At 61.7% G+C, this 221,615-nt stretch carries 192 protein-coding genes, 1 tRNA gene, 2 pseudogenes and 1 riboswitch; of the genes and pseudogenes, 102 read left to right on the forward strand and 93 right to left on the reverse strand.

The features are described 5' to 3' along the window. Positions 1-173 precede the first annotated feature (173 nt). On the reverse strand, positions 174-599 hold the full coding sequence (locus tag IE095_RS11860; protein WP_189411888.1) for a hypothetical protein: 426 nt from the start codon (positions 597-599) through the stop codon (positions 174-176). A 272-nt stretch (positions 600-871) separates the two neighbouring features. Between IE095_RS11860 and IE095_RS11865 the strand changes: the two genes are divergently transcribed. From IE095_RS11865 to IE095_RS18735, 7 genes and pseudogenes are all read left to right on the forward strand, one after another. After that, positions 872-1,186, forward strand: a complete 315-nt coding sequence (locus IE095_RS11865; RefSeq protein WP_229804748.1) for a hypothetical protein — start codon at positions 872-874, stop codon at positions 1,184-1,186. After that, positions 1,183-1,569 carry a hypothetical protein gene (locus IE095_RS11870; RefSeq protein WP_189411889.1) on the forward strand — a complete coding sequence of 129 codons (387 nt, stop codon included), beginning with the start codon at positions 1,183-1,185 and terminating at the stop codon, positions 1,567-1,569. Before IE095_RS11865 ends, IE095_RS11870 begins: the two co-directional genes overlap by 4 nt. After that, a complete protein-coding gene (locus IE095_RS18360; RefSeq protein WP_229804749.1) occupies positions 1,566-2,006 on the forward strand; it encodes a hypothetical protein in 441 nt (146 codons plus the stop codon). The genes IE095_RS11870 and IE095_RS18360 overlap by 4 nt, the downstream gene beginning before the upstream one ends. Positions 2,007-2,019: 13 nt before the next feature. Beyond that, positions 2,020-2,847, forward strand: a complete 828-nt coding sequence (locus tag IE095_RS11880) for a transglutaminase-like domain-containing protein (protein ID WP_189411890.1) — start codon at positions 2,020-2,022, stop codon at positions 2,845-2,847. A gap of 90 nt (positions 2,848-2,937) precedes the next feature. Further along, a complete protein-coding gene (locus tag IE095_RS11885; RefSeq protein ID WP_189411891.1) occupies positions 2,938-3,117 on the forward strand; it encodes a hypothetical protein in 180 nt (59 codons plus the stop codon). 78 nt (positions 3,118-3,195) lie between these two features. Beyond that, positions 3,196-3,729 (forward strand): hypothetical protein, encoded by a 534-nt coding sequence (locus tag IE095_RS11890; protein WP_165020055.1) that lies wholly within the window; start codon positions 3,196-3,198, stop codon positions 3,727-3,729. Positions 3,730-3,820: 91 nt separating this feature from the next. Then, positions 3,821-4,195 (forward strand): annotated as a pseudogene (locus IE095_RS18735) (transglutaminase N-terminal domain-containing protein); the annotation flags it as partial. Positions 4,196-4,227: 32 nt separating this feature from the next. Here the strand turns inward: IE095_RS18735 and arsC are convergent. From arsC to IE095_RS11915, 4 genes are all read right to left on the reverse strand, one after another. Next, positions 4,228-4,659, reverse strand: coding sequence for an arsenate reductase (glutaredoxin) (arsC, locus tag IE095_RS11900; protein WP_189411892.1), 432 nt, complete (start codon positions 4,657-4,659; stop codon positions 4,228-4,230). Continuing rightward, a complete protein-coding gene (gene arsB / locus IE095_RS11905; RefSeq protein WP_189411893.1) occupies positions 4,656-5,675 on the reverse strand; it encodes an ACR3 family arsenite efflux transporter in 1,020 nt (339 codons plus the stop codon). Before arsB ends, arsC begins: the two co-directional genes overlap by 4 nt. Next, positions 5,672-5,995, reverse strand: a complete 324-nt coding sequence (locus tag IE095_RS11910; protein WP_189411894.1) for an ArsR/SmtB family transcription factor — start codon at positions 5,993-5,995, stop codon at positions 5,672-5,674. The genes arsB and IE095_RS11910 overlap by 4 nt, the downstream gene beginning before the upstream one ends. A 373-nt stretch (positions 5,996-6,368) precedes the next feature. After that, entirely contained in the window at positions 6,369-7,871 is a 1,503-nt protein-coding gene (locus IE095_RS11915; RefSeq protein ID WP_189411895.1) for a hypothetical protein, read from the reverse strand. A gap of 412 nt (positions 7,872-8,283) precedes the next feature. Here IE095_RS11915 and IE095_RS11920 point away from each other — a divergent pair, with 412 nt between their 5' ends. The 3 genes from IE095_RS11920 to IE095_RS11930 all read left to right on the forward strand — a co-directional run bounded on the left by IE095_RS11920 (position 8,284) and on the right by IE095_RS11930 (position 12,051). Next, a complete protein-coding gene (locus IE095_RS11920) occupies positions 8,284-8,937 on the forward strand; it encodes a TIGR02466 family protein (protein WP_189411896.1) in 654 nt (217 codons plus the stop codon). 78 nt (positions 8,938-9,015) lie between these two features. Beyond that, positions 9,016-10,737, forward strand: coding sequence for an ATP-binding cassette domain-containing protein (locus IE095_RS11925; protein ID WP_189411897.1), 1,722 nt, complete (start codon positions 9,016-9,018; stop codon positions 10,735-10,737). Between the two features lie 6 nt (positions 10,738-10,743). After that, positions 10,744-12,051, forward strand: coding sequence for an HlyD family type I secretion periplasmic adaptor subunit (locus IE095_RS11930; RefSeq protein WP_189411898.1), 1,308 nt, complete (start codon positions 10,744-10,746; stop codon positions 12,049-12,051). A 12-nt stretch (positions 12,052-12,063) separates the two neighbouring features. On the opposite strand, the gene IE095_RS11935 is transcribed toward IE095_RS11930, so the two are convergent. Continuing rightward, on the reverse strand, positions 12,064-13,161 hold the full coding sequence (locus tag IE095_RS11935) for a tRNA-dihydrouridine synthase (protein WP_189411899.1): 1,098 nt from the start codon (positions 13,159-13,161) through the stop codon (positions 12,064-12,066). Between the two features lie 402 nt (positions 13,162-13,563). After that, on the reverse strand, positions 13,564-15,600 hold the full coding sequence (gene hpbA, locus IE095_RS11940) for an N-methyl-L-proline N-demethylase HpbA (protein ID WP_189411900.1): 2,037 nt from the start codon (positions 15,598-15,600) through the stop codon (positions 13,564-13,566). A 117-nt stretch (positions 15,601-15,717) separates the two neighbouring features. On the opposite strand from hpbA, the gene IE095_RS11945 reads away from it, so the two are divergent. Further along, on the forward strand, positions 15,718-16,347 hold the full coding sequence (locus tag IE095_RS11945; protein WP_189411901.1) for a TetR/AcrR family transcriptional regulator: 630 nt from the start codon (positions 15,718-15,720) through the stop codon (positions 16,345-16,347). A 71-nt stretch (positions 16,348-16,418) separates the two neighbouring features. Here IE095_RS11945 and IE095_RS11950 read toward each other — a convergent pair whose 3' ends face one another. The 5 genes from IE095_RS11950 to IE095_RS11970 all read right to left on the reverse strand — a co-directional run bounded on the left by IE095_RS11950 (position 16,419) and on the right by IE095_RS11970 (position 21,387). Then, on the reverse strand, positions 16,419-17,189 hold the full coding sequence (locus IE095_RS11950; RefSeq protein ID WP_189411902.1) for an ATP-binding cassette domain-containing protein: 771 nt from the start codon (positions 17,187-17,189) through the stop codon (positions 16,419-16,421). Positions 17,190-17,194: 5 nt separating this feature from the next. Continuing rightward, positions 17,195-18,265 carry an ABC transporter permease gene (locus tag IE095_RS11955; protein WP_189411903.1) on the reverse strand — a complete coding sequence of 357 codons (1,071 nt, stop codon included), beginning with the start codon at positions 18,263-18,265 and terminating at the stop codon, positions 17,195-17,197. A gap of 105 nt (positions 18,266-18,370) precedes the next feature. Beyond that, the gene (locus tag IE095_RS11960) at positions 18,371-19,312 is read right to left on the reverse strand and encodes a sugar ABC transporter substrate-binding protein (RefSeq protein ID WP_189411904.1); all 942 of its coding nucleotides are present in this window, start codon (positions 19,310-19,312) and stop codon (positions 18,371-18,373) included. A gap of 83 nt (positions 19,313-19,395) precedes the next feature. Beyond that, positions 19,396-20,205, reverse strand: coding sequence for a TIM barrel protein (locus tag IE095_RS11965; protein WP_189411905.1), 810 nt, complete (start codon positions 20,203-20,205; stop codon positions 19,396-19,398). A 144-nt stretch (positions 20,206-20,349) separates the two neighbouring features. Further along, on the reverse strand, positions 20,350-21,387 hold the full coding sequence (locus IE095_RS11970) for a LacI family DNA-binding transcriptional regulator (protein WP_189411906.1): 1,038 nt from the start codon (positions 21,385-21,387) through the stop codon (positions 20,350-20,352). Between the two features lie 134 nt (positions 21,388-21,521). Between IE095_RS11970 and IE095_RS11975 the strand changes: the two genes are divergently transcribed. The 4 genes from IE095_RS11975 to IE095_RS11990 are packed head-to-tail and all read left to right on the forward strand — an operon-like array spanning position 21,522 to position 24,837. Then, positions 21,522-22,598 carry a fatty acid desaturase family protein gene (locus IE095_RS11975; protein ID WP_189411907.1) on the forward strand — a complete coding sequence of 359 codons (1,077 nt, stop codon included), beginning with the start codon at positions 21,522-21,524 and terminating at the stop codon, positions 22,596-22,598. Positions 22,599-22,605: 7 nt separating this feature from the next. Further along, a complete protein-coding gene (locus IE095_RS11980) occupies positions 22,606-22,920 on the forward strand; it encodes a MocE family 2Fe-2S type ferredoxin (RefSeq protein WP_189411908.1) in 315 nt (104 codons plus the stop codon). Beyond that, a complete protein-coding gene (locus tag IE095_RS11985; RefSeq protein WP_189411909.1) occupies positions 22,920-23,717 on the forward strand; it encodes a 3-methyl-2-oxobutanoate hydroxymethyltransferase in 798 nt (265 codons plus the stop codon). The genes IE095_RS11980 and IE095_RS11985 overlap by 1 nt, the downstream gene beginning before the upstream one ends. After that, positions 23,710-24,837: a Gfo/Idh/MocA family protein gene (locus IE095_RS11990; protein ID WP_189411910.1), complete on the forward strand. Its 1,128-nt coding sequence runs from the start codon at positions 23,710-23,712 to the stop codon at positions 24,835-24,837. The genes IE095_RS11985 and IE095_RS11990 overlap by 8 nt, the downstream gene beginning before the upstream one ends. Before the next feature lie 17 nt (positions 24,838-24,854). Here IE095_RS11990 and IE095_RS11995 read toward each other — a convergent pair whose 3' ends face one another. After that, on the reverse strand, positions 24,855-25,265 hold the full coding sequence (locus tag IE095_RS11995; protein ID WP_189411911.1) for a VOC family protein: 411 nt from the start codon (positions 25,263-25,265) through the stop codon (positions 24,855-24,857). 111 nt (positions 25,266-25,376) lie between these two features. On the opposite strand from IE095_RS11995, the gene ychF reads away from it, so the two are divergent. The 3 genes from ychF (at position 25,377) to IE095_RS12010 (ending at position 29,321) form a co-directional block, all read left to right on the forward strand. Further along, positions 25,377-26,474 (forward strand): redox-regulated ATPase YchF, encoded by a 1,098-nt coding sequence (gene ychF / locus IE095_RS12000; RefSeq protein WP_189411912.1) that lies wholly within the window; start codon positions 25,377-25,379, stop codon positions 26,472-26,474. 124 nt (positions 26,475-26,598) lie between these two features. Beyond that, a complete protein-coding gene (locus tag IE095_RS12005) occupies positions 26,599-27,945 on the forward strand; it encodes a glutamine synthetase family protein (RefSeq protein WP_189411913.1) in 1,347 nt (448 codons plus the stop codon). Positions 27,946-27,947: 2 nt separating this feature from the next. Then, complete coding sequence (locus IE095_RS12010) at positions 27,948-29,321, forward strand: NAD(P)/FAD-dependent oxidoreductase (protein WP_189411914.1); 1,374 nt, start codon at positions 27,948-27,950, stop codon at positions 29,319-29,321. 212 nt (positions 29,322-29,533) lie between these two features. Here the strand turns inward: IE095_RS12010 and IE095_RS12015 are convergent, their stop codons facing one another. The 4 genes from IE095_RS12015 to IE095_RS12030 all read right to left on the reverse strand — a co-directional run bounded on the left by IE095_RS12015 (position 29,534) and on the right by IE095_RS12030 (position 36,399). Further along, positions 29,534-32,812 carry an error-prone DNA polymerase gene (locus IE095_RS12015; RefSeq protein WP_189411915.1) on the reverse strand — a complete coding sequence of 1,093 codons (3,279 nt, stop codon included), beginning with the start codon at positions 32,810-32,812 and terminating at the stop codon, positions 29,534-29,536. After that, a complete protein-coding gene (locus tag IE095_RS12020; protein ID WP_229804750.1) occupies positions 32,812-34,344 on the reverse strand; it encodes a DUF6504 family protein in 1,533 nt (510 codons plus the stop codon). Before IE095_RS12020 ends, IE095_RS12015 begins: the two co-directional genes overlap by 1 nt. Then, entirely contained in the window at positions 34,235-34,855 is a 621-nt protein-coding gene (locus tag IE095_RS12025; RefSeq protein ID WP_229804751.1) for an ImuA family protein, read from the reverse strand. The genes IE095_RS12020 and IE095_RS12025 overlap by 110 nt, the downstream gene beginning before the upstream one ends. Before the next feature lie 155 nt (positions 34,856-35,010). After that, a complete protein-coding gene (locus tag IE095_RS12030) occupies positions 35,011-36,399 on the reverse strand; it encodes a S8 family serine peptidase (protein ID WP_189411917.1) in 1,389 nt (462 codons plus the stop codon). A 112-nt stretch (positions 36,400-36,511) separates the two neighbouring features. On the opposite strand from IE095_RS12030, the gene IE095_RS12035 reads away from it, so the two are divergent. Beyond that, a complete protein-coding gene (locus IE095_RS12035) occupies positions 36,512-36,979 on the forward strand; it encodes an RNA polymerase sigma factor (RefSeq protein WP_229804752.1) in 468 nt (155 codons plus the stop codon). A gap of 43 nt (positions 36,980-37,022) precedes the next feature. Next, a complete protein-coding gene (locus tag IE095_RS12040; protein ID WP_189411919.1) occupies positions 37,023-37,736 on the forward strand; it encodes an anti-sigma factor family protein in 714 nt (237 codons plus the stop codon). 3 nt (positions 37,737-37,739) lie between these two features. Here the strand turns inward: IE095_RS12040 and IE095_RS12045 are convergent, their stop codons facing one another. Continuing rightward, on the reverse strand, positions 37,740-38,933 hold the full coding sequence (locus IE095_RS12045) for a PqqD family peptide modification chaperone (protein WP_189411920.1): 1,194 nt from the start codon (positions 38,931-38,933) through the stop codon (positions 37,740-37,742). Between the two features lie 54 nt (positions 38,934-38,987). Beyond that, positions 38,988-39,326 (reverse strand): hypothetical protein, encoded by a 339-nt coding sequence (locus IE095_RS12050; protein WP_189411921.1) that lies wholly within the window; start codon positions 39,324-39,326, stop codon positions 38,988-38,990. Positions 39,327-39,543: 217 nt separating this feature from the next. Between IE095_RS12050 and nadA the strand changes: the two genes are divergently transcribed. From nadA to nadC, 3 genes are read left to right on the forward strand one after another with little or no spacing between them, the layout of a single operon-like run. After that, on the forward strand, positions 39,544-40,596 hold the full coding sequence (gene nadA, locus IE095_RS12055; RefSeq protein WP_189411922.1) for a quinolinate synthase NadA: 1,053 nt from the start codon (positions 39,544-39,546) through the stop codon (positions 40,594-40,596). Then, positions 40,593-42,134 carry an L-aspartate oxidase gene (locus IE095_RS12060; RefSeq protein WP_189411923.1) on the forward strand — a complete coding sequence of 514 codons (1,542 nt, stop codon included), beginning with the start codon at positions 40,593-40,595 and terminating at the stop codon, positions 42,132-42,134. Before nadA ends, IE095_RS12060 begins: the two co-directional genes overlap by 4 nt. After that, positions 42,135-42,980 (forward strand): carboxylating nicotinate-nucleotide diphosphorylase, encoded by an 846-nt coding sequence (gene nadC / locus IE095_RS12065; RefSeq protein ID WP_189411924.1) that lies wholly within the window; start codon positions 42,135-42,137, stop codon positions 42,978-42,980. Positions 42,981-42,986: 6 nt separating this feature from the next. Here nadC and IE095_RS12070 read toward each other — a convergent pair whose 3' ends face one another. Then, positions 42,987-44,336, reverse strand: a complete 1,350-nt coding sequence (locus IE095_RS12070; RefSeq protein WP_189411925.1) for a sensor histidine kinase — start codon at positions 44,334-44,336, stop codon at positions 42,987-42,989. After that, a complete protein-coding gene (locus IE095_RS12075; RefSeq protein WP_189411926.1) occupies positions 44,329-45,000 on the reverse strand; it encodes a response regulator transcription factor in 672 nt (223 codons plus the stop codon). The genes IE095_RS12070 and IE095_RS12075 overlap by 8 nt, the downstream gene beginning before the upstream one ends. Positions 45,001-45,054: 54 nt before the next feature. Here IE095_RS12075 and IE095_RS12080 point away from each other — a divergent pair, with 54 nt between their 5' ends. The 7 genes from IE095_RS12080 to IE095_RS12110 all read left to right on the forward strand — a co-directional run bounded on the left by IE095_RS12080 (position 45,055) and on the right by IE095_RS12110 (position 53,660). After that, positions 45,055-46,080 (forward strand): ABC transporter substrate-binding protein, encoded by a 1,026-nt coding sequence (locus IE095_RS12080; RefSeq protein WP_189411927.1) that lies wholly within the window; start codon positions 45,055-45,057, stop codon positions 46,078-46,080. Positions 46,081-46,383: 303 nt separating this feature from the next. After that, positions 46,384-47,946 (forward strand): hypothetical protein, encoded by a 1,563-nt coding sequence (locus IE095_RS12085; RefSeq protein ID WP_229804753.1) that lies wholly within the window; start codon positions 46,384-46,386, stop codon positions 47,944-47,946. A gap of 805 nt (positions 47,947-48,751) precedes the next feature. After that, positions 48,752-49,696 carry a Bug family tripartite tricarboxylate transporter substrate binding protein gene (locus IE095_RS12090; protein WP_189411929.1) on the forward strand — a complete coding sequence of 315 codons (945 nt, stop codon included), beginning with the start codon at positions 48,752-48,754 and terminating at the stop codon, positions 49,694-49,696. Further along, a complete protein-coding gene (locus tag IE095_RS12095) occupies positions 49,693-50,181 on the forward strand; it encodes a tripartite tricarboxylate transporter TctB family protein (RefSeq protein WP_189411930.1) in 489 nt (162 codons plus the stop codon). The genes IE095_RS12090 and IE095_RS12095 overlap by 4 nt, the downstream gene beginning before the upstream one ends. Positions 50,182-50,183: 2 nt before the next feature. Continuing rightward, entirely contained in the window at positions 50,184-51,698 is a 1,515-nt protein-coding gene (locus tag IE095_RS12100) for a tripartite tricarboxylate transporter permease (RefSeq protein WP_189411931.1), read from the forward strand. Positions 51,699-51,901: 203 nt separating this feature from the next. Continuing rightward, entirely contained in the window at positions 51,902-52,945 is a 1,044-nt protein-coding gene (locus tag IE095_RS12105) for a four-carbon acid sugar kinase family protein (RefSeq protein ID WP_189411932.1), read from the forward strand. Beyond that, a complete protein-coding gene (locus IE095_RS12110) occupies positions 52,929-53,660 on the forward strand; it encodes a FadR/GntR family transcriptional regulator (RefSeq protein WP_189411933.1) in 732 nt (243 codons plus the stop codon). The genes IE095_RS12105 and IE095_RS12110 overlap by 17 nt, the downstream gene beginning before the upstream one ends. On the opposite strand, the gene IE095_RS12115 is transcribed toward IE095_RS12110, so the two are convergent. The 8 genes from IE095_RS12115 to IE095_RS12150 are packed head-to-tail and all read right to left on the reverse strand — an operon-like array spanning position 53,657 to position 62,224. Then, on the reverse strand, positions 53,657-54,769 hold the full coding sequence (locus tag IE095_RS12115; protein ID WP_189411934.1) for an iron-containing alcohol dehydrogenase: 1,113 nt from the start codon (positions 54,767-54,769) through the stop codon (positions 53,657-53,659). The genes IE095_RS12110 and IE095_RS12115 overlap by 4 nt on opposite strands. Beyond that, positions 54,766-55,692: a dihydrodipicolinate synthase family protein gene (locus IE095_RS12120; protein ID WP_189411935.1), complete on the reverse strand. Its 927-nt coding sequence runs from the start codon at positions 55,690-55,692 to the stop codon at positions 54,766-54,768. Before IE095_RS12120 ends, IE095_RS12115 begins: the two co-directional genes overlap by 4 nt. After that, entirely contained in the window at positions 55,689-56,651 is a 963-nt protein-coding gene (gene pdxA, locus IE095_RS12125) for a 4-hydroxythreonine-4-phosphate dehydrogenase PdxA (RefSeq protein WP_229804754.1), read from the reverse strand. The genes IE095_RS12120 and pdxA overlap by 4 nt, the downstream gene beginning before the upstream one ends. Next, on the reverse strand, positions 56,648-57,652 hold the full coding sequence (locus tag IE095_RS12130) for an ABC transporter ATP-binding protein (protein WP_189411936.1): 1,005 nt from the start codon (positions 57,650-57,652) through the stop codon (positions 56,648-56,650). Before IE095_RS12130 ends, pdxA begins: the two co-directional genes overlap by 4 nt. Continuing rightward, complete coding sequence (locus IE095_RS12135; RefSeq protein ID WP_189411937.1) at positions 57,649-58,638, reverse strand: ABC transporter ATP-binding protein; 990 nt, start codon at positions 58,636-58,638, stop codon at positions 57,649-57,651. Before IE095_RS12135 ends, IE095_RS12130 begins: the two co-directional genes overlap by 4 nt. Beyond that, a complete protein-coding gene (locus tag IE095_RS12140; protein WP_189411938.1) occupies positions 58,635-59,573 on the reverse strand; it encodes an ABC transporter permease in 939 nt (312 codons plus the stop codon). Before IE095_RS12140 ends, IE095_RS12135 begins: the two co-directional genes overlap by 4 nt. Next, positions 59,573-60,529, reverse strand: coding sequence for an ABC transporter permease (locus tag IE095_RS12145; RefSeq protein WP_189411939.1), 957 nt, complete (start codon positions 60,527-60,529; stop codon positions 59,573-59,575). Before IE095_RS12145 ends, IE095_RS12140 begins: the two co-directional genes overlap by 1 nt. A 60-nt stretch (positions 60,530-60,589) precedes the next feature. Further along, positions 60,590-62,224, reverse strand: a complete 1,635-nt coding sequence (locus IE095_RS12150) for an ABC transporter substrate-binding protein (protein ID WP_189411940.1) — start codon at positions 62,222-62,224, stop codon at positions 60,590-60,592. Positions 62,225-62,524: 300 nt separating this feature from the next. Here IE095_RS12150 and IE095_RS12155 point away from each other — a divergent pair, with 300 nt between their 5' ends. Beyond that, positions 62,525-63,691 (forward strand): sialidase family protein, encoded by a 1,167-nt coding sequence (locus IE095_RS12155; protein WP_229804755.1) that lies wholly within the window; start codon positions 62,525-62,527, stop codon positions 63,689-63,691. 31 nt (positions 63,692-63,722) lie between these two features. Here the strand turns inward: IE095_RS12155 and IE095_RS12160 are convergent, their stop codons facing one another. Continuing rightward, positions 63,723-64,658, reverse strand: a complete 936-nt coding sequence (locus IE095_RS12160) for a GlxA family transcriptional regulator (RefSeq protein WP_189411941.1) — start codon at positions 64,656-64,658, stop codon at positions 63,723-63,725. A 115-nt stretch (positions 64,659-64,773) separates the two neighbouring features. Here IE095_RS12160 and IE095_RS12165 point away from each other — a divergent pair, with 115 nt between their 5' ends. Beyond that, positions 64,774-65,571: an alpha/beta hydrolase gene (locus tag IE095_RS12165; protein ID WP_189411942.1), complete on the forward strand. Its 798-nt coding sequence runs from the start codon at positions 64,774-64,776 to the stop codon at positions 65,569-65,571. Between the two features lie 115 nt (positions 65,572-65,686). Here the strand turns inward: IE095_RS12165 and IE095_RS12170 are convergent. Both IE095_RS12170 and IE095_RS12175 read right to left on the reverse strand, forming a co-directional pair. Beyond that, a tRNA-Asn gene (locus IE095_RS12170) sits at positions 65,687-65,761 on the reverse strand. A 62-nt stretch (positions 65,762-65,823) separates the two neighbouring features. After that, positions 65,824-66,609: an MBL fold metallo-hydrolase gene (locus IE095_RS12175; RefSeq protein WP_189411943.1), complete on the reverse strand. Its 786-nt coding sequence runs from the start codon at positions 66,607-66,609 to the stop codon at positions 65,824-65,826. On the opposite strand from IE095_RS12175, the gene IE095_RS12180 reads away from it, so the two are divergent. Both IE095_RS12180 and IE095_RS12185 read left to right on the forward strand, forming a co-directional pair. Continuing rightward, positions 66,608-67,903: an ATP-binding protein gene (locus IE095_RS12180; protein ID WP_189411944.1), complete on the forward strand. Its 1,296-nt coding sequence runs from the start codon at positions 66,608-66,610 to the stop codon at positions 67,901-67,903. The genes IE095_RS12175 and IE095_RS12180 overlap by 2 nt on opposite strands. 310 nt (positions 67,904-68,213) lie before the next feature. Continuing rightward, positions 68,214-69,119 (forward strand): formylglycine-generating enzyme family protein, encoded by a 906-nt coding sequence (locus IE095_RS12185; RefSeq protein WP_189411945.1) that lies wholly within the window; start codon positions 68,214-68,216, stop codon positions 69,117-69,119. A 182-nt stretch (positions 69,120-69,301) separates the two neighbouring features. Here IE095_RS12185 and IE095_RS12190 read toward each other — a convergent pair whose 3' ends face one another. After that, entirely contained in the window at positions 69,302-70,030 is a 729-nt protein-coding gene (locus IE095_RS12190) for a hypothetical protein (RefSeq protein ID WP_189411946.1), read from the reverse strand. A 257-nt stretch (positions 70,031-70,287) separates the two neighbouring features. Between IE095_RS12190 and IE095_RS12195 the strand changes: the two genes are divergently transcribed. From IE095_RS12195 to IE095_RS12205, 3 genes are read left to right on the forward strand one after another with little or no spacing between them, the layout of a single operon-like run. Then, positions 70,288-70,821 carry a hypothetical protein gene (locus tag IE095_RS12195; protein ID WP_189411947.1) on the forward strand — a complete coding sequence of 178 codons (534 nt, stop codon included), beginning with the start codon at positions 70,288-70,290 and terminating at the stop codon, positions 70,819-70,821. Then, a complete protein-coding gene (locus IE095_RS12200) occupies positions 70,818-71,552 on the forward strand; it encodes a hypothetical protein (RefSeq protein WP_189411948.1) in 735 nt (244 codons plus the stop codon). The genes IE095_RS12195 and IE095_RS12200 overlap by 4 nt, the downstream gene beginning before the upstream one ends. Next, a complete protein-coding gene (locus IE095_RS12205) occupies positions 71,503-72,990 on the forward strand; it encodes a hypothetical protein (RefSeq protein WP_189411949.1) in 1,488 nt (495 codons plus the stop codon). Before IE095_RS12200 ends, IE095_RS12205 begins: the two co-directional genes overlap by 50 nt. 53 nt (positions 72,991-73,043) lie before the next feature. Here the strand turns inward: IE095_RS12205 and IE095_RS12210 are convergent, their stop codons facing one another. Next, positions 73,044-73,733 (reverse strand): TerC family protein, encoded by a 690-nt coding sequence (locus IE095_RS12210; protein WP_189411950.1) that lies wholly within the window; start codon positions 73,731-73,733, stop codon positions 73,044-73,046. A 111-nt stretch (positions 73,734-73,844) separates the two neighbouring features. On the opposite strand from IE095_RS12210, the gene rlmJ reads away from it, so the two are divergent. The 21 genes from rlmJ to IE095_RS12315 all read left to right on the forward strand — a co-directional run bounded on the left by rlmJ (position 73,845) and on the right by IE095_RS12315 (position 104,613). Then, positions 73,845-74,624, forward strand: coding sequence for a 23S rRNA (adenine(2030)-N(6))-methyltransferase RlmJ (gene rlmJ, locus IE095_RS12215; RefSeq protein WP_189411951.1), 780 nt, complete (start codon positions 73,845-73,847; stop codon positions 74,622-74,624). Then, a complete protein-coding gene (locus IE095_RS12220) occupies positions 74,621-75,547 on the forward strand; it encodes a PhzF family phenazine biosynthesis protein (RefSeq protein ID WP_229804757.1) in 927 nt (308 codons plus the stop codon). The genes rlmJ and IE095_RS12220 overlap by 4 nt, the downstream gene beginning before the upstream one ends. 5 nt (positions 75,548-75,552) lie before the next feature. Then, a complete protein-coding gene (locus IE095_RS12225) occupies positions 75,553-75,990 on the forward strand; it encodes a tellurite resistance TerB family protein (RefSeq protein WP_189411952.1) in 438 nt (145 codons plus the stop codon). Beyond that, positions 75,987-76,736, forward strand: a complete 750-nt coding sequence (locus tag IE095_RS12230; RefSeq protein WP_189411953.1) for a phosphate/phosphite/phosphonate ABC transporter substrate-binding protein — start codon at positions 75,987-75,989, stop codon at positions 76,734-76,736. Before IE095_RS12225 ends, IE095_RS12230 begins: the two co-directional genes overlap by 4 nt. 66 nt (positions 76,737-76,802) lie before the next feature. Further along, positions 76,803-77,600 carry an ABC transporter ATP-binding protein gene (locus tag IE095_RS12235; RefSeq protein WP_189411954.1) on the forward strand — a complete coding sequence of 266 codons (798 nt, stop codon included), beginning with the start codon at positions 76,803-76,805 and terminating at the stop codon, positions 77,598-77,600. Further along, complete coding sequence (locus IE095_RS12240; protein ID WP_189411955.1) at positions 77,600-78,301, forward strand: substrate-binding periplasmic protein; 702 nt, start codon at positions 77,600-77,602, stop codon at positions 78,299-78,301. Before IE095_RS12235 ends, IE095_RS12240 begins: the two co-directional genes overlap by 1 nt. Positions 78,302-78,340: 39 nt before the next feature. Continuing rightward, on the forward strand, positions 78,341-79,096 hold the full coding sequence (locus tag IE095_RS12245) for a transporter substrate-binding domain-containing protein (RefSeq protein ID WP_189411956.1): 756 nt from the start codon (positions 78,341-78,343) through the stop codon (positions 79,094-79,096). A 52-nt stretch (positions 79,097-79,148) separates the two neighbouring features. After that, on the forward strand, positions 79,149-80,036 hold the full coding sequence (locus tag IE095_RS12250; protein WP_189411957.1) for an ABC transporter permease: 888 nt from the start codon (positions 79,149-79,151) through the stop codon (positions 80,034-80,036). After that, positions 80,033-80,860 (forward strand): ABC transporter permease, encoded by an 828-nt coding sequence (locus tag IE095_RS12255; RefSeq protein ID WP_189411958.1) that lies wholly within the window; start codon positions 80,033-80,035, stop codon positions 80,858-80,860. Before IE095_RS12250 ends, IE095_RS12255 begins: the two co-directional genes overlap by 4 nt. Before the next feature lie 193 nt (positions 80,861-81,053). After that, entirely contained in the window at positions 81,054-82,391 is a 1,338-nt protein-coding gene (locus IE095_RS12260) for a glutamine synthetase family protein (RefSeq protein WP_189411959.1), read from the forward strand. Positions 82,392-82,457: 66 nt separating this feature from the next. Beyond that, a complete protein-coding gene (locus tag IE095_RS12265) occupies positions 82,458-83,138 on the forward strand; it encodes a type 1 glutamine amidotransferase (protein WP_189411960.1) in 681 nt (226 codons plus the stop codon). 38 nt (positions 83,139-83,176) lie between these two features. Beyond that, on the forward strand, positions 83,177-84,532 hold the full coding sequence (locus tag IE095_RS12270; RefSeq protein WP_189411961.1) for a glutamine synthetase family protein: 1,356 nt from the start codon (positions 83,177-83,179) through the stop codon (positions 84,530-84,532). Next, the gene (locus IE095_RS12275) at positions 84,529-85,830 is read left to right on the forward strand and encodes an NAD(P)/FAD-dependent oxidoreductase (protein ID WP_189411962.1); all 1,302 of its coding nucleotides are present in this window, start codon (positions 84,529-84,531) and stop codon (positions 85,828-85,830) included. The genes IE095_RS12270 and IE095_RS12275 overlap by 4 nt, the downstream gene beginning before the upstream one ends. 153 nt (positions 85,831-85,983) lie before the next feature. After that, positions 85,984-90,132, forward strand: coding sequence for a calcium-binding protein (locus IE095_RS12280; RefSeq protein ID WP_189411963.1), 4,149 nt, complete (start codon positions 85,984-85,986; stop codon positions 90,130-90,132). Between the two features lie 233 nt (positions 90,133-90,365). After that, positions 90,366-92,936 (forward strand): calcium-binding protein, encoded by a 2,571-nt coding sequence (locus tag IE095_RS12285; RefSeq protein ID WP_189411964.1) that lies wholly within the window; start codon positions 90,366-90,368, stop codon positions 92,934-92,936. A 260-nt stretch (positions 92,937-93,196) separates the two neighbouring features. Continuing rightward, on the forward strand, positions 93,197-96,028 hold the full coding sequence (locus tag IE095_RS12290; RefSeq protein ID WP_189411965.1) for a calcium-binding protein: 2,832 nt from the start codon (positions 93,197-93,199) through the stop codon (positions 96,026-96,028). 53 nt (positions 96,029-96,081) lie between these two features. Next, complete coding sequence (locus tag IE095_RS12295; protein ID WP_189411966.1) at positions 96,082-97,785, forward strand: calcium-binding protein; 1,704 nt, start codon at positions 96,082-96,084, stop codon at positions 97,783-97,785. A gap of 103 nt (positions 97,786-97,888) precedes the next feature. Then, complete coding sequence (locus tag IE095_RS12300; RefSeq protein WP_189411967.1) at positions 97,889-99,601, forward strand: calcium-binding protein; 1,713 nt, start codon at positions 97,889-97,891, stop codon at positions 99,599-99,601. A gap of 104 nt (positions 99,602-99,705) precedes the next feature. Then, positions 99,706-101,538 (forward strand): calcium-binding protein, encoded by a 1,833-nt coding sequence (locus IE095_RS12305; RefSeq protein WP_189411968.1) that lies wholly within the window; start codon positions 99,706-99,708, stop codon positions 101,536-101,538. 176 nt (positions 101,539-101,714) lie between these two features. Continuing rightward, positions 101,715-103,319 (forward strand): M10 family metallopeptidase C-terminal domain-containing protein, encoded by a 1,605-nt coding sequence (locus IE095_RS18615; protein WP_189411969.1) that lies wholly within the window; start codon positions 101,715-101,717, stop codon positions 103,317-103,319. An 88-nt stretch (positions 103,320-103,407) separates the two neighbouring features. Further along, the gene (locus IE095_RS12315; protein ID WP_229804758.1) at positions 103,408-104,613 is read left to right on the forward strand and encodes a DegT/DnrJ/EryC1/StrS family aminotransferase; all 1,206 of its coding nucleotides are present in this window, start codon (positions 103,408-103,410) and stop codon (positions 104,611-104,613) included. 57 nt (positions 104,614-104,670) lie between these two features. On the opposite strand, the gene IE095_RS12320 is transcribed toward IE095_RS12315, so the two are convergent. From IE095_RS12320 to moaA, 3 genes are all read right to left on the reverse strand, one after another. Then, positions 104,671-105,894 (reverse strand): DegT/DnrJ/EryC1/StrS family aminotransferase, encoded by a 1,224-nt coding sequence (locus IE095_RS12320; protein ID WP_189411970.1) that lies wholly within the window; start codon positions 105,892-105,894, stop codon positions 104,671-104,673. Beyond that, complete coding sequence (locus tag IE095_RS12325; protein ID WP_189411971.1) at positions 105,891-107,132, reverse strand: TCR/Tet family MFS transporter; 1,242 nt, start codon at positions 107,130-107,132, stop codon at positions 105,891-105,893. The genes IE095_RS12320 and IE095_RS12325 overlap by 4 nt, the downstream gene beginning before the upstream one ends. Positions 107,133-107,229: 97 nt before the next feature. Then, complete coding sequence (gene moaA / locus IE095_RS12330) at positions 107,230-108,231, reverse strand: GTP 3',8-cyclase MoaA (RefSeq protein ID WP_189411972.1); 1,002 nt, start codon at positions 108,229-108,231, stop codon at positions 107,230-107,232. Positions 108,232-108,321: 90 nt separating this feature from the next. Here moaA and IE095_RS12335 point away from each other — a divergent pair, with 90 nt between their 5' ends. Then, positions 108,322-108,777 carry a hypothetical protein gene (locus tag IE095_RS12335; RefSeq protein WP_189411973.1) on the forward strand — a complete coding sequence of 152 codons (456 nt, stop codon included), beginning with the start codon at positions 108,322-108,324 and terminating at the stop codon, positions 108,775-108,777. A 50-nt stretch (positions 108,778-108,827) separates the two neighbouring features. On the opposite strand, the gene IE095_RS12340 is transcribed toward IE095_RS12335, so the two are convergent. Both IE095_RS12340 and IE095_RS12345 read right to left on the reverse strand, forming a co-directional pair. Further along, on the reverse strand, positions 108,828-109,133 hold the full coding sequence (locus IE095_RS12340) for a DUF2218 domain-containing protein (protein ID WP_189411974.1): 306 nt from the start codon (positions 109,131-109,133) through the stop codon (positions 108,828-108,830). A gap of 61 nt (positions 109,134-109,194) precedes the next feature. Continuing rightward, positions 109,195-110,214, reverse strand: a complete 1,020-nt coding sequence (locus IE095_RS12345) for a LacI family DNA-binding transcriptional regulator (RefSeq protein WP_189411975.1) — start codon at positions 110,212-110,214, stop codon at positions 109,195-109,197. A 213-nt stretch (positions 110,215-110,427) separates the two neighbouring features. On the opposite strand from IE095_RS12345, the gene IE095_RS12350 reads away from it, so the two are divergent. The 5 genes from IE095_RS12350 to IE095_RS12370 all read left to right on the forward strand — a co-directional run bounded on the left by IE095_RS12350 (position 110,428) and on the right by IE095_RS12370 (position 116,865). Next, on the forward strand, positions 110,428-112,665 hold the full coding sequence (locus tag IE095_RS12350) for a family 78 glycoside hydrolase catalytic domain (RefSeq protein WP_189411976.1): 2,238 nt from the start codon (positions 110,428-110,430) through the stop codon (positions 112,663-112,665). Positions 112,666-112,692: 27 nt separating this feature from the next. Beyond that, complete coding sequence (locus tag IE095_RS12355) at positions 112,693-113,970, forward strand: ABC transporter substrate-binding protein (protein ID WP_189411977.1); 1,278 nt, start codon at positions 112,693-112,695, stop codon at positions 113,968-113,970. Between the two features lie 228 nt (positions 113,971-114,198). Then, complete coding sequence (locus tag IE095_RS12360; protein WP_189411978.1) at positions 114,199-115,059, forward strand: carbohydrate ABC transporter permease; 861 nt, start codon at positions 114,199-114,201, stop codon at positions 115,057-115,059. Continuing rightward, positions 115,056-115,880, forward strand: coding sequence for a carbohydrate ABC transporter permease (locus tag IE095_RS12365; RefSeq protein WP_189411979.1), 825 nt, complete (start codon positions 115,056-115,058; stop codon positions 115,878-115,880). Before IE095_RS12360 ends, IE095_RS12365 begins: the two co-directional genes overlap by 4 nt. Positions 115,881-115,884: 4 nt before the next feature. After that, entirely contained in the window at positions 115,885-116,865 is a 981-nt protein-coding gene (locus IE095_RS12370) for an ABC transporter ATP-binding protein (RefSeq protein WP_189411980.1), read from the forward strand. 96 nt (positions 116,866-116,961) lie between these two features. Here the strand turns inward: IE095_RS12370 and IE095_RS12375 are convergent, their stop codons facing one another. The 8 genes from IE095_RS12375 to IE095_RS12410 are packed head-to-tail and all read right to left on the reverse strand — an operon-like array spanning position 116,962 to position 125,133. Then, positions 116,962-118,107: an alpha-hydroxy acid oxidase gene (locus IE095_RS12375; RefSeq protein ID WP_189411981.1), complete on the reverse strand. Its 1,146-nt coding sequence runs from the start codon at positions 118,105-118,107 to the stop codon at positions 116,962-116,964. 10 nt (positions 118,108-118,117) lie between these two features. Next, positions 118,118-119,473, reverse strand: a complete 1,356-nt coding sequence (locus IE095_RS12380) for an FGGY-family carbohydrate kinase (RefSeq protein ID WP_189411982.1) — start codon at positions 119,471-119,473, stop codon at positions 118,118-118,120. Next, positions 119,470-119,784, reverse strand: coding sequence for an L-rhamnose mutarotase (gene rhaM / locus IE095_RS12385; protein WP_189411983.1), 315 nt, complete (start codon positions 119,782-119,784; stop codon positions 119,470-119,472). The genes IE095_RS12380 and rhaM overlap by 4 nt, the downstream gene beginning before the upstream one ends. After that, a complete protein-coding gene (locus IE095_RS12390; RefSeq protein ID WP_189411984.1) occupies positions 119,784-120,773 on the reverse strand; it encodes an ABC transporter permease in 990 nt (329 codons plus the stop codon). Before IE095_RS12390 ends, rhaM begins: the two co-directional genes overlap by 1 nt. After that, on the reverse strand, positions 120,770-121,744 hold the full coding sequence (locus tag IE095_RS12395) for an ABC transporter permease (RefSeq protein ID WP_189411985.1): 975 nt from the start codon (positions 121,742-121,744) through the stop codon (positions 120,770-120,772). Before IE095_RS12395 ends, IE095_RS12390 begins: the two co-directional genes overlap by 4 nt. Beyond that, positions 121,741-123,240, reverse strand: a complete 1,500-nt coding sequence (locus IE095_RS12400; protein WP_189411986.1) for a sugar ABC transporter ATP-binding protein — start codon at positions 123,238-123,240, stop codon at positions 121,741-121,743. Before IE095_RS12400 ends, IE095_RS12395 begins: the two co-directional genes overlap by 4 nt. Positions 123,241-123,300: 60 nt before the next feature. Next, positions 123,301-124,293, reverse strand: a complete 993-nt coding sequence (gene rhaS, locus IE095_RS12405) for a rhamnose ABC transporter substrate-binding protein (RefSeq protein WP_189411987.1) — start codon at positions 124,291-124,293, stop codon at positions 123,301-123,303. A 30-nt stretch (positions 124,294-124,323) separates the two neighbouring features. Beyond that, positions 124,324-125,133 (reverse strand): DeoR/GlpR family DNA-binding transcription regulator, encoded by an 810-nt coding sequence (locus IE095_RS12410; RefSeq protein ID WP_189412072.1) that lies wholly within the window; start codon positions 125,131-125,133, stop codon positions 124,324-124,326. 182 nt (positions 125,134-125,315) lie between these two features. Here IE095_RS12410 and IE095_RS12415 point away from each other — a divergent pair, with 182 nt between their 5' ends. Continuing rightward, positions 125,316-127,418 carry a bifunctional rhamnulose-1-phosphate aldolase/short-chain dehydrogenase gene (locus IE095_RS12415; RefSeq protein WP_189411988.1) on the forward strand — a complete coding sequence of 701 codons (2,103 nt, stop codon included), beginning with the start codon at positions 125,316-125,318 and terminating at the stop codon, positions 127,416-127,418. Positions 127,419-127,562: 144 nt separating this feature from the next. Next, positions 127,563-128,837, forward strand: a complete 1,275-nt coding sequence (rhaI, locus tag IE095_RS12420; protein ID WP_189411989.1) for an L-rhamnose catabolism isomerase — start codon at positions 127,563-127,565, stop codon at positions 128,835-128,837. 36 nt (positions 128,838-128,873) lie between these two features. Here the strand turns inward: rhaI and iolG are convergent, their stop codons facing one another. The 8 genes from iolG to IE095_RS12460 all read right to left on the reverse strand — a co-directional run bounded on the left by iolG (position 128,874) and on the right by IE095_RS12460 (position 135,810). Then, positions 128,874-129,857: an inositol 2-dehydrogenase gene (gene iolG, locus IE095_RS12425; protein WP_189411990.1), complete on the reverse strand. Its 984-nt coding sequence runs from the start codon at positions 129,855-129,857 to the stop codon at positions 128,874-128,876. Between the two features lie 15 nt (positions 129,858-129,872). Beyond that, positions 129,873-130,682 (reverse strand): 3-methyl-2-oxobutanoate hydroxymethyltransferase, encoded by an 810-nt coding sequence (locus IE095_RS12430; RefSeq protein ID WP_189411991.1) that lies wholly within the window; start codon positions 130,680-130,682, stop codon positions 129,873-129,875. A gap of 2 nt (positions 130,683-130,684) precedes the next feature. Continuing rightward, positions 130,685-131,458: a TIM barrel protein gene (locus tag IE095_RS12435; protein ID WP_189411992.1), complete on the reverse strand. Its 774-nt coding sequence runs from the start codon at positions 131,456-131,458 to the stop codon at positions 130,685-130,687. Between the two features lies 1 nt (position 131,459). Beyond that, complete coding sequence (locus IE095_RS12440) at positions 131,460-131,771, reverse strand: MocE family 2Fe-2S type ferredoxin (RefSeq protein ID WP_189411993.1); 312 nt, start codon at positions 131,769-131,771, stop codon at positions 131,460-131,462. Positions 131,772-131,870: 99 nt separating this feature from the next. Further along, positions 131,871-132,662, reverse strand: coding sequence for an ATP-binding cassette domain-containing protein (locus IE095_RS12445; RefSeq protein ID WP_189411994.1), 792 nt, complete (start codon positions 132,660-132,662; stop codon positions 131,871-131,873). Beyond that, positions 132,662-133,669 (reverse strand): ABC transporter permease, encoded by a 1,008-nt coding sequence (locus IE095_RS12450; protein ID WP_229804760.1) that lies wholly within the window; start codon positions 133,667-133,669, stop codon positions 132,662-132,664. Before IE095_RS12450 ends, IE095_RS12445 begins: the two co-directional genes overlap by 1 nt. A 67-nt stretch (positions 133,670-133,736) precedes the next feature. Next, on the reverse strand, positions 133,737-134,702 hold the full coding sequence (locus tag IE095_RS12455; protein ID WP_189411996.1) for a substrate-binding domain-containing protein: 966 nt from the start codon (positions 134,700-134,702) through the stop codon (positions 133,737-133,739). A gap of 94 nt (positions 134,703-134,796) precedes the next feature. Further along, positions 134,797-135,810, reverse strand: coding sequence for a sterol desaturase family protein (locus IE095_RS12460; RefSeq protein WP_189411997.1), 1,014 nt, complete (start codon positions 135,808-135,810; stop codon positions 134,797-134,799). A 232-nt stretch (positions 135,811-136,042) separates the two neighbouring features. Between IE095_RS12460 and IE095_RS12465 the strand changes: the two genes are divergently transcribed. The 7 genes from IE095_RS12465 to IE095_RS12495 all read left to right on the forward strand — a co-directional run bounded on the left by IE095_RS12465 (position 136,043) and on the right by IE095_RS12495 (position 144,861). Beyond that, the gene (locus IE095_RS12465; protein ID WP_189411998.1) at positions 136,043-137,071 is read left to right on the forward strand and encodes a LacI family DNA-binding transcriptional regulator; all 1,029 of its coding nucleotides are present in this window, start codon (positions 136,043-136,045) and stop codon (positions 137,069-137,071) included. A 211-nt stretch (positions 137,072-137,282) separates the two neighbouring features. Continuing rightward, positions 137,283-137,472, forward strand: a riboswitch (cobalamin riboswitch). Positions 137,473-137,535: 63 nt separating this feature from the next. After that, positions 137,536-138,774, forward strand: coding sequence for an aromatic ring-hydroxylating oxygenase subunit alpha (locus tag IE095_RS12470; RefSeq protein WP_189411999.1), 1,239 nt, complete (start codon positions 137,536-137,538; stop codon positions 138,772-138,774). 3 nt (positions 138,775-138,777) lie between these two features. Further along, positions 138,778-139,848: an FAD-binding oxidoreductase gene (locus tag IE095_RS12475; protein WP_373295415.1), complete on the forward strand. Its 1,071-nt coding sequence runs from the start codon at positions 138,778-138,780 to the stop codon at positions 139,846-139,848. Positions 139,849-140,074: 226 nt separating this feature from the next. Then, positions 140,075-141,742 carry an OpgD/OpgG family glucan biosynthesis protein gene (locus IE095_RS12480; RefSeq protein WP_189412001.1) on the forward strand — a complete coding sequence of 556 codons (1,668 nt, stop codon included), beginning with the start codon at positions 140,075-140,077 and terminating at the stop codon, positions 141,740-141,742. Positions 141,743-141,747: 5 nt separating this feature from the next. Continuing rightward, the gene (locus IE095_RS12485; RefSeq protein WP_189412002.1) at positions 141,748-141,936 is read left to right on the forward strand and encodes a hypothetical protein; all 189 of its coding nucleotides are present in this window, start codon (positions 141,748-141,750) and stop codon (positions 141,934-141,936) included. A gap of 2 nt (positions 141,937-141,938) precedes the next feature. After that, complete coding sequence (mdoH, locus tag IE095_RS12490) at positions 141,939-143,729, forward strand: glucans biosynthesis glucosyltransferase MdoH (RefSeq protein WP_189412003.1); 1,791 nt, start codon at positions 141,939-141,941, stop codon at positions 143,727-143,729. Continuing rightward, on the forward strand, positions 143,722-144,861 hold the full coding sequence (locus tag IE095_RS12495; protein WP_189412073.1) for an OpgC family protein: 1,140 nt from the start codon (positions 143,722-143,724) through the stop codon (positions 144,859-144,861). The genes mdoH and IE095_RS12495 overlap by 8 nt, the downstream gene beginning before the upstream one ends. Positions 144,862-144,873: 12 nt before the next feature. Here the strand turns inward: IE095_RS12495 and IE095_RS12500 are convergent, their stop codons facing one another. Then, positions 144,874-145,758, reverse strand: coding sequence for a LysR substrate-binding domain-containing protein (locus IE095_RS12500; protein ID WP_229804762.1), 885 nt, complete (start codon positions 145,756-145,758; stop codon positions 144,874-144,876). A gap of 190 nt (positions 145,759-145,948) precedes the next feature. Here IE095_RS12500 and IE095_RS12505 point away from each other — a divergent pair, with 190 nt between their 5' ends. The 6 genes from IE095_RS12505 to IE095_RS12530 are packed head-to-tail and all read left to right on the forward strand — an operon-like array spanning position 145,949 to position 152,470. Beyond that, entirely contained in the window at positions 145,949-147,181 is a 1,233-nt protein-coding gene (locus tag IE095_RS12505; protein ID WP_189412005.1) for an aromatic ring-hydroxylating oxygenase subunit alpha, read from the forward strand. 5 nt (positions 147,182-147,186) lie between these two features. Further along, positions 147,187-148,248 carry an FAD-binding oxidoreductase gene (locus IE095_RS12510; protein WP_189412006.1) on the forward strand — a complete coding sequence of 354 codons (1,062 nt, stop codon included), beginning with the start codon at positions 147,187-147,189 and terminating at the stop codon, positions 148,246-148,248. Between the two features lie 39 nt (positions 148,249-148,287). Further along, positions 148,288-149,841 (forward strand): trimethylamine methyltransferase family protein, encoded by a 1,554-nt coding sequence (locus IE095_RS12515; protein WP_189412007.1) that lies wholly within the window; start codon positions 148,288-148,290, stop codon positions 149,839-149,841. A 44-nt stretch (positions 149,842-149,885) separates the two neighbouring features. Further along, positions 149,886-150,995, forward strand: coding sequence for a mandelate racemase/muconate lactonizing enzyme family protein (locus IE095_RS12520; protein WP_189412008.1), 1,110 nt, complete (start codon positions 149,886-149,888; stop codon positions 150,993-150,995). 9 nt (positions 150,996-151,004) lie between these two features. Continuing rightward, positions 151,005-151,739 carry an SDR family NAD(P)-dependent oxidoreductase gene (locus IE095_RS12525; RefSeq protein WP_189412009.1) on the forward strand — a complete coding sequence of 245 codons (735 nt, stop codon included), beginning with the start codon at positions 151,005-151,007 and terminating at the stop codon, positions 151,737-151,739. After that, positions 151,736-152,470: an SDR family NAD(P)-dependent oxidoreductase gene (locus IE095_RS12530; RefSeq protein WP_189412010.1), complete on the forward strand. Its 735-nt coding sequence runs from the start codon at positions 151,736-151,738 to the stop codon at positions 152,468-152,470. The genes IE095_RS12525 and IE095_RS12530 overlap by 4 nt, the downstream gene beginning before the upstream one ends. 10 nt (positions 152,471-152,480) lie before the next feature. Here IE095_RS12530 and IE095_RS12535 read toward each other — a convergent pair whose 3' ends face one another. Genes IE095_RS12535 through IE095_RS12555 form a run of 5 tightly spaced genes read right to left on the reverse strand, consistent with a single transcriptional unit; the run spans position 152,481 to position 157,974 of the window. Beyond that, complete coding sequence (locus IE095_RS12535) at positions 152,481-153,509, reverse strand: trans-3-hydroxy-L-proline dehydratase (protein WP_189412011.1); 1,029 nt, start codon at positions 153,507-153,509, stop codon at positions 152,481-152,483. Positions 153,510-153,513: 4 nt separating this feature from the next. After that, complete coding sequence (locus IE095_RS12540) at positions 153,514-154,854, reverse strand: NAD(P)/FAD-dependent oxidoreductase (protein WP_189412012.1); 1,341 nt, start codon at positions 154,852-154,854, stop codon at positions 153,514-153,516. Beyond that, positions 154,851-156,350 (reverse strand): aldehyde dehydrogenase, encoded by a 1,500-nt coding sequence (locus IE095_RS12545; RefSeq protein WP_189412013.1) that lies wholly within the window; start codon positions 156,348-156,350, stop codon positions 154,851-154,853. Before IE095_RS12545 ends, IE095_RS12540 begins: the two co-directional genes overlap by 4 nt. Before the next feature lie 5 nt (positions 156,351-156,355). Next, positions 156,356-157,258 carry a dihydrodipicolinate synthase family protein gene (locus IE095_RS12550; RefSeq protein WP_189412014.1) on the reverse strand — a complete coding sequence of 301 codons (903 nt, stop codon included), beginning with the start codon at positions 157,256-157,258 and terminating at the stop codon, positions 156,356-156,358. Then, positions 157,255-157,974, reverse strand: a complete 720-nt coding sequence (locus tag IE095_RS12555) for a GntR family transcriptional regulator (RefSeq protein ID WP_189412015.1) — start codon at positions 157,972-157,974, stop codon at positions 157,255-157,257. Before IE095_RS12555 ends, IE095_RS12550 begins: the two co-directional genes overlap by 4 nt. A gap of 129 nt (positions 157,975-158,103) precedes the next feature. Between IE095_RS12555 and IE095_RS12560 the strand changes: the two genes are divergently transcribed. The 5 genes from IE095_RS12560 to adh all read left to right on the forward strand — a co-directional run bounded on the left by IE095_RS12560 (position 158,104) and on the right by adh (position 163,883). Next, positions 158,104-159,192 carry a quaternary amine ABC transporter ATP-binding protein gene (locus tag IE095_RS12560; protein WP_189412016.1) on the forward strand — a complete coding sequence of 363 codons (1,089 nt, stop codon included), beginning with the start codon at positions 158,104-158,106 and terminating at the stop codon, positions 159,190-159,192. Then, entirely contained in the window at positions 159,192-160,127 is a 936-nt protein-coding gene (locus tag IE095_RS12565) for an ABC transporter permease (RefSeq protein ID WP_189412017.1), read from the forward strand. Before IE095_RS12560 ends, IE095_RS12565 begins: the two co-directional genes overlap by 1 nt. A gap of 28 nt (positions 160,128-160,155) precedes the next feature. Continuing rightward, positions 160,156-161,139: a glycine betaine/L-proline ABC transporter substrate-binding protein ProX gene (proX, locus tag IE095_RS12570; RefSeq protein ID WP_189412018.1), complete on the forward strand. Its 984-nt coding sequence runs from the start codon at positions 160,156-160,158 to the stop codon at positions 161,137-161,139. 145 nt (positions 161,140-161,284) lie between these two features. Then, positions 161,285-162,226, forward strand: coding sequence for a helix-turn-helix domain-containing protein (locus IE095_RS12575; RefSeq protein ID WP_189412019.1), 942 nt, complete (start codon positions 161,285-161,287; stop codon positions 162,224-162,226). 136 nt (positions 162,227-162,362) lie between these two features. Next, complete coding sequence (gene adh / locus IE095_RS12580) at positions 162,363-163,883, forward strand: aldehyde dehydrogenase (RefSeq protein WP_189412020.1); 1,521 nt, start codon at positions 162,363-162,365, stop codon at positions 163,881-163,883. A gap of 53 nt (positions 163,884-163,936) precedes the next feature. Here the strand turns inward: adh and mnhG are convergent, their stop codons facing one another. From mnhG to hisD (IE095_RS12635), 11 genes are all read right to left on the reverse strand, one after another. Further along, positions 163,937-164,320, reverse strand: coding sequence for a monovalent cation/H(+) antiporter subunit G (gene mnhG, locus IE095_RS12585; RefSeq protein WP_189412021.1), 384 nt, complete (start codon positions 164,318-164,320; stop codon positions 163,937-163,939). Beyond that, a complete protein-coding gene (locus IE095_RS12590; RefSeq protein WP_189412022.1) occupies positions 164,317-164,601 on the reverse strand; it encodes a K+/H+ antiporter subunit F in 285 nt (94 codons plus the stop codon). Before IE095_RS12590 ends, mnhG begins: the two co-directional genes overlap by 4 nt. Further along, positions 164,598-165,086 carry a Na+/H+ antiporter subunit E gene (locus tag IE095_RS12595; RefSeq protein ID WP_189412023.1) on the reverse strand — a complete coding sequence of 163 codons (489 nt, stop codon included), beginning with the start codon at positions 165,084-165,086 and terminating at the stop codon, positions 164,598-164,600. The genes IE095_RS12590 and IE095_RS12595 overlap by 4 nt, the downstream gene beginning before the upstream one ends. Next, positions 165,083-166,723 carry a monovalent cation/H+ antiporter subunit D gene (locus IE095_RS12600; protein ID WP_189412024.1) on the reverse strand — a complete coding sequence of 547 codons (1,641 nt, stop codon included), beginning with the start codon at positions 166,721-166,723 and terminating at the stop codon, positions 165,083-165,085. Before IE095_RS12600 ends, IE095_RS12595 begins: the two co-directional genes overlap by 4 nt. A gap of 2 nt (positions 166,724-166,725) precedes the next feature. Further along, positions 166,726-167,064 carry a Na+/H+ antiporter subunit C gene (locus IE095_RS12605; protein WP_189412074.1) on the reverse strand — a complete coding sequence of 113 codons (339 nt, stop codon included), beginning with the start codon at positions 167,062-167,064 and terminating at the stop codon, positions 166,726-166,728. Continuing rightward, entirely contained in the window at positions 167,064-169,949 is a 2,886-nt protein-coding gene (locus IE095_RS12610; RefSeq protein WP_189412025.1) for a monovalent cation/H+ antiporter subunit A, read from the reverse strand. Before IE095_RS12610 ends, IE095_RS12605 begins: the two co-directional genes overlap by 1 nt. Before the next feature lie 226 nt (positions 169,950-170,175). Next, positions 170,176-170,961, reverse strand: coding sequence for an HpcH/HpaI aldolase family protein (locus tag IE095_RS12615; RefSeq protein ID WP_189412026.1), 786 nt, complete (start codon positions 170,959-170,961; stop codon positions 170,176-170,178). A gap of 10 nt (positions 170,962-170,971) precedes the next feature. Next, positions 170,972-171,655 (reverse strand): alpha/beta fold hydrolase, encoded by a 684-nt coding sequence (locus IE095_RS12620; RefSeq protein ID WP_189412027.1) that lies wholly within the window; start codon positions 171,653-171,655, stop codon positions 170,972-170,974. 3 nt (positions 171,656-171,658) lie between these two features. Further along, positions 171,659-172,627 (reverse strand): cupin domain-containing protein, encoded by a 969-nt coding sequence (locus IE095_RS12625; RefSeq protein ID WP_189412028.1) that lies wholly within the window; start codon positions 172,625-172,627, stop codon positions 171,659-171,661. A gap of 11 nt (positions 172,628-172,638) precedes the next feature. Continuing rightward, entirely contained in the window at positions 172,639-173,403 is a 765-nt protein-coding gene (locus tag IE095_RS12630; RefSeq protein ID WP_189412029.1) for an SDR family NAD(P)-dependent oxidoreductase, read from the reverse strand. Continuing rightward, positions 173,400-174,710, reverse strand: a complete 1,311-nt coding sequence (gene hisD, locus IE095_RS12635) for a histidinol dehydrogenase (RefSeq protein ID WP_189412030.1) — start codon at positions 174,708-174,710, stop codon at positions 173,400-173,402. Before hisD (IE095_RS12635) ends, IE095_RS12630 begins: the two co-directional genes overlap by 4 nt. 246 nt (positions 174,711-174,956) lie before the next feature. Between hisD (IE095_RS12635) and hisD (IE095_RS12640) the strand changes: the two genes are divergently transcribed. Continuing rightward, entirely contained in the window at positions 174,957-176,252 is a 1,296-nt protein-coding gene (gene hisD / locus IE095_RS12640) for a histidinol dehydrogenase (RefSeq protein ID WP_189412031.1), read from the forward strand. A gap of 67 nt (positions 176,253-176,319) precedes the next feature. On the opposite strand, the gene IE095_RS12645 is transcribed toward hisD (IE095_RS12640), so the two are convergent. From IE095_RS12645 to IE095_RS12680, 8 genes are all read right to left on the reverse strand, one after another. Further along, a complete protein-coding gene (locus IE095_RS12645) occupies positions 176,320-177,678 on the reverse strand; it encodes an amidase (RefSeq protein WP_189412032.1) in 1,359 nt (452 codons plus the stop codon). Beyond that, positions 177,675-177,821, reverse strand: a complete 147-nt coding sequence (locus IE095_RS12650; protein WP_189412033.1) for a hypothetical protein — start codon at positions 177,819-177,821, stop codon at positions 177,675-177,677. Before IE095_RS12650 ends, IE095_RS12645 begins: the two co-directional genes overlap by 4 nt. Next, positions 177,818-178,837, reverse strand: coding sequence for a LacI family DNA-binding transcriptional regulator (locus tag IE095_RS12655; RefSeq protein WP_189412034.1), 1,020 nt, complete (start codon positions 178,835-178,837; stop codon positions 177,818-177,820). The genes IE095_RS12650 and IE095_RS12655 overlap by 4 nt, the downstream gene beginning before the upstream one ends. Positions 178,838-178,851: 14 nt before the next feature. Next, positions 178,852-179,949 carry an ABC transporter ATP-binding protein gene (locus IE095_RS12660; RefSeq protein ID WP_189412035.1) on the reverse strand — a complete coding sequence of 366 codons (1,098 nt, stop codon included), beginning with the start codon at positions 179,947-179,949 and terminating at the stop codon, positions 178,852-178,854. A 4-nt stretch (positions 179,950-179,953) separates the two neighbouring features. Continuing rightward, on the reverse strand, positions 179,954-180,835 hold the full coding sequence (locus IE095_RS12665; protein WP_189412036.1) for a carbohydrate ABC transporter permease: 882 nt from the start codon (positions 180,833-180,835) through the stop codon (positions 179,954-179,956). Between the two features lies 1 nt (position 180,836). Further along, positions 180,837-181,868 carry a carbohydrate ABC transporter permease gene (locus IE095_RS12670; RefSeq protein WP_189412037.1) on the reverse strand — a complete coding sequence of 344 codons (1,032 nt, stop codon included), beginning with the start codon at positions 181,866-181,868 and terminating at the stop codon, positions 180,837-180,839. 125 nt (positions 181,869-181,993) lie between these two features. Continuing rightward, entirely contained in the window at positions 181,994-183,226 is a 1,233-nt protein-coding gene (locus IE095_RS12675; RefSeq protein ID WP_308428902.1) for an ABC transporter substrate-binding protein, read from the reverse strand. Positions 183,227-183,483: 257 nt separating this feature from the next. Further along, positions 183,484-184,647, reverse strand: a complete 1,164-nt coding sequence (locus IE095_RS12680; protein ID WP_189412039.1) for a nuclear transport factor 2 family protein — start codon at positions 184,645-184,647, stop codon at positions 183,484-183,486. Positions 184,648-185,091: 444 nt separating this feature from the next. On the opposite strand from IE095_RS12680, the gene IE095_RS12685 reads away from it, so the two are divergent. The 14 genes from IE095_RS12685 to IE095_RS12750 all read left to right on the forward strand — a co-directional run bounded on the left by IE095_RS12685 (position 185,092) and on the right by IE095_RS12750 (position 203,178). Further along, the gene (locus IE095_RS12685; protein ID WP_229804764.1) at positions 185,092-186,222 is read left to right on the forward strand and encodes a sugar ABC transporter substrate-binding protein; all 1,131 of its coding nucleotides are present in this window, start codon (positions 185,092-185,094) and stop codon (positions 186,220-186,222) included. Between the two features lie 54 nt (positions 186,223-186,276). Beyond that, the gene (locus tag IE095_RS12690; RefSeq protein WP_189412041.1) at positions 186,277-187,800 is read left to right on the forward strand and encodes a sugar ABC transporter ATP-binding protein; all 1,524 of its coding nucleotides are present in this window, start codon (positions 186,277-186,279) and stop codon (positions 187,798-187,800) included. Further along, positions 187,797-188,828, forward strand: coding sequence for an ABC transporter permease (locus IE095_RS12695; protein WP_189412042.1), 1,032 nt, complete (start codon positions 187,797-187,799; stop codon positions 188,826-188,828). Before IE095_RS12690 ends, IE095_RS12695 begins: the two co-directional genes overlap by 4 nt. Then, on the forward strand, positions 188,825-189,757 hold the full coding sequence (locus tag IE095_RS12700; RefSeq protein ID WP_189412043.1) for an ABC transporter permease: 933 nt from the start codon (positions 188,825-188,827) through the stop codon (positions 189,755-189,757). The genes IE095_RS12695 and IE095_RS12700 overlap by 4 nt, the downstream gene beginning before the upstream one ends. 297 nt (positions 189,758-190,054) lie before the next feature. Further along, positions 190,055-190,942, forward strand: coding sequence for a helix-turn-helix domain-containing protein (locus tag IE095_RS12705; protein ID WP_189412044.1), 888 nt, complete (start codon positions 190,055-190,057; stop codon positions 190,940-190,942). A 207-nt stretch (positions 190,943-191,149) separates the two neighbouring features. Next, a complete protein-coding gene (locus tag IE095_RS12710) occupies positions 191,150-193,261 on the forward strand; it encodes a TonB-dependent siderophore receptor (protein ID WP_229804766.1) in 2,112 nt (703 codons plus the stop codon). Positions 193,262-193,332: 71 nt separating this feature from the next. Then, positions 193,333-194,358 carry an ABC transporter substrate-binding protein gene (locus tag IE095_RS12715; protein WP_189412045.1) on the forward strand — a complete coding sequence of 342 codons (1,026 nt, stop codon included), beginning with the start codon at positions 193,333-193,335 and terminating at the stop codon, positions 194,356-194,358. 4 nt (positions 194,359-194,362) lie between these two features. After that, a complete protein-coding gene (locus tag IE095_RS12720; protein WP_189412046.1) occupies positions 194,363-195,352 on the forward strand; it encodes a FecCD family ABC transporter permease in 990 nt (329 codons plus the stop codon). Further along, positions 195,349-196,326, forward strand: coding sequence for an iron chelate uptake ABC transporter family permease subunit (locus IE095_RS12725; RefSeq protein ID WP_189412047.1), 978 nt, complete (start codon positions 195,349-195,351; stop codon positions 196,324-196,326). The genes IE095_RS12720 and IE095_RS12725 overlap by 4 nt, the downstream gene beginning before the upstream one ends. Further along, positions 196,323-197,102 (forward strand): ABC transporter ATP-binding protein, encoded by a 780-nt coding sequence (locus tag IE095_RS12730; RefSeq protein WP_189412048.1) that lies wholly within the window; start codon positions 196,323-196,325, stop codon positions 197,100-197,102. Before IE095_RS12725 ends, IE095_RS12730 begins: the two co-directional genes overlap by 4 nt. Before the next feature lie 20 nt (positions 197,103-197,122). After that, positions 197,123-198,142: a siderophore-interacting protein gene (locus IE095_RS12735; protein ID WP_189412049.1), complete on the forward strand. Its 1,020-nt coding sequence runs from the start codon at positions 197,123-197,125 to the stop codon at positions 198,140-198,142. 90 nt (positions 198,143-198,232) lie between these two features. Further along, entirely contained in the window at positions 198,233-199,126 is an 894-nt protein-coding gene (locus IE095_RS12740; RefSeq protein ID WP_189412050.1) for an AraC family transcriptional regulator, read from the forward strand. A 109-nt stretch (positions 199,127-199,235) separates the two neighbouring features. Then, positions 199,236-201,386: a TonB-dependent siderophore receptor gene (locus tag IE095_RS12745; protein ID WP_189412051.1), complete on the forward strand. Its 2,151-nt coding sequence runs from the start codon at positions 199,236-199,238 to the stop codon at positions 201,384-201,386. A gap of 88 nt (positions 201,387-201,474) precedes the next feature. Continuing rightward, entirely contained in the window at positions 201,475-203,178 is a 1,704-nt protein-coding gene (locus IE095_RS12750; RefSeq protein ID WP_189412052.1) for an ABC transporter ATP-binding protein, read from the forward strand. Positions 203,179-203,332: 154 nt separating this feature from the next. Here IE095_RS12750 and IE095_RS12755 read toward each other — a convergent pair whose 3' ends face one another. Genes IE095_RS12755 through IE095_RS12795 form a run of 9 tightly spaced genes read right to left on the reverse strand, consistent with a single transcriptional unit; the run spans position 203,333 to position 214,523 of the window. Beyond that, a complete protein-coding gene (locus IE095_RS12755) occupies positions 203,333-204,934 on the reverse strand; it encodes a GMC family oxidoreductase (RefSeq protein WP_189412053.1) in 1,602 nt (533 codons plus the stop codon). Further along, positions 204,931-206,439 (reverse strand): FGGY-family carbohydrate kinase, encoded by a 1,509-nt coding sequence (locus IE095_RS12760; RefSeq protein ID WP_229804768.1) that lies wholly within the window; start codon positions 206,437-206,439, stop codon positions 204,931-204,933. The genes IE095_RS12755 and IE095_RS12760 overlap by 4 nt, the downstream gene beginning before the upstream one ends. Continuing rightward, positions 206,429-207,274, reverse strand: coding sequence for a class I fructose-bisphosphate aldolase (locus IE095_RS12765; RefSeq protein WP_189412054.1), 846 nt, complete (start codon positions 207,272-207,274; stop codon positions 206,429-206,431). Before IE095_RS12765 ends, IE095_RS12760 begins: the two co-directional genes overlap by 11 nt. Continuing rightward, positions 207,271-208,944 carry a glycerol-3-phosphate dehydrogenase/oxidase gene (locus tag IE095_RS12770; protein WP_189412055.1) on the reverse strand — a complete coding sequence of 558 codons (1,674 nt, stop codon included), beginning with the start codon at positions 208,942-208,944 and terminating at the stop codon, positions 207,271-207,273. The genes IE095_RS12765 and IE095_RS12770 overlap by 4 nt, the downstream gene beginning before the upstream one ends. A 59-nt stretch (positions 208,945-209,003) precedes the next feature. After that, positions 209,004-209,996 (reverse strand): aldo/keto reductase, encoded by a 993-nt coding sequence (locus tag IE095_RS12775; RefSeq protein ID WP_189412056.1) that lies wholly within the window; start codon positions 209,994-209,996, stop codon positions 209,004-209,006. Continuing rightward, positions 209,993-210,964 (reverse strand): sugar-binding transcriptional regulator, encoded by a 972-nt coding sequence (locus IE095_RS12780; protein WP_189412057.1) that lies wholly within the window; start codon positions 210,962-210,964, stop codon positions 209,993-209,995. Before IE095_RS12780 ends, IE095_RS12775 begins: the two co-directional genes overlap by 4 nt. After that, positions 210,961-211,941: an ABC transporter permease gene (locus IE095_RS12785; protein ID WP_189412058.1), complete on the reverse strand. Its 981-nt coding sequence runs from the start codon at positions 211,939-211,941 to the stop codon at positions 210,961-210,963. The genes IE095_RS12780 and IE095_RS12785 overlap by 4 nt, the downstream gene beginning before the upstream one ends. Continuing rightward, a complete protein-coding gene (locus tag IE095_RS12790) occupies positions 211,941-213,455 on the reverse strand; it encodes a sugar ABC transporter ATP-binding protein (RefSeq protein ID WP_189412059.1) in 1,515 nt (504 codons plus the stop codon). The genes IE095_RS12785 and IE095_RS12790 overlap by 1 nt, the downstream gene beginning before the upstream one ends. A gap of 54 nt (positions 213,456-213,509) precedes the next feature. Further along, positions 213,510-214,523, reverse strand: coding sequence for a substrate-binding domain-containing protein (locus IE095_RS12795; RefSeq protein ID WP_189412060.1), 1,014 nt, complete (start codon positions 214,521-214,523; stop codon positions 213,510-213,512). Positions 214,524-215,047: 524 nt separating this feature from the next. Between IE095_RS12795 and IE095_RS12800 the strand changes: the two genes are divergently transcribed. The 3 genes from IE095_RS12800 to arsJ all read left to right on the forward strand — a co-directional run bounded on the left by IE095_RS12800 (position 215,048) and on the right by arsJ (position 218,180). After that, positions 215,048-215,902, forward strand: coding sequence for a metalloregulator ArsR/SmtB family transcription factor (locus IE095_RS12800; RefSeq protein WP_189412061.1), 855 nt, complete (start codon positions 215,048-215,050; stop codon positions 215,900-215,902). A gap of 5 nt (positions 215,903-215,907) precedes the next feature. Beyond that, entirely contained in the window at positions 215,908-216,915 is a 1,008-nt protein-coding gene (locus tag IE095_RS12805; RefSeq protein ID WP_189412062.1) for an ArsJ-associated glyceraldehyde-3-phosphate dehydrogenase, read from the forward strand. Between the two features lie 80 nt (positions 216,916-216,995). Further along, the gene (gene arsJ / locus IE095_RS12810; RefSeq protein WP_229804770.1) at positions 216,996-218,180 is read left to right on the forward strand and encodes an organoarsenical effux MFS transporter ArsJ; all 1,185 of its coding nucleotides are present in this window, start codon (positions 216,996-216,998) and stop codon (positions 218,178-218,180) included. Here arsJ and IE095_RS12815 read toward each other — a convergent pair. The 4 genes and pseudogenes from IE095_RS12815 to IE095_RS12830 form a co-directional block, all read right to left on the reverse strand. Continuing rightward, positions 218,170-219,327: an MFS transporter gene (locus tag IE095_RS12815; protein ID WP_189412064.1), complete on the reverse strand. Its 1,158-nt coding sequence runs from the start codon at positions 219,325-219,327 to the stop codon at positions 218,170-218,172. The genes arsJ and IE095_RS12815 overlap by 11 nt on opposite strands. Beyond that, entirely contained in the window at positions 219,318-220,685 is a 1,368-nt protein-coding gene (locus tag IE095_RS12820) for an NAD(P)-binding domain-containing protein (RefSeq protein WP_189412065.1), read from the reverse strand. The genes IE095_RS12815 and IE095_RS12820 overlap by 10 nt, the downstream gene beginning before the upstream one ends. A 52-nt stretch (positions 220,686-220,737) precedes the next feature. Then, positions 220,738-221,040 (reverse strand): ArsR/SmtB family transcription factor, encoded by a 303-nt coding sequence (locus IE095_RS12825; protein WP_189412066.1) that lies wholly within the window; start codon positions 221,038-221,040, stop codon positions 220,738-220,740. Between the two features lie 56 nt (positions 221,041-221,096). After that, a pseudogene (locus IE095_RS12830) lies at positions 221,097-221,349 on the reverse strand (IS5/IS1182 family transposase); the annotation flags it as partial. Positions 221,350-221,615 lie beyond the last annotated feature (266 nt).

Here is a 221,615-nt window from a genome sequence, read left to right on the forward strand (position 1 = left end):
TCAAATCTCAGTGGAAATTATGCGCCTACACGTGTCACTTCTCAGTGGAAATCAACAGCCACTGGTCCAGAAGTGTTCCTCCATGTGCCAGAGAACGCCCTGTTCGCGAGGCGATAGCGTGCCGGACTTGTGTGCCGCATGTGCCGGTCTGCCCATGGTTGCGGTTGAGACGGTCATTCGCCTGACCCCGACCCGCCAAGCATGAACATCTGAAACAGCACAAAGACGATCCCGAGCACCGCCCAGATCGCTCCGCTTGTGCCCGGCCGGCCGCCGGCCACCGTCAAGGCGGTTCGCTTCAGACTACCTGACGCCCGGTCTTCGGGGAGCAGCTCGCTCAGGTCTCGTGCGATCCTGCCGTTATCGCTGGCGAGCGCAGGAACGTCCCGAAATCGGGCAAGCAGCGTTCCCAATCGTGCCCGCGCGGCGTCGCGCCCGAGCGTGACCAGTTCAGCGGTTTCCTTCCATGGATCGAGGCCAAGCCGTGCGAGCGTGGAGAGGACAGTCACGACATAGCCGTTCCGGTCCTCGCCGACGGAGGCATGGAGAAACCGATCGAACTCGGGCGGGTGCGGGTTGAGAACATTGGGGTCGGCCATCGCCAATCCTTTCAAGGGTTGCAGGAATGCAGATCATCCCTGTTTCCCAAAGAATACGCGCAGGTCGGTCTCGCCGCCCTTACACAGGTCAGTACGGGCGACTGCCCTCAGGAAAGTCGCAGCCGTTTCGGTGCCCGGGACTAACATGCGTCAGCGCCAGGCGAACGATCCCGAGGTACAAGGCACTCAATCGTTCGACTGGTCGGTCCCGCACTCCAAGGGGCCGTCAACAGTGGTGAGCGACGGATCTGCCAACATCGCGGAGACCAGAGATGAACATGCGGTCGACCAGATCGACGGTGACATTTTCGAACCCGTTCGCGTTGCCGGGATACCCAGGCAATTTGCCCCCGGGCGACTACGAGGTTCTTGTCGAAGAAGAACTTCTACAAGGGCTCAGCTTCGAGGCGTATCGCCGGACCGCGACCTACCTGACGGTGCGCGGAAGGGGCGGTCATGCGGGACGGACAGAGTTACGGGCGATTTCCGACAGCGACCTGAAAGAGGCGCTGAGCCGGGATCGGGCAGCGACTGAGAAGAACAATCACGGCGAGGCGGCGCCTTCTCCGCAGGAGGACTTGAAATGAATGCTCCCGAATGGCTCAAGCCCGGCATCTATGGTGCCGTGATCGGCGGAGCTCTTGTCGGCGTGGTCGGTTTTACCTGGGGCGGCTGGGTGACCGGCGGAACCGCGAATGACAGGGCAATGGCGATGTCCCAAGAGGATGTCGTCGCCTCCATGGTGCCGGTTTGCCTTGAGATGGCGCAGTCCGACCCAGCACGGGCCGAAAAGCTTGAAACGATCCGGGCGGCCTCGACCTATCAGCGGCGTGATGCCCTGATGGAGGCGGGCTGGGCGACGATGCCCGGAACAGATGCTCCGAACCGCGATATCGCGCAGGCCTGCCTCGCAGCCCTTGATGTTGACGCGTTGCCGGAGCTCCCGGAAAGCGCGGTCGATGAAGGATGAACCGTGCCATGCCGATAGCTTCCCCCGAGACTACCGAGCTCGAACGGCGTGTGCTGGCGCATGAACGGATCCTGCAAGCTCTGATTGCCTACATGGCCCGTACTGAGCCGCGTTTTGTGGACCACCTGCGAGAACGGTTCGTGGAGCCAATGAGTATGGCCCGGCACGAACACGACCACCGCGAAACCGACGATTATGCGGAAGAATTCATTCGCGCCGTGATGCTCCTCGGAGAAGCGCGCGTGCCCGCCAATGCCTTCCTCCGGTCTTCCGGTTATGGACCGGGCTGGAGCTGCGAGCGCGGATACGAGGTGTTGAATGGCGCCTGCGTCGCCATCGATCTGCCGGAGAACGCCTATCTCGACCGATCCAGCAACCGGTGGAGCTGCAATCGAGGTTTCCAGCTTTCGGACGGGGCGTGCGTCCTTGGAAGATGAGGGTGACAGAACGATGCGCAGCCGCGTGTCCGGCATACGCGTCAGCATAGGGTGTCGTCTCCGATACAGCTTCCCTCAACCGACGCCGCTGATTGCGCTTCTGAACGTGCACTACTCGCGGTTCGGCGATCTGGAGCGTGCCGATTATCTCGTGACCTCGCCGAGCGTGCCCCTCGAAAGCTACCGGGATGGCTTCGGCAACTGGTGCACGCGCGTCTTGGCTCCGGCGGGCGACTTCTGCCTGTCGACGGATGGCGTCTTCCGCGACACGGGCCTGCCTGATCCCTCCATGCCCGGCGCGCGGCAGCACGAGGTTCAGGATCTTCCTCTCGAGACGCTCGTGTTTCTGCAGGGCAGCCGGTATTGCGACACCGACCTTCTGTCGGAGGAGGCGTGGCGCCTATTCGAGACCACGGACGCCGGATGGTCACGCGTCCAGGCGATCTGCGATTTCGTGCATGGACATGTCCGCTTCGACTATATGCAGGCAAAGGCGACGCGCACAGCGTCGCAGACCCTCGCCGAGGGGCAGGGTGTCTGCCGCGACTTTGCCCATCTCGCCATCGCCCTGTGCCGATGCATGAACATTCCCGCCCGCTACTGCACCGGATACCTGAGCGACATCGGGGAGCCTCTGCCTCATCCGCCTGGGGATTTTGCCGCGTGGATGGAGGTCTTTCTCGCTGGGGAATGGCACATGTTCGACCCGCGGAACAACAAGCCGAGGTATGCGAGAATTCTGATCGCGCGCGGTCGCGATGCTGCCGATGTCCCTCTGACCCAGACATTCGGCCAGAACACGTTGATGGAATTCAAGGTCTGGACGTATGAATTGGCCTGACTGACCTCGGCTTCCTTTTCGATGCACCATCGCAATTCGGGTCGCCAGCCCCTATATGTAAAGTACCGATGCGAGGTATCCCGGTCCGACATGGACGAGGAGCTGGCGTCGGAAAATCAAAGGATCGATGCAATGTCCTTCAAGGACCTGACCGCCAGGGCTGCGGCTGCGTTAAAGCCCAAGCCTGCGAAAACAGCGACGACCCCTGCGAAGGAGACCGAGCCCAAGGCTTCTGGCAAGGATGCAGCCGCGAAACCCAAGACATCTTGAGGGTGTACACCGGTTACGCGCCTCATTCCCGTGAGGGGCGCGGACCGCCCACAGCACCCATGCGAAAGGAGCGCGCCAATGGAAGATCTGAGAAGCAAGACCGTTGCGGTTTTTTCCCGACCCTTCACCGTTCCGGGCTTTGACGAGATTCTCCCGGCGGGAGAGTACGAGATCGATACGGAAGTGGCTTCGCCCCCTGATCAACGGGATCCCGCAGCCTGGAAAGCCTCCGTCCTTGTGAAGCTTCATCCCAGGATATCTCATCCTGGACTTGCACGGACTCTGACTGTTTCCCTTGCCGACCTCGACCAAGCAAGCGCCAGAGACAAGCTCACGGGCAGGGCCTTGTCCAACTTATTCCTTGAAGAAATGCTGTCTGACCCGATGGTACAGCTCGTGATGAAAGCCGACGGCGTCTCCGAGGCGCACCTGCGACATCTCTATTCCGGGTCTGGGACATCCGATCCGAACCTGGCTGCGCCGCTTTCGAAGACGACCGCCCGAGGAGCGCGGGACGAAGAGTCGATCCGAGCCGCCGAAAACGAAGGCATGCCTACGCGACCGGACTCGCCGCCGCCCTTGCGCACCCGTCTGGCTGCGGGAAAAACGTGATGGCGGACAAGGCCCTCTCCGAAGGTGACGTACCGGGCATCGCGACCCCAAGGACCGTGGGTGATGTTCCGCAAGAACGCCGATGCCTGCGATGCGAAACCTCGTTCTGGAGCGAGGGCTTCGGAGAACGGATTTGCCGACGCTGCAAGGGGTTGAATGCCTGGCGGAACGCCGCGCCCGTCAGCGCGGGCGCATCTCGCCGCCGCTGATCCCGCAGCCGCGCGCCGTCTTCCTCAATCCTGACTGGAACATCATTTTGGCCTGCCTCGAGATCGTTCACACCACGACCTACAGATACCGTCAAAAGGTCCCTCTTGGACCCCATCGGTTGATGCTACGTCCCCGAGAAACAAGGGAACTGCGACTACTGGCACATGCCCTCTCCATTTCTCCGACGGCGACGGTGACTTGGGCGCACGACGTGGCCGGCAACGCTGTCGCCACCGCCGTCTTTGACGACGTGACGGATCATCTGGTGTGGTCAGATCGGTCAGGGTGTCAGGCAATCCGGTTTCCTTCGGTGTCGATGATCAATTGGCCGTCCTCCTTGGCGAAAGGACCCGGAGGGAGCTTGTCGAGCAGATCGAGGACAGTCTCGGACGGGCGGCAGAGCCTGACGCCCTTCGGCGTGCAGACGATCGGGCGGTTCACGAGGATCGGGTGGTGCGTCATGGCGTCCAGCAATGCGTCGTCGGAGACGTCCGGCGCGGTGAGCCCCATCCCCTCAGCCGGTGAGCGCGCAATGCGCAGCGCCTCGCGCACCGTGATCCCGGCGGCTGCGAACAGCGCCAGAAGCTGCGGGCGCGTCCAGCCCTCCTTGAGGTACTCGATGACGGTCGGCTCGTACCCGGCCGCCTGGATGATCCCGAGGACGTTGCGGGAGGTGCCGCAGTCGGGATTGTGGTGGATGACAACCTGGAAGGTGCTCACGCGGGGAACCTCTCGCGTGTCCGGTTCGCGAACGCGACGAGGCTGAGCATCACCGGCACCTCGACCAGCACGCCCACCACAGTGGCCAGAGCCGCGCCCGAGTTCAGCCCGAAGAGCCCGATCGCCACGGCGACCGCGAGTTCGAAGAAGTTCGACGTGCCGATCAGCGCGCAGGGCGCGGCGACCCGGTGCGGCACGGCCCAAAGATAGGCCCATCCATACCCGAGCGCGAAGATGCCGTAGGACTGGATGCTGATCGGAACCGCGATCAGTGCGATCAGCAGCGGTTGCGCAAGGATCACCGGCCCCTGAAAGCCGAAGAGGAGCACTACGGTGATAAGGAGACCCACGACCGAAGCCGGTTTGATGCGCGCCGTGAACGCCGTCACCGCGGCCTCGCCACCCTTCGCGATCAGCGCACGTCGCGTCAGGAGACCGGCAATCAGGGGAATGACGATGTAGAGGACGACCGACAGGATCAGCGTCTCCCACGGCACGCTGATGTCGGTCACGCCCAGAAGGAAGGCCACGATAGGGGCAAAGGCCACCACCATGATCAGGTCGTTCACCGAGACCTGCACCAGCGTGTAGTTGGGATCGCCCTTGGTCAGCTGCGACCAGACGAAGACCATCGCGGTGCAGGGCGCGGCGCCGAGCAGGATCAGGCCCGCGATGTATTCCGGCGCGCGCTCAGGATCGATCAGCCCGGCGAAGACGTAGTTGAAGAACAGGACCGCAAGCGCCGCCATCGTGAAGGGCTTGATCAACCAGTTGATGGCCAGCGTGATGACAAGGCCCTTCGGGCGCTGCCCCACCGCCTTGAGCGATCCGAGATCCACCGCGATCATCATCGGATAGACCATCGCCCAGATCAGGACGGCGACGACGAGGTTGACCGAGGCGACCTCCAGCGCGGCCAGCGCGCCGAACAGACCCGGCGCGAGGCTGCCGAGGACGAGCCCGGCCAGGATGCAGAGGGCGACCCAGAGGGTCAGCCAGCGTTCAAACAGGCTCATGAAAGTTCCTTCTCGTCGGGCATGCAGCAGACCGCGGCGGACGGCGCGGTCACCGTGCCGATAAATTCTGCCAGCGGCTCGAGCGCGGCGGGGTTCAACGCGTAGCAAGTACGAGGGCCGGAGATCTCGCCGGTGATGACCCCGGCGGCCTTCAGGATGCGCAGGTGCTCGGAGACCGTGGACTGCGCCAGGCCGACAGCGTCCACGATGTCGCCGCCGATGCATCCGGGCGTGGCGAGCAGCAGCCGCAGAATGCGCAGCCGTGCCGGATGCGCGAGCGCCTTGGCCAGGTCAGCGATCTCGATGTCAGTATCCTGCATGAGCAATCCCTGTGTTCGTCAATCGTCGATAGACGATAAATGTAGTGCACACAATGGTGTTAGCTGCAGAGCAACCATCGTGGCCAAACGGGCGAAGCGACCTCTGGTGATCGTTTTAAATCAATGATTTAAGGTGGAGAAGGTTGGACGTCAGGCCCATTCCCTCCGCCATCCAGCCCGATAGCGTCACTTTCGCGGCGCCGCTCTCAGGGGCTCATCCTGCGCAACGACCACCGCTCTCGCCCCCAATCAGGCGGCACAGCCCATTTTGGCTTGGGACCCATCGACAGGGGCGATACAGCCCTGACCATGCTTTGGGTCAAAGGTCTCGGGCCCAAGCCCGAAACCCTCGCTCGCAAGCCAATCCCGCCAATCAACTCGCCTCGTCGCCCTCATTCCCCTCGTTGTTCTCGTCGCCCTCGTCCTGTTCGTCGTTCTCGTTGCCTTCGTCATCCTCGTCGTTTTCGTCGCCCTCGTTGTTTTCGTCCGCCTCGTCGTCCTCATCGCCCTCATCGCCTTCATTTCCGTCGGGCAGGTCGGATTCGTCGGCCTCGTCGCCTTCGTCATCCTCGTCGTTTTCGTTGGCCTCATCGGCCTCGTCGCCCTCATCGAATTCGTCGTCCTCGTCGCCTTCGTTGTCCTCGTTGCCTTCGTCCAACTCGTCGCCTTCATCGTCCTCATTCGTGCGCGGATCGCCCGAGGCGACTTCATCCCCCTCGTCGCCCTCGTCATTGTCCGCGTCTTCGTTGCCTTCGTTGGTCTCGTCCAGCTCGTCGCCTTCGTCGTTCTCGTCGCTCTCGTCGGCTTCGTCCGCTTCGTCGTTCTCATCGTCTTCGTCGCTCTCGTCGGCCTCATCCCCCTCGTCGGCCTCATCCCCTTCGTTGTCCTCGTTCCCCTCGTTGTCTTCGTCGCCCTCGTCGCCTTCATCGTCGGCGTTGTCTTCGTCGCTCTCGTTGTCCTCGTCGTTCTCGTCGCCTGCCTGATCGTCAGCGGCGTCAGCGATCTCATTGCCTTCGTCGCCTTCGTCATTCTCATCCGACTCGTCATCTTCGTTCGACTCGTCGTCCTCGTCCCCCTCGTCGTCCTCGTTGGACTCGTCGGCATCGACGTCCTCGTTGAACTCGTTGCCCTCGTCCCCTTCGTTGTTTTCGTCGTTCTCGTCGCCTTCATTGCCCAGCACGGGGCTTGGCTCGTTGCCTTCATCGCCTTCGTCGGCCTCATCCCCCTCGTTCGCCTCGTCGTCTTCGTCGCCCTCGTCGAATTCCTCGCCCTCGTCACCCTCGTCGTTTTCGTCGTTCTCGTCGTCCTCGTTGCCTTCGTCAGCCTCGTTGTTCTCGTTGCTCTCGTTTTCCTCGTCGCCCTCGTCGCTTTCGTTGTCCTCGTCGTCTTCATCGCCTTCGTTGTTCTCGTTGCCTTCGTCGTTCTCATCGTTCTCGTCGGCTTCGTTATCCTCGTCGTCCTCGTCGTTCTCGTTGCCTTCGTCCCCTTCGTCGCCTTCATTGCCCTCGTCGTTCTCGTTGCCCTCATCCCCCTCGTCGTTTTCGTCGTTCTCGTTACCCTCGTCGTTCTCGTTGTTCTCGTCGCCTTCGTTGTTTTCGTTGCCCTCGTCGTTCTCATTGCCCTCGTCGTTTTCGTCGCCTTCATTGCCCTCGTTATTGGGGCCAGCCTCGTTGCCTTCGTTGCCTTCGTCGTTCTCGTTGCCTTCGTCGTTTTCGTTGTTCTCGTTGCCTTCATCGCCCTCGTTTTTCTCATCCCCCTCGTCGCCTTCATCGCCCTCATCATTGGGCGCAAAGAGCGGATTCTCATCCTGCGACAGCTGCGCTTGGATGATCGAAGTGTCGTCTTCAGAAGTGGTGGCGGTGCGAGCGGTGGTCATAATCGGAAATCCTTTGGCCAAAAGACGGGGAACAGAGTGACGCGAGAGATCGGGTCAGTGGAAACGGTTTGCAGACGAGCGATTGAGTCCAGCAGATTGCAAAAAAAGAATAGGGCCGCGCCCCTGATGCGGTCTGCCAGGAGGCTGCGCGACCAAAGTGGCACCGATGTGTCGGCGGCACGGTTCTGCGCAGAGCAATTCCCTAAGGGGATGAGACGCCAAGCCCCGGCCTTCTGTCAAGCCCCAACACAGGGCACCGAAAATGCAGGCCGAACGTTCTCCAGGCCCAAAAAGATTCCGCTTGCCGGAACAAAGGCGGGTATGCTGACATGATCAGCAAGTCAGACCGAATTTCTAAAGACGCATTGCTGGGCACGGCAGGTTGCTAAAAGTGGATCGCAGGGGTGGAAAGATGGTTTCCAGTATCGGGTCGTTCAACAAGAAGACCTATTTTCCGACCCAGATTTTCCAGATCGACCTTGATGATCCGGGGGCATTGAACGCCACTCTGCTGGACAGCATCTACGCCGAGCAGGAACGCGACCTAAAAGGCATCTCGCGGTCGAATTTTACCGAACTTGGCGGCTGGCACAGCCAGAACAACCTGCACAAAGCGACGGAATATCAGGCACTTGTCAATGTGATCGCCGAGGCGACGGCGCGGCTGTCTGACGAATTGGGCTATAATCCGCGCTATCAACTGGTGCCGACGACAATGTGGTCGATCATCAACCCGCCGGGCAGTGCGAACCGGGCGCATGTGCATCCGGGCTGTTTGTGGAGCGGAGTGTATTACATCCATGCGCCCAAGAATGCGGGCAACATCGAATTCATCGAACCGCGAACGGCGCATCTTATGAACCAACCGCGCTATGCGCCGAATGCGCAAAGGCCCAAGGAATGCTGGACGAAGGTGCGGTTCGAACCTGTGCCGGGGCGGATGATCATCTTTCCAAGCTGGCTGTATCATGCAGTCGATCCCAACATGTCCAAGGAAAAGGACCGCAAGGGCCATCGCGTGATCATCAGCTTCAACCTGAACCAGACGAAAAGGCCCACGGCCTGAAAAACTGCGGCGTTGCCGGATCGGGATGGGCGGGTGTAGCATCGGGTGGGTGGGTTGAGCGGCGAGAGTGAGGGCAGGATGTCACCGCTGACAAGCGACAATCCCTTGCGTGAGGCGCTTGGCCGCAGCAGCGGCATTCTGGCTGCGGCGCTGATCCTGGGTTTTTTCTACAATTTGATCAGCCTTGCAGGCCCGATGTTCATGCTGCTGGTCTTCGACCGTGTGCTGCCCTCGCGGTCCGAGGAAACCTTGGTCACGCTCTTCCTGCTGGTGGTGGTCCTGCTTTTGGTGCTGGGTCTGATCGACTATGCGCGGCGGCGGATCCTGGCGCGGTTCGGCGCGCAGTTTCAGGAACGGATCGAGGAGCGGCTGTTCAGCACGACGGCGAAGGGCAAGTATTTCCAGCGGTCGGGGCGCAAACCGATGGCGGGGCTGGACGAGTTGGACAATCTGCGCAGCTTTTTCCATTCGCGGGCGATGATTGCGGCGATGGATCTGATCTGGGCGCCGATGTTCCTGTTTGCGATCTTTTTCCTGCATGTGTCGCTGGGCTGGATCGTTCTGGCGGGGATGGCGGTCTTGGCCCTGCTGGCCGGAACGCGGGCGCTGACAAGCGCGGGGCGCGAGGAACGCGACCAGCGCGCGCGCGGCCGCATCGCCGATCTGAAAGACATGGCATCATCCGCCCGCGATGTGATCCGCGCCCAAGAACTGACCTCGGCCTATCGGGACCGCTGGGTCGCGGCGCGGCAGTCATCCCGCGATCTGTCCATCGAACTGCGCGACCTGACCACTTGGTTCAGCGTGCTGGCGCGGCAGGCCCAGGCGCTGATCCGTTATGCCGTCCTTGCCTTTGGGGCCTGGCTCGTCCTGCGCGGGGAGTTGACCGTCGGCGCGATGGTCGCCAGCACCTTCCTTGCGGTGCGGGCGGTCAATCCGCTGGATTCTTTCCTTGATGAACTGCCCGCCGTCTGGCGCAGCTTCAGCAATTGGGTCGAACTCCGGACCATCCTTACCGCCAAATCCAACCCCGAGACCGACGCCGGCATCGATGCCCCCATGGCCCCTGCCGCCCTCCTGTCGCTGCAACGGGTCAGCGCCCGGGCGCCGCTCACCGGCATGACCATCCTCAACACCCTCTCGCAAAATTTCGCGCCGGGCCGGTTGATCGAGATTTCCGGGCCCAGCGGCTGCGGCAAAACCCTGCTGGCCGAGGTGATGCTGGGGCTTGCCCAACCCTTCAGCGGGCAAGTGCTTTACCGCAGCGCCAGTGTCGCGCGGCTGTCACCCGCCGAGGCGCGCCGTGCCTTTGGCTATGTGCCGGAAAGCCCGGATTTCGTGAACGGCACCATCGCAGAAAACATCGCGCGCCTTGATCCATCCCCCGACCGCGCGCGCATCATCGCCGCCGCCCAGCAGGCCCGCATCCATGACATGATCATGGCCCTGCCCGAAGGCTATGAAACCCGGCTGGACACCACCCAGCGCCAGTTTTCGCGCGGGCAGCGCAGCCAGATCGCTTTGGCCCGCGCCCTTTGCGATGAACCCGACCTGCTGATCCTGGACGAACCTGATCCCGTCCTGCGCCGCCTGTTGGCCCGCGAGTTGCGACCGATGATCGACACGCTGAAATCACGCGGTTGCCTGATCGTGACCCTGACCCGAGAACCCTTGGGCCTGCGCAATTGTTCGACACGCTTCACGCTGGAAAACGGGCGGCTCAAGCGTGTCGTGCCCGAGGCGAATGTCACGCAACTGGCGGCGAGCGACGGCAAGGTCGCCCCGCTGATCCGGGGCTGATCCATCATGGAGCACTCCCCCCGCCGAACATGGTCGATCCGCTTTCCCCTGTTCGTCGGTCTGACGGCGATCTTGGCGGTCGTTCTTGCCATCGGGGTCTGGGGTGCAGGCACCAGCATCGGCGGTGCCGTGATCGGCAGCGGCAAGGTCGAGGTGGCGTCAGACCTGACCGTCGTGCAGCACCCCGTCGGTGGGATCGTTGCAGAAATTCTTGTGCGCGATGGGGATCGGGTTCAGGCCGGATCGGTCTTGCTGCGGCTGGATGACGGCGCGCTGCGGTCGGAACTGGCAGCGGTCGAGGGCGAGTTGTTCGAGACGCTGGCCAATCTGGCACGGCTAGAGGCGGTGCTGGATGATCAACCGACGATGACGCTGGAACCCTTGTTGGTCCGGGAAGCCAGTAAGCGGCCCGATCTGCAACGCCTGATCGACCGGCAGCAGCGGCGGCTTGAAGCGCATTTCGCCTCTATCGTCACCGAACAGGGCCTTATCGACGAACAGATCCGGCAGGTCGGTGACCAGATCGTGGGGGTCGAGGCCGAACTGGCCGCAAAGCTGGCGCGCGGCGGCCTGTTACAAGAAGAAATCGCCGATCAGCAACAGCTGGCCGACAAGGGTCTGGCCGCGCATTCGACGCTCTATGATCTGCGCAAGGATGAATTGACCAACAGTGGTGAGGTTGGCCAACTGCGCGCCAAACGGGCCGAATTGCAGGGGCGGATCGCCGAGCTAAAGCTCAAGGCGCATGGTCTGGTTCCCGGCCTGAAGGACGAGGCCGAGACCGAACTGGGCAAGCTTCGCCCCGCCCGAACCCGGCTGCTAGAGCGCCGCGGTCAAGTTCTGGCCGATCTCCAACGCACCGAGGTCCGTGCGCCGGTCGGCGGTCGGATCCACGATTCCAAGGTTCAGGGCGTGCGGTCCGTCGTGGTCGCGGCCAGTCCGCTTTTGTCGATCGTGCCGACAGACAGCCCGTTTGAGGTCGGGGTGCGGGTCGAGCCCGGCGACATTGATCAGGTGCATCTGGGGCAAGAGGCCTTGCTGAAATTCACCGGCTTTGGCAGCCGCCGAATCCCCGAGATCACCGGAAAGGTGCGCAGCATTTCGCCCGACGCGTTTGTCGATCCGGCAACGCGCAGACCTTACTTCGAGGTCAAGATCATGCCACAGCCCGACGCGCTGGCACGCCTTGGCACCGAACAGTTGTTGCCAGGCATGCCGGTCAGCGCCTTCATGGCCACCGAAAGCCGGACGCCGCTCAGCTATGTGACCCGCCCGATCCTGTTCTATTTCGACCGGGCGTTCCGCGATAGCTAAGCGCCCGATATTCTAGGCCGATTGCGCATAGCCGCCGTTATAGCCTTCGCTTTTACGACGCACTTTGGAATGTTCGACGACCCTTTCGCGGGCGATGCCGCGGAATTCTTCGATGGAAGAATAGCCTTTCCGCTGAAGATAGTCGGCCAGATCGGTGGTCAGGTCTTGGATCAGGTTGACGCCGATGCCGCCGCTGCCCTTTTCTTCCATCGCTGCGGTGCAGATTTGCAGGTTTCCGGCGCCATGGGCGATGAAATTGAACGCCTCACGGAAACCCTTGATGCCGCCGATGCCGGAGATGGCTTTGTCCGGGAAGGCGCGCGAAATATCGGACACGCGTTGCAGGGCCTGATGCAGGATCGCCAGACCGCCCAAGCCGCCCGAGGTGACGAGGCCATCGACCTCCACCTCAAATTTTAGGGTCTCGGGGTCCATCAGCGGCAGCGAGGGGAAGGTGTTGCAAAGCGAGATCGAGGCGGCACCCGCCTCATAAGCCGCCCTTGCCCCATCGACAAGGGAAGAGGACGAGGGTGTCAACTTGACCCAAATCGGCACATCGACAGCGCCGGTGACGGCCGCAAGGATCTGACGGATGATGTCTTCGTCATTGGCGATATGCGCGCCCATATCCTTGCGGTCCATATGCGGGCAGGACATGTTCAACTCCAGCGCATCGCAGCCGGCGTTTACGCAAGCCTTGGCCAGTTTGCGCCAATGGTCCATCTCTTCCTCGCCGCCCGCACCGGCCATGATCGACCCGATCAGCATACGGTCCGGATAAGTGGTCTTGATCTCTTCCAGATCGGGCAGCCATTGATCCAGCGGCTGGTCCGAGATCAATTCCCAGTTCCATGAGGAATGCGACACCGTATCGGGCCGCTTATTGCGCGACACATAGGGTTTCGTTTCGCTGACCCGCTGAAAGATCGTCTTGGGGCCGGCCACATTTTCCACCGGATGCATACCGATGGTCTTGGTGACGACACCCCCCCAGCCCGCCTCGAACGCGCGCAGGATTTTCTGTTTGCTTTCGGTCGGCGGCGCAGAGGCCAACACGAAGGGATTGACGAACTTTAGGCCCGTGAAATTTGTCGCAAGATCATATGGCATGGCGCTCTCCCGCATTCTTATGCCTAGCACCCAATATTTTTACCAAACAGTCAATAATTTTCTTGCCGCTCCCGGCCTTGGGCGCACAAGATCGTTGCGACCTGGCGATTTGTTGATCAAAACATAAGCAGAAGCACGGCCAAGAGGGGGCAGGGCGACAGCCCTTCGGGCTGGATAGTCCATCTTGCTGCCTTCGCCATGCCGCCATTGAAACCCGGCGGCGTTGCGGGTCCAAAGAGGGCATTGGGGCCGCGCACTGTATCGGTGGCAAACGTAGCCCCTTTCGAACCCAATCCGCGCGGCCTTTCTTCACTTATAACATTCATAATGTTGAATGTTTGCGATGAATCAAAGAGTTGCGGCCAATTTCACGCGTGAAATCACAGCGCTGAAGGGCATTTCCTAGAAATCCTTCACCAGCCTCAGCGCATCATAAATGGCCGCATGGGTATTTCTGGCCGAAACCGCGTCACCAATGCGGAACAACCGGAATCGGCCCGCGGGGTTCGTGGCCACGGCCTGCACCCCCCCCGTCGAAAGCGCGGTATAATCGACCTCGCCCAGGTTCGAGGACAGCGGTTTCAGTTCGAAATACAGCTCATCCAAGGGCCGCGTGCCGTGGTTGACCACCACCTGATCGACCAGCCTTTCCCGCCGCATATCCCCGTAATCGCTGCCCAGAACCGCCCGCAGGCGGTTGCCTTCGCGCGTGACCCCGATCAGCCGCCAGGTGACGGTAAAGGTCACATCCCGCCGTTGCAGGCTGCGCATATAGGGCACCAGATTCATCGCCATCACTTCCGGCGCAAAGCTGCGGTCCGGTGTCACGATCTCCACCCGCGCGCCCGTCGCCGCAATCAGATCGGCGGCTTGCAGGGCCGCATGGTCGCCTGCATCGTCAAAGATCAGCACATCGCTGCCCGGCTTTGCGTCGCCCGACAGGATGTCCCAAGCCGACACCACCAGATCATTGCCCTGATCCAGCACCTCGGTATGGGGCAGGCCCCCGGTGGCCACGATCACCGCATCCGGGTTCGTGGCCAGCACCGTTTCCGCGTCGGCAAAGGTGTTGAACTGGAAATCCACCCCCCGCTTCATGCATTGGTCAAAGCGCCAGTTGATGATGGAAATCATCTCGCGCCGGCGTTCCTGCTGCGCCGTCAGGCGGATTTGCCCGCCGGGTTGATCGGCCGCCTCAAACAACGTCACTTGGTGCCCGCGTTCCGCGGCAACCCGCGCCGCCTCCATCCCGCCCGGTCCGGCGCCGATGATGGTTACCCGCTTCGGCGCGGGCGCAGGTGCGATGGTCTGCGGCTGCTCCAGTTCGCGCCCCGTCGCCGGGTTGTGCAGGCAAAGGGCCATCCCACCCTGATAGATCCTATCCAGACAGTAATTCGCCCCGACACAAGGGCGAATGTCATCCTCGCGCCCTTCGATGACCTTCCGCACGATATGCGGATCGGCCATATGCGCCCGCGTCATGCCGACCATATCCAGCTTGCCGCTGGCAATCGCATGACGGGCTGTCGCCACATCCGGGATTTTTGCGGCGTGGAAGGTTGGGAATTGCGTTGCCGCGCGGATTTCGCCTGCGAAATCCAGATGGGGGGCGTTCTTCATCCCTTGGATCGGGATCAGATCGGTCAGCCCGGCATCGGTGTCGATATGCCCCTTTACCACGTTCAGGAAATCCACCAGACCACTGGCCTTGAGCTTTTGCGAGACCTCCAGCCCTTCGGCCCGGCCCATCCCGCCGGCCAGATCCTGATCCCCCGTATAGCGCAGCCCGACGATGAAGTTTTCGCCGCAACGCGCCCGGATTGACCGCAGCACGTCAAAGGTGAATTGCAGGCGGTTGTCCAATGACCCACCATAGGGGGCGGGCAGATCATTCGTCAGCGGCGACCAGAATTGTTCCAGCAGATGTCCGTAAGCTTCCAACTCGATGCCATCGACCCCCGCTGCCTGCATCCTTTCGGCGGCATCGGCGAAATCGCCGATGATCCGGGTCATGTCCCAATCCTCGATCCGTTTTGGAAAGGCGCGGTGCGAGGCCTCACGTTCATGGCTGGGGGCCACCACGGGCAACCAATCGGCCTTGTCCCAGCGGGTCCGCCGACCCAGATGCGTCAATTGGATCATCACCGCCGCGCCGTGATCGTGGCATTCATCGACCAGTTGTTTCATCCAGCCGACAACTTCGTCTTTCCAAGCCAAGATGTTGTTGAAGACCGGCGGGCTGTCGCGCGACACCGCTGCGGAACCCGCCGTCATCGTCAAGGCCACCCCCGCCTTGGCGCGTTCCACATGATAGGCCCGATAGCGTTCCTTGGGCATGCCATCCTCGGGATAAGCCGGTTCGTGGCTGGTGATCATGAACCGATTGCGCAGGGTCAGGTGTTTCAATTGATAGGGCTGCAAAAGCGGATCGCTGGACATGGCTTGCTCCTTGGGACTGGCCCGCACAGGATTCCAAAAATGTTCATATGTGTCAAGTTTAGGATTGAGGTCGATCAGCGGCTTGCGGGGCAGGGGGGAAGCCCCTAGTTTTAGCCCATGAAAAAGACGCCCGAGGCAGAGAGCGGTTGGCGCGGATCGCGCGAAGGTTGGCTTGCCGCCGCCTATGATGCGTTGATCGAAGGCGGGGTCGAGGCGGTCAAGATCCTGCCTGTGGCGGCGAAACTTAACCTGTCGCGCACCTCGTTCTATTGGTTCTTTAAGGATCGCGCGGCATTGTTGGACGGATTGCGAGAACGCTGGACGGCCCAGACGACGGTTCCGTTGGTTGCCGCGACGCGGGCGGATGCTGCTACGGAAACAGAGGCGATGCTGAATGTCATCGGCTGCTTTTTGTCAGATGCAACCTTTGACTCCCGGTTGGAGTTCGCTTTTCGCAGCTGGGCTTTGCAGGATGTCGCCATGATGCGGCTGCTGCACCGCGCGGATGAGGAACGTTTGGCGGCGCTGTCGGCAATGCTGCGGCAATGGGGCCATTCGGCGCAGGATGCGGATGTGCGGGCGCGGACGGTTTATCTGGTGCAGATCGGCTATATCGCGATGCAGACGCGGGAAACCCTGGAAACCCGGTTGGCGCGCATTCCGCATTATGTCGAAATCTACACGGGCCAATTGCCGAGCGACGTCGAGATGGCGCGATTTCAGGCGCGGCTGGGCGGCGCTAGCTGAGACATGTCGGTTGATGCAAGCGGGGCCCCGAAATCCACCAAGATCAGGGCCCCGTTGTTGGAAAGCGCCGCCTAGACCGCGCTTTCGAATTCGGAGCCTGTCTTGGCCCCGGTGATATAGGAAACGATGTCCTGCCCGTCGGTATCCTCTTTCCGCAGGTTGGCCACGATCCGACCCCGGCGGAAGACGACAATCCGATCCACCAGATCGAACACCTGCCGCATGTTGTGCGAAATCAGGATCAGCGGCTCGCCGGCCTCTTTCAGGGTGCGGATGATGTTTTCCACTTGCGCCGTTTCCTGCACGCCCAAGGCCGCCGTTGGTTCGTCCATGATCACCAGTTTGGACTTGAAGGCCGCCGTCCGGGCAATCGCCACGCATTGGCGCTGCCCGCCCGACATGTTGCGGATCGTGTTCATCAGGTTGGGGATTTTCACGCCGGTCTTGACCAGCGCCGCCATCGTTGCCTCACGCATGGCTTTCTTATCAAGGATGGAAAACGGCCCCAGATTGAAGCGGATCTTTTCGCGGCCTAGAAACAGGTTTGACGGCACATCCAAATCATCGGCCAGGGCCAGGTTCTGGAACACGGTTTCAATCCCCGCCTCGCGCGCCGCAATCGGGCCTGCAAAGCGTTGTTCCTGCCCGTCAAAGATGATCTGGCCGCGCGTTGGCTGTTCCACCCCCGTCAACTGGCGGACGAAGGTGGATTTGCCGGCACCGTTGTCGCCCATGATGGCGACATGTTCGCCCTTACGCAGGGTGAAATTGGCGTCGGTCAGGGCGTGGACCCCGCCATATTGCTTGGTCAAGCCACGGGTTTCCAGAATGATGTCTTGCATGTTCCTTACCCCTTTGTCCGGCGTTGCTGACGCCATTGGTCCAGGACCACGGCCCCGACGATGATCGCACCTTTGACCATCTCTTGATAATAGGCGTCGAGTTTCAGGAAGGTGAAACCGGAAATGATCACCCCGAAGATCAGCGCCCCCAGCACCGTGCCCAGAATGGAACCCCGCCCGCCTTGCAGGCTGATGCCGCCGATGACGGCCATGGCGATGGCGTCAAGTTCATACATCACCCCCATGCCGGCCTGTGCCGTCAGGTTCTTCGATGACAACACGACAGCGGCCAGTGCGGCCAGCATCCCGGCGATGGCATAGACCAGCAGCTTATGGCGGGCGACGTTGATGCCCGACATGCGGCTGGCCTGTTCGTTCGACCCGATGGCATAGCAATGCTTGCCATAGCGGGTGTGGTTCAGCACCAAATGGAACAGGATCGCCAGCGTGACAAAAATCACAACCGGCATCATGCCCTTGCCGATAGCGGCATAGCTTTCGGTTGGGAAAGAGACTGGATTGCCGTTTGACCACCAGCGCGACAGGCCACGGGCAAAGACCATCATGCCCAAGGTGGCGATAAAGGGCGGAATGCGTGTATAGGCCACGAAAAACCCGTTGATCAGACCTGCGGCCAGACCGCAGGCCAGACCCACCAGAATGGGAAACAGCACCGGCAGATCCATTGCCCATTCGCCAAAGATGGCTTTGGGGTTCGGGCTGCCATTGACCATCGCCGTCTGGGCAAAGCTCATCGCAATCATTGCCGTCGCGCCGACCACCGAACCCGACGAAAGGTCAATCCCCCCGGTCAGGATCACCTGCGTCACGCCCAAGGCGATGATGCCGACGATGGACACTTGCAGGATGATGATGTTCAGCCGCTGCCAGTTGAAGATCGCGTCGATGTTGTCACGGGTGTTGAACAGAAAGCTGTCCCCCATGAAGATGCGCCCGATCAGTTCAAAGGCGCTGGTGATGATCACCAGCGCCAGAAAGACGTTCAATTCTGCCGGTTTGGCCCGTTTGGCGGGGTCATAGGTCAACCCGCCGATACCATGCGCTGTCTGTGCCATGCGCCTGAAACTCCCCTAGGTCGGCTGACGAAGCGATGCCTGCCAAGTGTCAACTGGGGGCGGCGCAGGCTGCGCCACCCCCGATCTTGTGCGCCCCCGGAAGGCTCAGTTCTTCGACAGGTAGTTGTCGATGTTCGCCGGGGTCACCAGTTCGAAGGGGATATAGACCTTTTGTTCCACAGCCTCGCCCTTGGCCAGTTTCACGGCGGCGTCCAGCGCCCCCGCACCCTGACCGGCGGCGTTCTGGAACACGGTCGCATCCAGATCGCCCGCCTGCATCGCGGCCAGTGCGTCCTGCGTCGCATCGACACCGCCCACCACGATGGTGCCCATGTCCAGCCCTGCCGCCTTCATCGCCTGAATGGCGCCGATGGCCATTTCATCGTTGTTGGCGATGACGCCATCAAAAGCCGTGCCCGAGGATAGCCAGTTCGTCATCAGGCTTTGTGCCTGATCGCGGCTCCAGTTCGCGGTTTGCTCGTCGATGATGTTCAGCGTCACGGCGCAGGTGCCTGCCGCCATCACGTCATGAATGTCGGCGGTGCGCTGCACGGCGGCCTGGTTCGACAATTCGCCCATCATGACATAGACATTCGCCTCGGTCTTGCCCTGTTCCTTGAACAGGCGGCAGACTTCGATGGTTTCCAGCGTGCCGGACTCGACTTCGTTCGAGGCGACGAAGGCCTGGTTGTCAGGCAGCGTGTCGACGTTGATCGGCTGACGGTTCACATAGACCAGCGGAATGCCTGCCGCAGCGGCGGCATCCGACATGGCTTGCGTCGCCGAGGTATCAACCGGGTTCACGATGATCGCATCCACGCCCGAAGCGATGAAGTTGTTGATCTGGTCCAATTGCTTGGCCACATCGTTCTGGGCATCTTCGATCTGCACCGAAAGGCCGTTTGCATCGGCGTGTGCCTGAATGCCGTTGCGCAAGACGGTCAGAAAGTTGTCATCAAACAGTGCCATCGACACGCCGATCCCATCGGCCATGGCGGTGGTGGTCATCAGCGCCGAAAAACCGGCAACAAGAAGCGTCTTTTTCATGGTTCTCTCCTCCATTTCGGTGTCCGGCACACCGTTCTCCCTGCCGGACCGCCCCCATCTCCCGAAGGGGCGGCTTTCTTCGCTCAGGCCCTAAGACCCGCGCGGATGAAATCCATCGAATCCCGCAGCGCGGGCCCGTGATCGGCCATTGCGTGGACCTCGGGCGCGAAAGGCTCATAGCTGACGGGGCCGTCATAGCCCGCCGCTTGGAGATCGCGGATCTGCGTGATGTTGCCGAGGCGGTCGCGGTCATCGACCAGAACGCGGTGGGGATCGCGCATGTCATCCACCGCAACCGCCGGATCGACCACGCCCGAGACATGAACGATGCCCGTCAATTCGGGGAACAGGTCGCCCCCCCCGGCCAGATGATGGTGGAACGTGTCATGCACCATGTAATAGGTGCCAACCCCGCCCACCGTGTCGATCGCATCGGCCAGAATATCCTTGTAGCGCAGACTGCACACGGCGAAGCCCAAGGGTTCTACCATCGCCTTCAAACCATGCGCTTTCAGCATCGGCAGGATTTCCCGGAGCGCCCGTTCCGTCACCTTGCGGCTTTCCGCGCGGTCCGTCGCAACCCCGTCATTCCGTGGGATCAGGCTGACCGCCTCCGCCCCAGCGGCCTTGGCAATGACCATCAGCGCCTCGGCCTCAGCCGCTTTCGCATCGGACCAGTCGTTGAACATCTTCACCTCGGCCAGCGCCAGAAACCGCAGACCGCGATCCCGTACCGCTTGCCCGACCACCACCGGATCGGCCCCGCCGAACAGCGGGCCTTTGAGGTCATTGCGGAATTCCACCCCCACACAATCCAGCCCCTTGGCCAGATCAAGGAACGCTTCCCACGACAGGCCGGGGGCCGTCATATGGTTCAGCGCAAACTGCGTCATGTCTTTCTCCATCCCATCCGCCCCGACAGGCGGCGTTATGGAATTGGTATTCCAAATTTGAACATCATCAATTGAAATATTCCAAATCAGAAAATCGCAGGCCCGATTTTGCCTGAAATTTGACGATTGTTCGTCAGCCTTGATTCAGATCGACTCGGCCACATGAATGTCGGGCGGCAGGAAAATCTGGCCCAGATCAGCGACATCGCTTTGGCCCAGGGCCACCTTGGCCATGCGGTCGAACAATTCGCGGCACAGCTTTTCCAAGGGCGTGTTTGTGACCAAAGTAATCACCCCTTCACCCAGTCCGGCCCGCGAATCGGGGGTCAGGGCGGACACAACCAAAGCCACCTCGCCCAAACGCGGGGCCTCGCGCAGCGCGGCAATCGCGCCTTCCATCCCGCCGCCTGCGACATAGACGCCGCGCAGGTCGGCGTGTCGGGCCATTGCGGCCTTGGTCGTTTCATAGGTCAGCGCGCGGGTTTCCAGATTGACGACGGTTTCCAGCACCTCCAGCTGCGGGGCCGCCTCGCGCAGATAGGCGCGAAAGCCGGTTTCGCGCAGTTCATGGCCGTGCCAGCGGTGGCCGCCCACATAAAGCAGCACCTTGCCCGGCCCCTTGGCCGCGAGCGCCGTCGCCCAGCCCGCCGTCCGCCCGATCTTCAGATTGTTCAGGCCCAAATAGCCGATTCGCGCGCCTTGCCCGAAGTCGGATAGCAGCGAGAACACCCGGATGCCCTGCGCCCGCAGATCCTCGACCGCCGCCGTCACCTCGGGGTGGTTCACCGCCGTCGCCGCGATCACGTCGCAGCGCCCCGCCATCCGCCGCAGCAGCCCCGCCATTTCCGAAGGGGCCTGCGAAATGGCAAAATCCTGCACCAACTGGCCCCGCACGCCTTCAACTTGGCCCACCTGGCGGTGCAGTTCCTCGGAAAACGCTTTATAGAAATCTTGGCCCTGTTTGTGCAGCACCACGCCAAAGCGCACCTCGGGCCGATGGACGGCCCCGGTGCCCCCTGTCAGCCGCAGCAGCGCCGGATGCCCCATGCGCATCGCGGTTTCCACAATCAGCGACCGTGTCGTCTGCGACACCGATTCCCGCCCGTTCAGCGCCCGGTCGATGGTGGCCACCGACACGCCCGCCGCTTTGGCCAGATCGGCCATCCCCGCCCGCCTTGCCATAACGTCCCCCTGATCTCGTCAGATCACCGCAGCATTCTGACGAATTTTGATGAGAATATCCAGACCGCTCTTTCCGTCAAATGGAACATGCGTTCTATTCATGGAAACTGGGCCATCGGTCAAGGGAGGGGATCATGTCGGAACGAAATTACAGCCTTTTGGGTCCGGATGGGGCGCGGGCGGTCGAAACCGGGCTGGCGGCGGCGGAATGGTATCATACCGAAGTGCCGCGCAAGGTGATGAAAGAGTTGATGGGGCGCAGCGATGGGCCGGCCATCCGCGATACGATTGTTCTGTATGGTTGCATGATTCTTTTTGCGGGTCTGGGCATTTGGCTTTGGCCCTCACTTTGGTCCGCGCCGTTCTGGCTGGCCTACGGTGTGCTTTACGGGTCGGCGTCGGACTCGCGCTGGCACGAATGTGGGCATGGAACGGCGTTCAAGACGCCTTGGATGAACAACGCCGTCTATCAGATCGCGTCCTTCATGATCATGCGGAATGCGGCAACCTGGCGGTGGAGCCATGCGCGGCACCACACCGACACCTATATCGTGGGCCGCGACCCCGAGATTGCGGTGATGCGCCCGCCGGAATTCGCCAAGCTGATCCTGAACTTTTTCGGCATCCTTGATGTGCTGAAATTCTTTCCAACCCTGATTCAGAACGCGCTGACCGGACCAACCAAGGACGAGCGGACCTTTGTGCCCGAAAGCGAATGGCCCAAGGTTCGGCGCGTGGCGCAGGTGCATCTGGCCATCTATCTGGCGACCATCGCTTTGGCCCTGTGGATGGGTTCGATCCTGCCTCTGATGGTGATCGGCCTGCCGCGTCTGTATGGCGCATGGCATCATGTGATGACCGGCCTGTTGCAGCATGGGGGCCTTGCGGACAACGTGATCGACCACCGGCTGAACAGCCGCACGGTTCTTATGAACAGGGTCAGCCGCTTTATCTATTGGAACATGAACTACCATGTTGAACATCACATGTTCCCGATGGTGCCTTATCACGCCCTGCCGCGCCTGCATGAAACGATCAAGCACGACCTGCCTGCGCCCAACCGTTCCATCGCCGAGGGCTTTCGCCAGATGTGGCCCGCCCTGCGGCGGCAGCTGCGGAACGAGGACTACTTTCTGAAACGCGAGCTACCCGCGACCGCAAAACCCTATCGTGAAGATTTCCATACAGCCGCTCTTGGCGCGGCAGAGTGAGGACGAGATGACCCAATGGATTGACGCCTGTGCCACCGCGGACGTGGACGAAGAAGACCTGATCCGCTTTGACCATGCAGGGCGGACCTATGCGATTTATCATTCGCCCGAGGGCGAGTTCTTTGCCACCGCCGGAAAATGCACCCATGAAGAGGTGCACTTGTGTGACGGTCTGGTGATGGGCCATCTGATCGAATGCCCGAAACACAACGGCCAGTTCGATTATCGGACAGGCGAGGCGATGCGGGCGCCGGTCTGCGTGAACCTGAAAACCTATCCGGTGCGCGTCGAAGGCGGTCGGGTGATGTTGCAGGTGGAATGATGGCTGGGAAACGCATGACAGTGGCCGACCTGCGGGCGGCCAAAGGGCAACGGAAACTCTCGATGCTGTATGTCGAAACGCTGGACGAGGCGGCGGCGGCATCGGCGGCGGGGGCGGATGTTCTGTCGATCATCGCCCCCCTGTGGACCCGCGAAATGCGCGAAGCGGCGGGCGATTGCTTTGTGCAGGTCGGCCTTTTGTATGGCGAGTTGATCACTGCCGAAGATTACCTGCGCGCCGGTTTCGCCGCGCGGGCGGTCGGGGGCGATGCCTATTACTGCGGCGCGTCTTTAGACACGGTGGCGCGGATGTCTGCCGAAGGCCTGCCCGTGGTGGGCCATGTGGGGCTTGTACCCTCCAAGGCCACATGGACCGGCGGGTTCAAGGCGGTGGGTAAGACTGCGTCCAGCGCGCTGAAGGTCTGGGCCGATATGTGCGCCTTGGAAAAAGCCGGGGCGGTGGCGGTGGAGTTGGAGGTGGTTCCGGCGCGTGTGGGGGCAGAACTGTCGCGCCGCTCGCCCCTTGTGACCTTTGGCATGGGGGCCGGTTCGGGGACCGATGCGCAATATCTGTTCGCCGAGGATGTGCTGGGCTGCACCCGTGGCCACAAACCGCGCCATGCGAAAACCTATCGCAATTTCCGGGCGGAATATGAAAGGCTGCAAGGCGAAAGGCTGGCCGCCTTTGCCGAATTCGTAGCGGATGTGCAGGCGGGGGCCTATCCCGGTGCGGAACATGATGTCAGCGTGGATGACGCCGAATTTGCGGGCTTTCTGGAAGGGTTGAACCATGGATGAAATCGGCGTCGGCCTGATTGGCACGGGCTTTATGGGCAAGGCCCATGCCTTGGCCTATCGCTCGGTGCGGGCGGTGATGGGGGACGTGCCGGGGGCGCGGCTGGTGGCCTTGGCGGAAACGCCCTTGGATAAGGCGCAGGCGATGGCGGCGCAATTCGGCTTTGATCGCGCCACCGACCAGTGGCGCGATCTGCTGGGGGATCCGGCGATTCAGGTGATCAGCATCACAACGCCGAACGGGATGCACCGCGAAATGGCCTTGGCCGCCTTAGCAGCGGGGAAACATGTCTGGTGCGAAAAGCCGATGGCTTTGACGCTGGAGGATGCCCGCGCGATGGAGGCTGCGGCGCGGGCGTCAGGTCTGAAAACGCAACTGGGCTATAACTATGTGGCCAATCCGGCCTTTGCCCATGCCTGCCGTCTGGTGGCCGATGGGGCGATTGGGCGGGTCGTGCATATCCGGGGCTGGGTGGACGAAGATTATCAGGCCGATCCAAACCTGCCCTGGACCTGGCGCGCCACGATCAAGGATGCGGGGCTGGGGGCCTTGGGGGATATCGGCTGCCATCTGTTCAGCCTTTTGACAGGCCTTGCCGGACCCATCGAAAGCGTTCTGGGTGAGATCGACACGATCCACAAAACCCGGCCCTTGGCGGATGGTTCGGGTCATGCGGCTGTCGAAAACGAAGACGTGGCCTCGGCCCTGCTGCGGTTTGAAAGCGGGGTCAGCGGGGTCATGACATCCTCACGCTCCGCCTGGGGCCGCAAATCGCGGCTGGGGTTCGAGGTGCATGGGACAGCGGGGATGCTGATCTTTGATCAGGAGCGGATGAACGAATTGCAACTGTTCCAGAACGCGGGGCCGAAGGCCACGCAGGGTTTCACCACGATCCTGACATCGCCCGACCACCCGCCCTATGGCGCTTTTTGCCCCGCGCCGGGGCATCAACTGGGGTTCAACGATCTGAAGGTGATAGAACTGGCGGGCTTTCTGCGCGCCATCCGCGACAACAGCCGCCCCGTGGTTGATTTCACGGCGGGCCTAGAGCTGGAAAAAGCCATCCACGCGGTGGCAGTTTCCGCCCGAGAGGGGCGGCGCGTGCGGCTGGATCAGATTTGAAGGCTGTGTCAGGAGACCTAGGCCGTCAACGGCCCAGAAATCATCCAATGTGTGCCGAACCGATCTTTAACCATGCCAAAGCCCATTGACCAAAAGGTCGATGCAAATGGCATGATCACCGCCCCCTCGTCGCTCAGCGCCTCAAATACCGCTTGCGCCTGTTCAAGATCCTTGCTGCCCCAAGCCACCGACACCGCCTTTTGCGGATCGCCTTCGACTCCTTCGGGAAAATCGCTGGCCTGCAACATATGATCACCCAAGGCGATCTGCGAAAACATCACCCTGTCCGAAGAGGGGGGCCCTTCGGCCGCCGGAGGCATGTCGGAGTAGCGGCTGATCAGGGCGGGGCCGGTGCCAAAGACCCGCGCATAGAAAGCCATCGCCTCGGCGCATTGGCCCTGAAAGTGCAGGAAGGGGGTAAAGGTCATGGCATCCTCCTTTGTTTGCCCTAGCCTGCCCCCTTGGGCACGAGTCGCGCAAGCCTTGCCTTGCAGGCGTGGCCCCTGTAGGACGCGGCCAAAGCGCGAAAGGGAAAGATCATGGGTTTCAAGATGGGCATCGTGGGCCTTCCGAACGTGGGCAAATCCACCCTGTTCAACGCCCTGACCCGGACGGCTGCGGCGCAGGCGGCGAACTTTCCCTTCTGTACCATCGAACCCAATGTGGGCGAAGTGGCCGTGCCTGACGCCCGTCTGGACAAGCTGGCCGCGATTGCCGGTTCTAAGCAGATCATCCCGACGCGGATGACCTTTGTCGATATCGCGGGGCTGGTGCGGGGTGCGTCCAAGGGTGAGGGGTTGGGCAACCAGTTTCTGGCGAACATCCGCGAATGCGATGCCATTGCCCATGTGCTGCGCTGCTTTGAAGACGGGGATATTACCCATGTCGAAGGCCGGATTGATCCGGTCGCCGATGCGGAAACCATTGAGACGGAACTGATGCTGGCCGATATGGAAAGCATCGAAAAGCGGCTGGCGAACTTGGCCCGCAAGATCAAGGGCGGCGACAAGGAACTGGTTGATCAGGACCGGCTTTTGCGCCTGGCCCTGGCTGCTCTGGAACAGGGCAAACCCGCACGGACCGTGCAGGTGGCCGAAGATGATCAGCGCGCATGGCGTCTGCTGCAACTGCTGACGTCAAAGCCAGTGCTTTACGTCTGCAATGTCGAGGAGACGAAGGCCGCGACCGGCAACAGCCAGTCGGCGCGCGTGGCGGAAATGGCACGGGCGCAGGGGGCGGGTTCGGTGGTAATCTCGGCCCGGATCGAGGAAGAGATCAGCCAGTTGGCCGAGGATGAGGCCGCGATGTTCCTTGAGGAAATGGGGCTGCACGAGGCGGGCTTGGACCGGCTGATCAAGGCGGGCTATGCGCTGTTGGGCTTGCAGACTTATTTCACCGTGGGCCCAAAAGAGGCGCGGGCTTGGACGATCCTGAAGGGCACGCTGGCGCCGCAGGCGGCAGGCGTCATTCATGGTGACTTTGAAAAGGGCTTCATCCGGGCCGAAACTGTCGGCTACGATGACTATATCGCCGGAAACGGCGAGGCGGGGGCCAAGGAGGCGGGCAAGTTCCGCGTGGAAGGCAAGACCTATGAGGTCAAGGACGGCGACGTCCTGCATTTCCTGTTCAACGGCTGATCGGGGGCTGATCGGTTTTCCGACATCTTTTGCCCGCCACCCAAAAGGCTTGATTCTGCCCCGTGAACGTTAAAGCATGGGGCAGGGCCCAGGGACGGGCCTGACTGGGGAAGGGGGCGTCCGCATGGCGCAAAAGTCTGAATGGGCCAGCTATCTGGCCAAACATCCGGAAACCAAGTTTCTGGATGCCGTGATGTTCGATCTGTGCGGCAACGCCATCGGTAAGCGCTATCCGGCACGGGATGCCGAAAAGGTGTGGAAGTCGGGCGTCGCCTTTTGCGCGGGCATTTCCACGCTGGATGCGCAGGGCAATTGCTGGGATGTGAATGGCATCGGTTTTTCCGATGGTGACCCGGATGCGATTTCCTTTCCGCTGCCCGGAACCTTGGTGCCCGTGCCTTGGCGGGCCGATACGGCGCAGGTGATGATCGCGCCGCGCCCGCCCAAGGGCGAACAGGGCTGGTGGTTCGATCCGCGTGCCGTGCTGAGCCGGGTGATCGACCAGTTCGGTACGATGGGGCTAAAGCCGGTCGTGGCCTGTGAGCTGGAGTTCTATCTGTGCCAGCGGGATGATCAGGGCCTGCTGCAACAGGCCCGCCCCGGTCAGATCGGCCGCAGTCCGGATGGGGCGCGGGTGCTGGCCTTTGACAAGCTTGACGAATGGGGCGATTTGCTGGCCGAGATTGATGCGGCCTGTCAGGCGCAGGGCCTGCCCGCAGGGGCGGCCACCGCCGAATATGGCGCGGCGCAGTTCGAGGTGAACCTGGGCCATCTGGACGACCCGCTTCTGGCGGCGGATCAGGCGCTTTTGCTGCGGCGGATCATCAAAGCGGTGGCGACGAAAGCGGGCTATGAGGCGACGTTCATGTCGAAGCCCTTTGCCGGGCAATCGGGTTCGGGGCTGCATATCCATGTGAGCCTTGCTGACGACAAGGGGCACAACCTGTTTGACGACAGCGCGCCCGAGGGGGACGTGCTGTTGGGGCACGCTTTGGCCGGATTGCAGGAAACGGCTTATGAGGCGATGGCGATCTTTGCGCCGAACCTGAATGCCTATCGCCGCTTTGCGCCGGATCAATTCGTGCCGGTGAACACGACTTGGGGGGTGAACAACCGGTCGGTGGCCTTCCGCATTCCGGCTGAGGGTGGGCAGGCGCGGCGGATTGAACACCGCTTTGCCGGGGCCGAGGCGAACCCCTATCTGGTGATGGCGGCGGTTCTGGCGGGCATCCACCATGGCCTGTCCAGCGGCAATGGGCCGGGCCCCGCCAGCGAAGGCAATGCGGGGGCGGTGATGGACCCGGCCATGCCCGCAAAACTGTGGACGGCGCTGGACCGGCTGGAGCAATCGGTGGTCCTGCCGGCCTATTTCGGGCCGCGTTATCCTGCCGCCTATGCCGCGATCAAACGGCGGGAACTGGATGCCTTTCTGGCCGAGGTTCTGCCTCGGGAACATGACTGGTATCTGTAGCCATGCGTCGCGGTGACGTGTCCTTTTGGTATGTCGACATGGGGGGCCTTCCCGCCCCCCGTGCGGCCTTGGCAGGGGACGCTGCCGCCGATGTCTGCATCGTGGGCGCAGGTTATACCGGGCTTTGGGCGGCCTATTACCTGAAACAGGCGCAGCCTGACCTGAACATCCTGATCGTTGAAAAGGAATTTGCGGGCTTTGGGGCAAGCGGTCGCAACGGCGGCTGGCTGTCGGGGGGCTTTGCCTGGAACCATGACCGCTATGCCGCGACGGGGGGCCGTCAGGGCGTGCTGGATATGGTTGCGGCCATGGGCGGCACGGTCGATGAGGTGATCCGCGTTTGCGAAGAGCATGGCATTGAGGCCGACATTCACCGCACCGACGAATTGATGGTCGCCGTGAACGCCGCACAACTGGCCCGGCTGCGCGAAGAAATCGCCCATAAGCAGGCCTGGGGTGAAGGCGACCGGGTGCGGGAAATCGGGGCGGTGGAACTGGCGGAACGTGTGCGCATTCCCGGGGCTTTGGGCGCGATGGTGCTGTCGGGCGTGGCCCGCGTTCAGCCCGCGAAACTGGTGCAGGGGCTGGCGCGGGTGGTCGAAGGCCTTGGCGTCAGGATCGTGGAACAGACCCCAGTCACCGGCCTATCCAAGGGCATCGTCACCACCAATCAAGGCACGATCCGCGCACCCATCATCCTGCGCTGCACCGAGGGCTTTACCGCCGACCTGCCCGGCTCGCACCGCGACTGGGTGCCGCTGAACTCGGCACAGATCGTGACGCCGCCGCTGCCCGACGCGTTTTGGGAAAAGGTCGGCTGGCAGGGGCACGAGATTTTGGGGGACTATGCCAATTCCTATTCCTATTGCCAGCGCACCCGCGAGGGGCGGCTGACGGTGGGTGGACGGGGCATTCCTTACCGCTTTGCCTCGCGCACCGATACCGGCGGCGCGCCGGATCAGGGCACGATTGATTGGCTGAAAGGCAAACTCGCCCAACTGTTCCCCGAGGCTGTGCCCTATGGCATTGACCATGCCTGGTGCGGTGTTCTGGGCGTGCCGCGTGACTGGTGCGCCACCGTTGGGCTGGATCCGGCCACAGGCCTCGGCTGGGCCGGGGGGTATGTTGGCATCGGTGTGTCCACCTCGAACCTTGCAGGCCGCACCCTTGCCGATCTGGCGCTGGGCCGGTCGACCCCACTGACCAATCTGCCTTGGGTCAACCGCCGTGTTCGCCGATGGGAGCCCGAACCCCTGCGCTGGCTGGGCGTGCGCGGCATGTACCGCCTGCTGAACGCCGCCGACCGCGCCGAGGCGCAGCCGGGGGCCGGACCCTCACGCCTTGCGCGCTTGGGCAACTGGCTAACGGGACGCTAGTCAAACGGCCGCTTGACGGCAGAAGGTTAAGGCGGGGTTCGTCCTTCGATGCTCAAAGATAGAAGTCAAGATGGATGCCGCCCGCTCGTTCAATGGTGCGACAGGGAACATCAAGCCCGGGTCTTGGTCCAGGCTTGTGAAACAAGTCCTGCTTCGTCGGCCCTTTGGCGCAAAAATTTTTGGCCCGAGCCGTTTGGTCCGCAAGCAATTGCCTAATGAAAATCCCGCGAATTGGGGATGATCCGGGCATTGCGCGGATGGCCAGGCACCGGGTCGGGGATTGGGCGGGCCACCTCATCTGCGCGGGACAGGGGGGGCACCAGCCGCGTGTCGGCCAAGCGTTGCAGCGCATCATTGCGGTCTAACAGGCTGTCAACCACGACATGGACCACCGCACTGTCGGGATCGCGCTGCACTCGACCTGTGACCTGCATCAGTCGTGCGGTCATGATCACCTTGCGAAATGCCGCCATGACCTTGGGCCAAACCACCAAATTGGCCACCCCTGTTTCATCTTCTAGGGTGATGAAACAAACCCCTTTTGCGCTGCCCGGACGTTGCCTTACCAACACCAGCCCAGCCAATTGCAGCGTTTCCCCGTGCCGTATCTTGCCCAGATCGGCGGCCTTTACAAAACCTTGCCGGGTCATACTTGCCCGTAGAAAGGCCATCGGATGCGCCTTGAGCGACAGCCGAAGCGTCTGATAATCGGCCACCACATGTTCGCACAATGGCATCTGCGGCAGCGGCGTCGGGTTTTCTTCACCTTCGTCCTGTCCGGGCCGGAACAGCGGCAGGTCGGGGGCATCGCGCAGGGCCCGCGCCTCCCAAAGGGCTGCCCGACGATCGAGGCCCATTGACCGGAACGTATCCGCCGCGGCCAGCGCACGGATCGTGCGGCTGTTCAGCCCGGCGCGGCTGGCCAGATCATCCAGACGCACAAAGGGTTCATCCCGCGCTGCTATCAAAAGCAAAGCCGCCGCTTTCCCAAGCCCATCCACCTGCCGCAAGCCCAGCCGCAAGGCAAAGCTGTTGCCTGACGGCTCCAGTGTATTATCCCATTCGCTGAAATTCACATCCGCCGCCCGCATTTCGACATCATGTTCCCGCGCGTCCCGCACAATCTGCGCCGGTGCATAAAAGCCCATCGGCTGGGAGTTCAGCAGGGCGCAGGCAAAGGCTGCCGGATAGTGACACTTTAACCAACTGGACACATAGACCAACAAAGCAAAACTGACAGCATGGCTTTCAGGAAAACCATAGTCCCCAAACCCCTTGATCTGGTCAAAACAGCGTTTGGCGAAATCGGGTTCATAACCGCGGGCAATCATGCGGCTGACCATCAGTTCCTCAAGTTCCCCAATGGTCCCCCGTGCGCGAAATGTGGCCATCGCCTTGCGCAGGGCATTCGCCTCTTTCGGGCTGAACTCGGCCGCGACCATCGCGATTTTCATCGCCTGTTCCTGAAAGATTGGCACACCATAGGTGCGCCCCAAAATTTCGCGCAGCTCATTTGGTTTGTCACGAGGGGCGGGGTAGTCTTCAGGCTCCTTCCCACTGCGCCGACGCAGATAGGGATGAACCATGTCGCCCTGAATGGGACCGGGCCGGACAATGGCGACTTCGACGACAAGATCATAGAATTTGCGGGGTTTCAGGCGCGGCAACATGTTCATCTGCGCCCGGCTTTCCACCTGAAAGACCCCAATACTGTCCCCCCTGCACAGCATATCATAGGTATCTTTGTCGTCCGGTGGGATGGAGGCCAGATCAAGTTGCACGCCATATTGCCGCTGTAAAATGTCAAAACATTTTCGGATACAGGTCAGCATCCCCAAGGCCAGAACATCAATTTTCAGGATACCCAACGCGTCGATATCGTCTTTGTCCCATTCGATGAAACTGCGGTCTGGCATGGCGGCATTGCCGATGGGAACCGTTTCCGAGAGGGTGCCTTCCGTCAGGATAAAACCGCCGACATGCTGGCCCAAATGCCGCGGCAGACCAATCAGCTGTTCCGCCAGTCGGATCGTCCGTCGCATCAGCGGATCGCTAAGATCCACGCCAGCTTCGCGGCTATTCGCCTCTCCCATGCTTGTGCCCCAGCTGCCCCAGACGGTCTTCGCCAAGGCTGATGTCACATCTTCGGAAAGGCCCATCACCTTGCCCACTTCGCGAATGGCCGAGCGGGGGCGATAATGGATGACGGTCGCGCAAAGCCCGGCTCTTTGACGACCATACTGGCGATAGATGTGCTGAATCACCTCTTCCCGCCGTTCATGTTCAAAATCGACATCGATGTCGGGTGGTTCGTCCCGGTCTTCGCTGATGAAGCGCTCGAAAAGCAGTTCCTGTTCAGCCGGGTCGACCGAGGTAATGCCCAGCACGAAACAGACCGCCGAATTGGCGGCCGATCCCCGGCCCTGACACAGAATGCCTTGGCCCCGCGCCCACAGGACGATTTCGTGGATCGTCAAGAAATATTGAGGGATTTTCTTGATCGCGATGATCCCCAGTTCCTTGATTAACAGGCTGCGCACCTTGTCCGACAAGCCCTTGGGATAGCGTCTTTTGGCCCCTTCCCAAGTTAGCTTTTCCAGTTGGCTTTGTGCGGTTTCCCCAGGCGGCACGGTTTCCAGTGGGTAGTGATAAGCCAGTTCATCAAGCCCAAAGATGCAGGCATCAGCCACCGCGCGCGTGGCCTGAATGGCATGGGGCCATTCCGCAAACAGCCGTTCCATTGCAGCAGGGGATTTAAGATGGCGTTCGGCATTGGCGGCCAGCAGAAAGCCCGCTTGTCCGATCATCACCTTTTCGCGGATGCAGGTCATTACATCCTGCAAGGGCCGCCGTTCGGGCACATGGTAATGAACATCATTTGTCGCCAGAATGGACAAACCATGCTCTTGCGCCAACCGATCCAGCCGATTGATCCGCGCCCGATCATCGCCGTGATAAAGATAGGCCGCAGCGATATGGCGCAACCCTGGCAGAAGACGGATCAGTTCAGGCAGCTTTCTGGGCAAATTTTCATCAGGTATGGCAATCAGTTGCAGGCCTTCGCTGTGCTGCACAAGATTCCAGAGCGTGATGTCGCAAACGCCCTTTTCCTGCCATTCCCCATCGCCTTTTTGCCGTTTGCCATGGGTCAGCAGCGACGAAAGCCGACCATAGGCCGCCCTGTCTCGTGGATAGGCCAGAAATTCCTCGCCCGTCAGCAGCTTTAGGCGACTGCCTATGATGGGTCGCAGCCTGGCTTTTTTGGCCTCGGCATGTATGCGCACCACCCCTGCCAGCGTGTTCAGATCGGCCACACCCAAGGCGTGATAGCCCAAGGCATGGGCCGCCCCCACCAATTCCGCAGCATCCGAGGCCCCCCGCAGGAAAGAATAGGGTGTCGTTACGCCCAGTTCCACATAGGCGGCAGGCGGATTTTCCGGGTAATCCCCGCTCAAAGTCTTGCGAATGCGAACATTGTCCATTTCCGGCATCAGGCGAAAATCCCGTGCAGGAACCAGCGTGGATCACCGCCGCGGCCGTCCTCATATTGCCCTTCCCGATACAGCCAGAAACGCTGTCCCCCTTCGTCCTCGACCTTGAAATAGTCCCGCAAGCGTGTCCCTGGCCTGTCCTGCCACCATTCCGGGGCAATCCGTTCCGGCCCTTGATAGCGTGTCACCCGATGCATCTGCCTGCGCCACCGAAATTGTGCAGGTGGTCCTTCGGGCACGGCATAAAGCACCTGGACTTCCTCGGCGGGGTCCAGCAGGCGTGGGGGGCGTTCGGCCAGAGGTTTGGGCTTGTTCTCGATCACGGCCAAGGGAGACACGCGCCCCTCGGCCCGTTCGGGGATATGGCTGGCCCGTGCCAAAGGCTGTGATAGTGCCGCTGCCCCGAAACGCACAGTCAGCCTGTCCACCAACCGCGCCAGTTCCAAGCTGGCATCCTCGCCCCCCGCCAGCTGGGCCTGCACCACGCCCAGCGTTTCGCTGACCAAAGCCTCCAAAGTGATCAGATCAAAGCCAAAACCGGGATTGATCTTTTCCAATCGGTCCCGAAACAGAAAACCCATATGCTCCGCCTCGCGGCTGGCCGAGGCCAAAGCCACCTCGATCCGACTGATTTCGCCATCTGTTCGATAGACAGTCAGTCGTAGCCGCCGCGCGCCGTGACCCGCCTTGGCCAAAACCCCGGCGAGATCGGCGCAAAGGCTCGGCAGATGATATGTCGGGTCCATAATCGGCTCTGCCAGCCGCGCTATGGCACGGAACAAGGGTGGCGCTTCGGGCGGGGCGAGAGGTTCTGGTAAATGCCCCGTCATCTGATCCAGCCGCAGCAAGGGGTTCTGTCCTAGCTCTGCCTTGACGAAACGCCGGGCTAAGGCCAAGCGGGGCAAGGCGGCCAGATCACCGATGCTTTTGAGCCCCAGCCGATGCAGCAGAAGCGCCGTTTCCTTCTCCAACCGCAAGGCTGCCACGGGCAACCCTGCCAGATCGCTGCCCCCCCGCCAGATGGCCCTAACCCCGCCGTAGCGGGCCAAGGCCCAAGCCGCCCCCCAGGTCGGGGCCAAGGCCAGCCGCGCAGACAGGCCCAACCCGGACAAATCCCCCTCGATCTGTGCCAGCATCATAGCCTCGCCACCCCAAAGGTGGTCTGATCCGGTCGTATCAAGGATCAGACCATCCGCCCCATCCACTGCCGTCCATGGGCACCAACGCCGCGCCCATAGGGCCAAGCGCGCCAGATCTGCCAAATCATTACTCAGATCCGCCTCTTCAACCCGCAGATCGGGGCAAAAGGCCCGCATATCTACGACCCGCCCGCCGATCTTGACCCCTGCCAGCCGCGCCGCACGGTTGGTGGCATGGACGACTGGCCCATGCGCCCCTTCCACGGTCAAGGCCAGCGGCAGATCATCGGGCCAGTTGTCGCACCGCTGCGCTTGACGGCGCAGCCAGCGTTCCATTGCGAATTCGGGCAGGCAGATCGACACGATCCGCCGCCCGTTGCCATCCGCCCTCATGCTGCACCACCCAATGCCCCGGTGCCTTGTCCCGCGAACGGAACAATTCCACCGCCCAACGTGCCGCACCGGGGGCCCGCCCATCGTCGGCATGTGGGGCGGATGGCAAGGAGGTCACACGCCAGCGGTCGCGTGCGGCACTGAGATCGGCGCGCCCCCCGTGCCGGATCAACCAACAGGGCACCCCGCTCGCTTCTGCCCGCAGGGCCAGTCGTTTGGTCGCCGTAAAGCTTAGCATCGGCGGATCGCCCCAGATTTCCAACACCACCGCTGCCAACGAGGCACATTGCAGACCTTCTTCGGCCGCGATCAAACCATCGCCGGGCCGCGACAGGTCCAGTCGCAACAAAGCTCGCCCCAAAGCCGGTTGATAGGGTTGTCCGCATTCCATCCGCGTCATCCGGTCCTGAATCCACAGCACCGGGCCTGGTCCATCTGGTAGACGTGACAGAACAAAGCCCGTCGCTGCCCCATCGGCCTGCCTTGCCGCAAACACTTCGGACAAGGCCACGGGGGTCACCAAACGCCGGCTTGGCCGATGGTTTTTTTGCGGTTCTGCCGAGGAGAAATGTGAAATCCGGGGCATGGTGCACTTGGGGTCCGACTCAGAAATGTTCACTTTGTGTTCTCATTTCATACGCCGCAGCGCCCCTTAGGGCAAGCCATCTATCGGCACAGATTGGTGGCTTGCAGCATCCCGTGTCCAAAAACGGGATCATAGCCCTCATCCCCTATATCCTTGGCCGAACTGGCCAGAAGGGCCATCACCTCATCCGGTGTCAGCGCGGGATTGGCCTGCAAGATCAACGCTACCGCCGCAGTGACATAGGGGGCGGCAAAAGACGTGCCCGTCTTGCCTCGTGCACCGGAAACCGAGGCTGCCGTCCAGATGTCCACGCCCGGTGCTGCCAGGTCGATATGCGGTCCGCCCACGGCCCGGCGATAGATTCGCCCCGAACGATCCACCGCCGTCACGGCGATCACCGTGTCATAGCCCGCCGGATAGCGCGGCCGCGCCCTTGGTCCTGCGTTGCCCGCTGCTGCCACCAGCACAATGCCCATTTCCTTACTCAGACGCTGCAAGGTTTCTTCCAGCACCGCATTCGGCGGCCCAGCCAGCGACAGGTTGATCACCGCCACGCCCCGATCAGCCAAAGTTTTCAACCCCTTCACCAAGGCCATCACATCCGCACGCTCATCCCCGCCATCCAGATGAAAGACATCCACCGCCAGCAGGGGCATCCAAGGGACCAATCCCGGCGAGCGGCTGTCGGGACGGCCCGCCAGAACCGCCGCCACTGCCGTGCCATGCACTTCGCGCGAGGCATCGAAATCGGCATGGGCCCCGCCAATCACCTCCAGCTTCACCCCGTCAAAGGCTGCATGATCCGGGTTGACGCCGGTGTCGATCATGCCAATCGTCACTGGAATCCCGGCACATTGTGTTTGCAAGGAGGGTGCCACCGGCCAGTCGATCTGGGTCAAGGCCGGGCAATGCGGTCCTTCGCAAAGCGGAGCCTCACGTGCGGGTTCGGCCACCAGAGCCGGCTCTTCCTCGGCCCGGTAATAATGGTTGAAATCGGCGTCAGGCGCGCTTTCCAAGGCGCGGACGACGGCCCGCGCTTCGGGCAGGGCAAGATCTTTCGGAATCCGCAGGCGTCGCAGAATGCTTTCCTGACCCAGTGCTTGTTCTTCCAGCAGCGCAAAACCATCCTCGATCAGCAGCGCCAGATCCGGGGCGGACAAATCCAGCGCCACGATCTCATCCGGCACACGGGTCGGAAGCCGCACGATGACGGGCGCGGGCTGTCGGCGCGGACTGGCCCGGCGGGGGCTGTCATCGTCATCATCATCCCCACCGCCCGAAGACCGTGGTGATGATCGCCGGTTATCATCATCGTCATCATCGTCCCCGCCCCGGTCATCATCGTCATCTGCCATGGCGATGCCCGCAAAGCCCAGCCAAGCCCCCGGCAAAGCCGGAAAATTCAGCAGCAAGGCCAGCATCAAGACTTGCAGGCCGGGCGAAATCAGGCGGGTTTTCATCTTTGTCATCCACATGGCTGGAAATTCAAACGTCACTGACTACGTTCCGCATGGTGAACTATTCCATGGTTGGTGACGAATGCCTTCGGACAAAAACAGGATTGACCGGTTCGAAGAGGATTTGATTAACCTTCTGCCCAATCTGCGCCGCTTTGCCCTTTCTCTTTGCCGCAACCCGGACATTGCCGATGATCTGGTGCAAATCACCGTGGAACGCGCCTTTGCCGCGCGCAATCATTATGATCCAGCGACGCCCTTGGCGGCCTGGACCTTTCGTATCCTGCGCAATGCCTGGATCGACATGACACGCAAAACGCGGAACCACGGCGCGCAGATCCCCATCGACGACATGGCCGATGGCCCTTCGGTCGACGGGCGGCAGGTGACCGAGGCGCGGCTGATGTTGGGCTCGGTCGAGGCGGCGATGGCGGAACTGCCGGACCAGCAGCGCGAGGTGATGGTTCTGGTTTGTATAGAGGACATGACCTATGCCGAGGTGGCCGAAATTCTGGAAACCCCTATCGGCACGGTGATGAGCCGTCTTTCGCGGGCACGGATAAATCTTGCAAAGATGTTGGGAATAGAATGAGGCTTGGCACGTTATCTGGGCAGATCAACGCTATGGGACGAGAATGACCTATTCCGATGACATCCTGATGGCCTTGGCCGACAAGGAACTGCCCGCCGACATGGCGGCGCGGGTGCAGGCGGCGATGGAGGCTGACCCTGACATGGCCGCGCGCTATGCGATCTTTGTCAAAAGCCGTGCCGCAATGGCCGGGCTGCGGCGCACCCCTGATCCTGCACCCGAGGCGCTGGTGGCGCATGTCCGCCGTCTGGCGGCTGAGGCGCGGGCAGAAGAGGCGCGATCGAATGTGGTCTCGCTGCGCGATTGGCGGCGTATTCCCGCCCTGCCCATGTCCATCGCCGCAGCGATTGCGCTGGCGGCAGGGTTGTTCGTGGGGATGCAGACGGCCCATGATGGGGGCGGATCGGAATTGGCGGGTCTAGGCCAGCCGGGCCTGACCGATGCCTTGGGCCAACTGCCCTCTGGCGAACGCAAGCCGCTGAAAGGCGGAGGCGAGATGGTGGTGATTGGGTCGTTCCTGACCGGCGACGGGGCGCTTTGCCGCGAGTTTGAGTATGACGGGCCGGATGGGCGGACGCTGGTTTCGGTGGCCTGTCGGCAGGGCGAAAGCTGGGAAACCCGCCTGACCATTGCCGCGCAGGCGTCGGACGACGGCTATGCCCCGGCCTCGTCGCTGGAAACGCTGGATGCCTGGCTGACCGCCACCGAAGCAAGTCCGGTTCTCTCGCCCGAAGAGGAAATGGCAGCGCTGCAATAGCGCCTATCGCCGCCGGATCACCCCGGCGGCCTCGAATTGCGCCAGCAACAGCGCCACATCCGCGCGGATCGTGGCGGGGGTGACCTGCGGGAAGGCTTCGGCCAAGGTTTTGGCAATCGCATCCCCCGTTTGGCTTTCCGACAGCAATTGCCAGACCACCGCTGCTATGGGGTTCACCGCCAGAACGCTGTTTTCCTGCGGATGCCAAAGATAGGTCTCGGCCCCCCGCTGCCGCAGCCGCACTTGCGCCATTTGTGCCCAACTGTCGCTTAGCGCGACCGGCGACAGAACCGGGGCAGGCGGCAGATCCATTGCCGGGCCGATGTCGATCAAGCCATCACAAAACGCTTGGCGGATCAGGGCCACCGCTTCCTCCAGATCGCTATAGACCAACCGCAGGCAAACGGCTCCCTCCACCAGATTTTGCGCCCGTTCCAGAAAGGGATCGGTTTCGTCGGACAACGAGATGTTGCGCGTCAGCACATGCGCCATAGCCTGCACTTTGGGCAGGTCGTGAAAACGCGCAGGACCGCTTTCCAGACGGGTCAACGCCACAAATGCCCCCATCGCCGCCTTTGTGCCATGCGGGGCCGTCGTTTCCGCCGCGAGATAGGCATATTGCCCATCACGCAGGGGGGCGTTGTCCTGCACATGCTGGCGGAACCGGGCCGAGACCGCCTTGGGCAGGGGCAGCCGCAGACGCGGCGGGATGCCTAGGCCCAGACATTGCCCGTCCGGCTGCACCGGCAGAACATCGTCGCACAGAACCTGCGCCCAAGCCTCAGCCGTCAGCCGCGCCATCAGCGTGCTTTTCCCTGCCCGCGCCTCGCCCGCAAAGGCCACCACCTGACCCGCGATTACAACCCCGCCCGCGTGCAGCATCAGATCTTTGGGGTGCTCTTCGGACCAGATTTCCGACAGGTCGGCAACAATGGCGCAAAAGGCCCCCGTCACCGTCAGCCCGTCCATCGGTTCATCCAGATAAGTTGATTGCACGACATAAGCCCCGCCCCTGCGATGGGTGGCCGAGGCCGGATTGTCGCTTGCATCCGCAGCCTGAACACTGGGTCTCCAGCCTGACAGCCCGACTTGCAGGGCATTGGCCACGGGTTCCGCATCGCGCAGATGGATGGGCCGGGTCAGACCTGGGAAATCCAGCCTTATCGTGCTGGGCTTGACGGGTTTGACCGCATTCATCGCATCACCTTTGAAAAACGGATGCCGCCCCTGTTTGGCGCGGCATCCCAGTGGTTACTTGCGCGACGGGCGCGAACGGCGCGACGGACGCGTCTTGCGATCGGGCCGGTTCGGGCGCGATGGCCGCGATTTCTTCGGCTTGTTCGGGCGCGAAGGACGCGACTTCTTGGGTTTGTTCGGACGCGACGGCCGCGACTTTTTCGGCTTGCTCGGACGCGAGGGTTTCGAATTGCGCGAGGGCTTGGAGTTGCCCGAATTGTCATCGCGGCCATCGGCCATGGCCGGGCTTAGATGCAGCATCGCAGGGGCCATATACACGGTGCCAGCAGCCAACCCCAATTGGGTGAACAGCTTGCGCCGCGACAGTTTCGGGCCTTCGGGTTGATCGGTCATCTTTTTGTCCTTTCCTGTTTCAACCGCCGTTTCCAGCGGCGATGGATGAACAACGATGGGCCGAAAGCTTTATTCCACCGCCCCAAGAAAAAAATCTGCATGGGAATCCGGCAAATTCCCCCTCACATCTCGTCACCCCTTCCATTGACCGGGGGGAAACAATCCCTTACCTCCGCCCTGCAACTTCGCATTGCTTCCCGCACGAAAGGGGGCCCTGATGCTTGACCTTGCCCATATGCGCGCCGAACTGGCGCGGCATTATGATCTGGCCCCATCCCTGAAACTGGCGGAACAGACCTCGGACATCTGGCAGGGCATGTCCCGTGTTGTGCCCTTCCCCGACTGGGCGATCCATGCGCCCTACGTGGTGGCGATCAACCGGCTGAAAGCCGAACGTGATGCCGTGATCCTAGGACACAATTACATGTCGCCGCAGGTCTTTCATGGCATTTGCGACGTGGTGGGCGACAGCCTGCAACTGGCGGTCAAGGCGCAAGAGGTGAAGGCCAGCGTCATCGTGCAGTGCGGTGTGCATTTTATGGCGGAAACGTCGAAAGTGCTGAATCCGCAAAAGACGGTGCTGATGCCCGATATGGAGGCGGGCTGTTCGCTGGCCGAATCCATCACGGCCGAAGGCGTCGCCCAGATGCGTGCCCGTTACCCCGGTGCGCCAGTGGTGACCTATGTCAACACGACAGCCGAGGTGAAGGCGGCCTCCGACATCTGCTGCACCTCTTCCAACGCCGCGCAGATCGTGGCGGCCTTGGACGCCGATACCGTCATCATGCTGCCCGACCAGTATCTGGCGCAGAACGTGGCGAAACAGGTGCCGCACAAACGAATCGTCTGGTGGGAAGGGTCGTGCATCGTGCACGAACAATTCACCGCGAAAGAGCTGCGCGAGTTCCGCGACTGGAACCCCGACACGCGCATCATCGCCCATCCCGAATGCCCCCCCGACGTGGTGGCCGAGGCGGATTATACCGGTTCAACCTCGGGCATCATCGCCTATGTGGGTCGTGAACAGCCGCAAAAGGCACTGCTTGTCACCGAATGTTCCATGGCCTCGAACATCGCCGATGCCCATCCGAAGGTGGATTTCGTCGGCCCCTGCATGATGTGCCCCTATATGAAGATGATTACGTTGGAAAAGGTGCTCTGGTCGCTGCACACCATGACCACCCCGGTTGATGTTGCGCCCGAATTGATCAAAGGCGCGGCCCTTGCCGTTGAACGGATGATCGAAATGTCGCGCCAGGTGGCCGTATGACGAACCACACCGACCGTGTGGTCATTGTTGGCGCGGGGATTGCGGCGCTTTATGCGGCGCTGACCCTTGCCCCCCGCCCGGTTCTGGTGATCAGCCCCGAACCCTTGGGCTTTGGCGCAAGCTCTGCTTGGGCCCAAGGCGGGGTCGCGGCCGCGATGGCGCAGGGCGACGCCCCGGCGCTGCATCTGGCCGATACCATCCGTGCCGGGGCGGGCCTCGTCGATGCCGCCGTGGCGGGCGTCGTCACGACCGAAGCCCCCGAGCTGATCGCGGCCCTCGCCGCCCTTGGTGCGCCCTTTGATCGCGATGCGCTGGGCGGCTATGTCCTCTCGCGCGAAGCGGCGCATGGCCTGCCGCGCGTGGTGCGGGTGGGTGGCGACAGGGCGGGCGCGGCGATCATGGCGACGTTGATCGCGGCTGTGGAAAAGGCCCACCATATTCAGGTGATGACCGGGCTTCTGGCGACGGGCGTCCTGACCGAACAGGGCCGCGCCGTGGGCGTGACTGTCGAAGGCGCGGCGGGCCAAGGGGCGATCCACGCCCCTGCCGTCATTCTGGCGGGCGGTGGGGCGGCTGGGCTTTATGCTGTCACCACCAACCCCAACCGCATTCGCGGCCAGATGCTGGGCATGGCGGCACGGGCCGGGGCGGTGATCCGCGATGCCGAATTCATCCAGTTCCACCCCACCGCCATCGACACCGGCGAAGACCCGGCGCCCTTGGCGACCGAGGCTTTGCGTGGTGAAGGGGCCGTCCTTCTGAACAACCTTGGCCAGCGCTTCATGCTGGACGTGGTACCCGAGGCTGAATTGGCCCCCCGCGACATCGTGGCCCGCGCCGTCTATGTGGAAAACCAAAGCCACCGCCGCCCGGTGCTGGACACGCGGCAGGCCATAGGCCCTGACCTTCCGGCGCATTTCCCCACCGTCCATGCCGCCTGCCTGCGGGCGGGCATCGACCCAGTGGCCGAACCCATCCCCGTGACCGCCGCCGCGCATTACCACATGGGCGGCATCGCGGTGGACGGGCAGGGCCGTTCTTCACTGCCCGGCCTTTGGGTCTGTGGCGAGGCCGCCTGTACGGGCCTGCATGGGGCCAATCGTCTCGCCTCCAATGGTCTGCTTGAGGCGCTGGTTTTTGGCCGTCGCGTCGGTCGTGCTGTCGGTGCAACCGTCACAACGCAAGGCGATGCCCCAGCCCAGATCACCCTTTCGGGCCAGACCATGACCCCGGATGAGGCTGACATCGCCCAGCTTCGTCGCCTGATGACCGACCATGTCGGTGTCGTCCGCGAGGCTAAAGGCTTGACCCGTGCCCTTTCCGCGCTCGCCGCTCTGGATCGCCCCGATCAGCCCTTGGCGATGCAAAACATGCTGGCTGCGGCCACCATGATCACGGCGGCTGCACTGCTGCGGCGTGAATCCCGGGGGGCGCATTGCCGCAGCGACTTTGCTCAGACCCTGCCCAGGGGCGAGCCCTCGCATTTGACTTGGTTGCAGGCCCAGATGATCCGCGCCGATGCCGTGATGGAGCACTAGATGACCGATATCCCCGAATTCCTGCTGGAACCCTTGGTCCGCGCTGCCTTGAACGAAGATCTGACCCCTTGGGGCGATGTCACCACCCGCGCCGTCATTCCGGCGGGCACCCAGGCGCGCGCCTATCTGCGGTCGCGTGGCGCTGGCGTTGTCTCGGGCATGCAGGTCGCGGAACTGGCCTTTCGTCTGATCGACGCGCGATTGACGGTCACAACCCATCTCGCAGAGGGCTCTGCCTGCGCAAAAGGTGATACGTTGATGGAAGTCAGCGGCGATGCCCAGTCGATCCTGATGGCTGAACGCGTCGCCCTCAATTTCGCCGGGCGCATGTGCGGCATCGCCACGCTGACGGCGGCCTTCGTTGCAGAAACCAAAGGCACCAAGGCCCGCATCGCCTGCACCCGCAAGACCACGCCCGGCCTGCGTCTGGTCGAAAAGGCTGCCGTCCGGCACGGCGGGGGGGCGAACCACCGCTATGGCTTGGGCGATGCCATTCTGATCAAGGACAACCACATCGCTGCCGCCGGTGGCGTCGCGCCCGTTTTGGCCGCCGTCCAAGCGACCCGCTCCCATATGATGCGCGTCGAGATCGAGGTGGATCGTCTGGACCAGTTGGAACAGGTGCTGGCCCAGGGCGGGGCTGATGTCGTCCTGCTCGACAACATGGACACCCAAACCCTGATCCGCGCCGTGCAGATGGTGGCAGGCCGCCTAGTGACCGAGGCTTCGGGCAATATGGCGCTGCCCCGCATTGCCGAGGTGGCGACGACCGGTGTCGATTACATCAGCGCGGGCGCGTTAACCCATTCCGCACCGGTGCTGGATCTCGGGCTGGATTTCGACTGACGGCCCTTAACCAACCTTCAGGCGAACCATCAACCCCCGCCCGTCAGGCCCCGACTTCAACCGGACGAACCCATTCAGCGCCGTCGCAATATCCCGCACGATGATCAACCCCAGCCCATGCTGGGCAATCCGCACCGGTGCCGCACCCGTGTCAGGCTGCAAACGCTGGGTCAGTTCTGCAAGCAAGGGGGCGGGCAGGGCGGGGCCATTGTCCTGCACGGCCAGAACCCCGTCCTCTTCGACCCGCACCGTGATTTCGGTCCCCGGCGGTGTATGGTAAAGCGCATTGGTGATCAGGTTTCTTAACGCCTCGCCCAAAAGCACCGGCTCGGTTTCCACGGTCACCACCCCATCCGGCCCCTCAAACCCTAGATCATGTCCCGCCCGCAGCGCATCGGGCAGCAGTTCCTCGGTCACTTGCCGCGCCACCTGCACCAGATCGGCGGGTACCAGTTTCGGCCCCGCCCCTTCGGCCCCCAACCGCGCCAGCACCAGCAATTGCGCCAGAACCCGTTCCGCCCGGATCAGCGCGGCATCGGCTTTGGCCAAGGCCGCCCGGCTGGCCTCGGGCGTCGTCGCCCGCCGCGCCAAGGCCATCTGGGTGCGCGCCACGGTCAGCGGCGTGCGGATCTGATGGTTGGCATTTCCCGCAAAACTTTGCAGCGCCGCCAAAGCCTTATGAAGCCGCAGCAGAAAGCCGTTCAGCGCCTCGACCACCGGCATCAATTCGGCCGGAGCCTTGACCACGATGGCCCCAAGATCGCCGGCGGCCCTTTCGGCAATCGTCTGGCTCAATTGCCGCGCCGGGCGCAGCGCCAGCGTTGCCGCCAGTGCCGCCACCACCGCTGCCCCGCCGATCAGCAGCACCAAGCGCAGCGCCGACCGCGTCAGGATGGCCCGTGCCAAAGCCTCTCGCGCCCGCGTCGATTCTGCTACGGTCACCGTTACCACGAAACTGCCCTCGCCGGTGGTCAATTCCCGACGAACGGTGGCTTTACGGATCGCGACGCCACCAATCTCACCATCGGCAAAACCATTCTCCGCCGGCGTCAGTTCTTCATACCCCGTCAAAAGGCCGCCCGGTCCGTCCACCCGGTAGAAGACTTGATCCTGCGCCGCCGAAGAAAGCATATCCAAGGCCGAAAATGGGATCGCCACCTGCGCGCCCCCTTCGGCATCGACGCTGACCCGTTCCGCAATGGCCAAGGCCGCCCCCGCGAGCACGCGGTCGGACACGTCCCGCGCGGTCCGCAACGCCTCGGCCCGCGTGTCGATCAGGGCCAGAACCCCGATGCAGGCCGTCGCCAGCACCAGCCAGAACAACAGCCGGAACCGCAGAGAGGCGGGCCTAGTCAACTGGCTTCTCCAGCATATAGCCAAGGCCCCGGGCCGTCCGCAGGTTCAGGCCCAAGGGGGCCAGCCGCCGCCGCAAACGGCTGACATATTGTTCGATGGCATTGTCCGACAGGCTGTCCTCCAGACTGGTCAGCGACTGGACGATGGCCTCTTTCCCAACCACCCGCCCCGCCCGCAGAACGAACAATTCCAGCAGCGCCAATTCCCGTGCGGGCAGGGTCATCGCCTCACCACCCACCAAAAACTGCCGCCCGGTCTGATCGAAACTCAGCCCCCCCAACTGGATCACCGAGGCCCCGAACCCGCCCTGCCGCCGCAGGATCGTCCGCACCCGCGCCTCAAACTCCCGCACGTCAAAGGGTTTGACCATGTAGTCATCCGCCCCCAGATCCAGCCCCAGCACCCGTTCATCGGGCCCGCCCCGCGCCGTCAGGATCAGGATCGGAACCCCGTTCCGCCGCGCCCGCAGGGATCGCAGCACGGCCAGCCCGTCCTTTTCCGGCAGGTTCAGGTCCAGGATCATCAGATCAAACCGCTCCGCCTGGGCCAGCGTTTCCGCCGAGGCCCCGTCATGGACCACGTCGACCGCATAGCCTGCCCCCGCCAGCAGGCTGGTCAGGGCTTCGGCCAAGGGAAGGTCATCTTCGACAAGCAGGATCCGCATGGCCCATCTAAAGCCTTTCGTTGCGTCCTTGAAAGCCCCTTGCTAGCCTGTCCCATGTTCCGCTGGCTGGTTCCCCTTTTCGTCGCCCTCGCCCCGGCCCGCGCCGAGGTGGTGCTGTTTCCGGCCAGCCCCGAAACCGCCCGTATGACAATCTATTCCACCCTCGACGCCCCCCTTGCCCGCCCGTTGATCGAGGCTTTCCAAGGGCAGAACCCCGGCGTGACGGTTGTCTATGATGAACTGCTGGCGGGCGAGATTTATGATCGGGTGCTGGCCGAACCCGAGGGGACGGCGGATTTCATCTTTTCATCGGCCATGGATCTGACGGTGAAGCTGGCCAATGATGGGCAGGCTTTGGCTGTCGATGTCCCCTTGGAAGGGGACTGGCCGCGCTGGGCAAACTGGCGGGACATGGCTTTTGCGCTGACTTTTGAACCGGCGGTCATTGTTTATCATCGCCCCTCCTTTCCCGACGGCCCCCCGGATACCCGTGCCGCCCTGATGGGCTGGCTGGAAACCGCCCCGCGGGGCAAGATCGGCACCTATGATATCGCCCGCTCGGCCGTCGGTTACTTGTTCTTTTCCCGCGATCAGGAGCATTTCGCGGATATCTGGCCGCTGGTGGAGGCGATGGGTCGGGCGGGGGTGCGGGTTTTCCCGACCTCGCAGGATGTGATCGACCGGGTGGAGCGGGGGGAGCTTTTGCTGGGCTATAATATCCTGGGTTCCTACGCGACGGATCAGGCGGCGCGCAGGCCCGATCTGGGGATCGTTCTGCCCCGGGATTATGTGGTCGTGGCGAGCCGGGTCGGGCTGGTCCCGAAGGCCGCACGGGCGCCCGATCTGGGGCAGGCGATGCTGGCCTTTCTGATGGGGCGGGAGGGGCAGACCCTGCTGGCCGAAAAACTGCGGCTGCCCGCTGTTTCGCTGGAAGTTTCGGGCCGGGACAGTGCCGGGGCGATGGCCCGGGAACTCGGGCCGCGGTTGAGGCCGGTTCCGGTTTCCCCCGGCCTGCTGGCCTATCTGGACCCGGCCAACCGGGCCCGGGTTCTGGCCCGGTGGAAGGCGGCGGTGGAGTAGGTTTTCACGCGTGAAATGGGGGGTAAGGGGTTGGGATTGTTGATGTATTCATGGGTTTGAATGTGATTTTGCCTTGAATTTGCCGGTTACCTCTTATTCCCTAGATAATCCTATCTGGAATGGTCTGATCTGGCGCGCGTTCTGGAGGGCGCACGCGATGTGGTTAACTCGCTTTTGCCGCATAAATTGCGAAGTAATGGCCTGACAATGTTAAAGAAAAATAAGAAATGATGCAAGTAAACTTACTAGATAATAAGAAAAATAGGCACTATGATGGGTTTGGATCGGCCATGCGAGGCTAGAATGATACAAAAAATTGATATCGACAATGACCGGAAGTTGCTTCGGCCGCCAATTGTTAAAGAAATTGGGTCTACGCCTGGTGAAAAATATCTTGCAAAACTTTCAGACTACACCTTCTTAAATCTCTGGTCATATCCAAACCCCTACCGCGATCAACGGTCCAAAGGCGCAACTGAAGGGGATGGAAAAGAGATTTGCGATTTGCTGGTCGTTTGTGGCGAGCATATCATAATTTTTTCAGAAAAAACAAATTCTTGGCCTCAAGGTGATATTAATCTATCTTGGAGCAGGTGGGTCAAGAGGGCAATAAAAGAGGCAATAAGGCAAATAAATGGCGCAGAAAGATGGATTGCTGATCATCCAAATAGGATATTTCTTGATCGAAAGTGTGAAATTCCATTTCCTATTGACTTGCCTCCTATTGAGAATCAAAAAATTCATAGAGTGATAGTAGCGGGCGGCGCTGCAGAGGAATGCAGAAGATTTTTCCCAAATCATAGTGGCAGCCTGGCGCTGAATCCAAAAATTACTGGCGATCAGCACTTTCCAGATGATATAAGTGACGCTGAGCCTTTTGTAGTGGGAGATTTAGACCCGGAAGGAAATTTAATACATATCTTCGATGAAATATCGCTCGAAATAGTGATGGGAGAACTTGATACCATTAGAGATTTTACCGACTACTTGATGGCAAAGGAGCGAATCTTTAGATCTGGCAATATGGAGAGGGTGCTAGGGGAAGAGAATTTGCTGTCTCACTATGTTACAAACACGAATCCGGAAGGCAATCATGATTTTATTGTTGATAAAATTACAGGAAAATTAGACCTATCTAAAGCAAAATACTCCGACCTTATTAAGAATCCTCAGTATCAAGCAAAGAAAAGCGCTGATCAAATTTCTTACGTTTGGGATCATTTGATATTGGAATTCACGAAGCACATGTTGGGCGGAACCTCTATGGCTCCACCTGGTATGGATTTTGAACTCCGAGAAAATGAAATTGCTGTGCGATGGATGGCGTTAGAAAGTAGATTCAAGCGAAGAACAAACGGTGAAGCGATTTGGGGGGCACTGCAAAACGGCCTCAAGGAGGATAGATTCTTTAGACTCATGATGTCACCATCTGGCACGAAAGAATCTGAAACAGCTTTTTTCATTTTGACAGTTAAATACTTGGAGTGGATGATCGACAAAGGTGGCTATGAAAAATATAGAATGTTTAGGTCGAGTTTAATGTTAACTTATGCTCAGGCCACTCTTGTTAAATTTCCCCACTTGAAGAGAATAATTGGGATAGCAATGGAGCCCCCCGAGCACGAAAATAGTTCGGAAGATTTGATTTATGTAGAGCAATCTGCATGGAGTGATGATTTTTTGATGAATTTAAAGAGAGACTGCATCCATCTCAACGTATTTCAGAAGGAAATGGCAATGATGGAAATTGATGATCGTGAGTATCCAGAAGTTAAAGAAGTCTTGGTGCGAAAAAGAAAAATGCAATCCATGAACCGCGCGGATCGCCGAAGGCATGCGGCTAAGATGCGAAAGGGAAGAAAATAGAGTATTTGAATATTCGCAAATCTCTTTTGTGTTTCTGAAGTATTTTATGGCTTACTCTTCATAGTCAATTATTATTTATGATCTAAACTATTACCCAATCCGCCACGCATGGCGCACGCATCGGCAGGAGTTTCTGCCGTCCTTGGTTGGGGCGGTGTTCTATCTGCTGGCCCTGCAGGATGCAGAACCATCGCGGGCGACGCGGGGGCTGTTGTTTTTGATCTTTGTTTTTCCACCCATCACTGTTGGGCGGATGGTCTATACCGCTTGGAAGCATGGGAAGGCTTCGCGGTAGCAGATGTTTTGCTCAGGCCATAGTGCCGCGCCGTCGGCCCTTTCTATCTCTTTCCCAACGCCCCGCTTCTTCCGGCCCCGGTGCGCGCCAAAGGCGCAGGGGCCAGCGCCTGCCCGTTCCGGCGGGCTGGCGCTTGGGTGCGGTCAGTGCCTTGATCAGATCGGGGATGCACTGGGCAGCATAAAGCGCACCGACGGGCCGTTGTCGCGCCATCCCACGGGCAGGCGCTGGCCCCTGCTTGGGTGGGCGCGGAGGGGTGTGTTCGGATGGTGGGTTTCACCCACCCTACGGCGCCCCCACCCCTGACCCCTCCCCACGAGGGGGAGGGGGAGCGCGTTGAACAGGCGTTGTGCGGTGTCCCGGCGGGGTGTGGGTTGTGGTGCGCCATGAATGCGCACCCTACGCCCCCCATGTCAGCTTCATGTCAGCTTGCCGTGCCAACCTCGGCCTGTCGGGGAGGGAGGACTCCCCGTTTGATTCGGGGTGCAAGCCCCCTAGGGAGGAAAGACAATGAAACACGTCCTGTTGGGCGCGGCGATGGCCGTGGCTCTTGCGGTTCCCGCATATGCTCAAGATTACACGATCATGGCCCCGGCGGCCCCCGGTGGGGGTTGGGACGGGACGGCGCGGTCGATCCAAGAGGTGATGCAGGCCGAAGGGATTGCGCCCTCGGTCGAAGTGATCAATGTGCCGGGCGCGGGCGGCACCGTGGGTCTGGCGCAGTTTGCGGCGGACAGTGCGGGCGATCCGACCAAGCTGATCGTGGGCGGCTATGTGATGGTGGGGGCGATCCTGACGAACGGCTCGCCGGTCAGCCTGAAAGACGTGACGCCGATTGCACGGCTGACGGGGGATACCGAAGCGATTGTGGTTCCGGCGTCGTCGGACATCATGACGATCAATGATCTGGTGGAGAAGATGAAGGCTGATCCGGGCTCGGTGTCCTGGGCGGGTGGCTCGGCGGGCGGGGCGGACCATATTCTGGTGGGCTTGCTGGCGAAATCGGCGGGGGTGGACCCGACGAAGATCAACTATGTGGCCTATTCGGGCGGCGGTGAGGCCTTGGCGGCGATCCTGGGGAACCAGGTGACGGCGGGGGTTTCGTCGATTGGGGAGTTTTCGGAGCAGGTGAAGGCGGGAACGATGCGTCTGCTGGCGGTGTCCTCCGATGCGCGGCTGGAAGGGGTGGATGCGCCGACGCTGAAAGAAGCGGGCTATGACGTGGTGTTGCAGAACTGGCGGATGGTGGCGGCAGCGCCGGGGATCACCGATGAGCAGAAGGCGAAAATCGCGGCGGATATTGAAAAGCTGAATGCCTCGGCCGGGTGGAACACAATGCTGGCGACGAAGGGCTGGTCGAACACCTATCTGGCGGGGGATGCGTTCACGGCGCAGCTTGAGGCGGATATTGCGGCAACGGATGCGATCCTGCGCGACATCGGTCTGGTGAAATGAGAGGCTTGGAAAGCCGGCAGCGCCGCCCCCAGTGGGCGGCGTTTGTCATTGCGGCGGGGCTGGCAGCGATGGCGCTGGCGCTGCTGATGGATGCGGCAGGGCAAAAGCAAGATGGGGGCTATGCGGGGGTGGGTCCGGGGGACGTGCCGCGGATGGTGGCTTACGGCTTGCTGGTGCTGTCGGGGCTGACGGTGGTGGCGGGGTTCCGGGGGGCTTTGCCGGAACCGGAGGTGCAGAATAAGGGGCCGGTGTTGTGGATCCTGACGGGGTTGGGGTTGCAACTGGTGCTGCTGCATTGGGCGGGGTTCGCGATCGCGGGGGCGATGCTGTTCGGACTGACGGCGCGGGGGTTCGGGAAGGGGCCCTTGTGGCTGACGGTGGGGGTGGGGTTCCTGGTGGCCTTGGGCATCCATGGGGTGTTTGACGGGCTGTTGAACCTGAACCTGCCGGCGGGGCCGGTGGAACGTCTGGTGTTCGGGGGGTGATGATGGAGAGTTTTAACCTGCTGATGCAGGGGCTGTCGGTGGCCTTGGACCCGATGATCCTGCTTTATGCGCTGATCGGGGTGACGCTGGGAACGGTGGTGGGGGTGCTGCCGGGGATCGGGCCGGCGCTGACGGTGGCCTTGCTGCTGCCGGTGACCTATGGGCTGGATCCGGCGGGGTCGCTGATCATGTTCGCGGGGATCTATTATGGGGGGATGTATGGGGGGTCGACGACGTCGATCCTACTGAACACGCCGGGCGAAAGTGCGTCGATCGTGACGGCGATCGAAGGCAACCAGATGGCGCGGAAGGGGCGGGCGGGGCCTGCGCTTGCAACGGCGGCGATTGGGTCGTTTGTGGCGGGGCTGGTGGCGACTTTGCTGCTGGCTTTCCTTGCGCCGCAGGTGGTGAAGCTGGCTTTGACGCTGGGGCCGCGGGAGTATTTCGCGCTGATGGTTCTGGCCTTTGTGACGGTTTCGGCGACCTTTGGGGACAGCGCTTTGCGGGGGCTGACGTCTTTGTTCATCGGGCTGGCCTTGGCTTGCGTGGGGATTGACGGGCTGACGGGGGCAGCGCGGCTGACCTATGGTGTGCCGCAGTTGATGGACGGGATTGAGACGACGACGCTGGCGGTGGCCTTGTTCGCGATTGGTGAGGCTTTTGCGGTGGCGGCGGTGGTGGCCCCGCCGGACGGGATGCATCAGATCAAGGGGCGGGTGACGATGGCGGCCGAGGATTGGCGGCGGTCGTGGAAATCCTGGATCCGGGGCACGTTCATCGGCTTTCCCATCGGGGCGATGCCGGCGGGTGGGGCGGATGTGGCCTCGTTTCTGTCTTATGCGACGGAAAAGAAGCTGGCGGAAAAGCCCGAGGAATTCGGCCATGGCGCGATTGAGGGCGTGGCCGGGCCAGAGGCTGCGAACAATGCGGCGGCGGCGGGGACGCTGGTGCCCCTGCTGACTCTGGGTCTGCCGACAACGGCGACGGCGGCGATCATGCTGGCGGGGTTTCAGCAATTCGGGTTGCAGCCTGGGCCTTTGCTGTTTGTGACCAATGCCGAACTGGTCTGGGGTCTGATTGCCAGCCTGTTGATTGCGAACGTGATGCTGGTCGTTCTGAACCTGCCGCTGATCGGGCTTTGGATCCGTCTGCTGTCGATCCCGCGCCATTGGCTTTATGCGGGCATCTTGCTGTTTGCGACTTTGGGCACCATCGGGGTCAACCCTTCGCCGGTGGAGTTGGGGATGCTGATCCTGTTTGGCGTGATGGGCTATGGGATGCGGCTGTATGGCTATCCGGTGGCCCCGGTGGTCGTGGGGCTGATCCTGGGGCCCATGGCCGAACAACAACTGCGCCGCGCCTTGGCGATTGCGCAGGGGGATTGGTCAACGCTGGTATCGACCCCGGTTTCGGCGATTTTGCTGACCGTCGCCGCGCTATTCCTGATCGTGCCCTTGATCCTGCGTTACACAGGGCGGGGCGCGGTTCTGGCGCAGGTCGCAGGCGATGAGGACTGAAACGCTGGAGCGCCCTTTGGGCGCAAGCCTTTGTGAACGCCGCTTGCGCGGCGCGGTGGGAGGGCTTCTGCCCTCCCACACCCTCCCGGGATATTTTTGAAGAAAAGATGGGAAGGGCGGGGCGCCTTGGTGTCCTGCAATTTTACATATCCATTGCAAGTTTACAGGTTTCCGCTTTATCCTGAAAAGACAGGATAAAGGACATGACAGGTTTGCAAGTTGCCATCATTGCGGATGATCTGACCGGGGCGCTGGATTCCGCAGCCCCCTTTGCGGCGATGGGCTTGCGCACTGTGGTTTTGACTGGATTGGAGGCTTTGCCGCAGGCCGAAGGGGCCGATGTGGTGGCGCTTTCGCTGGCCAGTCGGGAAATTCCAGTGGGTCAGGCGGCGGCGCGGGCGGAAGCGGCGGCGCGGGCGCTGGGCGGGGCTGTCTGGTTGTTCAAGAAGATCGATTCACGCCTAAAGGGCCATGTTGCCGCCGAAGTGGCGGCGGTTGCGGCGGTGCGGGGGGCCACGCGTATTCTGGCCTGTCCGGCGGTGCCGGATCTGGGGCGTTTTGTGCTGGGTGGGGCGCTGGTGGGGCAGGGTGTCGCCGTGCCCTTGCCGGTGGCCCCGGCCCTTGCGCCTTTGCCGGTGGAGGCGCCGGATGTGCGGGGTGAGGCCGATCTGGAGGCGCTGATGGCGTCCCTGACGCCTGATGTGCTTTTGGTGGGGGCGCGGGGCCTTGCCTCGGCCTTGGCGCGGCGTTTGGCGAAGGGGGCCGCACCCGTGCCGCCTTTGCCGGGGCCTTTGGTGATACTGGTGGGATCGCGCGATCCGATCACCTTGGCGCAGGTGGAATTGGCACGGCAAGAGCCGGGTGTCGAATGGATTGCGGCACCGGATGGGCAGGTGCCGCAGGATGCGATGCCGGGTGCGACGCTGCTTTTGCAGGCAATGCCCGGCGCGGGGGCGACGGGGGCGGCGGTTTCGGCCCGTCTGGCCAAGGGGTTGCCCGTGCATTTGACCGCGCGGCGGGGCCTGCTGATCACCGGCGGCGAAACCGCTGGGGCGGTGCTGGCCCATCTGGGCCTTCAGGCGCTGGAAGTGCAGGGCGAGGTTCTGCCGGGCCTGCCGCTGTGTCGGCCCTTGGGGGCCATGGAACATTTGACCATCGTGACGAAATCCGGGGGCTTTGGTGATGTCGATGCCCTGCAACGCCTGATCCGGCAGGCGAAAGGAGATTTGGATGTCGCGCAGCGCTGATCCGAACGAACGGCCAAAGTCGATGCTTTTGGCCGATGTGGTCTATGATCGCCTGCGGCGTTCCATTCTGAACGGCGATTTCCGCCCGGATGACCGTTTGCCGGGGGAAAACGCCTTGGCCGAGGCGCATGATGTGTCGCGCCCGGTGATCCGCACGGCGTTGCAAAGGCTGCGCGAGGAGGGGTTGGTGACGTCCCGCCAAGGGGCGGGGAGTTTTGTCAGCGCGCCGGTGGAACAGCGGCCCTTGGCCTTTCAACCCTTGGAAACCATTGCGGATTTGCAGCGCTGCTATGAGTTTCGTCTGACGATTGAACCGGCGGCGGCGGCGATGGCGGCCTTGCGGCGGGGAGACCGGCATCTGGCCGAGATCGGCACCTGTCTGCAAATCATGCGGGATGCGACGGAACGACGGAACCACAGGGAGGACGCGGATTTCGACTTTCACCTGTCGATCACGCTGGCGGCGAACAACCAGTATTTTGAAACCTCGATGCGGGCCCTGCGGGAACATATCGCGGTGGGGATGAAGTTCCACGGGCTGTCTTTGCAGACGGTGCGGGGGGGGCTGGACCATGTGCTGGACGAACATGCCGCGATCTATGAGGCGATCACCAAGGGTGAGGCAGAGCGGGCGCGCGAGGCGATGCTGAAGCATGTAACCGGGTCGCGCGACCGTCTGTTTGAAGGGCGGTTGCTGGATCTGTCGCAGCGTTAAAAGGCGGCGCGGTAGATCTGTTCAACCTCGGCCAGGGTCATGTCGCGGGGGTTGTTGTCCATCAGGCGGCGGATGGCATGGGCTTCTTGCGCCCAAGCTTGCAGGTCGCTGTCTTTGGCCCCGAGTTTGGACAGGCGCATTTCGACGCCCAGATCGGCGCACCATTGGCTGGCGGCTTGCAGAAGATCGCCTTGGAGGCCAAGGGCATGGGCGATTTCGGCGGTCTTTTCACCGGCGACAGATTGGTTGAAGGCCAGCACATGGGGGAAGATGACGGCATTGGCGAGGCCGTGGGGGAGTTTCAGCCTTGTGCCCAAGGGATAGGCGAGGGCGTGGCCTGCCGCCGTGTTGACCGGGCCCAAGCAGATGCCGCCGTAATAGGCGGCGAGCAGCAGGGCGGCGCGAGCCTCGGCATCCGCGCCATCGGCGACGGCGCGGGGCAGGTAGCGGGCGACGAGGTTAAAGCCGATGCGGGCATAGTTGTCGATGAGCGGATGGGCTCTGCGGTTGGTAAACGCCTCAACACAATGGGCCATGGCGTCGATGCCGGTGGCGGCGGTGACGGCGGGGGGGACGGTCAGCGTCAGATCGGGGTCAAGGGCGACCATATCGGCGATCATATGCGGCGTTTCGACGGCCATTTTGTTGAGGGTGGCGGCGTCGGTGACAAGGGCGCGGATGCCCGCTTCGGATCCCGTGCCGGCGGTGGTGGGGACAAGGGCCAGGGCGTTCTGGCGGTGGGTGACTTTGTTGGGGCCGATGATCTGGGGCAGGGTCTGGTGGCCACGGAGGACGGTGACGAGTTTGGCGACATCCATGACCGAGCCACCGCCGAAGCCGATCACAAGGTCGGGCTGGGCGGCTTGGGCGGCGGTGAGGGCGAGGTCGAGGTTGATCGTGTCGGGTTCGGGGGCGACGCCGTCAAAAACGGTGATCTGGCCGGGAAGGGCCAAGCGGTCGAGCAGGGGAAGCATGACCTTTTGGGTCAGGACAAGGATGTGGGTGAAGCCTTGGGCGCGGGCCCAATCGCCGACCTGGGCGGCAGAGCCGGAGCCATAGTCAAAGCGGCGGGGCTGATAGAGGCGGAGGGGCAGGGCATAGGCGGTCATGCGGCGGCCTTGGCTTTGGGGGTGTTCAGGGGGGCGAGTTTGGTGGCGAGGTCGGCCTGTTCGGCTTGGCTCATGGCGACCAAGGGTGGCCTTGTGCGGGCCCAAGCGGGATCATCCCAGACATGGCCGACCATGGCCTTGATGGCGGGGATCTGGACGTAGGAATTGGACAGGTTGCGGAAGGCGTTGATGCGGTCTTGGGCCTTGGCCACAGCATCAGCTTGGGCGGGATCATTGGCCCCGGCGTAGACGATGGCGAGATCACGGGCGACGATGTTCGAGGTGGCGGTGATGCAACCGGCGCCGCCCATCTGCATGACGGGGAGCAGCAGGGGATCCGCACCGGCGAGGACGGAGAAACCGGGGAAGCGGGCGATCATGCCTTCCATATTCTCAATCTTGCCGGCCGAGTCTTTGATGCCGACCACGGTGTCGGGGAAGGCGGTGCGGAGGCGGTCGATGAGGTCGTGGGAGATGCCAAGGCCAGCGACCTGGGGGATGTGGTAAAGGACGATGTTCAGGCGGCTGTCGGCGACGCCTTCGATCACGCGGGCATAGGCGGCGAAAAGCCCCTCATCGCTGACGGGTTTGTAATAGAAGGGTGGCAGCATGACGACGCGGGTGACGCCTTGCGACAGGGCGTGGCGGGTCAGGGCGATGGTTTCGGGGATGTTGGGCAGGCCGGTGCCGGGCATCAACTGATCGGGCGCAATGCCTGCGGAGAGGGCGGCGTCCAGAATATGCTGGCGTTCCAGCACCGAAAAGGAATTCGCCTCACCCGTGGTGCCCAGAAGGGCGATGCCGTTGCAGCCCTGTTCCAGCAGCCAATGGCAATGGGCGGCAAAGGCGGGCAGGTTTGGTGAGAGGTCGGCGTTCAGGGGGGTCGCAGCGGCGGAATAGACGCCGGTGATGGGATGGGTCATGGCTTGGCCTTGGGATTGGCGACCAGCTTGGCGGCATAGGCCAAGGCGTGGTTAAGGTTGGTGTTGTTGGCGCGGCCGGTGCCGGCGATGTCAAAGGCGGTGCCGTGATCGACCGAACAGCGATCAATCGGCAGCCCGACCGAGACATTGACGGCGGTGTCAAAGGCGACCAGCTTGATGGGGATATGGCCTTGGTCGTGATACTGGGCGATCACCAGATCAAAGGCCCCGTTGTAGGCACGGTGATAGACGGTGTCGGCGGAAATCGGGCCTTGCACGTCGATGCCTTCGGCGCGGGCTTGGGCCACGGCGGGGGCGAGAAATTCATCATCCTCGGTCCCGAACAGCCCGCCTTCGCCGCAATGGGGGTTGATGCCCGCGACGGCAATGCGGGGCCGGGAAAGCCCGGTGCGTTTCATATGGGCGTCGCCTTGGCGGATCGTCGCCAGAACCCGTTCGGTCGTCGCGCGGCCAATGGCATCGCGCAGGGCGATGTGGGTTGAGACATGGATGACGTTCAGCCGTTCCGAGGCGAGCAGCATCCATGACGATTTGGAACCGGACAGATGCGCCAGCATGCCCGTATGCCCGTCATAGTGATGCCCAGCGGCATTCAGGGCGGCCTTGTTGATGGGGGCGGTGGCGATGCAGCCGATGTCGCCTGTCATGGCATCGGCCACGGCGGCCTTGATGAATTGAAAGCAAGCCTCGCCACAGCGGTCGTCCAGCTTGCCAAAGGCGGGCAGGGGGCCAGGGATGTCGGTGTGGTGGATGTCGAGTTCGGACAGGTCCATGCCCGTAATCAGCACCGATTCCGCCGCGATCAGGCTGTCGCGGTTGCCGTAGATGCGGATGCCTGCGCGCTGGGCCGGGGTCATGGCGGCCAGCGATTTGATGATGATCTCTGGCCCGACCCCGGCAGGGTCGCCCATGGTGATGCCGATGAGGGGGGTGGTCATGCCGAAACAGGCTCCCATTGTGTGGTGGTGGCCGAAGTGACGGCGTGACAAGCGACCTGATGGCCGGGGGTGATTTCGCGCAGGGCGGGGACTTCGGCCTTGCATTTTTCGCGGGCCAAGGGGCAGCGGGTGTGGAAGCGGCAGCCCGAGGGCGGGTTGAGGGGGGAGGGCACCTCGCCCTGCAAGCGCTGACGCTGGCGCGAGGATTTCGGATCGGGTTCCGGCACGGCGGACAGCAGGGCGCGGGTGTAGGGGTGCAGCGGATTGGCGAAGAGGTCGCTGGAAGGGGCGAGTTCGGCCAGACGGCCCAGATACATGACGCCGACGCGGTCGCTGATATGGCGGACAACGGCCAGATCATGGGCGATGAAGAGGTAGGTGAGTTTGTATTTGTCTTGCAGATCGAGCAGCAAGTTCAGGATTTGCGCCTGAACCGAGACGTCGAGGGCCGAGATCGCCTCATCACAGACGATAAAGCGCGGTTCGCAGGCCAGGGCGCGGGCGATGGCGACGCGCTGACGCTGACCGCCGGACAATTCATGCGGATAGCGGCTGGCGAAACGGTCAGAGAGTCCGACATCGGCCAAGAGGCGCGAGAGGCGGGCAGGGAGTTCGGATTTGGTCGCCAGTTTGTGGAACAGGATCGGTTCCGACAAAGCCTCGCCAATGGTCATGCGGGGGTTGAGGGTGGAATAGGGATCCTGAAAGACGATTTGCAGATCGCGCCGGAAGGGGCGCATGGCGTCATCGTCGAGTTGCGCCAGTTCCTGCCCCTTGTAGACGATAGACCCGCCGGAGGGGCGTTGCAGGTTGAGGATGCAAAAGCCGGTGGTCGATTTGCCGCAGCCGGATTCGCCGACCAGCGAAAGGGTTTCGCCTTCGATGATGGTGGCGGTGAAATCGTCCAAGGCGCGGACAACGGCAGCCTTGTCGCCAAAGGCCCCAAGGCGGATGGGAAAGGCTTTCGACAGGCCCTTGATGGTGATGAGCGGCGCGTTCATGCGGCACCTTTTTCGGTTGTGACGAAACAGGCGACGCGGTGGCGCGGATCGCTGCCCGGCACGGGGGCGAGTTTCGGCAAGGCGTCGTTGCAGGCAGGCATGGCCAGACTGCAACGCGGGGCAAAGGGACAGCCCGGCGGGCGGCGGCCGGGTTCGGGCGGGGTGCCACCGATAGAGGGCAGGCGGTCCATCGCCTTGCCCGCAAGCGTGGGCAGGGAGGCGAGCAGGCCACGGGTGTAGGGGTGGCTGGGGCGGTCAAAGATCACATCGACGGGGGCATCCTCGACCACGGTGCCTGCGTAAAGCACGGCGATGCGGTCGGCCAATCCGGCGATGAGGGCCAGATCATGAGTGATCCAGACGACCGACATTTTCAGCCGGTCTTTGAGTTCGCGCACCAGATCGACGATCTGGGCCTGAATGGTCACGTCGAGCGCCGTGGTGGGTTCATCGGCGATCAAGAGGCGTGGGTTGCCCGCAAGGCCGATGGCGATCATCACGCGCTGGCGCATGCCACCCGAGAGTTCATGCGGATAGGCCATAAGGCGGTCGCGGGGGGAGGGGATGCCGACGAGTTCGAGCAGTTCCCCGGCGCGTTGCATGGCGGCGGGTTTGGCCATGGCTTTTTGATAAACCAGCGCCTCGACAATCTGGTCGCCGATGCGCATGACGGGGTTGAGGCTGGTCATCGGGTCTTGGAAGATGAAGCCAATCTCGGCCCCGCGCACCTTGCGCAGTTCCTTGGGCGATAGGCGCAAAAGGTCACGCCCGGCGAAATGGGCGGAACCGCCGGTCGCTTTGATCTTGTTGGGCAAAAGGCCCATCAGCGACAGCATGGTCAGGCTTTTGCCGCAGCCGGATTCGCCGACAACGCCCAGACTTTCGCCTTCGGCGACGGTCAGGTCGATGCCGTCCACCACACGGGCGGGGCCGTTGTCGCGGGCGATGTCGATGGTCAGGCTTTTGATGTCCAGAAGCGCGGTCATTTCTGCCCCTTGGGGTTCAGGGCGTCATTCAGGCCGTCACCCAGAAAGTTGAAGGCGACGGTGACGACAGCCAGCACGGCGGCGGGGGCCAGCAGCAGGTGGGGATAATTGGTCCAGACCCGCAGGCCATCCGAGATCATGTTGCCCCAGCTGGGCGTGGGCGGGTTGACCCCGATGCCGAGGAAGCTGAAGGCGCTTTCCAGCACCATGGCGGTGCCAAGCCCCGCCGAGACGGCGACGATCAGCGAACCCATGGCATTGGGCATGACATAGCGCATGAGGATGATGCGGTTGGTCAGGCCCAAGGCGCGGGCGGCGGTGACATAGGGGCGGTTGCGGATCGACAGCACCTGCGCGCGGACAAGGCGGGCATAGGGCGGCCATGAGATGAGGGCCATGGAGCCGAAGACCAGAACAAAGTCGATCAGCGCCGAGTTGCGGTAGATCGGGTTCATGGTTTCCATGTAACGCGCCTCCATCCACAGGGTGATGGGTTGCTTGAGGCTGGCGTTGATGACGACGACCAGCAGGAGTTGCGGCACAGACATGGTCATGTCGGTGACCCACATCAGGGCCTTGTCGAAAAAGCCCCCGTAAAAACCGGCGATGGCCCCCAGAACCACCCCGATCAGCAGCGCGACCAAAGTCACGATCACCGCCACTAGAAACGCCGTTCTTGCGCCATAGATCAGCCGCGACAGCACATCCCGGCCCAGATCGTCGGTGCCGAAAGGATGGGCGAGGGATGGGGCCAGATTGCGGGCGTCGAGATCCTGCGAGAGAAAATCATAGGGCGTGAGCCAAGGCCCAAAAGCCGCGACAAAGACGAGGGCCGCGATGATGATGAGGCCCGCGACGGCGAGTTTGTTGCGGCGCAGGCGACGCCAGGCATCGCGCCAGAGGGAGTTCGGTTTGTCTTCGACAACAGCGGACATCAGCGGCCCCCCTTGGCGTCACTGGCCCGAGGGTCGAGCAGAGGATAAAGCAGATCGACAAGCAGGTTTGAGGCCATGACGAGGAACGAGCCGATGAGGGTGATGGCGAGGATCACCGGAAAGTCGGAATTGGTCAGCGCGGAAACCGTCAGGCGGCCAAGGCCCGGCAGGCCGAACACGAGTTCGACAAAGATGGCGCCGTTGACGATGGTGATCATGATCAGCCCCAATTGGGTGATCACGGGGGTCAGCACGGGGCGCAGGATGTGGCGCAGGGCGACGATGTGTTCGGGCACACCCTTGGCGCGGGCGGTGCGGACGAAATCTTCGGTCATCACCTCGATCACCGCGGCACGGGTTTGCCGCACGATCAGGGCGATGGGTTGGAAGGACAGGACCAAGAGCGGCAGGATGATCTTGACGGAAAACACTCCGCCCCAGCCATAGGGGACCGAGCCTTTCGGCAGGATCGCCAGAAGTGCCACCATCAGCAAGGGGCCTGCGACATAGGCCGGAATGGCCCAAAGCGTGACGGCGGTGCCAAGGATCGAATAATCAAGCCGGGTGTTCTGGTTCATGCCGGCAATCATGCCCAGGGGGATGGCGACGACGGCTGTGACAAGCATCGCCAACAGCCCCAGCATCAGCGAGATGGGGGCGGCGGCAGAAATCATCGCCCAGACCGAACGGCCCGAGGTCAGCGAATTGCCGAAATTGCCATGCAGCAGGTTCCAGATGTAATTGCCGAATTGCACAAGGAAGGGCTGGTTCAGCCCCGCCTGTTCGCGGATCGCCTCGACCTTGACCGGGTCATAGGCCACGTCGCCGGGCGCGCGCAGGAAGATCAGCTTGATCGGATCGCCCGCGCCATAGAAGGCTAGGGCATAGACCCCCAGCATCACAAGCAGGACCGAGGGTATCCACAACAGCAAGCGCCGTGTGATATAGGCGAACATGTCAGGGCTCCAAAGGCTTGAGGGGGCGGGGCGCTAGGCACCCCGCCCGATCTGGCGATATCAGGCGATGTTGATCGCCCAAGGCGCGACGATCTGCCAATCGAGGTTCTTTTCCATCCCCGAGACATTGGCCGTGGCCCAACGCGACATGGTTTGCTTATACCACGGGATAAAGCAGAAATCGTCGCGGAACAGGCGCTGGGCCTCTTGCGCGAGGCTGATGCGGGCCGGATCATCGGCGGGCTTCGTCAAAGCCTCGGCAATCAGCGCATCGACCTTGTCGTTCTTATAGGCCATTTTGCCAGTGGCATTGCCCGAAGACGAGGCGATGGAGCCTGCCAGATAGCTGGCCGCATCGGGAACGCGGGTGCCGACGTCATCGCGGAAGATCTGGATCGCGTTCTGATCGGGGCCTGCATATTGGTCTTGCTGCGGTTTCATATCGACCGCCGAAATCCCAAGGTTCTGCCGCCATTGTTCGGCGATATACTGGGCCGCAGCCTCGTTTGCAGGCGACGAAATGCCCACGAACATGATCTTGGGCAGACGGTCCGGCCCGCCATAGGACGATTCCGCCAGCAGCGCCTTGGCCTTTTCCGGATCGAACGGATAGGGCACGAAAGCCGCATCATCGGCCCCCGGCACGGCGTTCATCACCATGTCGGTTTTCTGGTGTGGGCCATCGGGGAACGAGGCTTTGATCAGCCCGTCACGGTCCACGGCCAAGATCAGGGCTTCGCGCACCTTGGGGTCGTCCATGGGCGCGCGGGCGGTGTTGAACCAGAAATGCTGGCTGGTCGGAATTTCCGCGCCGCCGGCAAAATCGGCCCCCAGATCCTGCACGATGGTCGAGGTGACGAGTTCGGTATGCGCCTGATATTCGCCCGAGGCGAGCATCTGGGTGGCGGTCACGTTGTCCTCAATCGCGGTCAGTTCGATGCGGGCGAGCGCCGGTTTCGGGCCAAAGAAATTAGGGTTCGGCACCCAGACGAGTTCGCCGGTATCCAAATTGGCGGATTCCAGCATGAACGGCCCCGAGGTGGCCCCGTTGGCGGCCAAGAAGAAGTCGGGCACTTCGTTGCCATCGGCCCCGCGGGCGACCGAGACCTTGACGATGGGCGCGATGTGGTTGGCCAGACGCTGGAAGAAGATCGGATCGGGGCCAGACAGGGTGACGGTCAGCGTGCCATCGTCATTGGCGACGATGCCCGAAATGTCGGTGGCCGTGCCATCCTTGGCGGCGGCGTAACCGGCGACACCGGCCAGCACCTGATCAATGCGCTGGTTCTGGCTGGCGGGCATGGCCGACAGTTCCCACGAGCCTTTCACATCGGCGGCGGTGATCGCGCTGCCATCGGCGAATTTGGCGTCGGGGTTCAGTTTCAGCGTCCAGGTGACGAAATCGGCCGAGGGCGTCCATTCGGTCAGGACATAGGGCTGAATTTCGCCTTTCTCGTTGAAATACATCGCGCTGGCATTCCAGACCGAGTTCCAGCGATAGGGCACGCCGCCGCCGCGCAGGGGCGACCAGTCTTGCGAAAATGCCGGGTTGATGGCTTTCAGCACGGGGCCTTCTTGCGCCATGACGATCTGTGCGCCGGGGCCAAAGGCGGCCACGGCGACAACCGAGCCCAAGCCCAGTTTCAGCGCGCCACGCCGCGAAATGCCGCCTTGCGGTCTTTTGGTGGTGTTCATCGTTTCCTCCCCAAAGATGATGCGGACGGCCTTGGTCGCCGAAGCGACCCTCCTCCTCCGAAGGGCTGTCTGCTGCGGGAAGGGAACAGGTTTTGCGTTGGCCTGTCAACTTGTTATTTTGCTAGGCAGTTTTTGGCGGGATTTTGGTGAGATTTTCTGCGAAGATCGCGCTAACATGTGTTTTAAATCATGGTGATATGGAGAAAGTTGGTCGCATTTTACAAATCAAACCTCTATTGACAACTTGTTCATTCGAGTGCCAGCTTTGCGGGAATTTCCGCCAGATGCAGGACCATCCCCATGCCCGAACCGATGCCCGCCCGCGAACTTTTGCCCGAGGAAACACAGGTTTACATGGATGGTCTGCTGCGGCCCCATGCGGTGGAAGCGGACCGAATCGAGGCGATGCTGCCGTCACCGATGGTGCAGAACCATGCGGCGAACCTGTGTTTTCTGCCGGGCGGGGCGCTGGCCTGTGTGTGGTTTGGCGGCACGATGGAGGGGATGTCGGACATTTCGGTCTATATCTCACGCCTTGAACCGGGGGCGGATCGGTGGTCGGCGGCGGAAAAGCTGACGGATGCGGTGGATCGGTCGGAACAGAACCCGGTGCTGTTCGTGGCCCCCGATGGGCTGGTCTGGCTGATCCATACCTCGCAGCCCGGTGGGCGGCAGGATCTGTGCGAAATCCGCTATCGGCAGTCATTGGACGGCGGGCGCAGCTTTGGGGCATCGCAGCGGTTGGGGGATTTTACCGGGGTTTTCGTGCGTCAGCCGGTGCAGATCGGGCCAAAGGGCGAATGGCTGCTGCCGGGGTTTCGTTGCGTGACGCCGGATGCGGGGAAATGGACGGGAGGGCTGGATACGGCGGTGATGCTGGTGTCGCGGGATGCGGGCGGCACATGGCAGGCGGTGGAGGTGCCGGACAGTCTGGGGGCGGTGCATATGAACCCGGTGCCGGGGCAGGGGGGCGTGATGCCCGCCTTTTACAGGCATCGGTTTGCCGAAGCCGTGCAGCGCAGCCTGTCGCGGGATGGGGGGCTGACATGGGAAGCGCCAGAGCCGACGGATCAGCCGAACAACAATTCCTCGGTGCAGGCCGTGCGGCTGACGGATGGGCGGATTGCGATGGTGCTGAACCCGGTGAATGCGTCGATGTCGGATCAACGCCGGGCGTCGCTGTATGACGAGTTGGAAGGGGAGGATGAGGGCGGGACGGGAACGGCCATTTGGGGGGTGCCAAGGGGGCCGCTGTCGCTGGTCTTTTCGAGCGACAATGGGGCGACCTTTCCCGAACGGCGGGAACTGGAAACGGGGGACGGCTATTGCCTGACCAACAATTCCAAGGATGGGTTGAACAGGGAATATTCCTATCCTTCGATCCTGCAAGGGCCGGACGGGCGGTTGCACATCGCCTATACCTATCACCGGCGCGCCATCAAATACGTCTGTCTAAGCAAGAGTTAATAGGCCCAGCCGGCCTTGCCTGCCCCCCGTGTCATTGGGGCGGCAAGGTCGCAAACTTTTCCCGATAGGCGCTGGCGGTCAGGCCTGTGAGCCTTTGGAACAGGCGGCGAAAGGCGGCGGGGTCTTCATAGCCCACATCCCAAGCGATGCGGTCCACCGGGTCGCGCGTGAACTCCAACCGCTCGCGCGCCAGTCCGATGCGCAGATGTTGCACATATTCTGTCGGCCGGTGCCCCGTCGCCCGCTGAAACCGCCGCAGAAAGGTGCGCGGCTCTAGCCCCGCCTCAGCGGCCATCGCGGGAATAGACACTTCACGCCCGCCCCGCGCCTGCAACCAGTGCTGCACCCGCAGGATCGCGGCATCGCCATGCGACAGGCGCGGCGCAAAATGGCTGTAGTGGCGCTGTTCCCGCCCCGCCGGATCGACCAGCAGAAAGCGCGCCGTTTCGGCCATCACCGTCGGCCCCAGAAAACGGTGGATCAGCCGCAGCCCCAGATCGGTCCAGGCCATCATCCCGGCGGCGGTCAGGATATCGCCATCCTCGACCAAGATCGCCTCGGGCGTCAGCCTTGCCCTGGGAAAAGTCGCTTCAAAGGCTTCGGTATAAAACCAATGCGTCGTCGCCCGCCGACCATCCAACAAGCCGCCATGCCCCAAAAGAAAGGCCCCCACACAGACCGAGGCCATCACCGTCCCCTTGGCATGACAGGCGCGCAGCCATGCCGCCAGAGGTTCCGCCTCGGCCGCCAACATGGGCGGGGTCAGGCGGCCGGGGATGATCAGAACCTGCGGCGGCTTGTCAGGCGCGGCCCCATCCGCCGACCAATGACCACAACGGATGCGCTGACCGCTGCCAAGTTCGGCGGCATAAAGATTGGCGATGGCGAACATGTCGCCCAAGCCATGAACCGATGCCATCTGGCATTCGGGGTAAAGCAGCAGGCTGATGTCGATGGTCTCGGGCATCTTTGTCACTTTTGGCTTGAGTAATGTCATATGCGCCAATCCCACCCAAAGCGCAAAAGGTTCAGATTGTCTTCATCAGCGGTGGATGCCCCATCGCAAACCACAGGAGGAAGACATGACCAAGACAATCGTTCTGATCCACGGCGCTTGGCTGAACAGCCGCTCGTTTGAAAAAGTGAAAGCCCGGTATGAGGCGCAGGGTTTCCACGTGATCGCCCCCGACTGGCCCCATGACAACCGGACGCCCGAGGCGCTGCGGGCCGATCCCGACCCGCAACTGGCCCATCTGAGCCAAAGCCAGATCATCGCCCATTACGAGGCGATCATCCGCGCCCTGCCGGAAAAGCCCATCCTGATCGGCCATTCGCTGGGCGGCGTCTTTGTGCAGCATCTCTTGGCCCGTGGCTTGGGCGCTGCGGGTGTGGCGATCAATCCGGCCCCGACCCCTGGCGTTGGCTTGGGCCTTCAGGCCATTCTTTCGGCGCTGCCGGTGTTTGGTGACCTTTTGTCTTGGCGCAAGACCAAGGTGATGACGCGCCGCTTCTTTGCCCGCCGCTTTGCCCAGACCCTGCCGAAAGATCAGGTCGAGGCCGCCTATGACCGCTACATCGTGCCGACCCCCGGCCGGGTCTATTGGAACGGCGTGGTGAACCCGATCAAGATCGACTGGGCTGGCCAGAACCGCGCCCCCCTGCTGCTGATCGGCGGCGGCAAGGATCTGATTGCCGATGCCGCGATGACAAGGGCGATCTTTCGCAAGCAATCCCGTGCGGCCTCTCTGACCGAATTGCGCATCTTTGAGGACCGCTCGCATTGGACGCTGATGGACAAGGGCTGGGAAGAGGTCGCCGATGCCGCGCTGAACTGGGCGATCCGGCAGGCCGGGCAAGTGGTGCAACTGCGGGCGGCCTAACCGAAGGGGGCGGATCTGGAGGGAGACGATACCTAGGCACGCAAAGGCATGGCCGAAAAGGCGAAGGCCGCCCAACTTGGGCGGCCATTCATCGCTGGTAGCCGGTTTTTTACAGTGGCTCCGGCGGTAGGGATCGAACCTACGACCAATTGATTAACAGTCAACTGCTCTACCGCTGAGCTACGCCGGAACACTGTGGGCGGGTCTATAGCAAGGGTGTCGGGGGGCGTCCAGAGGGATTTGGCGGGATTTTCATTTTGCGGAGAAAATTGCCTTTGGGCCGAAGGGCGGCGTGGCGTTGATCAGATTTCTTTCTGCAAGATCAATCAGATGAGCCAAGCAGTTTGCTGTGGCGGCCTGCGTCAAGGCGGGGTCAAGCGGGCCGTAAGCCTTGGCCGTGATGGCCGACACCTGGTTATGACCACCCCGAACAGCAGCCAGAACAGCCGTCGCGCGCGTCTGGCGATGGTGGCGCAGGGCGCGGATACGGGCGGGCAGGTCTGGGATGACCGGGCCGTGGCCGGGCAGGCCCAGCGGTGTGTCTGTCGCCTCGAGCCGGTCAAGGCTGGACATGTAATCGGCCATCCGCCCTTCCGGTGGGGCCACCAAGGTTGAGGACCAGCCCATGACGTGATCGCCGGTGATTGCCCAGCCGGGGCCGATCAGGCAGAAATGGTCGGGATGGTGGCCCGGGGTATGCAGGGCGGTGATGCGACCCCAGCTTCCTTGCAGGACATCACCGTCCTGCAACGGTCTGACCGGCAAGTCCATTCTGGGGCAAAGGGCGGCATGGTCGGCATGGGGATGGGTCAGGACGATTTGCGTGATCCGTTCCCCGGGGGCAAGGGCGGCCATGAGGGCCGCATGATGCGCAGGCAAATCGGGGCCGGGATCAACCAGCAGAATCTCGCCCTGTCCCAGCAGCCAGGAATTGGTGCCCTCACCCGTCAGGGGCCCCGGATTGCCCGCCCGCACACAGCGGACCGCCGGTGGCAACCCCTTTCCCACCCCCATGATCCCCGCTAGGCTGGCTGCCATGATCCGCCTGAAATCCCTTCTGCCCCGCGGCCTCTATGGCCGTGCCGCGCTGATCCTGATCGTGCCCATCGTCACGATCCAACTGGTCGTGTCGATCGTCTTTATCCAGCGGCATTTCGACAGGGTCACCCAGCAGATGACAAGGGGGGTCATCATCGAATTGAACGCCGTGCTGGCCGAGGTTGCGGAACGCCCGGATCAGGCCCGCCAGATGGCGCAGGCCTTGGGCATCAGGCTGGACCTGCCCGCCAAGCCGGCCAAGCAGGGCCAGCGGCGGGTGTTCTATGATTTATCCGGCGCCGCGGTGATTGAAACGCTGCAAACGGAACTGCCGGGCACGACCTTTGTTGATCTGGAAACCGACCGCGATGCCGTGCTGTTGCAGGTTGCCCTGCCCCAAGGGGCGGCAGAAATGCGGATTGACCGCAAAAGGGTTTCGGCCTCGAACCCGCATCAACTGCTGGTCGTGATGATTGTCACGGGGGCCTTTATGACGCTGGTCGCCTATCTTTTCCTGCGCAATCAGTTGCGGCCCATCACGCGGCTGGCGGTGGCGGCCGAGGCATTCGGCAAGGGGCGGGTGTTGGCCTATCGGCCTTCGGGTGCGACCGAGGTGCGGGCGGCGGGGCTGGCCTTTCTGGCGATGCGGGAAAGGATCGAGCGGCAGATCGAACAGCGGACGCTGATGCTGTCGGGGGTCAGCCATGACCTGCGCACCCCGCTGACCCGGCTGCGGCTGGGCTTGAGCCTGCTGCCCGAGGATGAAGAGACGGCGGCCTTGCTGGGCGATGTCTCGGACATGGAAAGGCTGGTCGACGAATTCCTGGCCTTTGCCCGCGGCGATGCGATGGAAACCCCCGAGATCGCCGATGTGCAGGCCCTTGTCCGCCGGGTGGTTGAGAATGCCCAAAGATTGGGGCAGGCGGTTGAACTGGGGCCGATGTCCGGCCCGTCCGAGGTTCGGCTGCGGCCGGTCGCGGTGGGGCGGGCCTTGGAGAACCTGGTCGGAAACGCGATGCGGCACGGGCGGCGGGGCTTGGTGGGGGTCGTTGTCACGGCGGAACGGGTGGTGATCTCGGTCGAGGATGACGGGCCGGGGATTCCGGCGGCGCGGCGGGAGGAGGCGATGGCCCCCTTTGCCCGGCTGGACCACGCCCGCGATGCCAACCGGGGGGCCCGCGCCGGCCTTGGGCTGGCCATCGCCGCCGACATCGCCCGGGGCCACGGCGGGGCGCTGGTTCTGGGGGAAAGCCTGTGGGGCGGCCTGAAGGCCGAACTGGTGCTGGCGCGGTAGGTTTTGCGATTTCACGCGTGAAAAGATTGTAAGTCTTTGTTTTATCGTTGGAACATTATGGCAAGGGTGTTGTGGTTAACAATTTCCCCCACGCCGATGGGCCCAAGGCCGCACAGAATGCTGCACACGCATACAGGGCATTGCCCCCCCCCTTGTGCAAGCGGATAGTGTGTCTGGGCGGGATTCTGGGAAGGGAAGCAGGATGATGCGGGTTTGGGCTTTGGGGTTGGTGATGTTGGGATGCGCTTCATTGGCGTTGCCTCTCTTGGCCGAAACCTCCGACACGATCACATTGACCGATCCTGCCAGAATGAACCCACTCACCGCGTTCAAGGAATGCGACGCTTGCCCTGAGATGATCGTCATCCCCCTTGGCACATTCATGATGGGGGCGACGCCGGAAGAATCGCGCAATCCCTATGATTTCTACGGCGAGAACGCGCTTGGACGTATGCGAGGCCCTGATGAACTGAACATCATCCCGCACGAACATCCGCGCCACCCTGTGGAAATGGACATCCCCTATGCCATCGCCCGCAGTGAATTGACCTATGCCGAATGGATGGCCTGTGTGGATGATGGGGGTTGCAGCCACAACCCTGACCATCGCGTTCTGACGCCAACCGGCTATGTGACGCTGGGCCCCGATCATCCTGTGATCGACGTGTCTTATCTGGACAGTCTGGAATATGTCGCGTGGCTAAACAGCCAAGTCGGTGCCGAGGTCTATCGCCTGCCGACCGAAGCGGAATGGGAATATGCCGCCCGTGCGGGAACCGAGACGCCCTTTGCGCAGGGCGAGGAACTCACCTCGGAGCAGGCCAACTTCTCACGCGGGGCGACGGAAAATCTGCTGAGAAACTCCGAAAACCCGGCCAGAATACCTAGGCCGGACCTTATGGAGCGAGACATGCCGGTGCCAGTCGGCGATCTTGACGCGGCCAATGGCTGGGGCCTGCGGCACATGTCGGGCAATGTTGCAGAACTAACGCTGTCTTGCTGGTCGGATGAACATATCGGTCTTGGCACAGACAGTGGCTATCTGGCCAATGCAAAGGCGCAGGCCTCGTGCTTACGCGTCTCAAAAGGTGGGGATTTCGGCACTGCAATGGATGGCCTGCGCTCTGCCGCACGAAACAGACCGACCGAGGATTCACGGCGCAATTACTCAGGATTTCGTATTGTACGCGAACTTGCCAACAAGGAAGATGAATGATGACAACAGCGAGCTATAGGGTGCGCATTCATGGCGCACCATGAATGCGCACCCTACTTTTAACGTCAGAATGCTGCACACGCATACAGGGTATTGCTCCCCCTTTGCGCAAGCGCATAGTGTGAGCAGGCGGAATTCTGGGAAGGGAAGCGGGATAACATTTGTCGTGATTGCACAGCTTATCAGTTTGTAAGCCCCTCTCGGCATTCTTCGAGAAATTTCGTTGGGTCTTTCGGAGGGGTTTGGTCGGGCGTGATGCCAGCCGCGATCAAATCCGTCACATCAAGGCAATGTGCGATCTCGCGTGAGCGGTTGGCGATGGGCAGAAAGGTTGGCCAAGTCTCTTCCCACGACGGGGCTTCCCAACTGCTTAGGCCGGGAATGGGGCGCAATATATCTGATTCAAGGAGTATGGAAACATCTGGCGCATAGCGGGCATAAACATGACAAGATATGAATATCCCGTTTGCATCAGGGTTACTACATATCACAACATGCCCAATAGGGTCATTCTGTGATACAAAGAAATATTCTTCAAAACCGATATCCTTGTTTCTTCTAACTTCATATCCTGGAATGTCGTATTTTGGATGTGATACGCCAATATTTGGGAAGAATGATTCTATTTGACCTGCAACAAATTCGTCAAAATTACTGAATCCAGCACTTATTTCAAATACAACATGCTCCATCAAAGGGTCACTTCTCAGAAACACTCCAATCCAGTCCGCCCGCCCCATCCAAAATCCACGGTCATCTGGATAAATCATTTGTTCATCCCGCAGATCAAAGGTGCGCGACCATGCCTTGTAGAACCTGCTTTCGAATGGGGGGGATTCTGCCAAAGATCCCAAAGGCGCTAATATCCACAACGCGGATATAAATCCAACTGCAATTCCATATCTTGACATGACGTGCCCCAATACCAAAGCGCAACACACGTAACACGAGCATGGAGTGACGGCAATGTACCTTTTGACGCAGGCACAGTTAAATCAGCGAGCTGTAGGGTGCGCATTCATGGGGCAACAGTTTTGGAGTAAAAGTTGCGCCATGAATGCGCACCTTACTTTTCACTACAGAATGCTGCACACGCATACAGGGTATTGCCCCCCCCCGTGCGCAAGCGGATAGTGTGGTCGGGCGGGATTCTGGGAAGGGAATCAGGATGATGCGGGTTTGGGCTTTGGGGTTGGTGGTGTTGGGCTGGGCGGGGGGGGCTTGGGCGGAAGATATCTCCCCCCAGACAGAGTTTGAATCGTCTCACCCACGCTACCAATATCTGAGCGGCGTGGTGGAGATGGTGTCCAAGGACGGCGGCTTTTGGATACGGAACCACAAGGGCAATCTGATCAAGCTGAAGGAATGGGCCTTGGATGCCGATCCAGAATTGCTGAATATCGTACTTTTGGGGAGAGAGGTGAACTGCATCGGAATCTATCGGACCGAAGATTACGTTGGGGTGGCCTGCACGGTTTCCATTACCCGAACCAATATGCCGCCCGATTCTTGCACTCTATCCGATTACGTTAATTGTAGAGGAGCGTTCGGTTCGTTAGGCTTCATTCTCAAAGATCTTTTCTCAGTTCAGAAAAAATGTACGGAGTTCGATCGCAGCTTGATTGGAAAGACTTTCGAGCTTCCGCCTACTGAGCCGTATGAAGAGATATGTGACTACTATGATGAGGTTTATACACCATGAGCACAATTGACGATTTGATTGGTGATGGCCAAACTGGCCGTATTCGCTTTTATGAATATCCGGGCTGGACCGCCGCTTATCCCGATGAATATGCCGACAAAATATTTTTGATCAGGCAATATCTGGCAGAGGCCTATGCCAACCCCGAAATAAGGGCGCAACTGTTCAACCGACTCACCGAGAGCGATCCGCTCGATATATTTATAGCCAATGGGAAAAACTCGGCCATTCGAGATGAAAGAAAAATAATCATTGATCCAACAATGAGCTACGTCTTTGTTGACAGCACGGGTGCGTTGCAATCCTATGACATGGATCGCGTCATCGTTCACGAAATGATCCATGCGATAGAAGGTTCCTTTGATACAACAAAAGGTTTATCAGGCAGTTCCGCTCGGACAACAGCCGACTATCAAGGCGAAACTGTTTCTAGGGAAAATGAATTCTACGACATCGACCGCCCCAGTTATTCTACACTTATTAATTCAGCAGAAATGCCAATGATTGCCGCGCGCGCCGATCTACCTGGCGCGCAATTTGATTTGGTTCTTTTGAATAGTGTGGACCCAGATGGCTCAAACGAAGCCACATCCACTGGATATAATCTCATCACCGCGCGGAACATAGGCGCTGGCAACGTGAATGATCTGCTGATTGCTTGGAATTATGCCGATGCAAGGAATGGGGGGGCACACAAACCACAGCGTCTTTGCTGCTGGGGTTGGCAATGACTACATCTATGCGGGCGTCGGGAGTGATAAAATTTTTGGGGGCGCGGGCAATGATTATATTGACGGCGGAAGCGGATACTCGGCGCAGGGCGGGTCAGCAAATGATATCGCAATTTACTTTGACTATAGCGGTGATGCCAGTGGTGAGGGGCAGCATGGCATTCAGGTCAGTTGGCACCCTGATCAATTGCTGGTCACCGACGCTTGGGGCGGGCAGGACACTCTGATGGGGATCGAAGAGATTCAAGGCACGGCGCTTGACGACAGTTTCCAGATTTGGGGACCGTTTTGGGATGTTGTCACTTCGCAGCAATTGGATGATGTACCATTGTGGGATGGCGGGGCAGGTATTGACACGCTTATTCTTGATACGTCTGAGGGTTTGCTTGTTGATCTTGGCGATGGATATGTCACGGATGAGCAGAAATACTTCATCTTAGATAGCATCGAAAATGTTTCAGGCAGCGTGCATGATGACACCATCACCGGCGACGACAATGCCAATGTGATCAAAGGCAACGCCGGGGCCGACGAGCTTCGTGGCAATGGTGGGGAAGACGTCATCCTCTTCGACGCCGAGGATACGGTGGTGGAGGGTGGTGCGGGTTTTGACCGGGCGATTGCGGAAGGGGATGTCGGGGTGATTATAGACCTTGACGCGCAGGGTTTTGAGGCTTTTGCGGGGACGGATCAGGCGGATGTGATCCGGCTGAGCGCCAGCAATACGGGGCCGAAGATCGTCTGGGGCGGAGGCGGGGCGGACGTGTTCCAGTTCTATACGGATGAGGAGAGCTGGGAACAGGCAGGGATCTATGTGGTGAATGTGGCGGGAATGACGGCGGAGTCTTTCCAAGACGTGACGCTGGAAAGTCTGGGCCTTGGGGGGCTGGACCTGTCACAGATCGACGCCATCGTGATCAACCCGGATGCGGGGGATCGGTTCTTTATCAATGAAGAGGCGATTGGGATTGCTGGGACGGCCACGGACCTTGTGAGTTTGTATTTGCCGGGCATTTACACCGAAGTCGTTTTGGGTGGCCGGAGCTATGACGCCTCGGGCGGCGGGGCAGAGATACAGTTGCTCAGCTCGGGCGCGCTGGGGAGGGCGGTGACGATCCAAGGGGGATGGTCAGCAGGCTATACCTCTGCCGTGGAGGTTGGCTGGACCATGCAATTGGCGGAGGCGCCGGAGTTTGTGGCGGTCAATGGTGGTGAAGCGACGATGGAGGAGTTTGAGGACGCGGGTAAGAACTTTGCGCCCAATTCCCATGGACAAATCGCCTACGAACATGAGGGGTGGGAGTATCAGGTCTATTATCGGCTTGAGACCTATGAGGATGATCCGGCCGATTTTCCAACGGGCGGGGCAAGCTGGTTCGTGGCGGGGGGCGAGTTCAACGATTTCACCCTGTCCGCCGATGAAATTCTAAGCGCCTAGCCGCATGAAAAAACCCCGGGAAGGCCCGGGGTTTTTTCTTTTCTGGCCGGTGCTCAGGCGGTCTGGACGACCGCTGGCCGCATAAGTTGGACAAGGTCGGTCTTGTCGCGGATTTCCTCATAGCCGTGATAGACCATCATGACGGCGACATAGAGGATGATGGCAAGGCCGACATAGGCGATCCAGCGGTGCTTGTTCAGCAGGCGGGCGATGAAGGTGGCGGCGACGCCCATGAGGACGACCGAGAGGGCGAGGCCGATGAAAAGCACCTCGGGGTGGTCATGGGCGGCACCGGCGACGGCGAGAACGTTGTCCAGCGACATGGAGACGTCGGCGATGACGATCTGGATGGCGGCCTGCATGAGGGTTTTGCGGGGAACGCCCGCGGCAACGGTGCCATCGGCGTTGAGGTCGGCGCCGGCGAGGGCCTCTTGGGCGGCCTCATCTTCGGTGTGACCATGCTGAAGTTCGCGCCACATCTTCCAGCAGACCCAGAGGAGAAGGATGCCGCCGGCAAGCAGAAGGCCGGTGATGGAGAGAAGCCATGTGGTGATGAAGGCAAAGCCGATGCGCATGACGGTGGCGGCCAGAATGCCGATGAGGATGGCTTTCTTGCGCTGTTCGGCGGGCAGGCCTGCGGCAGCAAGGCCAATGACGATGGCGTTGTCGCCGGCAAGGGTGATGTCAATGAGAATGACCTGCCACAGCGCATTGAGCGCTTCGGGCGTCAGGAAGTCGAACATGTTTCCTCCGATAGCCCGAAGCGGGCGGGTGGGGGGCACATAGGGCGGGGAAGGGGGTATTGCAAGCGGTGGAAGGTTGCAAAATGGCGGTGGTAGCGATAGCGGGAAAGAATGCTGTCTTATCAACACGGATTTCACGCGGGAAACCTGGCAGATGTGCAGAAACACGCGCTGTTGTGCGTGGCTTTGGACTATCTGACGCAGAAGGACAAACCGCTGAGTTACATCGAAACGCATGCGGGGCGGGGGTTGTATGACCTTGGCGGCGATATGGCGTTGAAGACGGGGGAGGCGGCGGGGGGGATCCTGCGGCTGGAAGAGGCGTTCGGGGCGGATCATCCCTATCGGCGGCGGTTGGCTGAGGTTCGGGTGCAGTATGGGGAGAAGGCTTATCCGGGCAGCCCGATGCTGGCGGCCTTGTCCTTGCGGGAAACGGATACGATGCATCTGGCGGAACTGCATCCGCAGGAACATGGGGCGCTGAATTATGCGATGGGGCCTTGGGGGCCGCATATCCAGCAGCGGGATGGGATGGAGATGGCCTTGGCTGTGACGCCGCCAACGCCGCGTCGTGGTTTGATGCTGATCGACCCGTCTTGGGAGGTGAAGGAAGATTATGTGTCGATCCCGAAGGCGATGGGCCAGATTGCGCGGAAATGGAACGTGGGGATCCTGATGCTGTGGTATCCGATCCTGCAATCCGGGGCGCATGTGGCGATGCTGCGGGTGTTGGAGCAGGCTTTCCCCGAGGCTTTGCGGCATGAGGTGCGGTTTCCGTCGGTGCGGGAGGGGCATGGGATGCTGGGGTCGGGGATGTTTGTGGTGAACGCGCCCTGGGGGCTGGCAGAGGAAGCGGACAGGATTTCGGGGATATTCAAGAGGCTGGGATGATGCTGGTCTATGAAATCTGGGATGTTTTCACGGAAACGCCCTTTGCGGGGAACCCTTTGGCGATTGTGCGGGGGGCCGAGGGTTTAAGCGACGGGCAGATGCTGACCTTGGCGCGGGAGTTCAACCTGTCGGAGACGATCTTTGTGATGCCGCCACGTGATGCGGCGAACACGGCGCGGGTGCGGATTTTCTTTCCGACGGCGGAGATTCCTTTTGCGGGGCATCCGACGGTGGGCTGCGCGATCCATCTGGCGCTGGAGGGGCGGAGGCAGGCGGATTTCAAGGCGCGGATCGTGCTGGAGGAAGAGGCAGGTCTGGTGCCGGTGCAGGTAGAGCGGCGGAAGGGTCGGGTGACGGCGGAATTCGTGGCCCCTGTGCTGCCGCATGCGGTGGAGGGTGTGGTCGATCCTGCGTTGCTGGCCAAGGCTTTGGATATTCCCGCAAGCGACATCGGTTTTGGTCGCCATCAGCCGGGGGTTTGGGCGGGGGGGCCGCGCTTTGCCTATGCGCCTGTGTCGGGTCTGAACGCCTTGGGGCGGGCGCGTCCGGTGCAGCCCTATTGGGATCAGGTGACGGCGGCGGCGGGGGTGGATTCGGTTTACCTTTATACACGCGGGCCGGATTGTGACTATCGGGCGCGGATGTTTTCGCCCACGGCAGGCATTCCAGAAGACCCGGCGACAGGTTCGGCCACAGCCATTCTGGCGGCGCAATTGTTGGCAAGCGGGGCGCTGAGCGAGGGTGAGACGGTTTTGGCCTTGGCGCAAGGCGTCGAAATGGGCCGGGAAAGCCGTCTGGGGCTGACCGTGCGGGTGGCGGATGGTCGGCTGGAGCAGGTGCGGGTCAAGGGTTCTGCCGTGCGCATCGCGGGCGGTCAAATCCGCGTGCCGGGCTTGTCGGACGGCGCGGATCAGGCCATGTAAGGCAGATGTTCGCCCAGATTTTATCGCGCCTTGCCGCCCCGTCGAATGACCGTCTGCCGCCCTTGCAGGAACGCCGCGCCTTGGCGGCGCTGTTGGTGCGGGTGGGGCGGGCGGATGATCATTACGGGCCTGCCGAAATGCGGCGGATTGATCAGGTGCTGGCGGGGCGTTTCGGGCTTTCGCCCTTTGAGGCCGCGGGTTTGCGGGCGGATGGTGAGGCGCTGGAGACGGAGGCCCCCGATACGGTACGGTTCACGCGGGCCTTGAAGGACCATGTGCCGCTTGAGGAACGGGCGGGGCTGATCGAGGCCTTGTGGGCCGTGGCCTTGGCCGATGGGGAACGGGCGGCGGATGAGGAACAACTGATCCGGCTGGTGGCGAACCTGCTGGCGGTCAGCGATGCCGACAGCGGTCTGGCGCGACAGCGGGCGGCACGGGCATGATCGCCGCGCTGGGCATGTATGATCTGGGGGATGCGGCCCCGGCGAATGACCGGCTGTGGGCCTTGATCCGGGACGGGTTGGGCGGGGCAGGGATGGCGGCCCCTCAGGCGTTGACGCGGGGCGATTTGGCCTATCTGCCGGGTTGGTTGTCGCCTGATCTGGTTCTGGCACAGACCTGCGGGCGGCCGTTTCGGGAAATGCTGCATGACAAGGTGGCGCTGATCGGCACGCCGGACTATGGGTTGCCGGGTTGCGCGCCGGGCTATTATCGCAGCGTCTTTGTGGTGCGGGCGGATGATCCGCGCGGGGCGTTGGGTGATTTTGCCTCGGCGCGTTTTGCCTATAATGATCCGATGTCGCAATCGGGCTGGGCCGGGCCGATGCATCATGCACCCTATCTGACGCCCGCCTTGCAGACTGGGGGGCATCGGGCGTCCGCCCAAGCAGTGGCCGAGGGCGCTGCGGATGTGGCGGCGCTGGATGCGGTGACATGGGGGCTGTTGCAGCGCAATCTGCCGGAACTGGCGGCGCAGTTGCGGGTGGTGGATGAAACCCCACCCGCCCCCGGATTGCCCTTGATTTCAGCGCAAGGGTCGGATGCTGCCCGGATTTTCAGCGTGGTGGCGGGAGCCATTGCGGCGCTTTCAGCGGGCGACCGGGCGGCGCTTTCCTTACAGGGCTTGGTGCAAATCCCGGTCAGCGCCTATCTGGCCCTGCCGCCTGCGGCCCCCGCGCCAAAACTTTGACCAATTATTCAGCGTTGCATTATGCGCCGTTTTCGGCCCTACTTTGTCAAACGCGCTGCTTGCAGGATGAACGTGCCCAAAGATACCTCGGCCCCGTCGGCCCCCCCCGTCATCCAGATCCATGACTTGCACAAGGCCTATGGCCATCTGGAGGTGCTGAAAGGCGTCAGCCTGAGCGCCCCGCGCGGTCATGTGATCAGCCTGATCGGATCGTCGGGGTCGGGCAAATCGACGCTGCTGCGCTGCTGCAACCTTTTGGAGGACAGCCAGCAGGGCGAGATCCTGTTTGAAGGGGAAAGCGTGCGCTGGAAGGGCGAGGGCTTGCGGCGGCATCCGGCGGACCGGGGGCAGGTGATGCGGATCCGGACGAACCTGTCGATGGTGTTTCAACAGTTCAATCTTTGGGCGCATCTGACGATTCTGCAAAACGTGATGGAAGCGCCGGTGCAGGTGCTGAAGCGCGATCCGAAAGAGGTGGAAGAAAAGGCGCGGGCCTATCTGGCGAAGGTGGGGATTGCCGACAAGGCGGATGCCTGGCCTGCGATGCTTTCGGGCGGGCAGCAGCAGCGGGCGGCGATTGCGCGGGCGCTGTGTATGGAGCCACGGGCGTTGTTGTTTGATGAGCCGACGAGTGCCCTGGACCCGGAGTTGGAACAGGAAGTGGTGAAGGTGATCAAAGCCTTGGCCGATGAAGGCCGGACGATGATTCTGGTGACGCATGACATGAAGCTGGCGGCGGATGTGTCGGATCATGTCGTGTTCCTGCACCAAGGCAAGATTGAGGAGGAAGGGCCGCCGGGGGCCCTGTTCGGCAATCCGCGCACCGAGCGTCTGCGCGGCTTTCTGTCGGCAACGGGGGGCTGATGGCCTGTCTTGCGCAGCTTTCGGCGCTGGCGATGGGCATGACCTTGGTCAATGCCGAAACAACCGTGATTGGCACCGAAGCACCGTTCCCGCCCTATACATTCATTGCGGAAGATGGGCAGATCACCGGCTTTGACCGGGCGGTGGGGGATGAGGCTTGTTTGCGGGCGGGTCTGGTCTGCACATGGGTGAACATGCGGTTTGACCGGCTGATGCCGGGGGTGATGTCGGGGGATATCGATATTGCGATGGGGGGGATCGCGAAAACGGCCGAGCGGATGGCGCTGGTCGATTTCACGATGGACTATTCCTTTAGCGATGGTCTGGACAATTTCGTCGGTCGGTCGGGGGCACCCGAGCCGGATCAGGCACTGATCGGGGTGCAGGCGGGGACAATTCAGGAACAGCATCTGCGGAAAACCGGGCGGAATTTCATCAGCTATGGCACCGAGGGTGATCTTTTGGAGGCGCTGATCGCGCAAAAAGTGGACCTGGCTTTCGGGGCGTTCTACGCTGGGACGGTGTCGGATCTGTTCGCAGAGAACGGAATCGAATGGCTGTATGAGGAAGACGCGGGCGAAAACGGCATCGGCATGGCGGTGTGCAAAGAGAACAAGGCGCTGCTGGCGCAGTTGAACAAAGCACTGAAGTCGATGCAGGATGATGGAACGATCGACGCGCTGTCGGACGAATGGTTCTGAACAGCGTCACAAGAAACGAACATCGAAAGGGAGATGAAGATGAAAACGAAAATTCTGGCAAGCGGGGCCGTTCTGGCGCTGATGGCGGGCATGGCTTCGGCGCAGACGGTGCGTTTGGGGACGGAAGGGGCCTATCCTCCCTACAACTTCATCAATGACGCGGGCGAGATCGTGGGCTTTGAGGTGGAGCTTGGGAACGAGCTGTGCAAGCGCGCGGGGCTGACCTGCGAATGGGTGCAGAACGATTGGGATTCGATCATCCCGAACCTGCAATCGGGCAACTATGATGCGATCATGGCGGGGATGTCGATCACGGACGAACGTGAGGAAGTGATTGATTTCACGCAGAACTACATTCCGCCGGCGAGTTCGTCCTATGTAGGGCTGACGGCGGATGTGGACATCAAGGGCGGGGTTGTGGCGGCGCAGACCGGGACGATTCAGGCGGGCTATGTCGCCGAAAGCGGCGCGACGCTGCTGGAGTTTGCGACGCCCGAGGAAACCGTGGCGGCGGTGAAAAGCGGCGAGGCGGTGGCAGTGTTTGCCGACAAGGACTATCTGGTGCCGGTCGTGGCGGAATCGGGTGGTGAGCTGGTGATGCTGGACGCCGATGTGCAGCTGGGCGGCGGCGTGGGGATGGGCCTGCGCGACAGCGACGACGAGCTGCGGGGCAAGTTCGATGCAGCGATCAAGTCGATGAAATGCGACGGCAGCTTGGATGCGCTGATTGCCAGGGCGGAATATTTTGGCCCCGAGGCCGTGGTGTTCGGCGATGCGGGCAAAGAAGGCTGCTGATCTGAACTGAACGGGGGCGGGTCGGCCCGCCCCCCTTTGCCAAGGATGCCCGATGTTTCTGGATTGTAGCGCACCGAAGACGCTGGAAGGGTTGGCTTGGGCCAGCTGCTATCTGACGTCGGGCAAGCACATCGATTTCTATTGGGCCTTTGTGGTGGTGCTGGCCTTGTTGGCCTGCACAGCCCCGATGGCCTTGATGTTCGGTTATGGCGGGGCGACGGCGGCAAGGTCGCATTCGCTGCCGGTGCGGATGTTCGGAAAGTGCTATATCGCCATGGTGCGGGGCATCCCGGATATCATCTTTTTCCTGTTCTTTGTCATTGCCTTGGATCAGGCGATTGAATGGACAAAGCATCAGATCGTCTGCCCCGACTGGACCGAACCTGTCCGGCAGGGGTTGGAGTTCAAGGTCTGCCCGGCGGCCAAGGTGCCGCAGGCGGGGACGGCCCCGGTGGTGCATCAGATCTATGGTTTTGGCTTGGCGGTGGTGACCTTTTCCATCGTCTTTGGGGCCTTTGTGGCGAATGTGCTGTACGGCGCGATGAATGCCGTGCCGCGGGCGCAGTTGGAAACAGCCGAGGCTTACGGCATGACGCATCGACAGGTGCATCGGCGGATTCTGGTGCCGCAGATGTGGACCTATGCTTTGCCCGGCCTGTCGAACCTGTGGCTGATCCTGATCAAGGCGACACCCTTGCTGTTTTTGCTGGGGGTGCGAGACATCGTCTATTTCGCGCGGGAGTTGGGCGGGTCGAAGACGCAGGCCTATGAATATCCGCACCCCGACTGGCGGTTGTGGTATTTCTTGGGGCTGATGGCGTTTTACCTGTTGATGACATGGGGTTCGGAAAAGGTGCTAAGGCGGTTGTCGGCGCGGCTGTCCAAGGGCCAAGCGACGGCAGCGGGTGAGGCCTTGCGCAAGGCGGGGGCTGTGGCATGAGCTGCTGGGACACCGTTCAGGCCTATGCCTTTCGCAGTCTGGGTTACGGCGAAAAGCTGTTGCCAAAGACCGATTTCACCATCTGCCAGCAATTCACGCTGATCGGGTCGGGTCTGATCTGGAACGTTTATTTCGGGCTGATCGCGCTTTGCACCGGGTTCTTTCTGGCGAATGCCTTGGCGCTGGCGAAAGCCTCGCGCAATCCGTGGCTGCGCAAGCCGGCAGAGGCGTTCATCTTTGTGTTCCGCGGATCGCCTTTGTTCATTCAGTTCTTTCTCGCCTATCAGATTTTGATCCTGCTGCCGCGCGCGGGGATCAACCTTTTCGGGCTGACGATTGCGACAAGCTGGCTGACCAAGGCTTGGGCCGGGGCGCTGATCGTGCTGTTCCTGAACACGGCAGCCTATTCGGCGGAAATCTTTTACGGGGCGCTGCGGACCATTCCGAAGGGCGATCTGGAGGCGGCGGATGCCTATGGCATGACCGGGTGGAAAAGGTTCCGGCGGATCGAATGGCCGACCATGATGCGGCTGGGCTGGCCCGCCTATACGAACGAGGCGATCTTTTTGTTCCATGCGACGACGCTGGTGTTTTTCAGCGCCTTTCCGGCGTTTCAGCAGCGGGGGGATGCGCTGTATTATGCGAATTATTTCGCTGACAAGACGTTCAACCCGTTTGTGCCCTATCCCATCGTGGCCTTTTATTTCATCTTGCTGACCTTGGTGATCACTGGGATCATGGGGCTGATCAATGCGCGGCTAAACCGGCATCTGCCGGGAAATCAAAGGAAAAGAATTCGCTTGCGTCCACAGTTGGTGCGATAGTAGGCTGGATTTGATCAAATTCGCCGGGCTTGCCCGGAACCGCGCAGGGACGCGGCGTGGGCGTTGCCAAGACGCCGGACACGGAAACGGTCAACAGATGGGAGAACGGATCAAGGGCATGATCCCGGCCTGCGCCTTTGGTGCGGGATGGGGTCGCGTAAGCGGTTGCCCCGGCATCCTTTGAACGATGATGATGAAAGACTATTTGCGCAAGCACCCCGAGGTGCGGACAATCCGGGTGGCGGCGGCTGACCTGAATGGGCAGGCCCGTGGCAAACGTGTTCCGGCGCGTTTTGCCGACAAGGTGGTGAAGGATGGAACACGGTTCCCCTTCTCGGTGCTGAACCTCGACATCTGGGGCGAGGATATCGACGACAGCCCGCTGGTTTTTGAGCAGGGCGATCAGGATGGGGTTTTGAAGCCAACGGAACGGGGTTTCATGCCAATGCCCTGGCTGGAGGCGCCGACGGCGCTGTTGCCGATCTGGATGTTCAGGGAAAACGGGCAGCCCTATGAGGGCGATCCGCGCCATGCTTTGCGGGCGGTGATCGACCGTTACAAGGCGCGGGGGTTGACGCCAGTGGTGGCGATCGAACTGGAATTCTTTCTGATCGACGACAGCGGCAAGACGCTGCAAGTGCCCCCCAGTCCGCGTTCAGGGAAACGGCGGAAAGCAGCGGAAACGCTGTCGATCCGGGCCTTGGATGCGTTCGATACGTTCTTTACCGATCTTTATGACGCCTGCGAAGCGATGGACATTCCGGCCGACACGACGACCAGCGAGACGGGTCTGGGCCAGTTCGAAGTGAACCTGATGCATTGCGACGACGCGTTGCGGGCGGCGGATGATGCGTGGCTGTTCAAGATGCTGGTGAAGGGTCTGGCGCGGCGGCATGGCTTTGCGGCCAGTTTCATGGCGAAACCCTATCCGGAATATTCGGGGTCGGGGCTGCATACGCATTTTTCCGTGGTCGATGAATCGGGGGACAATGTGTTTGACAGCGGCGGGCCCAAGGGGACGGCGACGCTGCGTTCGGCAGTGGCGGGGTGCCTGAATGCGATGCATGACAGCGCGCTGATCTTTGCGCCGCATCAGAACAGCTATGAACGGCTGGTGCCGGGGAAACATGCGCCGACCTCGATCTGTTGGGGCTATGAGAACCGGACGGCGGCGATCCGGATTCCAGCGGGGAACCCGGCGGCGCGGCGGATTGAACATCGGGTGGCGGGGGGGGATGTGAACCCCTATCTGATGCTGGCGGCGATCTTGGGCGCAGCCTTGGACGGGATCACGCAGGGGATGGAGCCGCCTTCGGCGATTGTGGGCAATGCCTATGCGGAGGAAGACCTGCCGCAGATCCCTTCGACCTGGGCCGAGGCGATTGAGGCGTTTGAGAAAAGCACGATCCTGCCCAGGATCCTGCCACCCGAGATCATCCGCAATCTGGTACAGACGAAACGGCAGGAGCTGCATTACATCGCGGAGCTGTCGCCGGAAGAACAGGTGGAGCTGTATCTGGATACGGTGTGACCCTTGGTGCGGCCCGTTGTCAGCGGCGGGCCGCGCGCCTAGAATGATGAAAAATCGGACAGACCCATGAAGATCGGCATCCTGCAAACCGGCCAATCCCCCGACGTTCTGCGTGCAGAGGCAGGCGACTATCCGGATATGTTCGAAACGCTGCTGTCCGGGCAGGGGTTTACGTTTCAAACATGGCATGTGGAGGCGATGGAATTCCCGACCTCGGTCCATGACGCCGATGGCTGGCTGATCACCGGATCGCGGCATGGGGCCTATGAAGATCATGCCTTTATCCCGGTGCTGGAGGATTTCATCCGCAAGGTGTTTGCGGCGGGGGTTCCGCTGGTTGGTGTTTGTTTTGGACATCAGATCATCGCGCAGGCGATGGGTGGGGTTGTGGAAAGGTTCGAAAAAGGCTGGTCGGTGGGGCCGACGGATTATGATTTCGGCGGCGAAAAGATCACTTTGAATGCCTGGCACCGGGATCAGGTGGTGCAGAAACCGCAAGGGGCTGAGGTCGTGGCCTGCAATGATTTCTGCGAGAACGCGGCGCTGCTTTATGGGAACAAGGCGTTCACGGTGCAGGCGCATCCGGAATTTGCCGACGATTTTGTCGATGGGCTGATGAAGACAAGGGGGCCGGGCCTTGTGCCTGCGGACCTTATGGAACGGGCCTCGGCCCGGTTGGGGGAGGGGAACTCTTCCGGTCGGATTGCGGCCCGGATTGCGGAATTTTTCAAAAACCCGAACGGGTAATTTCCACGGGCCGAAGGGCCGAAATCAGAGTGTGAACCATGTCCGACTGGACGGATAAGCTGCCCGAGGCGGCAAAAGATTATATCGGTGGCCGCAGGGTCGACGAGGTGGAATGCGTGATCCCGGATGTGGCGGGAGTGGCGCGGGGCAAGGCGATGCCGGCGGCGAAGTTCGGCAAGCAGACCAGCTATTTCCTGCCCAATTCGATTTTTTTGCAGACGATCACGGGGGAATGGGCAGACAATCCGTTTGATGCCTTTACGGAACCGGACATGGTTCTGGTGCCGGATTTCAGCACGGCGACGGCAGCGCCTTGGACGGCGGACGTGACCTTGCAGGTGATCCATGATGCGATGGATCAGCAGGGGGCACCGATTTCATTCAGCCCGCGGAACGTGTTGAAGCGGATCGTGGGGCTGTTCAATGCGCAGGGCTGGACGCCGGTTGTGGCACCCGAGATGGAATTTTTCCTGACGGCGCGGAATATTGATCCGAACATGCCCGTTGTGCCGCCGATGGGGCGGACAGGGCGGCAGGCAGCGGCAAAACAGGCCTATTCGCTGTCGGCCATCGACGAATATGGCAAGGTGATCGACGATATCTATGACTATGCCGAGGCGCAGGGTCTGGAAATTGACGGCATCCTGCAAGAGGGCGGGGCGGGCCAGATCGAGTTGAACCTGGCGCATGGCGATCCGGTGCGGTTGGCGGATGAGGTGTTCTTCTTTAAACGGCTGATCCGCGAGGCGGCGCTGCGGCATGACTGCTTTGCCACCTTCATGGCGAAACCGATCGAAGGCGAGCCGGGGAGCGCAATGCACATCCACCATTCGGTTGTGGATACAAAGACCGGCAAGAACATCTTTGCCGACCGCAAAGGGGTGGAAACCGAATATTTCGGGCATTTCATCGCCGGGATGCAGAACCACCTGTCGGGGGCGATTGCGTTGCTGGCGCCCTATGTGAACAGCTATCGGCGGTACGTGCCGGACTTTGCGGCCCCGATCAATCTGGAATGGGGGCGGGACAACCGGACGACGGGGCTGCGGGTGCCGATTTCTGGGCCCGAGGCGCGGCGGATCGAAAACCGGCTGCCGGGGATGGATTGCAACCCCTATCTGGGGATCGCGGCGAGCCTTGCCTGTGGCTATTTGGGGCTGATGGAGAAAAAGGCTTCAAGGCCCGAATTCGTGGGCAGCGCCTATATCGACAATGACGACATCCCGCAGAATCTGGGCGATGCTTTGGACCTTTTGGAAGATGACAAGGCCCTGTGCGCGGTGCTGGGGGAAGAGTTCATCAAGGTCTATGTTTCCGTCAAACGCAATGAATACAAAGAGTTTCTTCAGGTGATCAGCCCTTGGGAACGTCAGCATCTGCTGTTGAACGTATGAATCTGCTGTATGCCAACGACAAGGCGGGGGAATATCCCCCGTCCTATTACGCGGCGACAATGGCCCCCTTTGACCGGCAGCCGCCCTTGCAGGGCGACGTGGCGGCCGATGTCTGCATTGTGGGGGCGGGTTACACCGGGCTTTCGGCGGCACTGCATCTGGCTGAGGCTGGGTTGCGGGTGGTCGTGCTGGAGGCGCATCGGGTGGGCTTTGGTGCCTCGGGGCGCAATGGCGGGCAGGTGGGGTCTGGTCAGCGGCTGGATCAGGACACGCTGGAACGGATGGTTTCACGGGCCGAGGCGGCCAAGCTGTGGCAATTGGCCGAGGATGCGAAGGCGCTGGTCAAATCGCTGATTGCTGACCATGCGATGCCCGTCACCTTTCATCCCGGCGTGGCCCATGCCTGCCGGACGAAGGGCGAGGTCAAGGCGGCGCATCACTATGCGGATCGTCTGGCGCGGGATTATGGGTATTCCCAGCTTGAACCGCTGGATCGGAATGGCATCCGCGCGCTGATCGGGTCAGAGGCCTATGAGGGCGGCGAGATCGACTGGGGCGCGGGGCATTTGCACCCGCTGAACTATGCGATTGGTCTGGCCAAGGCCGCTTTGGCGAAAGGCGCGGTGATCCATGAGGAAAGCGCCGTTCTGGAATTGACGCCCGGTGATCCGGTCTTAGTAAAGACTGAAGGCGGAGTGGTGCGGGCAGGGCATGTTCTGCTGGCCTGCAACGGATACTTGGGTGGGCTGGAGCCGAAGGTTGCGGCCAAGGTGATGCCGATCAACAATTTCATTCTGGCAACGGAACCTTTGGGGGATCGCGCGCGGGAAGTTTTGTCGAAACCCGTGGCGGTGGCGGACAGCCGGTTCGTGGTGAATTACTGGCGGCTGTCAGAGGACGGGCGGTTGTTGTTCGGGGGCGGGGAGAGTTACGGCTATCGTTTCCCAGATATAGTCAAAACCGTTAAAAAGCCGATGTTGCAGGTTTATCCGCAATTATCGGATGTTAAAATCGATTATGCTTGGGGTGGGACTTTGGCGATTACGGTCAATCGCTTGCCCTGTTTCATCAGACCGCAGCCGAATGTCTTTTCCGCTTCGGGCTATTCCGGCCATGGCGTTGCTTTGGCAACTTTGGCAGGGAAAATGATGGCAAAAGCCGTTCAAGGACAGGCCGAAGGCTTTGATTTGATGGCCCGCCTGCCGCAACATCGTTTCCCCGGCGGACCCAGCCTGCGACAACCTTTGCTTGTTTTGGCGATGACCTGGTATGCCCTGAGGGATAGGCTGGGCCTATAAATCCGACAAAATATGTCGGTCGGATGTAGACAGCTAAATTTTTTTCAGCTTTTGTGACTTCGCACACAGTCCGGCCCGTGGGGGCGGTATAAGGGCTGGGATTGCTTGCACTTGTCATCACGACCGAACATTCGTCCTGAAAGGATTGGAACCATGCCCAGCGCGTTGATCATCGGAACGGACAACCCCGAATTCATTGGCGGCAATTCCGACGGGGATGACACGATCGAGGCGCGGGGCGGGAATGATACTGTCATCGGCTGGAGCGGCAATGACCTGATCTTTGGCGGTGAGGGTGATGACACGCTGAGCGGGTTCTTTGAGAACGATACGATCCATGGCGACAACGGCAACGACACGATCGACGGCGGGCCGGACACCGACTTTCTGTATGGCGGGAATGGCGACGATTACATGACCGGCGGGGGCAGCGGGAACAACGTGTTCTATGGCGGGACCGGCCGCGACACGCTGATGGGCGGATTTGATCGTGAAACGCTGGAGGGCGGGGCGGACAACGACAGCGTGTCGGGCAATTCGGGGGACGATCTTGTTATCGGCGACGATGGCGACGACACGCTTTCGGGCGATGGCGGTGCCGATCTGGTGCAGGGCGGTGCGGGCAGCGATCTGATGTATGGCGGCGATGGCCATGACACGCTGCAAGGGGGCAGCGAGAATGACACCATCGCGGGCGGTAACAACAATGACCGGCTGCATGGCGACGAAGGCGACGACAGCATGTCGGGCGATACGGGGGATGACTTCTTTCTGGGCTATACCGGGAATGACAGCATCTATGGCGGTGATGGTCATGACGATGGCTATGGCGAGGCTGGCACCGATTATCTGGAGGGCGGGAATGGCCGCGACAGCCTTTATGGCGGTGGCGACAACGACACGCTGTTCGGCGGCAATGACAATGACTCGCTGGTCGGCGGGGCTGGGCGGGATTCGATCCGGGGCGACAATGGCGATGACACGCTGACGGGCGATGAAGACAACGACACGCTGATGGGCGATGACGGCGAGGACCGTCTTTATGGCGGCGACGGGGTGGATTGGCTTTACGGTGGCGCGGGGAATGACAGTCTGTTCGGCGGCAATGGCAGCGACCATCTGGAGGCGGGCGAGGGGAATGACACGCTGGCGGGCGAGGATGGGGCGGATACGCTGAACGGGAACGAAGGCAACGACAGCCTGTCGGGCGGCAGTGGGACAGACAGCCTGTCCGGGGGCGAGGGCGACGATACGCTTTCGGGTGGAAGCGAGACGGATACCCTGTCGGGGGGCAACGGGACGGACAGTCTGGACGGCGGCGATGGTGCTGATCTGATTTTCGGCGGCAATGACGGCGATACGCTGGACGGCGGCAGTGGCAATGACACGCTGGCCGGGGATAGCGGCAATGACCAATTGGCGGGCGGCAGCGGGAATGATCAGCTTTATGGTGGCGATGGCGACGATTGGATGAATGGCGGCGACCACAATGACCTGATGTCGGGTGGCGAAGGCAACGATTACCTGTATGGGGATTGGGGCGATGACACGATGGATGGCGGTGCGGGCAATGACAGCCTGAACGGTTATGATGGCGATGATGTGCTGCAAGGGGGTGACGGTGACGACACCCTGTTCGGCGAATGGGGCGATGACACGCTGAACGGGCAGGACGGCAATGACTCGCTGGAAGGCGACATTGGCGATGACTCGGTCGAAGGCGGCAATGGCGCAGATTCGCTTTATGGCGGCCAAGGGGCGGATGACCTTTATGGCGGCAATGACAACGATCTGCTGGAAGGCGGTTCGGGGCAGGATTATCTTTCCGGCGACAATGGCGATGACACGCTGCGAGGTGAACAAGGCGTGGACAGCCTTTATGGCGGCGACGGAAATGACAGCCTCGATGGGGGAACCGAGACGGACTATCTGTATGGTGGTCTGGGCGATGACACGCTGGACGGTGATGACGGCAATGATACCATTTCGGGCGATGCCGGAAATGACAGCATGTTCGGTGGCGCAGGCGATGACAGCATGCAGGGCGGCGAGGGGAATGACACGCTGAGTGGGCTTTCCGGCAACGACACGCTTACTGGCGGGAATGGCGACGATCTGCTGGACGGGTCAGAAGGCGACGATGTGGCCTATGGCGGCGAGGGCAATGACGAACTGTTGGGCCATGACGGGGCGGATAACCTGTCGGGCGGCAACGGGAACGACATGCTGCGCGGTGAGGCCGGGGATGACGTGCTGCAAGGCGATGATGGTAATGACACGGCCTATGGCGGCAATGATCAGGACAGTCTTTTCGGCGGCAATGGGGCGGATGTTCTGTTTGGCGGCGAGGGGAATGACACGCTGTTGGGCGGTGAGGGCAATGACAGGCTGGAAGGCGATGAGGGCAATGACATTGCCCAAGGGGGCTTGGGGGATGACTCGGTCTATGGCGGCGAGGGCAATGATGTGCTGTCGGGGAACGACGACAACGATCTGCTGAGCGCCGGGGATGGCCATGATGTGGCCCATGGCGGGGATGGTGATGATCTGCTGATCGGGGCGGAAGGCAACGATAGTCTGTTGGGCGATGCGGGGAATGACACGCTGACCGGCGATGATGGCGATGACACGCTGGATGGCTGGGCAGGCAATGACAGCCTGACAGGCGGTGCGGGCAATGATCTGCTGTTTGGTGGAGGGGGTGGAGGCGCGTTGAGCGGGCCGGAAAGCGGGATGGACACGCTGGACGGCGGGGATGGCGACGACACGATCCACGGCATTTATGGGCCGGACCTGATCTATGGTGGCGCGGGCGATGACCTGATCTTTGACGACCATGACTGGCAATCGCCGGAAAACGACAGCGTCTATGGTGGCGACGGGAACGATACCATCTATGGCGAGGGCGGTGCAGACCTGATCTATGGTGGGGCGGACAACGACCTGATCTATGGTGAGAGTGCTGGGCAGCCGAACGGAAATGACAGCCTTTATGGCGGTGCGGGGGATGACACCGTCGACGGTGCAGCGGGCGACGATCTGATCGAAGGCGGCGAAAGCAACGACAGCCTGCTGGGGGCTGCGGGGGCCGATACGCTGCATGGCGATGCGGGCGACGACACGCTGGACGGCGGCGATGGCGACGACAGCCTGACGGGTGGTGCGGGCAATGACACGCTGAACGGCAGGGATGGCGACGACAGCCTGACCGGGGGCGACGGCGACGACGCGCTGCAAGGCGATGTCGGCAATGACCTGTTGGACGGTGGGGCGGGCAATGACTCGCTTTACGGCTGGTATGGGTCGGATACCATTCTGGGCGGCGACGGGGATGATTGGATCATCAGCGCGGATTCCATGCTGGGGAACATCGACGCCGACAGCATCGATGGCGGAGCCGGGAATGATGCGATCATCGCCAGTGGTGGGGCCGACACCATTGCGGGCGGTGATGGTGACGACATGGTCAACGCGGGCAATGGTGATAACCAAGTTGATTTGGGGGCCGGGAATGACTCGGTCTATTCGGGCGATGGGGCGGACAGCGTCATCGGTGGTGTGGGCAACGACACCGTCAACTCGGGCGGCGGGGCCGACAGCGTCTATGGTGGCGAAGGTGATGATTGGGTCGATAGCGGTCTGGGCGATGATTTGATCTATGGCGGCGCGGGCAACGACCGGCTTTGGGGCCGCGAGGGGGCCGACAGCATCTATGGCGGTGCGGGCGATGATGTGCTGGGCGGGGCGAGCGGGCAAAACCTGCTTGTGGGCGGCAAGGGCAATGATCGCTATGTGCTGAGCTTGGGTTCCGAAGTTGTCGAAACGCGGAACGGCGGGGCAAGGGATGTGGCTGTCAGCGATCGAATGACGCTGAAGGCAGCGGATCTGGCCTTTGTCGAGGTGTTGCGCCTGACCGGATCGGCAGATCTGAATCTGATCGGGGATGGCAAGGCGAATCGTCTGATCGGGAATGACGGGGACAACCGGATTGTTGCTGGTCGGGGCACGGATACGCTGAGCGGTGGTGATGGGGCCGATGTCTTTGTCTTTGCAACGGCGGGCGAGGCGGACGGCGACCGGATCACCGATTTCCAGCGCGGTGAGGATGTGATCAACCTGCGTGCGCTGCCAGGTCGGGGCGAGTTCATCGGCAAGGACGCCTTCAGCGGGACAGCGGGTGAGGTGCGCTATGTGCGCGAAACCGGGCGTCTGCTGGGTGATGTCAACGGCGACGGCGTGGCGGATTTTGTTCTGAAGCTGGGCGCGGGGACGCGTTTGGGTGAGGACGATCTGCTGCTTTGATGCAGGCCGCGCCGGCGGAGTAAGTCTATGACTATGGTCTATATTCCGCCGGGTTGACCTGGGGACTTTTCGCGGCAAGATTGCGTTGGTGGGGGCGCAAACGTTTGCGGCTGTGACTTGGTGCGGGCGAATTGGCCGCGCCTTGTCGCAGTGGCCGCGGGCGCATGAGAATATTTGTCCGGGCGTTTTCGGCCGGGCCCACCCCAACCCAATCCAACCCCGATGAGGAACCCATGGCTTTGATCGAAGGCACCCCGAACAACGATACTTTGGCAGGCACCATCAGCGCTGATTTCATGCTGGGCTATGGCGGCAATGACTACATGTTCGGGGATCAAGGCGACGATGTCATGGACGGCGGCGAAGGCGACGATTCCATGGAAGGGTTTGACGGCAACGATGTGCTGCAAGGCGCAGAAGGCAACGACACGCTGTTTGGAGATTGGGGTGACGATTCCCTGAACGGGCAAGACGGCGATGACAGCCTGATGGGCGATTTCGGCAGCGATTCGCTGGAGGGTGGCGAGGGAAACGACACGCTGGATGGCGGGGTGGAACAGGACGACCTTTACGGTGGGGATGGCAATGATCTGCTGCTGGGGAATGACGGGCTGGATTATCTAAGCGGTGATGCCGGGGACGACAGCCTGTATGGCGGTGCGGGGCAAGACAGCCTGTGGGGCGGCGAAGGCAATGACCTGATCGAGGTGGGCGACGACAACCAGTTCAACCTGGCCTCGGGCGATGAGGGGGATGATACGCTGATCGGCGGTGCTGGCACGGACGACATGATGGGCGGCAGCGGCAATGACTCGCTGGATGGTGGGGGCGCTAGCGATACGCTTTACGGTTCGAACGGCCATGACACGCTTTCGGGGGGCGAGGGGGCGGATCGGCTGTATGGCGGCAACGACACGGACAGTTTGTCGGGCGGCAATGGGGATGACGACCTGTTCGGCGGGGCTGGGAATGACATTCTGGCAGGCGGTGACGGGGCAGACGCGCTGAGCGGGGACGACGGCGACGACAGCCTGAGCGGCGGCGATGGCGCGGATCGGCTGAACGGCCATGCGGGGAACGATACGCTGGACGGCGGCAATGGCACCGACAGCCTTTATGGCGGGGATGGCAATGATAGCCTGAGCGGGGGTAATGAGGCCGACCATCTGGACGGCGGTGCTGGCAATGACACGCTGATGGGTGGCGCTGGGGCGGATTTCTTGATCGGCGTGACCGGGGACGATGTGCTGGTGGGTGACGATGGCGCCGATGAGATTATCGGGGATATCGGCAATGACACGCTGTATGGCGGCAATGACGATGACCGCGTCTATGGCGGCAGCGGCAACGACGTGGTGCAGGGCGACGATGGGCATGACACGGTTGTGGGCGGCGATGGGGATGACACGCTTGTCGGCAGCATCGGGAATGACTCGCTTTTGGGGGATGGTGGCAACGACTGGATGGATGCCGGGGATGGCGATGACCGGATCGCGGACAGTTGGGGCAATGACACGATCACGGCCGGGGCGGGGATGGATTTCGTCGACGCGGGCAGTGGCGATGACAGCGTGACAGGGGGCGACGGGGCGGACAGCCTGTATGGGGGTCAGGGGCAGGATACGCTGGATGGCGGGAATGATGCTGACCTTGTGGCCGGGGGGGACGGGCATGACCAAGTCTTTGGTGGCGCGGGTGCTGACACGCTGTTGGGCGAGGCAGGCCATGATCTGCTGGAAGGCGGGGAGGGCGATGACGAATTGCTGGGCCATTCCGGGGACGACACGATCCGGGGGGATGGGGGCAATGACCTGATGCTTGGCGATTCCGGCACCGACCTTCTGGATGGTGGGGCGGGGAACGACCAGCTGTATGGCGGCGCCGACGGCGATCTGTTGCGGGGTGGCGATGGGGATGACCTGCTGGATGGCAACGTCGGTCTGGACGTGCTGGAAGGCGGGGCGGGTCACGACACGATCCTGGCGGGTGATCAGACGGACATTCTTTTCGGCGGCGAAGGCAACGACCTGCTGGATGGCCAGTTCGGGGCTGACAGTGCCAGCGGCGGCACGGGCGATGACACGCTTTATGGCGGGTTGGGCGACGATACGCTGAACGGCGATGCGGGGAATGACTTGCTGGAAGGCGGGGATGGCCATGACCTGCTGCGGGGCGGGGCGCAGGACGATCAACTGATCGGTGGGCTGGGCAATGACAGCCTGTCGGGCGAGGCAGGCAATGACCTGCTGGATGGATCGGAAGGGTTGGATACGCTGGTCGGCGGGGCAGGGGATGACACCTATCTGATCGTGGCGGGCAGTGAAGTGGTGGAGCAGGCCAATGAGGGTTTTGACCGGTTGCGCAGCGAGACGATGTCGCTGAACGGGGCGGATTTCGCGAATATCGAGGGGCTGCGTTTGACGGGCACGCTGGATCTGAACCTGCGGGCTGGTGGTGAAGTGCGGTTTATGCGGGGGAACGAAGGCGAAAACACTCTGCACGCGGGAGCCGAGACCCGGCAGATGTTCGGCGATGCCGGGGCAGATGTCTTTGTCTTTGGCAGCAAGATCGCGGCGGATGGTGCGATGATCGGTGACTTTGCCAGAGGTGAGGACATGATCCGGCTGAGCGCGATCGGCAGCCGCTTTATCGGCAATGATGCCTTTTCGGAACGGAAGGGCGAGGTGCGCTATGTGCGGGCCGAGGGGCTGTTGGAGGGGGATATCAACGGCGATGGCAAGGCCGACTGGACCATCCGGCTGGAGGAAGGCACGCGGTTGGGGGCGGATGATCTGATCCTTTGATCGCGTGACAGGCGACGGGCGCAAGCCTGTCGCCTTTGCTATTCTTTTGGCGACCGCCGGGGCTTGCTTTGGCGGTCGTTCTTGGACACACATAGGTTGTGGGGATCGTATGATTTGCGCGAGGGGTTTGCATCCCCTAGGTCGGGGCCTTGGACCGCCCCCGCCCCACAGGTCGGCGCAACCAGCAGGATTTTTTGTCCGTGGCCTTGGCCTCGGGATAGCATTGCTTGCGCGCGGCGCAGGCCTGAAAGGATCGAATGATGGCTGTTATTCCGGGCACTGAGGACAACGATACGCTGGTAGGGACTGGCGACGCCGACACGATCAATGGCTTTGGTGGCAATGATCTGATCGACGGCGATGCGGGGAATGACGGGCTGGCCGGTGGGGATGGTAATGACACGCTGCTGGGCGGCACGGGTGATGACTTCATCACGGATCTTTCGGGCAACGACAGCGTCGAGGCGGGCGATGGGGACGATACCGTCGAATCCTATTTCGGAAATGACTGGCTGGAGGGCGGGGCCGGGAATGACGATGTTTGGGATCAAAGCGGGAATGACAGCCTTTATGGCGGCGCGGGGAATGACACGCTGTTGGGGTTGGATGGCAATGATCTGATCTATGGCGGCGATGGCGATGATGTGATCGAGATCTTTGGCGGCAGCAGTGCCGCCTATGGCGATGCGGGGCGCGATACGATCACGGGGCGCGAGGGGAATGACACGCTGGACGGCGGGACCGGGAATGACTCGGTTCTGGGCGGGGCGGGCGACGATACGCTGACGGGTGGCGATGGCGATGACACGCTGCTGGCGGAGGGTGGGAATGACAGTCTGGCTGGCGGGGTTGGCAACGATCTGCTGAATGGCGGATCCGGCGACGACACGCTGGAAGGGGGCGATGGGGATGATCGTCTGACCGGGGGTGAGGGCGACGATCAGTTGTGGGCGGGAACCGGGCAAGACACGCTGACGGGCGGCAATGGGGCCGACCTAATGGTGGCGGGCGGCGGCAATGACAGCTTGGACGGCGGCGACGGAAACGATGCGCTGTATGGTGAGGACGGCGACGACAGGCTGGACGGCGGTGAGGGGCAGGACAGGCTGTATGGCGGGGCGGGCAGCGACAGCCTTTCTGGCGGTAACGGGCAGGATACGTTGGTGGGCGGTGCCGGCGCGGATTCGATGGAGGGTGGCGATGGGGCCGATGTGCTGTTCGGTGGAATCTATGACGGCACGAATGCACCGGGCTATGACGACAGCAATGACAGCCTGTTTGGCGGCGCGGGGAATGACGACATCAATGGGTTCGACGGTGAAGACCTTTTGGATGGCGGTGAAGGCGATGACACGTTGCGGGGGGGCAACGGGGCCTTCAACGACACGCTGCTGGGCGGATCGGGGAATGACAGCCTAGAGGGCAATGAGGGCAATGACAGTCTGTTGGGGGGCGAGGGCGACGATTTTCTGCACGGCTACGGCGGCTCGGATACGCTGTTCGGTGGGGCGGGGAATGACACCCTGCGGGACCAGTATGAAATCTGGTTTGATGTGCCGGAAAACGACAGCCTTTCCGGCGATGCGGGCGATGACAACATCCATGCCGGGGCGGGAGACGATACGCTGGACGGCGGCGACGACAACGACGGGCTGAACGGCGAGGACGGGAACGACAGTCTTTTGGGCGGGGCCGGACGGGATTCGATGTATGGCGGGTCTGGGAACGATACCTTGGATGGTGGCCTTGGCGATGACCTTCTTTACGGGGAAGGTGGGCTCGACAACCTGTCGGGCGGGGATGGGCAGGACGGTCTGTTCGGCGGTGACGGTGATGATACGCTAGCCGGAGGCGAGGGCAACGACACCCTGTTTGGCGATGCGGACAACGACCGTCTGATCGGCGGGTTCGGCGACGACAGCTTGGGCGGTGGGTTGGGCAACGATTTGCTGGAAGGCGGCGACGGCCATGACTCGCTTTTAGGGGACGACGGTGCGGACACCATTGATGGTGGCGCAGGAAACGACTGGATCCTTGGCGATGCCGAGGTCGTTGCGGGGAACGACAGCCTGTCGGGGGGCATCGGCGATGACCTGATCGAAGGTGGTCATGGCAACAACACGCTAGACGGCGGGGCTGGAAATGACAGCCTGCGAACGGAAGGCGGCCGTGATCTGCTTTACGGTGGTGAGGGCGATGACGAACTGCAAGGTTTTGGCGACAGCGACAGCCTTTATGGCGGTGAAGGCAATGACGGGATGTTTGGCGGTGCCGGCGATGATCGCGCCGAGGGCGGGACTGGCAATGACCAGTTCTGGGATTTTGAAGGCGGGAATGACACGCTGATTGGCGGGCTTGGCAATGACCGTGGCGAAGGCCATGCGGGCAGCGACCGGCTGGAGGGCGGCGATGGGGCAGACACGCTGTTTGGCGGGGCGGACGGCGATACACTGAACGGGGGACGCGACAACGACACGCTTTACGGAGGGTCGGGGCGCGACACGCTAAGCGGTGGCGATGGCAACGACCTGCTGGATGGCGAGGATGAAGCCGACCGAATGGTTGGGGGCGCGGGCAATGATCGCTACACCCTTACCGCCGGTGATGTTGTTGTCGAAACCGCGAGGGGCGGGACGCGGGATGTGGCGCAGTCCGTCAGCATTTCCCTGAACGGCACGACTTTGGGCCAGATCGAGGTTTTGCAGATCCTTGAGGATGCCAATCTGAACCTGCGGGCGGGTTCTTCGACGCTGGAACTGATTGGCGGCGATGGGGCGAACCGGATCACCTCGGCGGCGAATGTGACGCGGCTGACAGGGGGCGAGGGGGCGGATGTCTTTGTCTTTAAGACGAAGGACGCGGCCCTGGGGGCGCGGATCGTGGATTTTGAACATGGGGTGGACAAGATCGACGTCGGAGCCATTGGCGACCTTTACATCGGTGCGCGGGACTTTACCGATAAGAAGGGGCAGGTGCGCTATGAGCAGGAACTGGGCCTGTTGCAGGGCGATCTGAACGGCGATGGTAAGGCCGATTGGTCAATCCGGCTGGCGGGTGAACCGCTGCTGACCAAAAGCGATTTCATATTCTGATTTTGCATGGGGCCTGCGGCAAAGGCCGCGGCCCCTTTGAAAGGAATACGCCGATGTCGACACCGGTTTTAGAGGGCAGCGAGTTTCTGATCAACACGACGACGCTGAACGAGCAATGGAGCCCCGCCGTTGCCGGTCTGGCCAACGGCCAGTTTGTCGCTGTCTGGGCCGATGCCAGCAAGACCGGCGGGGATACGTCCAATGCGGCCGTGCATCTTCAACGCTTTGATGCCAGGGGCGTGGCCATTGGCGGCGAAGTGCTGGTCAATACGACCACGAGTGGCAATCAGCTTTACCCGACGTTGACGGTTCTGTCGGACGGGCGATTTGTCGTGGCTTGGACGGATTCAAGCTATAGCAGCGACCACCCATCAAACGACGCGACCCGTGCGCAAATTTTCAACGCCGATGGCAGCAAGGCCGGAGCGGAGTTTCTGGTTCAAACCGACCTGTCTGGTGCGAAGACCCAGCAGACGATCACAGCGCTGAAGGATGGTGGTTTCGTGGTGGCCTGGACGGCCATGGGCCAGACCAGCGGCAGTGATTTATCGGATACCGCCATCCGCGCGCAAATCTTCAACGCGGATGGCAGCAAACGCGGGGCGGAATTCGTCGCACCCACCACAACCGACGGCTATCAAGAAGAGCCATCGGTCACCACGCTGGCGGATGGCCGTTTTGTGCTGTCGTGGTCCGATTACAGCGAAACCGGGGGGGATCAGGACGGCTATGCCGTTCGCGCGCAGGTGTTCAACGCCGATGGCAGTCGTTCAGGCAGCGAGTTTCTGGTCAACACGACCACGGGCTCGGATCAGGACTACTCGTCTATCACCGGGCTGACCGACGGGCGCTTTGTGGTGGTCTGGCATGATGACAGTGCCACGGGTGGCGACACATCCTTGGGCGCTGTGCGCGGGCAGATCTTCAACCCCGATGGCAGCAAGTCGGGGGTAGAGTTTTTGGCGAATACGACCACGGGGGATGAACAGACACGCCCCAGTGTAGAGGCTTTGACCGAAGGCCGCTTTGTGGTCGCGTGGTATGATGACAGTGGCGGCGGCGACATCCGTTTGCAGGTCTTTGCAGCGGATGGCACGGCGCTGGGGGACGAGCTGTTGGTCAGCAGCACCGAGGTCTTGCAGCACTATGCGCCTTCGATCACTGCGCTGGCCGATGGTCGGTTTGTGGTGGCTTGGTCGGATCAGAGCGCGGCGGTTGGTGACACATCAATCTGGGATGCGCGGGGGAAAATCTTCGATCCGCGGACCGAAGCGATTCAACTGACGGGCACAGCGCGGGGCGATGATCAACTGGGCACCGGCTTTGCCGACCGCATGTCCGGTGTCGGCGGGAACGATAGCCTAGACGGGGCTGGGGGGAATGACGCGCTGTTCGGCGGGGCGGGCGGCGACCGGCTGCTGGGCGATGGGGGACAAGACAAGGTCAATGGCGGCAAGGGCAAGGACAGCCTGACGGGTGGGTCGGGGGCGGATGATTTCATCTTTTCCAGCAAAGCCGAGGCGACCGGCGACCGGATCATGGATTTCCGGCATAAGGTGGATGACATCAACCTTCAGGGTTTCATGAAGGGGGGCGAATTCATCGGCGGGCGCGCCTTTACCAAGGACGACGATCAGGTGCGCTATGTTAAAGCGACTGGACTTTTGCAGGGTGATGTCAACGGCGATGGGCGGGCGGATTGGTCGCTGACCATCGGGAACAAGGTGATGTTGACAGCGGCGGATTTCATTTTCTGATTTCGCGGGAATAGGTTCGGGCATTCAGGCGTCATGGTGGGGAAACCATGACGCCATCCGGTCCGGCCAGCGGGCCTTTGGCGCAAACCAAAGGACAATCCCCATGACAACGACTTTCGGCCCCGAATTTCTGGTGAACACAACGACCGCCGAGGGGCAGGATGAACCCGGTGTTTCAGTGCTGGCCGATGGCCGTTTTGTTATCACCTGGACCGATTTCAGCGGGACGGCCGGCGATACGACCGATGCGGCCATTCGCGCGCAGGTGTTCAACGCCGATGGCAGCAAGGCTGGGGCCGAAATTCTGGTCAACAGCACAACGAAGGGGCGGCAGTCTGATCCTTCGGTGACCTTGCTGGCGGACGGGGGCTTGGTCATCGCCTGGGCGGATCTGAGCCTTAGCGCCGATGACGCCTCGGGCGCGGCCATCCGGGCGCAGGTTTTTGCGGCGGATGGCAGCAAGGCGGGGGCAGAGTTTCTGGTTAACACCACAACGGCGGGCAATCAGGCGATCTTGGCCATCACCACCTTGTCGGACGGGAATGTCGTGATCGGCTGGCGGGACAGCAGCGTAAGCGGCGGCGATACCTCGGGCGACGCCATTCGGGCGCAAATTTTTGACGCCTCGGGCAGCAAGGTCGGCGGCGAATTTCTGGCGAATACGACGACCTTGGGCAGCCAGTCGCGCCCGGAAATCGCGGCCCTTGCCGATGGGCGCTTTGTGATGACCTGGACCGATGAGAGGGCCACGGTGGGTGATACCAGCGGGTCCGCTGTGCGGGGGCAGGTCTTTAACGCCGATGGAAGCAAGGCCGGGGCCGAGTTTCTGGTCAACACGACAACGCTTGGTCAACAGAACGACGCGACGGTCGCGGCCTTGGCGAAGGGCGGCTTTGTAGTGACCTGGACGGATCAAAGCGCCAGTGTAGACGAAACCTCGGGCAGCGGTATCCGGGCACAGGCCTATGCGGCGGACGGCAGCCCTGTGGGGGCGGAGTTTCTGGTGAACACAAGCACGGACCAAAGCCAGACCGATCCCGCCGTCACAGGGCTGGCCGACGGCGGGTTTATCATCGCTTGGGTGGATGAAAGCAAAAGCAGCGGCGATACCTCGGGCACGGCGATCCGGGCGCAGGTTTTCAAAGCCGATGGCAGTGCCTCGGGGCAGGAGTTTGTGGTCAACACGACGACGCTCTTTGATCAAAAGCAGCCGCAGCTGACGACCCTGGCTGATGGGCGAGTTCTGGTCGGCTGGCGCGACAGCAGCGCGACGGGGGAGGATGCATCCGGTCCCGCGATCCGGGGGCAGATCCTTGACCCACGGACCAAGGCTGTGACCTTGGCGGGGTCGGATTTCAACGACAGCTATTTCGGCACGGGCTTTGCTGACCGCATGTCGGGCGGTTTGGCGAATGACTCTCTGCACGGGGCGGGCGGCAATGACCTGCTGCGCGGGGGGGATGGTTTGGACAGCTTTTCGGGTGGCGGCGGCAACGACCGGATTTTTGGCGGTCTCGGGACCGACAGCCTGACAGGCGCGGCGGGGGCGGATGATTTCATCTTTGCCAGCGCGGTCGAGGCAAAGGGCGACCGGATCGGTGATTTCCGGCATGGTGTGGACGACATCAACCTGCGCGGCTTTATGAAGGGCGGCGAATTCATCGGGGGGCGGGCCTTTACCAAAGACGACGATCAGGTGCGCTATGTGAAAGCGACTGGCCTGTTGCAGGGTGATGTGAATGGCGACGGCAAGGCCGACTGGTCGCTTGTGATTGCAAACAAGGCGGCGCTTTCGGCGGAGGATTTCATTTTCTGATTTTGTCGGGAATAGGTCTGGGCCTTCAGGCGTCATGGGAATGAGCAAACATGACGCCAACCGGCCCGCAAGGCGGCCCTTGGCGCAAAGCAAGGGACAAGGACATGACCGCGACTTTCGGACCGGAGTTTCTGTTGAACACCGCCACTTTCGGCAGTCAGGCTGAGGCCTCAATCACGGCGCTGGCCGACGGGCGCTTTGTGGCGACTTGGACGGATTTTGCGGGCGAGTTCGATGATCTTTTCGGCGGCGTGATCAAAGCGCAGCTTTTTAACGCCGATGGCAGCAAGGCCGGGGCCGAGCTTTTGGTCAGCCCCACCGGCTTTTTGCTGCAAACGCAATCCTCGGTCACGGCGACGGCGGATGGCGGCTTTGTCGTCAGTTGGACCGACGACAACCGTATGGGCGAGGTCGATGGCGGAACGGCAATCCGGGCGCAGGTGTTCGGGGCAGATGGCCAAAAGGCGGCGCCGCCGATTTTGGTCAACACCACCACAGCGGAGAATCAACGGGAATCGGCGGTCACGGCGCTGACCAACGGCCAGTTCATCGTCACCTGGCGGGATGAAAGCGAAACGGCGGGCGACACCGATGGATCGGCTGTGCGGGCGCAAATCTTTGATGCCGAAGGTAAAAAGGTTGGCAATGAATTCCTGATCAACAAGACGACCAGCAGAGACCAATCGCAGCCCGCCATTACCGTGTTGTCGGACGGGCGGTTTGTGGTCAGCTATTCCGATGGCAGTGCTGCGGGGGCGGATCCCTCCAGCGCCGGGGTCCGCGCGCAGATTTTCAACGCGAATGGCACCAAATCGGGCAATGAATTTCTGGTCAATACCTCGACCAATGGCGACCAGTTCGCCTCGGCCGTGACCGCTTTGCCCGGCGGGGGCTTTGTAGCCACCTGGACCGATTTTGGCAGCAATGCGGGTGACAACATCGGGGCTGCGGTCAGGGCGCAGGTGTTCAACAGTGCGGGGGCCAAGGTCGGGGCCGAGTTTCTGGTGAACACGGTGGTCGCCAATTCGCAAAGCACGCCGGCGATTGCGACCCTGCCGGACGGGCGCTTTGTGATCAGCTGGACCGATGAAAGCAGCGGTTTGTCCGATATTCGCGCACAGGTCTTTAACGCCGATGGCAGCAAATCGGGTGAGGAGTTTGTGGCCCATACAACGACTTCCAGCCTTCAGTTTGACAGCAGCATCACCGTGCTGGCCGACGGGCGCTTTGTCATCGGCTGGACGGATTTTTCGGGGCTTGTGGGCGATCAGTCGGGATCGGGCGTTGTGGCGCAGGTCTTTGACCCACGCACAGCCGCCATTCTGGCGAATGGCAGCGCTTTGAATGACCAATATGTCGGAACCAGCTTCAACGACAGTCTGGCGGGTGCACTGGGCAACGACCGGCTGGACGGGCAGGGGGGCAATGACGTCGTATTCGGGGGCGATGGGAACGACATCCTGCGGGGCGGTTTGGGCCATGACGATCTGGGCGGCGATGGCGGGTCTGACCAACTGATCGCGGGCAGTGGCAATGACAGCGTGAACGCTGGGGATGGGGCCGATCTGTTGCGGGGTGAGGATGGGGCGGATCTTTTGCTGGGGGGGCTTGGCGATGACAGGATATTTGGCGGCAAGGGCAAGGATCTGCTCTCGGGGAATGGCGGGGCGGATGATTTCATCTTTACCAGCGCCGCCGAGGCAAAGGGCGACCGGATCACAGACTTCCAGCGTGGCGTAGATGATTTGAACTTGCGTGCGTTTATGAAGGGCGGCGCATTTATCAGTGGGCAGGCCTTCAGTGGTGAGGAAGATCAGGTGCGCTATGTCAAGGCGACGGGTCTTTTGCAGGGCGACGTGAATGGGGATGGGCGGGCGGATTGGTCGCTGACCATTGTGAACAAGGTGGCGTTGAGCGCGGCGGATTTCATCTTTTGATCTTACAGATGCCTATCGGTGGGAAATGGCAGCCATGCGCGTTCAGCAAAGTTTGCGCATGGGCCCGATCTGCATTTTGGAGATGACAGGCTTACATCAACGTTATAGTTGATCCAGAGTCATCGGTTGGAGAGGTCTTGCCGATGATCTGACGCCCTTCGAACCAAGGATCGGCTATGCCACTTGCACCCACAGACGAATTCTTTTTCAACACCCATATCCGCGGCAACCAATACGACGTGCAGCTGGCGGCCCTGGCCAATGGCGGCTTTGTGGCCAGCTGGACCGATGCGGGAGAGCATCCTGGCGATGCCTCTGACAATGCTGTGCGGCTACAGGTCTTTGCGGCCGATGGCCGCATGATCGGGCCCGAGCGGCTGGTGAATACCACGACCGAAGGTCGGCAGGAGCATGGCGATGTTGTCGCCCTGAAAGGCGGCGGCTTCATGGTGGTCTGGGATGATTATTCCAGCGGCATGGCCGATGTGCGGGGACAGGCCTTTTCCGCTGATGGCAAGAAACAGGGGGCCGAAGTGGTGCTGAACAGCGCCACAGAGGGGATGCAATTTTTGGCGCATGTGCACCCGTTGCTGGATGGCGGTTTTGTGGTGACATGGGATGACCGGGAACAGCGCAATCCGCTGGTGCTGCAACGCTATGATGCGAAAGGTCAGGCCGTCGGCGAAAACCTTCAGATCGTCAACCACGCGACGGGGGCCGAAATTGTGGATATGGGCGACGCAGGCCTGCTGATCCTGTCCAGCGAATATGGAAGGCGGCTGTCGATCCTGTCGCCGACCGGCACGGTGGAAACATTGGACCTTGCGCCTTTTGCGACAGCGAATTTGGTTGTCTCGGAAAAGACGGCGGCCCGGCTGTCGGATGGAAGCATCATGGTTGTGGCGCGGCTGGCCGATAGCTTTTTCGGCGGCAGCGATGTGGTTCAACTGCGGCTGGGGGCGGATGGTCAGCCGCTGGGGGACTGGACGCAGGTGAACCGACCCGAGGTGACGCATTCGACGGCCACCGACAATCTGGAGCCGTCGATCCTTGCGCTGGATGACGGGGGCTATCTGGTCGTCTGGCGAGAAATGGCGCAGACCAGATTGTCGAACGGCAGCCTGATCACCGCGCTTTCGGAAATCCGGGCGCAGCGGTTTGATGCGGCAGGTCAGGCGGTGGGTGCGCAGAATCTGGTGAACCAGTCGACGGAGTTCAATCAGGTGGGGCCTGCGGCGATCAATCTGGCCGATGGCAGAACGGTCATCGCTTGGTCGGATGGCAGCCATCAGAACGGCGACCCCGATTACAACGGCATCACAGGGCGGATTTTCGATTACCGGACGAAAGCCGTGGATGTCACAGGAACGCGCGGGGCGGATAGTTTTCTCGGGACCGATTGGAAAGACAGCCTGATGGGGTTGGGTGGAGGCGATGACCTGTCTGGTGGAAGGGGGGGCGACCGATTGATCGGAGGAAAAGGGGCTGATCTTTTGACCGGTGGGGCCGGCAGGGATGACTTTATCTACGCCAGTGCAAAGGATGCGAAAGGCGACCTGATCGTGGATTTCCAGCCGGGGTTGGACGATTTCGATCTGCGATCCCTTATGCCGGGCGGGGCGTTCATCGGCGCGAAAGTCTTTGGCAAGACCGCGGGCGAAGTGCGCTATGTCAAGGCGACGGGGCTGTTGCAGGGCGATGTGAACGGCGATGGGCGGGCGGATTGGTCGCTGACCATTGTGAACAAGGCTGCGCTTTCGGTGGCGGATTTCATGTTCTGACATCGGCGGAATGTGGCGGGTGTCATGGGCATGTCACTGGCGCGCCGCTTTGTAACAGCGTAAGCATTCCTGAAACCAAGTTTCAGGAATGCTGAATATGTCGCTGGATACCCCTGTCCCCTCGGCCCTTGATCTGCCCGATCTGCATGCATCGGAGCCGATCCCCGAGGCGGCGCGGGCGGCGATTGAGGCGCTGCTGCGGTCGGGCGATTTGTTCCGCTATACCGCGCCGGAAGGGGCCCCGGTGGCGCTGCTGGAGGCAGAGTTTGCGGCGCTTTTGGGCAGCCGTTATGCGCTGGCGGTGTCGTCCTGTTCGGCGGCCTTGTTCCTGTGCCTGAAGGCGTTGGACCTGCCTGCGGGGGCCAAGGTGCTGATCCCGGCCTTTACCTTTGCGGCGGTGCCGTCGGCGGTGGTTCATGCCGAATGCGTGCCGGTGCTGGTGGAGGTGGATCATTCCCTGCGGATTGACATGGAAGACTTCCGGGCGAAACTGCCGGGCGCTTCCGCTGTTTTGATCAGCCATATGCGGGGGCATACCTCGGACATGGATGCGATCATGCAGGCCTGTGATGCGGCGGGCGTGCCGGTGATCGAGGACGCGGCGCATTCGCTGGGCACGCTTTGGAACGGGCGGAAAGTGGGGACGATCGGCAAGGCGGGCTGTTTCAGCTTTCAGTCCTACAAGATGATCAACGCGGGCGAAGGCGGCATCATGGTGACGGATGACCCGGAATTGGCGGCGCGGGCAGTGATCATGTCGGGGGCCTATGAGCAGAACTGGAAAAAGCATCCAGGATTGCAGAACAGTTTTGGCCATTGGCAGAACAAGCTGCCGCTTTACAACATGCGGATGCAGAACCTTTCGGCGGTGGTGATCCGGCCGCAGTTGGACCTTTTGGACGAGCGGGTGGAAAAGGGCCTGACGAACCACGACCGGCTGGCGGAAATTCTGGGCGAGGAGCCTTTGTTCAGCGTGCCCCCGGCGTTGGGGCCGGAACGGCGGGCGCCGGACTCGATCCAGTTCCGGCTGGCGGGGGATTGGTCGGATGATCAGGCGCGGGCGTTTCTGGCGGAATGCAAGCGGCGTGGCTTGGGCGTGCAAATCTTTGGGCTGACCGAAGGCAATGCGCGGGCCTTCTGGAACTGGGAGTTTCTGGGACCGGCACCGGACCTGCCCAAGACGCGGGCGATGCTGATGCGCACTGCCGATTTGCGGTTGCCGGTGCGGCTGACGGCTTTGCAGGTGGAACAGATCGGGGCGACGCTGATCGCGGCGGTTCAGGCGGTGCGATAGGCCGGGCGTGGTCGATGATCAGGCCCGGCAACGGGCACAGGCAAAGTGACTTGGCCGCTAGTCAGCCCGTGTGGCCACACCGAGGGGGCCAGCACCTGCCAGCACTTGGGCCACCTCGTCCCGGATAATCCGCCCGATCAAGGCCGCGTCGTCTGCCGAAAACGTCAGTGGCAAGCGCAAATCGATCAGACCCGCCAGCACGGCATCGGTCTGAGGCAAGGCGACGGGCGTGGCATAGCGCCAATGGTCGTAGCGGCTGGTAAAGGCCATCGGCTGATCTGCCCCGAACCATTTCAACTCTACCCCGCGCGCCGCACAACGCGACAGCAGCACCTGCACCGCCTGTGGCTTCCAGCCCGGCAAAAGAAACTGAAAGGATGAACCGACGTAGTCTTCATGCGAGGGCCGCTGCGTCAGCCGCAGCCCGTTCGCCCCCTGCAAGCCCGCCTCCAGTGTTTCATACAAGGCCCGCCAGCGCGCCACGCGTTCCGGCAAAAGCCCTAACTGCGGGCGCAGGATCGCCGCACGCAGATTGTCCATCCGGCCCGAGATGTTGGGGGTGTCCAACCGCAGCGCTTCAAACACTTCTGGCCCCGGTGCGGCCAGATGCCTTTCGTAAAGCATGTATGACCCCGACAGCAGCACGGATTTGGCGGCCAGTTCGGCATCATCCGTGATGAGGAACCCGCCCTCGCCCGCATTCACATGCTTATAGGTCTGCATCGAATAGCAGCCCATCGCCCCATGCCGCCCGCTGGGCAGCCCGCGCCAGTGCGCGCCCATCGTATGGGCGCAGTCCTCGATCACCGTCACCCCGGCGGCGTTGCAAATCGCCATCAGCCGTTCCATGTCGCAGACATGACCGCGCATATGCGACAAGAGCAGCACCTTGGCCTGACCGACCTTGGCCGCCAGATCGTCCAGATCAATCGTCAGATCGTCGGTCACATCGACAAAGCGCGGCACCGCCCCCAGCGACGCAATCGCACCGGGCACCGGGGCCAAGGTAAAGGCGTTCGACAGCACCACATCGCCCGGCCCCACACCCACCGCCCGCAGGGCCGTTGCCATCGCATATCCGCCCGAGGCCACCGCCAGCGCATATCGCGCGCCCATCAAGGCCGCGAATTCCTGTTCCAGCAGGGCTGTTTCTGACAATTCACCGGGGATAGTGTTGTAGCGATGCAGACGCCCGTGCCGCAGCACCGCCACTGCCGCCGCAATCGCATCGTCCGGGATCGGTTCCTGTTGGGTAAAGCTGCCCGTGAAACGTTCTGTCATGCGCTGGGTCCGACTGCGGCCGGTTCCGTCCGGCGGACCAAGACAAGGAACATCACGAAGGACACGGCAATCAACACCCCCGCCACGAAGAACGCCACGTCAGGTGACTGGAACGGCGCGCCGGGCATCATGAAATAGCCGAAGATCTGGCTAAAGAACACGGTTCCCCCCAGCATCGCCAGATTCATGATTGCTGACATGCCACCCTGCAATTCGCCCTGCTGATCCTCGGGCACGGCTTTGGACATCAGCGTCGTCAGCATAGGATGCACGAAACCCTCTGGCCCATGCAGGAACATCAGAATGACAACACCCGTCAGCCCCGCCACCATGCCATAGCCAAAGCAGACCAAGGCCCCGCAAAGCAGCCCCACCATCGCCACCCGCCATTCGCCCCAGCGCGCCACGGCGGGGCCGGTCAGCCCGCCTTGAAAGCCCGCCATGATCAGGCCAAAGGCGGCAAGGGTCAGGCCAACCATCGCCTCGGACCAACCGAATTTCGCCATGCCCCAAAAGGCCCAGATGGCGGGATAGACGGCGGAGGCAAAGAAATAGACCGCCAGCACCGAGCACATCGGCAAAAGCCCGTGAATCTTGCTGAACACCTTGAAAGCGCCGAAAGGATTGGCGCGTTTCCATTCAAACGGGCGGCGGTTTTCGGCGGTCAGGGTTTCGGGCAGCACGAACCAGCCATAGGCAAAGTTCATCAGCGAAATGACGGCGGCGGCATAGAAGGGCACGCGCGGGCCAAATTCGCCCAAAAGCCCACCAATGGCCGGCCCCAAGACAAACCCTACACCAAAGGCCGCCCCCATCATGCCATAGGCCTTGGCGCGATCCTCGGGCGCGGTAATGTCGGCGATATAGGCATTGGCGATGACATAGGACGACCCGCAGAAACCCGCGATGGCGCGGCCAATGAACAGCCAAAAGATCGATGGCGCAAAGGCGTGAAAGATATAGTCGATGCCCAGCCCAAAGACCGCCAGCAGCAGCAGGGGGCGGCGGCCATAGCGGTCGGACAGGTTGCCCATCAGCGGCGAAAAGGCGAATTGCGCGATAGAGAACGCGGCGAACATCCAGCCGCCGATGATCGAGGCATGGGCCAGATCCATTTGCCCCACCTGTTCGATCAGGCGCGGCAGGACCGGCATGATCAGGCCGAAACCGACCATGTCGAGGAAAACGGTGATCAGGACAAAGGTCACCGCATGGCGGGACTTGGGCGAAGCTGTCATCAGGGGATGCCTATGCGTTGAACGCGCGCACGCTAGCGGAAGGTTAATCGTCTGTCAAAGGCCATGTTCGCTTTACGTTCCATGCGCGGTCGGGGGATCATCCGCCGGTATGGCTCATGTGTCGGGTCATTTGGCCGGTGATCTTTTGCCGAGAGTAATCGAAGTCATGGCCCTTCGGCTTGCGGGCGATGGCTGCGCGGATCGCCTGTTCGAGCGCCATGTTGTCGGCGCTTGCGCGCAAGGGCGCGCGCAGGTCGGCGACATCTTCTTGGCCCAAACACATGTATAGTTCACCTGTGCAGGTCAGCCGGACACGGTTGCAGCTTTCGCAGAAATTATGGGTGAGTGGTGTGATGAAGCCAATCTTTTGGCCGGTCTCTTCAAGGCGGACATAGCGGGCCGGACCGCCGGTGCGTTCGGCAAGGTCGGTCAGGGTAAAACGTTCGGCCAGGCGGGCCCGCAGATCGCGGAGCGGCCAATACTGTTCCAGCCGGTCCGTCCCGCCCATGTCGCCCATCGGCATCACTTCAATGAAAGTCAAATCGTGATCTTCGCGCGCGCACCAATCCAGCAACGAAAACAGTTCGTCTTCGTTAAAGCCTTTGAGGGCGACGGTGTTGATCTTAACCCGCAATCCCGCAGCCTTGGCCGCCACGATCCCTTCCAGAACCTGTGGCAAGCGGCCCCAGCGGGTAATCTCGGCGAATTTTTTTGGGTCAAGCGTATCAAGTGAAACGTTGATCCGCCGCACCCCACAGGCAGCCAGCTCTTGGGCATAGCGCCCCAACTGGCTGCCATTGGTCGTCACGGTCAGCTCTTTCAGGGCACCGGTTTGCAGATGCCGAGACATGGCATGGAAGAAGGTCATGATGCCCTTGCGCACCAAGGGCTCCCCCCCGGTGATGCGCAGCTTTTCGACGCCCAGTTCCACAAAAGTGGAGCACATTCGATCCAGTTCTTCGAGGCTAAGAAGATCGGCCTTGGGCAGGAATGTCATGTTTTCAGACATGCAATAAGCACAGCGGAAGTCGCAGCGGTCGGTGACCGAAACACGCAGATAGCGGATCGCCCGCTGGAAGGGGTCGACAAGGGCTGTCATACACTCAAACTAAGCGCCTTCCTGCCAAGGAACAAGGGGAGGCTTGTCGGGGAGCCTTGTCTGGCTGCGCAAGAAGGATAAGATTATCAAATGATGCAAAAAATTCTGCCCTTCGTTCTTATCCTGTCACTGTCGGCCTGTGCTGCCGGAGAAGGCCCCTTTGCCAAGCGGTCCAAAACGCCACAGGACTTTGATTTCGAGTTGGACGCCCCCCCGCCGCCGCCGCCGGGTGCCACCAGTGCCGAGGCTTTGGACACCACGACGGACGCGCAAAAGGCCGAGGCTCTGGCCGCGGCCCCGACAGCAGGAGAAGCCAGTTTGGGCAAGATGGCCGTATCATTGGGCAAGGCGACAGAGCCCGGCTTTTGGCTGCGCGGCGCTGCTGTCAAGGCGGCTGGCAAAGGCCGAGTAGAGACCGCTGACGGTCAATCGGTGCAGGTCGATTTGATTCCCGGCGAAGGGGCGGCGCAGCTTTCGCTGGGGGCTTTCCGGGCCTTGGGGTTAAGCCTGACGGCTTTGCCAGAGGTGACGGTCTTTGCCGAGTAGCATCCCTTTTGCCTGATAGGGCGGCCCTCGCGCCTTTGTCGGGTTTGCAGCTATCCTGGCTGCTTTTCACAAGGTTCGCCCCAGTGAAAGCCCGTGAAATTCTCGCGGAAGGCAAAGGTTACAAGATGGCTGTCGATGACATAGCGCGCCTGAATAATGGCCTTGGCGTCTTCGCCGCTGACGGTCACGGTCAGACCTTGGGCATCGGCGGTCATCGTCGCTGGGCCTGAACCCAGCGCGACGCTGGCCATATGGTCGTCATGTTCGACGGCGACCTTATGGGCGAAATGCTTGCAAAGCTGCACAAGGTATTTCGAGGCATGTGCGGTGACCATATGGGCGCGGCTGGTGAGCATGTTCAATCCTTATCGTTTCAATAAGGATTAGGCTTGCGCTGGTCCGCAGGCAAGATGCCTCTTAGACACTTGATCGGGCAATGACCTCGGGAGTCACATAGAGATGTTTGGGGGTCTTGCGCCCCTCGATCCGCGACAGCAGGGCTTCGGTCGCCATGCCACCCAGCTGCCGCCCATGCTGTTCGACGCTGGAAAGGCCCACCATCGACATGCCGGCCACGGGCGAATTGTCGTAACCCACGATGGCCAGATCCTCGGGCACGCGCAGCCCGGCCTTATGGGCCTGATCCAGCAAGATCAGCGCATGCAGGTCGGACCAGACAAAGACGGCGCGAGGCCGGTCGGGGCGGGCCAGAAAGGCGCGAAACGCCTCGACATCCGCGCCTTCGTCTTCGGGGGCGCGTAGGATGATGCCGGGGCCGATGCCCAGATCCTGCATCGCTTGCCGAAACCCTTGTTCGCGCAGGGTGGCCACCTGATGTTGCTGGTCTTTCATATATTCCTGGCTGAACATCACAATGTCACGGTAACCCCGGTCGTAAAGGGCTTGCACTGCCAGCATGGCCCCACGACGGTCATCGCTGTTGATCGTGTCAAAATCGGCGGCGGTGGGTTCATGGTGTCCAATGACCACCATCGGGATCTGGCGGGCAAAGCGGGCGAGCAGCTTTTCGGGCATCATGGGGGCGACAAGGATCAAGCCATCCATCCGGTTGTCGATCATCGACAAGACCATTTCGGATTCCAGTTTCAACCGCGCACGGCCAATGCCCAGCATGGATTTGTAGTTTGACGGGGCCAGCTTGTCATGGATGCCGTCGATGACCTGCGGCAGGAAGGGGTTGTCGATGTTCACCAAAAGAATACCGACCGTATAGGTTTGGCCGCGCATCCCCCTTGCCGCCACACTAGGCCTGTATCCCAGCTTTTCGATGCTGGCCTGCACATTCATCCGCAGGGCCTCGGACACGCCATAGGCGTTGCGCAGAACTTTGGATACTGCGGCCACTGACACGCCCGAATCGGCGGCGACATGCCGGATCGTGATGCGGGTGCCTTTGGGCGATTCGGGCGTGGCCATGAAGGGATTGCTCTGATTTTCTTGGGTTTTGAGCCTATGCAGATTTTCGTTGCATGGCAAACGGAAATGTAGAATGGTCTACGTAGAACGATGCACGGCGGGAGGCCGGGCACGGGGAGGATTGCGATGGGACTGGATACGCTAACTGCGGCCAAAGATTTGGCTGCGAATGTAGAACGGTTTACAAAAACCGAGCGGGCGTGGACAGCGCAGATGATTGCCCCCCTATCGGATGCAGGGCAGGGGACGCAAGCGAGCTTTGTCGGGCGGGATTTCGAACTGGGCAAGGTGCCGAGCGGGCCAGTCTGGCTGCATGTTTCGGCGCAGGGGCTGTATCGGGCGTTTTTGAACGGCGTGCGTGTGGGGGACGATCTGCTGACGCCGGGTTGGACCTGCTATGACCGGGCGATTGCCTATCAATCCTATGATGTGTCGGGGCTGCTAAAGGCGGGGGCGAACCGGCTGGAGATTTGGCTGGGCGATGGCTGGTATCGCTCGCAGATGATGTGGAAGGCCGCGCCAGTGTTCAACTGTTGGGGCGATCGGATTGCCGCAATTGCAGAGCTGGAGGCGGGTTCGGTCCTTTTGAAAACCGATGCAAGCTGGGAAAGCGGCTTGCTGCCGGTGATGCGGTCGGGGATCTATTGGGGCGAAGATTTCGATGCCCGCGTGGTGCCCAAGGCGACGCATAGGGTGGAGGCGTTGGGCTTTGATCATGCGCTTTTGGTGCCGCATGAAACAGGCCCTGTGAAGGAACTGACACCGCTGTTGCCTTTGGAAAGCTGGGCCGACGGTTCGGCGATGGTGCATGACTTTGGCCAGAACGCCGGGGCCTATATCCGGCTGACGGTGGAAGGGGCTGCGGGGGCAAAGGTCCGCATTGAACATTCGGAAATTCTTGGGCCGGGGCGGGAGTTTGACAACCGCAACTATCGCGGGGCACGGGCAGAGCTGACCTATGTGCTGAACGGGCAGGGCGTTGAAACCTATGCGCCGATGTTCAGCTTTTTCGGCTTTCGATATGCGCGGGTGCATGTCGAAGGGGCGGCGAAGGTCACGGCCATTGAAATGGTGCCCGTCACCTCGGTCCCCGATCTGGCCGGAGGTTTCGAATGCGGCGTGCCGCAGGTCAACCGGCTGGTGCTGAACACCATCTGGTCGCAGCGGTCGAATTTCATCGAAATTCCGACCGACTGCCCACAGCGGGATGAACGGCTGGGCTGGACGGGGGATGCGCAGGTTTTCGCGGGCACGGCCTGCTGGCTGGCGGATGCCGAAACCTTCCTGACCAAATATCTGCGTGACGTGCGCCATGATCAGCGCCCGAATGGGGCGGTGCCGCATTTCTCGCCCGACCCGACACGCCTGCACCCGGAACAATTCCCCGGCGATTGGGCGGGTTCGACCGGCTGGGGCGATGCGATCACAGTGATCCCGTGGCAGCTTTATCTGCATTACGGCAAGGTCGATGTGCTGCGGGAATCTTTCCCCGCCATGGTGAAATGGGTCGATTACCTGTGGTCGCTGGGAAATGGCCCCATCGTGCAGACCAACAGCCGCTGGGGCGCGCAGGGGTTCACCTTTGGCGATTGGTTGCAGCCGGTGGGCGACAACCGCACGCCAAGGCCCACGATTGCCGCCGATTGCGCCGCGACGCTGTATCATTTCATTTCGACAGACCTTGCGTCCAAAGTGGCAACTATTCTGGGCGAAACGGCGCAGGCCCGCGCCCTGCGCGAACGTGCCGAGGCGATCCGCTTGGCCTTTGCCCATGAATATATAGCGCCTTCGGGCAGGCTTGCACACAATGACCAGACCTCTTACGCGCTGGCCTTTCTGCATGACCTGATCCCGGCAGAGCATATGGATGCCGCCAAAGCCTACTTCCGCAAGGAAGTGGAGGATGCGGATTATCTGATTGGCACTGGGTTCATCGGCACGCCTGCCCTGCTGCCCGCGCTGACAAAGCTGGGGATGCTGGATCTGGCGGCAAAGGTGTTCCTGAACCGCAAGGTTCCGGGCTGGCTGTTTCAGGTGGATATGGGCGCGACTTCGATCTGGGAACGCTGGGATGCTTTGGCACCGGATGGGTCGATCTATGACCCCGATATGAACAGCTATAACCATTATGCCTATGGGGCTGTCTGCCAATGGCTGATGGAGGGCGTGGCGGGGCTGACGCTGGATGCCGATCATCCCGGCTTTGACCGCCTGTTGATTGCCCCGAAAATTCTGCCGGAACTGGGTCACGCGAAGGCCTGGCACAACAGTCGCCATGGTCGGGTCGCGGCGGAATGGGCGCTGAACGGGAACAAGGTGACCTATCGGCTGACCTTGCCTGCGGGGATGCAGGCGGTCTGGGCGGGGGGGGACTTGCCCGATTTGCAACTGTCTGGCGGGGCCACGATGGGGCCGGGAAGCCATGAGATCACCTTTACGCTGAAGAACTGACGACACATCAAGGAGGGAGGAACCAAGATGAACAGATTGATCCACAGCACGGCCCTTGCAGGGGCGATGGCACTGGTGGCGGGCTTGGCGCAGGCCGAGGTCACGCTGTCGGTGCTGATCGACAACAACCCGGAAACCGTGGCGATGATGGAGGCGCTGACGGCGGCCTATACGGCGGCGAACCCGGACGTGACGTTCGAGATCGAACAGCGCACCGGCGGGGCCGAGGGCGACAACATCGTCAAAACACGCCTTGCGACGGGCGAGATGGCGGATGTGTTCAACTATAACTCGGGCTCGCTGTTTCAGGCGTTGAATCCGCAGCAGACGCTGGCGGATATGTCGAGCCTTGGCGGGCAGGGCAATGTGCTGGACAGCTTTAAGCAGGTGGTGACCAGCCCAGACGGCGCGGTGCGCGGCGTGCCCTTTGGTCCTGCGATGGGCGGCGGGATTTTTTACAACATCCCGATCTATCAGGAACTGGGGCTGACCCCGCCAAAGACCTGGGCGGAGTTCATGGCCAACAACGAAAAGATCAAGGCGGCGGGCAAGGTCGCGGTGATCCAGACCTATACCGACACCTGGACCAGCCAGTTGTTCATTCTGGCCGATTATTTCAACGTGCAGGCCGAGGTGCCGAACTTTGCGGCGGACTATACCGCGAACAAGGCGAAATACGCCTCGACCCCCGCGGCGATGCGCGGCTTTGAGCGGCTGGAGGAAGTGTTCAAGGCAGGCGTGCTGAACGAAGATTTCGGGGCCGCGACCTTTGACGACGGGATGCGGATGGTGTCGACCGGCGAGGGGGCGCATTATCCGATGCTGACCTTTGGCATTGGCAATGTAAAGCAGAACTATCCGGACAATCTGAACGACATGGGCTTTTTCGCCCAGCCGGGGAATGATGCGGCCAAGAACGGGCTGACGGTCTGGATGCCGGCGGCAATCTATGTGCCCGAAGCCAGCGCCAACAAGGAAGAGGCGCTGAAGTTCGTGGATTTCGTGGCGACGGTCGAAAGCTGCCAGACGATGATTTCGGCGGCGGGGGCCTCGGGGCCTTATCTGATCAAGGGCTGCGAATTGCCCGCCGATGTGCCGCAGGCGGTCAAAGACATGCTGCCCTACTTCCAAACCGAAGGCATGACAGCCCCGGCGCTGGAATTCCTGTCGCCGATCAAGGGCCCGGCGCTGGAGCAACTGACGGTCGAGGTCGGTTCCGGCATCCGTCCGGCGGCGGATGCGGCGGCGTTGTATGATCAGGATGTGGAAAAACAGGCGAAACAACTGGGCTTGCCGAACTGGTAAGCCACCAGCCCCCCCTCCCTATCCCTCCCCCACAAGGGGGGAGGGTGCCGCGAGGAACGGCTGTTTCCGCTTGGAAACGCCGGAAAGCCGGGCATCCTCCCTCCCCCTTGTGGGGAGGGGATGGGGGTGGGGGGCGCCTTCCCATCAACCGCCACGCCTCTCTCCGCTTGACGGTTGTCACGACCCGTGCCCCCCTGTCGGGGCACGGGACCAACCAAGGAACGGGACATGACCCGAAGATCACCCTATCCCTATTGGTTCTTTGCCCCGGCGGCGGTGATCTATACCGCCCTGTTCCTGCTGCCCACGGTCGCGGCCTTTTGGTTCGCTTTGACCCGCTGGGATCTGTATACCGCCACCTTCATTGGCCTCGACAATTTCCGCCAGTTTCTGGCCGAGCCCTTTCTGATCAGCGGCATGTCGAACACGCTGATCTATGCGGTCACCACCTCGGGCCTGAAAACCGTGCTGGGCCTGTTGCTGGCCGTGCTGCTGACCTCGGGCCTTTATGCGCAGGGCTTTCTGCGCACCGTCGTTTTCTTTCCGGTGCTGGTGTCCACTATCGGCGTGGGCCTGACCTTTACTGCCCTGATGCACCCGACCAAGGGGGCGATCAATGTCGCGCTGGAATTGGTGGGGATTGACGGGCCGGGCTGGCTGACCAACCCGACGCTGGCGCTGTTCTCGGTCGCACTGGTCGATCTGTGGAAGGGTGTGGGGCTGGCCACCCTGATCTATATCGCAGGCCTTGCCTCGATCAGCCCGGAATATTATGAGGCCGCCCGCATCGACGGGGCCACCCGCCGCCAGATGTTCTGGCGCGTCACCGTGCCGCTGGTCCGCCCTGCGACGATCACCGTCATCACCCTGTCGCTGATCGGGGGGCTGCGGTCGTTCGATCTGATCTGGGCGATGACCAAGGGTGGCCCCGGCTTTTCGTCGGACGTGCTGGCCAGCACCATCTATAAACAATATCAGGCGGGCTTTTACGGGCTTTCCACCGCCGGAAACGTCATCCTGTTCCTGATGATCGCGCTGATCATCCTGCCCCTGACCCTTTGGTTCAATCGCCGCGAGGTGGACGCATGACCCGCCGTCAAACCTGGACCGGCATCGCCGCCTTGGCCGCGGCCACGCTGATCTTTATCGTGCCCTTCGTCTTTATCTTCCTGATGGCGGCCAAGACGAAACAAGACGCGTCCCGTTTCAGCTTTGCTTGGCCTGCCGACTGGCAGCTTTGGCAGAACTTCGTCGAGGTGATCCAGACCCGCAACTATATGCTGCTGCTGGCCTATTTCAATTCAACCGTCATCACGGTCGGGGCTGTCACGGGCCTTGTTATTCTGGCTGCGCTGGTGGGCTATGTCCTGCAACGCAGGCCGGGGCGCATGTCGAATGTCGTCTATGGCTTTATCCTTGCGGGGCTGATGATCCCCCCCGCCGTGGTGCCGACGATCTGGGTCTTGCAGGGCCTTGGGCTGTTCAAGACGCTGCACGGCATGATCCTGATCCAGATCGCCTATAATCTGGCTTTCTCTGTCCTGCTGTATCGCAGCTTCATCGGCACCATTCCCCGTGATTTGGACGAGGCGGCGATCATCGACGGGGCCAAGCCTTTGCAAATCTTCTGGAAGGTCGTGCTGCCGCTGCTGAAACCCGTGACGGTGACGAATATCGTCGTGCAGTCGCTGGCGGTGTTCAACGATTTCACCAACCCGCTGTATTACCTGCCAGGCAAGGAAAACGTGACGGTGCAACTGACGCTTTACAACTTTCAGGGCCAGTTCCTGTCGCAGTTCAATCTTTTGTTCATGAACATCCTGCTGGTGACGATTCCGCCGCTGATCGTGTTCATCTTCTTTAACCGCCAGATCGTGGCCGGCATGACCGCCGGGGCCGTGAAAGGGTAATCTCATGGCAAATGTCATCCTGCGGGACATCCGCAAAAGCTTTGGCGCGGTCGATGTGATCAAAGGCATCGACCTGAGCATCGAGGCAGGGGAGTTCTGCGTCTTTGTCGGGCCTTCGGGCTGTGGAAAATCGACGCTGCTGCGTATGATTGCGGGGCTGGATACGCAAAGCTCGGGCCAGATCGAGATTGGCGGGCGGGACGTCAGCGGGCTGGAGCCGTCAGACCGGGGCATTGCGATGGTGTTCCAATCTTATGCGCTTTATCCGCATCTGACGGTGCGCGAGAATATCGGGTTCGGATTGGCGCTTGCGAAACGGCCCAAGGCCGAGATTGCAGAGCGGGTGGGGGCGGCGGCCGAGGCGCTGCAACTGACCCATCTGCTGGATAGAAAGCCCAAGGCGCTGTCCGGGGGGCAACGGCAAAGGGTGGCCATCGGGCGGGCGATCGTGCGCGATCCGAAGGTGTTCCTGTTTGACGAACCCTTGTCGAACCTAGATGCGGCCCTGCGGGCGCAGATGCGGCTGGAGCTGACGGAACTCCATGCAAAACTGGGCGCGACGATGATCTATGTGACGCATGATCAGGTCGAGGCGATGACGATGGCCGACAAGATCGTGGTGCTGAACGGGGGGCATATCGAGCAGGTGGGCCGCCCGATGGATCTGTATGATCGGCCCGCGACGCCCTTTGTGGCGGGGTTCATCGGCAGTCCGAAGATGAACCTTTACACGGGCGAGGTGGCGCGGGCCTTGGGGGCGGGAACCTATGGCATTCGCCCGGAACATCTGTTGGTGGATGGAACATCAGGCCGCTGGACGGCTAGGGTGCGGCATGTGGAAAGGCTGGGGGCGGATGCGATCCTGCATCTGGAGGCGGAAACGCCGGGCCCGATCACTGCGCGGACCTCGGGCGACGCACCTTGGAAGGCGGGGGATCAGGTTTGGCTGACGCCTATGCCGGGCAAGGAACATCTTTTTCCGTGAAGCAGCGGAGAGGCTTTGCCGCAGGAACTTGCGTCCGGGGGGTAATCCGCCCCCCGCGCGACGCAGCCCGCCCGGGAAACCTTCCAAGAAATGATGTCAGCGGAAGCGCAGGTTGTCTTTCGTCAGATCGTTGATCGACTTTGCACCCATCAGCCGCATGTCGCGCAAGAGTTCCGCCTTCATCTGACCCAAGGCGCGTTCCACACCCGCTTGGCCTGCGGCGGCAAGGGGGAACAGGTAGTAGCGGCCCAGCCCCACGGCTTTCGCGCCCAGCGACAGCGCCTTTAGCACATGACTGCCGCGCTGCACGCCGCCGTCGATCATCACATCCAGACGGTCGCCGACGGCCTGCACGATTTCATCAAGCTGATCAAAGCCGGTGCGGGAACCATCCAACTGCCGTCCGCCGTGGTTCGACAGCACAATACCCGAACAGCCAATGTCGGCCGCACGCCGCGCATCATCGGCGCTGATCACGCCCTTCAGGCAGAAGGGGCCGCCCCATGCCTGAACCATCTGGGCGACATCATCCCAAGACATCGACGGATCGAGCATTTCGGAGAAATACCGCCCGATGGTCAGGCTGTCGCCCTTCATGTCGATATGGGCGTCGAGCTGCGGCAGGCTGAATTTTTCATGCGTGACATAGTTGATGCCCCACATGGGCTTGATCGCAAATTGGAACATCCCCCCCAGCGTCAGCCGGAAGGGGATGGAGAATCCCGTGCGCAAGTCGCGTTCGCGGTTGCCGCCGGTGATACTGTCCACCGTCAGCATCATCACCTTGATGCCGCTTTCCTTGGCCTTTTGCATCATGGCCCGGTTCAGGCCCCGGTCCTTGTGGAAATAGAACTGATAGACCTGCGGATTCTTGTGCTTTTTGGCCATCTCCTCCATCGAGACGGTCCCCAAGGATGACACCCCGAACATCGTGCCGAACTTTTCCGCCGCCGCCGCCGTGGCGCGTTCGCCTTGATGGTGGAACAGGCGTTGCAGGGCGGTGGGCGAAAGATAGACCGGCAGATCGATCTTTTGGCCCATGACGGTGGTGGAAAGATCGATGTCCTTGACGCCGCGTAGGACGCTTGGGATCAGATCGACCTCCTCGAACGCCTTCGTATTCCGCCGCAGCGTCACCTCATCATCGGCACCGCCATCAATGTAGTTGAAGATGGGCGAGGGCAGGCGTTTCTGTGCCAGACGGCGGAAATCGTGGAAGTTGTGGCAATGTTTCAGGCGCATGGGGCAGCTTTCAGCGGGTCATTTCCTGCCAGCGCCTTGCGAGGCGGCGCAGGGCGCTCGCATCCTTGGGCGGGGCGTGGGTATCTGTGGGGGCAGGGGTTGCCGTGTCAAGGCACAGCAGCGCGGCACCAATCGAGGTGCCGGTGGCCGAGGCGGCGGTTTCAACCCCGTCCGGGCGGAGGGCTGTAAGCATATCCAGATAGTCGGGGTTACGGGCGAAGGGGCCTTCTACGATCACGGGACCTTGGCCGCCGGTCAGGGTCAGGCAGGTGTCAGTCATCAGGGCAAGGTAGTGGGCAAGGGCCACCATCCGCTGGCCGGGGGTGGCGGGTTTGCCTTCCCAACCGGCGGCACGGTGCTGGAAGGGGCCAGAATTGGGTTCGACGGCTGGCAACAAAAGAGCGGAACCTTTCAGCACAGCCTGACGGTCGGCCGCTGTTGGGGTAATGGTTTCGCCGTTGCGGATGATCTCATACTCCCTTCCGCCCATGAAACGGGCCGAAGGCGTGGGCTGCCCTAAGGCGTTGACGTTGACCAGCACGTCACGCGTTTTGTCCAGCGCAATGCGGTTGCCGCCGACGGACATGACGACAACCCAGGTGCCGGTGGAGACGACGTTGAACGCGCCCGTCCTGCCCAGCAAATGGGGGTAAAGGGACGCATTGCTATCATGGATGCCACAGACGACGGGTGTGCTTTCGCGCAGGCCAGTTTGGGCAGCGATTTCGGGCAGGATATGGCCCAGGACATCGCCCGATTTGCGGGCGGGGGCGAGTTTGTCTTCGATACCAAGTCGGGAAACCAGGCTGGAAAACTGCCCCCCCCACGGGTTCCACAGGTCGGTGTGGCAACCGAGGGAACTGACATCACTGGCCAACGCTCCGGTCAGGCGAAAGCCCCAATACTGTGGATAGGTCAGGATATGGGCGGTGCGAGCCTTTAGGGTCGGGTCGGTGGCGAATAGCCAATGCAACTGCGCGCCAAGGTTCAGCCCCATGGGCAGACGGGCCGATCCGGTTTCGGCGAAATCGGGGCGGATGGCGTCGTAGGCGGCGGCCAAATCATCGGGGGCGGGGTGTTCATAGTCGAGCATGGGGGCGGCGAGGTTGCCCTGAGCATCCAGCAGAACGCAGGACGCGCCGTGGGTGGTGACGGAAATCGCATCAACACCATGGGCCCGGTGAAAACACGCCAGATGGTGCAGGATGAAATCCCAATGACCTTGCAGGTCAAAGGTCGGCCAAGGCGGGCCGGGGATCACCCGGTTGGGGCGGGTTTCGACCGCAATTTCTTGCAGCGTGTCCCCATCGACCAGCGCGAGTTTGGCATTGGTCTTGCCGATGTCGATGACGGCAATGTGGGTCATGGCATGTGAAAGACGTTGACCAGTGGAACGGCGACGGGTTCGTTCTGGGCGTTCGTCTCCATGATATCCGCCATATACGCCCACCAGCGTTGCATCACCGGCGACTGCGGCAGGCTGTCCATGGTGTGATCATCAGTGCGCCACAGCACCCCGAACAGCGTGTTGGTTTCCCGGTCCAGATGGATAGAGTAATCACTGACGCCCGCCGCTTTCAGCAGGTCCACCAGTTCGGGCCAGATTTCATCGTGGCGCTTGATGTATTCTGCCTCCATCCCCGGATTGAGGCGCATTTTGAACGCGTGTTTCTGCATCACTTCCTCCACATCCGCCACAGACGCGGCAGGGCGATCACGCCGATCAGCAACAGGCCAATGATGATCGACATGACGATACCGGGCACGTTCAGCAGGCCTAGGCCAAAGGTGACAAGCCCCATCACAAAGGCCGCGATCACAACGCCGTGGATGGAGCCTGAGCCGCCCAAGATGTTGACGCCGCCCAGAACGACCATCGTCACCACCTCCAACTCATACCCCGTGCCGATAGAAGGCCTTGTGGAGCCGAGGCGAGAGGTCAGGCAGACGGCGGCGATGCCGCTGCAAAGGCCCGTGAGCAGGAACAGGATGAAACGGATGCGGTCGACGCGAATGCCGGAAAAGCGGGCGGCGGTGGCGTTGTTGCCGATGGCATAGGTGGCACGGCCAAAGTTGGTCTTATGGAGTAAAAGGCCAAAGACGACCGCCATGACGGCGAAAAGCACCAGTTCAAAGCTGAAAACCCACCAGACATAGCCTTGGCCAAAATAGCCAAAGCCTTTGGGGTATTCCGTATAGGCCTGATCACCCAAGACGATATAGCTGATGCCGCGAAACAGGCTCATCGTGCCGATGGTCACGACGATGCTGGGCAAGCCAAAGCCCGCCACCAGCAGCCCGTTGAAAGCGCCGCAGAGCAGCCCAGTGCCCAGACCCAAACCCACCAGAACCGGGACATCGGCCCCCGCAAGGGCCGCCGCCCCCATGACGGTCGAGGCCAGCGCGATGATCGAGGCGACGGAAAGGTCTATGTCCCCCGCGATGATCAGCATTGCCATGGCAAAGGCGATCATCGCCTTTTCGGTAAAGTTGAAACTGGCGTCCGACAGGTTCCAAGGATCAAGGAAATAGGGCGAGGCGAAGGAGTTGGCGATGAAAATCGCCACGGCGACCAGCAGAAGCAACGCCTCCCACGACCGCAAAGCGCGGGCAAGGGGAGAGGTCAGGCGGTCGGGGATGACCCTTCCTTGGGTGTGGGCAGTCATGCGCGGACCTCGGGTGTTTTCAGGATCAGGCGGCCTTTGGGGCCAGAGCCACGGGCGTTGAAGGCGATGGCGATCAGGATGGCAGCGCCCGAGATGGCCATTTGCCAGAAGGGCGAAATGCCGACGACGGGCAGGGCATTTTTCATGATGCCCAGAAACAGTGCGCCCATGACGCAGCCCGCCACCGACCCCGCACCGCCTGCGATGGCGATGCCGCCGATGACGCAGGCGGCGACGACATCCAGCTCAAACCCGCTGGCGATATCGACATAGGCGACGGCATAGCGGGCGACCCAAAGATAACCGACAAAGCCCGCCAAAGCGCCGGACAAGACAAAGGCGGCAAACTGGGTGCGGCCCACGGAAATCCCGGTGTAAACCGCCGCATGGGGGTTGCCACCGACAGCATAAAAGGCACGGCCAAGCGGGGTGCGGTTGACCAGCAAGACAAAGGCCACAATCCCCAGAATAGCGATCCAAGCCATGACGGGCAGGCCCAGAAAGACGGCACGGGGAAAGGCTTTGAACCCTTCGCTCATCTGATGGGCGTTGACCCATTTGCCATCGGTCAGAAGAAAGATGATGCCGCGATAGATGGTCATCGTGCCCAAAGTGACGACGATGGAAGGGATGTCGAGTTTCCAGACCAACAGACCATTCACGGCCCCCAAAACGGCCCCAAGCGCCACCACCAGCAGCAGGATCAACGGCAAAGGCACGCCCGCCCCATTCATCAGGGCGGCGATCATGCCACAAAGCGCAAGGTTGGCGGTGACCGACAGGTCAATGCATTTGGTCAGGATGACGACCATCTGGCCCAAGGCCAGCAAGATCAGGGGGGAGGTGTCGGTAAAGACGCTGGCCAGATTGCCGGGGGTGACAAAGGCCGGGAAGCGGCTGGCAATGACGACCAGCAGCAGGGCGATGGCCAAGGCAAGGATCGCCTCGCGTGATTTCAGCAGGGCACTCATGCCGCTTCTCCCTCAATTCCCACAGCCGCGCGCACCAGATTTTCGGGGGTCATTGCGTCGCCCGCGAATTCCGCCGCAATCCGCCCTTCGCGCATGACGATCACGCGGTCGGCCATGCCCAAAACCTCGGGGATTTCGCTGGAGACCATGATCACCGCCAGCCCCTGCGCCGCGAGTTCCGACATAAAGTCATGCACGGCGGCTTTGGAGCCGATGTCGATGCCCTTGGTTGGTTCGTCCAGAATGATGACGCGGGGTTTCGTCGCCAGCCATTTGGCGATGACGACCTTTTGCTGGTTGCCGCCTGACAAAAGCCCCACGTCCTGATCAAGGCTCGCCGCCCGCAAGTCCAACCGCTGGGTATATTCCCGCGCCAGTGCGAATTCCTGGGCCATCCGCAGGAAACCGCCCTTGGATGTGCGCCCCAGTGAGGGCAGGGTGACGTTCTGATAAATCGGCAGGCCCTTGACCGCGCCCTGTTTGCCCCGGTCTTCGGGCACATAGACAATGCCCGCCGCCACGGCTTGCGCGGTGGAGCGGATCACCCGGACCTCATCCCCAATCTTTACCGCGCCATGCGAGGGTTTGGTGATGCCGAACAGCGCTTGCATTACCTCGGACCGGCCCGCGCCGACAAGGCCGTAGAAGCCCAGAATCTCGCCCTGATGCAGGGTAAAGCCGACATCGGCGAATTCGGTGGGGTGGGAATAGCCTGTCACCGTCAAGACAGGCGCCCCAATCTGCGCGGGGCGTTTGGGGTAGATTTGATCGACCGAACGGCCCACCATCATCTGCACCAACTGTCCTTCGTTCACATCCGCCATCGCGCCTTCGCCCACGAATTGCCCGTCGCGGAACACCGTATAGCGGTCGGCGATGCGAAAGATTTCGTCGAACTTGTGGCTGATGAACAGGATCGCCTTGCCCTTGGCTTTCAGCGTCGCCACCAGATCGTAAAGTTCCTGAATTTCTTTGTGGGACAGTGCCGCCGTCGGTTCGTCCATGATCACCACACGGGCATCAATCGACAAGGCCCGCGCAATGGCGACCAGATGCTTTGAGGCAATCCCCAGATCGCGCAGCCGGGCGTGCGGCTCAAGGTCGGCATGGATCGACGCCAGCAACGCTTTCGCCTGCGCCTCCATCGCTTTGCGGTCAATCAACCCGAAACGGCCCTTCGGCGCATGGCCGATGAAGATATTCTCGGCCACAGTCAATTCGTCAAACAGCACCGTTTCCTGATGGATTGCCGTTACGCCAGCATCGCTGGCCGCCTGCGCCGTCGGAAAACGGGTCTCGCGCCCTTCGACGGCAATGGTGCCGCCGTCCGGCTGATAGATCCCCGTCAGGATTTTGACAATTGTGGATTTGCCCGCGCCGTTTTCGCCAATCAAGGCGGTGACCTGTCCGGGGTAAAGATCAAGCTGCACCCCCGCCAGCGCCTTGACGCCGGGGAATGACTTTTGAATGTCGCGCAGCGACAGCACAGGGGTCATGAGGCACATCCTTGGAATCGAAAGGCCCGACGGGGGGAGCATCCCGTCGGGCCAGATCACTTAGAAAATCGACGAGAATTGGTCGATGTTCGAAGCATCATAGGTGAAGGGGTCGGCCATCGCAGCCTCGCCGTTTTCATCCAGCTTTGCCGTGCCCATCCGGCCCATCGGGATTTCCGCGCCCGGCTCGGCCGTCGCTTTCCCGGTGTTCAGATTGTAAGCGATCATCGTCGCGGCATAGCCCAAATCAATCGGGTTCCAGATCGCAAACGACTGCGACGCGCCCGATTTTACATGGCCCGCCATTTCAGACGGCAGACCCAGACCCGTCACGTTGATCTGACCGACTTTACCCGCATCCGTCACGGCCTGCGCCGCAGCCACGATGCCCACGCTGGTCGGCGCAATGATCGCTTTCAGGTTCGGATAGGTCTGCATCAGGCCCTGCGCTTCGCGGTAGGATTTGTCCGCAAGGTCATCGCCATAAACCGTGCCAACCACGGTGATGTTCGGGTAGTTCGGCAGAACCTTGGTCATTTCCTCGATCCAGACGTTCTGGTTGGTCGAGGTTGACGTGGCCGACAGAACCGCCACTTCACCGCCTTCGGGCAGATGATCTGCCGCCAGTTTGATGATCGTGTTGCCGATCAGCGGGCTGGATGAGGGGTTCAGGTGCATCAGACGGCCATCTTTCGCCACGCCCGAATCCCACGAGATGACGGTGATGCCGCGTTCCATCGCCTTTTGCAGCGCCGGAACCAAAGCGTCCGTGTCATTCGCCGAAATCGCAATCGCATCAACCTTTTGCGCGATCAGGCTGTTGATCACCTCGATCTGGCCTTCGGCGGTGGTGTCGGTCGGACCGGTGTAGATGATTTCCACATCGCCCAGCTCTTTCGCGGCTTCTTCTGCGCCTTTGGCGGCAGCGTCAAAGAAGCCGATGCCCAAAGCCTTCACCACAATGGCGATGCGCTTGGTTTCGGCCTGGGCTGCGCCCGCCAAAAGGACCGAAGCCAATGCGGCCGTGGTCAGTGCTTTCTTCAGAATGCTCATGTTCTCTCCTCCCTGAGCGTGTCGTCCGTGCTAGTCTTCCGCCGCACGGGTCTTGCGGTCGCTCGCGGCCACTTCGGCCACGATCAATTTCACATCCGCCGCTTCCAGCATCTTCGCGGCGCGGTCGTCGATCCGGTCATCGGTGATGACCGTATGGATGCGGTTCAGCGGGCAAAGCAGCAGGCTGGACCGCGCCGCAAATTTGGAACTGTCGGCCAGAACGATCAGCTCATCCGCCTGACCGATCAGCTTTTGTTCGGCTTGTATAAGCAGCGGGTCGCCCTCCATCAGGCCCAAGGGGCCAAGGGCGCGGCAGCCCATGAACATCTTGCGGGCGTAAAAATGGCTGGAGCCATCATTGTCAAAGGGCGACAGGATGATGTTCTGTTCGCGGTAGATCGCCCCTGCCGGCACCAGAACCGTGTTCTTCGAATGGTGCAGCAGATGTTCGGCGATGGGAAAGCTGTTGGTAAAGACCTGCAAACGTTTCGTGGTCAGTGGATGAACCATCTGAAAGGTCGTCGTGCCGCCGTTGATGATGATCGGCTCGCCATCTTCGCACAGATCGACCGCAGCCTTGGCAATCGCCCGCTTTTCCGCCGCGAAATGGGTTTCGTTCACCGCAAAGGGGCGGGCGTTGATGCCGACAAAGCTGGGTGGGGCAATCGCCTCGGCCCCACCACGGACGCGGCGGAGTTTTTTCTGGACATGAAGCTGTGCGATGTCGCGGCGGATCGTTGCCTCGGACGCCCCGGTCAGGGCGCAGAAATCGCCGACCGTGACCACGGGCCGTTCCTGCACCGCCGACAGAATGATCCTGTGCCGTTCAGATTCGTGCATCATGTCCTCCCCTGACGCATCGTTTTCATTCGTTTTGATCGTTGTCAATCATTTTCAATCGCAGAAAGTCATGCTGCACCTGCATGGTGAGCGATTATGATTGAAAGTGATTGACAATCTGGCGCGAAATGGCAGAGTTCAGCCCGAAGGCGCGGCCCCTTTGCCGTGCGATGGGAGGGACTATGACCACATCCGCCGCCGGAAATCGGCTTGAAAACCTGTGGGATGACGCGCGCACGGCTGCGATGTCGGAATCGGAAAAGCTGCTCTATCGGTCGAATCTGTTGGGATCCGACAAGCGGGTGACGAACTATGGCGGGGGGAATACCTCGGCCAAGGTCATGGAAAAGGATCCGCTGACGGGCGCGATGGCCGAGGTTCTTTGGGTCAAAGGCTCGGGCGGCGACATCGGTTCGATGAAGATGGACGGGTTTTCGACGCTGTATATGGACAAACTGCGGGCCTTGAAGGGTCTGTATCGCGGGCTGGCGTTTGAGGATGAAATGGTGGGCTATCTGCCCCATTGCACCTTTAACCTGAATCCCCGCGCCGCCAGCATCGACACGCCCTTGCACGCCTATGTGCCGAAAAAGCATGTTGATCACGTTCACTCAGACGCGATCATCGCGATTGCAGCATCAGTCAATTCCAAGGAATTGACGGCGGAAATCTTTGGCAATGAAATCGGCTGGTTGCCGTGGAAAAAGCCGGGCTATGAATTGGGGCTATGGCTGGAAAAGCTGGCGACCGAAAACCCGCAGATGCGCGGGGCGGTGCTGGAAAGCCACGGGCTGTTCACTTGGGCGGATGATGCGAAAGACTGCTATCTGACGACGCTGGAAATCATCAACAAGGCGGCGGCTTGGCTTGAAGCCAAGACAGCAGGCAAGCCTGCTTTTGGTGGGGCCAAGGTTCCGACGCTGCCCGCCGATGAACGCCGGGCGGTGGCGGCGCGGCTGATGCCGGTCATCCGGGGGCTGATCTCGAAAGACCGCCACAAGGTCGGCCATTTCGACGATCAGGCGGCGGTGCTGGAATTTGTCGGATCGAACGCTTTGGCAACGCTGGCCCCGATGGGCACATCCTGCCCCGACCATTTCCTGCGCACCAAGATCAAACCCGTGGTGGTGGATTTCAACCCAGCTAACCCCGATCTGGACGCGACGATTGCGGGCTTGGAAAAAGCCGCTGCTGACTATCGTGCTGACTATGCGGCTTATTACGACCGCTGCAAAAAGCCCGACAGCCCAGCCCTGCGTGATCCGAACTCGGTGATCTGGCTGGTGCCGGGGGTGGGGATGATTTCCTTTGCCCTGGACAAGGCCACGGCGCGGATTTCGGGCGAGTTTTATGTGAACGCCATCAACGTGATGCGCGGCGCTTCGGCGGTTTCGACCTATCAGGGCCTGCCGGAACAAGAGGCTTTCGACATCGAATACTGGCTGCTGGAAGAAGCGAAACTGCAACGGATGCCGAAGCCAAAGGCGCTAGCGGGCCGTGTTGCGATTGTCACCGGCGGGGCAGGGGGCATTGGCTCGGCCACGGCAGAACGGATGCTGAAGGACGGCGCTTGCGTGGTTCTGGCGGATATTGACGGCAAGGCGGCGGCGGATGTGGCGGCGGGCATGGCCAAGGTCTTTGGCGCGGATGTGATCCGGTCGGTCGCCATGAACGTGACGGATGAGGCGCAGGTCATTGCGGCCTATGCCGAGGTGGCGGTGGAATTCGGCGGCGTGGACATTCTGGTGTCGAACGCCGGGATCGCGTCCTCTGCCCCGGTTGAGGAAACCTCGCTCGCGCTTTGGAACAAGAACATGGATATCCTTTCGACGGGATACTTCCTTGTCAGCCGCGAGGCGTTCAAGGTGCTGCGCAAGCAGAATATCGGTGGTTCGGTGATCTTTGTGGCCTCGAAAAACGGTCTGGCCGCGTCGCCCAATGCATCGGCCTATTGCACGGCGAAAGCGGCCGAAATCCATCTGGCGCGCTGTCTGGCGCTGGAAGGGGCCGAGGCGGGGATTCGCGTGAACGTGGTCAACCCCGATGCCGTGCTGCGGGGGTCGAAAATCTGGGCAGGCGAATGGCTGGACCAGCGCGCCAGCACCTACAAGACCGACAAGGAAGGGCTGGAGGAAATGTATCGCCAGCGTTCGATGCTGAAACGGTCGGTCCTGCCCGAAGACATCGCGGAAGGCGTCTATTTCTTTGCGTCGGAACTGTCGGCGAAATCGACGGGGAATATTCTGAACGTCGACGCGGGCAACGTTCAGGCCTTCACGCGCTAGGTGCCCCCCACCCCTCCCCCTCTGTGGGGAGGGGTGGGCACCCGATTCCCAAGGTGGGACAACAGGAATGAGGCGGCCCCCTCCCCCCCCTGTGGGGGAGGGATGGGGAGGGGGGCCAAGCGCCCCAGAATTTAGGGGAAAACCATGATCGACAAGAACCTGATCGAAGCACAGAACGCCGCCCTGGCGGGCGCTGTGCAGGATGACTATGCCGCCCTTGGCGCGAAACTGGCGCGGCGTGGGGTGGACATTGAAACGCTGACCGCCCGCGCTGATGCCTTTGGCGTGGCGGTCCCAAGCTGGGGCACCGGCACCGGCGGCACGCGTTTCGCCCGCTTTCCGGGCGAGGGCGAGCCGCGCAATATTTTCGACAAGCTGGACGATTGCGGCGTGATCCATGCGCTGACCGGGGCCACCCCCACCGTTTCGTTGCATATTCCGTGGGACAAAGCCCCGGCGGCAGACCTGAAGGCCAAGGCGCAGTCCTTGGGGCTGGGCTTCGATGCGATGAATTCCAACACCTTTCAGGACCAGCCGGATCAGGCGCACAGCTACAAATTCGGCTCGCTGTCCCACACCGACAAGGCGACCCGCCAGCAGGCCATCGACCACAATCTGGAATGCATCGAAATCGGTGAAAGCATCGGGTCGAAAGCCCTGACCGTCTGGATCGGCGACGGGTCGAACTTCCCCGGCCAAACCAGCTTTACCGCGCAATTCGACCGCTATCTCGATTCGCTGAAAGCCATCTATGGCGGGTTGCCCGCCGATTGGCGCGTGTTCAGCGAACATAAGATGTATGAACCGGCGTTCTATTCGACCGTCGTGCAGGACTGGGGCACCAACCTGATGATCGCCCAGGAATTGGGGCCGAAAGCCCAATGTCTTGTCGATCTGGGCCACCATGCGCCGAATGTGAACATCGAGATGATCGTGGCGCGTCTGGTGCGGGCTGGAAAGCTGGGCGGCTTCCACTTCAACGACAGCAAATATGGCGATGATGACCTTGATTCCGGCACCATCGACCCCTTCCGCTTGTTCCTTGTCTTCAACGAACTGGTGGAACTGGAAAACACCCCCGGCCTCGACCTGGCGCATATGATCGACCAAAGCCACAACGTCACCGACCCTATCGAAAGCCTGATGATCTCGGCGATGCAGATCGAACGCGCCTATATTCAGGCGGCCTTGGTGGACCGCGCGGCCTTGGAAGGCTACCGCGCCAGCAATGATGCGCTAATGGCCTCGGCCACCCTGCGGGCCGGGTTCCAGACGGATGTGGAGCCGATTTTGGCGATGGCCCGCCTGCGCAAAGGCGCGGCGGTCGATCCGGTCGCCACCTACCGCGCCAGCGGCTACCGCGCCAAGGTGGCTGCGGTGCGGCCACGGGTCACTGGCGGTGGTGGCGGGATCGTCTAAGATCAAGGCGCGGGGGAAACCCCGCGCCTTTTCGTTTCAGCCCAAAGCGACCGGCGCGCCGCTTTTCAGCGATTGGGTCGCGGCCTCAGCCATCGCCAAGGCGGCCACCCCATCGTCCAAGGTGACGGGCAGGGGTTTCCCCTCGGCCAAAGCTGCCACAAAGCCTGCCCATTCCAGCGCATAGGCGGGCATATAGCGTTCCAGAAAGAAGTAGGTCGGTTTCGCCCCGGTGACGCCTGCGGTCGTCGATTTCACAACCGTATTCTCCAGCATGTTCTGCGCCTGAAGCAGACCTTCTGACCCCAGCAGTTCCACCCGCTGATCATAGCCATAGACCGCACGGCGGGAATTCTTGATCACCGCCAGACGCCCATCGGCATAGGTCAGCGTCACCACTGCCGTATCGACGTCCCCCGCCGTGCCGATGGCCGGATCAACGATCGAGGAGCCGACGGCGGAAACCAGAACCGGTGCGCTGCCCATCAGGAAATTCGCCATGTCAAAGTCATGGATCATCATGTCACGGAACAACCCGCCCGAGACTTTGATGTAAGACACTGGCGGCGGGGCCGGGTCGAAAGAGGTGATCGAAAGCAGTTCCGGCTTGCCAATCTCACCCGCATCCAGCGCGGTTTTCAGTGCGGCAAAATTGGGGTCAAAGCGACGGTTAAAGCCGATCATCACGGGCTTGCCCGCCATCGCCTTTTGGCAGGCCTGCGCGCGGGACAGCGACAGATCGACCGGCTTTTCGCAAAGCACCGCCTTGCCCGCCGCCACGGCCCGTTCGATCAGATCGGAATGGGTGTCGGTCGATGTGGCAATCAGCACCGCGCGAATGGCGGGATCCTGCAGAATGGCGTCTGTTTCTCGCGCCTCGGCCCCATATTGGGCCGCCAGCTTGGCCGCCGCATCGGCATTGATGTCCGACACCGCGACAAGGCGCGAGCCGGGGTTCGTGGAAATGGCGCTGGCATGGACGCCCGCAATGCGGCCCGCGCCCAGAAGTCCGACGTTCAGCATGGTGTTTTCCTGTGGTTAAAGGCCCAGATCGGCCTTGAAAGCGTTGAATTCGGCATCGTCCATCGCGACATTGTGCTGGGGCTGCGGATAGGCTCCACTGTTCACATCGGCGATGAATTCGCGAAAGGCGCTGATCCTTTCGCCCTGAAGCCGCGCATATTCGGCAGCAAAGTTGCGATAGGTTTTCGCATGGCGGGGTTTGTGGCCATCCGTGCAGCCCAGCACATCCTCGGCGAAAAGATATTGCGCATCCGCCCCTGGCCCTGCCCCCATGCCCAGCATGATCATTGGCGTGTTGCGGCTGATCATCTCGCCCAGACGGTCCGGCACCACTTCCAACTCAGCCCCAAAGCAGCCGATGGCTTCCAGCCGTTTCACGTGATCCCACACGGCCCGCGCCTCGGTTGCGGTTTTTCCCACCGCCCGCCAGCCGGTAAAGGTGATATAGGAAGGGATCAGTCCGACATGAGCCACCACCGGCATATGGTTGTCACAAAGCGCCTTCTGGATGTCGAGCGCGGCGGCACAGTAAAAGCAATCGCCCCCCATCGCCGTGAATTTGAACGCCGCGCGCAGGTAATCCTCGGCTGTCGCAAGCCCGCCATAGGGGCCAAAGGGCAGGCCGACCTGCACGAAACAATTGCCCGCCGCCGCCCGCATTTCCGGTGAAAAGAAGCGGCTTTCGATGGACAACATATGAATGCCCGCAGCATCGGCGGCCGCCGCTTCCTCTGGCGCGGTCACGTAAAGCATCGAGATTTTCTGGCCCCGCGCCTTCATCGCGCGCATGTCGTGGACGGTGGGGCGGTTGGATTTATGGACCATGACTATACCGTGAATGCGTCGCGGAAGGCGGCAAGGGCGGCCTCTGGGTCGCTCGAGGCAAAGGATTCAAGACCCACAGGCCCTGTGTAGCCCATGGTTTTCAGCGCCCGCGCGATGGCGTGAAAGTTGATCTCGCCGCTGCCCGGCTCACAGCGGCCGGGGTTGTCTGCCACCTGCACCTCGCCGATCCAGGGCAGGCATTTTTCGCACCAGCGGATCAAGTCGCCTTCGCCAATCTGCGTGTGGTAAAGATCCAGATTGATGCGCAGCTGGGGCCGGTTGACCGAAGACACCAGCGCCAGCACATCGGCGGTCGATCCAAAGGGGCAGCCGGGGTGATCCAAGGGGTTCAGGTTTTCCAGCGTAAAGACAACATTTTCCGCTTCGGCCAGATCGCAAAGGCGTTGCAGCGTGTCTCGGGCTTTCAACCACATGCTGCCGCTGACGATCTGGGTTTGTGCGATGGGAATGCCGCCCTCGCCCAAACCCGTGCCGTGCAGGTTCAGGCGCTGCACGCCCAGACGTTTGCCCACCTGCAAGGTTTCGCTGGCCGAGGCGAGCAACACATCCGCCCCTTCATCATCGGCCAGACGGCCCTGCAAATAGCCGTTCATGATGGTGAATGTGGCCCCCGTTCTTTGCAGGGCGGCAATGTCATGGTCGGGCCAGTTCCACAGGCCGACGCCAAAGCCCATGTCTTTCAGGCGCGCCGCACGCCAGTCGATGGGGCGGTCGCGCCAGATCATTTCGGCACAGGCGGCTAGGGGAAAGGTCATGTCAGATCTCGATATAGACTTGGCCGTCCTGAACCCGGACGGGGAAGGTTTTCAGGTTGACGCAGGCGGGGGCGCGGGTCGCCTCGCCGCTGCGATAGTCAAAGGTGGCCGAATGTTTCGGGCATTCGATCTGCCCCTCCATCACCAGCCCATCGCAAAGATGGACATGTTCATGCGAACAGATGCCGTCGAGGGCGTGAAAGGTATCGTCCTCCGACCGGATGATGACAAAGGTCTGACTGCCGTGATCAAAGCGGATCAGATCATCGGGTTCGATATCGGCGGTGGCGCAGGCGAGGGTCCAGTTGGGCATGTTCTTTCCATCAATTGTTGCCCTGCCCGCATGGAGGGGCGGGCAGGGCGTGGTCGGGGCCGAAAGCCGGCCTGCCGACAGGGAGAGCGGGGCGCACGGTCAGGCCTGCGCCATTTGGCTTTCAATCTCGGCCTCCAGGCTCGCCATGCTGGCGCCCCCGGCCATCAGATCGGTGATCTCCTCACGGGTCTTCTCGCCCTTCTTGAAATCAGCGGCGACGGCACCCCGGATCAGAACGGCAAAATGATCGCCCACCGCCATCGCATGCATGACCTGATGGGTGATGAAGACAACGGCCAAGCCCCGCCGCTTCGCCTCATTCACGATGCGCAGAACATGGGTGGCCTGCTTCACGCCAAGCGCGGCGGTGGGCTCATCCAGGATCAGCACCCGCGCGCCAAAATGGACGGCCCGTGCAATGGCCAGGGATTGGCGTTCCCCGCCCGACAAGCCACCAACCAAACGGTCACCATCGTCAATGCGGGTGATGCCGAATTCCTGCACCGCCTTGACCGCGATCGCATTGGCGCGGCGACGGTCATAGACCTTGAACGGCCCCCAGCCCTTGGTCGGCTCGACACCCACGAAAAAGCTGCGCCCGATGGACATCAGGGGGAACGTCCCACCAAATTGATGAACCGTCGCAATCCCCTGTTCCGACGCGGCACGGGGGCTGGGCAGGGGGCAGGCGACCCCGTCAATCTCGATCACCCCGGACGAAGGCTGATGCACCCCCGACATGATCTTGATCAGCGTGGATTTCCCGGCCCCGTTGTCGCCCAAAAGGCAAAGAACCTCACCCGCCTTCACCTCCAGCGTGATGTCGTGCAACACATCGATGGGGCCAAAGGATTTGTTGACAGCGCGCAGTGCAAGGATGGGGTTGGACATCACTTGCCCCCTTTCTTGGGCGCATAGGACAGCGCCATTTTGCGGAAGGTGTTGTTCATCAGAACCGCGCCCAGAAGCAGCACACCGATGATCAGCGACGACCAGTTCCGGTCAAAGTCGGTGTAGTAGATGCCTTGGGTGACGACGGCGAAGGTGATGGTGCCGAAAAAGATGCCGACAACCGAACCAAAGCCACCCGTCAGCAGCACCCCGCCCACAACAACCGCGATGATGGAATTGAAGATAAACGATTGCCCGCCCGCAACCTGGGCCGAATTGTAAAGGATCGCTTGGCACATGCCGACAAAGGCGGCGGATGTGGCGGACAGAACGAACAGCATCATTGTCAGCCGTTCGGTCGGGATACCCGCATTGCGGGCGGAAATCTTGTCGCCGCCCATGGCAAAGATCCAGTTCCCAAAGGGGCTGAAGTGGACGAAAAAGATGTAAAGCGCCGTCAGGCCCAGCCACCACAGGACCATCACCTGCAATTGCCCGCCCATCACGAAATCACCAAAGATCGCCTTGGCAGGGCCCTCGGTGGCCAAGGCCACGCTGGTTGATTTGGTGATCAGAACCGTCAGGCCCAGAACGATGCCCTGCACGGCAAAAAGGCTGCCCAAGGTCACGATCAGCGACGGCACCGCCGTTCGGATCACCAGAAAGCCATTGATCAGGCCGACGAGCACGCCAAAGCCAAGCGCGGCGAAGACCCCGATCCAGATCGGCATCCCGTAATGGCCCGAGATGACGGCGGTGGTCATCGCCCCAAAAGGCACCATCGCGCCGACGGAAATATCCAACTCGCCGCTGATCATCAGCAGGCCCAGCGGTATGGCGATGACGCCAAGATTGGCCGCCACATTCAGCCAGCTGGCCATGCCCGCGGGTTTCAGAAAGGTCATGCCACCAAAGATGGCAAAGAAGATCAGGACAGCGACAAGGCCAAGCGCGGCCCCCGCTTCGGGGCGGCGCAACAGGCCGCCGATAGAGATGGTGCTGGACAAGGCTGGCCCCCCGGCAGGATGTGGAAATAGGCAAGGGCGGCCCGGCGCAAACCGGGCCGCGTTCAGGTCAGCGTGCGCCGAGTGCGACACCCGCCAGCGTGGCGTCGATGTTTGACGCATCGACAATGCCGGGGCCGGTCAGCACCGGAAAGACCGGCAGATCGGTGCCAAAGTCGATATGGGCGGCCAAAAGGCTGACGGCGAGATAGGATTGCAGATAGGGCTGCTGGTCGATGGCAAAGCCCTGCGTCCCGGCCTTAATCCGTTCCAGCCCCGCCCCGTTCATGTCGAACGAACCCAGCATCGCGGCCCCGGCCTTGCCCGCCTGTTCCACCGCAATGGCCGCACTGTCCGCATCGCCTGCGCTGATCGTGATCACACCGTCGATTCTGTCGTCCTTCAACAACTCCGCCTTGATCGCCTCGGCCACCGCCGTCGCATCGCCAAAGCTGGTGGTCGGCAGTGGCAGTTGCACCCCAGTTCCACCCTTGCCGGTGATGCCGTCGATCACGCCCTTGCAGCGCGCCTCGGTATTGGCCGCTCCGGGCAGGGTGTTGATGCACAAGACATTCTTTTTGCCCGCCGTCCCAAAATACTCGCCCCCCGCCACACCGGCCACATATTCATCGGACCCGACATAGTTGATGGCCCCCAGTTCGGTGGCTTTGTCGGCCCCGCCCGCGTTCATCAGGATCACCTTGATGCCCGCCGCCACAGCATCCTTGATCGCCGGATCCTCGGCCTCGGGCACCCAGTTCGGGATCACGATGCCATCCACCTCCATGCTGATCGCGGTGCGGATCAGCTGCACGACATCGGGGGCAAAGTTGTCATAGTTCACCAGCCGCAGATAGGTGACTTTGCCGCCGTTCGCCTCCACCGCGGGCGTCGCATCGTCGATGCCTTTCTTGATGATGTTCCAGAAAGCGTCGTCGTTCGATCCGCCGATCACGGCGATTTCCGCCGACAGGGCCGCGCTGGCCGTCAGGGCCATCAGCGCGGTGCCTGCCAAAAGTGTTTTCAGGTTCGTCATGGTCGTCTCTCCTCCCTTGGTCCGTCTTTTCTGACGGGTTTCTGTTGCCTTGGTGGAAGGGGGGGCTGCCTCCTCGCAGCGCCGCCCAAAGGGGTCAGCCCTGTGCTTTCGCGTTCAGGCGGGCCTTCTTTTTCTGGAAACGGGCCTGCATCCGGGCATCGCCCTCTTTGCTGCCGTCGTGCCAATAGCCGAACCACTTATCCAAAGGGATCAGCCCATCGCCGCCATAGTTCACCTCAAAATACTTGTGGTGCAGGTAGTGGGCATAGGCATGGGTGTTCAGCGGCAGGTCATCGGTCAGTTCCAGCTTGTCGAAACCGATATGGCCATTGACCGCACCGAACCCCGCCAGATGCAGTTGGAACATGGCGATCATCGGGTTTGACGGAAGGATCAGGTGCCAAAAGGCGACGGCGTGATAAAGGAAACCTTCCACCGGATGCATCGACAGCGACGACCAGGGTGAGGGGTTCACCGAATTGTGGTGGACGGAATGCACCCATTTATAAAGCGGCCCCCAATGGATCAGCCGGTGGATGCAGAAGAAATGCACCTCATGGATCATCGGCGCGATCAGAACCAGCAGCGCCAGATACCAAGGGTTTTCGGTCCAGGTCAGCCAAGGCACCCAACCATTGGCAAAGACCCACAGGAAAAGCACCTCGACCAGCGTCCAAAGCGGGATCGAAAAGAAGAAGGACCGCAAGAAATTGTCGATGTTCTGCGATTTGAACCAGAAGACATCCGAGGGCTGATCGCCGGGGAATTTGGCGTTGTATTTGAACCGCGTGCCCTGCTTGCGGTGGACATACCAGAACAGCTCGACCGAACCGTAAAAGGCAAAGATCGCGGCGGCGTTGACAGCATACAGGTAGAAGGCCCAGCCGAAGGACAGGGTTTTCAGGGTTTCAATGTCGGGGACGATGTAGAACCACCAGATCAGCGCGGTCGCCATATGAAAGGCGTTCCAAGGCCAGACATAGCCGGGCAGCCAAGCCAGGATTTTCAGGAATTTCGGCGGCCAAGCCCAAAAAGGCGCGCCTTCCACGGGATCGTTCGGGGCCCAGTCGCCCCTTTTGTTCCGCATGCCGTATTCCAGATCATCCATCGCCTTTTCTCCTTCCCCAGACAAGCGTGGGCCATCGGGAAAGCCATGCTTTCCCGCCGCCCTTCTGGGCACGTCCTGCTGTTCGGGGTCTGCGCCTTGGCCTTTGGGGCCATGATGGAATGCAGATAGGGGAATGAAATGCTTTCGATCAAGATGGAATAAATATTCCGAAATCAGATCGTCTCATCTATATCATCTGATAGGATCGCTTGATACAAAATGAGAGGATTTCATGTCGCGCCCCACGATAAAAGATCTGTCGCTGGCCTCGGGCGTGTCGGTGGCCACTGTGAATCGGGTTCTGGCGGGCCAGCCGGGGGTGCGTCAGCAAACCCGGGCGCTGGTGCAGGAGGCGGCGGAGCGGATTGGATTCTACGGGCTGGGGGCGATTCAGGCGCGGGTGGCGGCGAGCAGGCCCAAGTTCCGCCTGGGAGTTCTGCTTTTGCAGCCGCATCGACCGTTTTATCAGAACGTGGCGGCGGCGTTGCGGGAGGCGGCTGGGGGTATTGCGGAGGCGGAAATTGATCTGCGGATCGAGTTTCTGGAGGATCTTTCGCCGCAAAACACGGCCGAGCGGGCGCTGGAACTGGCCAAGACCTGTCAGGCGATCAGCATCACCAGCGCGGTCCATCCGATTGTGATGCAGGCGGTGGGGCAGATCGAGGCGCAGGGGGTGCATGTTTTCGCGTTGATCTCGCAGCTTTCGGCGACGGGGCAGGTTCACTACATCGGGGTGGACAATTGGAAGGTGGGGCGGACTGCGGGCTGGACGATGGCGCAGGTTTGCAAGGCTCCGGGCAAGCTGGGCATTCTGATGGGCAATCCGCGCTATCGGAACCAGGAGATGAACGAGACCGGGTTCCGATCCTATTTCCGCGAGTTCGCGCGGGATTTTACCCTGCTGGAACCTATGTCGACCTTTGAATCCGCCGCCGTCGCGCAAGAAATGACCGAGCGGATGCTGGCGGACCATCCTGATCTGGCGGGCCTTTATGTGGCCGGGGGCGGGATCAGCGGGGCCTTGGCGGCGCTGCGGGCGGCGGGGCAGGCGGGGCGGGTCGTTCTGGTCGGCTATGAGCTAATGGAGATCACCCGGGCGGCGCTGCTGGACGGGACGATGACGCTGGCGATTGCCCATCCTTTGGAGAGACTGGCCCAGCAGGCCCTGGCCGGGATGGTGGCGGCTTGCAAGGCGGCGCGGCCGGGGGGGAACTGGACGAGCGTGGTGCCGTTTGAAATCTATACCCGCGAGAATATTTGAAAGGCATCGCGGGGATTTCACGCGTGAAATTTTATTCAAGTTATTGATTTAATTATAGTATGTGAATTTCATTCAGCCTTTGTTAAGCATCGTGGGCGGTTTGAACGCCCATGATGGCCAAGCGCCCGTCCCCCCAAAACACCTAAATCGCACCCTGTCCCCCGCAGCGCATGATCTGTCGCAAATGGATCATCGCGACATTGGACGATGTGGTGATCTGGCCCGGCAAGGTGCTGCCGCAAGGCAGAGAATTGGGAAGCCGGTGGGATACCGGCGCTGCCCCCGCAACGGTGATGGAAGACTGGCGCAAGGCCACTGGGACGAGGAACCCGGGAAGGTGCGGCAGAGGGGCAAAGGCCCACTTCCCCAGCCCGGAAACCAGCCTTGCAACGTCACCTGCGGGGGTTCCCCCCGTGCCCCAGTCACCAGACCCGCGCGGGGAGGCACGGGTTAGCGAGGTTAGAATGCTGAGCCAGCACGACATGCTGGCGCGTCTTGATGCGCGCCGCCCGGACTATTCGCTTGACCGCGATCTTTACTGTGATGAGGGCGTCTTTGCGCTGGATTTGCAGAACATCTTTTACCGGGAATGGCTGTTCGCCCTTCCGGCCTGCGAATTGCCGAAAGCGGGTGCCTTTGTGACCTTGCAGGTCGGGGCCTATCCTTTGGTCGTCACACGCGGCAACGATGGGATGATCCGCGCCTTTCACAATGTCTGCCGTCACCGGGGCCAGCGCCTTTGCGCCAAGGAAACCGGCACAACCCCGCGTCTGGTCTGCCCCTATCACCAGTGGACCTATGATCTGGATGGCAAGCTGATCTATGCCCGTGACATGCAGGACAGTTTTGACCCGGCGCAGCATGGGCTGAAAAAGGTGCATTGTGTCGATCTGGGTGGGATGGTCTTCCTTTGTCTGGCGGAAGTGCCGCCCCCCATCGCCGATCTGGCCAAGAACCTGATGCCCTATCTGGCCCCTTCGGGACTCAAAGATGCCAAGGTGGCGCATTCCTCGACCATCGTGGAAAAGGGCAATTGGAAACTGGTGATCGAGAACAACCGCGAATGCTATCACTGTGGCGGTTCGCACCCGTCGCTGTGTCGCACCTATTCGGACAATCCGCGCATGACCGCGATGGAGGGGCCGGACAGCGCCAGCCCCGATATTCTGGCGCATTGGCAGCGGTGTGAGGCGGCAGGCCTGCCATCGCGTTTTGTGAACCATCCGCGGATGCAATGGCGGTTGGCGCGGATTCCGCTGCTGGATCAGGCGGAAAGCTATACGATGAATGGCAAGGCAGCGGTGGCCAAGCGGATGGGGGCGATGCCCTTTAACGATGCGGGCAGCCTGTTGTTTTTCCACTATCCGAACACCTGGAACCATTTTCTGGGCGATCATGCCATCGTGTTCCGGGTACTGCCGATCAGCGCCACGGAAACGCAGGTGACGACGCATTGGCTGGTGCATAAGGACGCGGTGGAAGGGGTGGATTACGATCTGGAAAACCTGACCCATGTCTGGATGAACACCAATGACGAAGACCGGCAGGTGGTGGAAGAAAACCAGAAGGGCATTCTGTCGCCCGCCTATGAGCCGGGGCCCTATTCGACGATCCAAGAGGAAGGCGTGATCCAGTTCGTGGATTGGTATTGCAGCACGATGCAGGAACGGCTGGCGCCGCAGCGCGCGATGGCGGCGGAGTAGATGATGAACCAACAGAATTGGACGGCAAAGCCTTGGTCTGACAGCGAAATGCTGGAATGTGCGATGGTGGTGCCGGATGTGGCGGATACGGCCACCTTTACCTTTCGCGCGCCCTCGGGGGCTTGGTTCGACTATCAGCCGGGGCAGTTCATCACGCTGGATCTGCCGGTGCCCGGCGGCAATGTGCAGCGGACCTATACGATTTCTTCGTCACCCTCGCGGCCCCTGTCGATTTCAATCACGGTCAAGGCGCAGAAGGGCAGCATCGGCACGCGCTGGATGTTGGAGCATCTGAAGCCGGGGGCGCGGATCAAGGCCTATGGGCCAAGCGGGATTTTCAGCTTTCATCGGCACAAGGCCAAGAAATACCTGTTCATTTCGGCCGGGTCGGGGATCACGCCGATGATGTCGATGACGACCTGGGCCTGGGATTCTGGCGAGATGCCGGACATCACCTTTGTTCATGCGGCGCGTCGCCCGTCCGAGATCATTTTTCGCGAAAGGCTGGAGCAGTTTGCGAACCGGGTGCCGGGGCTGCGGTTGCGATTCACCGTGGGGGCCCCTGATCCTTTCCGGGCTTGGCATGGTTATGAGGGGCGTTTGAACCAGATCATGCTGGGGCTGATGGCCCCGGATTACCTAGAGCGGGAAGTGTTCTGCTGCGGGCCAGAGCCTTTCATGCAGGCGGTGCGCGAGATGCTGGCGTCTTTGGGCTATGACATGGCGCGTTATCATCAGGAAAGTTTCGGGGCAGCCGTCCGGACGGAGGCTGAGGCCCCTGTGATTCATGATGTGGTCCCGATTGAGGGCAGCGCGGCCGAGGTGGTGTTTGCGCGCAGCGGGGTGACGGCGCCTTGTGCGGAAACCGATACGGTGTTGGCGGTGGCCAAGCGGTCGGGGTTGAACATTCCGTCGGGCTGCAATTTCGGGCTTTGCGGGACGTGCAAGGTGCAGAAGCTGTCGGGGGATGTGCATATGGTGCACAACGGCGGCATTTCCGAGGATGACATTGCGGCGGGCTTCATTCTGGCCTGTTGTTCGCATCCGATGGGTCAGGTGGAACTGGCGGTTTAAGGGGCTTTGGCAGGGGTCGGAAAAGCGACAATCCGCCTGACCTTGCATGTGCAGCATAGCCGCTATTCGCTTTTTGCACAGATCGGCGAGGGATTGCCGATCTGTGCGCGGGAAGTCGCAGAATTCCCCGTCAAGCCCGCTTGCGGTGAAGGGGCAAGCGGCGCTATATCCGCGCCGAGTCGCATGCCCTTCAAGCTGTGAAAACCCTGTCTTTTTAAAGGCCTCCATGACCTCTTCCAGGATCAGCGCTGTTCCCGTCTCGCGTCGGGCTCTTTTGTCGGTTGCCGCGGCCGTGGCCCCGGCGACGTTCTTTGGCCTGCGCCCGCTTGCGGCGTTGGCGCAGGATGCAGGTGCAGAAACGCCTGTGGCGCCCGTGGCGCAGCCCTTTTCGTTCGATATTCTGAGCGAGCAGATGAAGGCGCTGGCGACGCAGCCTTTTGCGACGCAGGCGGCGCCTGAGGGGTTCTTGGGCGAACTGGACTATGACGACTACCGTCTGATCAATTTCCGCGACAAGGCGATGCGGTGGAAGGACAAGGGGACGCCGTTCCGTCTGGGGGCGTTCCATATGGGGTGGCTGTTCCCAGAGCCGGTGCGCCTGTACGAGGTGAAGGGCGAAATGGCGGAAGAGATGCATTTCTCGACCGATGATTTCGAATATCGGAATGAGCTGGCGGAACGGGTGCCGGAACATGCGGAATTGCCGGGTGTGGCGGGGTTCCGTTTGAACCATCCGTTGAACCGGCCGGATTTCCTGGATGAGCTGGGGAGTTTTGTGGGGGCGTCGTATTTCCGCTTTCTGGGGCGGGGTTCGGCCTATGGGCTGTCGGCGCGGGGGCTGGCGGTGAACACGGCGACGTCGCAGGGGGAGGAATTCCCGCGGTTCTCGAACTTCTATCTGGAACCGGATGCGAGTGGCGGGGATGTGGTGACGGTCTATGCGACGCTGGAAGGGCCAAGCGTGACGGGGGCCTATCGGATGGTGATCCGTCCGGACAGCGTGACGACGGTGGATGTGACGGCGCGGCTGTTCTTCCGGCAGGATGTGGAAGAGTTGGGGGTGGCGCCGCTGACCTCGATGTTCTTCTATTCGGAAAAGAACCGGACGGATTTTGATGATTTCCGGCCGAACGTGCATGACAGCGATGGTCTGCTGATTGAACGGCGGGGGGGCGACCGGATCTGGCGGCCTTTGAACAACCCGAAGAAACTGTCGGGGAGCTATTTCGGGGAAGAAAACCCGTTGCGGTTCGGGCTGCATCAGCGGGACCGGAAGTTTGAAAGCTATCATGATACGGGTGCTTTCTATGAAAAGCGGCCGTCGCTGGACATCGAGCCCTTGGGCGACTGGGGGAAGGGTGTGGTGCGGCTGGTGGAGATCCCGACGGATCTGGAAGCGAATGACAACATCGTTGCCTATTGGATCCCGGAACAGCCGGCCAAGGCGGGCGATGCGCGGGAATACAGCTATCGGATGCATTGGGGCGATCTGCTGCTGGACGGCAAGGAAAAGCTGGCGCATGTCGACGAAACCCGCGCCGGGCTGGGGGGCGTGGCAGGCCTGCCGCCGGAAGTCGGTCAGCGCAAGTTCGTGATTGATTTCAAGGGTGGAATGCTGGGGCAGATGCCGCAGGACGTGACGCTGCCGCCGCTGAAGCGTTTCCCGCCGGCGAAAGACCAAGGCCCCGATTCGATGATCCAGCCGATCGTCACCGTGGCAAATGGTGAAATTGCGGGCATGACGCTGGATAAACTGGCAGGCACCGACATCTGGCGGTTGGCCGTCGATGTTTCGGCGGCAGACAATGCCGTGGTGGAACTGTCGGCCCATGTTGCGGGTTATGGTCAGAAGCTGACGGAAGTCTGGCTCTATCAATGGGTCAATGTGAAGTGATGACGATGGAAGACGAATTGGAACTGGATCGCCGCGCGCTGGAACTGGGGGCGCTGCCCCATGCGCCGATGGACATGCCGGTGCAGGTTCTGGAAACGCCGACGATGCAGGCCGTGATGCAGGCGGGCGGGGTTCTGCCCTTTGTTCTGCGTCAGATCATGGCCCCCTGGCAGGCGGCGAAAGCAGGCCATTGATCATGCCTTCCCAAGGTGGGGTCGACACCAGGGTCCTTCTGATCCGAACGATCATCTTGACAGCCTCTCTCGCCTCGGGTGGGGGGGGCTTTTACCTTTTTCTGCAATTCGGCACGGCGGATGGTTTGGACGTGATGGACCTTGTCCGTTCGACACTCATCTTCCTTTCGACCTTTGCGCTGGCCTGGGGGGCCTTTACCGCATTGGCGGGTTTGACGACGCATCCGCCGACAAGACCGCGCCAAGAAGGGCCTTTGAAGGTACGCACCGCCGTTTTGGTGCCCGTCTATAACGAAGACCCCGCCGCGACCTTTGCGCGGATCGCGGCGATGGACCTTTCGCTGCGGGAAACAGGGCAGGGCGCACATTTTCATTTTGCGATCCTGTCGGACACAAGGAATGAGGATGTGGCGCGACAAGAGCGCCACTGGTTCCTGCGGTTGTTGGAGCAGACCAAGGGCGAAGGCCGCATCTTTTACCGCCGCCGGGACAGCAACAAGGGGCGCAAGGCCGGGAATATCGAGGATTTCATCAAACGGTCGGGTGCGGCCTATGACTATCTGGTGATTCTGGATGCCGACAGTCTGATGGAGGGGGAAACCCTGGTCGAGATGGTGCGGCGGATGGAAGTCGCGCCCGATCTGGGTTTGTTGCAGACGCTGCCCGTGGTGATCCGGGCGCAATCGCGCTTTGGCCGGGCGATGCAATTTGCGGCGACGTTTTATTCGCCGGTCTTTGCGCGGGGCCTTGCGATGATGCAGGGCAAGACGGGGCCTTTCTGGGGGCACAACGCCATTGTGCGGACCCGCGCCTTTGCTGAGGCTTGCGGCCTGCCGGAACTGTCAGGCCAAGCGCCCTTTGGCGGCCATGTGCTGAGCCATGACTATGTTGAGGCGGCGCTGTTGGCGCGGGCGGGCTGGACGGTGCGGGTCGATGACGATCTGGGCGGCAGCTATGAGGAAGCGCCGGAAAACATGGTGGACCATGCCAAACGTGACCGGCGCTGGTGTCAGGGCAACTTGCAACACACACGCCTTTTGTTTGCGCCGGGGATGAAGGGCTGGAGCCGCTTTGTGTTCTTGCAGGGCATCTTTGCCTATGTCTCGGCGGTGTTCTGGCTGGGCTTTCTGGCGGCCTCGATCGCCGCCCCACTATTTGTCGGCCCGATTGACTATTTCCCCATTGAATCCTGGCCTTTTCCGGTGCTGCCCGCCAGTGCGACAACCGAAGCGCTGGGGCTGGCCGTGGGGGTCTTTGGCCTGTTGTTCCTGCCTAAGCTGCTGATCCTGCTTTCGGCGGGGATGTCGGGCCGGGCGCAGGGCTATGGCGGCTGGCTTGCGACCCTGAAATCGGTGCTGGGGGAATTGCTGTTCGCGGCGATGACGGCCCCGATCTTTCTGATGTATCAAACCCGTTCCGTGGTGCAGGTGGTGCGCGGGGCGGATGGCGGCTGGCCCGCGCAATCGCGCGGCGATGGCAGTCTGACGCTGGCCGAGGCTTGGGCCGCAAGCCACTGGATCGTCTGGTCGGGTGTGGCGGTGCTGGGGGCGGCGGAATGGCTGTCGCCGGAACTGGTGCCATGGCTTTTGCCGGTGGCCCTGCCGATGGTTCTGTCGCCGCTGATCATCAGCTGGTCCTCGCAAAAGGCGCGGTCGGCGATCTTTTCAACGCCGGTGGCACGCCATTCTGCGCCGATCATCCAACAGCATGACTTGATCCTGCAAGGCTGGCAGGGCATTGCGGCGGCTGTGAGTGCTGATGATTTGCAAGGGGCTGCTGTCCGCCATGCCTGAAACCACTGTCCCGCCGCGCGGGCCTTCGCTGCGCGATCCGCGGCTGGATGTCTTTCGCGGGCTTTGTCTGGTGATGATCTTTATCAACCATGTGCCGGGCAATGCGTTCGAGCGGTTGACGAGCCGGAACTTTGGCTTTTCCGACGCGGCCGAGGCTTTCGTGATGATGTCGGGCATCGCGGCGGGTCTGGCCTATTCGCGCGATTTTGCGACGCCGGGGCGGATCTGGGCGGGGCTGGGGCGGGTCTGGGGGCGGGCCTGGACGCTTTATCTGGTGCATCTGACGGTGACGGCCTGGGCCTTGGCCTGTGCGGCGGTGGTGGTGCTGTGGCTGAACAATGGCCAGTTGTTTCGGGAAAACGAATTCAACGTGCTGTTTGAACAGCCGGTGAAGGTGCTGCTGGGCGTGCCGCTTTTGACGCATCAGTTTGGCTATACGAATATCCTGCCGCTGTATGCGGTTCTGCTGCTAGCGTCGCCCTTGGTGTTCTGGGCGGGGCGGCGTTGGCCCTTGGTGGTGCTGGGTCTTTCGTTCCTGCTTTGGGCGGTTGCGGCGAACTGGCGGCTGAACCTGCCGCGCTATCCGCAAAGCGGGGGATGGTTCTTTGATCCGTTCTGTTGGCAGGTGCTGTTCGTGGTGGGTCTGTTGACGGGGATGGCCACGAAAGAGGGGCGGCGGTTGGTGCCGATCCGGCCTTGGCTGCAATGGCTGACGGGTGGGTTTTTGCTGTTCGTGCTGTTGTGGCAGCGGATTCCGATGGTGCGGGAAACGGTGTTTCCGCTGCTGGGGGAATTGTACAAGATGGGGGCACCGTGGTTTCTGGTGGCCTTTGACAAGACCTATGAAACGCTGCCGCGTTTGCTGCATATTCTGGCGCTGACCTATTTCATCTCCAGCTTTCCGGCGCTGCGGCAGATTTGCGGGAAGGCGATCTTTCGTCCGTTGGAGATTATGGGGCGGCAGGCCTTGCCGGTCTTTGCGTTGGGAACCTTGCTGGCAATTTTCCTGCAAGGTGTGAAGCATGTGACAGGGCGGGATCTGGTGATGGACAGCCTGTTGCTGGGTCTGGGTCTGGGGCTGCAATTCGCGTTGGCCTGGGTGCGGATGAACTGGCCACGAGCGGCGGCCTGAGGCGATCTTGCCCTAGGGTTTCATGGCGAAACTTTTGGCGAGCCAATCCAGAAAGATCTGGGTTGAGGGCGAAGGGGTGCGGCCCTTGGGAACAAGGACATGATAGGCCTCTTCGCCGGTGAGGACATGGGGGCCGAGTTTCACGAGACGTCCTTGGGCCATGTGGTTGGCCAAAAGCGCAGCCCAGCCTAGGGCGACGCCTTCGCCGTTGAGGGCAGCCTCGATCGTATCGGTGTAGTGGTTAAAGCGCAGGCGGCTGCGGTCGGAGGCCTTGCCCAAGGCGGGGCCTAGGCCAACCGCCTGTGCCCAGCTGCGCCAGGTGAGCCAGGCGGGGTTCACATTGTCAGAGGCGATGAGGGGCATGCGGGTGATGTCGGCGTGGAGGCGGTCGATATCAAGCTTTTGAAGAAGGGCGGGGCTGCAAACGGCAAAGACCTGATCGGGGTGGTGGGCGATGCTATTGGCATCGGGGAAGGGGGGCTTGCCATAGCGGATGCAGACATCCAGCCGGTCGCGGCGGAGGTCGGTCGTGCTGTCTTCGGCGATGAGTTTCAGGCGGATGTCAGGATGAAGGGCACGGAATTCTGAGAGGCGGGGCAAGATCCAGAAATGGCTGAAGGCCAAGGTGGCGCCGACAGAAACGGCATCGGTGGCGTTGGGGCGGCGGATGGTTTCGATCATTTCGGCCATCTGGGCGAAGGATTGGGTGACGGTGGAGGCAAGGGCTTTGCCGGCGGGGGTGAGGACGACTTTGCGATGGGCGCGGACGAAGAGGGGGGCGTTCAGGTCATCCTCAAGCACCTTGATCTGGCGGCTGACAGCGGCCTGGGTGACGCCCAACTCGGCGGCGGCGAGGGTGAAGCTGGCCAGACGTGCGGCGGCCTCGAATGTGGCCAAGGCGCTGAGAGAGGGGATGCTGCGGCGCAGGTTGGGCAAGGGATGACCTTTGGGGAATATGTGCGATACATAACCTGAAGTTATCTATCTGTCGAGAATTTCTATGGTTGAGCCTGGGACGGTCGAGGGCGAGTTTCGGGCAAGACATGGCGCAACGAAGCGCGATGCCCCCTAGCAGGAAACCAAGGCAATGATCGACCAAGGCCATCTTCTTTCGCTGTTGCAAGCCCAGATTTCGGGTCGTTCGCTGTCGCGCCCGTTTTACACCGATGCGGATATTTATCAGGCCGAGTTGGACGTGATCTGGTATCGGGAATGGATGTTTGCCGCCTCGGTCGCAGAACTGCCCAAAGCGGGGGCCTATGTTTCGCTGCAATTGGGGGCCTATCCGATTGTGGTGGTCAAAGGCAGCGATGGGATGATCCGCGCCTTTCACAATGTCTGCCGTCACCGGGGCCAGCGGCTGTGCGCCAAGCCTTCGGGCACCGCGGCGAAACTGGTCTGCCCCTATCATCAATGGACCTATGACACGAATGGCAAACTGCTTTGGGCGCGCGATATGGGGGCGGATTTCGATGCCTCGAAATATGGGTTGAAACCGGTTCATTGTGCCGAAACGGCGGGCATGATCTTCATCTGCCTTGCCGACAACCCGCCCGATTTCGGCCTGATGAAACAGGCTGCCGACCGCTATACCGCCCGGCATGACTTGGCCGATATGAAGGTCGCCCATCAGTCGCGGATCGTTGAGAAGGGCAATTGGAAGCTGGTTCTGGAAAACAACCGCGAATGTTATCATTGCGCGGGGGCGCATCCGGCCCTTTGCCGCACCTTCAACGACGACCCCGATCTTGTGGGGTCAGACGACAGCCTGTCTTCACCCGTCGGGGCCGCCCATGTGAACCGTTGCGAAGAGGCGGGTTTGCCCTCGCGCTATGTGATCGCGCCGAACGAGCAGTGGCGGTTGGTCCGCATCCCCTTTGTCGGTGACGCTGTCAGCTATACGATGGATGGCAAAGCCGCGGCCCCCTTGATCCCCGGTATGCCCTTTGCCAATGCCGGATCGCTGCTGTTCTTTCATTACCCCAATACATGGAACCACTTCTTATCCGACCATGTGCTGAACTTCCGCGTGATGCCGATCAGCGCCTCGGAAACCGAGGTGACGACGACCTGGCTGGTTCACAAGGATGCCGTTGAGGGCCGCGATTACGATTTGACCCGCCTGACCGAGGTCTGGCTTGCCACCAATGACGAAGACCGCCGCGTGGTTGAAGAAAACCAGATCGGTATTTCGTCACCTGCCTATGAGCCCGGACCCTATTCGATGAAGCAGGAAAGTGGCGTGGCACAGTTCATTGACTGGTATTTGCAGAGTATGACGCGGTCGGTCACTGGGCCGCGTCAGGTCGCGGCGGAATAGCCGCGATGGCCCAGCCCCGCCAGAACTGGGCCGCAGCCCCTTGGCAGGACAGCGAGTTGCTGGAATGCGCCATGGTGATCCCCGAAACCGAGGACAGCGCCACCATCGCCTTTCGCGCGCCCTCGGGCGCTTGGTTCGACTATCAGCCCGGCCAGTTCATCACCCTTGATCTGCCGCTGCCCGGCGGCAATCTGTCACGCACCTATACCATCTCCTCCTCCCCCTCGCGGCCCCTCTCGATCTCGATCACCGTCAAGGCCGCCCCCGGTTCCCTTGGCACCCGCTGGATGTTGGATCATCTGAAACCCGGCATGCGGATCAAGGCCTATGGTCCCGCCGGGGCCTTCACCTTCCTGCGCCACCCGGCGGCGAAATACCTGTTCATTTCCGCAGGCTCGGGCATCACCCCCCTGATGTCCATGACCACCTGGGCCTGGGATTCCGGCGAAATGCCCGACATCGTCTTTGTCCACGCCGCCCGCAAACCTTCGGACATCATTTTTCGCCAAAGGCTGGAACAATTCGCCAGCCGCGTGCCCGGCCTGCAACTGCGCTTCACGGTTGAGGAGGTGGAACCTTACAAAGTCTGGTCCGGTTATCGTGGCCGCCTGTCGCAGATCATGCTGGGCCTGATGACCCCCGATTATCTGGAACGCGAGGTGTTTTGCTGCGGCCCCGAACCCTTCATGCGGGCTGTGCGGGAAATGCTGCAAAGTCTGGGCTATGACATGGCCCGCTATCATGAAGAAAGCTTTGCCGCCCCCGCCCTGACCGAAATGCCGATCGAACTGGCGACCCCGGCGGCCAGCGCCGAAATCACCTTTGCAGGCAGCGGCAAGGTTGTGCCCTGTGATGGCACCGAAACCGTGCTGGCCGTCGCGCGCAAGGCGGGGCTGAACATCCCCTCAAGCTGCAACTTTGGCCTCTGCGGAACCTGCAAAGTGCAGAAATTGTCGGGCGATGTGGCGATGGTCCACAACGGCGGCATTTCCGACGACGAAATGGCTGAGGGCTATATCCTCGCCTGCTGTTCCCGCCCGCAAGGCGCGGTGGTGGTCAATGTCTGACCGCCCCTCCTTTCGCTTTCCTCTGTCTGGGGTCTGATGATGAACGAGATTGCTGCAAAGCACGCCCGCGCTGGTGGTCGGGGGGCCAGACGTGCCCTGCGCGCCGCCCCCGATTTCGACATGCTGCCCGCGCTGAAACGCGGTCTGCCCGAATGCGAGGTGATGAGCCCCGACCGCATCGAACAGATCGACGATGCCTCAATGTCGATCCTCGAAGAGGTGGGCGTCATCTTTCGCGATGACATCGCGCTGGCCGATTGGCGTCGCGCTGGGGCCGATGTGCGCGGCGACAGGGTGTATCTGGACCGCGGCCTTGTGCGCGAACTGATTTCCACCATCCCCTCGGGCTGGAACTATCGCGCGCGGAACCCCGAACGCAGCCTGCCCTTTGGTGGCAAGCATTCCATCTTTGTGCCCATGACCGGCGCACCCTTTCTGCGCGATCTGGACGATGTCCGCCGCTGGCCGACCATCGCTGATCTGAACATGTTCCACAAACTGTCGCATATGTCGCCTGCGCTGCATTCGACCGCGCATCACATTGTCGAACCGATGGACATCAAGGTCAGCCACCGGCACCTGCACATCACCTATTCCTCGATGAAATATTCCGACAAGACCTTCATGGGCATGACCACCTCGGGCCGCAATGCCGAGGATGTCATGGCGATGTGCGACATCCTGTTCGGGCGCGAGGTGCTGGAGGAAACCCCCGTCGTCACCGGCAATTGCAACGGCAACTCGCCGTTGGTCTGGGACGAAACCATGCTGTCGGCCATGCGGGCCTTCATCAAACGGAACCAGCCCGTGCTGTGTTCGCCCTTCGTCTTGGGCGGGGCCAACACCCCCGCCTCGGTCGCCCCCGCCGTGGCGCAACTGAATGCCGAGGCGCTGTCGGCCTTGGCCTATACGCAAGTTGTCCGCAAAGGTGCCCCCGCGATCTATGGGCATTACCTTTCCACCGTCAGCATGAAATCCGGGGCGCCGATGGCGGGAACCCCCGAAATCAGCCTGATGAATTTCATGATCGGCCAGATGGCGCGGTTCTACAACGTGCCTTGGCGAACCTCGAACCTTTTGGGCGGGGCCAAGACCTTTGACGCCCAGGCAGGCTATGAATCCGCCATGACGATGAACGCCGTGCTGCACGCCGGGGCGAATTACATCTGGCATTCGGCCGGTTGGAATGAGGCGGGGATGCATTGTTCCACCGCGAAATTCGTCGTCGATGCTGAAATGTGCGCCATGGGCTATCGGATGGCCGAAGGCCCCCGCTGGGATGATTTTGACGCGGGCCTTTCCGCCGTGCGCGATGTGGGGCCGGGCGGGCATTATCTGGGCCATCCCCATACGCTGGAAAACTTTGAACGGGCGTTTTTTATGCCCCGACTGTTCGACAACAACTCCATCGAACAGTGGCAGGCGGAAGGTTCCGTCGAAATCACCCGTCGGGCGCTGGATCATGCGCAAAAGCTGCTGCGTGACTATCAGGAGCCCAAGCTGGACGAAGCCGTGGACGAAGAACTGCGCGCCTATATCGCGCGGCGGGAGCGGGAAATCCCCGCCGAAGACGCGCTGAACACCGAATACTGACCCCTCTGACAGGCCGCCCTCTGCGACCGTTTTCTGGAATCGCCATGAAGATCACCGAAATCCACGTCTATTCCCACCAACTCCCGGTCAAGAACGGGCCGTATGTTATTGCCTCTTCCAAGGTCTCATCGCTCGACAGCACCTTGGTCAAGATCGTGACCGATACGGGCCTTGTCGGTTGGGGCGAAACCTGTCCGGTGGGGCCGACTTATCAGCCGCAGCACGCTTTGGGCGCAAGGGCGGCGTTGGCTGAAATGGCGCAGGGCCTGATTGGCGCGAACCCCCTGCACCCCCTGGCCTTGCGGCGTCGGATGGATGGGCTGTTGAACGGGCATCGCTATGCGAAGGCGGCGGTGGATATTGCGGCCTATGATCTGATGGGCAAACATTTTGGGGTGAGGGTCGCCGATCTTTTGGGCGGGGCGGTGACGGAAAGGGTGCCCAGCTATTATGCGACGGGGGTGGGCGAGCCGGACGACATCGCCCGCATGGCGGCGGAAAAGATCGCCGAAGGCTATCCCCGTCTGCAAATCAAGATCGGTGGCCGCCCGGTCGAGATTGACATCGAGGTGCTGCGGCGCGTCTGGGAAAAGGCGCGCGGCACCGGCGTCCGCCTTGCCGCCGATGGCAACCGCAACCTTCCCACCCGCGACGTGCTGCGCTTGTCGCGCGAATGCCCCGACATCCCCTTTGTGTTGGAGCAGCCCTGCAATTCCATCGAAGAAATCGCGGCCATCCGGGGGCAATTGCATCACGGGATTTATCTCGATGAAAACGGCGAAGACCTCGCCACGGTGATCCGCGTGGCAGGGCAGGGGCTGGTCGATGGTTTTGGCATGAAGGTCACGCGCATCGGCGGGCTTCATGCGATGGCGACGTTCCGCGATATTTGTGAGGCGCGGATTCTTCCCCACACCTGCGACGATGCTTGGGGCGGCGACATCATCGCCGCCGCCTGCACGCAGATCGGGGCCACGGTGCAGCCTCGGCTGATGGAGGGCGTCTGGCTGGCCCAGCCCTATATCGACGGCCACTACGACACCCAGAACGGCGTCAAGATTGAGGGTGGCCATATCGCCTTGCCCAAGGGGCCGGGCCTTGGCGTTGTGCCGGACGACGGCATTTTCGGCGCGCCCGTCGCGTCCTTTGGCTAGGGGCAGAACATGACACGCTTTCAAGGCAAAACCGCCCTTGTCACCGGGGCCGCAGGCGGCATCGGTGCCGCTGTTGTGCGCATGCTCCGCGCCGAGGGGGCCCGCGTCGCCGTGGCCGACCGCGACACCCAAGCGATCCAAGCCGAAGCACATCTGCCCGGCAACCTGCTGGACCCCGCCTATGCCGATGGCCTCCCCCTTGCCGCCGCACAGGCGCTGGGCGGCTTGGACATCGTGATCAACAACGCCGGCGTCATCACCCGTGGCACCGTCATCGACACCAGCGATGCCGATTGGGATCTGTCGCTGGGCGTCAATGTTCAGGCCCCTTTCCGCATCAGCCGCGCCGCCATTCCCCTGATGGCCAAATCGGGCGGTGGGGCTATCGTCAATGTCGCCTCTTGCTGGGGCCTGCGTCCTGGCCCGAACCACGCGGTTTACTGCATGACCAAGGCGGCCGTGGCCTCCCTTACGCAATGCATGGGCATGGACCATGCCCATCAGGGTATCCGCATCAATGCCGTCGCCCCGAACGAGGTGAACACCCCCATGCTTCGCACCGGCTTTGCCAAGCGCGGCTTTGATCCAGACACCGCCGTCGCCGAACTGGGCAAGACCGTGCCCCTGGGACGGATCGCCGAGCCTGAGGATATCGCCGATGTCATCCTTTTCCTCGCCTCCGACGCCGCCCGCTATCTTTGCGGCACGGTGGTCGAGGTGAATGGCGGAAAGCCCGTGAAATGACCCGGTTCGCAGGCAAAGCCGCCCTCGTCACCGGCGGACGCAGCGGCATCGGTCAGGCCATTGCCCGCCGTCTGGCCGCCGAGGGGGCCCGCGTCTTCACCGCCCAACGCGGCCACGATGCCGAGGCGCAGGGGATTGAGGCGGACCTTTCCGACCCAAACGCCCCCAAATCCGTGCTGGCCGAGGTGATCGCCAAGGCCGGGCGGCTGGACATTCTGGTCAACAACGCGGGCATGATGCAGGAATCGCGCGTCGAAGACATGTCCCTTGCCGATTGGGAACGAAACCTGCGCGTTAACCTGACCGCCCCCTTTCTGCTGATCCAGGCCGCCCTGCCATATCTGCGCGATACGGGCGGCAGCATCGTGAACATCGGCTCGATCGAAGGCTTAGGTTCCAACCCAAACCACGCCGCCTATTGCGCCACCAAGGCCGGTCTGCACGGGCTGACCCGCGCTGTCGCCGTGGATCATGGCCGCGAAGGCATCCGCTGCAACGCGGTCGCACCCGGCTGGATCGACACCGATCTGAACGAGGCCTTCATCGACGCCATGCCCAACCCCACCGCCTTTCGCCAGAACATCGGCCGCATCCATCCCGCGGGCCGCACCGGCAAGCCCGAAGAAGTGGCCGCCCTTGTTGCCTGGCTTGCCAGCGCCGAGGCCGCTTTCGTCACTGGTCAGGTCTGGACCGTCGATGGCGGTCGCATGGCGCAGCTTAGCCTGCCCTAAAGCCGCAAAGCTATCGCGCGCCCCAAGTGTCGGACAGCCGATAGCCCCCCGGCCAAGGGTCTGTCGGATCCAGCATGTGCTGATGAATCCCCGTGATCCAGCCGCGCCCGCTGATTTCCGGCAGGATCGCGGGCAGCGCACCCACCGTTGTCGTGCCAAGAATGCGCCCTGCAAAGGTCGATCCAATCAATGAGACCTGCGTCAACACCTCGCCCATCCCCATTTCGCCTTTGGCATGCAGCAAGGCCATCCGCGCCGAAAGCGCCGTGCCGGTGGGCGAACGGTCAATCTTGCCGGGTTGGATCGCCACCGCTGAACCCATGCGCAGCCCTTCCGCCCCGCGTGTCAATGGCCCGGCAAATTGGCAAAAGGAAAAATGCCACCAATCGGGGTTGGTCGGGTGATGAAAACCCAGCGTCTCGGTCGCGGCGCGGGTGATCCGCGCGCCCAGAACGGCCAGATCATGCGCCTCATCCGGGGTCAGCGCAAAACCCAGTGCGGCGGCATCCACCATCACGAAACTGTCGCCGCCAAAGGCCGTGTCCACCGTCAGCGTGCCCAGACCTTCCACCTCCAGCGCCACGCCGATCTTTTGTGCAAAGCTGGGCAGATTTTGCACATAGATGCGCCGCGCTTTGCCGCCCTCGCATGTCGCGCGGATGCGCACCAAGCCACCCGGCGCCTCCAGCATGAATTCGGTCACAGGCTCGGTCATGGGCAGGATGCCGCTGTCCAGCAACACGGTCGAAACGCAGATCGCGTTTGACCCGGACATGGGCGGCGTGTCCTCGGGTTCCATGATGATAAAGGCCGCCGCGGCCTCTGGATGTTTGGGCGGCACCAAAAGGTTCACATGGCGAAACACGCCGCCACGCGGTTCGTTCAGCACAAAGTTCCGCAAAGTTTCATCCTGGGCGATGAAACGCGATTGTTCCCACAGGGTCGCGCCGGGCGGCGGGGCAACGCCACCCACGATCACATCGCCAACCTCGCCTTCGGCATGGGCTGAAATGACATGAATCGTCTTGATGCTTTGCATGCCCCTATTCCCTTCCGGCCCGCCATTCCTTCCACCGCAGGTAAAGATTGGCCCCCACGGTTGAAAACGGACGCGGCGGCAGGCGGGTGGGCTCCACTTCGCCCGCGAAATGCCGCGTGATGCCGCTTGCCACGCCCGAGGCGAGCTCCGCCGCCGCCATCCCCGTCAACGTGCTGCGTGTTGTGCCTAGACCATTGCAGACCGCCGCCGACCAAAGCCCTTCGTCCAGCGATTTCGCCACCGAAACCCCATTGCGCGTCAGGCACAGATGCCCCGCCCATGAATATTCCATCGCCGTCCCCGCCAATTGCGGAAAGCGTTCCTCAAACTTTTGCCGATGCACCGCCGCCGTTCGCTGTAAGACGGCCGCACTCGGCTCCATATCTGGCTCAAACGTCGCGCAGGTGCGGGTGATGATCCGGTTGCCGCCCTGCGCCCCGCTGATCCGCCGCATTGTCGTGCCCATCGGGTCTGACGGCGTGATCCCCCAACGTGGCTGCCCGCCCAGCCTTTGCAAAGCCGCCCCGTCCAGATCGCGCGTCATCGAGGCATAAAGGAACACATGCATCAAGCGCCCCTTGGCAAAGCCAAAGCTTTCCAGATGGCCGTTGTTCGCCAGAATGACCTTGCCCGCCCGCAGCTTGCCGTGGGGGGTTGCAAGCACCCATGCCCCACCCTGCCGCGCCATGCCTTGCACCGGCGTATTCTCATAAACCCCCACGCCCGAGGCCCGCAGCCCCTGACCCAAGGCGCGGATGTAACCCGCAGGCTGCAACATCACCGTGCCCGGCGTATAAAGGCCCGACACATAATGGCGGCTGCCCGTCAGATCGAACATCTGCTGCCCGTCCAGCCTTTCGCTGGGTTCACCCATTTCCGCCAGATGCTGCGCATAGCTTTGGTTCAGCCGGTCGGCGGTTTCGCTGGCGGCACCATTGATCTTGCCCGCCGGATCGAACCAATCGGCGGGAATACCGTATTCCGCGACCGCCCCCCGAGCAAAGCCGATGGCCTGCCGGTTCAGCGCGATCATCGCCCGATCATCCCCCGTGCCCGCATAATCGTCCGAGGTGATCTCATGCGGCAGATCAATCATGAATCCCGAATTGCGGCCGGATGCGCCTTCGGCCAGACGGCTGGCGTCCAGCACCGCAATCCGCGCGCCGGGGTTCAACTGCTGCAAACGCCGCGCGGCAGACAGACCGGCGAAACCCGCGCCCACCAGCGCGAAATCGACGGTCATGTCGCCGGGCAGCACCACCGGGGCAGGCTGCCCCGGCAGGATTGCCGACCAACCGGCCGGGCCACGGTGAACCGGGGTTCGCCGCGCAGGATAGGCTGTCATGACACCGCCTCGTCTGCGTCATCGGCCAGATCAACCCAGATGGTTTTCAGTTGGGTGTATTGGTCATGGGCATGAATGCCATTGTCCCGCCCGCCAAAGCCCGACTGTTTGAACCCACCAAAGGGTGTCGAAATATCCCCCTCGCCAAAGCTGTTCACCGTGACCGTGCCCGCCCGAATGGCCCGCGCGCCGCGGATGGCCCGCTTCACATTGGCGGTAAAGATCGACGCCGCCAGCCCGTATTCGCTGTCATTCGCCAAGGCGATGGCCTCGTCAAAATTCTCTACCGTCAGCACCGAAAGCACCGGGCCAAAGATTTCCTCGCGCACTTGCTTGGCGCTGCGGTCCGCGATGTCCAAGATCGTCGGCTCGACAAACCCATCCTTGGCCCCGCCACCCAGCAGCACCTTTGGTCCCTTGCCCAGATAGCCCGCCACCTTGTCGAAATGCGCCCGGCTGACCAAGGCCCCCACCCGGTTCTCCGGGTTCAGCGGGTCGCCCATCGGCCATTCGCGCGCATGGGCGACAATCCGTTCCAGCAGGGCGTCCTTCACCCCCCTCTGCACGATCAGCCGTGAGGTCGCAGAACAGTTTTCCCCCATATTCCAGAAAGCCCCGTTCACCACATGCGCGGCCACCCGGTCCAGGTTTTCGGCATCATCCAGCACCACCGCCGGATTCTTGCCCCCCATCTCCAGCGTCACCTCTTTCATGTTCGATTCCGCCGCATAGGTCAGGAACCGCCGCCCCGTCGCCGTCGATCCGGTGAAAGACACCGCATCAATATCCATATGCCGCCCGATGGGTTCCCCCACCTCGGCCCCGCCGCCCGGCAGCACGTTGAACACGCCCGCCGGAATGCCCGCCTCCATCGCCAGTTCCGCCACCCGCAGCGTCGTCAGGCTGGTTTCCTGCGCCGGTTTCACGATCACCGAACAACCCGCCGCCAGCGCCGGCCCGATCTTCCACGCCAGCATCAGCAAGGGGAAGTTCCAAGGCAAAGCCAGCCCTACCACACCCACCGCTTCGCGCACCACCATCGCAATATGGTTGTCCGAGGCCGGGGCCACCTGATCATAAATCTTGTCGATCAGTTCCGCATGCCATGTCAGGCAATGCACCGTTTCCGGCACATCCACCGTTTCGCAGTCAAAGATCGTCTTCCCGCTGTCCAAAGACTCCATCACCGCCAGTTCGCGGGCATTCCGCTGGATCAGCTTCGCCAGCCGGATCAGCACCTCTTTCCGCGCCCTCGGGTGCAGCCGTGACCAGCGCCCATCCTCAAACGCATCCCGCGCTTTTCCCACCGCGAAATCCACATCCGCCGCGCCACAGGCCGCCACCTTGGCCAGCACCTTGCCCGTCGCCGGGTTCACCGTGTCAAAGGTCTTGCCCGATTTTGCCGGGCAGAAATGCCCGTCGATGAACGCCTGTGTCGGCAGCGAAAGCCCTGCCGCGATGGCCTTGTATTCTTCGGTCGTCAGAAGGTCGGTCATCGCATTCACTCCGCTTCGATCTCGGCCACGGTGCGTTTCAACACCCGCACCACCTGTTCCAACTGCCGCTTGTCATCCTTGTTCAGCCCCTTCAGCGGGGCCCTTGGCGGCCCCGCGCGAAAGCCGTTCATCTCGCAGCCGTATTTGATGCATTGGATGAACTTGCCGCCCTGCTCCAACACCCGCATCAAGGGCATCATCGCCGACATGATCCGCCGTCCCTTGGCGAAATTGCCTTCCACCGCGCAGGCCTTCCACAGCGCCACATGTTCCCGCGCCAGAAAGTTCGACCCGCCGCAAACCCAGCTTTGCGCCCCCCAGGCAAAGAATTCCAAGGCCTGATCATCCATCCCGCAGGACATCTGGATATGCGGGTAATCCCGCGCCAACAGATGCACCCGGTTGATATCCCCACTGCTTTCCTTGATCGCACAGAAATTCCGGCTCCGGCCCACCCGGTCCAAGAATTCCTCGCCCATGTTGATCCCCATCCGCCCCGGATAGTTGTACAGCATGATCGGCAAATCCGCCGCCCGGTCGATCGCCAGCGCATTCAGCGCATTTTCGCGTTCCGTCGGCACCGAATAGGGTGGGCTTCCCACCAGAATCGACGCCGCCCCGATCTTGGCGGCATGTTCCGCCATCGTGATCGAATCCTCCAGCCGGATCGCCACCGTCCCCACCATCAGGGGCACCCTCTCCCCAATGATCTCTTTCGCAAGGCTCGCCATTTCCAGACGTTCCTGCATCGACTGGGCATAATATTCCCCCGTCGATCCCCCGTTGATCAGACCATGCACCCCCGCCGCAATCAGATGCTCCACCATCGCGGCAAAGCCGTCACGGTCGATGCTTCCATCCTCGTGATGCGGCGTGATCACCGGCGTATAAATACCCTCGAATTTCATGAGGCTCCTCTCCGTTCTTCGCCCGGCGCGCGGCCCAGCGGAATTTGCATACCTTCGGGCGTCACGAAACTTTCGATCTGCGCCCGGCTCAGCTCCCAATGCGCCACCGCCAGATCGGCCGCCGCATCCGCATCCCCCGCCTCGATCAGCGCAATGAACTGGTCATGCTGATCCGCCGCCAATTCCCGCTGTTCCGCCAACTGCGTCTTGCGCGGGTTGTAAAACGTCATCCCGATCCGCGTATGGTCGATCAACAGCCGCCGCAGGCTCGGCAGCAGGAATTCATTGTCCGCCATCTCGCCGATGATCGAATGAAACCGTTCGTTCCCCAGCGCCCGCTCTGCCGCGTCGCCATTCCGAATCGCTTGGCGAAAGGCCCATTGGCATTCCTTCAGCCGCACGATCTGTGCCGTCGTCGCATGTTCTGCCGCCAGCCGTGTCACGCCTGCATAAATCATGGGCGCCGCCACAAAGAAATTTCGCAGCGTCTTATGCGTCATCGGGGCCACCTGCGCGCCCCGGTTTTCATGCAGCACCACATAACCCTCACCCGCCAACTGCCGCAGGATTTCGCGCAAGGGTGGCCGGGAAATGCCATAGAATTCCGACACTTCAATCTCATCCAGATAGCTGCCCGGCTGAAACTCCTCCGTCAGGATCTTCTGCCGAAGATCCTCGAAGCAGATCTGCTTCTTGCTTCTGGTCTCAGTTTCCACGGCGGTCTCCTTGCTTGATCCGGCCCGATTTGCCGCGACCAAGTAACGCCGTTTCTCTGTAGCGGAACGAAATACATATTGTCTACAATAAAAATCTGTGCTTGTTTTTGTGAAAGAGGGAGTTCGCGAATGACCATAAGCCCGCAAGAGGATGTCATTCGCTGCGAAGGGATCTGGAAGATCTTTGGCCAGAAATCGCAAAAGGCGATGGAGGCGATCCGCTGCGAAGGCTTGTCGAAAAAAGACATCCGGGAACGCTTTGACTGTGTGGTCGGCGTTCAGGACGCCACCTTCAGCGTCAGACGAGGCGAGATTTTCTGCATCATGGGCCTGTCGGGCTCGGGCAAATCGACGCTGATCCGCCATATCAACCGCTTGATCGAACCCACCGCAGGGGCCGTGATCATCGAAGGCCAGAACGTCAATGCAATGAACCCGCGCGATCTGCGGGCCTTGCGGGCGCAGCGCATCGGCATGGTGTTCCAGAACATGGCGCTGATGCCGCACCGCACGGTGCGCGAAAATGTCGCCTTCGCGCTGGAGGTGCGGGGCCTGCCCGAAGACAAACGCAACGCGGTGGCGGCTCAGGCGATTGAAGCCGTCGATCTGACCGGCTGGGAGAAGAAATACCCCGACGAATTGTCAGGCGGCATGCAGCAACGGGTGGGGCTGGCGCGGGCGATTGCCGCCGATCCGACCATTCTTTTGATGGATGAACCCTTTTCCGCCCTCGACCCGCTGATCCGCAAACAGTTGCAGACCAAATTCATGGAACTCTCGGCGGAACTGCATAAAACAACCCTGTTCATCACTCATGATCTGGACGAGGCGATCCGCATCGGCGACCGCATCGCCATTATGAAAGACGGGGTTCTGGTGCAAATCGGCACGCCGGAACAGATCGTCACCGAACCAGCAGATGATTACGTGGCCGAATTTGTCGGCGGCATTTCCAAGCTGGATCTGGTGACGGCGGCGCGGATCATGCAGCCCTTGGCGCAATATAACCAGTCGCATGGGGCAGGGGATGTCACCGCTTGGCCGGTGGCTGGGCCGGGTGACAAGCTGAACACTTTGGTCGATCTGGCCGTTGGTTCCGAACATCCGATCCTGATCAAGGCCGATGGGGCGGCGGTGGGGGTTGTTACGCGGCGCGCCCTGCTGCGCGGCATTCAGGGCCGCGAGGATCAATCCCAACCGCAAGCGGAGGCTGTCTGATGGACAAGACATTCGACTGGCTGAACCCCTTCGCCTCGATTGATCTGGGCATTGGCGAATGGGCCGATGGCATCAAGGGCTGGGCCATGGCCAACCGTTCCGTGATCCAGCCGCTGAAAGGTTTTTTTGACGGTGTGATCGCGCGGATCGAAGGCGCGCTTCAGGCTGTGCCGCCGGTGATCATGCTGCTGTTGCTGGTGCTGATCGCCTGGCAGGCCGCCGGACGCCGCGTCGCCGTGCTGGTCTTTTGCTGCCTTGTCGTGCTGGGCCTGCTCGACCCGATGGCCTGGTCCCTGGCGATGACCACGCTGGCCATTGTCATTTCCTCGGTCCTTCTTTGCGTGATGATCGGCCTGCCCTTGGGCATTCTGGCGGGCAAAAGCGACCGCTTTGAACTGGGCGTGCGCCCCGTGCTGGACACGATGCAAACCATCCCCGCCTTTGTCTATCTGGTGCCCGTCGTCATGATGATCGGCATCGGCAACGTCTCGGGCGTCATCGTCACCATCATCTTTGCTCTGCCTCCCTTGGTGCGTCTGACCTCGCTTGGCATCCGCAGTGTGAACCCCAGCGTGGTCGAAGCCGCCCGCGCCTTCGGTGCCACCCCCCGCCAGATCCTTTTCAAGGTCGAACTGCCGCTGGCCACCCCCACCATTCTGGCCGGGCTGAACCAGACCATCATGCTTTCGCTGTCGATGGTCGTCATCGCCTCGATGATCTCGGTCAAGGGCTTGGGGAACGAGGTTCTGCGGGCGATGGGGCGGCTGGATGCCGGCAAGGCCATCGTGGGGGGCTTGGGTATCGTCATGCTGGCCATCGTGCTGGACCGCATCACCCAAGGTTTAGGACGGTCGGGACGGCAAAGGGGCCATCGCCACTGGTGGCAAACCGGCCCCGTCGGGCTGGTCGCCGCGCTGCTGCAAAAACGAAACTGAACAACAAGAAACCAACAGGAGAGACACAATGAAAATGCTGACCATGACCACGGCGCTGGTGCTGTCGCTTGCGACCCCAGTTTTCGCCAATGACAAACCGGGCGAGGGCGTCACTGTCCGCCCGATCCTGCCGACGCAGATCGAGGAATTCTTCCAGCACCGCATCATCTTTCGCGCGCTTGAAGATCTGGGCTACACCGTCGCCGACCCGAACGAGGCCGAATACCAGACCATCCATCTGGCGCTGGGCACGGGCGATGCCGATTTCACCGCCGTCAGCTGGCACACGCTGCATGACGGCTTTTACCAAGAGGCGGGCGGCGATGCCGTCATGTCTCGCGTCGGCGTCTATATCGAAGGCGCGCTGCAAGGCTATCTGATCGACAAGGCGACCTATGACAGCGGCGTTACCGACCTGTCGCAACTGAAAGACCCCGCCATCGCCGCCAAGTTCGACGCCGATGGGGATGGCAAGGCTGATCTTGCGGGCTGCATCCCCGGCTGGGGCTGCGAGCGTGTGATCGAAACCGCGATGGATGCCTATGAACTGCGCGACACCGTCACCCACAATCAGGGGGCCTATCAGGCCATGATCGCGGATGTCATGTCCCGTCACAGCAATGGCGAGCCCATCCTTTACTACACCTGGACGCCTTACTGGGTTTCCGGCGCTCTGGTCCCCGGTCGCGATGTCGAATGGTTGAGCGTGCCTTTCACTGCCTTGCCCGACGGGGCCACCGGCAACACCGAATTCAACGGCAAGAACCTGGGCTTTGCCGTCGACAACATCGGCATCGTTGCGCGCAATGACTTTCTTGCGGCCAACCCCGCTGCGGCCAAGCTGTTCGAGGTGGCCAAGCTGAACATCAACGACATCTCGGCGGAAAACAAGTTGATCGCTGATGGTGAAAATAGCTCGGAAGCCATTGACAAGCATGTGGATGACTGGATCGCGGCGAACCAAGCAACCTATGACAGCTGGTTGGCCGAAGCGCGTGCTGCTGCCGAATGACGGGCTGAGCAAGAGGGGCAGAAATGCCCCTCTTGTCGTTTGCGGGGCCACGAGGGCTTGGCCCTTTGGCCAATAGATTGGCGTTGCGCTGTCCACTAGATTGGCGGGGCGGGGCGGACCCCCGCAACGGCCAATGGGGGGCAGGATGCCGACAAAAACGAATGCCCATGCTTCACGGATCGAAGCGGCGATCCAGGGCGGACTGGCCGCCCGGTCGGCCTTGGCGGCATCATGGGCGCGTTCCGCCACGCTTTATCAACTGGACCCCAGCCAGCGGCGGAGCGAGCGGCGCATCACGGCGACCGAACTGGCGCTTGCACGGGAAAGGCTGGGGGCTTTGCTGCCGACCGCAGCCCCCCATCTTGACCGGCTGTTCCAAGCAGTGGGGGGATTGGGGGCCTGTATCGTGCTGGCCGATGCCCAGGGGATAGCCGTCGATCGGCGTGGCAATCCGGGCCAAGACCGCGACTTTGCCGACTGGGGGTTGTGGACGGGCACGGGGTGGTCTGAGGCCGAGATGGGCACGAACGGCATCGGCACCTGTTTGGCCGAGGGGCGGAGTGTGACCATTCACAGAGACCAGCACTTTCTGGCGCGGAACATCGGCCTAAGCTGTTCGTCGGCGCCGGTCCATGGGCCTGATGGCGGGCTGATGGCGGTGATCGATGTGTCAACGGCGCGATCGGATCTGGGCGATGCGGTCGCGGGGTTGATTGGATCAACGGTTGCCGACGTCGCGCGCAAGGTAGAGGCGGATTTGTTCCACCAACGGTTCCCAAAGGCGCGGATGGTTCTGGTGCCGGGGCTTGATCGGGGGTTGGGCGCCTTGTTGGCGGTTGATGCCGACGATCTGGTCATCGGGGCCACCCGGGCCGCGCGGCAGTATCTGAACCTTGCGGGGGATCTGGCCGCACATCCGCAGCCGGTGGCTGATTTGCTGGGCTTGGAGGGGCATGATCGGCTGGAGGATGCCGAACGGGCGGTGCTGGCCCGGGCCTTGGCGCGGTCGGGGGGAAATATCTCGGCGGCGGCGCGGGCGCTGGGTCTAAGCCGAGCGACGCTGCATCGCAAACTGGACCGGCGATAGTGGGCCGGACCTGTCGCAGTTCTGCGACAGGGGTGGGGTGCAAAGCCCGAGACATGGGGTGAACGACTCGGCCAAGGGGGCAAGGCTGCGTGGGAAGGGCAGCGAGGAGGCCGCCCGATCCTTGGAGGAGGAACCCATGAACGAGATGACCCATCCGGCAGGCCTGATCGCCTCGCCCTTCAAAACCCGCTATGACAATTTCATCGGGGGCCGTTTCGTGCCGCCGGTGGGTGGGCGCTATATGGACAATATCACGCCGATCACCGGCGCGACGGTCTGCGAAGTGGCACGGTCTGATGCGGCCGATATCGACAAGGCGCTGGATGCCGCCCACGCGGCGCGCGAGGCTTGGGGCAAGACCAGCGCGGCCTATCGGTCGAACATCCTGTTGAAGATTGCCGATGTGATCGAGGCCAATCTGGAGCTTTTGGCCACCGCCGAAACCTGGGACAACGGTAAGCCGATCCGCGAAACGGTGAATGCCGACATTCCGCTTTCGGTGGACCATTTCCGCTATTTCGCGGGGGTGCTGCGGGGGCAGGAAGGCAGCATGAGCGAGATTGACCACGATACGGTGGCCTATCATTTCCACGAGCCCTTGGGCGTTGTGGGCCAGATCATCCCGTGGAACTTTTCGATCCTGATGGCGGCTTGGAAGCTGGCCCCGGCCTTGGCGGCGGGCAACTGCATCGTGATGAAACCGGCGGAACAGACGCCGGCGGCGATCATGGTGCTGGCGGAACTGATCGGGGATCTGCTGCCGGCGGGGGTTCTGAACATCGTGAACGGTCTGGGGGCCGAGGCCGGTCAGGCGCTGGCCCGGTCAAACCGGATTGCCAAGATCGCCTTTACCGGATCCACGGCAACCGGCCGCAAGATCATGGAGGCGGCGACGGCCAACCTGATCCCGGTGACGCTGGAACTGGGGGGGAAATCGCCTAACATCTTTTTCAGCGACGTGATGGCCGAGGATGACGCCTTTCTGGACAAGGCCGTAGAGGGTTTTGTGTTGTTTGCCTTTAACCAAGGGGAGGTCTGCACCTGTCCCAGCCGCGCCTTGGTGCAGGAAGACATTTACGACCGTTTTATGGAACGCTGCATCGCGCGGGTGAAGGCGATCCGGCAGGGCGATCCGCGGGATATGGCGACGATGGTGGGGGCGCAGGCCAGCCGGCAGCAGCAGGAAAAGATCCTGTCCTATCTGGCGATTGGCCGGGAAGAGGGGGCCGAGGTTCTGGTTGGGGGCGATGCCGCCCGCTTTAACGGCGATCTGGCGCAGGGCTTTTACATCCAGCCGACGATCCTGAAGGGCCACAACAAGATGCGGGTTTTCCAGGAAGAGATCTTTGGGCCGGTGGTCAGTGTGACAACCTTCAAGGACGAAGCCGAGGCTTTGGCGATTGCGAATGACACGATGTATGGTCTGGGGGCCGGGGTCTGGACGCGGGACGGCACGCGGGCCTACCGCTTTGGTCGGGCGATCGAGGCGGGGCGGGTCTGGGTGAACAACTACCACGCCTATCCGGCCCATGCGGCTTTTGGGGGGTATAAGCAGTCGGGCATAGGGCGGGAAACCCACAAGATGATGCTGGATCATTATCAGCAGACCAAAAACATGCTGGTCAGCTATAACCCCAACAAGTTGGGCTTTTTCTGAAACAGGGCGATGGCGCGGCAAATGATCGCGCCATCGCCGGTCTTTGGTTGGGGTCAGTTCGGCTTTTGCGTGACGGGTTTTTCCGTGACGGGGGCGCGAGGGGTTGGCACGGTGCTGTCGCCCTCGGCCCGGTCGCGGTGCAGGGCGGCCTGTCCCAGCAACATCAAAGTGACGGGGGTGGTCAGCATGACAAAAATGCCCGCGACCAATTCATGCAGGATCAGGCGATCCTGGAGCCAAGAGTAGGACAGGATCGAGGCCAGAAGGATAGCGGCGGTGCCCCAGCTGGTGCCCAGGGTGGGGGCATGGATGCGGTCATAAAAGCTGCGGAGATTCAAAAGGCCGAAGGCGCCCAGCAGCGTCAATGTGCTGCCAAGAACGAGCAAAAGCCCGACAGGCAGCATGAGCCAGACAGGCAGGGTGTCGAGGGGGGTCATTCGATCACCTCGCCGCGGAGCAGGAATTTGGCTAGCGAGACGGTGGCGACAAATCCGGCGACGGCGATGACGAGGGCCGCTTCAAAAAGAAAGGGTGTGCCCAAGCGCATGCCGGTGACAACAAAGAGCAGCATGGTGGTGATATACAAACCATCCAACGCCAGAACGCGATCCTGGGCGCGGGGGCCGATGATCATGCGGACGGTTGCGAGGCAACCGGCGGCGGCAAGGGCGATCTGGGCATAGGTCAGGGCCAGCCAAAGAAGCATCGCAGGGGTCATGCAAAAGCCTCCAGCAAAAGTTGTTCATAGCGGTCGCGGATCAGGGCCTGCCAAGCACTTTCATCGACCATATCGAAGACGTGGAGCAAAAGCGTGCCCGAGGGTTCGTCATATTCCAGCCAGGCGGTGCCGGGCGTGGCGGTGATGATGATGGCAAGCAGGGCCAAGGCAGTGGGGTCTTTGAGACGCAGGGACACCTCGACAAAGCCGGAACGTCGGTTGCCGTGGCGATCATTGGTGAGGATCAGCCAAGCGACGGCGGCGTTGGAGCGGAGGATATCGAGGGTGACGATGCCCATCAGGCGAAAAAGGGGACGATAGGCGCGAATGCGGGGGGCGGTGGGTTCCAGACGGGCAAAGACCCAGCCCGCGAATAGACCCATCGCCGCACCGAGGATCAACTGCCCCAAGGAAAAGCGGGTGAGAAGCAGCCACATCAGAGTCAGGGCGAGGGAGAGGAGGGGGTGCGGTAAAGCATGTCTCATTCGGGGGCCTCCGCAACGGGAGCGTCGGCGGCACGAGGGGCCCCCAAGACACCTTCGGAATAGACTGAAGGTTGCAGCATCGCATTGGCGGTTTGCTGCATGTAGCGCAGGGTGACATCGGCCTTGATTGTCAGGACAAAAAGCAGACCGGCCAAAGCCAGAACCGGTGCGATTTCCAAGGCAAGGACGCGGGGTGGTTCGCCTTCGGTGGCCCAGAAAGTCTGAATGCCGATGCGGACCAGACCGACGAGAGTGGCGAAACCCGAGAGGATCAGCAGGGCAATGAAGCTGCCACTGAGCCAGGGGGAAACCGCTTCGGTTGCGATCAGGCCGCGCAGGATGCCAAGCTTGCCAATAAAGCCAGACAGGGGGGGCATCCCCGCCAGGGCCAGAACAAAAACGCCAAAGGACAGGCCCAGCACCGACAGGGTGCCGGGGATGGCGAGACCGACCTCGGGCTGGCGATCCTCTTCCCGTTCATCAAGGCCATAGGCATCGGCTGTAAGGGCCAGCAAGGCGGCGATGCCACCTTCCTCGCGGCTCATCGGTTCGATCAAAAGGAAGAGGGCGCTGGTGGCAAGGGTCGAGCTGAGCAGATAGAACAAGGCCGCAGCCAGAATGGACGCCCCGGCCCCGGCCAGCACAAAGCCGGTGGCGGCAAGGACGGTGCCGGATGAAACGAGGATAAGGTGGGCGGCCATGCGCCCCAGCCCCTGAGAGGCAAGCACGCCAAGAAAACCAAAGGTGACCGTGGCCATGCCGCCCGCGATCAGGGCGGTCGTCCCAAAGCCCGATGATTCCGCAGCATGGGGGCCGAACATGAGGAACGACAGTCGGATCAAGACATAGACGCCAACCTTGGTCATGATGGCAAAAAGCGCCGTGACGGGGGCTGCACCGGCCATATAGGCGGTTGGCAGCCAGAAGGACAAAGGCCAGATCCCGGCCTTGATCAGAAAAGCAATGCCCATCAGGGCCGCCCCGGCGTGGAACAGATGCCGTTGCTGGTCGGCCAGCCCCGGCACAAGGTTGGACAGATGCGCCATGTTCAAGGTGCCGGTGGCACCATAAACAAGGCTGACGCCAATCAGGAACAACAGCGAGGCGGCGAGGTTGGTGGCAATATAGTGGAGCCCTGCCCGCACGCGCAGCTGCCCGCCGCCATGCAACAAAAGCCCGTAGGAGGCCGCCAGCAAGACCTCGAAAAACACGAAAAGGTTGAAGAGATCGCCTGTCAGAAAAGCCCCGTTCAACCCCATCAGCAAGAACTGGAACATGGTGTGGAAATGCTGGCCCTGCTTGTGCCATCCGGCCGCCGAATAGATCAGCGCAGGCAGGGCCAAAAGGCCGGTCAGAACCAGCATCATCGCCGACAGCCGATCCACCACCAGCACAATGCCATAGGGGGCCAGCCAATCGCCCAAGAGGTAAAAGCCGATGTCATTGCCACCGGTCAATTCGCTGCCCTTTGAGCGGACCAGCAACTCGACCGACGACAAGAGCATTGCCACAACCGCCGCAAGGCTGATCGCCAGTTTGGCGCGGCGCTGGCGCTCGTCATAAATCAACATCAGCGCGCCCGCAAAGAACGGGATCAGGATGGGGGCGATGATCAGATGTTCGGGGGAAAGCGTCATGGCTAGCGTTCCTGCCCGTCGACATGGTCCGTTCCGGTCATGCCCCGCGAAACGATGATGACCACGAGAAACAGCGCCGTGGTGGCAAAGCTGATGACGATGGCTGTCAGAACCAGGGCCTGCGGCATCGGATCGGCATAGGCCGCAGGGTTCACAAAGCCGCCGCGGGGCATGATGGGGGGGGCACCCAGCCACAGGCGGCCCATCGCAAAGATGAACAGGTTGACGGCATAGGACAAAAGGCAAAGTCCGATGATCACCTGAAAGGTGCGCGGCCGCAGCAGCAGCCAGATCCCCGATGCGGCCAGAACCCCGATGGCGGCGGAAAGCACGAACTCCATCACGCGGCCTCTTTCTCGGGTTGCGGGGCGTCGCGTTCCCGAAGGCGGGCCATTCGCAGCGATTGGTGGGCAATGGCGATCAACATAAGAACGGTCGCACCGACCACCAAGGCGAAGACGCCGGTATCAAAGAGCAGCGCCGTCGCGGCCGGCACTTGGCCCACCAGCGGCAGTTCGACGTATTGGGCATGGGCGGTCAGGAAAGGATAGCCTAGGACAAAAGCGCCAACCCCGGTCAGACCCGAAATGAGCAGGCCGATGCCGATCCAGCGTATGGGCAGTACGGTGAGCCGCGCTTCGACCCAACGCACATCATGGGCGAGATATTGCAGCAAAAAGGCGATCGACAGCGTAACCCCAGCGGAAAAACCACCGCCGGGCAGGTCGTGCCCCCGGAAGAACAGATAGGCGGCCAGAACCAGCAGCACGGGGAACATCCAGCGCATGATGACGGCGGGCACCAAAAGGGTTTCGGCCAGGCTTTTTTGGGCCACGGCATCTTGGGGTTCGGGGAGGGCCAAGCTCTCCGGATCCGGTCGAAAGCGGCGCAGCAGAGCGTAGACCGTCACCGCCACGACGGCCAGAACCGTGATTTCCCCAAACGTGTCAAAAGCGCGAAAGTCCACGAGGATGACGTTCACCACATTGGTCCCGCCCCCCTCTTTATAGGCGTTGCGCAGGAACCAGTCGCCGACGCTGGGCACCAGCGGATAGGTCATCATCACAAAGGCCAATGTGGCGAGGCCCACTCCGGCGATCAGGGCGAGCAAGAGGTCTCGTGCCCGGCGCACCCTTGCGGGGCGCAGTTTGTCTTCGGCAATCTCTTCGCGCCGTTTGGGCAACCAGCGCAGGCCCAGCAGCAAAAGTGCTGTCGTTACGATTTCAACCAGCAACTGGGTTACTGCCAGATCGGGCGCGGACAGCCACGCAAAGGTCAGGCAGGTGACGGCCCCGGCCCCCCCAAGCAACACAAGCGCGGCAAAGCGGTGGTATTTGGCCATCCAGGCCGCCCCCACGGCGCAACTGCCCCCAACCAGCCACATGGCCGCAAAGGCGGGGTTCAAGGGCGTTGACAGCGCCTCGGCCGCCGGATGCAAGACGCCCCAAAGCGTCACAGTTGCGACCGTCAGGGCCACCAGAACCACCAAGCGCAGTTGCGGTTGCAGCCGTTCGGTGCCGATGAACTGATAAAGGCTGCGTGGCCATTTCCAGGTCAGCAGCAGGATCAGCCTTTCAAACAGCTTCTGCGCCCGAAAATGATGCATGAGGGGTGGCCCCTCGGGCCCTGCGGCGATCCGTGTACCGAACAGGGCGTAAAGCGCGACGCCACCGGCCAAGGCTACCAAGCTCATGATGAGGGGCAAGTTCACGCCGTGCCAAATTGCAATATTCTTGTAGGGCAAGTCTGGCCCCAGGATGGCTTGGGCGGCCTGGTTGAGGGTTGGGCCAAGGGTGAGGCCGGGCAGCATCCCGACGATCAGGCAAAGCAGCACCAAAGCCTCCACCGGGCGGCGCATCCAGGCGGGGGGTTCATGAGGTTGGTGCGGCAGATCGACCGGCGGTGGGCCGAAGAACACCGTAGCAATGAAACGCAGCGAATAGGCGACCGCAAAAACCCCGGCCAATGTCGCGATCCAGGGAAGGGAATTGTCAAGCCAAGTGCCGTTGTGCCAATCGGCGGCTTCGGCAAAGAACATTTCTTTGGAGAGAAAGCCGTTCAGCAACGGGACGCCTGCCATCGACGCGGAGGCGACAATGGCAAGACTGCCGGTGACGGGCATAAAGCGCATCAAGCCGCTGAGGCGGCGCATGTCGCGGGTGCCGGTTTCATGGTCGATGATCCCCGCGGCCATGAAGAGCGAGGCCTTGAAGATGGCATGGTTCACGATGTGAAAGATCGCTGCCAGAATGGCCCCTGAACTGCCGATTCCGGCAAGAGCGGTGATCAGCCCAAGATGGCTGATGGTTGAATAGGCGAGGAGGCCCTTCAGATCGTGCCGGAAAAGGGCGATCAGGGCGCCGAGCAAGAGTGTCGCCATGCCGGTGCCGGTGACTGCAAAGAACCACATTTCCGTTTGGCCGAGGACGGGGGAAAACCGGACCAGAAGGAAGACGCCAGCCTTGACCATCGTGGCGGAATGCAGAAAGGCCGAGACGGGGGTGGGGGCGGCCATCGCGCCTGGCAGCCAGAAATGGAAGGGCATCTGGGCCGATTTGGTGAAGCAGCCCAGCAGAAAGAGGGTCAGAACGGCGGGATAGAGGGGGTGGTTGCGAACCAAATCGCCCGAGTCGAGGACACGGTCGAGATCGTAGCTGCCGACAATCTTGCCCAAAAGCAGCATAGCGACCAAGAGGCAAAGGCCGCCAAGGCCGGTGACGATCAGGGCCATCCGGGCGCCGTCGCGCGCGGCCTGTCCTTGATGCCAATAGCCGATCAGGAGGAAAGAGAGGATGGAGGTGAGCTCCCAGAACACGACGAGCATCAGGATATTGCCCGACAGAAGCATTCCCATCATGGCGCCCGTAAACAGCATCAGGAAGGCATAGAAACGCGGCACCGGATCATTTTTGGACAGGTAGTATCGGGCATAGATCAGCACGAGAATGGCGATGCCGAGAACAAGGGTCACAAAGAGCCAGACAAAGGCGTCGATTCGGAAGGTCAGGTTCAGACCCAGGGAGGGCACCCAGCGGATGGTGCTGTGCAGCACTTGGCCCGCAGCGATGGGCCCATGCAGGATGCCAAGAATGGCAAGGCCGGCAGCCAGCAGCAACCCCGAGACCCAAGCCGCTGCCCCATGGGCCTGCGCCGACAGCGTTGTTGTCGCCAAAGCGGCGACAAAAGGCAGAAGGGCAAGGGTTAGCAGCAAGTTTTCCTGGATCATGCCGAAAGGAGCTTCCTTTTTCAAAATGGCGGGGCGTATCGCGAACGGACATGAGCACGCTTGGCCGCCGCACAGCAGCTTGGCCCGTTCATGATTCGCTGAAGGTTCAATTTTTCTTATGACGGATCACGGCGACCTGTTGCAAGGCGGGGGCGCGATTTTTCCATGACATCGCATGATGTTGCGCAAGACTTTTCGACAAATCGGCAGGAATGGGCGGAAAGCGCTAGTATCCCTTGGTCGCTGTCGTAGGTTGGCCACGCAGCAGGGCCAGCTGGCTGGCTACGGCATTGGCAAACATGCGGGCGTCGGTCAGCAGGGAGGCGAAGTGATAGCCTTGGGCCAGCATGGCCTTGATCATGGCGGGCGATCCGGTGTGGACGCCTGCGATGCGGCCCATGGCGCGGGTGCGGGTGGCGATGTCTCGGATGGCGTCCAGAACCTCGGGCGCGGTGGGGTCTAAGGTGGGTTCATAGCCTAGGGACAGGCCAAGGTCAGAGGGGCCAACATAGGCGCCATCGATGCCTTCGACAGCGAGGATGGATTCAAGGTTCTGCAACGCCTCGCGCGTTTCGATCATGGCGAGCACAAGAACGGTGCTGTTGGCAGCCTTGGCATAGCCGGGGCCGAAGACGAGATTGGCGCGGGTCGGGCCAAAGGAGCGGCCGCCGAGGGGGGCATAGCGGCTGGCGGCGACTAGGCGGCGGGCATCGTCGGGGGTGTTGATCATGGGGCAGATGATGCCGGAGAATCCGGCATCGAGGCATTTCATGATGATGCCGGGTTCGTTCCACGGCACGCGGGCCATGACGGGGGCGGGCAGGCCTTGCAGAACCTGCAACATGGTGAGGGCCATGGGATAGTCGATCAGGCCATGCTGCAAATCGACGGACATGAGGTCAAAGCCCTGACGGCCCATGATTTCGGCGGTGACAGGGGAAGGGATGGCGCACCAGCCGTTCACAGCGGTGCCGCCAGCGGCGAAATGGGCGTGAAGATCGGTGATGGGCATGGGGGTTCCTTTAGGCGGGAAGGGCGAGCCAGTGGCGAAGGGCTTCGGCGGTTTCCTGAGGGCGTTCGAGGGGGGGAATATGGCCTGCACCGGCAATGATTTCAAAGCGCGATTGGGGCATGAGTTGGTGCATCAGTGCGTGGCGGTCGTGGGGGCAAAGACGGTCGTGTTCGCCCATGAGGACAAGGGCGGGGCCACGGAAGGCGGCGAGCGTGGGTTGTTGATCAGGGCGGTCGCGGAGGGCACGGGATTGGTTTTGAAAGGCGTTGGGGCCAAGGGTGAGGGCCATGTCGAGGCAGAGGGCTTCGTGGTCTGGGCTGGGGGCGGCGAAATAGTGGGGGATCATCTGGTCGGTCATGACGCCAGCGAGATCGCCCGATAGGGCGCGGTCGATCTGGGGTTCGCGGCGGGCCTGAACTTGCGGTGTTTCGGCGCGGGGGTTGGTGTCGAGAAGGGCCAGACGTTCGACGCGATGGGGGGCCTGACGCAGCACCTCCATCGCGAGGATGCCGCCCATCGACAACCCCGCCAGCGCAAAGCGGGGCGGGGCGTCTTGCAGGAGTTGGGCGGCGAGATCCTGCATGGTGTCGGCGCCGGTGGGAAGGTGGTGGTGGATGGGCGTATTCAGCGCCGCATCCACCCCGCCCCACATGCGGGCGTCGCACATCATGCCGGGGATCAGGACAAGGGTCATGGGTTAGAGCAGACGCCCGGTCAAACCCGCCGGATCGTCGGTGGCGACAACGCGGTAAAGGCTGGCCTCGCCCGTCATCGAAGGCGCAAGGCTGTGCTCCAGACCGGGGGGGATGGCGGCGGTGTCGCCCGGGTTCAGGACGGTGGTGCCGCCTGACCAGGACAGACGCCAATGGCCGCGCATCGGCATCAAAACCTCATGCTTGTGCAGGGTGTAGGGCGTGGCGGGGATGGAGTTGCGGGACAGGAATTCGACGTCAAAGCCGGGGCGGTCGCGCAATTTGCCCTCTGCGCCAATCACTTTGGCGGGCTGGCGGTCGGACAGGGCCATCAGATCCCAATAGCGTGCGACATGGTTCGGGATGACATCGGCGGTGGTGGGTTCGGGGAAGGCTTTCAATTCTTCCTCGGTCAAGAGCGGCATGGGGGGCACGCCTTCGGGCAGGCTTTGCCCCTTTTTCGTGTCGTAAAGCTTGCCGTTCTTGCCCAGAACAAGGCCATAGTCCTTGGCATCGGTGATCACTTGCGGGGCCCAGACCACGCCGCCGCCGGCATCATCACCGCCCAGAATGGCCATGATCATTCCGTAGTCGGTGCCGACATTTTCAAAGGCGCGGAAGATGCCGGTGGGGATGTTGAAGATGTCGCCTTCCTCGGCGATGAACTCGCCTGCCGTGCCATAGCGACCCCAGAAAAAGCGCCAGCGGCCTTTCAGGACAAAGAACACCTCGGCCGTGCGGTGGCTGTGCAGGCTGTTGCGGCATCCGGGCGGCTGGCCTGCCGCGCCGATGTTGAAGCCGGGGGTGTCAACGATATGGACGTGCTGATCGGGGCTTTCGGACACGCCGCCACCGATGATGGTAAAGTTTTCCTTGCGGTCGCTGCCCGGCGTATGGGCGTCGATGAAGGCGGTTTTGCAGGGGCGCAGGTCGCCGTAACGGACGATGCGGGTTTCCATCTCTTGCGGGGTCATGTCGTTTCCTTTCAGTCGGCGGTCCAGCCGCCATCGACGATCAAAGAGGTTCCGGTGATGAGGGCCGCTGCGTCCGAGGCAAGGAAGGCGACGGGCCCCATGATGTCACTGACCTCGCCCACGCGGCCCAGTTTGATCTTGGAGGCGATCCAGGCGGCGCGTTCGGGGTTGGCAAAGGTGTCAGCGGTCAGGGCGGTGCGGATGAAGGTGGGGGCGATGGTGTTGACGCGGATGCCGTGGGGGCCCCATTCGATGGCCATGGATTTGGTCATGCCTTCGACGGCGTGTTTGGTGGCGGCATAGACGGCGCGATCAATGCCACCGACATGGGCCATTTGGCTGGTGATGTTGATCAGGCTGCCGGGGCGGCCTTCGGAAATCAGCCGGGCCGCGATGGTGCGGGTCAGGAAATAGGCGGCGCGAAAGTTCAGATCGGCGGCAAGGTCAAAGTCTTGCGGCGTGGTTTGGGTGGCCGGACTGTGGCGGGCAAGGCCTGCGGAATTGACCAGAATGTCAAAGGCGGGCCGGTTGGCCAGCGCCTGTTCCATCGCGGGAAGGTCGGTGATGTCGAGGGGCAGGATTTGGGCCCGCATCCCGGCGGCGTTCATTTCATCGGCCAAGACCTGAAGATCATCGCGGCGGCGGGCGCAAAGGGTGACTTCGGCCCCTTGCTCGGCCAAGGCCACGGCAGCCCCTGCGCCGATGCCTGAGGACGCCCCGGCGACAAGGGCGCGGCGTCCGTCAAGGCGGAAGGAGGGGGTGCGCGGGAGGGTCATTCCGCCGCCGCCCCGTAAGGCACGTTCTGCCCGCCATAGCGGCGGACGCGGATGTTGCATTGTTCAGCATGGCCGACGAAGCCTTCGAGCATGCAAAGGCGGCTGCCATAGGCACCGATCAGGGCGGCGGCTTCATCTGTTGACACACGCTGATAGGAATGGGTTTTCAGGAACTTGCCGACCCAAAGCCCGCCCGTATAACGCCCGGCTTTCTTGGTGGGGAGGGTGTGATTGGTGCCGATGACCTTGTCGCCATTGGCGACATTGGTGCGTGGCCCCAGAAACAGTGCGCCATAGCTGTGCATATTGGCCAGATACCAATCGTCGCGGTCGGTCATCACCTGCACATGTTCGGAGGCAATGTCATTTGCCACGGCCAGCATTTCGTCATGCGTGTCACAAAGGATCACCTCACCATAATCCGCCCAACTGACACTGGCCGTCGCGGCGGTGGGTAGGATTTTCAGCAGGCGGTCGATTTCGGCCATCGTGCCCGTCGCCAGCTTGCGGCTGTTGGTCAGCAGAACAGCGGGGGAGTTGTAGCCATGTTCAGCCTGCCCCAACAGGTCGGTGGCGCAAAGTTCGGCGTCCACCGTGTCGTCGGCGATGACCATGGTTTCGGTCGGGCCTGCGAACAGGTCAATCCCGACGCGGCCATAGAGCTGGCGTTTCGCCTCGGCCACATAGGCATTGCCGGGGCCGACCAGCATATCGACGGGTTGGATGGTTTCGGTGCCGATGGCCATGGCCCCCACGGCCTGCATCCCGCCCAGAACGTAAATCTCATGCGCGCCGCCCATATGCATTGCGGCGACGATGGCGGGATGGGGCGCACCGTTCACGGGGGGGGCGCTGACCACGATGCGCGGGACACCCGCCACAGCGGCGGTTAGAACGGACATATGCGCAGAGGCGACCATCGGGAATTTGCCGCCGGGCACATAGCAGCCCACCGATTGCACCGGGATGTTGCGGTGGCCAAGGATCACGCCGGGCAGGGTTTCAACCTCAATATCCGTCATGCTGGCGCGCTGGGCCTCGGCGAATCGGCGGATCTGGGTTTGGGCGAAGCGGATGTCTTCGATGTCGCGGGCCGAGACCTTTTGCATCGCGGCTTCGATTTCCGAAGGCGTCAGGCGAAAGGCGGGTGGATCATATTTGTCGAATTTCACCGAAAGCGCGCGGATGGCGGCATCGCCGTTGGCGGCGATATCGGCCAGAACGGTTTCGACAGTGGCGCGAACCTGGGCATCATCTGCTGCCCGCTCTGCTTCGGGTTTGCCGCGCTTAAGCCAGGTGATCGCCATGATGAGCCTCGATTGAATACGTGTGCAATATTCTTAGATCAATGGGCGGCAAGATTGCAAGAGGCTTGTCATTGCTTCGGCAGATTGGCGCGGTTGATCTTAGAATAGCTAAGCGTTTCAAGAGATTTAGTTGATTGGCGTCGGGTCGGCGGCTGTTTTGCAAAGATGGAATTGCAGACGTATGCAATAAGGGTTAGGATGAGGCGTTCAATCCATGCAGACTGCATGACCCGAAAGGAGCATCCGATGACCAGCCACGCCGAGCCCTATCCGACCGCCAAGGTCACTTGGGTCAAATCGCCGACCCGCAGCGCCGAAAATGACAACAAGCCGGTGGCCGAGCTGGTCGCGGGGGTTCTGGCCGATGTGAAGGCGCGGGGCGACGTGGCGGTGCGGGAATATTCGGTCAAGTTTGACAAGGCCGAGGTGGGGGCGCTGGAAATCAGCATGGCCGAACGCGAGGCGGCGGTGGCGGCGCTGGACCCGCAGACGCGCAAGGATACGGAATTTGCGATTGCGAACGTGCGGCGCTTTGCCGAGGCGCAGCTTTCGACGATTCTGCCGTTGGACATCGAGGCGCTGCCGGGGGTGTTCATGGGGCATCGGGTGATCCCGATTGACCGGGTGGGATGCTATGTGCCGGGCGGGCGGTTCCCGTTGTTGTCGGCGCCAATCATGACGATTGTTCCGGCGAAGGTCGCGGGTGTGCCGGAAGTCATTGCCTGCCTGCCGCCGAATGCGCATCGGGCGATGGTGGCGGGCTGCCATCTGGCGGGGGCGGATCGGGTTTACCGGATCGGCGGGGCGCAGGCGATTGCGGCAATGGCCTTTGGCACGGAATCGGTGCCGCCGGTGATGAAGATCATGGGGCCGGGCAATGCCTTTGTGAACGAGGCGAAACGCCAAGTGTTCGGGCCGGTGGGGATTGATCAGCTGGCCGGGCCGTCGGAAATTTACATTCTGGCGGATGAAACGGGCGATGCGGAAATGATCGCGACCGACCTGTTGGCGCAAGCCGAACATGACGTGCGCACGCGGGTGGGGCTGATCACGACGGACCGGGCCTTGGCCGAGGCTGTGGTGGCCGAGGTGGAGCGGCAGTTGGAAGGGCTTTCGACGGCGCATGTGGCGGCCCCAGCCTGGCGTGACTATGGTGAAGTGGCGGTTTGCGCGGATGAGGCGGCGATGATCGCCTATTCCGACTGGATCGCGGCGGAACATTTGCAGGTGCATACGCGCGACGCGCAGGGCCTGTCGAAAAAGCTGCGGAACTATGGGTCGCTGTTCATTGGGGAGCTTGCGAGCGTGGTCTATTCGGACAAATGTTCGGGGACGAACCATACGCTGCCGACGATGGCGGCGGGGCGGTATACGGGCGGGCTGTGGGTCGGGGCTTACGTTAAGATCGCAACGCATCAATGGCTGGAACCCGAAGGGGTGCAGGCTGTGGCCCCGCCTGCGGCGCGGCAAGCGGCGAGCGAGGGGCTGGAAGGCCATCGTCGGGCGGCGCAGTTGCGGCTGGACCGGATGCAGGTGCGTTGAAACAGGCCGGGGGCTTTGCCCCCGCCTTAGCACCCTTGGCCCCCAAGGTATTTAGGGCAAGATGAAATTACAAAGGCGGGCGCTGGACAGAATGGTCTGTCGCCCGTTCAAAGGCGTGACCTGCGGCGCAGATCAGGTCTTCATCGCCCTTGCGGCCCACGATTTGCAGGCCAAGGGGAAGCGCGCCGTCAAAGCCCATGGGCAAGGAGAGGGCGGGTTGTCCGGTGACATTGAAGGCAATGGTGCGCATCGGCGTCCAGACCGCCTTTTCGCCGTCAAAGGCGGAGAAGGGCAGGGCGGGGGTCAACGTGGTGGGCAGGATCAGCAGATCAAAGGGGGCCATGGCCTGATCCATTTCGGCGGTCAGGCGGGTTTGGGCTTGGTGCGCTTGGGCCAGTTCGGCGGGGTCAATGGCCGCGCCAAAGGCTAGGCATTGCAGGGTGGGGCGGCCATAGAGATCGCTTTTATCTTGGATCAGGGCGCGGTGGGCGTCGAGCGCCTCGGCGTGGAGGATGATGGAACCGGCGGCCTCATACAGTGGATAGTCGGGCAGATCGACGAGCGTGATTGCCGCGCCCAGCATGGAGAGTTGGGCGGCGGCATCATCCATCGCGCGGATCAGGGCGGGGCTGGCCTGGGGATCATCGGCAAACCAGTTGCGGGCATAGCCGATACGCAGGCCTGCGACGCCTTGGGTCAGACGGCCTGCCGCGGGGCGCCATTGGTTTGGGTTTTCGGTGAGCATGTCGAGGGCGAGGGCTGCTTCCTCCACCGTCGCCGCGAGGGGGCCGATATGGTCAAGGCTGGGGGAGAGGGGGAAAGCGCCGCTGCGGGACACGCGGTCATAGGTGGGTTTCAGGCCGACACAGCCGCAATAGGCGGAGGGCGAGCGGATCGAACCGCCCGTATCGGTGCCGATGGCCAGGCGGACCATGCCCGAGGCGACGGCGGCGGCGGAACCGGAAGAGGAGCCGCCAGTGATATGGGCGGGGTTCCAAGGGTTGCGGGCCGGTGGATCGGGCAGGGTGAGGTCGGGGCCGACCATGGCGAATTCATAGGTAGCGACCTTCCCGATCAACACCGCGCCTTGGGCGCGGAGGCGCGAAAGGGCGGCGGCATCGGCGGGGGCGATGCGGTCCGCCAACACGCGAGAGCCGCTGGTGGCGGGCTGGCCCTGCACGTCGATCAGGTCTTTGACGGCGACGGGAAGGCCGCAGAAGGGGCCGGGATCTTGGCCTGCGGCGAGCAGGGCATCGGCTTGGCGGGCCTGTTCCAAGGCATCAGTGGCGATATGGGTAAAGGCGTGCAGGCGCGGGTTTTGGGTGGCGATGCGTTCGAGGACCGCTTGGGTGAGATTTTCAGAGGTCAGCGTGCCGTTGCGCAGGGCATGGGCGGCGTCGGGCAGGGAAAGGTCGGCGGGGTTCATGGTTCCGGGCGTTCCAGATAGGCTTTCACGCGGGCCACCTCGGCCCGCAAATGCTGTGCGCCTTGCAAGGCGGCGGCAAAGGCGCGGGGATCGAGCGCGAGGCCCAACGCTTCCACCCGTTTGCGAAGCTCTGCCTCGGTCATCTTGTGGCCCCGTGGCGGCGACTGGATCCGCGAATGACCAACTCGCCGGGCAACACGACATGCGCCGTTTCCGGTTTGTCGGCGGCGATGCTGCCCAAGAGCATGGCGACGGTTTCGGCGACCATCACATCGACCCTTTGGCGATAGGTGGTCAGGTTGTAGGCGGGCCAAGCGGCGGGGGGCACATCGTCAAAGCCGACGACAGAAACATCCTCAGGCACGCGCAGGCCGAGTTCAAAGCGCAGCACATCCATGACGGCAAAGGCCATGTGGTCATTGGCGACAAAGACGGCATCCGGGCGGCGCGAGGTGGCGAAAAGCTCGCGCGCGGCGGCTTGGGCCGTGGCATAGTCAAAATTGCCCTCGGCGCGGGCAAAGAGTTCTTGGCCTGCCTCGGCAAGGCCTGCCCGAAAGCCCGCTTCGCGGTCAATCTGCGTGGTGGCCCCGGTAAAGCCCGCGACATAGGCGATGCGTTCGTGGCCCAAGGAGCAAAGATAGTCGGCCAGCGCCTTGCCCCCGGCATAGTTGTCCGAGGTGACGGAGGACAAATTGCGGTCGGCATGGGCGCGGTTGAACAGCACGACCGGCAGGCCCGTCGATTGGCAGCGCGCGGCAAGGTCGGAGGAGACAGAGACCGAGGCCAAGACAATGCCATCGACCTGATAATCCATAATCTCGCGCACGACCTTATCGACGTTGTCCACCGACACGGGGGCGAGAAAGATCAGGACGTGATAGCCGACCTTTTGCAGTTCGACCGACAGGCGTTCGACCATTTCGGGGTAAAAGTAGTTTTCGAGGTAAGCGACGACCAGACCGATGATCCGGCTTTGCCCCGATTTCATCGCGCGGGCCAGAATGTTGGGGCGATAGCCCAGTTGGTTGGCGGCGGCCATGACCTTGTCGGCGGTCTTTTTGCTGACCGAGGAACCGGGCGTGAACACCCGACTGACGGCGGACTGGCTGACGCCGGCCAGGGCCGCGACCTCCAATGATGTGACTTTCTCGGCCGCCAAGACGAACCCCTTTGCTATGCCGCGCCAGTCTTTGACGAAGTGGCCTGCGCGGGCAAGCCCGTGTTGTCGGAAAGGCGCTGGCCGCTGCTGCGGTCAAAGACATGCACGGCGCTGGGCGGGATCGCCACATGCAGCGGTGCGCCGATCTGGGTGCGGAAATCCTTGGCCGCGCGGATGGAGACGAGGGCCGGGCCAATGCGGCAAGAGACGAGGGTGGCATCGCCCAGGAGTTCCATCGAATAGACGGTGGCGGACAATTGGCCGCCTTGGGGGACGACCTGCACATCCTCGGCGCGGAAGCCCAGGGTGATGGGGCCAGAGACGCCCAAGGGGATGGGCAGTGCCATGCCTTCGGCGCGGAAGATGCCGTCGGTGACATCACCGTCGATCAGGTTCATCGCGGGTGAACCGATGAAGCTGGCGACGAAGGTGTTGGCCGGGCGGTCGTAGATTTCGGTGGGCGTGCCCAGTTGCTGCACAAGGCCCTTGTTCATCACGACAACGCGGTCGGCGAGGGTCATCGCCTCAATCTGGTCATGGGTCACATAGATCGTGGTGCGTTTCAGGGTGTGGTGCAGGTTCTTGATCTGCGCGCGGGTGGAGACGCGGAGTTTGGCATCCAGATTGGAAAGCGGTTCGTCCATCAGAAAGGCATTGGGCTCGCGCACGATAGAGCGGGCAAGGGCGACACGCTGACGCTGGCCGCCCGACAGCGCGGCGGGACGGCGTTCAAGGAAGGGGCCGAGTTCGACCATTGCAGCGGCGCGCATGACGCGTTCGTGGTGTTCGGCCTTGGGGATGCCGCGGACGCGCAGGGGAAAGCGGATGTTTTCATAGACCGACAGGTTCGGGTAAAGGCCATAGCTTTGAAAAACCATGGAAATATCGCGATCCTTGGGTTCCAGATTGTTGACGATCTTGTCGCCGATCCAGATTTCACCTTCGGTCACATCCTCTAGCCCCGCGATCATGCGCATGGTCGTGGTCTTGCCGCAGCCGGACGGGCCCAGCAGCACCAGAAATTCGGCATCGGCGATGTCGAGGTTGAAATTGTCGACGCCGACATAGCTGCCCCAGCGTTTGCTGACGTTCACAAGGCGGATTTGGGCCATGGGATTATCCTTTGACGGCGCCAGCGGTCAGACCGGAAACGATCTGGCGCTGGAAGAAGAGGACGAGGATGAATAGCGGCACGGTGGCCGAGACGACGGCGGCGACGGCAAACATGACATTGCCTTCGTTCTGGATGGAGCCGAGGAAGCTGGCGATCTTGGGCACCATGGTCTGGTTCTGTTGCGAAAGCAGCATCGAGGTGACGGCAAAGTCGTTGTAGCCGAGCAGAAAGCTGAAGAGGCCGGTGGTGATGACGCCGGGCCACATGACGGGCATGATGACCATGCGAAACGCCTGAAAGCGGGTGCAGCCATCGACCATGGCGCTTTCGTCCAGATCCTTGGGGATGGACAGGAAAAAGCTGTGCAGCATCCATAGGGTGAAGGGCTGGTTGATGGCGACCAGAACGATGATGGTGGTGGGCAGTACGCCCCAGATGTTCAGCTCAAAGAACGGCAGCATATAGCCCGAGACAAGCGTGATATGCGGCATGGCGCGGAACACCAGCGCCGCGATGAGGATCCAGAAAGCATAGCGATAGCCCGAGCGGGCCAAGGCATAGCCACCCAAGGTTCCGATGGTCAGCGAGATGATCGTGACCGAAAGGGTGACGATCATTGTGTTGATCGCAGCCTTCCAGAATTCGTTCTTGATCCAGGCGCCTTCATAGCCTTGCAGGGTAAAGGCGCTGCCGGTTTGGGCTTGGGTGCGGGTGCCTTCGATGGCCATCCACCAAGATTGGCGCGAGAAGAAATCCGCCTCGACCTTGAAGCTGCCCCAGACGGTCCAGACAAAGGGAAAGGCGGCGGCGATGAGCCAGATGACCAGAAAGACGGTGGTCAGGGTTTTCAAGGCCAGCGGGCGGCGGTTTGCGATATCCGTCATGTCAGGCTGCCTTGCGGTTGAAGTCGCGCCAAGTGCGCAAAAGGACGGGGGCCAGAAGGATCAGGACTCCGGCGATGGTGATGACCGAGGTGGAGGCGGCCGAGCCGAAAAGCTGGGCGTCCTGGCCGACCAGATCGTTGAAGACAAGCCATGAGAGGGAGGTGGCATTCGCCTCGGCGGAAAAGCCGACGATGGGTTCAAAGACGCGGAAATTGTCCATCAACTGCACCAGCGCGACAAAGGTGGCGAGGGGGGCGAGATGGGGGATGATGACAAAGCGCGTCACCTCCCACCGGTTGGCCCCGTCAATGCGGGCGGATTCCATCGTGTCCTGCGGCACGGTTTGCAGCCCGGCATAGAAGACAACAAAGGAAAAGGGGCCGTTGGTCCAGATGCCGTAAACCAAAAGGACGATCCATGTCATGATGGGCGAGGCGCGCAGCGAGAGGCCGGGATCACCCGTCAGGCTTTGCAAGCTGGCCCCAAGGATGCCCGAAGGGTTGAACATCCAAGACAGGATGAGCGAGCCGACCAAGGGGGTGATGATCATCGGCAGCAGCGAGAAAAAGATCACGGGGCCTTTCATCAGGCGCGGCAGGGTGTTGACCGCCAAGGCCACGGCAAAGCCAAGGGCCATCGCCAAGGGCGTCACCACAAAGCAATAGAGAAGGGTAAACGACAGGGCGCGGTAGAAGGGCAGGTTGAAGATGCGCGAAAGGGTATCGCCGAAACCCTGATTGTTGGACAGGATCGCGCCAATTTCATCGACCGCCAGATGGTTGCGGTTCAGGTAATTGGCAAAGCCTGCAAATTGACCCAAGGGGCGTTCCTCGCGCAGCGCCTGCATGGCGGCGTGATCAACGCGCGTTTCCTTTTCGCAGCCAAAGGGGGTGCAGTTTTCGACGGTGATCAGCACCGCCTCATGCTGGACGAACAGCGACTGCACGATGACCGACAGGATGGGCAGCGTGATGAACAGCACCATCGCAAGGATGGATGGCGCGATGAAGACAAGGAAAGTGCGATGCGGCATCGGGGCAATCCAGCGTTCGAGTCCAAGGACGGGAGCGTTCGGGGAAGGCCCGGACGTGCCGGGCCATCGCCGCGATCCGCGAAAGGCGGAAAACCCGGCCGCTGCGTCGCGGCCGGGCAGGGGGCTTATTTCAGAAAGCCCGCTTCTTTGGCTGCGGCGTCATAGGCGGCTTTCACGTCGGCCAGCGCCTGATCGGCGTCTTCCTTGCCCGCGATGAAATCGGCGAGTTCGGCGGAAAGGGCGGTGTGCAGCAGACCCATATAGGGCTGCATCGGATAGGCGCGTGCGCCGCCCGAGGCATTGCCAATCACGCCAACGGCGGTCGGACCGGGTTCAAAGCCAGCCACCAGCCAGGTGGCGACATCAGCGTTCGCCGCCACGGTTTCGGGGCTGATGCCCTTGACCATCGCTTGGAAAGAGGCCTCGGCATCTTCGTCCGAGATGTTGGCGGCGATGGTGAATCCGTCCCACCACAATGCCGCCGCTGGGACCGAGCCCCCACCGATGGTCGGCGCGGCCGCAAAGCCGGTTCCGGCGATCACCTCGGGATTGGCTTTGGTCGGATCAATCGCGGCACCCGCCAGCGAACCCCATTGCGTCATAATCGCCACGGAATTGGCATCCCAGAGCTTGTTCAACTCATTCGCGTCATAAGTCAGATAATCGGGGTGCATATAGACCGTCATCGCCCGCATGGTTTCCAGAACCTTGCGGCCATTGTCGTTGTCGATGGCGAGTTCTGCCGAACCGGGGGCAAAGAATTCATCGCCCGTGCCCAGATACATATTCACGAATTCGGCGGCCAGATCCCAACCCGGTTTGTTCGAGGCGGCCAGCGGATATTCCATCAGCCCGGCGTCCTTGATCGCCTGCGCGGCGGTCAGAACCTCTTCATAGCTGGTGGGAACGGCGACGCCGGCCTTTTCCAGCACATCCTTGCGATAGAACATGTGCTGCCCGTTGCCCATGAAGGCAATGGCCATCACTTTGCCGTCGATCTTGATCAGTTGGTTCGGTTGCAGGGATGCGCCGTATTTCGCGACAAGATCATCCAGCGGGCGGATCAGCCCGTCGTTCAGCAGGGGCACGATGGAATTGTTGGCGACCACGGCGACGGTGTATTCCGCCGGGTTCACGGTCAGCGCCGGGCCTTGAATGTTCTTATGCTCGGCGGTGGCGTTGGCGGTGACTTTCACCTGATCGGTCGCGCAAGACATGGCCACATCGTTCACGATGCGCAGCGCCTCAAAATCATTCGACAGGATGCGGACGGAACCCGCGCCCTGAATGCCGCAATCGGCGAAGGCGGCGCTGGCGGCGAACAAGGCGGCCGCACTTGCCGCGAAGGTCTTGGTCATTTTCATGGTTATACTTCTCCCTTCTGCTGGCGAAAGCTGGCTCGCCGTTCTGGCATTTGTTTCAGGCAGGGCAACGGGCCAACCCAGCATGGCCCCTAGGCGCACCCCACCTGTCACAAAAAGCTAAACATCATTTGCATACGATTGCAAACATATTATCTGCCCTACCCAAAAAACGCGAGCAAGCTGTTTTGTGGATGCAAAAGAAAACGGCCCGCATGGCTGCGGGCCGCCTTGGGATTGGGCTGATCGCAAAGTCAGGCGTTCGGGTTCAGACTCGCCGCTTTGACATCGGCCATCTGCGCCAGTTTGATCTGCACCAGCGCCGAAGCCTCGTCATAGACGCGCCATTCATCGACGATCTTGCCGTTCTTATAATGGAAATGCGTGATGCCCATAATCTGCACGCGTTTGCCGGTGGGCGCTCCCAGATGGTTCAGAATGCCATAGCCGATGTGATGTCCTTCCATGATCCAGCGCACGGCAACCTTTTCGCCACCCTCTTCGCAAGGGGTCGAACAGATGTGCTGCGGGGTAAAGGCCGCATCGGGGATGGAGCCGATCAGGCCCAAGGTTTGGTGGATGATCGAGGCATGGCCATAAAGTTCGGCCATCAGGGGGCCGTGATATTGCGCAGTCGGCGCATAGACCTTGGCGATGGTGCCCAGCATCTTGCGGTTAAAGACGTCATGCATCCAGCGCAGGGTGTGGCGTTCGGTTTCGGTGGCGGCGATGGAGGTATCCGCTTCGGCCTCGGGTGGGTATTGCCCGATCATGTGACGATTCTCGCCAATATCCAAGGAAACAAAGCCCTTATCAAAGCTGGCCTTGGCGATCCGCTCGGCATAGCCCTGCACGTCAATGCCCAGTTGTTGCAGGATGGCGGTCGTGTCGGCCACCACCCATTCGCGGTAGATCTTGTTTTCATAGATCATGCAGTCGGCCACCGTGCGCGAGGTGAACATCCGCCCCGTTGCTGGCCCCAGATGCCCGTTCTGGCTGTGCCGCCCCGTGCCTGTCACCAGATGCGAGGTGTAGAACCCGTCGTTTTCATTGCCCTTCCAGATGACATGCGTCGCCATGCCGCGCCGTTCGGGAAAGGAAACCAGCCGCTGGATGGTGTCGCGCACCACCTCTTCGCGGGTGTAAAGCGTGCCTGTCGTGCCATACAACACGCAGTTGTGGGTGTAGTGCGAATAGATCAGGCCGATGTCGCGTTCGTCCCAGATCAGGTGGGTGCAGCGCACGATGTAGTCGACGATGTCGGTGTAAATCTCGTCAAAGCCGCGCATGGCCTGCGTCCGCTTGGCGTTTCGCGGGGCCAGATCGGGGTAGTCATGGCGTTCCACTTGCATGACCTTTTCCGGCCGCGCCGGGGCCAGTTCACTGCCCGCTTTGGGATTTTCGCTTTTCTCGGCCATGCCCGTCTCCTGGCTATGCTTCGGCCACGACTCGGGCGGCCCAAGACTGATGCTAAATGATTGGCATAGGACTGCCTTGATTGGCATACGTATGCAAGAGAAATAAATTAAGCGCGGCTTGCGGGCCCACCGAAGGCCTTGGCGATGTGCAGGCATGGAAGCGGTCGTGCCTGTTTCTCTTCGGTCCCATGTTCAACACCAGAGGCTCGAATCGGCCCGTGTTTTCGTCAAGACCAATTGCAAGACCCTGGTCAAGCAACTGAAATGACAACAAAGAAAAGATTTGTAGGATAAGTCGGATTAAATATAGGTTGCATCGCGCGGTTGTTCCGCTTTTGCGATTGATGCCGGGTCAGGCTTGGCACGACATGTGCCCAATCAAACTGACAGAAGGGCAGAGGCCCCGATCCAAGATTAGAAACGCTCTGGGAGGAGTAGATGAGGATGAAACTTGCAAAAGCGGCTTTCCTGCTTTCTGCGCTTTGGATGCCGATGGCCGTCTGGGCCGGACCGGAAGTCGTCAGTGGACCGGGGGCCGAGCCGGAATGTTTTGCGCCCTGGTCTGCCGAGACAAAGTATCTGCAATGGCCCGCCAAGGAAGGCCCGTACCGCATCGCCTTGGTGAATGGCTTTGTCGGCAACACCTGGCGGATTCAGATGGTCAAGACCGCCAAGGCCTTTGCCGAAGATCCCGCGATGAAGGGCAAGATTGCCGAGTTCAAGGTGGTTTCGACGGGCACCGATGCCCCGGCACAATTGGGCGCGATCGAAGACTTTATCAACCAAGGCTATGATGCCATCGTCACGATTGCTGTCGCGCCCGATGGGTTCGACCGTGTGATCCGCTTGGCCGACAAAAACAATGTCGTGCTCGTGCCGTTCGACAATGTGTTGGACACCGACGCTGTGATGCAAGTGAACGAAGATCAACTCACAATGGGGCGGACCTGGGCAGAGTTTGCGCTGAAAGAATTGAAGGCCGCGGGTGTGACCTCGGGGAAAATTCTTGAAGTGCGTGGCTTGGCCGGAAACTCGGTGGACCGCGACCGTTCGCAAGGCATTAACGAAGTCTTTGCCGCCGATGCGGGGCCGTGGGAGATGGTGTCAGTCGTCGGAAACTGGGACGACGGGACAACGCAAAAGGTGGTCGCGGATGCGATTGCAGTGCATGGGCAATTCGCGGCCATTGTGGGGCAGGGCGGGTCAAACGGGGTTATTCAGGCGATGAAAGATGCCGGTCATCCGTGGGTTCCGGTGGCGGGCGAATCCGAGAATGGCTTTCGCAAGGCGATTGCCGAATATTCGGATGAAGGGCTGAAGGGGATTTCCATTGGCCAATCGCCGGGCCTTGTGGCGATAGCGATGAAGGCGGCCGTCTCTGCCTTAGAAGGCAATCCGATGCCGCAACTGATTTCGGTGCCGTTGCCTGTGGCTGACTACACGCAACTGAAGGATGGTGCGAACTTTTGGTCAGACCTGCCGGACAATTTCTTTACCGTCAATGAATTCCCACCCTGCGGCGTGAACATTTCGGGGCCCGCAATCATGGCGCAATCCGAGGCGGATTCGAACTGACAGCGGAGGGGCGGCGCATCGCGCGCCGCCCCTTTGCCGCAAAGGGATGGAAAGATGCAGGCAAAGGACCAACCCCTGCTGGAAATGCGGGGGGTTTCAAAAAGTTACGGCGGGGTTCGGGCCTTGTCGGAGGTGAATTTCAGCTGCCATGCCGGATCGACACATGGCATTCTTGGGGAAAACGGCGCCGGCAAATCAACGCTGATCAAGATGATCGCGGGCGTTCTGCGGCCCGACGCGGGCGAGATGTTCTATCGTGGGCAAAACGTGCAGTTCGCCAGTGCAGCAGAGGCGAGCGCTGCGGGGATTGTCTGCATGTTTCAGGAACTGTCGCTGATCCCTGATTTGTCGGTGGCAGACAACATCTGCCTTTTGCGTCCACCCCGCCGCTTTGGCCTGATCGACGCCAAGGCGCAGCGGCAGCGGGCCGAGGCTTTGCTTGCAAGGTTGCATTGCGAAGATCTGGACCCGCGTGCCCTGGTGCGGGATTTGTCTCTATCGCGGCGCCAGATGGTCGAAATTGCAAAGGCTCTGGCGCAGGAGCCGCAGCTTTTAATTTTGGACGAGGCAACATCGGCCCTGACGCGGCGGGATGTGGAAACGGTTTACGGCCTGCTGGGAGAGTTGCGGAGCCAGGGGGTGGCGAGCCTGTTCATCAGCCACAGGATGGCCGAAGTGGACGCCCTTTGCGATCGGCTTTCCGTGTTCCGCAACGGGCAACATGTCGAAAGCTTTGCCAAGGGCGCGAAAAGCGAGGCAGAGATTGTGCGGCTGATGATCGGGCGGGATGTGACGGCGAAATTTCCGCCGAAAGCCGATCCGGTTCCGCGGCCCGTTGTGATGACCGTGCAGGATCTGTCTTGGGAAGGGCGGCTGAAGGGACTGTCCTTCGGCCTTGGCAAAGGTGAAATTCTGGGCTTGGGGGGGCTGGACGGGCAGGGCCAGAAGGAATTGTTGCTCGCCCTGTTTGGGGTTCTGAAAGCCGTGCGCGGCCGGGTGGAGATCAACGGGATCAGCGGCCTTCCGACCTCGCCCTATGCGGCCAAGACGGCGACCACGCGGTTGGCACTGGTGCCCGAGGATCGCAAAAGCGAGGGGCTGATGCTGGCCTTGCCCATTGCCGACAACTTGGTGGCGGCAGCGATGGACCGGGTGGCGCGGGGGGGTATCATCGACAGGGCGGCCCTGGCCGCGACAATCGCCGAGGGCATCGCGCGCTTGCAGATCAAGGCAGGTTCGCCCGAGGATGCTGTGGCGACGTTGTCGGGCGGCAACCAGCAAAAGGTCGTCATCGCCAAATGGCTGATGATCGGGCCCGACATCATTCTGCTGAATGATCCCACACGGGGGATCGACATCGGCACCAAGCAGGAAATTTATCGCATGATGCGGGAACTCGCGGATCAGGGGAAATCCATCCTGTTTTACTCTTCAGATTATGCCGAGCTCAGCGGCTGCTGTGATCGGGTTATTGTCCTGTATGATGGACAGGTTATTCGCACGCTGGAAGGGGCCGCGATCACGGATGAGGCGCTGGTCTCTGCGGCGCTGAACATCGGCCAAGGGGCAGCGGCATGATCCTTTGGTTGCGGCGCAATCCGGGGTTGGCCGGTATTCTGGTTCTTTTTGCCGGTCTTTATCTGATTTACCACATGTTGCATCCGCGCGGCTTTACCTCGGCTGTGCTGATCCAGAATGCCAATGAATCGGTGGCCATCGCATTTGTTGCGATGGCGCAGACGGTGCCAGTGTTGGCGCGGGGCTTGGACCTGTCTGTGGGCGCAGTGATGACCCTGACGGGCTGCATTGCCTCGGTTCTGGTCAGTGGCACGCCCTTGGAGATTCTGGGCGGCATGGCCTTGACTCTGATCGCCGGGGCGGCGTTCGGCCTGATCAATGGCTTGATTGTTGTGCAGGGTCGAATTCCCCCGATCATGGCGACCTTGGCCAGCGGGGCCATCGCCATCGGATTGGCCCTGCTGATCCGGCCTCAGCCCGGGGGCGAGGTTGATGGCGACCTGGGCTGGGCGCTTACCAACTCGGTTTGGGATTTCTGTGACACCTATGGGCTGGCCCAGGGGGGCGCAGCTTGGTGGGTCAGGCCTTTCGCTGACTTGCCTGTGCCGCTGATCCTGCTGTTCGGGACGGCGTGTCTGGTTTGGCTTCCGTTCAAACGGACGCTGACGGGACGCACCGTTTATGCGGTCGGTTCGGCCGAGGCGGCGGCGTTGGCCTCGGGCCTGCCAGTGCGCCGCGCCCAGCTTTCGGCCTATCTGCTGGCCGGGTTCTTTGCCGGATGCGCGGGGCTGTATCTGGCGATCCAGACCTCGACTGGCAATGCCGATACGGTGCAGGCCGGGGCTTATACGCTGAACTCGATTGCCGCTGTGGTGCTCGGCGGCACCGCGCTGATGGGCGGGCGGGGGGGGGTGATCGCCTCGATTCTAGGGGCTTTTGTGTTGCGGGTCATTTCGTTCTACTTCCGCATTCTGGATATTGATCCATTGCTTCAGCCGCTGATCGAAGGGTTGGTGCTGCTTTTGGCCGTCAGTGCTGGCGCGTTTGCGGCCTTTAATGTCCGAAACCGGCTGGAGTTGATGCGATGAACAGAGTCCTTTCGACCTTGGACAGGCCAGTCTGGATCGCCTTTGCTTTGACGCTGGCCATTCTGTGCATTGGGACTGTCTATACGCTGACAACGACAGGAACGGCGCCGCTACTGCAACCGGGCTATTTGCTGCAACAGTTGCAGATCGGAGCTTTTCTGGGCTTGTGCGCGATGGGGATGATGCTGGTCATTCTGCTGGGCGAGATCGACCTGTCGTTGCCCTGGACGTTGACCGCCGCGGCGATGGTGGCCACCGCGATCGGGGGGCCATTGGCCATTCCGGCGGCTTTGGCGGTGGGGCTTGTCGTGGGGCTGTTGAACGGTTTTGGCGTATCGGTGCTGCGGGTGCCTTCCATGATCTTCACGCTGGGGATGGATACCGTTCTGCGCGGCTTGATGGTGGCGCAGACGGGTGGCTATGCCCCGCAGGATCAGGCCACGCCGATCATGCTTTGGTTGGCCAAGGGGCGTGTGCTGGGGTTGCCGGTGGCACTTGTCCTGTGGGTTCTTTTGTCGATTGGCATGGTCTTTCTATTGAACCGCACCGTCTTTGGCCGCGCCTTATATGCGATCGGGAGCAAGGAGCGGGCGGCCTATCTGTCGGGTATCCGCACCCGCCGCGTGGTCGTCGCGGCTTTTGTTTTGTCGAGCCTTTGCGCGGCCATGGCCGGTGTCTTGCTGGCGGGCTATTCTGCCAAGGCTTATCAGGGCATGGGGAATGCTTTTCTGATGCCTGCCATCGCGGCGGTGGTTTTGGGTGGGACCAACATCTTGGGTGGACAGGGGCGCTATTCGGGCACCCTGGCCGGCGTGATCTTGATTGTTCTGTTGAACTCTGTCCTTTCCATCATGCAGATGCCTGAGGCTTGGCGGCAGATTATCTATGGACTTGTCATTATCGGAATGTTGCTGATCTATCGGCGATGAATTTTTCAGGGCCAGTCTCATTTCACGCGTGAAATTGGCACTAACAGTTTGAATTTTATATAACATTATGTTTTGTGAATGCATATTCCTGCGCTGCGAAGGAACCGTTCGTCGTTGGAGGAATGCCCGCTTTTGTCAGCGTCCTGCAACCATCGTTGAAGGGTCGTTCATCGCGAAGGCTTGACGGCGGTCAAAGGCATTTGCCCGGGTGCCTTTGACTTGCACCCAGTTTATTTCATAGTATTTTAGTCAGATGATCGCCTGTTCCGTTGGGCGCATCTCTTCAAGGGCCATCGAATGAGCTTTTCGCGCCAGTTGGACTTTCGGATCGAAGGGATCACGGTCACGGCCCCGCTGCGCCATCGGGTCTTGGACGGGGTCATTGCCGATCTTTGGTCCGCGGATGGGAAAAAGGGGGCGAGGGGTTACTATCGGTCGTCCCATCCCCGCTTTGTGCTTTTCCTTGGGGATCTGGCCGGTGGCATCCAGATGACCAATGAGGCGACCACGGGCGGCGCAAAAGCGCGGCCCATGACGCGCATCACCTATGTTCCTGCTGGAATGCCGCTATGGTCAGAGTTCACCAGCGCCCGCCAGATTCAACATCTTGATCTTTATCTGCATCAACAGGTGATCCAGAAGATGCTGGCCGATAGGTTGGGGGCACCCGCCGCGCTCGCGGCGCTGCGCAGGCCGGTGGAGCTGGATCAATCGGCGGACATCGACACGCTGGGTCAACTGGTCGCGCAAGAGGTGGCGCTGCCGAAGGGGCACGATCTTTACGCGGAAAGCCTGATTCAGGCCATTGTTTGTGGCGTGTTGGATCTGTCCCCCACCACAAAGCCCGAAGGGCTGAACAATGCCCAGATGCGGCGGCTGGAACGGCATTTGCAGGCGAATATTCATCGGCGGATTGCCAATGGCGAATGGGCAGAGCTTTTGGGGTTTTCGGAAAGTTGGTTCGCCCATATCTTTAAGCAGACCACCGGCCAGACGCCGCAGCAGTGGCAAACCGAGCGCCGTGTCGCCCAAGCGCGGATCTGTCTGATGCAATCGGGCCAAAGTCTGGGGGATTTAGCGGTGATGCTGGGCTTTGCCGATCAGGCGCATCTGACAAGGGTTTTCCGCAGCGCCACGGGCCAGACGCCCGGCGTGTGGCGCAGGCAGCACCGCTTTGGCGAATAGTCGACCCCAAACCATCGTCTGAAACAAAGAACAATCGTTTGAAACAAGACCCGCCGCCCAAACACCGTTAGGTCGCGGATCAAGTTCAGCCGATCGCCAGACCGCCCGCCCCTTGGGTGCGGCGCTGTCAGGTGTTTGAACAGCAACCATGATGCCAGCCCCGCCACTTGGTGCAGCCAGCCCCGGAACCAAAGACAGGAGTGCCCGATGGCATCACTTCAACACGGCCCGGCTGCGGGTCGCCCTTTCCTTGTTCGCCTGAAGACGCTGTTGCTGTCGGGCACCGCCATGCTTTTTGCCCAGGGCGCTTTGGGTCAGACAGCGGACGAGGGCGAGATCATCGACCTTGAAGCGATCTATGTTCATGGCGCTTCGGTTCTGGGGGACGTGGGCGAGATCGTCGCGGGCTATACGGCCACCGGCACCAAGACCGCCGCCGAAATCATCGACATTCCTGCGCAGGTTTCGGTGGTGACCAAGGCCGAAATGGACAGCCGCGCGCCCGACAATCTGATGCAGGCGTTGTCCTATACCTCGAGCGTATCGGTCGATGAATATGGCAGCGACAACCGCTATGATTATTACCGGATCCGCGGCTTTTTGCAGACCAGCAGCGGCACCTATCGCGATGGGTTGCCGCTTCGGACCTTTAACTTTACGGGCGGCAAGATTGAACCCTATTCGGTTCAGCGCATTGAAATCCTGAAAGGATCGACATCCACCTTGTTCGGCATGAACGGGCCTGGGGGGTTGGTCAACGTCATCACCAAACGTCCGCAAGAGATGGCTTTTGGTGAAACCTATCTGACGTTTGGCGATCATCACGGTGAGGTGGGCGTCGATTTCGGCGCGCCTTTGGATGCGCAATCGGAGTGGACCTATCGGATTACCGGCAAGGTTCAGAACAGCGACCAATCCAATCGCTATCAAGAGGATGATCGGCTTTACCTAGCGGCGGCCTTGTCCTGGAATCCGACCGAGGCGACATCGCTGACGTTGCTTGCGAATTACTATGATCTGGACGGCAACACGGGCAACAGCATTCCGGTGGGTTCGACAGCCGGTCTGGATACCTTTTTCGGTGAGCCATCGTTCAACGATATGGATCGGTTGGAAAAAGGCGTGGGCTATGAATTCAGCCATGACTTTGGCAATGGTCTGACCTTTCGCCAGAATGCCCGCCAGTCGAACATCGAAATGCTGTATGAACAGGTTTATCTGGACGGCAGTTCACCAACGGGGCGCTATGCCTATCTGATGAACGGTGAAATCGACCGTTTGGCGGTAGACACGCAGCTGGAATATGAGAGCATTTTTGGCAATGTCGAAAGCCGGACGCTTGTGGGGCTGGAATATACCGACGATGATCTGTCCGAGGTGACGCAGTTCGGCACTGCGGGGGCGATTGATCCGAACAATCCAGTTTACTGCGGGTTGGGCTGCATAGCGGTGGCACCCTATACGGACACGCAGATGACCCAAAAGTCGCATGGCCTGTATCTGCAAGAAGAGCTGACCTTTGACGACGCCTGGATTCTGACGCTGGGCGGGCGCTATGACAGGGTGAAGACGGCGGTCGAAGGCGGCAGTGGGACGAACAGTCAAAGCGCTTTTACCAAGCGGCTGGGACTGACCTGGAAGGCGAGCGATGATCTGGCGCTTTACGCCAACTATTCGGAAAGCTTTGATCCTTTGGCAGCGGGTTATGTGCCTTTGCTGGGAACGGCGGCGAAACCGCAAGAGGGCAGGCAATATGAAATCGGCGCGAAGTACCGGCCCGAAGGCTCGGATTCGCTGATCAGCCTGGCGCTGTTCGATCTGAGCCAGACGAATGTGCCGCGGTATGAAAATCTGGCCTATTGGCAGATCGGGCAGATTGATGTGAAAGGGGCGGAACTGGAAGGCCGTATGGCGGTGAATGACCGGCTGAACCTGAACTTTGCCTGGTCATTCTGGGATGCGGAAATCGTTGGCGGGCCGGATGCGGGCCACCGCCCGCAGCTGACGCCGGAGCAGCAGGCCTCTATCTGGGCGGAATACACGCTGGCGGGGGACGGGCCTTTGGCCGGTCTGCGTCTGGGCGGTGGGGGGCGATTGCTGGGATCGCGTTTTGCGGATGATGCGAACAGCGTCAAACTGGGCTCGGCGGTGGTTTTTGATGCGATGGCGAGCTATCCGTTGAACGATTCGACCGAAATTGCCGTGAATGTGTCGAACCTGTTCGATCGCTCTTACGTTTCCAGCTTGAGCTTTGACCAAAGCAGTGTCTTTTACGGGGACGGTCGCACCGTGAAAGCCACCCTGCGTCATCGCTGGTAAGCCATCCAACGCCATCCGAACCCTCGGCCCCGGTCGTTCCGGGGTCGCCGCTTGCTTGGAAAGAGCCTGCCATGTCGAATGAACTGATACCGATCCGCAGCCGTCGCGCCTTTTTGACAGGGGCGCTGGGTATGGCCTGCCTGCCTTTGGGGCGGGCCCTTGCCCAAACGGCGGATGATCCTTGGCCGCGGCGTTTTGTGCATGCTTTGGGCGAAATCACCTTGGACAAACCTGCGCGGCGGGTCGTCTCGTTGGGTTATACCAGCCAGGATTCGATTTTGGCGCTGGATGTGGTGCCCCTGGCGGTGCGGTATTGGTTTGGGGATGCGCCGTTTGGGGTTTGGCCCTGGGCGGCGGATCGCTTGCAAGGGCAGGAACCCGTGCTGCTGACCGGGGAAAGCGGTGTGGAAACCGTGGCCGCGCTGGAGCCGGATCTGATCGTTGGTATCGGTTCGGGGATTGCGCAGGCGGAATATGACCTTTTGTCGCAGATCGCGCCAGTTCTGATGCAGGACGCCGATGCGCCGGTCTATGGGATGGGCTGGGATCGGCTGACGGCGTTGATGGGGCGGGCGACGGGCAAGGACGAGGCGGCGAAGGCCTTGATCGCGGCCACGAAGGCTCGTTTTGCCGCCGTGCGTGCCGAGCATCCTGATTGGCAGGGCAAGACCGCCGTTGCCGCCTATCATTTTAACGGTGAGGCGGGGCTTTACCTGACCAGCGACGGGCGTTCGCGCTTTCTGACCGATTTGGGCTTTGCCCTGTCGCCGGTTGTGACTGCACAACCAAACACCGATTTCTATATGCCGCTGTCGCCCGAAGACCTTTCGGGGCTTGAGGCCGATGTTCTGGTCTGGATCTCGACCAGCGACACCGACAAAGATCTGGCCGCCCTGCCGATGCGCCGCCTGCTTGGGGTGCATCGGCAAGGCGGTGAGGTTTTCGCGGCGGGTGATGTTTCCTCGGCCCTGTCCTTTGGCAGTGTGCTGTCCTTGCCTTGGGCGCTGGACCGGATCGAGGCGGACATTGCCGCGGCGGCGGATGGTGACCCGGCCACACCGGTCGCATCCTCGGTCGCCGCAGGGCTGGCCCCCTAGGCGCATGGCTGTGAAACTGGGTCTGATCCTTTTGCTGTTTCTGCTGGCCGTGGCGCTGACCCTTGGGGTCGGCGTTCAGGGCCTGTCGTGGCAGGCGGTGCGGGGCGCGATGGGCGGCTATGACCCGAATGATCCGCTGCAAGTGGTTCTGGCCGAAATCCGGCTGCCCCGTCTGGCGGCGGGGCTGATTGCCGGGGGGGCCTTGGGGGTCGCGGGCAGTGTCATGCAGGCCTTGACCCGCAATCCCTTGGCCGATCCTGGGCTGTTGGGGGTCGACGCGGGCGCGGCGTTTGCCGTGGTCCTGGGTGCGCTTTATCTGGGCCAATCGGATGCAGGCATCTTGGCGGCGCTGGCCTTTCCGGGGGCGGCCTTGGCCGCCATGGCGGTCTTTCTGCTGGGCGGGGGGCTTTCCGGTGAGCCGGGGCCGATCCGCCTGACCCTCGCCGGGCTGGCGATGTCGGCCTTGCTGCTGTCGCTGGTCAACGGGCTGATCCTGCTGCGGGGTGATGCTTTGGAGGTTTTTCGATTCTGGATCGCCGGCACGCTGGCGCTGGGCCTGCAAAAGCCGCTGCTGGCGCTGGCTGGGGTATCCCTTGTGGGGTGGTGGCTGGCGCTGTGGATCGCACCTTTGCTGGAGACGCTGGCCCTTGGTCGCGGTCTGGCAAGGGGGTTGGGCACAAGCCCGCTGAAGGTGCAAGGTGCGGCGCTTTTGGCGATCACACTGTTGACCGGATCCGCCGTCGCCATTGCCGGACCGATTGCCTTTCTGGGCCTGATCGTGCCGCCCTTGGCCCGTCGCCTGGCTGGGCGAAACCTGCGCCATGAATTGCTGGCCGCCCCCTTTATCGGCGCCTCAGTCCTTTTGTTTGCGGATGCTTTGGGCCGGATGATCCTTGCCCCCGCCGAGGTGAGGGTGGGCGTCATGACCGCGATTCTGGGCGGCCCGGTCTTTGTCTGGATCGCCCGATCCCTGCGGCTGGGGGAGGTGCGGTGAAAGGTTTTTCGACGCTGATCCTGTTGTTGGCCCTTATCGCCTTCCTGTCGCTGTTGTTGGGCGAGGTTCGTCTTTCGCTGGCCGACCTTTGGCAGGGCTTGACCACCGGTGAAGGCCCCGGCGCGCTGACCCTGCGGGTCTTGCGCGGGCCGCGGGTGGCGACGGCCATGGCGGCGGGTGCCGCGTTTGGCCTTTCCGGCGCCGTGTTTCAGATGTTGTTGCGCAATCCTTTGGCGGCCCCCGACGTGATGGGCTTCAACGCGGGGGCAGGGCTTGCCGTCATTCTGGCCCTGGCCTTTGGTCTGATGCTGCCGATGGCCTTGATCGCTGCGCTGGGGGGACTTTTGGCCGCGCTGTTGGTGGGGTTGATCAGCTGGCAACCGGGGCGCAGCGAGCCGGCGCTGGTGATGATCCTAGTCGGCCTTGGGATTGGATTTACCGCCTCGGGCCTTGCGACCTTTTTTCTGTTGACGCTGACCGATGCCGAAGCCAGCGAGGCCCGGCGCTGGATCATTGGATCGCTGGCGGCGCGCAGTTGGAACCATGCCGCGCAAATCACGGTGATTGCGGGAGTGCTGGGGTTATTGCTGGCTGTGCAATTGCGGGCCTTGGCCTGTCTGGAGCTCGGCCCGGTGCTCGCGCAGGGGCTTGGCCTGAGCGTTGAGGCCGCAAAGCGCAAGTTGCTGGCGACGGCGGTTCTTTTGGCTGCGGGGGCTGTGGCGGTGGCGGGGCCTGTGCCTTTTGTCGCGCTGATGGCGGGGCCGCTGGGGATTGGCCTGACGGGGGCACGCCAGCCCGCGGCGCGTCTGCTGGCCGCTGCGGGGGCGGGGGCGTTGATCCTGACCGGGGCCGACCTTTTATCGCGCAGCCTTTGGCAGGGCGTGCAATTGCCTGTGGGCGTGATGACCGGCCTTTTGGGCGCGCCTTGGTTGATGTGGTTGCTGACCCGTGCGTTTGGAAAGGTCGAGTCATGACAAGTTCAGCCCTGCAAGCCCAAGGCCTTGGCCTTGGCTATGGCGCGCGCCGGGTGATCGACGGGCTGGATATGGACCTGCCCGCAGGCAAGGTTACGGCGATCCTTGGCCCGAATGGTTGCGGAAAATCGACGCTGCTGCATGCGATGGCGCGGTTGATCCCCTTGCAAGCCGGGCACATTCTGCTGGAAGGCCAGGATATGGCGCGGATGGCCCCCAAAACCTTGGCGCGTCGGCTGGCAATCTTGCCGCAAGCGCCCCTTGTTCCGCCCGGCATTCTTGTGGCGGATCTTGTCCGCCGCGGCCGTGCGCCTTGGCGGGGTCTGTTGGAGCCTTGGAATGCCGCGCATGCGCAGGTCTGCGATCAGGCCTTGGCGGCCGTGGGCTTGACCGATCTGGCGCAGGAACCGCTTGAATCCCTGTCCGGCGGGCAGCGGCAGCGGGCTTGGATCGCTTTGGTTCTGGCCCAAGCCACGCCCGTGCTGTTGCTGGATGAACCAACCACTTGGCTGGACCTGCCGCATCAGATGGAAATCCTTGGCCTGCTGCGCCGCCTGAACCGTGACAATGGGACGACGGTCATTTCGGTGCTGCATGATCTGAACCTTGCCGCCCGCTTTTCGGACCATCTGATCCTGCTGGGTCCAAGGGGCCTTGTTGCCGCTGGCGCGCCTGATGCGGTGATCACCGAAACCCATTTGCTGGAGGCCTTTGCCCTTGCAGCCCGTGTTCTGCCGGATCCTGTGTCCGGCACGCCGATGGTCTGTCCGTTGTGACGCTGAATAAGGAAACGCCGATGTCTGTGCTTGCGCATGCCCGACTGGAACTGCCCTTTGATCAGTTGAAGACCTGGCTGATCAACGCCCCGATTTTTGAGGACCGGGGCCGGATGGATCCGGACGGGAGCCTGCATCTGACCTTTGGTATCGGCACGGTGCTGGCCAAGGTGCAGGAGGATCATTCTGCTTTGGTTCTGACATCACCTGATGCGGCCTCGCTTCAATTCCTGCGTGATTATATCAGCGATACGGCGAGTGAGGCGGGTGTCAGCCCGATTTGGCAGGAGCGGCACAGCCGGGGCAAGCCGGCAAATTTTTGTCTGGCGCGGGTGGAAAAGGTGGAGCAAGTCAGCCCCTCGTTCCGCAGGCTTTGGTTGGAAGGGGCGGATTTGTCGGCCTTGCTGGGCAAGGGGCTGCATTTCAGGCTGTTGCTGGGACCAAAGGGTGAGGGCTGGCCTTGGGTCGATGAAAGAGGTTTGACCCTTTGGCCGGGTGGGGCGGGGGTTTGGCATCGGCCGGTCTATACGGTGCGCAGTCTTGAAAGCGGGGCAGGGACAACGCGGATCAGTGTGGATGTTTTCCTGCATAAGGGTGGGCGCGTGACCGAGTGGTCAGAGGGTTTGCAAGGGGGCGAGGCTGTGGGCCTGATGGGGCCATCGGGCGGGGATGTGCCGGAAGGGTCGGGTCTGCCCACGCCGTGGTTCGGCCTGTTTGGCGATGAAACCGCGCTTCCCGCGATTGCCCGTATTCTGGGGGCCTTGCCCGTTGATGCGGTGGGCGAGGCGGTGATTCTGGTGCCCTTGCCAGAAGATGAGCAGGTCTTGCGCCATCCGGCGGGGATCAAGATTCGTTGGCTGCATCGTCGTGCGGGCGGCGATTTAACGGACATCGTCGCGCAAACCCAGATCCCCCGCGAGAACCGCTTTGTGTTTTTTGCTGCGGGGTCACGCCTGACGGTTGCCGCGCGGCAGATTTTGGCCGCCAAAGGATTGAGCAAAGCGGAATTCTGGGCACAAAGCTATTGGCAGGACGGTTGACTCTGCGGCTGGGGCAATGGATTTAGGGGCCTTGCCAGCCCGCCGTTGACGGCCAAGGGTCAGCCTATCCCCCTTTTGCTGGTGCTGCGTATGACCTTTCGTCCCCGGATGACCGCCTTTACCGAAGGCATTCGTGCCACCGACGCTTTGCGTTGGCGGGCTTGGGATGGGGTTGTCGCCGATCTTTGGTGCGCCGAAGGTGTGGTGGGCGGCGGAGGGCATTATGTGTCGCCCGACCCACGCATTGTCATCTTTCTGGATGAGGGGGCCAGTGCGGTGCGCCTTTCGGACAAGGCGGCAGGGGGCGGCGTTTTGACGTCGGGTCGGGTCAGCTTTGTCCCTGCTGGGATGCCGCTTTGGTCGCGCATTGTGGAAAGCCGTCGGTTTCAGCATCTGGATTTGCATTTTGACGGCGCCGCCCTGCTGCGCCGCTTGGCGGGCCGTTTTCATCCGACAGCCGCCGAGCAGGCCCTGGCCCGCCCGGTGATGGCGGATGATTCGGGCCCAATCCTTGACATCGCGCGGCTTTTGGCGGGGGAGGTTGCAAGCCCAAGCCAGCATGACCTGTTTGCCGAGGGGCTTATTCTGGCTATTCTGGGCGGCGTTCTGCCTTTGGGGGAGGCCAGAGGCAATACGGGGGCTGTTCGCGGCGGGCTGAGCGGATGGCAAATGCGGCGGATCACGGATTTCATGCAGGCGAACCTGCACCGGCGCGTTTCAGTCGCGGAACTGGCGGCCCAGATTGGTCTTTCCGAAAGCTGGTTTGCGCGCGCCTTTAAACAGGGGCGCGGCGAGACGCCGCACAATTGGCAGCAATCCCTGCGGATCGACGCTGCCAAAGCCTTGCTGGGTGGGCAAGATCATGGTCTGGCGGAAATTGCCGCCGCCACTGGCTTTGCGGATCAGGCCCATATGACACGCGCTTTTCGCGGGGTCACGGGCACCACGCCCGCCGCTTGGCGGCGTGCCCATGCTGCGGGATGAAAGCGGCCTTTGTCCAATTGAGGGCGGGATAGTGCAAGAGCACGCGTTTAATCTGATATAAAGACTCGGAAATTCTGCGCACGACGCGCCCCGTTTCAGGACTGCTGCCATGACCCGTTTCCCCATTCTTGCCCGTCTGCTGGGCCAAACCGCGATGATCGCCTTGACTTTGCCAAGCCTTGCCTGGGCACAAGAGACCGATCTGGAGACCATAACCGTGACGGGGGGAGGCTCGGCCACGGGTCCGGTGACAACAGCGGATACGGCGACCTTGACCGGCCTCAAGTCCGCCACGCCGATCAGCGAAGTGCCACAATCGGTGTCGGTTGTTCCCGCCGCGACCTTGGCGGCCACCAACGCCGCAAAATTGGACGGTGCGCTCGCCTATGTGGCGGGTGTCGTCGGCCAGCCTTACGGTTTTGACAGCGACACCAACTGGGCTTTTATCCGGGGCTTTGCGGCCACCGCGACGGGGGTCTATCAAGACGGGCTTCAAAATTTCTCTTACGGCTTTGGCGGATTTTATGTCGATCCTTTGTTGGTCGAACGGATCGAGGTTCTGAAAGGCCCCGCTTCGGTGCTTTATGGCGGATCGAACCCCGGCGGTTTGCTGAACTATGTCACCAAGCGCCCGACAGGCGTGGTGGGCAAGACGGTCGAAGTGGGTGTCGATGAACAGGGCCGCGCTTGGCTTTCCTATGATCAGAACAGTGTGACCTCGGGCGGAAGCGCCTATCGTTTTACCGGCAAGGTTCAGCGTGTTGATGGCCATGGCGCCTTTGACGCTGGGCTGACAGGCGTTGTGGGCGCGGGTTTCTCGACCACCCTGCAGGACGGCTCGGACGTCACCCTGCTGTTCAACTACACCAACATGCGCGAAGACCATGTCGGCGGCGCTTGGCTGCCCTATGTCGGCACGGTTGAGGACGCCCCCTTTGGCAAGATCGACCGCGAGTTCAACACAGGCGAGGCCGCCGAGGACTGGTATAAACGCGATCAGGCGATGGCGACGCTGATCTGGGAAAAAGGCATTGGCGCATGGAAAGTGTCAAACACCACCCGCCTGTCCTGGGCCGATGTCGATGAAAGCTCGGTCTATGCCTATGGCTATGCCGGCTTTTCGCCGACCCCCACCGATGCCGACAACACGCTTTCGCGGATTTTCTTTCAGCATCAGACCCAAACCGACAGCATCCTTTCGGATACGCGCGGCGAAACCACTTTTAACACGGGCGGGGCGGAACATCGCTTCATGGTCGGGGTGGATCTGAAATATTTCCACATGGATCAGGTTCAGGCCTCGGTTGCCTTCCCCGCTGCCGCGACGGGTCTTTCGGTGACGGACCCGAACTATGGCGCGGTGCAACCGGCGACGACGCCCTATATCGACCAAGGCCTGACCCAGAAACAGGCGGGGCTTTATGTGCAAGATCAGATCCGTTGGGGCGATGGCTGGATTGCCACGCTGAACGGGCGGCTTGACTATGTCGATACTTCGACCGGAGTGAACGCGGCGACGGGTGCCGAGGGTCTGTCGAGCCATGAGACAGAACTAAGCTGGCGCGCGGGTATTGCGAAAACCCTGCCCGGCGGTTGGACGCCCTATCTGACGGCGGGCACCTATTTCAATCCGCAGATCGTCAATGACGTGAACGGCAATGACATCAGCCCGGAAACGGGGGAACAGATCGAGGCAGGTCTGAAATGGTCCCCCAATGACAGCACCTTGCTGACACTGGCGGTGTTTGAGATCAACCGCAAGAACATCTCGCAATCGGTCTGGAACGGTGCGGGCTATGATTACTATCAAATCGGCGCGGTGCGTTCGCGCGGGATCGAATTGGAAGGCCGGGGCGAGATTGCCAAGGGGCTGATCGTGTCTGGTGCGCTGACCTCGATGGATGTGCAGGTCACGGATGATGTCGATGCGACCCTGATCGGCAAAACCCCCTATGCGACCGCGCAAGAAATGGCCTCGATCAAGGTGGAATGGTCCCCCGAAAGCATGAAGGGGCTGACGCTGACAGGCGGGGCGCGCTGGACGGGTTCGTCTTGGGCCGACAATGCGAACACCCAGAAAGTGCCGGGTGTGACCCTGTTCGACGTGGGGGCAAGCTATGAATTCGGACAGAACTGGAAAGCCAATCTGGCGGTGTCGAATGTCACCGACAAAACCTATGTCTCCTCCTGCCAGACCGCGTTTTCCTGCTTTTACGGCGAAGGTCGGACCGCTTCGATCAGCCTGACGCATTCCTTCTGATCACGCCTAAATTCGGGCGGGCAGGTTGAACTTGCCCGCCTTTTTCGTCAGGACTGGACGCCTGAATTTTCGCAAGCGAAAGCCCGCCATGATCCGCCAGTTCGCCGCCTATTACCGCCCTTGGCTGGGTCTTTTCTGGCTGGATCTGGGTTGCGCGATTTTGTCGGGCCTGTTGGAACTGGCGTTTCCCCTTGCCGTGCGCGGTTACATCGACTGGCTTTTGCCGCAGGGGAACTGGGGGCTGACTGTTGCCGCCGCCGTCGGGCTTTGCCTGGTCTATCTGTTCAATGCGGGGCTGATGGCGATCGTGATCTATTGGGGTCACATGCTGGGCATCAACATCGAAACCGAAATGCGACGGAAGGCCTTTGACCATTTGCAAAGGCTGTCGTGGGGCTATTTTGATCGTCAACATTCCGGTCGCTTGGTGGCGCGCGTGACACGCGATCTGGAAGACATTGGCGAAGTCGCCCATCACGGTCCGGAAGACCTGCTGATTGCGGTGATGACCTTTGTCGGGGCCTTTGCGATGATGTGGTTTGTGCATCCGCAACTGGCGCTGATCACGGTTGTGACAGTGCCATTGTCGGCCTTGTTGGTGATGTATTTCGGTGGGCGGATGACAGCGACCTGGCGGGCGATTTATGATGGGGTCGCCAATTTCAACGTGCGGCTTGAAGAAAATGTGGGTGGCATCCGGGTGGTGCAGGCCTTTGGCAATGAGGACCATGAGCGGGCGCTGTTTGCAGGGGACAATGCGCGTTACCGTGCGACGAAATTGGCGGCCTATAAGCTGATGTCGCTGACCAATGCACTGAACTATATGGGGATGCGGGGCATCCAAGTGTTGGTGATGGTGGCCGGTGCGGCCTTTGTTCTGGACGGTTCGCTATCGGCAGGGGGCTTTGTGGCGTTCTTGCTGCTTGTGAATGTCTTTTTCCGCCCGTTGGAGAAAATCGCCTCGGTCATTGAAACCTATCCCAAGGGCATCGCTGGGTTCCGTCGCTATCTGGAGCTTTTGGCGACGGCGCCGGACGTGATGGACAGCGCCCAGGCAAGGCCCGCGCCGAGGTTGCGCGGGGCGATCCGGTTTGAAGGGGTCAGTTTTGGCTATGATCCGGCGCGGCCGGTGGTGAAGGCCATCAACCTGACGATTGAACCGGGCCAAACGGTGGCCTTTGTGGGGGCATCGGGGGCGGGGAAGACCAGCCTGTTGGCGCTTTTGCCGCGGTTTTATGAGCCGACGGCGGGGGGCATCTGGATTGATGGGCTGGCGGTGGAAAGCCTGACCCTGGCCAGTCTGCGGGCCCAGATTGGTATTGTCAGTCAAGATGTCTTTCTGTTCAGTGGCACTTTGCGGGAAAACATCGCCTATGGGCGTCTGGGGGCGAGCGAGGCCGAGATTGTTGAAGCGGCGCGTCTGGCGCAGTTGGAGGCGCTGCTGGATAGCCTGCCGCATGGATTGGATACCGTTGTGGGTGAACGGGGGGTGATGTTGTCGGGGGGACAAAAGCAAAGGGTGGCGATTGCACGGGTTTTTCTGAAAAACCCGCCAATCCTGATTCTGGACGAAGCGACGAGCGCCTTGGACACGGAAACGGAACGTGAAATTCAGGCTGCGCTTGACCGGCTGGCGCAGGGGCGAACGACCTTGGTCATTGCCCATCGTTTGGGCACGATCCGGGATGCGGACGTGATTGTGGTGATGGATCAGGGGGAGATTGTGGAAAGCGGGACCGACAGCGAGTTGCGCGACAGGGCGGGGCGCTATGCGCGGATGCATGCGGCCTAATTTCGGGCGCATGGCGCGCTGTTGTGCTGAGGGCCGCTGAAGAGGGGCTGCGGGTGGCCTGCGTCGGCGGTTGTGCGGGCCCCAAGAGAAGCCGGGCCGTGGCATGATGGGCGCTGGGGGCGCGGGGCAGTCTTGCATCTGGCTATCGGTTTGATCAGGTCGAACCAAGGATCATTCCCGCGGCTTTCTCGGCGATCATCACGACCGGCGAGGCGGTGTTACCCGACACGATGCGCGGCATAATGGAGGCATCGACGATGCGCAGGCTTTGCATGCCGTGGACTTTGAGGGTCGGGTCCACGACGGCCATCGGATCATGGCCCATCTTGCAGGTGCCGACCGGGTGAAAGATCGTGGTGGCGATGTCGCCCGCCTTTTGCGCCAGAGCGGCATCGGTCTGAAAGCCGGGGCCGGGCAGGAATTCCTGCGGCTGATAGGGGGCCAAGGCCTTGGCCGTCATAATCTGGCGCGCTTGGCGAATGGAGGTGACGGCGATGCGGCGGTCTTCCTCGGTGGACAGGTAGTTCAGGCGGATGTCGGGCTGAACCTCGGGGCGCGGGGTTGTGGCATGGACGTGGCCAAGGGATGTGGGCCGCAGGTTGCAGACGGAAACGGTGATGGCGGAAAAGGGATGCAGCGGGTCGCCGAGCCGGTCGGTGGACAGGGGTTGGACATGGTATTCAAGGTCTGGCGTGGCCTTGGATGGGTCTGATTTGGTGAAGATGCCAAACTGACTGGGGGCCATGGACATGGGGCCGCTGCGGGTGAGACCATAGTGCAGCGCGATGCGCGCCTTGCCCATCAGGTTGCCTGCCATGTCGTTCAGGGTCTTTGCGCCACTGATCTTGAAGACGGTCCTGATCTGCAAATGGTCTTGCAGGTTTTCGCCCACGCCCGGCAGATCATGGACAACGGGAATGCCCAGATCTGCGAGCCGGGCGCCTTGACCAATCCCCGACAATTCCAGCAGTTTTGGGCTGTTGATGGCCCCTGCGGCCAAGATCACCTCGGCCCCCGCTGTGGCGGAATGCGGCTGGTTGCCGAACAACCATTCCACCCCCACCGCCCGCCGCCCTTCGCAGCGGATGCGCGTCACCAAGGCCTTTGTCACAACCCGCAGATTGCCGCGCCGCAGGGCGGGGCGCAGAAAGCCGCGGGTGGTGTTCCAGCGGATGCCGCCCGATTGGTTCACCTCAAAAAAACCCGAGCCTTCATTGTCGCCATCGTTGAAATCAGCGCGGGGCTGGATGCCGAATTCGGCGGCCCCCGCCTGCACCGCTTTCAGAATGTCCCATTGCAGGCGTTGACGCTGCACCCGCCATTCGCCGCCTGATCCGTGCATTTCATTGGCCCCGTTCCAATGGTCTTCGGACCGCAAAAAATAGGGCAGCACATCGTCCCAGCCCCAGCCGACATTGCCCAACTGCCGCCAGCCGTCATAATCGGCAGCCTGACCGCGCATATAGATCATGCCGTTGATCGACGAACAGCCGCCCAGAACCTTGCCGCGCGGATAGGTCAGGCTGCGCCCGTTCAGGCCCGCCTCGGGCGCGGTTTTCATCATCCAGTCGGTGCGCGGATTGCCGATGCAATACAGATAGCCCACGGGGATCTTGACCCAATGATAGCGGTCCGACCCGCCCGCCTCGATCAGCAGGACACGGGTTTTGGGGTTGGCGGACAGGCGGTTGGCCAGAACGCAACCTGCCGTGCCCCCGCCGATGATGATGTAATCGTATTGGCCTTCGTTTTTCATGGCTGCCCCATGGCGGCAAGGTTAGACCAAAGCGGCTCCATGGCCGTGGTCAGGTGCGTCCAAAGCGCATAGCGGCGATCATGCAGGGCTTGGCGTTCTGGATCGGGCGAAAGGCTGGCGCGGGTCTGCGTCATTGCGGCGACTGCGTTTTCCAGATCAGGGTAAAGTCCGGCCCCCACGGCGGCGGCCATCGCGCCGCCCAGGGCCCCGGTTTCTTCGGCCTGCCCAAGGGTGACGGAAAGGCCCAGAACATCGGCCATCATCTGCGGCCAATAGGATGAGCGGGTGCCGCCCCCTGACAGAACCACGGTGCTGATTTCCGCCCCCGCCGCGCGCAGCACGGCCAGATGACGGCGGTGTTCAAAGGCGACGCCTTCATAAAGAGCGCGCAAAAGGTAGCCCTCGTCATGCCAGCCTGCGAGGCCAAAGAAATTCCCGCGCCGATGCGCGCCTTGGCGACTGCCATAAAGAAAGGGGTGGAACAGTGGATCATCCGCCGCCACGGGGGCCTGACCGACCAGCGCATTCACCTGCGCGAACGGATCATCGTGATGGCCCCCGCGTTCGATCAGAGTCCGCACATACCATTCCAGATTGGCGGCCGATGTGGCGCTGTTGTCCATATTGGCAAAGCGTTCCGGCCCAAAGGCGGTGACCATGAACAGGCGCGGATCGCGCAGCGGGGCCTTGGCAAAGACCTGGTTGACCGACCAACTGCCCAAGACGACCGAGGCTTGTCCCGGTTGAACAACGCCCGAACCCAAGGCCGAGGCGACCACGTCAAAAAAGCCCGCGACAACGGGCGTGCCCACGCGCAGACCCGTCGTCTGTGCCGCGTCTTGGGTCACATGGCCCACGGTATCGGTGGGTTGCAAAAGTGGGGGCAGCAGGGGCATCGCCTCGGCCAACCCATAAAGCGCCATCAGATCTGCGTCATAGCGCGCCTCGGGCAGGTGCAACATTCCCGCGCCGGACATATCGGATACGTCGCTGGACCGCACTCCGGTCAACTGCCAACTGACGATGTCCTTGGCAAAGCATAGCGTCCCCGCCTGGGCATAAATCTCGGGGCGATGCGTCTTGAGCCAAGCCAGCAGAACGGGCGTTTGCGATGGCCAAGGGCGTTGCAAGCAGATGTCGTGCAGCGCCGCGCCCGCGCGTTCATCCAGCTCTGTCGCCAAACCCGCCGCCCGCGTGTCGAGCGACTGGATGCCCAGCAGCGGTTGCCCCGCCTTGTCCAGCAGGTAAAGCCCGTTGCCATGCCCAGCCAACCCGATCGCGGCAATCTGGCCCGGATCAGCCCCCGCCTTGTCCAGACAGCCCGCAATCGCCGCCCGCGCATTGGCCCACAATTCGGCCACGGGCCGTTCCACCATCCCGGGCGCGGGTTTCAGTGTCACGCCGTCAACGCCATGCCGCGCGATCTGGCGGCCCGCCTGATCGAACAGCACCGCCTTGACCACGGTGTTGCCGATGTCGATGCCCAGCAGCAGATCATGCTCCACGGTTATAGATCTCCCAAGCCGCCGCCCCGTCGGCCCCATCATGGATGATCGCCATCAGCGCCGCCACCACCGCCTTTGGGTTGGCGTGCTGATAGATGTTGCGGCCATAGACGAGGCCCTTGGCCCCCTGCGCCACCAGCGCCGCCGACTTTTCCAGCACGATGCGCAGGTCTTCCTTACCGCCACCCCGCGCCAGAACGGGCACACGTGCCGCCTCGATCACCCGATGGAAATCCTCGGGGTTCGTCGTCGGATCGGCCTTGATGATATCCGCCCCCATTTCCATCGCCACGCGCACCAGCGTCACGATCTTTTCGGCGTCGCCATCGACCTGATACCCCCCCCGCACATCATTCGGCAGCATCACCAGCGGTTCGATCATCAGGGGCATGCCGTAGCGCGAACAATCGGCGCGGACGCGGGCGATGTTTTGCACGCATTGGCGAAAGAGGTCCGGTTCATCCGGCAGCATAAACAGGTTCACCACCACACAGGCCGCATCCATTTCGACGGCGGCCAGCACCGGATCGGCGGCGTTTTGCAATTCGGCCCACATCACGCGGTGCTTGGTGGCATTGTAGGGATTGCCCATATCGAGCCGCATGACCAGCGCCGGTTTGTCGCGTTCGGGGCGGGCTTGCAGCAGGTCTGCCTGACCGAGGCTCATCTGAATGGCATCCGGCCCTGCCTTGACCAGCATTTCGACGACATGGCCCATGTCCTCTAGCCCGTTCAGAAAGCTGGGTTCGTTGCAGACACCATGATCGACGGCCACGTCCAGGCAGCCCCCGTTGCGGAACAGGCGGTTCATGCGAACCTTTGGGGTGATTTTCATGGCGCAACTCCTTTGGGCGGGGCCAGACGGACCCCGTGATAGGTTTCAAGATCGCTGAGGAAGCGGGTGATTTCGGTTTGGGTTTGGGCATTCGTCCAGCCCAGTTCTTGGGCCATGACGCGGACGGTGGCGTCGATCAGGGGCAGGGACAATTCCCCCCGGATTGCCAAGGGGCTGCGCCTTTGCAGGACATCGGCCAGATGCAGCGCCTGTTCGTGGCGGATGAACCAAAGCACTTCGCCTTTGGTCATCACAACGCCCGGAAGGGCTTGATCCGGGACAGCGGCGCAGAAGGCGGCGACCTTGGGGGCCAACGCGCCGTAAAGGTCAACAAGATGGGCCTGCCGTGGGGCGGGAAGGTTCAGCCCCTTTGCAAACGCATCGGAAAAGCCCCGCCCGCCGCCAATCGCCAGATCGCGCGTGCTTTGCCGCCTGGTCAGGCCCAAATCCTGCAAGACCAAATCCGCGGTCTCCTCGGCAAAGGCGCGGTAGGTCGTCCATTTACCGCCCACCATGCCAATTTGGGGCACATTCCCCGCCAAGCGGCGCACGGCATGGCCGCGCGACATGCGCCCGGTAAAATCGGCCTTGCTGAAGGGCAGGGGGCGGATGCCCGCATAGCTGTAAACGATCTGATCCAGCGTGATGGTCACTTGGGGGAACAGGCCTGCAAGGCTGGTCAGGATGTAGTCCCGCTCCTCGGGTGAACAGGCGGTGCGGCTGGCCTTGTCCACCCGCAGATCGGTGGAACCCGCCAGAACCCGGCCCAGATAGGGAAAGACGATGCAGACCCGACCATCGGAATGTTCGTAATAGACCATATGGCCGTTCAAAGCCGCCAGAAGCGCCGGGTTTTCGAGGATCAGATGGGAGCCCTTGGTGCCCGAGACCAGCCTTTCCCCTAGGCGCGCGCCCAAGGCCGCTGCAGATTCATCAATCCAAGCGCCTGTGGCATTCACGATGATCCGGGCGCTGACCGTGAAGGTCCGGCCCGTCGCCGTATCGGTGAGAACGAGACCATCATCCTGCGCCAGTCGCGCATAATTCAGCGCGATGGCCTGCGGGTTCGCGGCTGTGGCGTCACCGATCAGTTCGATCCCCAGTCGTTCGGGATGCGAAATCCAGGCGTCGTGGTAGCTGGCCGAACAGCGCACTCTTGGCCCAAACGCGGGCCACATCGCCCGCGTCGCCGCCTGCCCGCGGAAACGGTGGCGCGGCAGCAACCGCTTGCGCCCGGTGATCCGGTCATAAAGCGCCAGCCCCAGCTTGATCGGCAAAGCCCCGCGCGGTTTGGGCCGCCCGGTAAAGCCCAGAAACCCCAGTGCCGCATTCGCCAGGCCCGATACCCAGCGTTCAATCGGAATGACGGTGGGCAAGGGTCGCACGAAATGCGGTGCATTGCGCAGCAGGCGGTCACGTTCGGCTAGGCTTTCCCGCACCAAGGCAATCTCGCCATTCTCTAGATACCGCAGACCGCCGTGGATCATCCGCGACGGGGCTGCCGAACAGCCGGAACAAAAGTCGTTCATTTCCACCAGCAAAACCCGCAGCCCCTGATGCGCCAGATCGTGAAAGACGCCGATCCCGTTGATCCCGCCGCCCACGACGATCACGTCGAAAGCCCCATCGCTTTCGATCCGCGCCAGTTTTTCTTGCCGGGTTTCAGGCATGACTTCTTCCTTTGCGAAGACGCGCTTCGCAGTTCTGGTCTTGTTGCTGTCGGTTCGTCTTAGGCGTTCATCGGCGTGAAATGGGTCGTGACGGCCCGGTGGATGGTCTCCAATTCCTCGGGCGTTAGCCGCAACCGCCCCGCCTGCGCGTTTTCGCGCGCCTGATGCGGATTGCGCGCCCCGCACAGGGCAAAGGTCAGCCCCGGTTGCGCCAAGGTCCAGGCGATGACGATCTGCGCCGGCTGGGCCTCATGCGCCGCCGCAATCGGGCGGATGGTTTCCATCAAACGGTCCACCCGCGCGCGGCTTTCAAAGGAAAAGCGCGGGTCTTGCAGCCGCTGATCATCGCCTGAAAACACGCGATCTGCGCCGATGCCCCCTGACAATAGCCCCAGCGCCAGTACCGAATAGCCCATCACCGAAATCCCCGCTGTGCGGCAGGTCGGCAGATGCGTTGTTTCGATCCGACGGGTCAGCATCGAATATTCCTCTTGCACCACCGCGATCCCCCCCGCCGCACGATAGGCCGCGAGTTCCGCCGCGTCGGTGTTCGAGGCGCCAAAGGCCAGAATCTTGCCCTCGGCTTGCAGCGCCTTCAGCGTTTCGACGGTTTCGTCCACGGGCGTCGTCGCGTCCTGCCAATGGGTGATGTAAAGGTCGATCCGGTCGGTGTTCAGCCGTTTCAGGCTTTGCTCCACCTCATACCGGATCGCCGCCGCGCTCAGGTCGCGGTGAACCGGCTTGTCGGCTTGGGAAAAGAAATAGGGGCCACGGGCCGCATGCCAGACGAGCCCGCATTTCGTCACCACCACCACATCATCCCGCCGCCCCTTGATTGCCCGACCCACCACCGTTTCGGCATGGCCAAGACCATAGGCGGGGGCGGTGTCGATCAGGGTGATGCCTTCGTCCAAGCCCGCGCGGATCGCGTCTTCGGCGGCGGCATCATCGGTGCCGCCCCACATCCAGCCGCCAATGGCCCAGGTGCCCAGCCCCACGGCCGAGGCGAAACGCCCTGTCGTGCCGATCTCGCGGGATAACATCGGGTTCATGCGCTTGCTCCATTCGTTTCAACAATGCGGCTGGCGGTGTCTTCATCCGTCACCAGCGTCGATACATAGCCACCCCGCAGGACCGACCGGACCGGCCCCACCTTGTCGTCGCCCGCCGCCACAGCCACTACCCGGTCACAGCGACGGATTTCATCGGGGCGCAGCGCCACCAGCCTTTGGTTCAGTGCGAAGTTCGCCACTTGTCCCCGGTCATGCACCAGATGGCCCAGAAATTCCGCCATGACGCCCAACCCCGGCAACATCGCCCGGTCGGGGGGCGACAGGGGATGCAAATCGAAATAGGACGACCCCGGCGTGGTGATCGACCCGATGCCGACCAGACAGGCCGTGGCCCGTCGGGCCAGATCCAGCACCTCTTTCACCGCCCCCAGATTCATCAGCATTTCCCGTTGATCCGCCCGTTCGGCAAACAAGGGCGCGTGCAGTTGCAGCGACCGCCCGCCCAGCCGTTCCGCCATGCGCGAGGCCAGATGGTTCACATCGGTATGATACTTGCCCTGCACCCCACCCGTCAGCGGCACGACCTGCACGTCGATGGGCCTTTCCACCAGCATGGCATCGACAACCGCCGCCACTGCTTTACCGCCGGATATGCCCAGAATGTCGCCATCGCGCAGGGTTTCCGCCAGATGCGCCGCCGCCGCCTGACCCACCTGCGAAAGCCGCGTGCCGTCATTGTCGGACACGGTGGGCGACACGATGGCTGCCTTGACAAGATCGGTTCCGACCAGCCTCGCCTCCAGATCCATCAGCCGCTGAAAGGGTGTCTCGATGGCGATCTTGACCATGCCCATCCTTCGCGCCTGCGCGATGATCCGGTTCACCTTCGATGTGGAAAGGTTCATCTCCTCGGCAATCTCGGACTGTTTGCGCCCTTCGATGAAATGCCGCACCAGCACGGCGTGCATTTGTCGCATCGAGGTGAAATCATTGCTCACGTCGTTCATGCCCGCCCCCCCATGGCCTGCCGCTTGACAAGGTAATGGTCAAAGGTGACGGCGGCCAAGAGGATCGAGCCGCGGATGATGTCCTGCCAATAGACCGAGACATTCAGGAGGGCGAGCGAGGAGGACACCAGCGACAGCAGGATCGCCCCAAGGATCGCGCCCAGAATGGTGCCCTTGCCGCCCGACAGGCTGGCCCCGCCAATGACGGCGGCGGCGATCACGTTCAGCTCCATCCCCACCCCAAAGGTCGGTTGGGCCGAACCAAAGCGCGCCATATAGATGATGCCCGCCACACCGCAGAGCGTGGAACACAGGACCGTCGTCAGAAAGATCACGCGCTTGGTGCGGATGCCGGAATAGGCGGCGGCTTTTTCATTGCTGCCCGTGTAATAGACCAGCCGAAAGGCGGTGGTGCGGCGCAAAAGGAAGTCGAAGACGGCGACGAACAGCACAAAGATGATGATCGCCACGGGGATCACGCCGATGGAGCCGATGCCGATCCATTTGAAATTCTCGGGCAGTTCGAACAGGCCCAAGGGCCGCCCGCCTGTGCCCAGCAGGCAAAGCCCGCGCGCGATCACCATCGCGGCCAGCGACACGATGAAATGATGTAGGCCCACATAGGTCACGAAAAACCCCATGATCGCACCGACGCCCGCGCAGACCAGAATGGCGATAAGTGAAGCCAGCCACGGGTCCATCCCATTCAGAAACAGCAGGCCCGCCACCACCATCGCCAAGGCCGTCACCGACCCGACCGAAAGGTCAATGCCGCCGGAGATCAGCAGGATGGTCATGCCGACGACGACAATCGCCTCGACCGAAAAGGCCATCGTCATCGCCCGCATATTCGTCCAGGTCAGGAAATGCGGCGAGGCAAAGGTCATGATCAGGAACAGGGCCAAAATGATCAGCACAAGGCCGGTTTCACGGGCCCCGAACAGGCGCGACAGGAAGGTTTGGCGTTGCGTTTCCATCAGTTCTGGTTCCTGCTTGCGGCCAGCGCACCCGGCGCGGCCAAGGTCATAATCTTCGCTTCGGTGATGTCCGGGCCGGACAATTCGCCCGTGAGGCGGCCTTCGCTGACCACCATCACGCGGTCGCACAGGCCGATCAGTTCCGGCATTTCCGAAGAAATCACCGCGATGCCCACGCCGCTTTCGGCCAGACCGCGCAGGATGGCGTGAATTTCCGCCTTGGCCCCGACATCGACACCCCGCGTCGGTTCGTCCAGAAAGATCACCCTTGGCTTCACCGCCAACAGTTTCGCCAGCGCCACCTTTTGCTGATTGCCGCCCGAAAGTGAGGCGACGCGGTGCCCCATACTGCCCGCCTTGAGCCGCAGCGTTTCGCCGATGCTTTGCGCCTGCGCCGTCTCTGCCCCGCTATCGATCACCCCGAAGCGCCCCGCCACTTGCCGCAGGTTCAGGGCCGACACATTCGCGGCAATCGGCATGTCCAGAAAGATGCCATCGCCTTTGCGGTCTTCGGACAGATAGACGATCCCCCGCGCGATGCAGTCGGCATAGTCACGCAAGACGACCTCTTGCCCGTTCAGCCACACCCGCCCCTTCGCCGCGCCTTCCAGCCGCGTCACGCCGCGCGCAATTTCGCTGCGCCCCGCGCCGATCAGCCCGCCGATGCCCAGAATTTCGCCCTTGTGAAGGGTGAAGGATACGTCCTGATAGCGGCGGTCTGTCAGCCCCTGCACTCGCAGGATTTCCGCCCCGCGTTCTCCATTCATTTTGGGCGGATAAAGCGTGTCCAGCTTGCGCCCGACCATGGCGTTGACCACGTCGCTGGGCGTCAGATCGGCAACTTCATCGGTGCGGATATGCTGACCGTCGCGCATCACCGTCACCCGGTCGCAGTTCGCAAAAATCTCGGCCATGCGGTGCGAGATGTAGATGATCCCGATCCCCCGCGCCGCCAGCCCCCGCAGGATGGTGAACAGCTTTTGCGCCTCAAGCTCGGTCAGCGCCGCCGTGGGTTCGTCCAAGATCAGGATGCGGCAATCCAGCGTCAGCGCCTTTGCAATCTCAACCAACTGCTGTTGGGAAATCGACAACCGCCCCGCCGGAAGCCTTGGGTCAATCTCGGCCAAAGGCGCCAGCACCGCCCGCGCCCGTGCCACCAAATCGGCACTGTCCATCAAGGGGCGCTTGGTCTGCGCCGTCCGCGCCATAAAAATGTTCTCCGCCACCGAAATATCGGCGCAAAGCGCGATTTCCTGATGCACCAGCCCGATGCCCAGCCGCTGTGCCGTCGCTGGTCCGTCGATCTGCACCCGTTGGCCATCGATGCGGATTTCGCCGCTGCTGGGCTGCAAGATGCCGTCGATGATGTTCATCAGGGTCGATTTTCCCGCCCCGTTTTCCCCCATCAGGGCATGGATTTCCCCCGCCCGCAATTCCAACTGCGCGCCCCGCAGCGCCTTGATCGCCCCAAAGGACTTGTGAATGTCGGACAGTTGCAGAAGCGGCGGGGTCATGGGTTCTTTCCGTCAGGGATTTGCCCCGCCACCAAAGCGGCGGGGCGATAGGGTTCAGTTCCGGCCAGCCATGTATTGTTCCAACACAAAGCTGTCGGCATTGTCCTTGGTGATCACGGCAAAGCCGTTGTCCACAAAGGGGATCTGCATCGGGTTGAAACCCGAAACCTTATAGTCGTTGAACGGGTCGATGACGTCCGAATGCGCCCCAAGGAAGGTGTTCATGAAACCCACGAAGCCCTGAATCCCCTGGTTCGGGTTCAGCGCCATATGGATGTTCCCCGCCTTGATCTCTTCCAGCGTCGTTGGCGAAATATCGGCATGGATGATCATCAGCGTGTCGCCCGCCGCTTTCACCGCCGAAACCGCCCCTTCGGCCGAACCGGATTCCGGGATCCAAAGCGCCGCCAGATCGGGGTTCGCCTGCAACATGGCCGACACGGCGGTAAAGGCCGCGTTCGGGTCTTGGTTCGTCGCCTGACGCCCCACCAATTTCATATTGGGATAGTTCTTTTCCATATAGGCGATCAGTGCCGTCACCCGCAGGTCGTGGTTCGACTGCCCCGGATTTTCCAGCACCGCATATTCCGCGCTGTCGCCCACCACCTTCACGATCTCTTCCGCCGCGAATTTGGCTTCGGCCAGATTGTCTGACGTGACATAGGCCGTCCGCTTCGACTTTGGCGAATCCGCCGCAAAGGTCGTCACCGAAACGCCTGCCTCAATCGCCCGGTTGATCGGGTCGATGAAGGGGTCTGCCTGCATTGGATGCAGCAGGATGCCTTTCGGATTGGTCACCAGATCCTGCTCGAACGAGGCGATCTGCTTGGTGATGTCATAGTCCGGCGTGCCCGAGAACACGGCCTCGCAACCCATCGCGTCGGCAGCCTGTTTGAAGCCTTCGAACACGGGAACCCAATAGGGATGGCCCATCACCATCACGTTCATCACATAGGTCTCCCCCGGCTCGCAGGCCAAGGTCTTTTCTTGCGCCATTGCGGCTGGGGACAGGCCCAGCAGCGTGATGGCCGACGCACTGCTCAGGATCAGTGTCTTGACGTAACTCATGTTTTCCTCCCTCGACAAAGGCGCTTGGCGCCGATTCTGCAAGATTTTTCGCAAACTGAAAGACATTGCATGAAGGGGTCTAGGGTGGGGATTGCCGGGCGTCAAAATATTTGTGAATTTATATCGTATAGTGAAATTTATTGCGAACGGCGGGAGCGGCAGGTTCGTTCGCGCGTGGCGTTCTACAGAGAAGATCATCGCGCTGTTGATCAACTGGCTAATCAAGCCCTTCAGCCGTTCGCCCCTCGTCATGGCCGCCACGTCGCCCAAGACGGGGACCGTGCGAACGGATGCCGCGACCTGACCCAGCATCCCGAAGCGTGCGATGATGGTCCCGCCCACCATAGCCACCACCAAACCCACTGCCACATAGGCAGGGGCTACCGGCCAAATGAAGATCGAGGTCGGCAGGATCAGCGAGGCCAATGGTCGCCGTGATCTGGATCAATCAAGGGAACGACTTGGGAGCCCGTGTCATGAAACCTTCATTGGATGCACGAAAACATTTCCTATAATCGGGAATAATGGAACAGAATCGCGCCGCTCATGCCTTTGCTACCCTGGGTCACCCCGGCCGGCTGGCTGTCTTTCGCCTGCTGATGCGCTTTGCTCCGCAGGGTGTGCGCCCGACCGAGATCGCCGAGGCGCTTGGCCTGAAACAGAACACTCTGTCGCATCACCTTGCTGACCTCACAGCCTCTGGCCTTGTCAGTGTCGAACGGCAGGGCCGGTCCCTTTACTACGCGGTCGATTTCGACGCGACCGAAGGGCTGATCGGCTACCTCGCCCTCGATGTCGGTCGGGCCCGGCCCGATCTCATCACCCCGCTGCTTTCCGTTCAAAAGGATACCGCAGAAATGTCTGCTCCCCATCGTGACACAAACTTCAATGTGCTCTTCATTTGCTCGGGCAACTCGGCCCGCTCAATCTTTGCTGAGGCGCTGCTGCGTGATCTGGGCAAGGGCAAGTTGCAAGCATTCTCGGCCGGAACGCGCCCCAACACGGCGCTGAACCCCTTCGCGCTGGAAATCCTGAAGCGCAACGGACATGACACCGCTGCTCTGCGCTCCAAGCACATATCCGAGTTCCAACAGCCCGACTCGATCGTGATGGATTTCGTTTTTACCGTCTGCGATACGGCGGCGGCCGAAGAGTGCCCGCCATGGCCGGGCCAGCCGATCACCGGCCACTGGGGCCTGCCTGACCCGGTAAAGGCGACCGGCACCGATGCGGAAAAGGCGCTGGTTTTCGCGCAGACCTATGCCGCGCTGCGCCGCCGAATCATGACGTTTGTCGAGCTGCCCTTCGCGTCGCTGAACCGTATGTCGCTGCAATCCCGCGTGGACGCCATCGGCACCGACGCACAAGCAAAGGCCTGATCCGCATGACCCGTATTGCCCTGAACGGCCTTGGCCGCATTGGAAAACTTGTTCTTCGGGACCTGATCGACACCGGCGCGGGTGGCGAGATGGTCCTTTTGAACGATCCTGTCGGCGATGCTGAGCAGCATGCCCTTTTGATGGAGTTCGACTCGGTCCATGGCCGCTGGCGCACGCCGGTCAGCGCGGCGGGAGGTGCGCTTGTCCTGGACGGTCGGACCATCCGTCTGACACATGAGAAAACCATCGAGGCGCTGCCGCTGGGGGAACTCGGCGTCGATCTGGTCATCGACTGCACTGGCGTCTTTAAGACCGCCGCCAAGGTCGCGCCCTATTACGCGGCTGGCGTAAAGAAGGTTGTCGTCTCGGCCCCGGTCAAGGACGGCGGCGCGCTGAACCTTGTCTATGGGGTGAACCACAATCTTTATGACGGTTCGCAACCCCTGATCACGGCGGCAAGTTGCACGACCAACTGCCTTGCCCCGGTGGTCAAGGTGGTCCACGAGTCGCTGGGCATTCGCCATGGGTCGATCACGACGATCCATGACGTGACGAACACCCAGACCATCGTGGACCGTCCGGCCAAGGACATGCGCCGCGCGAGGTCTGCACTGATGAACCTGATCCCGACGACCACAGGGTCCGCTACGGCGATCACCTTGATCTATCCCGAACTGAAGGGCCGTCTGAACGGTCACGCCGTGCGCGTGCCGCTGCTGAATGCCTCCCTTACGGACTGCGTGTTCGAGGTGGAGCGGGCGACCACGGTCGAGGAAGTGAACGCGCTGTTCAAGGCGGCTGCTGAGGGCCCGCTGAAGGGTATCCTCGGGTTTGAGACCCGGCCCCTCGTATCCTGCGACTTCATCAACGATCCGCGGTCGTCCGTCGTCGATGGACCGTCCACCATGGTCATCAACGGGACGCAGGTGAAGATCTATGCTTGGTATGACAACGAATGGGGCTATGCCTGTCGGCTTGCCGACATCGCGCGGATGGTGGCGGGGTCGCTGTGACCGACGCCGCAAACTCGGCGGCGCCGCCGCCCAACCCGCTTCGCGCCTATGTCGCCGTTACTGCGGCCTACTGGGCCTTTATGCTGTCCGACGGCGCGCTGCGCATGTTGGTGCTGTTGCACTTCAACGGTCTCGGCTTTACGCCGATCCAGCTGGCCTGGCTGTTCCTGCTGTATGAGGTGGCGGGCGTCATCACGAACCTTGCGGCAGGTTGGCTCGCGGCACGCTTCGGGCTGGCCGCGACGCTTTACGGCGGTTTGGCTTTGCAGATTGGGGCGCTGGTGGCTCTGGCGCAGCTTGATCCGTCTTGGGGTGTCGCCGCCTCTGTCGCCTTTGTGATGGCGGTGCAGGGTGTGTCGGGCGTGGCCAAGGATCTGGCCAAGATGTCCTCCAAATCGGCGGTCAAGCTTTTGGCGCCAAAGGAAGACGGGGGCCTTTTCCGCTGGGTCGCACTGCTCACCGGCTCAAAGAACGCAGTGAAGGGTCTGGGCTTCTTCCTTGGTGCGGCCCTTCTGGCCTTGGCGGGGTTTAAGGCGGCGGTCTGGGGCCTGGCGGTCGTGCTTGGGGTGATCCTGATCGCTGTCGTCCTGTTCCTGCCCGCAGGCTTGCCGGGCCGGATGAAATCAGAGGAAGCCTGGGGCGGCTGGCGGTCGAAAGACCCGCGCGTGAACCGTCTGTCCTTGGCGCGGATGTTCCTCTTTGGCGCGCGTGACGTGTGGTTCGTGGTGGGCATTCCAGTCTACTTTCAGGCTGTCCTGTCTGACGGCACATCCGAGGGTCGCCGCGAGGCCTTCTTCCTCATCGGCAGCTTTCTGGCGCTCTGGATCATCGCCTATGGCGCGGTGCAGGCCTTCGCGCCCCGGCTTCTCGGTGGGAGAGGCCAGCCCGAGGCGGAGACCACCCGCAAGGCGATCCTCTGGGCTGGACTTTTGGTGCCGGTCCCCTTCCTGCTGGCGGGGGCGGCCTGGGCAGCGGGCGAACCAGCACCGTGGCTAACGGCGACGCTGATTGCGGGCCTGCTGCTGTTCGGCTTCGTCTTCGCGGTCAACTCCTCGGTCCATTCCTATTTGATCCTCGCCTTCGGATCGGCGGAACGGATCACACGGGATGTGGGGTTCTACTACATGGCCAACGCCGCAGGCCGGCTGATCGGCACGCTGCTGTCGGGCCTCAGCTATCAGGTCGGCGGCCTGCCGCTCTGCCTCACCTCAGCGGGCGTGATGGCACTCGCCTCGTGGCTGGCCGCAAGGCGTCTCAGCGCCTGAGGATCAGCAGGGCCGCCGTGGCCAGGGCGCCGATCCCTGCCGTCAGCCAGATCGCGTTCAGCCCCCAAGCGGCAAGGGCCGCGCCAAAGACCAGCGGCGCGGTTGCCTGCAAGATACGAGCCGGAGCATTCAGCCAGCCCAGCCGAGCGCCATAGCCTGAGGGTCCGAAGAGCGCGAGTGGTAGGGTGCCCTTGGCAATGGTCAGGATCCCGTTTCCTGCGCCGTGCAGAAGGGCGAAGGCATAGGCCGCCGGACCGCCGAAGACCACGAGGCAGACAGCGGCAACCGGATGCGCCGAGGCTGCCAGCCGGGCCGAGGCAAGGGGATGGAAGCGCCGCAAAAGGCCGAATTCCAGCACCCGCGCCGCCACCTGGGCGGGGCCAATCAGCGCGCCTGCGGCGATTGCCACAGCCGGGCTGGACCCCGCCGCCTGCAACAGCCCCGGCAGATGCGCCGCCATGGCGGTCGAATTGAACCAGGTCGCCGCAAAGACAAAGGCCAAGAGCCAGAGCGCATGGCGCGGTGGCGGCGGCCCCTCTGCCAGTGCAGCGTCTGGGACGACGATCTTCTGTGACCCTTTCGGCAAAACCGCATTCAATGGTAAAGCTAGGAGCAGATGGATCAGCGCCCAGCCAAGACAGGCCTCGCGCCAGCCCCAGGTTGCCAGCATCAGCCCGGACAGAGGCCAGCCCACTGTGCTGGCAAACCCGGCAATCAGCGTGATGCCAGTGATTGGTCCCCGCGCCGCCTTGCCGTAGATGGCCGCCAGCGCCGCAAAGGCCGCCTCATAGAGCCCGATGCCCATGCCAAGCCCGATAATGGCCCATCCGGCGAAGAAAACCGGCAGTGACGGCGCAACAGCCAGAAGCGTCAATCCGATCGCAAAGACCAGGTTTGACAGCATCAGCACGCCTCGCCCGCCGATCCGGTCGATCCGCGCCCCGGCCCATGGTCCAACCGTGGCCGAAACCACCATCGCCATGGAAAACGCCCCGAACACCCAGACGGGCGACAAGCCGAAGCTTGCCGCCATCGGGGCCGATAGGACAGCGGGGATATAGTAACTCGACGCCCAACCGATCGTCTGGGCAATGCCAAGGCTGGTGACGATCCAACCGCGATGGGCGGGTGGCAGAGTCAACAGCATGCGGCGACCTTGGATGCTTCGCCCGCCGTCCCGCAGCCGCAACCCGACGCTCCGCTGTCTTTAGCCGCTTCATCCCTGACACAGCAGGCATCGGCCCGCGTCTTGGCAGGTCCGCCGCAACACCCCTGCGCCGCGGCTTGCGCCGCCTGCGGACCCGGGCCGGAACAGACGCCTGTTTCGGGCAGAACGAGTTCCACCCGGGCGGCGGCATCATGGTCTCCGGCCAGAGCGGCAACGATGGAGCGCACCTGCTCATGCCCTGTCGCCAAAAGGAAGGTCGGCGCCCGGCCATAGGATTTCATCCCGGCGATGTAGAAGCCGGGTTCAGGATGCGCGAGTTCCAAGGCCCCGTGCGGCCGGACCGTGCCGCAAGAATGCTGGTTCGGGTCGATCAGCGGCGCAAGAGTCGGTGGGCATTCCAGCGCCGGATCCAGTGCCACCCGAACCTCCCGCAGGAAGGACAGGTCGGGCCGGAACCCCGTTGCGATCACCAGTTCGTCGACCTCGACCTGTCTGCCATCTGCGGCAACCACCCACAGCGGGCCGGTTCCCGCGACGGAGGCAAGATGGAACCGGTTTTCCACGCGGATGCGACCTTGGTCCACCAATTGCGCAAGGTCGGTTCCAAGGGCTCCCCGTGCTGCCAACTGGTCGGCCTCACCACCGCCCAAGGCGCGCGTGATCGTCGCAGCGCGGCAGAGCCAGACGACCTGTGTATCGGGAAGACCGGACAGCGCGATCAGCGTGCCAATCGCCGAATGACCACCGCCAAGGACCGCCAGCCGCTTGCCCGAAAAGCGCGCGCGGTCCTGCCCCGCCACATCGGGCATGCCGTAGGAGATCCGCGCGTTGCCGCTTTCTCCCGGCACGGGGCGGCCCGCTCCACCCGGGTTGGGCTGGAACCACGTCCCGGTGGCGTCAATCACCGCATCGGCGCGATGCCACTCCAGACCTTCCACGCCGTCGGTTTCGATCAGGAAGGGCGCCCTCTCGCGTCCCGTGTCCTTGACCTTGTCGATCCCCTCGCGCCAAACCGCGATGACGCGGCGACCAAGCCGCAACCATGGTGCAAGAGACTGACCAAGCGGGGCCAGGTAATCCGTCACCAGATCGCCCCCTGTCGGATGCAGGTCGGGGTTTGGTCTTTGCCAGCCTGTCTGCGCAAGCCGACGTGCTGCCGCTGCATCAATATTGTAGCGCCAGTTCGAGAACATGGGGACATGGCCCCACGCCCGAACGGCTTGGGCGACGGCCTCACCCTGCTCGAGGATCAGGGGAACCATTCCACGTTCCAGCACATGCGCTGCTGCGGCAAGGCCGACCGGACCGGCACCTAGGATCGCAACTGTCTTTGTCATTCCGCAGTTCCTTTCTGCTAGAAATATCGAAATTCAGGGTATGGAAGGGCCGTCATGGGCCCGTGGCGCAAGCGTCCACGCAGCATTCGGCGACCAGATCATCGATGAGCCCCCGCATCACCGGATAGTTGGTCCTGCACAGAAGCGAAGTGCCGATCCGTTCCTGCTGAATCAGCTCGACCTGAACCAGCGCACGACAATGGTGTGATAGCGTGGATCCTGGAATGCCTAGCTTTTCCTGAATCTGGCCCATTGAAAGCCCGGTGTCGCCTGCCCGCACGAGCAGCCGATACAAGCGCAAACGTGTCGGGTTCCCCAGTGCGGCAAGGCGAGAAGCGGCAAGATCGATGTTCATGGAGACGACTCCTTATTCGGTATTTCTAGTTTTATCGAATGACCGTGTCAATCGTCGATATGGAACCTCGTGGGGCGGGTGAAGCCACCGATCGAACGGCCGAAACTTTGGTGTGAGGTTCCCCTGTCGCGCCCGCTGCCTGATGATGGGGCGGATCACAGTGCTGTCGATCATCTGGAGAGCGTCGGGGACCAGCCCGCTGTCGTTCAGGGCCCGCTGTATCCCATCCCGCAGCCCGGCCAGGCTCTAACGTCGGACCTGGCGGTAGACGGACGACCATTTGCCATACTCTTCGGGCAGGTCAAGCCAACGGACGTTTGGCATGGAACCGAGAAGACCAGGCGCCCCTTCGGTGACTGTCGAGAGGTCTGGTCCCAATTCTTAACCCAAACGTGATCTTCGCGCTGGCGACTGCCCCGGCAGGGCGCGCAACATTTGGGGTCAGGATGGGGTTGGGTTGAGGTGCGAAATTACCCAATGAAATCAAAGGAAAATGGCGGAGGGGATGGGTCTGGAATCCAACCTTCTCTTGTGGATGCCGCCCTCATTTGCAAGGAATTTCTGAACATTAGACA

The sequence above is a fragment of the Neogemmobacter tilapiae genome (genome assembly GCF_014652215.1).
Lineage (GTDB): Bacteria > Pseudomonadota > Alphaproteobacteria > Rhodobacterales > Rhodobacteraceae > Neogemmobacter > Neogemmobacter tilapiae.

Bases quoted from the DNA above. Each gene is read 5' to 3' on its own strand.
- IE095_RS11965 (WP_189411905.1), bottom strand. From the start codon at position 20,205: ATGACGCAGTTTGCGCTGAACCATATGACGGCCCCCGGCCTGTCGTGG.
- rhaM (WP_189411983.1), bottom strand. From the start codon at position 119,784: ATGCAGAAACACGCGTTCAAAATGCGCCTCAATCCGGGGATGGAGGCA.
- IE095_RS12030 (WP_189411917.1), bottom strand. From the start codon at position 36,399: ATGACAAAGATGAAAACCCGCCTGATTTCGCCCGGCCTGCAAGTCTTG.
- IE095_RS12565 (WP_189412017.1), top strand. From the start codon at position 159,192: ATGGACAAGACATTCGACTGGCTGAACCCCTTCGCCTCGATTGATCTG.
- IE095_RS12320 (WP_189411970.1), bottom strand. From the start codon at position 105,894: ATGACAGAACGTTTCACGGGCAGCTTTACCCAACAGGAACCGATCCCG.
- arsJ (WP_229804770.1), top strand. From the start codon at position 216,996: ATGCTGTCCGACGGCGCGCTGCGCATGTTGGTGCTGTTGCACTTCAAC.
- IE095_RS12185 (WP_189411945.1), top strand. From the start codon at position 68,214: ATGAACCCACTCACCGCGTTCAAGGAATGCGACGCTTGCCCTGAGATG.
- IE095_RS11975 (WP_189411907.1), top strand. From the start codon at position 21,522: ATGTCGGAACGAAATTACAGCCTTTTGGGTCCGGATGGGGCGCGGGCG.
- IE095_RS12720 (WP_189412046.1), top strand. From the start codon at position 194,363: ATGGCTGTGAAACTGGGTCTGATCCTTTTGCTGTTTCTGCTGGCCGTG.
- IE095_RS12200 (WP_189411948.1), top strand. From the start codon at position 70,818: ATGAGCACAATTGACGATTTGATTGGTGATGGCCAAACTGGCCGTATT.
- IE095_RS12535 (WP_189412011.1), bottom strand. From the start codon at position 153,509: ATGCAAAGCATCAAGACGATTCATGTCATTTCAGCCCATGCCGAAGGC.
- IE095_RS12300 (WP_189411967.1), top strand. From the start codon at position 97,889: ATGACAACGACTTTCGGCCCCGAATTTCTGGTGAACACAACGACCGCC.
- IE095_RS12660 (WP_189412035.1), bottom strand. From the start codon at position 179,949: ATGGCCCAAATCCGCCTTGTGAACGTCAGCAAACGCTGGGGCAGCTAT.
- IE095_RS12105 (WP_189411932.1), top strand. From the start codon at position 51,902: ATGACAGGTTTGCAAGTTGCCATCATTGCGGATGATCTGACCGGGGCG.
- IE095_RS12075 (WP_189411926.1), bottom strand. From the start codon at position 45,000: ATGCGGATCCTGCTTGTCGAAGATGACCTTCCCTTGGCCGAAGCCCTG.
- IE095_RS12430 (WP_189411991.1), bottom strand. From the start codon at position 130,682: ATGGTCCATAAATCCAACCGCCCCACCGTCCACGACATGCGCGCGATG.
- mnhG (WP_189412021.1), bottom strand. From the start codon at position 164,320: ATGACCCCCCTCGACACCCTGCCTGTCTGGCTCATGCTGCCTGTCGGG.
- IE095_RS12265 (WP_189411960.1), top strand. From the start codon at position 82,458: ATGAAGATCGGCATCCTGCAAACCGGCCAATCCCCCGACGTTCTGCGT.
- IE095_RS11910 (WP_189411894.1), bottom strand. From the start codon at position 5,995: ATGCAGGATACTGACATCGAGATCGCTGACCTGGCCAAGGCGCTCGCG.
- IE095_RS11920 (WP_189411896.1), top strand. From the start codon at position 8,284: ATGGTTTCCAGTATCGGGTCGTTCAACAAGAAGACCTATTTTCCGACC.
- IE095_RS12410 (WP_189412072.1), bottom strand. From the start codon at position 125,133: ATGCACGAATCTGAACGGCACAGGATCATTCTGTCGGCGGTGCAGGAA.
- IE095_RS12820 (WP_189412065.1), bottom strand. From the start codon at position 220,685: ATGACAAAGACAGTTGCGATCCTAGGTGCCGGTCCGGTCGGCCTTGCC.
- IE095_RS12790 (WP_189412059.1), bottom strand. From the start codon at position 213,455: ATGACCCCGCCGCTTCTGCAACTGTCCGACATTCACAAGTCCTTTGGG.
- IE095_RS12015 (WP_189411915.1), bottom strand. From the start codon at position 32,812: ATGCCGGAAATGGACAATGTTCGCATTCGCAAGACTTTGAGCGGGGAT.
- IE095_RS12785 (WP_189412058.1), bottom strand. From the start codon at position 211,941: ATGGAAACGCAACGCCAAACCTTCCTGTCGCGCCTGTTCGGGGCCCGT.
- IE095_RS12525 (WP_189412009.1), top strand. From the start codon at position 151,005: ATGACACGCTTTCAAGGCAAAACCGCCCTTGTCACCGGGGCCGCAGGC.
- IE095_RS12220 (WP_229804757.1), top strand. From the start codon at position 74,621: ATGATGCTGGTCTATGAAATCTGGGATGTTTTCACGGAAACGCCCTTT.
- IE095_RS12390 (WP_189411984.1), bottom strand. From the start codon at position 120,773: ATGACTGCCCACACCCAAGGAAGGGTCATCCCCGACCGCCTGACCTCT.
- IE095_RS12415 (WP_189411988.1), top strand. From the start codon at position 125,316: ATGACCACATCCGCCGCCGGAAATCGGCTTGAAAACCTGTGGGATGAC.
- IE095_RS12630 (WP_189412029.1), bottom strand. From the start codon at position 173,403: ATGACCCTCCCGCGCACCCCCTCCTTCCGCCTTGACGGACGCCGCGCC.
- IE095_RS12045 (WP_189411920.1), bottom strand. From the start codon at position 38,933: ATGAATGCGGTCAAACCCGTCAAGCCCAGCACGATAAGGCTGGATTTC.
- IE095_RS12165 (WP_189411942.1), top strand. From the start codon at position 64,774: ATGACCAAGACAATCGTTCTGATCCACGGCGCTTGGCTGAACAGCCGC.
- IE095_RS12620 (WP_189412027.1), bottom strand. From the start codon at position 171,655: ATGACCCTTGTCCTGATCCCCGGCATGATGTGCGACGCCCGCATGTGG.
- IE095_RS12515 (WP_189412007.1), top strand. From the start codon at position 148,288: ATGAACGAGATTGCTGCAAAGCACGCCCGCGCTGGTGGTCGGGGGGCC.
- IE095_RS11890 (WP_165020055.1), top strand. From the start codon at position 3,196: ATGGAAGATCTGAGAAGCAAGACCGTTGCGGTTTTTTCCCGACCCTTC.
- IE095_RS12370 (WP_189411980.1), top strand. From the start codon at position 115,885: ATGGCAAATGTCATCCTGCGGGACATCCGCAAAAGCTTTGGCGCGGTC.
- hisD (WP_189412031.1), top strand. From the start codon at position 174,957: ATGACCAGCCACGCCGAGCCCTATCCGACCGCCAAGGTCACTTGGGTC.
- IE095_RS12670 (WP_189412037.1), bottom strand. From the start codon at position 181,868: ATGCCGCATCGCACTTTCCTTGTCTTCATCGCGCCATCCATCCTTGCG.
- IE095_RS12755 (WP_189412053.1), bottom strand. From the start codon at position 204,934: ATGAAAAACGAAGGCCAATACGATTACATCATCATCGGCGGGGGCACG.
- IE095_RS12685 (WP_229804764.1), top strand. From the start codon at position 185,092: ATGAAACTTGCAAAAGCGGCTTTCCTGCTTTCTGCGCTTTGGATGCCG.
- IE095_RS12495 (WP_189412073.1), top strand. From the start codon at position 143,722: ATGCCTGAAACCACTGTCCCGCCGCGCGGGCCTTCGCTGCGCGATCCG.
- IE095_RS12715 (WP_189412045.1), top strand. From the start codon at position 193,333: ATGTCGAATGAACTGATACCGATCCGCAGCCGTCGCGCCTTTTTGACA.
- IE095_RS12380 (WP_189411982.1), bottom strand. From the start codon at position 119,473: ATGACCCACATTGCCGTCATCGACATCGGCAAGACCAATGCCAAACTC.
- IE095_RS12740 (WP_189412050.1), top strand. From the start codon at position 198,233: ATGACCTTTCGTCCCCGGATGACCGCCTTTACCGAAGGCATTCGTGCC.
- IE095_RS12145 (WP_189411939.1), bottom strand. From the start codon at position 60,529: ATGTTCGCCTATATCACACGGCGCTTGCTGTTGTGGATACCCTCGGTC.
- IE095_RS12225 (WP_189411952.1), top strand. From the start codon at position 75,553: ATGTTCGCCCAGATTTTATCGCGCCTTGCCGCCCCGTCGAATGACCGT.
- IE095_RS12780 (WP_189412057.1), bottom strand. From the start codon at position 210,964: ATGAACGACGTGAGCAATGATTTCACCTCGATGCGACAAATGCACGCC.
- proX (WP_189412018.1), top strand. From the start codon at position 160,156: ATGAAAATGCTGACCATGACCACGGCGCTGGTGCTGTCGCTTGCGACC.
- IE095_RS12480 (WP_189412001.1), top strand. From the start codon at position 140,075: ATGACCTCTTCCAGGATCAGCGCTGTTCCCGTCTCGCGTCGGGCTCTT.
- IE095_RS11980 (WP_189411908.1), top strand. From the start codon at position 22,606: ATGACCCAATGGATTGACGCCTGTGCCACCGCGGACGTGGACGAAGAA.
- IE095_RS12395 (WP_189411985.1), bottom strand. From the start codon at position 121,744: ATGAGTGCCCTGCTGAAATCACGCGAGGCGATCCTTGCCTTGGCCATC.
- IE095_RS12235 (WP_189411954.1), top strand. From the start codon at position 76,803: ATGAACGTGCCCAAAGATACCTCGGCCCCGTCGGCCCCCCCCGTCATC.
- IE095_RS12095 (WP_189411930.1), top strand. From the start codon at position 49,693: ATGAGAGGCTTGGAAAGCCGGCAGCGCCGCCCCCAGTGGGCGGCGTTT.
- IE095_RS12475 (WP_373295415.1), top strand. From the start codon at position 138,778: ATGAACCAACAGAATTGGACGGCAAAGCCTTGGTCTGACAGCGAAATG.
- IE095_RS12180 (WP_189411944.1), top strand. From the start codon at position 66,608: ATGATCCGCCTGAAATCCCTTCTGCCCCGCGGCCTCTATGGCCGTGCC.
- IE095_RS12050 (WP_189411921.1), bottom strand. From the start codon at position 39,326: ATGACCGATCAACCCGAAGGCCCGAAACTGTCGCGGCGCAAGCTGTTC.
- IE095_RS12665 (WP_189412036.1), bottom strand. From the start codon at position 180,835: ATGACGGATATCGCAAACCGCCGCCCGCTGGCCTTGAAAACCCTGACC.
- IE095_RS12690 (WP_189412041.1), top strand. From the start codon at position 186,277: ATGCAGGCAAAGGACCAACCCCTGCTGGAAATGCGGGGGGTTTCAAAA.
- IE095_RS18360 (WP_229804749.1), top strand. From the start codon at position 1,566: ATGAACCGTGCCATGCCGATAGCTTCCCCCGAGACTACCGAGCTCGAA.
- IE095_RS11870 (WP_189411889.1), top strand. From the start codon at position 1,183: ATGAATGCTCCCGAATGGCTCAAGCCCGGCATCTATGGTGCCGTGATC.
- IE095_RS12315 (WP_229804758.1), top strand. From the start codon at position 103,408: ATGCTGAATATGTCGCTGGATACCCCTGTCCCCTCGGCCCTTGATCTG.
- IE095_RS11960 (WP_189411904.1), bottom strand. From the start codon at position 19,312: ATGAAAAAGACGCTTCTTGTTGCCGGTTTTTCGGCGCTGATGACCACC.
- IE095_RS12100 (WP_189411931.1), top strand. From the start codon at position 50,184: ATGGAGAGTTTTAACCTGCTGATGCAGGGGCTGTCGGTGGCCTTGGAC.
- IE095_RS12120 (WP_189411935.1), bottom strand. From the start codon at position 55,692: ATGACCCATCCCATCACCGGCGTCTATTCCGCCGCTGCGACCCCCCTG.
- IE095_RS12530 (WP_189412010.1), top strand. From the start codon at position 151,736: ATGACCCGGTTCGCAGGCAAAGCCGCCCTCGTCACCGGCGGACGCAGC.
- IE095_RS12085 (WP_229804753.1), top strand. From the start codon at position 46,384: ATGATACAAAAAATTGATATCGACAATGACCGGAAGTTGCTTCGGCCG.
- hpbA (WP_189411900.1), bottom strand. From the start codon at position 15,600: ATGTCCAGCGATCCGCTTTTGCAGCCCTATCAATTGAAACACCTGACC.
- rhaI (WP_189411989.1), top strand. From the start codon at position 127,563: ATGATCGACAAGAACCTGATCGAAGCACAGAACGCCGCCCTGGCGGGC.
- IE095_RS12735 (WP_189412049.1), top strand. From the start codon at position 197,123: ATGTCTGTGCTTGCGCATGCCCGACTGGAACTGCCCTTTGATCAGTTG.
- IE095_RS12005 (WP_189411913.1), top strand. From the start codon at position 26,599: ATGGCGCAAAAGTCTGAATGGGCCAGCTATCTGGCCAAACATCCGGAA.
- IE095_RS11915 (WP_189411895.1), bottom strand. From the start codon at position 7,871: ATGACCACCGCTCGCACCGCCACCACTTCTGAAGACGACACTTCGATC.
- IE095_RS12695 (WP_189412042.1), top strand. From the start codon at position 187,797: ATGATCCTTTGGTTGCGGCGCAATCCGGGGTTGGCCGGTATTCTGGTT.
- moaA (WP_189411972.1), bottom strand. From the start codon at position 108,231: ATGACAGCCCTTGTCGACCCCTTCCAGCGGGCGATCCGCTATCTGCGT.
- IE095_RS11880 (WP_189411890.1), top strand. From the start codon at position 2,020: ATGCGCAGCCGCGTGTCCGGCATACGCGTCAGCATAGGGTGTCGTCTC.
- IE095_RS12260 (WP_189411959.1), top strand. From the start codon at position 81,054: ATGAAAGACTATTTGCGCAAGCACCCCGAGGTGCGGACAATCCGGGTG.
- IE095_RS12250 (WP_189411957.1), top strand. From the start codon at position 79,149: ATGTTTCTGGATTGTAGCGCACCGAAGACGCTGGAAGGGTTGGCTTGG.
- IE095_RS12595 (WP_189412023.1), bottom strand. From the start codon at position 165,086: ATGAGACATGCTTTACCGCACCCCCTCCTCTCCCTCGCCCTGACTCTG.
- IE095_RS12280 (WP_189411963.1), top strand. From the start codon at position 85,984: ATGCCCAGCGCGTTGATCATCGGAACGGACAACCCCGAATTCATTGGC.
- IE095_RS12295 (WP_189411966.1), top strand. From the start codon at position 96,082: ATGTCGACACCGGTTTTAGAGGGCAGCGAGTTTCTGATCAACACGACG.
- IE095_RS12375 (WP_189411981.1), bottom strand. From the start codon at position 118,107: ATGCGCCTGAAACATTGCCACAACTTCCACGATTTCCGCCGTCTGGCA.
- IE095_RS12745 (WP_189412051.1), top strand. From the start codon at position 199,236: ATGACCCGTTTCCCCATTCTTGCCCGTCTGCTGGGCCAAACCGCGATG.
- IE095_RS11985 (WP_189411909.1), top strand. From the start codon at position 22,920: ATGGCTGGGAAACGCATGACAGTGGCCGACCTGCGGGCGGCCAAAGGG.
- IE095_RS11995 (WP_189411911.1), bottom strand. From the start codon at position 25,265: ATGACCTTTACCCCCTTCCTGCACTTTCAGGGCCAATGCGCCGAGGCG.
- IE095_RS12275 (WP_189411962.1), top strand. From the start codon at position 84,529: ATGAATCTGCTGTATGCCAACGACAAGGCGGGGGAATATCCCCCGTCC.
- IE095_RS12195 (WP_189411947.1), top strand. From the start codon at position 70,288: ATGATGCGGGTTTGGGCTTTGGGGTTGGTGGTGTTGGGCTGGGCGGGG.
- IE095_RS12505 (WP_189412005.1), top strand. From the start codon at position 145,949: ATGATCGACCAAGGCCATCTTCTTTCGCTGTTGCAAGCCCAGATTTCG.
- IE095_RS12625 (WP_189412028.1), bottom strand. From the start codon at position 172,627: ATGACCCCGCAAGAGATGGAAACCCGCATCGTCCGTTACGGCGACCTG.
- IE095_RS12060 (WP_189411923.1), top strand. From the start codon at position 40,593: ATGACGAACCACACCGACCGTGTGGTCATTGTTGGCGCGGGGATTGCG.
- IE095_RS11865 (WP_229804748.1), top strand. From the start codon at position 872: ATGAACATGCGGTCGACCAGATCGACGGTGACATTTTCGAACCCGTTC.
- IE095_RS12400 (WP_189411986.1), bottom strand. From the start codon at position 123,240: ATGACCCCTGTGCTGTCGCTGCGCGACATTCAAAAGTCATTCCCCGGC.
- IE095_RS12340 (WP_189411974.1), bottom strand. From the start codon at position 109,133: ATGCTCACCAGCCGCGCCCATATGGTCACCGCACATGCCTCGAAATAC.
- IE095_RS12800 (WP_189412061.1), top strand. From the start codon at position 215,048: ATGGAACAGAATCGCGCCGCTCATGCCTTTGCTACCCTGGGTCACCCC.
- IE095_RS12335 (WP_189411973.1), top strand. From the start codon at position 108,322: ATGATGCAAAAAATTCTGCCCTTCGTTCTTATCCTGTCACTGTCGGCC.
- IE095_RS12325 (WP_189411971.1), bottom strand. From the start codon at position 107,132: ATGACAGCTTCGCCCAAGTCCCGCCATGCGGTGACCTTTGTCCTGATC.
- IE095_RS12560 (WP_189412016.1), top strand. From the start codon at position 158,104: ATGACCATAAGCCCGCAAGAGGATGTCATTCGCTGCGAAGGGATCTGG.
- IE095_RS12730 (WP_189412048.1), top strand. From the start codon at position 196,323: ATGACAAGTTCAGCCCTGCAAGCCCAAGGCCTTGGCCTTGGCTATGGC.
- IE095_RS11925 (WP_189411897.1), top strand. From the start codon at position 9,016: ATGTCACCGCTGACAAGCGACAATCCCTTGCGTGAGGCGCTTGGCCGC.
- IE095_RS12680 (WP_189412039.1), bottom strand. From the start codon at position 184,647: ATGGCCGAGAAAAGCGAAAATCCCAAAGCGGGCAGTGAACTGGCCCCG.
- IE095_RS11990 (WP_189411910.1), top strand. From the start codon at position 23,710: ATGGATGAAATCGGCGTCGGCCTGATTGGCACGGGCTTTATGGGCAAG.
- IE095_RS12435 (WP_189411992.1), bottom strand. From the start codon at position 131,458: ATGACCTTTCCCCTAGCCGCCTGTGCCGAAATGATCTGGCGCGACCGC.
- IE095_RS12825 (WP_189412066.1), bottom strand. From the start codon at position 221,040: ATGAACATCGATCTTGCCGCTTCTCGCCTTGCCGCACTGGGGAACCCG.
- IE095_RS12285 (WP_189411964.1), top strand. From the start codon at position 90,366: ATGGCTTTGATCGAAGGCACCCCGAACAACGATACTTTGGCAGGCACC.
- mdoH (WP_189412003.1), top strand. From the start codon at position 141,939: ATGCCTTCCCAAGGTGGGGTCGACACCAGGGTCCTTCTGATCCGAACG.
- IE095_RS12360 (WP_189411978.1), top strand. From the start codon at position 114,199: ATGACCCGAAGATCACCCTATCCCTATTGGTTCTTTGCCCCGGCGGCG.
- IE095_RS12240 (WP_189411955.1), top strand. From the start codon at position 77,600: ATGGCCTGTCTTGCGCAGCTTTCGGCGCTGGCGATGGGCATGACCTTG.
- IE095_RS12610 (WP_189412025.1), bottom strand. From the start codon at position 169,949: ATGATCCAGGAAAACTTGCTGCTAACCCTTGCCCTTCTGCCTTTTGTC.
- IE095_RS12645 (WP_189412032.1), bottom strand. From the start codon at position 177,678: ATGAACCCCGCCGACCTTTCCCTGCCCGACGCCGCCCATGCCCTGCGC.
- IE095_RS12675 (WP_308428902.1), bottom strand. From the start codon at position 183,226: ATGACCAAGACCTTCGCGGCAAGTGCGGCCGCCTTGTTCGCCGCCAGC.
- IE095_RS12590 (WP_189412022.1), bottom strand. From the start codon at position 164,601: ATGACCCCTGCGATGCTTCTTTGGCTGGCCCTGACCTATGCCCAGATC.
- IE095_RS12080 (WP_189411927.1), top strand. From the start codon at position 45,055: ATGTTCCGCTGGCTGGTTCCCCTTTTCGTCGCCCTCGCCCCGGCCCGC.
- IE095_RS12355 (WP_189411977.1), top strand. From the start codon at position 112,693: ATGAACAGATTGATCCACAGCACGGCCCTTGCAGGGGCGATGGCACTG.
- IE095_RS12765 (WP_189412054.1), bottom strand. From the start codon at position 207,274: ATGAAAATCACCCCAAAGGTTCGCATGAACCGCCTGTTCCGCAACGGG.
- IE095_RS12205 (WP_189411949.1), top strand. From the start codon at position 71,503: ATGGGGGGGCACACAAACCACAGCGTCTTTGCTGCTGGGGTTGGCAAT.
- IE095_RS12460 (WP_189411997.1), bottom strand. From the start codon at position 135,810: ATGGATGATCTGGAATACGGCATGCGGAACAAAAGGGGCGACTGGGCC.
- IE095_RS12345 (WP_189411975.1), bottom strand. From the start codon at position 110,214: ATGGCCACGCCCGAATCGCCCAAAGGCACCCGCATCACGATCCGGCAT.
- IE095_RS11935 (WP_189411899.1), bottom strand. From the start codon at position 13,161: ATGCCATATGATCTTGCGACAAATTTCACGGGCCTAAAGTTCGTCAAT.
- IE095_RS12135 (WP_189411937.1), bottom strand. From the start codon at position 58,638: ATGACCGCGCTTCTGGACATCAAAAGCCTGACCATCGACATCGCCCGC.
- IE095_RS12440 (WP_189411993.1), bottom strand. From the start codon at position 131,771: ATGCCCAACTGGACCCTCGCCTGCGCCACCGCCGATATCGAACCCGAT.
- iolG (WP_189411990.1), bottom strand. From the start codon at position 129,857: ATGCTGAACGTCGGACTTCTGGGCGCGGGCCGCATTGCGGGCGTCCAT.
- IE095_RS12805 (WP_189412062.1), top strand. From the start codon at position 215,908: ATGACCCGTATTGCCCTGAACGGCCTTGGCCGCATTGGAAAACTTGTT.
- arsB (WP_189411893.1), bottom strand. From the start codon at position 5,675: ATGAGCCTGTTTGAACGCTGGCTGACCCTCTGGGTCGCCCTCTGCATC.
- IE095_RS12245 (WP_189411956.1), top strand. From the start codon at position 78,341: ATGAAAACGAAAATTCTGGCAAGCGGGGCCGTTCTGGCGCTGATGGCG.
- IE095_RS11950 (WP_189411902.1), bottom strand. From the start codon at position 17,189: ATGCAAGACATCATTCTGGAAACCCGTGGCTTGACCAAGCAATATGGC.
- adh (WP_189412020.1), top strand. From the start codon at position 162,363: ATGAACGAGATGACCCATCCGGCAGGCCTGATCGCCTCGCCCTTCAAA.
- IE095_RS12040 (WP_189411919.1), top strand. From the start codon at position 37,023: ATGACCTATTCCGATGACATCCTGATGGCCTTGGCCGACAAGGAACTG.
- IE095_RS12600 (WP_189412024.1), bottom strand. From the start codon at position 166,723: ATGACGCTTTCCCCCGAACATCTGATCATCGCCCCCATCCTGATCCCG.
- IE095_RS12815 (WP_189412064.1), bottom strand. From the start codon at position 219,327: ATGCTGTTGACTCTGCCACCCGCCCATCGCGGTTGGATCGTCACCAGC.
- IE095_RS12255 (WP_189411958.1), top strand. From the start codon at position 80,033: ATGAGCTGCTGGGACACCGTTCAGGCCTATGCCTTTCGCAGTCTGGGT.
- IE095_RS12365 (WP_189411979.1), top strand. From the start codon at position 115,056: ATGACCCGCCGTCAAACCTGGACCGGCATCGCCGCCTTGGCCGCGGCC.
- nadA (WP_189411922.1), top strand. From the start codon at position 39,544: ATGCTTGACCTTGCCCATATGCGCGCCGAACTGGCGCGGCATTATGAT.
- IE095_RS12270 (WP_189411961.1), top strand. From the start codon at position 83,177: ATGTCCGACTGGACGGATAAGCTGCCCGAGGCGGCAAAAGATTATATC.
- IE095_RS12615 (WP_189412026.1), bottom strand. From the start codon at position 170,961: ATGCCCATCACCGATCTTCACGCCCATTTCGCCGCTGGCGGCACCGCT.
- IE095_RS12775 (WP_189412056.1), bottom strand. From the start codon at position 209,996: ATGAACCCGATGTTATCCCGCGAGATCGGCACGACAGGGCGTTTCGCC.
- IE095_RS12520 (WP_189412008.1), top strand. From the start codon at position 149,886: ATGAAGATCACCGAAATCCACGTCTATTCCCACCAACTCCCGGTCAAG.
- IE095_RS12470 (WP_189411999.1), top strand. From the start codon at position 137,536: ATGCTGAGCCAGCACGACATGCTGGCGCGTCTTGATGCGCGCCGCCCG.
- IE095_RS12010 (WP_189411914.1), top strand. From the start codon at position 27,948: ATGCGTCGCGGTGACGTGTCCTTTTGGTATGTCGACATGGGGGGCCTT.
- IE095_RS12550 (WP_189412014.1), bottom strand. From the start codon at position 157,258: ATGAAATTCGAGGGTATTTATACGCCGGTGATCACGCCGCATCACGAG.
- ychF (WP_189411912.1), top strand. From the start codon at position 25,377: ATGGGTTTCAAGATGGGCATCGTGGGCCTTCCGAACGTGGGCAAATCC.
- IE095_RS12020 (WP_229804750.1), bottom strand. From the start codon at position 34,344: ATGAGGGCGGATGGCAACGGGCGGCGGATCGTGTCGATCTGCCTGCCC.
- IE095_RS12150 (WP_189411940.1), bottom strand. From the start codon at position 62,224: ATGAACACCACCAAAAGACCGCAAGGCGGCATTTCGCGGCGTGGCGCG.
- IE095_RS11930 (WP_189411898.1), top strand. From the start codon at position 10,744: ATGGAGCACTCCCCCCGCCGAACATGGTCGATCCGCTTTCCCCTGTTC.
- IE095_RS12445 (WP_189411994.1), bottom strand. From the start codon at position 132,662: ATGTCCAACCCCATCCTTGCACTGCGCGCTGTCAACAAATCCTTTGGC.
- nadC (WP_189411924.1), top strand. From the start codon at position 42,135: ATGACCGATATCCCCGAATTCCTGCTGGAACCCTTGGTCCGCGCTGCC.
- IE095_RS11955 (WP_189411903.1), bottom strand. From the start codon at position 18,265: ATGGCACAGACAGCGCATGGTATCGGCGGGTTGACCTATGACCCCGCC.
- IE095_RS12545 (WP_189412013.1), bottom strand. From the start codon at position 156,350: ATGACCGACCTTCTGACGACCGAAGAATACAAGGCCATCGCGGCAGGG.
- IE095_RS11970 (WP_189411906.1), bottom strand. From the start codon at position 21,387: ATGGCAAGGCGGGCGGGGATGGCCGATCTGGCCAAAGCGGCGGGCGTG.
- IE095_RS12130 (WP_189411936.1), bottom strand. From the start codon at position 57,652: ATGAACGCGCCGCTCATCACCATCAAGGGCCTGTCGAAAGCCTTTCCC.
- IE095_RS12540 (WP_189412012.1), bottom strand. From the start codon at position 154,854: ATGACAGCCTATCCTGCGCGGCGAACCCCGGTTCACCGTGGCCCGGCC.
- rlmJ (WP_189411951.1), top strand. From the start codon at position 73,845: ATGCTGTCTTATCAACACGGATTTCACGCGGGAAACCTGGCAGATGTG.
- IE095_RS12650 (WP_189412033.1), bottom strand. From the start codon at position 177,821: ATGACCGAGGCAGAGCTTCGCAAACGGGTGGAAGCGTTGGGCCTCGCG.
- rhaS (WP_189411987.1), bottom strand. From the start codon at position 124,293: ATGAGCATTCTGAAGAAAGCACTGACCACGGCCGCATTGGCTTCGGTC.
- IE095_RS12750 (WP_189412052.1), top strand. From the start codon at position 201,475: ATGATCCGCCAGTTCGCCGCCTATTACCGCCCTTGGCTGGGTCTTTTC.
- hisD (WP_189412030.1), bottom strand. From the start codon at position 174,710: ATGGCGATCACCTGGCTTAAGCGCGGCAAACCCGAAGCAGAGCGGGCA.
- IE095_RS12350 (WP_189411976.1), top strand. From the start codon at position 110,428: ATGATTGCCCCCCTATCGGATGCAGGGCAGGGGACGCAAGCGAGCTTT.
- IE095_RS12110 (WP_189411933.1), top strand. From the start codon at position 52,929: ATGTCGCGCAGCGCTGATCCGAACGAACGGCCAAAGTCGATGCTTTTG.
- IE095_RS12175 (WP_189411943.1), bottom strand. From the start codon at position 66,609: ATGGCAGCCAGCCTAGCGGGGATCATGGGGGTGGGAAAGGGGTTGCCA.
- IE095_RS12455 (WP_189411996.1), bottom strand. From the start codon at position 134,702: ATGACGAACCTGAAAACACTTTTGGCAGGCACCGCGCTGATGGCCCTG.
- IE095_RS12705 (WP_189412044.1), top strand. From the start codon at position 190,055: ATGAGCTTTTCGCGCCAGTTGGACTTTCGGATCGAAGGGATCACGGTC.
- IE095_RS12465 (WP_189411998.1), top strand. From the start codon at position 136,043: ATGTCGCGCCCCACGATAAAAGATCTGTCGCTGGCCTCGGGCGTGTCG.
- IE095_RS12305 (WP_189411968.1), top strand. From the start codon at position 99,706: ATGACCGCGACTTTCGGACCGGAGTTTCTGTTGAACACCGCCACTTTC.
- IE095_RS12155 (WP_229804755.1), top strand. From the start codon at position 62,525: ATGCCCGAACCGATGCCCGCCCGCGAACTTTTGCCCGAGGAAACACAG.
- IE095_RS11885 (WP_189411891.1), top strand. From the start codon at position 2,938: ATGGACGAGGAGCTGGCGTCGGAAAATCAAAGGATCGATGCAATGTCC.
- IE095_RS11945 (WP_189411901.1), top strand. From the start codon at position 15,718: ATGAAAAAGACGCCCGAGGCAGAGAGCGGTTGGCGCGGATCGCGCGAA.
- IE095_RS12090 (WP_189411929.1), top strand. From the start codon at position 48,752: ATGAAACACGTCCTGTTGGGCGCGGCGATGGCCGTGGCTCTTGCGGTT.
- IE095_RS12140 (WP_189411938.1), bottom strand. From the start codon at position 59,573: ATGTCCGCTGTTGTCGAAGACAAACCGAACTCCCTCTGGCGCGATGCC.
- IE095_RS12605 (WP_189412074.1), bottom strand. From the start codon at position 167,064: ATGGAGTTCGTGCTTTCCGCCGCCATCGGGGTTCTGGCCGCATCGGGG.
- IE095_RS12710 (WP_229804766.1), top strand. From the start codon at position 191,150: ATGGCATCACTTCAACACGGCCCGGCTGCGGGTCGCCCTTTCCTTGTT.
- IE095_RS12700 (WP_189412043.1), top strand. From the start codon at position 188,825: ATGAACAGAGTCCTTTCGACCTTGGACAGGCCAGTCTGGATCGCCTTT.
- IE095_RS12510 (WP_189412006.1), top strand. From the start codon at position 147,187: ATGGCCCAGCCCCGCCAGAACTGGGCCGCAGCCCCTTGGCAGGACAGC.
- IE095_RS12160 (WP_189411941.1), bottom strand. From the start codon at position 64,658: ATGCCCGAGACCATCGACATCAGCCTGCTGCTTTACCCCGAATGCCAG.
- IE095_RS12575 (WP_189412019.1), top strand. From the start codon at position 161,285: ATGCCGACAAAAACGAATGCCCATGCTTCACGGATCGAAGCGGCGATC.
- pdxA (WP_229804754.1), bottom strand. From the start codon at position 56,651: ATGACCACCCCCCTCATCGGCATCACCATGGGCGACCCTGCCGGGGTC.
- IE095_RS12190 (WP_189411946.1), bottom strand. From the start codon at position 70,030: ATGTCAAGATATGGAATTGCAGTTGGATTTATATCCGCGTTGTGGATA.
- IE095_RS12115 (WP_189411934.1), bottom strand. From the start codon at position 54,769: ATGACCGCCTATGCCCTGCCCCTCCGCCTCTATCAGCCCCGCCGCTTT.
- IE095_RS18615 (WP_189411969.1), top strand. From the start codon at position 101,715: ATGCCACTTGCACCCACAGACGAATTCTTTTTCAACACCCATATCCGC.
- IE095_RS12290 (WP_189411965.1), top strand. From the start codon at position 93,197: ATGGCTGTTATTCCGGGCACTGAGGACAACGATACGCTGGTAGGGACT.
- IE095_RS12485 (WP_189412002.1), top strand. From the start codon at position 141,748: ATGGAAGACGAATTGGAACTGGATCGCCGCGCGCTGGAACTGGGGGCG.
- IE095_RS12230 (WP_189411953.1), top strand. From the start codon at position 75,987: ATGATCGCCGCGCTGGGCATGTATGATCTGGGGGATGCGGCCCCGGCG.
- IE095_RS12795 (WP_189412060.1), bottom strand. From the start codon at position 214,523: ATGAGTTACGTCAAGACACTGATCCTGAGCAGTGCGTCGGCCATCACG.
- IE095_RS12210 (WP_189411950.1), bottom strand. From the start codon at position 73,733: ATGTTCGACTTCCTGACGCCCGAAGCGCTCAATGCGCTGTGGCAGGTC.
- IE095_RS12770 (WP_189412055.1), bottom strand. From the start codon at position 208,944: ATGCCTGAAACCCGGCAAGAAAAACTGGCGCGGATCGAAAGCGATGGG.
- IE095_RS11860 (WP_189411888.1), bottom strand. From the start codon at position 599: ATGGCCGACCCCAATGTTCTCAACCCGCACCCGCCCGAGTTCGATCGG.